The following is a 230686-nucleotide window of genomic DNA, read 5'->3' on the forward strand; positions in this document are numbered from 1 at the left end:
CAGCAGGTCAAGCGCCGCTGGGATCCACGCGATGTGTTCCACCACGCGCTATCGATCCGCCCCAGCTGAACCCCTCGCGGGAAGATCTTCGAGGGCTCGGCCGGGATGAACTCATGCCCAGTCTTTGGGAACGGTTGTCGGGGCCGCGCGCACGTGTTATTCCTTGATCGACGTGTTGGTGAGTATTCCTGACACGTCGTTCATGGTCCGTCGCTGACGTTGCCGCGACGGCGCTGGAGCGGTTGCCGCTGTCCATGCGCGGCGAGCTGCTGATGTTCGGGTGTTCGCTGTTCAGCGCGCCCGTCTGCACTCCGTTCGGCCCCGGTAGGGGCACCCAGCGTCGGTACAAGGAGTTCCTGGCATGTGGCGTCGATTGATTCGCGCCTGGCGGTGGATTCTGCTCGCCGTGTTCACGGTGGCGGCCGCGGGCGCACTGTCGATGACGTTGGCCGGGACGGCTTCCGCGGCGAGCGGCTCTTCGCAGCCGCCGCCTACGCCGTCCCCGTCTTCGTCCCAATCCTCAACATCCCCTCCACAACACCGCAAACCACGGATGTCGCGACCGCCGACACCGCACGAGGCCGCACGGCTGCGCCGACTGCGGGAGGAGGCCGCCCGGGCGAAGGCTCGCGCCGAACGCTTGAGGCGGTTCTCGGAAGGTCTGGCCAAAGTACGGGGTCACGTCGGCACGTGGCACGACGAGCACGCCGACCTGCGGCGGCGTCACGACGCTCTCCAGCAGTTGATGGCGGAGGGCAAGAACGCCAAGGCGCGCAAGCATTTCACCGAGCTGCGCCGCGACGTCGACACCGCGCTGCTGCGCCGTGAACTGATCGCGCAGACCCGCGGACAGCGACTGCCCGCCGATCTGCGGCAGGCGATCGAAGAGGAACTGCTGCGCGGTAAGAACAAGCTGCCGCGTTCCACCGCGAACGCGGCAGGTCACGCCGTCACGATCGGCGATCTGGTCGGCGACGTCCTCGATGGCGTCTCCGCGTCGGAACGGGATCGGTCGGCCGTCAAGGCGTTCATGGCCGATCCGACGAATGATCCGATCACCCGGGACATCGCCCGGTTGAGCGGACTGCGGCCGGATCAGGTGCTCGGCAAGGACGCGTCCCTGCGCAAGACCTCGGATGCGATCGACAAGCGGCACAACACCGCCAAGACCGCCGCCGCCGCGAAGGCGGCCGAGGCGTGGGACCTCTACTACCAGCTCTATCCGGAGCAGGCGCCCTACGCCCAGGGAAACCCGAAGAACTGGGACGGGGCGATCAGCGTCACCGAGCCGGAGACGGTCGGCCCGCCTCCGGCGTTCAACAAGACCGACCGGACCTCGTCCCAGGCCCGTGACGACGTCGGCCACACCAGCCCTGTGTCCCAGGCGAACGCCGCCCTCGGCGGATACCACCGCTCGACGGAGGTCGGGCCACGGATCCGCTCTCAGGTGACGATGATCAACGGGGACGTTTATGAGGTCGAGGGCCACATCACCACGTCGACGTCAAGTGCCAAACTTCCCGGCACCGCGGACATCTCCTCCGACTCCGTGCTACAGCCGATCATTGATGTGCTGAAGAAGGTCTCGCCGGTGACGCCGTTCTACACGCGTTCCACCAGCGCGGACAGCATCAGCGTCGTCACGCCTACCTTCAATGGAACGGCGAAGAAGGTGAGCAGCCCGAACGACACCCTGTTCCGCGACGAGATTCCCATCATCGCCGAGCCCGATGGCGAGACCACGGTGACCGTCGGTTCGGGGAGCACGACCAAGAAATTCGGCGTGCAGCTCGCAGTCCCCGGATTCTCGGGAGTGACTCTGCAGCACGCGACGACGACTGATCACGACGGCGGCGAGCCCACAAAGACCATCAGCGCCATCGGCAATATCGGCCTCGGTCCCTTCCTGAAGGGGGGAGGGACGCTGGAGCATAAAACCACGAAGGACGAGGAGGGCAATCCGAAGAAGACCATCGCCGTCACGGGCAACGGCAGCGTCTCCACTCCCCTCATCATCAAACCCTTGTCCGTGCAGGCCTCCCGGCAGACGACCGGCGAACACACCACCGAAGAGTGGCTGCAGATCGTAAAGGAGAAACTCTCCAAGCTCTTCCCCGGTCTCCGCCTTTCCGCTCCGGCCGAGTCCCCCGTACTGCCGACCCCCGACAGCACGCCACAGGACCAGCAGGACAACGGCGGCAAGCCCGCCGGCGACGAGCACCAGACCGGCAGCGCGTACGAGGTTCCCGACATCCCCCTGCCGTGCAACGACGCCATGACGACCCGGGACCGGCAAAACTGCGAACCGATCCACGAACCCCGCCCCACCTGCAACGACGCCATGACAACCCAGGACCGGCAAAACTGCGAACCGGCCCACGAACCCCGCCCCACCTGCAACGACGCCATGACAACCCAGGACCGGCAAAACTGCGAACCGATCCACGAACCCCGCCCCACCTGCAACGACGCCATGACAACCCAGGACCGGCAAAACTGCGAACCGATCCACGAACCCCGCCCCACCTGCAACGACGCCATGACAACGCAAGACCGGGAAAACTGCGAACCGCTGCCGGACTGGGCGGCCTGCATGATGAGCGGGAAGATCAAGAACGAATGCCCGATGCCGCGGATTCCGGCACCGACGGGTGACGACGGCGGATGTCCCGCGCCGAACGTCGGGGTTCCCGAGCCTGGCCCCGACACCACGCCGGACGAGTGCAAGGACAGCGAGCCCACCAAGATCAATCCACCGGTCGTGAGCCAACCGGACATCCCGGTCGTCAAGCAACCCGACGTACCGGTGGTCAACCAGCCAGAGGTTCCGGTGGTAGAGCGACCCGACGTACCGGTGGTCAACCAGCCAGAGGCGCCGGTGGTCAAGCAACCCGACGTACCGGTGGTCAACCAGCCAGAGGCGCCGGTGGTCAAGCAACCCGACGTACCGGTGGTCAATCAGCCCAACGTCAGCCAGCCCGACATCCCGGTCATCAAGCAGCCCGAGGTGCCGGTCGTCAACCAGCCGGACACCTCAGTGATCAAGCAACCGGACACCCCGACGACTCAGCCGACCCCACAGCTTCCGCAAATCTCGCTTCCCCAGATCTCGCTACCGCAGATCACCGCTCCACAGATCTCACTTCCCCAGGTCTCTCTTCCCCAGGTCTCTCTTCCCCAGGTCTCTCTTCCCCAGGTCTCTCTTCCCCAGGTCTCTCTTCCCCAGGTCTCGTTGCCCCAGATCACCCCGCCCGCTCCCCCGGCTGCCGCGCCTGCCCCCCAGCCCACGCCGCAGCCGAACCTGATCACACCGATCAACCCGATTACTCAGCCCGCCCCCGCCCCGAAGCCGAACCCGATCATCCAACCGAACCCGATCACCCCGCCAAACCCCATCACCCCGCCGAATCCGATCAGCAATCCGGCCACTTCACCGACCAATCTCAACCTGATTCCCTGACCCCGGCCGCCAGGTGATCGGGTCTGAGGGCCGCGCTCGTCAGCGCGGCCCTCAGACCCATGCGAGCTGCCGTTCTATGGAATCGGCCGACCTGCGCAGCGGCCGCCCTCGCGGTGCTCGGTCGCGCCCTCGCGGACGCGCTGCCCAACCCGACCCGTTCACGGTCTCCGCGCACTTCCTCACCGCGTCGCTGCCCGGACCCGCGGTGATCCGCACCGACGTCGTGCGCAGCGGCCGCACGCTCTCGACCGGGCAGGCGTCCCTGTTCCCGTACGCCGATGACGGCACGGAGATCGAACGCATCCGGGTCCTCGCCTCGTACGGAGACCTGGACACTCTCCCCGACGACGTACGCACCACCGCGAAGCCGCCGGCCCTCCCGCCGATCGAGCAGTGCTTCGGGACCGGTGAGGCACCGGAGGGCGCCCCACCGGTGCCCGGCGGTTGGGCGATCGCCGAACGGCTCGCCTCGAAGCTCGACCCGTCGACCCTGGGTTGGGTGGCCGGCGCGCCCTCCGGGAAGGGTGAGATGCGGGCGTGGTTCCGTCTCGCCGATGGCCGTGACGCGGATCCGCTGTCACTGCTTCTCGCCGTCGACGCATTGCCGCCCACGGCATTCGAGCTGGGGCTCAATGGCTGGGTGCCGACAGTCGAGCTGACCGTACATGTGCGGTGCCGGCCTGCTCCGGGGCCGTTGCGGGTTTCTCTTACGACGCGGAATCTGGCGGGCGGTTTCCTGGAGGAGGACGCGGAGATCTGGGACTCGGCGGACCGCCTGGTCGCCCAATCGCGACAGCTGGCCCGGGTCCAGCTCTAAATGCCTTAGCCAGGCCATACGTCCGGTCAAAGCCCGATCAATTAGTCAGCCGACCGCATGGTGCTTGTTTTGTCAGTGGTGCGGGGAATGATCCGTGGTATGTGCAAGGACGACCGGTCCGCATTGAGTTGCCCGAGCTGTCACGCGTCACTCGTGCTCGCCGCCGCCGACGGCGGTCCCCCGCCGGCTCTGGCTCTCCGGGAGCCGGCGCACCCGCCACCGGTGCAAGAGGTGCTGGCCCAGTACGCGGGCCGGGTCGTCGATCCGGCGACCGCCCGCACCGGTGCCGCCCAGGTTCGCGCCGGCTTGGCCGCGGCCCGCAGCGCGGCTGCCGAGCGTCGCGCCCGGCAGGCCGAGGCCCGGCGTGCCGGCCCCGGTGTCCGAGGCGTTCCACACCGGGCGGCGTGATGATGCCGTCGTGAGGCCGGCGCCGCGCGGGCGTACGTCAACGGCCCTGCCCGCCTTGATCGTCCTGCGGGGCAACTCCGGGTCGGGCAAGACGAGCGTCGCCCATGCGGTGCGGGCGGCCTATGGCCGCGGCCTGGCGATCGTCAGCCAGGACGTCGTACGGCGCGAGATGCTGCGCGAGCATGACGTGCCCGGCGGGGTGAACATCGGGCTGATCGATGTGATCACCCGCCATGCGCTCGGAGCCGGGTATCACGTGGTCCTGGAAGGGATACTCGCCGCCGAGCGGTACGGGACGATGTTGCGGGCCCTGCGCCGGGACCACCCGCGCGGCGCGTGGTTCTACCTGGACGCATCGTGGGACGAGACGCTCCGCCGACACGCGAGCCGGCCGCAACGGGAGGAGTTCGGGGCCGAGCACATGCGGGAGTGGTACCGGCCGCTGGACCTCCTGCCCGGCCGATGCGAGACCGTGATCGCCGAGACCAGCCCGCTCGAGGAGACGGTCCGGCAGGTGATGCGCGAAGCCGGACTGAAGTAGGCATCGGGCGTCCCCGTGGGATGGCGAGTCTCGATCCAGGTAGTCGATGGGGGGTTTCTCCCGGTTTCAGGTGGCTGCACCCCCGGCACGCTGGATGGTGACGGGAGCCAAGCCTGCCCTCCTCCCCCGGCCCCCTTTGATCGGGGCCCGGCGTCCCCCCTGCACGCCGGGCCCCGATAGGGCGCAGGCGTCCGCGTTCCCGGCCCCCCATCGGCGAGGCCGTGATCTCCGGTTACAGCTTGGCAGCGATGACAGGGGCCAGCCGATTGGCGATCTTGACGTGCCCGCCGTCGTTGGGGTGCACCGAGTCGGAGTAGTCGGTGCTCGTCAGCCATCCCTCGGTAGGGACGTAGGAGACCGCGGTGTCACCGGCGGCGATCCGGGCGTTGACCGCGGCCTGGGTCTGCGTGACGTACCTCTTGCGGAATGTCTCAAGCGCGAAGATGTACGCGCGGGGGTATTTCGCCCGGATCGTGGCGAGCAGGTTGGTATAGGAGCCCTGGAACTGCGTGGTCGAGACGCCGTGGCCCACGTCGTTGGTCCCGAGGTTGATCACGACGGCGTTCGCGGCGTATCTGCCGAAGTCCCAGGACGGGTTGGCGGCGTTGGGGTTCAGCTTGGTGTACTGCTGCTCCAGGCCCACGCAGCCGTCCGCCGTCGCGACGAGGCAGGCCCCGCCTTGGGCGATCTGGGTGTGCCGTGCCCCGAGGCGTTCGCCGATGAGCCAGCCGTACGCGGTGAGCGCGTTCTGCGACGTGGTGGTGCCGACGGTGATGGAGTCGCCGACGAACTCGATGAGCTTGGCTGGAGTCGGCGCGGCGTACGTCTTCGCGCCCGAGTCCAGGGCCAGCCCCTGGAAGACCGCGTCTCCGTGGTACGAGCCGGCGACGACCCGGTAGGAGACGCGCAGGGTGTGGCTGCCGGCGGCCAGCGGGGTCGGCGTCAGGTTCACCGTGCCGCTGACGTTGGTCCGGTAGACCCATGCGCCGCCGTCGATGCTGGAGTACAGGTCGATCGTGCCGCGCTGCTTGAGCCTGACCGTCGTGCCGGTGAACCCGGTCGTGAGGTACGCGCCCGCCCAGTACGGCGTGTAGGCGGTCGGGGTGCTGGTGTCCCAGCGTCCGGTGAAGACGATGTTCGGGTCGGTGGGGCCGCCATCGCCGGTCGCCGCCTGCGCGACGAGCCGGCCTGTCGCCAGGACGACGATCAGGGCTGCGAGCAGCGGTTTCCACATGGCGGGCTCCCCTACGGGATCGGGACGCCGATCTTCGGGGCGATGATCGGGGCCAGGTCATTGGCGATCTTGATGTGGCCGGCGTCGTTGGGGTGGCCGTTGCCGTCGGCGTAGTCGACGTTGTCGGTCAGCCAGCCCTCGGTGCCCACGAAGTACACGTTGCGGTCGCCGGCGCTGTTGCGGGCGGCGACGGCGGCCTTGGTGGCGGCGACGTACCGCCGCTTGAAGGTCTCCATGACGAACAGCGCCGCGTTCGGGTACTTGGCCCGGATGTTCTGCAGGAAGCCGGTGTAGGTCGACTGGAAGGTGGCGTCGGTGACGCCGTGGCCGACGTCGTTGGTGCCCAGGTTGATGACGACCGCACTGGCCTGGTAGCGGGTGAAGTCCCAGGCCGTGGTGCCGGTGCTCGCCAGCCGGAAGAACTGCGTGCTCTGCCCGGTGCACCCGTCGGCCGTCATGACCAGGCAGTAGCCCGCGCGGGCGATCTGGACGTGCCGTACGCCGAGCTTCTCGCCGAGCACCCAGCCGTACGCGGTGACGGCCAGCTTCGACGACAGGTACCCCGCGGTGATGGAGTCACCGACGAACTCGATCAGCTTGGGCGAGATCACCGGGGCGACGGTTCCGGCGCCGGAGTCGAAGGTGAAGCCTTGGAAGATCGTGTCGCCGGATCGGTAGGAGACCTGGACGGTGTGGGTGCCGGCGGCCAGGGCGGTCGGGGTCAGGTTCACCGTGCCGCGTACGCCCGCGTAGAACACCTCCGGCGCGCCGTCGATGCTGACGTACATGTTGACCGCGTCGCGCTGCTTGATGTGCAGGGTCCGCCCGGTGAAGGAGGTCTTGAGGTAGGCGCCGGTCCAGTTCGGGACGGCGTCGGACGCCGACTGCGTCCAGCGCCCCACGAAGGCGATGTCGGCGTCGCCTGGACCACCGTCGCTGAGGGCCGCGACCGCGGCCGGGCCGACGGCCGCCGTCATCGCGCCCCATCCCAGTGCGAGGACCGCGACCATCCCGGCCGGCTGCCTGCGCATCGTCCACATGGAACCTCCTCAGTACGGGCGAGGAACCCGGTCAGTAGGCGTACGGCCAGCCCGCTGAGTCGAAGCCGAGGTAGTTGATGCCGAGCTTTGAAGCGCCGTTCGCGTTGGCGTCGTAGTAGTGGTAGACGAGCAGGTCGTGGTCGGCGTCGTGGTAGACCATCTGGCCGCCCGGGCCGATATAGCTCCCGTGCGAGGCGAGCACCGCGGTCCCGCCACCGCTCATCAGCGACGTCCCGTTCCGGTCGGAGTACGGGCCGGTGATGCTGGTCGAGCGGCCGACCGCGATCCAGTACGTGCTGTTCACGCCGCGGCAGCACAGGCCGCGCGAGGTGAACAGGTAGTAGTAGCCGCCGTGGTAGAAGATGTTCGAGCCCTCGATGCCGCCCGAGGCACTGGCCAGGCTGTATCGCGTGGTGTTCGAGGACACCTGCTTGCCGGTACTCGGGTCGATCTGAATGAGCTTGATCCCGGTCCACCAGGAGCCGAACGCCAGCCACCACTTGCCGGAGGCGTCCACCGTGAGATTCGGGTCGATGGCGTTGTAGTCGCTGCTGCTGGAGGACGAATAGACCTTGCCGTAGTCGGTGTACGTGCCCGGGGCGCCCGACGTGCTCGCGGCCAGGCCGATCGCCGAGGTGTTGGAGCCGAAGGTGGACGCGGCGTAGTACAGCAGATACTTACCGCCGTGGTAGGAGACGTCGGGCGCCCACAGCGCGGCCGGGTCGCCGCCGGTGTAGGCGGCGGCCCAGGAGGCACCGCTGGGCAGTGCCTTCCCGGCGGAGGAGAAGGCGGTCCGGTCGGTCGAGGTGGTCACCGGTAGCCCGGCGCCGGTGGAGAACACGTAGTACCGGCCGGCCGAGGTCCTGGTCAGCGACGGATCGTGCACTCCGGTCGCGCCGGTGACCGTACCCGGGTCGGGATAGGCGAGCGCGGTTCCGGTCATGGTGGTGAAGGCGGCGACGGCGGCCGCCACGGCCAGTCCGGCACGCCGCAGGCGCGTGGTTCGCATGGCGGCGGCCCTGCGAGGGAAGCCTCTGCGCATCGTCACCCCTCAGCCTCCGTTCGGTATCTCGACCAATGCTCGAGACGCTGCATCCGCGAAGCTAAGTCGACTCATCAGTCCCGTCAACGGCGCTTTCAGCGGCTTTCACGCCGGGTGCCGATGGAAGCGGCAATCGGAAAAAAGAGTCATATATGCACGAAGTGGCGCGGCGTGGCGATGTGCGGACATGAGGGCACTCGCCTAACCAGTAGGGTGTTCGGTCAGGGGACGTGTCGGACTGATACCCATAGAAGAGGCGGCAATGGGAGAAGAAGATTTCGCCCACGGCCGGAAGCCGTCGGCCAAGATCGACGTCAGCGTCCCGCACCCGTCGCGTGTCTGGAACTACCTGCTGGGCGGCAAGGACAACTTCGCCGTCGACCGCGAGGTCGCCGACCAGATTCGCGTGCTTCTTCCCGGTGTCGTCGCGATGGCACAGGCCGACGAGGCGTTCCGCGGCAGGGCCGTCCAGTACCTCGTCGGCGAGGCCGGCCTACGTCAGTTCCTCGACATCGGCAGCGGTCTGCCCGCCTCCAACAACACGCACCGGATCGCGCAGGCGGTCGCCCCGGAGTCACGCATCGTCTACGGGGACAACGACTACATGGTGCTGACCCACGCCCGCGCCCTGATGACCAGTGGCGCCCCCGGGGTCACCGACTACATCTACGCCGACCTCCACGAACCGGACGAGATCCTGCGTTCCATCGACGGCACGCTCGACCTCAGCCGACCTGTCGCGCTCATGCTGATGGGCAGATCACTGATCTTCCTGGACGACGGTGCGGCGTTCACCACGGTCAAGCGGCTGCTGGACGCGGTTCCCGCCGGCAGCCACCTGGTGCTCACCCACTCCACCAACGAGGGCAGCGGCGAGTCGATGGACGACGCCGTACGCCACTGGAACGAGTCCGCCCCGAGTCAGGTCACGATGCGCTCCCCGCAGCGGCTCGCCGAGTTCTTCGACGGCCTGGACCTCGTGCCGCCGGGTGTCGTGCCGTGCAGCCGCTGGCGTCCCGTTCTCGGCGAGGCTTCCCCGTCGGGCGACGGTGACCAGTTCTGTGGGATCGGGCGCAAGCCCTGACCGGCCAGAACGTTCGAAGAAACGACGAAATCCGCACCTCGAAGCCGGCTACGGCCGAGCTTTAACGTCGGCATAACGCCCCTGCAGATTCCCGAGACCTCACAGCAGGTAACCCACTGTGGAACGCACCCCCCAACGGAGGCCGCCGGTTCCACGAGGAGTCAGCTGTGTTGCGTCTGCAGGGGGAGATGGTCCGCGGAGGAACCAGCAAGTGCTGGATCTTCGAGCATCAGGATGTCGTGGCGACCGGGGTGGACATCGACACCCTGCTGCTCGCCGCCTTCAACGCCGCCGACCCCCGGCAGATCGACGGTGTCGGCGGCGCCTCCTCCACCACGTCCAAGGCCGCGGTCGTACGGGCGTCCGCCGAGCCCGGCGTCGACGTCGAGTACGCCTTCGCCCAGGTCGGCGTCGGCGACGAGCGCGTGGAGTGGGCGGGCAACTGCGGTAACTGCGCCACCGCCGTGGCGCTCTACGCCCTCCACCGGGGCCTCGTATCGATCACCTCGGACGCCACCACCGTCCGCATGGTCAACACCAACACCGGGGCCCGGCTCACCGGGACGATCCCCACTCCGGGCCTCGTGCCTCCTGACGAGGGCACGGCCGTGGTCCCCGGTGCGTCCGCGTTCGGTGTTCCGGTGCTGCTCGGGTTCCAGGACCCGGCGGGCTCGGTCACCGGCCGTGCCCTGCCCACCGGCCGCCCCCTGGACACCCTGGCCGGACGGGACGGTCCCGTCGAGGCCTCCCTGATCGACTCGGGCGCTCCCGTCGCGCTCTTCGACGCCAAGGCGTTCGGTCTCGACGGCACCGAATCCGTCGCCGAATTCGCCACCGTGGTCCCCACGCTCACCGCGCTGCGCCGTCAGGCCGCCGTCGCGATGGGCCTGGCCGGGCCGGACGACCCGGTCAGCCACGCGGTGCCGAAGGTCGGCATCGTCGGTCGCCCGGCCGCGTTCCGCACCACGGAGGGCACGCTGGTCGACCAGGACGAGTACGACCTGGCCGTGCGCATGGTCTCCATGCACGCGCCGCACCCGGCGATCGGCCTCACCTCCGCCATCGCCCTGGCCACCGCGGCCGCCGTCCCCGGCACCCTCGCCCACCGCGTCGCCCGGCCGACCGCCGACGGCACGCTGCGTCTGGGGACTCCCGCAGGCGTGATCACCGCCCGAGCAGTCCCCGCACCGGATGGCGCGTCCTCCACGGTGCTGTTGCATCGTGCCGCTCGGCGCATCGTACGGGCCGAACTCCTCGTTCCCGCTCCGGACAGGCGCTCCTAAGGAGCCGCGACGGCTCCTACGGGCGTCCTGCCGGCCGAGGGGCGCGGCGGTCCGCGCGCTGGGCGAGTTCGTCCTCATCGACGAGGGTGAGCATCGGCTTCCCCGGCTCGCACAGCATCGTGACGGTGAAGCGGAGCCGGACGTCGTCGCGGTTGTTGCCGTCCTGGTAGTGGATGACGTCGCCGCCCGGCTCCCAGAACGCCTCGCCCGCGCGTACGACCCGCTCCGGCTCGCCTTCGAGCTCGAACAGCATCTCGCCCTCCACCACGTACCCGAAAGCCGGGCCGGAGTGGCGGTGCGGCGGCGCGCCGGGATCGCCGGGCGGGTACTCGATGACCACGGTCATCACGTGCACCCCGGCGGGGATGAACGGCGGCTCTGCCTCCTGCAGCGTGGTGAGCGCCGTCTGCCACGCGGTCGATCTGGCCTTCTGCGTTCTATCCGACACGAGAGGTACCCCCCTGCGGGATCGTCGTTACTTGGTGGCGGGGATGCGGCCGGGCCAGGCGCCGTAGTGGATCTTGCCGAGGATCGCGTCGTCCCCCGGTACCAGGGATCGCTCACTCAGCTCGGTGCCGAAGTACCGCGCGTGGGGGTCGGTGACGACCTCGCGCGGGTCGTTCCAGGCTGCCAGGGCCTTCCGGAAGAACTCGTCCATCCGGGACCGGTCAGGCCCGCCGGTCTCCACCCGGCCGTTGAGCGGCGCTCCGGCCGCGACGTCGGCGACCACGCGGGCCACGTCGTCGCTCGCCATGGGCTGGAAGGACACCGGGGCGATCCGGACGCTCCCGCCGTCGGTGGCGCCGTCGGCGATGCCGCGGACGAACTCGAAGAACTGCGTGGCGTGCACGATCGAGAACGGGATCGACGAGCCCTCGATCAGCTTTTCCTGCACGAGCTTCGCCCGCATGTAGCCGCTGTCGGGCAGTCGTTCGGTCCCCACGACCGACAGCGCGACGTGGTGCCCGACACCCGCGGCGGCCTCGGCGGCCATCAGGTTGCCGGTGGAGGTCTGGAAGAACTCCAGCACCGGGGCGTCCTCGAAGGAGGGCGAGTTCGACACGTCGACCACCACGGACGCGCCGGTCAGGACCTCGGACAGGCCTTCGCCGGTGAGGGTGTTGACGCCGGTGCTCGGCGCCGCCGCCACCACCTCATGACCCTGCTCGCGCAGATGCGCCGCGACCTTGGACCCGATCAGGCCGGTACCGCCGATGACAACGATCTTCATGACATGCCTTTCCTGTCCGCCGGGCACGGTTCGGCACCCGGTCGCCAGCTAAGACCGGACAGCGCCACCGCCTGTGACAGCCCCCGTGAAAATCCTTCCCTGTGAAATCGAGCAGATCCCAGTCACCTCGAAACGAACATTTTTCAACATCGAAGGGTGTCGGTTTCGCGCCTGCTTCAAGGCGGTGATGCTCGCCCGGTCAGAGCGGACCGCATCGCTGACGCTGCCGCCTTGGTGCAGGCGTGTCCGTTCATCCCCATGTGAGGCCAAAAGCGGCACGAACCGGCCCTTGACGGCTCTTTTCGCAGGCCTCACACTGCACACACGAAACAGCGCGTTTACACAGCTTTAAACGCGTCCCGCCGGTAAGCGAGGCCCCGAAACATGCTCCCTGGCATCCTGCGACTCCTGGCCCGCTCGCGCGCGGCCGTGGCCGCGATCCTGACCCTGACGTTGCTCGGATCGGGCGTCGGCACCGTTTCGGTGGCGAACGCCGCACCCGTCCCGGCGGCGGCCCCCGCCGCCGCCGCCGCCGGGACGGCGCACTCGGTGACCTACGACGGCTACTCGTTCAAGATCGACGGCAGGCGTACGTACCTGTGGTCCGGCGAGTTCCACTACTTCCGGCTGCCCAACCAGGACCTGTGGCGGGACGTGCTGCAGAAGATGAAGGCCGCCGGCTTCAACGCGGTCTCCCTCTACTTCGACTGGGGCTACCACTCCCCGGCGCCCGGCGTCTACGACTTCACCGGCGTACGCGACGTGGACAAACTGCTCGACATCGCCGACCAGGTGGGCCTGTACGTGATCGCGCGCCCCGGCCCGTACATCAACGCCGAGGTCGACGGCGGCGGCTTCCCCGGCTGGCTCTCCACCAAGGCCGGCAACACCCGCACCGGCGACCCGAAGTACCTGAAGTACAGCGACGAGTGGCAGACGCGGATCGACCGCATCCTGGCCCGCCACCAGTTCACCGACGGCACCGGACCGGTGATCGAGTACCAGGTGGAGAACGAGTACTACAACGGCAACGCGGCCGGCCGGGCGTACATGAAGCACCTGGAGAACCAGGCGACGGCCGACGGCATCAAGGTCCCGCTGGTCGGCAACAACAACGGCACGTTCAACGCCGGTGACGCCGCTCTCGACGTGGACGCCGCCGATTCGTACCCGCAGGGCTTCAACTGCTCCAACCCCACCAAGTGGCGCGGCGTGCCGGACATCAGCTACGACCATGTGGCGGGCAAGCCGCTGGCGACCGCGGAGTTCCAGGGCGGCGCCTTCGACCCGTGGGGCGGCCCCGGCTACGACAAGTGCGCACAGTTGATCAACGACCAGTTCGCCGACGTGTTCTACAAGCAGAACATCGCGGTCGGCGCGACCGAGCAGAGCTTCTACATGACCTACGGCGGCACCAACTGGGGCTGGCTGGGCATGCCGCAGAACTACACCTCCTACGACTACGGCGCCGCGATCCGCGAGACCCGCCAGCTCGATCCCAAGTACGACCAGGACAAGCTGATCGGCTACTTCACCCAGGCCGTCGCGCCCCTCACCAAGACCGACGCGATCGCCGCGACCACCGACAACGCCAAGGTCACCGACACCGCCCGGATGAACCCCGACACCGGGACCCAGTTCCACGTCCTGCGGCACAGCGACTCCACCGCCACCACCACCGACTCCGCCCACGTGACGCTCGACTTCGGCGCCCACCCCGGATACACCTACGACGACCCCGACGCGGCCCTCCACTACACCGGCACGTGGTCGCACGTCGGCCCCGAGCAGAACTACACCGGCGGCGACTACAAGCACACCGAGTCCTTCTCGAACACCCAGGGCGACAGCGCCTCGGTCGACTTCACCGGCACCGGCGTGAAGTGGATCAGCAACCTCGACGGCAACCACGGCATCGCCGACGTCTACCTCGACGGCGCGAAGGTCAAGACCGTCGACCTGTACGGGGCCGCCAAGCAGAACCAGTACGTCGCCTACCAGGCCACCGGCCTCGCCAACGGACCGCACACGCTCAAGATCGTCGTGACCGGCGACAAGAACGCGGCGGCGTCCGGCTCGTTCGTGACGATCGACGCGATCGACGTGCTCACCGGCTCCTCGGCGCCGGCACCGGTGTACACGATCCCGCAGCAGGCGGGCACCGCCCTCACCCTGAACGGCCGGGAGTCCACGATCATCGTCGCCGGGTACGACCTTGGCGGTAACCAGCTGCGGTACTCCACCTCGCAGGTCATGACCAACGCCACCATCGGCGGCCGGGACGTCGCCGTGCTCTATGGCGACCACGGCTCGCAGGGCGAGACCGTCCTGCACTACGCGGCCAAGCCCACCGTGACGGCCACCGGCGGCACCGTCGACTCCACCTGGGACCCGGCAACCGGCGACCTGCGGCTGAACTACCAGCACAGCGGCCTGACCCGCGTGAGCATCACCGGCGGCGCCCACCCGCTGCTCCTGCTGCTCGCGGACACCGCCACCGCCAAGACCTTCTGGCGGCGGGACACCGCGGCCGGCCCGGTGCTGGTCCGCGGCACCCACCTGCTGCGCGACGCGACTTCCAACGGCACGGCCCTCGCCCTGACCGGTGACACCGGAACCGACGGCGCCGTCGAGGTCTTCTCCACCGCCGGATCCCTGACCTGGAACGGCCGGCCGGTCACGACCAAGCGCGGCGACGGCGGCAGCCTCACCGGCACCCTGCCCACCGCCGCCCCCATCACCCTGCCCGCGCTGACCGACTGGCGGCACGCGCAGGAGTCGCCCGAGTCCCAGCCCGGGTTCGACGACTCCACCTGGCAGACCGCCGACAAGACCACCACCAACAGCACCACCTCCCCGGGCTCGCTCCCGGTGCTGTTCGCCGACGACTACGGCTTCCACACCGGAAGCACCTGGTACCGCGGCCGGTTCACCGGCACCGGCAAGGAGAGCGGCATCACTCTGAGCACTCAGAGCGGCGGCGGAGCCGCGGCCTCCTCGGTGTGGCTCAACGGCACCTTCCTCGGCAGCTCGACCTCCGACGGCCAGAAGACGTACACCTTCCCGGCCGGCACCGCGCACACCGGCGGCGACAACGTCCTGTCCGTCCTCACCGTGAACATGGGCCACGAGGAGGACTACAACGAGTCCAACGGCAACAAGGCCGCCCGCGGTCTGACCGGCGCCACCCTCACCGGCGACCCGCTGAACACCGTCACCTGGCGGCTGCAGGGTGTACGCGGCGGCGAAACCCCCGTCGACACCGTGCGCGGCCCGCTGGCCACCGGCGGCCTGTACGGCGAGCGGGCCGGCTGGATGCTGCCCGGCTACCCCACCGACAACTGGTCCCCCGTGCGGCTTCCCGCCACCGACACGACCCCCGGGGTCTCCTGGTACACCACCGACGCCGACCTGAACCTGCCCAAGGGACAGGACACCTCGCTCGGCCTGGCCTTCACCGACAACCCGTCCCGTAAGTACCGCGCCGAGGTCTACGTCAACGGCTGGCACATGGGCAACTACGTCAACTACCTCGGACCGCAGCACAGCTTCCCGATCCCGAACGGCGTACTGAACCCGCACGGGAGCAACCGCATCGCCATCGCCGTCTGGAACCTCGACGGCTCCACCGGCGGCCTCGGCACGGTCGCCCTGACCAACTACGGCAGCTACGCCTCCTCGCTGGGCGTCGCGCAGAACGACAGCCCCCGGTACAGCCGGGCGCGCTACGCCATGCCCGCCGCGCCCGGTGCGCAGGTCGGCCTGCAGGTGCCCGGATCGGCCGGCGCCGGGCAGCACTTCACCGCGACGGCGACGGTCTCGGTGCCGGCCGACCAGCCCACGGCCTTCGGTGTGACGGCCAAGCTCGCCGCACCGGACGGCTGGACGGTCAACCCGCAGCCGGCCCCGTCCGGCGCGAAGCGGATCGAACCCGGCGCGTCGGCGACCTTCAGCTGGGACGTCACCGCGCCCGCGACCGTGGACAAGACCAGCGCGTTCACGGCCACCGCGACCATGGTCCAGCGCGGCCGGCCCGCCACCGTCGCCGACGAACGGGTCATCACCGCGATACCGTCCGCCCCGCCGGCGGGGAAGGACCAGGTCAGCGACCTGCCGTTCATGTCGGCCACCAACGGATGGGGGCCGGTGGAACGCGACCAGAGCGTCGGCAACACCGCGGCGGGCGACGGCACCCCGCTCAAGCTCGGCGGCACGGTGTACGCCAAGGGCCTGGGCACCAACTCACCCAGCGACGTCCAGGTGTACCTCGCCGGTCAGTGCAGCCGGTTCACCGCCACCGTGGGCGTGGACAACGGCGACCCGGGCACCGTCACCTTCTCCGTCATCCTCGACGGAAAGGTGCTCACCACCACCCCGGTGCTGAACGGAAAGTCGACGCCCGTCGACATCGACGTCCCCGTCACCGGCGGCCAGGTCCTCGACCTGTCCGTGGGCGACGGCGGTGACGGCAACGGCAACGACCACGGAGACTGGGCAAACCCGGTACTCACCTGCGGCGGCGCCTGACCATCAGGGGCGATCCGTTCCCTTCGTGCCCCGCTCTGTCACTTCGGCGACAGAGCGGGGCACTTCCGTCTCGGCTCCAGGGCGTGTCCGGTACCGCTGATCGATCGACGGCGTATTTCGTCGCATCGGCCCGCTATCGTGCCTGCGGGCGGGACAAGATCGATCACGATGGAAGCGGACCGTCCGCGGGGAAGCGGCATGCCCGACGGGCTCGCCCTGGCCAATGGGAATCGGGAGGCAGAGGTGTCGTTGCTTCGTGAGCCCCGCCTGTCGGACCTGCGTCGGCTGATGGCGGAGGAGCCGGGCGACCCGGAGGTGGTCGAGGAGGCCCGGCGGCGCAAGGAGTCCGCACTGCTGGATTTCGGAGTCGGACAGAGCGTGGTGGCGTCCTGGCTGTACGCGAAGTGCCATCACCACATTCCCACCGTCGCGGTCCCCACCGCCGCGGTGGTGGCCACCGGCGACGGCAGCTGTGCTCTGCTCTACAACCCGTACTTCTTCCTGGAGTTGGGCTACGACGGGGTCAAGTTCGTGCTGTTCCACGAGGCCCGGCACCTGATGCACCGGCACCTCTATGTGGACGAGGACCTGCGTACCGACCCGGCGTTCACGCTGGCCGCCGAAGTCGCCATCAATCACGTCGCCCTGCGTCGGTTGGAACCGGCCGGCCTGCCCACGATTCCGGCACGCGCCCGGCCCGGTGGCCGGGACACCGATCCGGCCGGCGGCGCTGGAGCCGGCACCGAGCCGCGAGAGCCGGTCGGCGTCGACCCGGAGCTGGTCTACCAGGCGTACCGGGAGGACCTGCGGCGGCAAGGGCTGTCCCCGCTGCCGTACGACGAGTTCAGTTACACCGACCTCACGGTGTACGGCGAGTTGCGCCGAATGAAGACGCTCCACGAGCCCGGGCCGACGTACTGCATCCGCCTGGAGGGTGACCTGGGCGGTGGCGCCGCCGGCTCCGGCGACGAGACCGACGGGGACGGCGACCGCGACGGCGGCCATGAGCGGGACGGTGACCGGAGCAGCGGCCTCGGGCGGGGAGGCGGCCGGGCCGGTCGGTGGGGCGTCCCGATGGACGCCGAGACCGTGGAGCATGTGGGCGACGAGGTCCTACGCGAGGTGATGCAGGCCGCGCTGCGCGGTAATCCCGCGGCGCGCGGCGAACTGCTCGACCTGGCCGACCGCACCGCCGACGGCGGCGAACGGCTGGAGCGGTTGTGGGGCGGCCTGGGCCTCGACAAACTGCGCGGCACCACTCCGACGACCCGCCGGATCGACTGGTGGCAGCAGTGGTTGACCGACGTGCTCGCCTCGAAGCTGGACGAGAGCGACCGGCTGATCTACCCGAAGAAGCATGGCGCGATCATGCTGGCGCTGGGCCACGACCCGATGCTGACCCGGCGCGGACCGGAGCGGCTGAAGGTCGTGCTCATCGCGTTCGACACATCGGGCTCGATGCCCGACTCCGTGGTCGAGTGGCTGACCACCCTGGTCGGGCGGACCGACGGGGTGGAGAGCCACTGGCTCAGCTTCGACGGCGTCGTGGTGCCGTTCGTCCCCGGGGAACGCGTGTCGGGCGGAGGCGGTACCGATTTCCAGAACGTCGTCGACTACGCCGAGGGGCGGCTCGCGGTGAACGGCAAGCGGTTCGAGGCCGAACCCGACGCGATCATCATGGTGACCGACGGGTACGCGCCCCACGTCACCCCCGCCGATCCCGACCGGTGGATCTGGCTCATCACCGACAACGGCGATGACTGGCCGGAACGCCATCACCGCCCGATGGCCTGCCATCGGGTCACGTCCGGACGATGACCGAGGAGAACGCCGTAGTGCCCGCTTGGAACACCACCGCCACCTACCCGGACGCGCCCGGCCCCACGGCGAAGCTCGAGAAGTTCATCGACGCGATGATCGCCATCGGCCAGACCGGGCAGATCTTCGGCGAGCACGGCATCGGTAAGACGTCCACATTCGTGTCGTACGTGCCGAAGCGGTTCCCCGGCACCACCCTGGTGGTCCTGCCCGCGGCCAACCTCGCCCCGGACGACCTGCTGGTCAACGCCCCGGTACGCGACGATCGCAGTGGAGAGCTGGTGCTCCGCCAGCTCATCATGCGGCAGCTCGTTCCGGGCAAGCCGTTCGTCCTGCTCATCGACGACGCGCTGCAGGCCGGCAACACCGTGCAGTCGCAGCTCATGCAGCTCGCCTGCAACTGGACCCTGGGTGAGTACGATCTGCGCGAGCTGGGCTGTGTCGGGGTGTTCCTCACCGACAACGAGTCGCTGGCCGAGACCAGCGTACGCCGGTCCGACCTGGCGATTCTCGACCGGATGGTCACCATCCGGCTGACGGCGAACGACACCGCGTGGCGGCAGGCGCTGGCCGAGCGGTATCCCGACTGGGATCTGCGCGAGGTGTTCCGGCAGTGGGCGGCGCTCAGCCCCCACCTGCGTCACCTGTTCTCGCCGCGCACCCTGCAGCACGTTCTCGACTGCGCCCGCGCCGGGTTCCCGCTGGCCTGGGGACTGCCGTTGCTGAACGGCCACCGGCTGGCGCTGGCCGAGGAGAGGAAGGACGGTAAGCCGGGCCGGGACCGCACCGCGGAAGTGCTCGACGGCATCGCCGCGGCGGTCGGTGCGCGCAACCCGGCCACCGTGGCCGACCCGGTCCGTCGCATCCTCCGGGCCGCGATGACCCACCGCTGGGCGGTCCTGCTGCAGGGTCCGCCCGGGTGCGGCAAGACGGAGATCACCAAGCAGATCGCCAGGGAGGAGACCGGCGAGGAACCGGTCTACTTCTCGCTGCCGGTGACCAACGTCGAGGACCTGTGCGTGCCGGTGCCCACCCGGGACGGGTCGCTGGACGCCATGCTCGCCCGGTCGCTGCTCGACCCGAAGCCCAAGGTGCTGGTCTGGGACGAGTACAACCGGCCGAAGGACAAGGCGACCTTCGCCAAGCTGATGGAGATCACCCAGGAGTGGACGCTCGCCGGACGCCCGATCCCGAACCTGCGGGCGCAGGTGGCGTTGCAGAACCCGCCGTACCACCTGGGCCGCAAGCTGCTCGTGACGAGCAACAACGTGGCCCAGGCCAGCCGGTTCACCATCAGCTACGAGGTGCTCCCGGAGGACATCCCGGCCAACGAGTGGCTGATATCGACGTACGGTGAGACGGCCGAGACGGTCCTGGAGTGGTGGAAGAACGACATCGACGACGAGGGCCGGGACTGGATCACCAAGCGCACTCTGGAGCGGCTGATCAAGCTGCATCAGGCGGACATGCCGTTGCAGTCGGGCCTGATCTATCTCGGCGACGGCGAGTACGCGCCGGTGCCGCTGTCCGGGCTGGAGGCCCGCCTGGCCGACCGGCCGCAGATCGGCCTGGCGGAGCTCGCCGGCAACTGCCCGAGCTGGGAGGCCCGGCTGTCGAGCGCGGCCGAGACGACCGAGGAGGGCACCGACGACACCGACCTGGTCCACCAGGTGTTCTCCAACGCCGAGGTGTCCCAGCTGGAGAAGCATCTCGACGTCGTGGCCCGGCTGCTCCCGTACCTGCCGCCGAAGCTGCGCGCCACCTACCTGGTCGGGCAGACCCCGGAACGGCAGCGCTTCTGGATAACCGCCCTGGGCCGGATGGGCGAACTGTCCGCGTCAGGGTAGTCAGTTCACCTGGGCCGTCGATGCCTCCGCCGGCGCGCCGGCGGGGGAATCCTCGTCCTCGTAGTCCTCGTCCTCGTCGTCCTCCCACTCCTCGTCGTCGTAGTCCTCCCAGTCCCCGTCGAGGTCGGAGTCCTCGAGCGGACGGATCATCGGGACGGACACGGTGGACTGCTCGTGATTCACCATCCAGGAGTTACGGAAGAAGTCGAATTTCAGGTGATAGCAGTCGGCGGACTCGGCGAACAGGATCGGCGGGACGAGGAAGTGCGCCACGTCGACGGTGGCCGCGGTGGTGATGAAGTCCTCGGCCGGGGGAACGGGGGGACCGCCCTGGCAGGAGGCGAAGTTCACCGGCGTCAGCGACTCCTTGCCGAGAACGTGGATGCGGTTGCCCTCAACGACGAACCTGTTCGGATCGAGAAGGACGTCCTCGCCGAGCATCAGAATCGGCGCCGGCATGATGTCCGCCTTCGCGGAGTCCTGTGCGCGCGTGTAGTGCTCGATGATGTCGGCGTTGCGCGTGGTGTCGAGATTATTGGGGCCGATCATGCCTCCGCTGCAGATCCCGCAAGCACAGTCGGGCAGCTCGCGGGTGTCGGGCTTCTCTGGCTCGGGGAACAGCATGGACTTGTCGAACGGCGCGAGCGGCGACTCGCCGCGCTCGTCCTCGAGGGCGCGCTTGTCCTTGAGGAAGGGCGGGATCCAGTCCGTGCCGTCGGCCTCGATCACCTCTGAGTCGCACAGGGAACGGAACGAGGCGTCGCCGACCTTGCAGTTGAAATAGTCGAGCAGCGTGATCGCGGCGCACTCGGCCGGCGAGAGTTCGTCGCTCTTGGCGAACCAGAAGTCATAGCCGTTCGCGACGAAATGCGCGCCGCGGAACCGCTTGTGGACGAAAGGCTCGCGGGTGGAACCGGGAGCGAGGCCGTTCCAGTGCGCCGCGGCGACCTGGTTGTAGTAGGCGTCGACATGGCGGGCGAGCTCGGGAGCGAAGACGCTCTCGCCGGTCAGATAACAGGCCTTGCTGAACAGCGCGCCGATCTCGGGATCGTGCGTGACGTCCGGATCGGTGAAGACGAGTTCGGTCCGCAGGAAGACCTTGCGGCCATCGTGGTAGGGCGCGCCCTCGTGCTCGTACCGCTGGTCGAAGATCACACAGGTGAAGGGCTCGATCTCCGCGAGCGCACCGCCCCCGGTGAGGTCGAGGGCGGGCGCGCCCGACCCGCCGGTGAGGTAGAGCAGGACCGTGTAACGGGAGACGTGCCGACGGGAGGCGTCGTAGTACGGCGTGTCGCGGTGACGGTGGAAGTTGGCGTCGCCCGGCTCGAAGCGGTTGCAGCGGAACACGGGGTTCACGTGCGAGAAGCCGTCGAGCGACGACTCCGGCATCGCCTTGGCCACCGCCGCGGTGAGCGCCTCGGCGAGCAGCGCCGAGTGGAAGATGAAGCGGTCGCCGCCGCGCGAGGCGGCGTTGAGCGGCGGGACGTAGAGGTCGAGCGAGTCAAGGTGCTCAAGGCGGGCGCGGGCAGCGGCCGGGAGCCGCAGTGCGAACGAGTACGCCTCCTTCGCGAACTCCGCGCGCTCGGTGAGCTCGATGAGCTCCAGGTCCGGCCCGGCGTCCGCGAACAGGCGGTCGAGCGGAAGGATGTTCTCGAACGTGCGGAACGACAGCTCGCTCGGATCGACGAAGACGGCGGCCAGGTACGGCGCGGTCTCACTGGGCCGGGCGAACAGGTCGCGCACGCCGGCGTCGAGGCGCTCGGCATCGACGAAGCGCACCGCCTTGAACCGTGACGTCGGGTGCCAGCAGACCGCCAGCCCGTCGAGCGTCGCGGTGGGCTCGCTGTCGGTCGCGTCCACCTGGGCGCGGTACCGGGCGACCTCTTCGGCGGGGGCCCTGCCGGTCGACAGCGCGAAGAAACGATCGCGGAGCTCGATGCTCATACACTCCTCCAGTAACTGCGCAGCGCGGGCGGGAGTCCAGGGGCGGACGCGAGCGTCTTCGCGCCGGCGTCTCCGACGTCGTCGCGGTACAGCAGCAGCCGCCGGAGCGAGCCGATGAACGGCGCCTCGAGCAGGGCCTGCGCCCCCTCCGCGCCGATCTCGTTGTATCGCAGGTCGAGCTCGGCCAACCCCTCGAAACGATGGAGCGCGCGTATACCCTCCGCGGTCAGCAGGTTTCGCTGGAGGCGCAGGCGGCGAGCGCCGCTGAAGTACGGGGACGCCGCGAGGGCCGCCAGGCCGGCGTCGCCGATGCGGGAGTACCGCAGGTCGAGCGCCTCAAGTCCCCCCATCACGGTCGAGGCGGCGTCGGACGCCTCCAGGCGGAAGTACGTCGAGACGGCGAGGGCCTGGGCCCCGAGCGCGCCGATGCGGAAGTAGGAGAGATCGAGTTCGACGAGCCGGCCGATGTTGAGCGTCGCGAGCGCGCCGGTGTCGAGGTCCGGAGACGAGGTCGGCTCAGGTTCCTCGTCGTAATCCTCTTCCCAGTACTCCTCTGACTCATCGGCGGCCGGTGCGATCCGCAGCGCGGTCACAAAGGGGGCCCGCATGACCTGCTCGATCAGCACGGGTGCACTGTCGGACCATTCGACGGCGACCTTCGTGGCGAATCCGTGCCGACGCGCCAGGACGGTCGCCCCCGGCGGCAGCGCCGCGTCCCAGCTCTGCCGGTGCTCCCTCACGAGCGCGTCCATCTCGTGTTCCAGGGCATCGCGATCGGTGGGACGGGCCTGCGCGTGACGCTGCGCGAGCTTGATCAGCTCACCGCGGGCGTCACCCTGTTCGAGGAACCGGTCCGCATAGGCACGCCACGAGACGAGATCGTCAGGGTGATCGCGCAGCGCCTGTTCGAGAGCTGCCGCCTTCATCCGGGGGATGGTAGCACCAGATGATCATCCACTGACCGGACCGTCATCGCGCTCAGGTGACCGGGTCGGCGCCGGTCCAGATCGTCTCGAAGGCGTACGTGAGGCACTGTGCCAGGGAGGCGTGCTCGATCACGATGTTGGTGGTGGAGCCGGACCCCGCCACCGGGTCGCGCAGCGACATCACCACCCGGACGCCGTCCACGATCCACATGCGCATGGGCAGGTTGGCGGCCACCCGCGCCTCCTCCCCAGCGGCGGTGTAGCGCCGGATGTCGGCGAGGAGAGCCGGGTCGTCGAGGGCGGCGCGTTCGTAGACGCACCGGACGCGTCCGCCTGATCGCGTCAGTCGCCGGATCGTGGTGGCGCCGGCGGTGTTGTCGTCGAGCAGGTACGGGAGTTTGGCGACCGCGAGGATCTCCTGTCGGGCATCGGCCTGGATCTCGCCGATTCGTTCGCCCAGCACCTCACGGCCGCGCAGCACCTCGACGTAGTCCAGGGGGTCGCTCTCCTGCCTGCCACGGGACCAGACGGGCGCCAGTGACTCGACGAGCCGTACCGTGGCCTGTTCCAGACGGTCGATCTCCGCCCGGCGGGCGGCCATGAGGCGCTCGACCGCCGAGGCCGGCTCGACCGCGGTGTATCGGGTGGTGCCTCCCGGCAGTACCCGGACCAGTCCGCGCTCGGTCAGCCCTGCGAGCACGTCGTAGATGCGCTGGCGGGGCACTCCCGATTCGCGTGCGAGTTGCGCCGCCGTGTAGCGGTCTCGGGCGAGAAGCGCGAGATAGGCACGCGCTTCATATCCGGTCAGCCCCAAGTCGATGAATTGCTGGGACAGATCTCCCATCTCCGCCACGCCTCCCACGCTACCGGGCGTGTCCGCGCCACCCCGCTCGGTCCCAAAAAGTCCGGAACCGGACACCCTGGGTCAAAAGAAAGTAAAGGAACATTGACCGCCTTATATCCGGATCTTACGTTGCGCGCAACACCACTAGCCGTGGTGTCAACGGCCGGAGAACGGTCGACCCCGCCGTATCCGGCCTCCCGCCAGAAAGGGAGCAAGGATGTCACCCCCATCCACCCGTGTTCGTCTGCGACGCCTCGGCCTCACCCTCGTGGCCGCACTCGCCCTGCCCGTCGCCCTGCTGACCACCACCGCACCGGCGCACGCCTCCGCGGCCCCCTCCGTCGCCCGGCCCGCCGCCGCACCGCACCTGTCCGCGCCGGTCAAGCGGGCGTGTGCGACCCCGACCCGTCACGGCCAGATGGCCTGCCTGTCGCTCGTACGCACCGACGTGACCGCGCGCAAGGGGATCCAGCCGAACCTCGCACCCTCCGGGCTCGGCGCCTCCGACCTGCAGAGCGCGTACGCCCTGCCGTCCTCATCCGCCGGATCGGGTCAGACCGTCGCCATCGTCGACGCCTACGACGATCCCAACGCCGAGTCCGACCTGGCCACCTACCGCTCCCAGTACGGCCTGTCCGCCTGCACGACCGCGAACGGCTGTTTCAAGAAGGTCAACGAGACCGGCGGCAGCACCCCGCCCACCGCCGACTCCGGCTGGGGCGAAGAGGAGTCCCTCGACCTCGACATGGTCTCCGCGGCCTGCCCGAACTGCCACATCCTGCTCGTCGAGGCCAGCCAGCCGTCCACCGACGACCTCGGCACGGCGGTCAACACCGCGGTCTCCCTCGGCGCCAAGTACGTGTCGAACAGCTACGGCGGCTCGGAGGACTCCAGCGACACGAGCACCGACTCCACGTACTTCAACCACCCGGGTGTCGCGATCACCGTGTCCTCGGGTGACAGCGGGTACGGGGTCGAGTATCCGGCGGCGTCGCAGTACGTCACCGCGGTCGGCGGGACCTCGCTGTCCAAGGCCTCGAACTCGCGCGGCTGGAGCGAGTCGGCCTGGTCCGGTGCGGGATCCGGCTGCTCCTCCTACGACCCGAAGCCGTCCTGGCAGAAGGACTCGGGCTGCTCCAAGCGGTCGGTGGCCGACGTCTCCGCCGTCGCCGACCCGAACACCGGCCTCGCGGTCTACGACACCTACGGGACGGGCGGATGGCTGGTCGTCGGCGGCACCAGCGCGTCGTCGCCGCTCATCGCCGGCGTGTACGCCCTGGCGGGCCCGCCCGCGTCCGGGGCCTACCCGGCGTCCTACCCGTACGCTCACACCGGTTCGCTCAACGACGTCACCTCCGGCAGCAACGGGTCGTGCAGCCCTTCGTACCTGTGCACGGCCGGTTCCGGGTACGACGGCCCGACCGGGCTCGGCACCCCGAACGGGGTGACGGCGTTCGGCAGCGGCTCCAGCGGCGGCAACACCGTCACGGTGACCAACCCGGGCAGCCAGACCGGCACGGTCGGCACGGCGGTCAGCCTGCAGATCAACGCGACGGACTCCACCTCGGGCCAGACGCTGACCTACAGCGCGACGGGCCTGCCCGCCGGGCTGTCGATCAACTCCTCGACCGGCCTGATCTCCGGCACGCCCACCACCGCGGGCACCTCGAACGTCACCATCAGCGCCAAGGACTCCACGGGAGCCTCCGGGTCGGCGTCGTTCACGTGGACCGTGAACTCGGTCGGCGGTGGCTGCTCCTCGCCGGGTAACAAGGTGAGCAACGGTGGCTTCGAGTCCGGCACCACACCGTGGACCACGACCTCCGGCGTCGTCTCTTCCAACGGCAGCGGTGAGACCGCCCACTCCGGCAGCTACTTCGCCTGGCTCGACGGATACGGCACCACCCACACCGACAGCGCCACCCAGTCCGTGACCATCCCGTCCGGGTGCAAGGCCTCGCTCAGCTTCTGGCTGCACATCGACACCAGCGAGACCGGCAGCACCGTCTACGACAAGCTGACCGTCAAGATCGGCAGCACCACGCTCGCCACCTACAGCAACGCCAACGCCGCCAGCGGATACGTGCAGAAGACCTTCGACGTGTCGTCCTACGCAGGACAGACGGTGACGCTATCGTTCAGCGGCACCGAGGACTCGGCACTGCAGACGAGCTTCGTACTCGACGACGTCGCCATCAACGCATCCTGACCGTGATCCACCGGGGCCCCGCGCGTTCTCACGCGCGGGGCCCTTCGCCGTCTGCCGCCGACGCGCTCGCCACAGCGACGCCGCTCGGCGCGGACGTCCTGGGCACTGCGGCATGCCGATAGACGAGCCTCCGCCGGAACGGTCGCCTCTCGTCGACCCCCCAGGCCGTCACCTCCGGTCCGCGGGCACGGACCGCACACGCCGTACACCTCGGCCTGACGCCGGTCGACTTCGACGTCGGCCTCGGCCGTGATCCGCTCTGACGACCGGCCTTCCATCGCCTCCAGCGCCTGACGCCTGCGCCGCGTCGGCGACGGCCCGGCCGCGTACGGCCGCACGGCGATCTCCTCGATGCTCCCATCACGCGATCGTCGCCCGGGGTGTGCCGGGCCATACGGGTCGACCGTACTGACATCTATCGATATTGACAATCATTCCCGTTAAGGCGAACATGACATCCGTTTTCATTTACATGAGATTCGAGCCCGGCCCGAGGAGACACGTTGCGCATGAGAACCCGGCAGCTGGCGGCACCTGTTCTGGCGGCCCTGCTGGCCACGACCGCGGCCTGCGGCGGTTCCAGTTCCGCGAGCGACGCCGGCGGCTCGGCGAGCGGCGGCGGGAAGCTGAAGGTCGTGGCCACGACCACGCAGGTCGCCGACTTCGCCCGGAACATCGGCGGCGACAAGGTCACCGTCACCCAGATCCTCAAACCCAACGTCGACCCCCATGACTACGAGCCCTCCCCCGCCGACGTCCAGGCCATCGCGGAGGCGGACGTGGTGGTGGAGAACGGCGTCGGTCTGGAGCGGTGGCTGAACCAGACGATCACGTCCGCGGGGTTCCACGGCACCCTCGTCGACACCAGCAAAGGCGTCGCCGTCCGCAAGGGCAACGGGACCGACGAAGAGGCCGCCGGCGACCCCCACATCTGGCACAACCCCAAGAACGCCGAGATCATGAGCCGCAACATCGCCACCGCGCTGGAGACCAAAGACCCGGCCGACAAGGCGACGTACGAGGCGAACCTCACCTCTTACACCACCAAGCTGGACCAGATGGACTCCTGGATCGCCGGGCAGATCGGCACGATCCCCGCCGATCAGCGCAAGCTGGTCACCAACCACGACGCGTTCGGCTACTACATCGACCGCTACCACCTGACGTTCGTCGGCTCGATCATCCCGAGCTTCGACACCTCCGCCGAACTGTCCGGCAAGCAGCTGGGCACCCTGGTCTCCAAGATCAAGGCGACCGGCGTGAAGGCGATCTTCTCCGAGTCCTCCCTTCCGCCCAAGACCGCCGAGGCCATCGGTAAGCAGGCCGGGGTGAAGGTCGAGTCCGGCGAGGACTCCCTGTACGGAGACACCCTCGGACCGGCCGGCTCAGCCGGGGCCACCTACCTCGCCATGGAGCGGCACAACACCACCACCATCGTCACCGCGCTGAAGGGCTGACCGTGGAACCCGACATCCCGCCGCCGGCGCTCGACCTGGACGAGGTCACCGTCGCGTACGGTCCGGCCCTCGCGCTGGAGAACATCGACGGCATGGTCGCCCCTGGCGAGGCCGTCGCTCTGATCGGCCCGAACGGCGCCGGCAAGTCCACCCTCATCAAGGCGATCCTGGGACTCGTCCCGCTCGCCGGGGGACGGATCACCGTCCTCGGCACGACGCCGGCGCAGGCCCGCCGCGACGTCGCGTACGTCCCCCAGGCCGACACCTTGGACCCGGAATTCCCGATCTCGGTCGGCCAGGTGGTCCTCATGGGCCGCTACCGGCGGATCGGATGGCTGCGCCGTCCCAAGGCCGCCGACAAGGAGGCCGCCCGCCGGGCCCTGGAGCAGGTCGGCCTGGCCGACCGCGCGCGGCATCGCTTCGGCACGCTGTCCGGGGGGCAGCGCCAGCGCGTGCTGCTGGCCCGCGCCATCGCCGCCGAACCACGCCTGCTCCTGCTGGACGAGCCGTTCAACGGCGTCGACGCCGTCAGCGAACAGGCGCTGCTCGACGCCATCGCGCTGTTGAAGCGGGACGGCACCGCGGTGGTCGTCTCCACCCACGACCTCGCGCTCGCCCACCTCGCCTGTGAGGAGGTCTGCCTGCTCAACCGCCGGCAGTACGGCTTCGGCCCCACGGACGTGACCCTCACGCCCGACCGGCTGCGCGCCACCTACGGCGGGCACGCCCTGGAACTACGCGGCGACCGCGTCATCGTCGCCCACTCCTGAGGCCGGGCCATGGAGCAGATCTTCATCGAACCCTTTCGGTTCCCGTTCATGGCGCGAGCCCTCGCCGAGCTGGTGATCCTCGGAGCGCTGGCCGGGACCGTCGGCGTGCTCATCCTGCTGCGCCGCCTGGCGTTCATGACCGACGCCCTGACCCACACCGTCTTCCCCGGCGTCGTCATCGGCTATCTCCTCGGCGGCGAAGGCGGCGTCTTCTGGGGCGCGCTGCCGGCCGCGGCCGCGACCGCGGTCCTCCTCACCCTCCTGACCCGGCATCGGGCCGTCACCGAGGACGCCGCCCTCGCGGTGCTGCTGACCACCTTCTTCGCCATCGGCGTCGTCCTCGTCTCCCGCGAGTCGGGGTACACGGCCGACCTGACGGTGTTCTTGTTCGGCCGAATCCTCGCCGTCACGCCCCAGCAGCTCGCCGAGACCCTCGCGGTCACCGCCCTGGTCATCGCCGCGCTGATCCTCCTGCGACGGCCGCTGATCGCCCGCGCCTTCGATCCGGAGGGCGCCCAGGCGGCCGGGTACCGGCTCGGTCTCCTCGATCTGGTCACGAACGCCATCGTCGCGCTCGTCGTGGTCGCCGCCGTACGCGCCGTCGGGACCGTCCTGGTCATCGCACTGCTCATCGTCCCCGCCGCCGTGGCCCGCGTGGTGTCCGACCGGCTCGCGCTGATCGTGCCGATCGCCGCCGCCCTCGGAGCCCTGGCCGGCTGGGCGGGCCTGGCGATCAGCTACGACGCCTCGGTCCACCACGGGCTGCGGCTGGCCTCCGGCGGCACCGTCGTCCTCGTGCTCATCACCTGCTACGTCGGCGCGCTCGCCTCTGGGGAGATCCGGCGAGGGCTGCGCCCCGCGCGGAGGCCCGCATGACCGCCGTCGACCGGGCGATCCTCGAGGCCGTGCTCCTCGGCACGGTCGGCGGCCTGATCAGTGTGCAGATCCTCCTGCGGCGGCTGCCGTTCTTCACCGTCGCGATGACCCACGCGACCTTCCCCGGCGTCGTCCTGGCCGCGATCGCCGGCGTGAACCTGTATGTCGGCGGTGGGCTGTTCGGCATACTGATCGTGCTGGGCGTCCTGGCCTTGTCCCGGAGACCGGAGCAGGACACCACCACGGCGATCGGGATCGTGCTGTCGGCCGGTTTCGCGCTCGGCGTCGTCCTGCTGTCGGCGCGCGACGGGTTCTCCAAGGACCTGACCGCCTACACCGTCGGCCAGATCCTCACCGTCGGAAACGGCGATCTGCTCGCGGTGACCCTGGTCGGTCTCATCGTCGCCGCCCTTCTCGTCGTCGCGGGCCGCCATCTCACCTTCCGCGCGTTCGATCCTGGCGGCTACGCCGCATCCGGCCGCAGCACGACCGGCATCGATATCGCCCTGCTGTTGACCGTCGAGGCCGTCATCGTCGTCGCCGTACCCGCCGTCGGCGCGATCCTGGCCGTCGCCGTGCTCGTCGCCCCGGCCGCCATCGCCCGCCTGTGGACCCACGACATCAGGATGATGACCGCGATCGCGGTGGCCGCCGGCGCCGGCAGCGGACTGACCGGCGTGCTCATCTCCACCAGGTACGACGTCGCCACCGGAGGCACCATCACCGTGGTCACCGGAGCCGCCTTCGCCCTGTCCCTCGCCACGGCCGCCGCCCGGAACACGATCGCCACGCGACGACGCAGCCGCCGCACCACGGCCGGTCCGGCCACTGTGGGGCCGCCGCAGATGAAGACAACCGAGACGATCCCATCGATCCGACAGGAGAACCCATGTCGCTGACCGTGCCCCCGCAACTCCTTCAGGACGCCCAGCGCGGCGATGTCGACGACGCGGCGTTCGTCGACTGCATCCGCTCCTCCCTGCCCTACGGCTGGCAGGTCGTCACCGGCCTCGTCGAGGAACTGCGGGATGGTGGCGGCGAGTTCGCCGACAACCAGACCCCGCCGCCGGACGAGACCGCCCGCGGCCAGCTCCTGCGGATGATGGCCAGCGACGCCATGCGCGCCGCCCTCGAAGGCCACTTCGGCGTACGACTGGCCTTCCAGAACTGCCACCGGGTCGCCGTCTTCCGCCCCGGCGCCGACCGCGCGTACCGGGAGTTCGTCACCGCCCGCGCCCAGATCCTCAACCAGAAACCCGAGCTCGTCGACTGCTGAGCCATGCCGGGCTGGGCGTGTCCGGCGGCCGCTCGCACCGGACACGCTCACCGAGCAAGGGTCACAGGGCGACGAAGGTGAGGCCCCGCTGTTTCAGCGCGGGGATGACCGTCCGGAGCGCGCGGATGGTCTCGGACCGGTCGCCGCCGCCGTCGTGGCAGAGCAGGATGTCGCCCGCCTGCGCGCGCAGCAGCTTGTCCGTGATCGTCATGGTGCCGGGGCGGGCCCAGTCACGCGGGTCGACCTGCCAGTCGATGCAGATCATGGCGTGTTCGGCGGCGACGTCGATGATCTGCTGCGACCACGCGCCGCCCGGAGAGCGGAAGAACTTGGGTGCCACACCGGTGGTCTGCGCGATCCTGTCGTGCGCGCCGCCGATCTCCTCCCGGATCCGGGTCGCCGTGAGGTTGGGCAGGTTCAACGGGTGCGTCACCGTGTGGTCGGACACCTGGTGCCCGCTCGCGACGAGCCGCTGGACCAACCGCGGTTCTTCGGTGACCTGCTCCCCGATGAGCGAGAACGTCGCCGGAACGCCGAACTCGGCCAGCAGATCCAGCATCTTCGGCGTCCACACCGGATGCGGGCCGTCGTCGATGGTCAACGCCACCGCGTTCGGCGGTGCCGCCGGCTGGAGGTCGTGCAGGTTGTGGATCGGGCGGCGCAGCGCCTGCAGCGGCCGGCCGTGCGCGTAGCCGGGATCGGGCGGAGCGGTGTGGGCCGCCTTGCGTACGTGTCGTGGCGTCGTCGTCGTCGCGTCGCTGCCACGAAGGAATTCGGGCACCGCACCCGCCGCCAAGCCGACACCGGCAGCACCGATCGACAGCAACGCCTGACGCCGGTCCAGCTTCCGCATCTCATCCCCAACCGCCGATATGACCGTGATCCATCAGCTACGACTCCCCGGCCCGTCGAGATGTTCGGGGCGTGCGAAACGTATGGCGTGCGGTAACGGAACGGTTCGACCGCACGCCGAGCACCGAGGCGAGCGGATGAGCACGCACGCCTCGATCGCATGCCCGCTTATCGGCCGGGAGTGATCCAGTGGTCGGCGAGGTCGGCGACCCAACGGGTGGCCGCGTCCGGTGTCGCCGGCGGTGCCGCGGCGACGACCAGTTCGGTCACGCCGATCTCGGCCAGGCCGGGTAGCAGGTCGGGGCTGCCGTCGCTCAGCGCGACGGCGATGGTCAGCTCCGCCGGCGAGCGGCCCTGACGCGCGCATTCCGCCACGAGAGCGGTGACGCGCTCCTCGACGGCGGCGGCCGGGAGGTTGAACCCGTACCACCCGTCTCCGAGCGTGGCGACCCGGCGCAGTGCCGCATCGCTGTTCCCACCCACCACGACCCGCATCCGCCGGCCGTACGCCGGCTTGGGATTGACCCGGATCGCGTCGAAGCGAACGAACTCCCCGTCGAACGAGGCCACGCGGTTCGACCACAGGGCGCGCATCGCGGCGACGTACTCCGCCGTGCGCCGGGTGCGGTCGGCGAAGGGGACGCCGAGCGCGGCGAACTCCTCGGCCGACCAGCCGACGCCGATCCCGAGGGTGAGCCTCCCGCCGGAGAGCACGTCCAGCGTCGCGGCCTGCTTGGCCACCACGACCGGGTTGTGCTCGGGCAGCAGCAGCACGCCCGTGGCCAGCCCGATCGTGGTGGTCACGGCCGCCGCGAAAGTCAGGGTGAGGAACGGGTCCAGCCAGTCCGCGTCGGCGGGGACGGCGATCCGCCCGTCGGCGGAGTAGGGGTAGCGGGACGCCGGCGCGTCGACCAGTACCACGTGCTCACCCGACCACAACCTCGCGAAGCCGTGAGCCTCGGCGGCTTCCGCCACCGCCCGTACGATCTCCGGGCGGGCGCCGTCCCCGACGCCCAGCGCGTGCAACCCCACCTGCATGTCCGAGACGGTGGCCGACCGCCGGGCGAAACTCAAGGACCCGGCGGTCGGCGCGCCCCATCCGGCGGGGTCGGCTTATCAGCTCGCGGCGTCGAGCGCGCCGAGGCCACTGGCCTGCGTGCGCCAGTCGAACACGTTGGGGCTGCCGCCCGCCCAGCGCTGGCCGAGCCGGTTGAGCGCGTCGCGGTCGTGGGCCCAGATCGAGTCCGCCTGCCGCTGGGCGAAGGACCGGTACGCGGGCGCTCCGGTGGCCGCCGCGAGGTCGGCCAGGTAACGGCTGAAGATGCCCTTGAACTGCTTCTGGTTGTCGTCACACGTGCTCTGGCCGACGTCGCACGACTCGGCCAGTATCCCGTCGCGCGTGAGACCCGTGATCGCCGCGTCCGCGAGCCGTCGTGCCGCGTCGAGCAGTGTGGCGTCGCCGGTGGCGCGCCACGCCTCGACCAGGCCGCCGATGGCCAGACCCTGGTTGTACGTCCAGACCGTCTGGCCGTTGTTGTGGCAGTCCTGGGTGAGGCCGTCGTTGACGAGGTTCGCGGAGTTGATCAGGCCGCTGTTCAGGTACCAGGTCGCGGCCGTTCGGGTGCGCTGCAGCCAGACCGTGTCGCCGGGGGTCCGGCGGTGGATCGACGCGGCGAGCCGCAGGTACAGGCCGCTCGTCACCGCGTTCTTGTACGTGCGCTCGCGGTCCCACCACACCCCGCCGCCGCAGGTGCTCGGATCCCAGTACTGCTGCACGTAGTCCGCGATCGTGGTGGCCATCGTCAGGTACCGCTGGTCGCCGGTGTGGTCGTACGCCGCCACCCACGCGAGACCCCACCAGGCGCTGTCGTCGATGGCGCGGCTGATGAAGTTCCCCTCGACCGGGTCGGAGCTGCGCTGCCCGGCCGGGAACACGCCCTTGTTCTGGTCGAACGTGCGGGCGATCACCCAGTCGTACTGGCGGTCGCCGTGGTCGATGAGCGCGGTGAGCGTGGCGGCCGAGTTCCACCAGCTGCTGGGCCACCAGCCGGTGTAGGGGTCGTAGGAGTACATCAGCGCGTCGGCGGCCGCCGACGCGCGGGACGGTGCGGGCCGGGCCCATGCGGTGCAGCTGCCGTTCTGCCCGGTCACCGCTCGGCCGCACGCTCGGACGGCTCCGCCGTAGAGGCGGCCACGCGGGTCGCGGGTGGCGAACATCGTCGTACGGGTGGCGGTCGCGCCGCCGGGGACCGAGACGCGGCCGAGCGAGGAGCCGTCGGGCCACGTGGCGCCGCCGTCCCACGAACGGTCGAGCCACACCTCGTCGCCTGCGGCACCCGCCTCGATGCCGGCCCACGCCATCCCGTTCTGGTCGACGTGCAGGCGGATCACGCGGCCGGAGAGCGTGGTCGCCGGGACGGGCTCGGTGTCGCCGTTCGCCTGGCCGGCGTCGGTACGGTCGCAGCGGACGTCGCAGACCGTCGGGTAGACCCAGTCCGTGCACGCGACCGCGTTGGCGTCACCGCAGGCCCGGATGAGGCCGCGGCGGTGGTTCCGCGGATCGGAGATGTTGTACATGAGCGTTCGCGTGCCGGTCCACGTGCTCGGGATGCTCGCCTTGCCGAGCAGGCCCTCCCACGTGTTCCCGCCGTCCCAGGACCGGTCGAGCCACACGGCGTCGCCGGTGGTGCCGTTGTCGATGCTGCCCCACGCCATTCCGTCCGCGCCGGAGACATGGAGCACGAGCTTGCGGCCGTTGATGTTCTTTTCCGGGACGGGGAACGTCTCCTGCCCGGCCTTCGACGGGTCGAGCGTGTCGCAGGACAGGAAGCACACCGCCGCCTGGGGTGCGGTGTCCGCCGACGCGACGCCTGTTCTCGGCGCGACACCGAGCAGGACGAGTCCGGCGATGACGGCGGCAGCGGTACGGGCGGGGAGGATACGTCGCTGTACTCGCATGGGGAGCTCCAGCCGAAGGTGCCGTGGGGGTGCTGCAGGACAAGCGGGTGGCGAGGCCCGCCAGATCGGCGGGCCTCGCCGAGGGTGGGTCGGCTAGCTCAGGGCGAATTTCTGCGCCGGGGAGCCGTTGCAGTCGTAGATCTGCAGCCGCGTACCGTTCGCGGTCGCCCCGCTCGGCGAATCCAGACAGCGCCCGGACTGCGGATTACGCAGCGAACCGTCGGACTGCTGCTGCCAGACCTGAGCACCCCCACCATTGCAGTCCCACAACTGCACCTGCGTACCGTTCGCCGTGCCGTTACCGGTGACGTCGAGGCAGCGGCCGAGGGTGCGCAGGGCGCCGTTGGACAGGTGTACCCAGTGCTGGTCCACGGCGTAGGACTGGCAGTCCCAGAGGTTGATCGCGGCGCTGTCGACGCCCGTGTCGTCGCCGAGAACGTCGACGCATTTCCCGCCGGGGCCGAGGGTCACGCCACCGCCGTTGACCGCGAACTTCTGCGCCGGGGAGCCGTTGCAGTCATAGATCTGCAGCCGCGTGCCGTTCGCCGTCGCCCCACTCGGCGAATCCAGGCAACGCCCGGACTGCGGATTACGCAACGAACCGTCGGACTGCTGCTGCCAGACCTGAGCACCCCCACCATTGCAGTCCCACAACTGCACCTGCGCGCCATTCGCCGTACCGTTACCGGTGACGTCCAGGCAGCGGCCGAGCGTGCGCAGCGAGTCGTCGGCGAAGTGTTCCCAGTGCTGATCCTCGGCGTAGGACTGGCAGTCCCAGAGATTGACGGCAGTGTTATTGACGCCGGTGTCGTCCCCGATGACGTCGACGCATTTGCCGCCCGGGCCGGTGATCGTGTCCTGCGGGCCGTTCGGCACGTTGGTCTGCCCGGAGTAGCCGACCGAGACGACATTGGCCTGCACGGCGTTGTCGGCGGCGTCGGTCGGGTAGCCGGAGGTCATCACGCCTTCGAAGAAGGTGCCCATGTTCCAGTTACTGTTGTCCCCGCCCGTGCCCAGGATGATCGAGCCCTCCTGGTGCATCGGGATGTAGCCGCCGCGGTTCGGCAGCGCGCCGTTCCACCACGTCGACAGGCCGCCGGACTGCGCGTTGCCGCCTTTGAGGGCGTAGGTGGTCTGGCCGTTGTTCTTCAGCAGCGCCGTGACGTAGGTGCTGTTGTTGCCCTGGTTCGCGGTGTTGGAGCCGTTGGCGCCCTGGAACATGCCGTTCTCCAGGTCCGCCTCCACCCACGGTCCCGAGCCCGTACACGGCGTGAAATAGCAGGTGGTCGCGATGCTCACGGCGTCCATGTGGCCGTTGCCGGTGTCGGACGGGACCGCCTCGGCGTTGCCGTAGTCGAAGCAGCACGCGGATCCGACGTGCGTGCCGCTCGCGACCATGTACATGCCCTCGGGCTGCCCGTTCTGCGCGACGCCGGACGCGACGGCGTGCCGGTAGCCGTGCTGCGGGGAGATCCAGACGCCGTACGCCTTGTGCCCGCCGGCGGTGACGGCGATCTCGCTCGCGTCCGCGGGGTAGTCGGCGCCGGTGCCGGCCGTGCCCGCCGGGGACGGCGTCAGGTCGTTGTGGCGGGACGTCTGGTCGTAGATCTTCGTGATGCCGCACGTCGTGCCGTTGCAGAACGCGTCGTGATCGGCCGCGTCGGCGTAGCCGCCCGCAGAGAGCACGTCCACGTCATGCGTGGCGTGGTCGGACGCACGGGTCAACTGGTAGAGAGGGCCCGCGTACGCGCCGAACAGGGCTCGTACGGTGCTGTGCGCGGCGACGCAGGGCGTACCCGCGGCGCCGTAGATGTCGCACGGCAGGGAGGCGGCGGCCTGCGCCGTACCGGTCAGGCCGAAGAGGCCGACGATGAGGGCCGCGATCGCGCCGATGACGGACGCCGCGCGCCGGATGGGCCGGACCCTGGCGGCGGGTGCGTACGGCTCATTCTCGATCGGCGCTGTCGGTGGTGCGGCTCGGCGGGCGGTGGCAGTCACGCGTAGGGCGGGGCGATGTCTGCGCATGGCGATGGCTCCAGGGGCGGAGGACGTCTGCGGTGGCCGGCGGGCACAGACGTGATGGCGGGGTGACATCGCGATGTTGAAATGACAGTAAACAGTCTTATCGGTTAGCGTCAATACGCTCGCGAACTTGTTGGAATCGGCGAGCTGCGGTGTTCGTTTTAGTTTGTTTCGGCGTCGGTGAAACGCTGTCGCCCCAGCACCGCGAGCAGTTGCAGCTTCTCGTGGCCCTCGGTGTTCGGAGCGGCGGTGAGCACGAGCAGCGCCTGCGACTGGTCCTCGGTGAACAACGCCTGGCAGTCCACCTCGATCGCGCCGAGTTCGGGATGGATGAGCGTCTTGTGGTCCTCGAAGCGGTTCGCCACCTCGTGCCGATCCCACAGCTCGGCGAACTCCGCACTCGCCTTCTGCAGCGCCCGTACGAGCTCGCCCGCGCGCGACTGCGGGCCCATCGACCCGTAGGCGGCACGCAGCTGCGCGACCTGGGCGCGGCCCTGCCGGTCGCGGTCGGCCTCGAGATAGCGCAGCCGCTCGGTGGGGTCGGTGAACCACCGGTAGGTGCCGCTGCGGGCGAGGCCCGTGTGGCCCGACTCGTCGCCGAACAGTGCCGCGGCCATCCGGTTCTGCACGAGCGTCTCGCTCAGGTTGGACAGGATGAGCGCCGGGGTGTCGTCGAGGCGGTCCAGCACCCGCAGCAGGGCAGGGGCGACATGCGGCGTGGTCGACACCGAGTCCGGGACGCCCCGCCCGGCCACCCGGAACAGATAGGCGCGCTCGTCGTCCGTCAGCCGAAGCGCCCGGGCCAGCGACGCGAGCATCTGCTCGCTCGGCTGCGGGCTACGCTGCTGTTCGAGCCGCGTGTAATAGTCGGTCGACATCACGGCGAGGGCCGCGACCTCCTCGCGACGCAGTCCGGGGGCGCGGCGGCGCGCGCCCGGAGGCAGCCCCACGTCCTCGGGCCGCAGCGCCTCCCGGCGACGGCGCAGGAAGTCTGCCAGTGATGCACGATCCATATGTCCATTATCGGCCGGTGTCCCAGGCGAGCCAGGGACCGCCGGTCCCCCGATGACCGCTCTCTGCCCCCTCGCGCGGCCGAGCGGTCAGACTCGAAGCATGAACATCTCCGGAAACACCGTCTTCATTCCCGGTGCCACCAGCGGCATCGGGCTCGCCCTCGCCCTGGAGCTACAGGCCAGGGGGAACACCGTCGTCGTCGGTGGCCGGCGCGTCGAGTTGCTCGAGCGGATCGCCGCGGAGCACCCCGGCATCGACACGGTGCGGATCGACACGGCGGACGCCGCGAGCATCGACTCCGCCGCGAAAGAGGTGCTGGCGAGCCATCCGGACCTCAACGTCCTGGTCACGATGGCCGGCATCATGCGCGTCGAGGACTGGCACCGGCCCGAGTCGTTCCTGGCCTCCGCCGAGTCCGTCGTGACCACCAACGTGCTCGGCCCGATCCGGCTCATCGCCGCGTTCATCGAGCACCTGCGGGCGCGGCCGGACGCCACGATCATGACCGTCTCCTCGGGTCTCGCGTTCGCGCCGCTCAAGGTGACCCCGAGTTACAACGCCTCGAAGGCCGCGATCCACATGCTCAGTGAGTCGCTCCGGCTGCAGCTCGCCGACACGACGGTGAAGATCGTGGAGCTCGAGCCCCCGGCCGTCCGCACCGCGCTGCTGCCCGGCCAGGAGGAGAGCGAGTTCGCGATGCCGCTCGACGAGTTCGTGGCGGAGGTCATCGCGCTGATCGAGGCCCAGCCCGACGCGAAGGAGATCCAGGTCGAACGGGTGAAGTTCCTGCGCTACGGCGAGGCCCGCGGCGACTACGACCAGGTCGTCGAGACGCTCAACGCCTCCGACCCGCACGGCCGATAACCGGCCCTTCAGCACCGACGCCCGACGTTCACCTCGTCGTTCCATCGCCCTCGCCGGACGTTGGTGATGGGACGGTAAAAAGACTGGTTCCGTTCACTCCAGACACACCGAGGCACCGAGACGGCAGTGAGAGTCAGCCGCATATTCGATCGTTCCGTCACCATCCTCTCCTGCTCGGGGCTGCTCGTCTTCGCCGGGCTGGCGGCGCGCACGGCCGACCATTACGCGCGCGGCGCCGTGATGTCCACCGTCCGCGTCGCGCACCTGTCCAGCGCGGAGACCGCCGACGTCCTGACGAAGGCGAAGATCACTACGCCGGTCCAGAACGGCGTCGACGCCTATCGGGTGCTCTACCGGACGGTCAACACGCGGGGCACTTCGACACCCGCGAGCGGGCTCCTCGTCCTGCCCGCCGGCAGCGCACACCGGCTGCGGCTGGTCGCGTACGAGCACGGCACGCTGACGACCCGGCGAAACGCCCCGTCCGTGGACGCCACGCAGCCGGACCGCGCGCGGGCGATCATGTTCGCGAGTGCCGGCTACGCCGTGGCGGCACCCGATTACCTGGGCCTCGGCAAGGGCGTCGGCCGTCATGCGTACGAGCATGTGTCCTCCGAGCTCAACGCGTCGGTGGACCTGCTGCGCGCGGCGCGTACGGTCGTGGGCCGGCAGCATCGCGAGTTCGACTCGAAGGTGCTCGTCACCGGCTTCGCGCAGGGCGGGCCGGCCGCGATGGCGCTGGGCGAGAAGCTCCAGGACGGTAAGGTGCAGCACTTCGGGCCGGCCGCGGTGGCGCCGGTCAGCGGGCCGTTCGATCTGGAGCACGTCCAGGTGCCGGCCGAGCTCGACGGGCGGCTCTCCCAGCGCCAGTCCGTCCTCGACCTCGCCTACTGGCTCGCGTCGACGCGCCGGGTCTACCACCTGTACCGCCGGCCCGCCGAGGCGTTCCAGGAGCCGTACGCCTCCTCGGTGACGCGGCTGTTCGACGGCCATCACGACGAGGCGACGATCGTCGCGTCCCTGCCGTCGACGCCGGAGCGGCTGCTGACGCCGGCTTTCGCCGACCGCCTCCGGCATCCGGCCGGCGGCCTGCTGCGCGCGATGAAATCGAGCGACGACACCTGCGCGTGGCGGCCCCGGGTGCCGGTACGGATCTACGCGGCGACCGGCGACCGGCGCGTGCCCATCGCCAACGCCCGCGCCTGTCAGGCGGCGTCGGGCGGCGGTCTCGTCGACCTCGGGGCGCGGATCGACCACGACGGCTCCGCCCGGCTGGCCCTCCCGCAGATCCTCACCTGGTTCCGGGAGCTCGCCCCGCCGACCTGACCGCCACAGGAGGGAACCTCTACCGGAGCCTCCACATGCGCACCGTGCCGTCGGCGCTTCCCGCCACCACGGCCGGGACGCCGTCGACGGTGTCGGTCGTCACCCAGATCACCGAACGCGTCGGCCCGGTGAGCGGGGGGACGATCTCTCGCCGGGTCGCCAGGTCCCACGCGTGCACGGTGTCGCCCTCTCCGGTGAGCACCACGACACGTCCGTTCACGTTCACCGTGGCCATCGCGGTGACCGCGCTGGGCCGGTCCGGGAACGCGGGCCCCTTCGCCTGCCAGGTGACGAGGTCCGACACCCGCATGGTCCGGTCGGCGTCGGCCGAGACGACGACGAGCCTGCCGTTCAGCGGGGCCGCGGCCACCGAGGTCAGCGCCGCGGTGTGGCCCATGAAGCCCATGCCGATCTCCGCGCCTGAGGCGATGTACCAGGCGCGGACCATCTTGCCGGCGCAGCCCGCCACGACGACGGGGTCACCGTTCAACGTGGTGGTGGTGACCGACGTGACCGGGCTCTTGTGGCCGAGGATCGGCGGCCCGATCTGGTGGCCGGTGGCCATGTCCCAGCGGCGCACGGACCAGTCCGCGCTTCCGGAGACGACCACGGAGCGGCCGCCCACGGTCGCGGTGGCCAGGGATGTGATCGTGTCCGTGTCGCCGGTGAAGGGGGTGCCGACCTCACGCCCCGCGGCGATGTCCCACACCCTGATCGTGTGGTCGGCGCCACCGGAGACGACGACCGGCCCGGCGTTCAGCGTGCCGACGGCGAGCGCGGTGACCTTGCCCTGGTGACCGGTGAGCGGCGCGCCGATCTGCCGGCCGGTCGACCGGTCGAACACACGCAGGTCGCCGTCCGGTCCGCCGGCGACGAGAACCGGCTTGCCGTTCAGGGTCGACTCCGCGACCGCGGAAACGGATCCGGCCGCGCCGAGGGTCAGCGGCCGTGCCAGCGGTGCGCCGACGGCCGGAAGGTCCCTCGGGTGTCCGGGACTCGGCGCGGTCCGCGTGTGCTGAGCCGTGTCCATTGCCCGCTCGGACGGCCACAGGACGAAGAGGAGCCCGGCCGCGATCGCCAGTACGGCGCCGGACGCCGCGATGCCCAACGGAAGTGCCCGGCGCCGCGGTCGCCGGATCCACGCCTCCTCGCCCGGTACGGGCTTGCCGAGGTCGGGCAGGGCGGCGGGCGCGGGGCGCTCCGTCGCGGCCGCGGCAGGCACCGGGCGACCCGGCGCGGCCGCAGCGGGTGCGGGGCGCTCCGTCGCGGTCGCGGCGACCTCGCCGGCGGCGCCGGTGCGGGCGGACGCCGCCGGCACCGGCCGCTGGGTCCGTACGGCGCCGGTCGGTGCGACGCCGTCACGAGCCGGCCGATCGCCGGCCGGCCCGGCGTGGGCGGGGGTGTCCAGTCTCGTCAGCGCGGATACCAGATCAGCGGCGCTCGGCCGCTGGTCGGGACGCTTGTCCAGGCAGGCGGAGAGCAGCGGTACGAGTTGTTCGGGAACGCCGGACAGAGCAGGCTCGTCATTGGCGATGCGCCAGAGCACTGCGGGCACGTGGTCGTCCCCGAACGCCGGTCGCCCGGTGGCGGCGAACACCATGGTCCCCGACCAGGCGAACACGTCGGAGGCGGGCACGGCGTCCTGGCCTGCGATCTGCTCCGGCGCAACGTAGGCGGGCGCGCCGACGACGCCGGAGCCCGTCGCCGAGGCCCCGAGGGCACGGGCAAGCCCGAAATCGATCATTCTGGGACCATCGCTGCCGAGCAGCACATTGTGCGGCTTGAAAGCACGGTGCACGACGCCCGCCCGGTGGATCGCGGCCAGCCCGGCCGCGGTGCCGGCCGCGAGACGAATGATCGCGCCGAGGTCGCGGGGACCGCTTCGGGCGACCACCGCGTGCAACGACTCCCCTGGTACGTACTCGCTCACGATGTAGGGAACGTCAAGATCGAATCCCACATCGAGGACACGAGCGATGGCGAACTCGGCCACCTGGCCGGCGATGCTCATCTCCTCGACGAACCGCCGCCGCGCCGCGTTGTCCCCGACCAGCCAGCGATGCAGAACCTTCACCGCGACGGTCTGCCCGGACGGGTTCGTGCCGCAGTAGACGGCTCCTTGGCTCCCCCCACCGAGGTAGCCCGTGAGCCGGTACGAGCCCACCCGTTTAGGCTCGTCCTCGCGGAGTGAGCGCGGTTCCGGCATGACGCTCCCTGACACGGTCGCGCACCGCTCACCGCGGTGCGGCACACATTGGACATTTGACCGTACGCATGGGAGGTCGGAAAGGGTTCAATCATTTGTTGGCCGGATCCAGCCGACGGTACGCTCCACGGCGCGACGCCAGCGGGCGAGCACCCGGTGGCCCCTCAGATCTGCCAGAGACGGACGGTGCGGTCGGTGCTGCCGCTGGCGAGGAGTTTGCCGTCAGGGCTGAATGCCACCGAGGTGACGGCGTCGCGATGCCCGGTGAACGGGGCACCGATGAGTTGGTGTTTGCGGGTATCCCACATCAGGATGCTCCCGTTGCTGGTACCAACCGCCAATCTCTTGCCATCAGGGTGGAACGCGATCGCGTTGACCGGACCAGTGGTGTGCAATGGCGGGGGAACGCTCTTTTCGCCGTCCCATAGCGAGACCAGGCCAGGAGTGGCGCCGATCGCTATGAGGTTCGATGACACCGCCAGGCCGTTGACCGAACTGATGTCGTCGACGGTCAGCACACCGGGGTCCGCCTGAGGTTTCGCGGTCCGCCAGAAGCCCACGGTGTTGTCGGCGTAAGCGGTCATCAGCACCGTACCGTCCGGTCCGAAGGTCACAAAGTTCACCGTTGCCGGACGTTTCCGCAGTGTCGCTGTGCCTTCTCCGCTCGCCGCGTTCCACAGCCGACCGGTCTGATCGGTGCTGCCGCTGGCGAGGGAACCCCCATCGGGGGAGAAGGCGACAGAGGTGACAGTGCCGACATGGCCGGTGAGAACCGTTCTGGTGCTCCTGCTCGGCAAATCCCAGAGCCGGATGGTCCGGTCAGCGCTGCCACTGGCGAGGGTCTTCCAATCGGGGCTGAACGCCACGGACATGACGGCAGCGGTATGGCCGGTGAGGGAGGCCCTGGTCTTTCTGCTTGCCATGTCCCACAACCGGATGGTGTGGTCGGCGCCGGCGCTGGCGAGCGTCTTACCGTCCAGGCTGAACCCGACCGAGTTCACCGCACCCTTATGACCGGTCAGAACGTTCGGATCGGCTGGAATGGCGGCCCCGCCGCCGGACCCTCGCCGATCGTCGAGGTTCGCGATGGCCACCGGAATGGCGATGGCCGCGGCCGCAGCCGTACCGAGTCCGGCCAGCAGCACGGTACGGCGCCGGACGCTGTATTGCGCGTGGGGGGACCTCGGTGGCTGGGTACCACTCGCCGGTGAAACCGGAGGCCCGGTGTCCCACGACGGCGCGGCAGACTCCGGGCTCTTGAAAGCCTGAATGTCATCGGGCGGCGCCAGTGTCGAATGATGGTGCTTCGGTCCGGACTCGGCGGGATCGCCAACGGTCGACACGTCGGCCTCAGGGACCCTTGCGTGAACCAGGTCCGCGATAAGGCGAGGCGGCCAGCTGCGGCTCGTGTCGGCCGTTGCGAGCCGCTCGAGGAGTCCGATGACCGCGACCCGATCGGCGGGGTCCTTCTGCAGGCAGTCGCTGATCAGGCCGTGCAGCGACTCGGGCACGTCGGTGAGGTCAGGTTCTTCGCTCATGATGCGGTACAGGACAGAGGCATCCGATCCGCCGAACGGACCGTTGCCGGTGGCCGCGAAGCAGAGCACGGAGCCGAGCGAGAAGACGTCACTCGGGGGCCCGACGAGTTGTCCCCTGGCCTGCTCCGGAGACATGTAGGGGATGGTTCCGAGTAGCGCGCCGTCGGTGGTCATGGCCTTGGTGTCGAGGGCGCGGGCGATGCCGAAGTCGATGATGCGAGGCCCGTCCGCCGCCAGGATCACGTTCGCCGGCTTCAGGTCACGATGCACCAGCCCACAGTCATGGATGGCGGCCAACCCCTCGGCCAAACACGCACCCAGCGTCTGAACGGTCTCCGCGGGCAGCGGGCCGACGGTACGGACGGCCTTGTGCAGCGACGGGCCGTCCACGTAGGCGGTGACCATCCAGGGCGGATCCTCATCAGACCCGTCGTCGATGACCTGCGCGGTGTAATACCCGCCCACCCGCCGCGCGGCCTTGACCTCCCGTGAGAACCGCCGGCGGAACACCGCGTCGTCCGCGTACGGAACACGAATCAGCTTCACCGCGACCTTGCGACCCCCGGGAGACCGGCCGAGGTATACCTGGCCCATACCACCTTGGCCGAGGCGACCAAGCAGCCGATAGCTGCCGATCTCAATGGGGTCACCAGGCTGCAAAGGATCCAGATCCACTACGGCCTGTCCTCAAGACGTAGAAGCAATCGTCGGTCCATCGTTTTCCGTTCCGACCGTGAGTCCGAACCCGCTGGGCGTCGGCAACGTAACGCCACCCGTTCGGGACCGGTCCCGCACGTTCCGGCCGATACTCATGCGCAGACGACGCTCAGGAACGTTCGTGAAAGCACCGATAGGCAGATAGAGCAGTTCGGAGGTGACGCGGAGTGCGCCCCACCGCCCGTACAAGGGCACCACGACCGCTCGTGACCGTGGCAGCCGCAATGCTGGCACTGGCCGGCTGCGGGCAGGGCGACGAAGCCTCGCCGCGGCCCCCTTCCCCGAGCGCATCCTCGTCGCCGGGCTCACCCGCGCTGCCGACCCCGGCGGACGGCTCTAATCTCGCCGCCTGTCGCACCGGCCGTTGTGAGGTTGGGGTCAGCGCGTCGATGAAGATTCCAGTGCCGCGCAGGCTGGAGGTCGACTCGGTGCAGGTGCAATCGGTCGGCACAGACACCGTCACCATTGTCGGACGCTATCTCGGGGACCGGACGGGCGGATTCTGCACCGGCGTCAAGTGCAGTTCGGCCGGTTCAGGGAAGGAGTTCCGACTCACTCTGGGCCCCAACAGCACGGGCAGCGCGAACAACCTGAGCATCACAGCGGTGGCCATCAATGGCGGTGTCGCCGTGCTACGGCTCGGTCCGGTCTAATCCTCGGATGGGATATTCGGTGCGCGCGACGATGCCGTGTGTCGGGCTGCTCGTCGCGGCGATCACCTCGTGCGGGTCACACACGCCGTCCGCGAAGCCGACGTCCCTGGGAAGCCCGCAGGAGATCGTCGCGCGAAGCGCGACCGCGCTCAGTCACATCCGGCAGGTCACGGTCTCCTGGGACTACCAGGGTTACAAGGGCACCGCGTCCAGTGGCCGCCTCGTGGTCACCCCGACAGGGTCGCGCCCGATCGGCAGGCACCTCCCACGGGAAGCTCCGCCCCCGCATGCCACGCTCGGCGAACTCGTCAAAGCCGTGCAGAGCGTCACCGATTTCGGGTGCCCACCCCTGGCCAACGCGCACGCGCATTTGACCCGAGGCTCGGACACGACTCTCCACGGAACCCGGGTCGTTCAGCTCACCACCGGAATCAACGGCGAGGTCGTGCTGATCGCGAATCTGAACCCACCGGCCTTGCCGCAAGAGGTCGACCTGTGCGGCACCGGGCCGTTCCAGGCCGAAGCAGGAGACACCAGAATCGTCTTCGCCGACTACCACCCGTGAAGACCCACGTCGCCCCAGTTCGCGGTCGGTAGGACCGATAGCCTGCACATGTGCAGAAGGCGGTGTCCGGGAGTGACCACGATGGCTGACGCCGATGACGTCCGCCGGTTGGCGCTCGCGCTCCCTCACGTGGTGGAGATCGACAGCGACGGCTTCGATTTCCGGGTCGCCGACAAAGGGTTCGTCTGGTCGTACCCCGAGCGCAGACCGGGAAAGCCGCGCGTCATCCGGATCGACATCGCCGTGCTGTACGTCGGCGACGAGGCGGAGAAGCAGGCGTTGCTGCTCGGTGAGCCGGAGCTCTTCTTCACCACACCCTCCTACGACGGGATGCCTCTGGTCATGCTGTGGCTGGAGAAGGTGGACCTCGACCGGCTGGAAGAGCTCGTCACCGACGCCTGGCGTATGCGTGCGCCGGATACGCTCGTCGACGATCTGGACGCCGCGACCGATTCGCCCATCCCAGGTCCAGGCTGAGCGGAGCCGACGGCAGGCGGGTGCCGATGAAAGGATCCGGTCATGGGCGCTGCAAGGCACGCGATAGTGGTCTCCCTGACCACGATGGCGCGCAGCGCCGACCACCGGGACCGGGCGGATGCGGGTCGCGCCCTGGCCGTCTTCGCCGACCTGCGGCAGGCTTGTGAACCGCTCGTTGCGCTTGTGCTCGACCCTCACGACACGTTCGTGACCTGGGCGACGGCGGTCGCCTTGCTTCGTCGGCAGGACAAGGTCGGGTATGCCGTGATCTCCCGCGCGCTCGCCGTCGCCGACGACAACACGTCCGACTGGATCCACACCGCGATTCGGGAGGTCTTCGCTGTGTACGGTCGTGAACGAGACGCCGCCGTACGAGAGTGTCGCGCTCTGCTCGACGATGCCGACGGACATGTCAGGGCGGGGGCGCGTCTGCTCACGACCGCGCTGAACGCTCTCTCTCCCATCCTGCTTCCGCTGGAACCAGAAGCGATCTAGTCAGGCCGGCGCCGGCAGGGCTCAGTGCTCGACGGCGTGCGCCAGCGCGTCCAGCGTCCGTTCCATCGTCCATCGATTGCGAACTGAGCGCCGCCCCAGGCCGGTAGTGACCACCGAGGTCACCTTGTAGAACAAGCTGCGCTGATCGAGAGTCCGCTCGGTGACCTCGCACCCGCCGTCGCGCGGCGCGATCTCGAACTCCCACGTCGCAACCGGCCTACCGGCCGCCTTGACGGTGAACGCGAAACGCTTTCCGCGGTCGGCCACGGTGACCGTACAGATCGTGCTCCACTTCACCCAAGGACGCCGGTTGTCCCCACGGAACGTCGATCCGACCGCGCCCGGCTCGCCGCTCAGCCATTCGGCTCCAGTCGACTCAGGGCTCCACTCGCCCATCCGGGTCACGTCGGCGATCAGCTCGTACACATCCTGGGGATCGGCGCCCATCATGCGCCGAACCTCGACCGTAGCCACGAAACGTACTCCTAAGCACTTGCTTCGGCCTGACGTCCACCTTTCAGTACGGCATACGACACGATCGCCGAAGCGGTTCAGCCACACGACCACACCCATGCCGCCAACGTCCGCGAGTTGGCTGGACTCTCTTCGAGGCCGGCCTGTCCGTCCACCGAAATGCTGTGACGACCGCGGGCCGCCTTTCCATCGCACAGGCCGACACGCGCCCAAGATAGTCGGCGGCTTGACCGGCAGCCCGGCCCGTCCCAGGTGGGTCCTCATCGCGGCAGAAGAGGCTGTTCAACGTTAAACCGCTACCAGCTTCACCAGGGCTTCGCGCTTGCCTGACGGGGCGTCACGTAGCACCTGTCGAGCACGCAGAAGGGCATCCACATCGGCGGCGGCGGCGGCGACCTCCGCCGCAACCGAGTCAATCTTCCCTAGTCCGGCATCAGCCAGCCAGCGAGACACCTTTGCCCAGGAGTACAGCTTGACGCGGCTGCCGCGGTGAATGGCTGGAGCGGGAAAACCTCCCGGTCCGCGTTCACCGGTCGTCCAGTGCCCAACCGCCGGGGCGGACCTGCCGGTCTTCTCGGCGATGTCGTCGATGGTGACCAGGTCCTCCATGACGCCGATCACCGACAGTCCACCGCGCTCGCTGTCGTCGATCGCTGACAGGATTGCCTCGGTCGCATTGCGCGCCTCACGCGAGAACATGATGGTGCCACCCCGCTCGTCGCCGGAGAGCTGACCGTCACCGCAACGCGAGTACAGCCGCTCTGCGGCCTCCTCAAGGTCGCCGACCGGCCCGATCTCAAGCTCAAACCAGTACGTGCTCATCAGTCCTCCTCTTCCTGTCGTGCGATCGCCTTGGCGTCATGCTGCCGCATCCGCCTCCGGATCTTCTGTGCCTCGTGTTCGTCGACGTCGGGAGTTCCGTTGATTGAGAATGGAGGAGTGCAGCAGCCGGGGCCGCCAGGGCAGGATGCTCTCGCATAGGCGTGAGCTCGTCCGCTGGTGTAGGTGACCTTCCACCCGGCGTCCTCCAACTCCTTGATGGCCGCCCGCGTATGCTTGCCTGGCATGTAGTCATAGTACTACCCATGTATGACTACATTAACACCCTGTGGTAGCGGAGCCCAAGCGACTCAGCGCCGACCTACGGAACCACATCAGAACTGCCCGCATGGTGTTCCTATCGGGTCGCGTAGCCGCTAATGATGCTCCTCTCGGTACGAACGAGATCGTCGGGGCGGGTGGACCGACGACACGGCTGACCCGCCGGGACCATAGACGCGCCCGCCACAGTCGGCCGGTCAAGCCTTCGCGGCGTGGGCCAGGGGCTCGCCTCGCAGGTAGCGGCCGACGTCCTCGGCGAGGATGCGGGCGGCGTTGGCGGCGGTCTGGCGGCTGGCGCCGGCCAGGTGTGGCGTCAGCACGATGCCCGGCGTGGACAGCAGCCGCGAACCCGCGGGGATCGGCTCCTCGGGGAAGACGTCGAACGCGGCGCCGAACAGGTGTCCCCCGTCGATCGCGTCGCAGACGGCCTCGTAGTCCAGCAGCGCGCCGCGTGCGCAGTTGACGATGATCGCGCCGGGCGGCATGGCGGCGATCTCCGGTGCGCCGATCATCCCGGTGGTCTCCGGGGTGACGCGGGCGTGCAGCGTGACGACCTCCGCGCGGGACAGGAGTTCTTTCAGGGAGACCAGTTCGCCGACCGCGGTCTCGGTCAGGTACGGGTCGTGGATGAGCACCTGCGCACCGAGGGCGTCCAGCATCTGGGCGACGCGGTTGCCGACCGCGCCGCCGCCCACCAGGCCTACCGTGCTGCCGTCCAGTTCGATGCCGACCTCGTCGTACCGGTAGTAGTCGCTGCGCCAGCGGCCGGCGGTCAGGTCGGCGTGGGTCTGGGGGATGCGGCGCGCGGCGGCGAGGATCATGCCGAGGGTGTGCTCGGCGGTGGCACCGGCGTTGCGGCCGGGCGCGTAGCAGACGGTCACGCCGTGCTCGGCCGCCGCATCGAGGTTCGCGTTGACCGGTCCGCCACGGCCGATCCCGATCAGTTTGAGCCGCGGGCACGCCTCGATGACCCGGCGGGTCAGCGGTGCCATCTGGGTGAGGCAGATCTCGGCGTCGCCCAGTGCCTCGATCAGCTGGTCCTCGGTGCCGGACGCCTCGTCGACCTCGGCGACCCGGCCGAACGGCACCAGCGGCCAGTCGAGGGTGACCTCGGCGAACTCCAGGTCGCCCGGGGCCTGCGCCCGTACGGCGTCGATGAGGAGCCGGTTGAGGACGAAGTGGTCTCCGGCCGCGAGCAGGCGGGTGGTCATGTGGTGAGCTCCTGGATGCTCTCGATTGGCGTGTTGAACTCCAGCAAGGCGGTCTCCTCGCGGCTCATGCGGATCTCGGTCAGCGCGCAGTTGCGCACGGACGGGAAGACCCGCCGGTAGTCGCGAAGCGGGACCCCGATCAGCTCGCACAGCGCGAGCCGTATCGCGGTGGTGTGCGCGACGACCAGGACCCGGTCGCCGGGATACCGGTCGACGAGGTCGTACAGGCATCCGGTGAACCGGCGTACCGCATCGGTGGGGTCCTCGCCGCCGGGAAGGTGGTCGGCGACCGGGTCGGCGCGGAACGCCTGTAGTGCCTCGGGGAACCGTTCGTGCATCTCGGCGCGGGTCAGCCCCTCGGCCTGGCCGAAGTCGAGTTCGCGCAGCCGCTCGTCGACGTTCAGGGGTACGCCGATGGCGTCGGCGCAGGGGGCCGCGGTGAGTTGCGCCCGGGTCAGTGTGGAGGTCCACACCGCGGCGAACCCCGCCTTTCCGGCCCAGGCGGCGAGCTGCCGTGCCTGTTCCAGGCCGCGCTCGGTCAGGGAGACGTCACTGATGCCCGCGTAGCGGTTCTCCGCGTGCCACTCGGTCTCTCCATGGCGGACGAGGACGAACTGGGTCATCGTGGCATTCCTTCCTGAGTCGGCGCGGCCCCTCCGGACGTGGCCCCTCCGGACGTGGCCCCTCCAGACGTGGCCCCTCCAGACGTGGCCCCTCCAGACGTGGCCCCTCCAGACGTGGCCCCTCCAGACGTGGCCCCTCCAGACGCTGCCCCTCCGGGCGCCGTCCGCGTGCGTGCGTGTGCGGCCGTGGGCGCGGGCAGCCAGCCGCGCTGCTCCAGCTCCCCCACCAGGCGCAGATACCCGTCGTCGAACCGGCCGGCGTTCGGGCCCGGGTCGATCGTGTCGCGGACCGCGACCATCTCGGCCGCGACCTCGGCGACGCGGCGGCCGGGTGAGGCGGCCAGGACGGCGGCGCCGAGCGCGGGCTCGGGGTTGGCCGGCACGATCACCGGCCGCCCGAGGACGTCGGCGCGCAGCCGGCACCAGTACGCGCTGCGCGCGGCGCCGCCGGTGAGGGTGATGTCGCCGCCGGTGGGCGCGCCCAGCAGGTCGAGGTGGTCGAAGCACAGGCGTTCGACGTACGCGACGCCCTGTAGGACGGCGGCGTAGTCGTCGGCCTCGTCGCCGGTGCCGCCGAGCAGGAAGCCGCGGGCGTCCGGCGCCGCGAACGGGAACCGCTCTCCCTCGGAGACCAGCGGGTACGCCAGGGCGCGCGCGGGCTCGTGTCCCGCCGCGAGGCGGTCCAGCGCGGCCAGGTCGCGGCCGGCGAAGTCGCGGGCGAGCACGCCGGCGCCGGTGCTCGACGCGCCGCCGGGCAGCCATTCGCCGTCCGGCGCGCGGTGCGAGTACACCGCGCCGTACGGGTCGCGCACGAGCTCGGTGGAGACGCCCTTCAGCACGAGCGTGGTCCCGAGCACGGAGTTCCACGAGCCGACGGTCAACCGCCCGGCGCCGAGCTGCGCGGCACAGCCGTCGGTCGTCCCGGCGATGATCGGGGTGCCCGCGGGGATGCCGGTGACCTCGGCCGCGGCCGCGCACACCGTGCCGATCGGGGTGCCCGGACGGACGAGTTCCGGCAGCGTGCCGGGCGGTACCCCCAGCGCGTCCAGGACGTCCGCCGGCCAGGCCTCCTCGATCAGGTGCGCACCGGTCTTCAGCGCGTTGCTCAGGTCGGTGGGGACGGCGTGGCCGGCCAGCCGCCGGTTGACGAAGTCGACCTGGTGGGCGAGGCGGGCGGGTCCGTCGTGCCGGTCCAGCAGCCACAGCAGTTTCGGGAGGGCCCACGCCGGCTGCATCCGCCGGTACCCCAGTTCCTCCCACACCGCCGCGCCGGCCTCGTCGGCCCGGCGGGCCTCCTCGGTGGCGCGCGTGTCGTCGTACATCAGGCCCGGGGTCAGCGGCGTCCCGTCGTCGTCGGTCAGGAGGATCGTCCCGGACGTGCCGTCGACGGCGACGGCACGCACCGCGCCGGGCGGTACGCCCTGGAGCGCCTGGCCGCAGGCCGCCGCGGTGGCCCGCCACCACTGCTCCGGGTCCTGCTCGTGGCGGCCCACCTCGCGCCGTCCGGTCAGCGGCTCCGCGCCGGACCCGACGATCCGGCCGGAGGCCGTCGCGGCGACGACCCGTACGCTCTGGGTGCCCAGGTCGATGCCGAGCCACACCTCGTCGTGGCCGTTCACGCCGCTCCGCCGCGCAGGGTCGCGAGGGTCGGCCAGGCCACCGCGGTGGCGCCGCGCACCTCGAGGAACGCCTCGTACAGGCGGGCGTACCGCTCGACGTTGCCGGGGTCCGGTGCGAAGACGTCGCCGGGCCGGATGAACGCGTCGGCCGCCTCGCGCTCGCCGGCGGCCCGGCCGGTCGCCACGGCCCCGACGATGAACGCGCCGCGCGCGCCCGCCTCGGCGTCCGCGGTGCGTACCACGGGGACGCCGGTCGCGTCGGCCAGCATCCGCAGCCAGGCCGCGCTGGCGGATCCGCCGCCGCTCACCCGAAGTTCGACGGGCCGTGCCCCGGACGCGGTCAGACAGTCGCGGATCACCAGGCAGAGCCCTTCCAGGACGGCGCGGGCCAGATGCTCGCGGTCGTGGTCGACGGACAGCCCATGGAACGATCCACGCGCGCGGGGATCCAGGAACGGCGCCCGCTCCCCCGCCGGTGACAGGTAGGGCAGGAAGAGCAGCCCGTCGGCGCCCGGCGAACATTGCTCGGCGAGCCGCGACAGCGCGGCCGGGTCGTCACCGAGGTCCAGCATGCGGCAGGCCCAGTCGATCACCTGTCCGCCGGCGAGCGTCGGGAAGGCCCGCAGGTAACGCCGGTCGAGCGCCACGGTGAGGCCGGACGGGTCGCCGTCGAGCCCGGGTTCGTCCAGCACGATCTCGGTGCACAGCGTGGTGCCGAGGATGGTGCACGCCTGACCGGCGTCGACCGCGCCGACGCCGATCGCCGTGGTCGCGATGTCGTACGGGGCGAGGACCACGGGCGTGCCCTCGGGCAGGCCGAGCTCCTCCGCGGCGGACGCGGTCAGCCCTCCGACGCGCCGGCCGTCGCCGCGCAACTCGGGCAGCAGCGGCCGGGCCCACTCCATCCCGTACAGGGCGAGGAGCTCGTCGGAGTAGCGGCGTTCGCGGATGTCCATGAACGGCGCCGAGCCGTCCGACAGGTCCGCGACCGTCTCCCCGGTGAGACGCAGGAAGACCCAGCCTCCGCAGGTCAGGGTGGCGGCCGAGCGCGCGAGCCGGTCCGGGTCGTGCGCACGGAGCCAGCTGAGGATCGCGTTGGGCAGGCCCGCGAAGGTCAGCGACCCGTTGCGGCGGAACGCGCGCTCGAGGACCCCGTCGCGCGCCCAGCGCTCGACGATCGCCCCGGCCCGTCCGTCGTTCCACAGGATCGCGGGCCCGGTCGGCGCCCCCGCCGCGTCGACCAGCCAGGACCCGTCGCCCTGCGCGGTCAGGGCCAGGTGGGTCACCGGTGTGTCCAGGCGTTCGAGCACCCGCCGGATGCCGCGGACGACCGCCTGCCAGACCTCGGCCGGGTCCTGCTCGGCGTGGCCGTGCGCGGGGTTCCGCACGGTGGTGTTCTGGCGTTCCACCGTCAGTTCGGTGCCGTCGTCGCCGTAGCCGACCGCTTTGATCATCGTGGTGCCCGCGTCGACGCAGACCACCGCCATGGCTACTTCCTTCCTGGTCTCATCATGTCGTCAGGCGCGGCCGTGGGAGGCACGTGAGCGCCGGGCCACCGCGTCCAGCGCCACCGCGAGCAGCAGCACCGCTCCGGTGACCATGTAGCGGAAGGAGGAGTCGAGGTTGAGCAGGGTGAGGCCGCTGGAGATGGACTGGATGACCACGATGCCCAGCAGCGCCGCGAACGCGTTGCCGCGCCCGCCGAACAGGCTCGTGCCGCCGATCACCGCGGCGGCGATGGCGTTGAGGTTCACGTCGCCGCCGCCCGTGCTCTGGTTCGCCGCGGCGAGGCGGGCCGCGGCCAGCACGCCGCCGATCGCCGCGAGCGTGGTGCACAGGACGAACATCGAGGTGTACACCGCCTTGACGTTGATGCCGGCCCGGCGGGCCGCCTCGACGTTGCCGCCCACCGCGTAGATCGACTTGCCGAACTTGGTGCGCGCCAGCACGTAGTGCGTCGCCAGCACCAGCGCCAGGAACAGCACGAACATCCAGCCCACGCCTCGGGTCTGGCCGAGGTACCCCACCGCCGCCCCGAGGCCCACCAGCAGCACGACGCTCCGCAGCAGCAGACCGCGCAGCGACGCGGCGGGCAACCCGGCGCGCCGCCGCGCCCCGGCCCGCAGGTATCCGGTGGCGAACAGCCAGCCCGCCGCGACGACCGCCAGCGCGTACGACAGCCACTGCGGCAGGAAGTCGAGCTGGGCGAAGGTGACGAGCCCGGAGTCGTACGGCAGGTTGATCGCGCCCTTGCTGCCGAGCACCCACAGCTGCACGCCGAGGAAGCCGAGCAGGCCCGCGAGGGTGATGACGAAGCTCGGCACGCCGAGGCGGTTGAACACCTGCGCGTAGAGCCAGCCGATGACGGCGGCGGTCACCACCGCGGCGGGCACGGCCAGCCAGGGCGACAGGCCCTGATCGACGAACAGGATGGCGGTGAGGGCCGCCGCCAGCCCGCTCAGCGAGCCGACCGAGAGATCGATCTGCCCGACCAGCAGCATCAGTCCCACGCCGAGCGCGATGACGCCGACCGGCGCGCACTCGAGGGTCAGGTTGACCAGGTTGGTGCTGGACAGGAAGACGCTGTTGAGGGACTGCATCACCGTCCAGATCACCACCAGGCCCGCCACGACCGGCAGGACGCCGAGGTCGCCGCCGCGGAAGCGGGAGGCCAGCGCGCGCAGCCCGCCGGGTTCCTCCGGCTCGTACGGCTCCGGTTGTTCGGGCTCGGCGAGCGGTGGCGCGGTGCCCAGGTCACTCATGGTCGGCCCCTTCCTTGGCGCCCGCGGACACGGTGCCCTCCTCGGCGGGCGCCGACGCGGCGCGGCGCGCCCGCCTCCGGCGCCGGGTGACGGCGTTGTCGGCGGCCCCGGTGATCGCGGTGACGATCTGCTCGGTCGACGCCTCGAGCGCGTCGAAGACCCCGTTGTTGCGGCCGAGGCGCAGCACGGCCACCGTGTCGGCGACCGACAACACGTCGTCCATGTTGTGGCTGATCATGATCACTCCGTGGCCGCCCTCGCGCAGCCGGTCGATCAGGTTGAGGACCTCGGCGGTCTGGGCGACGCCGAGTGCCGCGGTGGGCTCGTCGAGGATGACGATCTTCGGGTCGCCGAGGAGGGACCGGGCGATCGCGACGGTCTGCCGCTGGCCGCCCGACAGCGCGGCGACCGGGACCGACAGCTTCGGGATCTTCGCCGACAACCGACGGAGCAGCTCGCGGGAGCGGACCTCCATGGCGACGTCGTCCAGGCGCAGCGCGCGCAGCTCCCGGCCGAGGAAGAGGTTCTCGATCACGTTGAGGTTCTCGCAGAGCGCCAGGTCCTGGAAGACGGTGGCGATGCCGAGCTGCTGCGCCGCCGCCGGGCTGGGGACCGTGACGGTGCGCGAGTCGAACGCGATGGTGCCCGCGTCGGGCTGGTGGACCCCGGACAGCACCTTGACCAGGGTGGACTTTCCGGCGCCGTTGTCGCCGACGACGGCGACGACCTCACCCGCCGAGACGTCGAGGTCGACGTCCGTCAGGGCGGCGACGGCACCGAAGGTCTTGCTGATGCCCCGCAGCGACAGCAGCGGGCTCGCTTGGGAAGGCGATGAGGACATGCTGATCCTTCGTCGATCCGGCCGAAGCCGCCGGCTCCGGTCGGGTGGACCGGAGCCGGCGGACCGTCACTTGATGCCGAGCTTCGCGCAGGCCGCCGCGTACGTCGGGGTGCAGACGTCGGAGACCTTGAGGGCGCCGCCGGGGCCGAGCAGGACCTGGCCGATGTTCTGCTGGGTCACCACGGTCGGGGTGAACAGCTGGGACGGCGTGTTGAACAGCGTGGTCTGTCCCGCGGGCGGCTTGCCCTGCAGGAACTGGTTCGCCACGGTGGCCGCGGCCTCCGCCACGATCTTGATCGGCTTGGAGATGGTGTTGTACTGATCGCCGGCGATGATCCGCTGCGCGGCGGCGAGCTCGGCGTCGTTCCCGGTCACCGGGGGCACGGGCGCGGCGGCCGCCTTGAACGCGGCGATGGCACCGCCGCCGGTGCCGTCGTTGGCCGCGACGACGCCGGCGATCTGCCCCTTGCCGAACTTGCTGATCTGCCCGCTGACCCAGTCCTGTGCCTTGGCCGGCTCCCAGTTGGGCGTGTCGTACTCGGCGAGCAGTTTCAGCCCGCTGGGGTCGACGGCGCTGTGGATGCCCTTCTTGATCAGACCGGCGGCGGCGTCCGTCGGCGATCCGTTGACCTCGAGGATCCCGCCCTTGGCCTTGGTCTGCTTGAGGTGGTCGACCAGGGACTGGGCGATCGACGCGCCGATCTTCTGGTTGTCGAACGACACGTAGTAGTCGGCCTTGATGGCCGGAATCGGCCGGTCGTAGGCGATCACCGCGACCTTCTGCGCCTGCGCGGTCCGCACGATCGAGGCCGCCGCCGTGGAGTCCACCGGGTCGATGACGATGGCCTTGACGCCCTGGGCCAGTACCGAGCTGGCCTGCTGTTGCTGCTTGGAAGCGTCGGCGCCGGCGTTCTGGTACAGCACCGTGCATCCCGGGCACAGCTGCTTCATCTTGGCCTTGAACAGCGGAGCGTCGTACAGCTCGTACCGGGTCGAGGCAATGTCCGGCATGAGGAAGGCGACCTTGGCGTTCTTCGCGTCGCCGGAGCCGCCGGCTCCGGCTCCGCCGGAGTTCTTCGCGCAGGCCGTGGCGGCGGTGAGCAGGGTGAGGGCGGCCGTGGCCGCGGCGACTGTCCTGGTGCGGAACATTGTCACGTTCTCCTCCGGGAGTTCGGGGGCGAGGAGGCAGGGCGGCCCGCGCGAACCGCCTGTTCAGGTGACGAACGAAACACCCGACGCCCGAACCATGTCAAGTATCTGAGAGATTTTAACGCCGAATCGCGTTAACCAGCGCGATTCAAAGCAGCCCGTCAGTACTGATAGTGCCGTTGGTGTCGTGTTTTGCATGTTCGCACCGACGGTCGGGCGTGTGTTACGTTCACATCGACATCACATCGGGGGTCGAGGAGCGCAGGTGGCAGAGGATGCGACGGCACCGGCCGCGAGCGACGCCGAGGGCGCGCGGGACCGGCGGGAGAAGATCCGCAGGCGCGTCGCGGACGAAGGGTTCGTGCACGTCAAGAGCCTCGCCGAGACGTACGACGTGAGCGTCATGACCATCCACCGCGACCTGGACGCGCTGCAGAGCGAGGGCTGGCTGCGCAAGATCCGTGGCGGCGCCACCGCGCAGCCGTCCCCGGCCTACCACGGCGACGTGCGCCATCGCCTGGAGGCGATGGCCGAGGCCAAACGGCAGCTCGCCCAGGCGACGGTCGGCCTCGTCTCCCCCGGCGCGGCGATCATGATCGACGAGAGCACCACCGGCCTGGCCATCGCCGAGCTGCTGCCGGCGCGGGGACCGCTCACCGTGATCACGAACTTCCTGGCCGCGGTGAACCTGCTGGCCGACAAGCCGGGCATCGACCTCATCGCCCTCGGCGGCGCGTACTACCCGGCCTACGACGCCTTCCTCGGCCTGCGCACCAGCGAGGCCATCCGGTCACTGCACGCCGACGTCCTGTTCATGTCGACGACGGCGATCACCAACGGCCACTGCTACCACCAGTCACAGGAGACGGTGGCGGTGAAGCGGGCGCTGATGGACTCCGCCGACCGTCGCGTCCTGCTGGTCGACCACAGCAAGTTCGCCAAGAACGGGCTGCACCAGCTCGCCCCGCTGACCGCCTTCGACCTGGTCGTCGTCGACTCCGAAACCCCCCAGGACGAGCTGGCCACGCTGCGCGCCCGCGGCGTCCCCCTGCACATCGCCGGCTCCGGCACGTCCCCGCCCTGGTAGGCCCCAGGGCGAGGCACGCGCCGGGTTCACGTCACTGCCAGGCGGCGGCGAAGTGCGCGTAGGTGCCGTCGTTGGTCGTGAGGTGGACCCACTGGTCGACGTACTGCTTGAACTCCTCGTCGCCCCGCGGCAACAGGTAGGCCTTCTCGGCGAAGGTGAACGGCTTGTCGGGGTTGAGGGCGCACAGCTCGGGGTGGAGCTTCGCCTCGTACTTCGTCTCACTCCCGTCCGTGATCATGACGTCGGCCCGACCGGCCACGATCTCGCCGAAGATGGTGTTGTTGTCGGCGTGCTTGATGATCGTGGCCTTCTTGATGTTCGCCGTGACGAACTGCTCATTGGTGCCGCCCGGGTTGACGATCACCCGGACCCCGGGCCGGTCGATGCCCTCCAGGGTCTGGTACTCGTCCTTGTCGGCGCAGCGGGCGATCGCGGCCTTGCCGTCGGTGAGGTACGGCGTGCTGAAGTACGCCTTCTGGGCCCTCGGCAGGGTCACGGAGACGCCGCCCATGCTCATGTCGCACTTGCGCGCGGCGAGGTCGTCGACGATCTTCGCCCACGTGGTGGGCACGAAGCCGACCTTCACCCCCAGGCTGCTCGCCAGATTCTTCGCCATGTCGATGTCGATGCCGCTGTACGTGTTCGTCTTCGGGTCCAGGTAGCTGAACGGCCGGTAGTCACCGGTGGTGCACACCCGCAGCACACCGCGCCGGGGCACCGCGTCCAGCAGGGTGCGGGCGCCGTTCGGCGCGGCGGAGCCGGCCTGCGCGGTGGTGAAGACGGCGCAGCCGACGGCGGTGACGAGAGCGAGGGCCAGGGCGGAGAGTGTGGTGGTACGCCGCACGGATCGTTCCTGCTTCCGAAGTGGGGACGGGGCACCGAGCCGCGCGTCCGCACCACGTCGTGCCGGGCACGCAATTCGGGCAGATCATCATCACACGGAAGCACCGCGTGCACCGAGAGTCGGATCCTAGCCATCGAATGTGCACGTCACCTGCGGTGGCGCGTTGGTGGTGTTGTTCCAGCCGGCGGTGAAACCGAATGTGGTCGACGCGCCGGCCGGCAGGTCGCCGTTGTAGGCCGCGTTGTGCGCCGTGACGGCGGCACCGTTCTGGGTGAGGACGGTGTTCCACGACTGGCTGATCTGCTGCCCGTCGGCGAAGGAGAAGGTGGCCGTCCACCCGGTGGAGGCGGCCGAGGAGTCGTTCTTCACCGTGACCTCGCCCTGGAAGCCGCCGCTCCACTGGGAGACCACCCGGTAGGTGGCGGTACAGCGGGAATCGGTCGGCGGAGGGGACGAGGGCGGCGGGGCCGCGCCCAGCGCCTGGGCGAGCGGTGGGTACCAGCGGTCGGCCATCTTCTGGAAGCCCGTGTCGTTCGGGTGCACGCCGTCGCCGGTGTCCGTGGCCGCGTCGAAGCCGGTCCACTGGTCCACGGCCACGATGGGCGACTGCGCGGTCGTGAGGCCCGCGGCCCAGCCGGGGATCGCTTTGTCGAGCGCCACCACACCGGCCGCGCAGGTGGAGCACCCGGACGGGTTCATCGGGATGATCTGCGCCACGAGGATCTTCATGTTCGGGTTGTTCGCCCGCATCTGGCCGACCAGCTTCGTGTACGCGGCGAGGATCTTGTCGGTGGGGATGGTGCCGCCCCACATGTCGTTGGTGCCCAGGTGCATGAGGACGATGTCGGGCTTGGCCGCGTCCAGCCACGGCGGCAGCTGGTTCTGGTCGGCGATGCCGGTGGCGGCGTAGCCGCCATGGCCCTCGTTGTCCCCGTCGTAGGAGTACCCGTAGTTGCAGCCGCCGTCGGGGACGCTGCCGACGAAGTCGATGTTCGTGTATCCGGCCGTCTGCAGGTGGTGCCAGAGCATCGCGCGCCAGCAGCCGGGCCCGGCGGTGATGGAGTCGCCGAGCGGCATGATCCGGACGGACGTCGTCGCCGATCGCGCGGGCAGGGCGAGGCAGAGGGCGAGCGCCACGAGGAGCGCGGCGAGCAGGGCGTACAGGTCGAATCTGCGAAGCATGGGTGGCTCCCGGGCGTGTTCTCCGCGAACCGGGCCGGGCCCGCCAGGTGACGGGCCCGGCCGCGAGGTTCTACGACAGCGGGTTCTGGGTGAGCAGGTGGGCCTTGAAACCCTCGCCGTACGTGCTGGTGGGGGTACCGCTGTAGTCGTTGATGAGGACGTTGCCCTGGCTGCAGCCCCACGCGTTCCAGGTCCAGGCGGTGTACCCGATGCCGTGCGCGTCCGCCCACGCCATCACCTGGTCGATGTAGTCGTGGGCGCAGGAGTTCTGGCCGATCTCACCGGCCTGCACCGGCACCTTCGCGGCGACGGGGGCGACCTGGCTGTCCCAGCAGGAGGTGTTGGAGCAGGTGTTGAAGTTGTAGGTGTGCCAGGCGGCCATCAGGTTGCCGGTCGAGTCCGTCGGCTTGTAGGTCAGCCACTGGCTCAGGTCGTTGGACCAGGCGACGCCTCCGAGCATGATCACGTTGGTCGCGCCGGTGGCGCGCACCGTGTTGACCAGCGACTGCATGCCGGCCACCTGGTAGCCGATGCCGGTGCAGGTGCCGCCGTCCCGCCAGCAGGTCCAGGCGGCGGTCGCGTCCCAGTTCGCGGCGGCGTCCGGGTAGGGCTCGTTGAACAGGTCGAAGACGACCGCGTTGTTCCCCTTGAAGGCGTTCGCGACGCCGGTCCAGAACGTCGGCCCGTACTGCGCGTCGGGCATCGGCTTCTGGCAGGTCGCGGTGGTGTCCGAGCAGCCCGCGCCCTGACCCGTGTACTGACCGTGGTTCCAGTGCATCTCGACGATCGGCGTGATGCCGCCCGCGACCAGCAGGTTCACGTAGTCCTTGACGTTCTGCTGGTACGTGGCGCCGTTGGGCGTGCCGTCGGTGCCGTTCCAGCACTCCTCGTTAAGCGGGATCCGGACCGCGTGGATGTTCCAGGCCTTCATCGCGTCGACCGAGGCCTGGTCCACCGGACCGCTGTCCCACATGCCCTTGCCCTGCACGCACGCGAACTCGCCGCTGGACCGGTTGACGCCCAGCAGGCGGTACGTGGCGCCGGTCGAGGTGAGGAGGTGGTTGCCGGAGACGTGCAGCGCGGGTGCCGGTCCTCCGGTGCCGCCGCCGTCGTTGTCGGCCTCGGTGGCGTTGACCGTGACCGACGTCAGGCCGCTGGACGCCACGGTGATCGGCCGGGTGCCGTTCGTGCTGTCGGGGTCCTCGGCGGCACCGAGCTTCACGGTCTGCGGGGTGTTCCAGTCGGACGTGGTGAAGGTCAGGGTCGCGCCGCTCACCACGGTGATGTCGCCGTCACCGGTGCCCGCGGTGCTGGTGACCGTCACGTCGCCGGACGGCTGAGCGTTCAGGCGGACCGTGTAGCCGGCCGTCCCGCCCTCGGGCACGCTCACGCTCGTCGGGGAGACCACCAGGGCCTGCTGCGTTCCTCCGGAACCGGGGCCGGCGCACGAGACGCTCGGAGCGCTGTTGGCGCCGGTGTAGGTGCCGTTGAAGCCGACGGTCCAGGTCGCCCCGGCGCCCTGGGCGGCGTTGTACGAGGTCGGGGTGACGGTGATGGCCCCACCCGCCGGGGTGGGCACCGCCGGAGAGGGCACGCCGCCCCACATCTGGGTGATCACCTGGTTGTCGGGAAAGTCGAAGCTCAGCGTCCAGCCGGTGAGCGGATCACCGGTGTTGGTCACCGTGATGTTCGCGCCGAACGCGCTCCCGTTGTCCCAGCTCTTGGCGTACGTGGCAGAACACGAGACTGCGGCGTGGGCGGCGGTCTGGATCGTGGCGAGCCCCAATCCGGCGAGCAGTACCGCGACCGCGGCCAGCACGGCTCTGCACCATGAGCTCCGGTGGATCGGCATGGGCGTTCTCCCTGGCGAAAGGCGGCGAAGCGGCACCCGGTCCTGCTCCGGCGTTTGCGGGCGCTGGCAACGATCACCCGCCCCCGATCGCATCGCAAGAGCACCCCGGCCTCCGGACGCGCAGACGCACGCCGACCTGGGACAGGACCGGGAACGCGGCTGAAACTTTCAGCCGCGCGTGCCGCGGCCACCGGCTCCTCCGGACGACTCACGCCCGGCGAGCGAGCGCGGGGGTCTCCTCGAGACCGAACAAGATCACCGAACACCGGGACGGTGGCAGCATGCGTCGACGCCGGGCCCTCTGGGGGCCCGACGCCGACGCGGGGGGACAGCGGTCGTCAGCCGTACTGGGGGTAGCCGTAGCCGACGACCTGATCGGTGCTTCGGGTGCGGATACGCACGGCGTTGTCGGTGTTGCCCTCGACGGTCTGGATGGTGCCGTTGTGGTTGTCCTTGATGACCAGGCCGACGTGGTCGATGCCGTCGATGCCGCCGCCGCTCCAGGAGAAGAACACCACCGCGCCCGGTTTAGGAGCGCTGCCCCAGCGGCCCTGCTGCTTGAACCAGCGGGCGTGCTCCGGGGTGAAGGCGTCGCCGCCGATTCCCTTGATGCCCGCCTGAGCGCCGACCCAGGTGACGAACATGTCGCACCAGCTCGCGTCGGCATAGTCGCTGATCGCCCCGCCGTCTCGCTGGACGCCTCTCTTGGCGAACGGCGTGGACATGAACCACTGGTTGTACTTGGTGCCCCCGGCGGCGGTCTCCGTGGTGCCGACCTGGGAGACGGCCAGCTTCAGCGCGTCGGCGGCGGTGGGCACCTTCTGCACCTTGGGCTCGTCCTTGGGCCTGGCGTCCAGTCCCCTGCCGGGGATGGGCCACTGCACGGGCCGGCTTGCCGGGGGGAACGGGACCGCGGCGTGGTCAGGAAGAGAAACGGCGGATGACGCCTCGGCCGGTCCGGCCGAGGTCAAAATGATCGCGGCGGCACCGGCCGTTGCGACGCCGGCGAAGGCTGGAATGAAACGGAATGCGGATGGCGTTTTCTCGGGTCGGGGGACACAGGGCATGGGGGAACTCCTTGGCTTCCATGCCGCTTACCGGGTTAGCTGACGGGTTCGGGCGTGGAAGCTGCCCTACGGCACAAGGGGGGCGTGCCGATTCACCCCGGGACTTCTGGTGGGTCCCCGGTTCCGCGGGGGTGCGGATTCAGCGGGTCGCCCGCAGGGCGGGCGGCGTCAAAAGAGGGTTGGGGAATGGCCGCCATTGTGATGGCGGCGTAGGGGGTTGTGTAATTTTGAATATGAGCCAGATCGGCCGAATTCGCCCCGGACAATGCGTTTTCGCAAACGCACCCTTGCCCGGGCCGACGGATTGACCATCACCAGCGGATATGCGGGCGACGCGTACGAGCGCCGCAAGAGTTATAGGAACATAGCAGGACAAAACACGCAGACGGCACCAGGCTTTTGTGTGATCTGGGTCACTCAACCGCCGAGACCGGTGCCGCTTAGCCTCTCAGAACACAACTCATGAGGATGCAGTGTCCTCTATTGAATTGTGGGATCAGAAAGGCCAATTTTCACAATGATGCGGATGTGACGGGAGAGGTCGCATGCCATCCGAGGGGCGTCCCCGCCGGGGATCAGTCGCCGGCCTCCAGCGCGAGCCGGGTCAGCTGGACCCGGGAGGTCACATCCAGCTTCCGGAAGATGTGACGCAGGTGGAAGGCGACCGTGTGCGCGCTCATGAACAGCTGGTCGGCGACCTCGCGGTTGGTCAGGCCCTGGGCGACGAGCTCGGCGACACGGCGTTCGGTGTCGGTGAGGCTGGCCCAGCCGGAGACCGGCCGGTCGGCCCGGCTCCAGTGCCGGCGCCGGATGCCCAGCCGCCTGAGCCGGCGGCGGACCCGAGCGGCGTCGCGGATCGCGCCGAGTGCCGAATAGGCCGCCAGCGCGGCGTCCAGGCCGGCGATGGCCTCCCCGCGTGTCCCGGGGCCGTCCGCCGCGAGCAGGCTTCCCAGATCCTCCGCCGCCGAGGCGCCGGCCCACGGGTCGACGTGTTGCTCGGCGGCGCGTCGCAGAGCGACCCGATCACGGTCGAGCAGGCCGCGTGCGTGCGTCGCGGTGACACCGACGCTGGAGAAGACGGGGTGGTCGGCGGCCAGCCGGTCCATCGCCGAGACCACCCTCTCGGCGTGGGCCCGGTCGCCGAGGGCGAGCGCCGTCCGTACGAGCCACGGTGCCGCGGTCGGCTCGCCGACCAAGGTCCAGCAGTTCGCCGTGGCCTCGTCGCAGAGCCGTACGACGGCCTCCTCCGCCGACGCGGGCCCGTCGCGGGCGGCGGCGACCTGCGCCCGCACGAGATGGAACCCGGCCTCCGCGCGCGGCGATCCGTACTGGGACAGGGCGGGCCGCTCCGCCTCGGCGTACCGCCACGCCGCGCTCAGATCGCCGGCCCGCAGCGTCGCCGCGACCAGCACCGCCAGCGCGGACGAGGTCAGCAGGTGCGGTCCCAGGTCGCGCGTGCTCGCCAGGGCGGCCTCGGCCTCGGCGACGGCCTCGGGGAACCGGCCCGCGGCCAGGTCGAGGCGGGCGCGGATGACGCCGGGCGCCGCCGCCCAGGCCAGGTTCCCAATCGTTTCGGCGTCCTCCCCCGCGGTCCCCATCACCGCGCGGGCCTCGTCCAGCCGGCGAACGTCGGTCAACAGCATCGCCAGGATCATCCGGGGGTGCAGGCGGCGCGCCTCCGCGGACCTCGCCCGGCGTACGGCCTCACGGGCGAGGCCCAGTCCGTCGGTCAGCCGCCCCGCACCCCAGTCGGACAGGGCCAGCCGGATCAGCGCCCCGGTGATCAGCGCGTCGCCGTGCCCGGCCGCGGCCGACACGATCCGATCCGCGTGGGCGCGCACGCCCGCGTCGTCGCCCGCCCCGGCCAGCGCGTCGAGCAGGACCAGTTCGGCTTCGTCCCGGAGTTCGCGGGGGACGCCCGGCCGGCCGAGGACGGCGGTCGCCTCGGCCGCGGCCTCGGCCGCCCGCCCTCGGAGGTACAGGAGCTCGGCGCGCAGACAGTGCAGCCGGAGGTACGAGGCGGGCGGCAACGGCCGGGTGAACAGCGAGTCCACGAGCTCCGCGGCCTCTTCGAGCCGGCCCACCGCGGTGAGGGCGTGGATCGCCGTCAGCGCCCGGGCGGGCCAGGCGGGCTCCCGGGGGTCGGTCAGCCGGAGGGCGTGCGTGGCGAGCGCCGCCGCCGCGCGCGGGGAGGCGGGGATCACCTCGGCCACCGCCCGGTCGAGTGCGGTCAGCGCCCGGGCGTCGCCCGCCCGGATGCCCCGAATGAGGTGGGAGGCGGCGGGGAGCGCGGCCGTCCTGCCCCGCGTGAGCAGGAGGTCCCCGATCTGCCGGTGCAGCGCCCGCCGGACCGGCGCGGGCACGGTGAGGGCGGTGACCCGCCACACCAGGTCGTTGCGGAAGCAGAGCTCGTCCGGTCCGGCGGCGAGGAGCCCTCGGGAGAACGCCTCGTCGATCCAGGGCAGGAGGGCGGCCGGCGTGGTCCCCAGCAGCTCGGCCGCGTCCTCCGGAGCGAACGACCGGCCGATGATCGCGGCGACGCTCAGCAGCTGACGTGTCGCCGGGCCGACCGCGTCGAGACGACGCCTGACGTCGTCCTCGACCCGGCCGGGGAGCCGTACGGCCACGAGCCGGGCGTGCCCGTCGACGGTCCGGACGGACCCCTCGGCCAGCAACCCGGACAGCAGTTCGGTGACCAACGCGGGGTCGCCGCCCGCCTCGCCGGCGAGGCGCAGAACGTCCGCGTCGGGATCGCTTCCCAGCACGTCCGTCGCGACCTGCCGCACGGCGGCGTCGTCGAGCGGGCCGATCGTGAACCGGACGGCGCCGTCCCGCTCGAGCCGGTCGAACAGGCGGCCGGCGTCCGTCGCGTGATCCGTCGTCCGGCGGGTCAGCAGCCACACCACGCGAACGGCGGCGAGCCGCCGCGAGAGGGTCTGAATCGCCGTCAGCGCCGCCGGATCCGCCCATTGCAGGTCGTCGAGGCCCACCATGACCGGACCGGCGCCGGCGCGTTCCACCAGCGCGGACCCGAGCCTCTCGACGATCCACGGCCGCTCACGCGCCCACCGGACCGGCCCTTCACCGTCGCAGCCGCCGAGCGCGGAGAGCAACGGCTCGAAGCACGTCGGCGGTCCGAACTCCCGCCCTTCCCCGACGAGCGTCGAGTACCCGCGCTCCGCCGCCGCCCGCGCCGCCACCGCGAGCAGGAGGCTCTTCCCCGTCCCCGCCTCCCCGTCGACGAGGAGAACGCCGGACCGGCCGGCGCGGAGGAGGTTCGTAACTGCGTTCCACACGTGCTCGCGGCCCCGCATCACCTTCCCATCGGCGGCCGCCTCCACGCGCGACGGCACAGTCGCCATGCAAATCAGCGTGCTTCGCGGTCACGACAGGAGTCAACAACTCGCCCTTAAAGGACCCAGGCCGGGGCGGGCCGCCGACGCGGAGAGGGAGGTCAGTAGCCGCTCGCCGCCGGGGCGTTCTGGGCGGCGTCCACCGGGATGTTCGCGCCGTTGACGGCCCTGGCGTGGTCCGAGAGCAGGAACGCCACCACCTCCGCGACGTCCTCGCCGCTCGGCAGCGCCCCGCCGGGGAACTCGCCCAGGAAGCGTTCGTAGCGCTCGGGTTCACGCTGCCGGAACTCGTCCCACCCGCCGCCGGGGATCAGCATCGAACCCGGACTGACCGTGTTCACCCGGATCCGGTCCGTGGCCAGCTCCCGGGCCAGCGTGCTCGCCATGTAGATCTCCGCCGCCTTGCTCGCCCCGTACTGGGTGTTGCGGCTCGGCTTCCATCCGGAGATCGACGACACGATGACCACGTCGCCCCGCCCACGCGCCCGCATGTGCGGCACACAGGCCCGGATCGCGTGCGCCGAGTGCCCGACGTTCAGCTCGAAGGTCCTCGTCCACTCCTCGGGCGTCGAGTCCATCAGCCCGCCGCCGAACGCGTCCCCCGCGTTGGTCACGAGCCCGTCGAGACCGCCCAGCGCCTCCGCGGCCGCGTCGACGAAGGCCCCGAGCTCATCCGGCACGGTGACGTCGCACGAGCGCGCGAACACCCGGACCCCGTACTCGGTCTCGATCTCACGCGCCGTCGCCGCCAGCGTCTCGGCGTTCCGGGCGCACAGCGCCACCGAACACCCCTCCGCCGCGAGCCGGCGCGCCACGATCCGGCCGAACCCCTTGCTGCCGCCGGTCACCACGACCGCGCGGTCCCCCAGCCCGAAAGTCACTTGCGCCTCCCTCGCCTCACCGCCCCAGGAGGCGGCCGTTCACATCCGGCAGACATGATCTCGTGATCGCCCCGATCCCGGTGCGCCGGGCCGTCCGACCGGCCGGATCCCGGCGCACCGGTCGGCCGGCCGCCATATCGACTTCCCGCGAAACGTCGATAGAGCCCTATACTCCGCGTCTATGGCGGATGCTGCGGTCTCCCCGGATCCCGACCTGATCCGCGCGTTGCGGGCGCTGTCGAACCCGATGCGACTGCAGCTGCTGGCATGGCTGCGCGAGCCCGATCGCCACTTCTCGCGGGAGGAGGCGATCGCCGACCCGGCCGAGGTGGGGGTGTGCGTCAGCCACATCCAGGCCAAGGCGGGGCTGGCCCAGTCGACGGTGTCGGCGTACCTGGCCGAGCTGGAGCGGGCCGGCCTGGTCCGGTCGACGCGCGTGGGCAAGTGGACCCACTACAAGCGCGACGAAGAGCGCATCGCACGGCTCGTCGCCGACCTCGGGCGCACCCTCTAGACCCGCGACGCCGTACGGCGTCAGGCCGCACAGATTTGGCGCTCATATCGTAATTCTGCGATACTTCGATGCGTTCTGATCGATGATGTGCCGAAGGAGAGTGCGATGGGCGGCGTCGACGGCCTGGATCTCGGGCGGTTCGGGATCTACACGTTCGACTTCGAGCACCAGCCGGCCGCGCGGATGCGCGAGTCGATCCAGGAGCTCGAGGAGCAGGGATGGCAGGCGTTCTGGTTCCCCGAGCTCCTCGGGCGGGAGGCGCTCACACACGCGGCCTTCCTGCTCTCCCGCACCGAACGGATGCGCGTCGTCAACGGCATCGCCCAGATCTGGTCGCGCGGAGCCCGGTGGACGTACGGCGCCGCCCACCTGCTCGCCGACGCGTACCCCGGCCGGCACGTGCTCGGCCTCGGCTTCGGCGGCGCGCGACCAGGGGTCAAACCCCTGGCCGCCATGAGGGAGTACCTCGACGAGATGGACGCGGTCGAGACGCCCAACCCCGCCCCAAAGGTCCCGATCCGCCGCATCCTGGCCGCGTACGGGCCCAAGATGCTCGAGCTCGCCCGCGACCGCGCCGCGGGCGCCCAGACCTACCACGTCAACGCGGCGCACACCGCGCAGGCCCGGGAGATCCTCGGACCGGACGCGTTCCTGGCGGTCGAGCACGCGGTGCTGTTCGAGTCCGACCCGGGCAAGGCCCGCGCGATCGCCCGCGAGCACCTGCACCTCTACCTGACCACCCCGTACAACGTCGCGAAGTTCCGCCGGCTGGGCTACTCGGAGGAGGAGATCACCGGTGGCGGCAGCGACCGCATCGTCGACGACCTCGTCTTCTGGGGCGACGTGGACACCATCGCCGAGAAGCTCCACGCCCACATCGAGGCCGGCGCCGACCATGTCGCCGTGCAGGTGATCGGGCTCGAGCCGGGCCGGTCCGCGATGCCGCAGTGGCGGATGCTCGGCGACGCGCTCCTGCCCCGGGGCGGCGGCGCCTGATCCACGGAGCGCTTACCGCCGGGGGCGAATGCGCTGGCGCGACGGTCACTCTCGGATACCTGATGGACACTATCCGTCGATCGCCAATACTGTTACGTTTCGCAGTGCCTCGACTACAAGACGTGGCCGTCGGCCGGCACCCCACCCGCACCGGCCGGCGTTCCCCCCCGGCGACGTGGAGGTTCTGCCATGGAGCGAATGATTCTCGTCGCCGTCGACGAGCGGCCCGACGCGGACTCGGCGATCGCCGAGCAGCTGCGCCGCCTTCGTACGGCGATGAACGAGCATGACCTGCAGGTCCGCTGGACGCACCGGAGCGACGACGCGCTGGCGGTGATCCGCTCGGACGCGACGCTGACGGCGGTGCTGGCCTCGTGGGACGCCCCCGGCGCGGAGGAGATCATGGAGGCGGTGACCAGCCGGTTCCACCGCCTGCCGGTCTTCCTCCTGACCGCCGAGCGCGAGCCGCGCGACGTCCCGCTGTGGGTGTACGAGGTGATCCAGGGCTACGTCTTCCCGCTGGAGGACACCCCCGACTTCATCGCCGGGCGCATCGCGCACGCGGCCGCGGAGTACACCGAGCGGATCCTGCCGCCGTTCTTCGAGGCGCTGCGGCACCTGGAGGACCGCCACCGCTACTCCTGGCACACCCCCGCCCACGCCGGCGGCGTGGCGTTCCTGAAGTCGCCGGTGGGCCGGGCGTTCTACGACTACTACGGCGAGCGGCTGCTCCGCACCGACCTGTCCATCTCGGTCCCGGAGCTGGGTTCGCCGCTGGAGCACACCGGGCCGATCGGCGACGCCGAGCGCAACGCCGCCCGGATCTTCGGCGCCGATCGGACCTTCTTCGTGGTCAACGGCAACTCGACCGCCAACCGCATCGTCGGCCACCACGCGGTGGCCCGCGACGAGCTGGCGCTGGTCGACCGCAACTGCCACAAGTCGATCCAGCACGCCCTCGCCATCAGCGGCGCCCGCCCGGTCTACCTCGTCCCCGAGCGCAACGGGCTCGGCCTGGCCGGGCCGATCCCGGCCGGGATGCTGTCGGGACCGGCCGTACGCGACCGGCTGGCGAACCATCCGATGTCGGCGGCGGCGGCCGGTCCCGAGCCCACCTACGCGGTGATCACCAACTCGACGTACGACGGCCTGTGCTACGACGCGGTCGGGGTCGCGGAGCTGCTGGGCGCGTCGGTCCCGCGCGTGCACTTCGACGAGGCGTGGTTCGCCTACGCCCGGTTCAACCCACTGTACGAGCGCCGCTACGGCATGTCCGTCGACGAGCGGTCCGTGCCCGGCCCGGCACGCCCGACGGTGTTCGCCACGCAGTCCACGCACAAGCTGCTCGCGGCGCTGTCGCAGTCGTCGATGCTGCACGTACGCCCGTCGCCGCGCGCGCCGCTGGACTACGACCGGCTCAACGAGACGTTCCTGATGCACGCCAGCACGTCGCCGCTCTATCCGATGATCGCCTCCCTGGACGTCGCGGCGGCGATGATGGACGGGCCGTCGGGGCCCTTCCTGACCGGCGAGGCGATCGTCGAGGCGGTCCGCTTCCGGCAGGCGATGGTGCGGCTGGCCCGCCGGATCCGGGAGGACGGCACCCGCCCGGACTGGTTCTTCGGCGTGTGGCAGCCTCCCGAGGTCACCGACCCGCGCACCGGCGTCACGGTGCCGTTCGAGGACGCCGACCCGGAGCTGCTGTCCACCGAGCCAGGCTGCTGGGCGCTACGGCCCGGCGCCGCCTGGCACGGGTTCGACGGCCTGGACGACGGCCACTGCATGCTCGATCCGATCAAGGTGACGATCACCTGCCCCGGCGCCGAGGCGACCGGCGGCACCACGGAGTGGGGGATCCCCGCCCGCATCGTGGCCGCCTACCTGGAGCAGCGCGGCATCGTCGTGGAGAAGACCGGCGACCACACCCTGCTCGTGCTGTTCTCCATCGGCATCACCAAGGGCAAATGGGGCACGCTGATCGACGCCCTCATCGACTTCAAGAACGCCTACGACTGCGGCCTCCCCCTCGCCGAGATCCTGCCCGGGTTCGGCCCATCCGGGGTGACGCTGCGGGCGCTGTGCGACCAGGCCCACGGCCGACTCCGGGGTTCCAAGCTCGGTGTTCTGCTCGACCAGGTCTTCACCGACCTGCCCGAGCCCGTCCTGACGCCGGCCGACTGCTACCAAGCGCTGATCCGGTCGAGGACCGAGCGAGTCCCGCTGAGCGAGCTGGCGGGCCGGATCTCCGCCGCGACCGTCGTGGTCACCCCGCCCGGCATCCCGATGCTGATGCCGGGCGAGTCCGCCGGTCCCGACGACGGACCGCTGATGGACTACCTGCACGCTCTGGAGGACTTCGACCGCGCCTTCCCCTTCATGGCCACCGACATCCACGGCGCCCACCGCGACGACACCGGCCGCTACTGGATCGAGTGCGTCATCGCCTGAGCGCCCCTGCGCCGGCCCCCACCGACTGGGCGTATTGTCCGGATATGGGCATTTGCCGTCGGCGGGGGGCCCGGCGACCGGACGCCCTTCACGGGGGCCGCCGGTACTGCTCGCCCGCGCGGCGAAGCCCCGCCGAGCTCACGGACCTCCAAATCCCCCCGGCCAGGCGGGCCCGTCCGGTCGGGGCGATCCGGCCGACGATCGATGCGCCGGGCGACGATCCCCGCGGCCATGACGCCCGGCGGCGTACGGCGGGACCGCGAGGAGAGTTCAGTGGCCGCGCGCGATGAACGGCCGGACGGCCTCGATCTCCTGGACCGGGAACTGGCCGCGACCGTCCTCCGTACGGGCGCCTCGGCGGGGAGCATCTACCTGCTCGACGAGGACGAGTCGATGCTGAGGCTCGCGGTGGTGTGCGGCATACCGCCCGAGCTCGTCACGCCGTGGCTGCACGTGCCGCTGTCCTGGCCGAGCCCGGCCGCGGACGCGCTGCGGGAGGAGCGCCTGGTGTGGCTGGGCCGGCAGGAGGACATGGCGCGCGTGTATCCACGTGTCGCGGCCACCTGGCCTTACCGACTCGCGCTCGCGGCGGCGCCGCTGATCGGCGCGCGCCGACCCTGGGGGGCGCTGATGCTCACGTGGCCCCCCAGCCACCCGGCGGCCGCCACTCACCGCGAACGAAGCCACATCACCTCCCGTGCCCGGCGCATCGCCCGGCTGCTGGACGAGGCCGCCCGCCCCGCCGGCATCCCCGACCGGCCGCGCATCGTCCCGGTGTACGGCCGGTCGGCTGCGCGCTCGACGCGATTCGGCCTCGCGGCCGTCGACTTCGCCGAACGCCTGCCCGAAGGGTGCGTCGGCCTGGACCTCGAGGGACGCATCACCTTCGTCACCACCACCGCCGCCGAGCTCCTCGATCGCCGCGGCGAACAGCTGCTCGGCACCCGGCCCTGGCAGTCGATGCCCTGGTTGGACGATCCGGACTACGAAGACCACTACCGCGCCGCGGTGATGAGCCGCGAGCCGGTCTCCTACGCGGTCCTGCGGCCGCCGGACCAGTGGCTGGAGCTCCAGCTCTACCCTGACGTCAGCGGCATCAGCGTCCGCGTGACCCCGATCGACACGGGCGAGAAACGCCGGCCCACGCCCTCGCCTCCTCCCGCCGACACGGACGCCACGGCCGCTCGCCCCGTCCGCGTCGGACGGCTGTACCAACTGGTGCACCTGGCGGCTTCGCTGACCGAGGCGGTCGGCGTACGGGACGTCGTCGACCTGGTGGCCACCCAGATTCTGCCCGCCTTCGGCGCCGACGGCATGGTGATATCCGCCCCCGAAGCCGGACGGCTGAAGATCCTCGGTCACCGCGGTTACGAGCCGGAGGCGATCGAGCGCTTCGACGGCCTGCCGCTGGACACCGACGTCTCTCCCATCGGCCACGTCCTCGCCAACGGTGTGCCCCACTTCTACGCCGATCCCGATGAGATGTCCGCCGCGTATCCCGAGCTTCCCTCGCTCAGCGGCAAGCAGGCGTGGGCGTTCCTCCCCCTGATCGTCTCCGGGCGGCCCGTCGGCGGCTGCACGATCACGTACGACCATCCGCATCACTTCAGCGCCGACGAACGCGCCGTCCTCACCTCCCTGGCGGGCCTGGTCGGCCAGGCACTGGACCGCGCCCGCCTCTACGACGCCAAGCAGGACCTCGCCCATGGGCTGCAGCAGGCCCTCCTGCCTCACGCCCTCCCGGCCGTGGCCGGACTCGACGTCGCCGCCCGGTACCTTCCCGCCTCCCACGGCATGGACATCGGCGGCGACTTCTACGACCTGGTCCGTCTCAGCGACACCACCGCCGCCGCGGTCATCGGCGACGTGCAGGGCCACAACGTCACCGCCGCGGCCCTCATGGGCCAGGTGCGCACCGCCGTCCACGCCCACGCCACCGCCGGGGCGTCCCCCGGCGAGGTGCTGGCCCGCACGAACCGCATCCTCGCCGACTTCCGGACCGACCTGTTCGTGTCCTGCCTGTACGCCGAGCTGGACCTCGCCGAGCACCGGATCACCTTCGCCAACGCCGGACACCCGTCCCCGCTCATGGCCGGCCCCGGATCCCGGGCGAGCGCCCGCATCCTCGACATCGAACCCGGTCCGCTGCTCGGCATCGGGATCGACGCCCCGTACCCGGTCACGACCCTGCCCCTGCCGCCCGGAGCGATCCTCGCCTTCTACACCGACGGCCTCGTGGAGATCCCCGGCGTCGACATGACGCAGAGCACCGCCGACCTCACGCACCACCTCGCGAACGCGGCGGACCTCCCCCTGGACGAGCTCATCGACGAGCTTCTCCGCCGGGCCCGCCCCGTCGCCCAGCGCACCGACGACATCGCCCTGCTCCTCCTGCGGGCCACACCCTGAGCGAGACCTCCGGAGCCTGCCCGGCGACGCTGTCGGTGGCGCGGTGCAGTATCGGGACGTCGGGCTTACGGCGAGAACAGGAGATTACGGTGGCGCTCTCGAACCAGCAGGTGGTCGACCACGCTTTTCTCAAGGGCATGTACGACGACGAGTACTTCCCCGATCACGTCGTCGACAAGGGGAAGTCGATCCTGTTGAGGCTGTGCGAGCGGATCGAGGCGGAACGGCCGTCGGATCTACCGGCGCTGTACGTCCTCACGCAGGCCGCGACGGAGGAGTTCAACGCGCTGGAGGCGGAGTTCGAAGCGGCCGGAAGTGAGATCGAGACCATTGGGCGGGAGCTGATCGCTGAGGATTTCTGGTTCGTGGCGTCGGCCTACGGGTTCGCGGAGGCGGATGCGGAAGAGCTGATCGCCGGCAGAGACTGGTGACGTGCCTCAGCGCGGCTGGAAGCTGCTGAAGATCGGGTCGAGGTACCGCTGGGAGTCGGGCCACTGGTCCGCCGGCATCCGGAAGTAGACGGCGAAGGCCTGGCCACCGACGCGGAAGAACCGGTCCTTGACCCGCTCGACCCCGGTCGAGCGGTCGTAGGCGAAATCGAGGTCCGCCGCCGGAACACCCCGGTAGGTGACGGGGGTGACCGTGGCCTCCCGGTAGCCGGGGAAGGTCCCGGCCAGGTGGTCGCCCACGCTCTGCGCCTGGCTCTGCGGGTCGCCGTCCCACGACGTCGTACTGATCTGCAGCAGGTAGCGGGTCGTGGCGTCCTGGTAGAAGAAGTTGTCCCCGTCGTTGCGCCGGGACCAGGCGGAGGGCGCCGACACCGAGAAGTCGCTCTCGCTCCGCGTCGTCCAGTCCTGGGGGAAGGACGCCGCCGGGGAGACGGAGGCCGACCGGCCGGTGCTCGGGGAAGAACCCGAGTCCGGATTGGTGCCCTGCCCGAAGTCCGGAGCGGCGGTCGGCGACGTCTGGCCCGAGCCGCCGGAGGTGCCGGAGCGGTTCGCGGCGGTGGACGTGGTCGCGGTCGGGACGGTCTTGTTCGAGTGCCGGCCCAGCAGCCACACCGCGCCGAACGCCGCGACGACGAGGGCTCCGGCGAGCCCGCTCGCGAGCACCATCACGGCGGGCCGGCGTGCGGGCTTCGCCACCGCCACCGGTGCCGGCTGGGGCGCGGCGACCGGGATCGTCCACGCGACGACGTCGGGCTGGGTGCCCTCCGCCGTGGCGGCGAGCAGGCGCTCCGCCTCGGCCGCGGTCATCCGGTCCGCCGGTTCCCGGCGGAGCAGGCCGGCGAGGACCGGGGCGAGCGGCCCGGCGTTCCGGGACGGCGGGGCCTCCTCGGCGATGATCGCCGCGAGGGTCGACACGGGCCCGGACCGTTCGAACGGCGACCGGCCCTCGACGGCGGCGTAGAGCGTGGCGCCCAGCGACCACAGGTCGGCGGCGGGCCCGGCATGGGCGCCGCCGGCCCGCTCGGGAGCGATGTAGGCCGGTGAGCCGATCAGCACGCCGGTGCCGGTGAGCGTCGCGTCGCCCTCGATCGCCGCGATGCCGAAGTCGGTGATGACGGCGCGGTCACCGCCGGCCACCAGCACGTTGCTGGGCTTGATGTCGCGATGCACGATGCCCGCGGCGTGCGCCGCCCGCAGCGCCGCGACCATCTGCCGCCCGAGCTCGGCGACCCGCTGCGGCGGCAGCGGCCCCTCGGCGTCGATCACGCTCTGCAGGGACGGAGCGGCGACCAGCTCCATGACGATCCACGGACGGCCCTGGTCCTCGATCACGTCGTGCACGGTGACGACGTTCGGGTGGCTGAGCCGCGCGGCCGACCGCGCCTCCCGGATCGTCCGCGCGTGGCGCTCCTGGCGCTCGGTCTCGCTCAAGTCCGGGGGGAACAACACCTCTTTGATCGCCACGTCACGGCCGAGGAGCTCGTCGTGCGCGTGCCAGACCGTTCCCATGCCGCCCTGACCGAGCCTGCTGAGCAATTCGTACCTGTCTCCAACGCGCATGGCCCGATCGTCCCTCCGTCCGGAAGAGTCCGCCAGATGTGAGACGGGAGCAATGGGTGGCCGGTTCACCGCTCCCCGTACACAAGTGGCGAAAATTCGCCGGTACGGCCGTCCGCGCCCGGGGGACTCACCGACCGCGGCGTACGGCCTCCGCCGGAGGCAAGGCCCTTTGCACGGCGCCGGGACACCCACCGGACCGCGATACCGGGACACTCACCGGATCGCGACGCGGACCGCCGCTCGACGCGAAAACCCTTTGCACGGCGCCGGGGGCGACCCCGACACTCGTCGGGTGAGCGACGACCGATATCGGGACGGGCGCGCGGGGATCGACGCGGCGCTGGTGAGGCGCCTGCTCGCGGCGCAGTTCCCGCAGTGGAGCGGGCTTCCCGTGACACCGGTCGAGGTCGACGGGTGGGACAACCGCACGTACCGCCTCGGGGACGACATGACGATCCGCCTGCCGACCGATGCGGGTTACGCGCCCGCGGTCGACAAGGAACATCGGTGGCTGCCGGTCCTCGCGCCCTCCCTGCCGGTGCCGGTCCCGACGCCGCTGGCGAAAGGCGCTCCCGGCGAGGGCTACCGCTTCAACTGGTCGATCCGCCGCTGGATCGACGGCCGGACCGCGGCCCCGGAGCGCATCGCCGACCTGCGCGAATTCGCGACCGACCTCGCCGGTTTCATCCGCGCCCTCCAGTGCGCCGACGCCACGGGCGGGCCGGCGGCCGGCGCGCACTCCTTTTACCGTGGCGCGTCACTCGCCCACTATGACGATGAGACCCGCCGCTGCCTCGCCGCGCTCGACGGCCGTGTCGACACCGACCGGGCCGCGGCCGTGTGGGAGACCGCCCTCGAGGCGCGATGGGCCGGGCCGCCGGTGTGGTTCCACGGCGACATCGCCGCCGGCAACCTTCTCGTCGACGACGGCGGACGGCTCTCCGGCGTCATCGACTTCGGCACCTCCGGCGTCGGCGATCCCGCCTGCGACCTGGTGATCGCCTGGTCGTCGTTCTCCGGCCGCAGCCGGCAGGTGTTCCGCACCGCCGTCGACCAGGACGCCGCCACGTGGGCGCGGGCCCGCGGCTGGGCGCTGTGGAAGGCCCTCCTCTGCCTCGCCGACGGCATCGACGTTGAACGGACGGCGAGCCATCGCCGCGTGGTCGACGAGGTCCTGGCCGACCACGCCCTCTTCGCCTGATCCCGACGCGGCCCGCTCCGGAGCGCCCGTACGCGCCGGTGGCCGTCGACGGCGATCTTCACCGCGTAGGCGCCAGTGTCGCCCCTGAGCTGGGAGAACACGGCGCCGAACAACCCATCAAACCAACAATCGAAAGATCAATCCGGAAGGCTGTTCCGGCCATCCTCCTCGACCCGACCATGTGGCTGTCCACCCCATCCCGTCGAGCGGTGTCCCCGCTCCCGGAGAGGAGAGCCCCATGTCCGAACAGTCGCACCCGTCCTTCTGGAAGAAGGCACCCCTGGCGGTGCTCGCCGTACTCGGCCTCGCCACCGGCGTCACGATCACCTCCACCCCCGCTCACGCCGACACCGGGGTGACGGGGACACTCGCCCAGGGGCCCGTTCCCACCTACGTCTCCACCAAGACGATCTACTCCGGACCGAGCAAGGCGTACCCGACCGCAGGAACCGCGCAGGCCGGCAAGTCGTACGCCGTGCTGTGCACGACCGCTCCCGGCGCGAGGAAGCCGGGCACGACCGGTCCGGTGGCGCACTCGGACGCCACCGGAGCCTGGGACCGGATCGCCGACCCGGCCAGTCCGGACACGCCGATCGGCTACCTTCTCGACGCCGACCTCGCCCTGACCAGCGGCGGGACCAAGACGGACTGGACCAGTCTCACCGCCTGCCCCGCCCCGCCCCCGCTCCCGGAGGGTGACCCCCAGCATCCCGTCGTGCGCGCGCCGTCGCCCGGCTGGGACGTCCCGCGGATCAAATGCGCGGCGGGGATCCTCGACCCGGGGCCGAACACCATCTCGTTCACCTCGGAACAGACCATCGACATCGAGTTCTCGACCGCGGCCCTCGGCATCACCGGGATCGACGTCAAGGACAAGGACACCGGATACGAGGACTCCGGGAACGCGTCCCCGGTGCTCCTCAACACCAAGAACGGACCGACGTCCTGGCACTTCAAGGAGAGGGCGAACGGTACCGGGGTGACGACGCACACCTTCTTCGTGACCGTCGGCGGTGCCGTCGGCGGCAAGAACACGTCGGTCGAGGGCGGTGGTGTCGTCAGCGGCGGCGCAGGTGCGTCGCTGGAGCAGGGCGGCAAGGCCGACGGCGACACGAGTGAGGGCGACGTCTCCTGGGAAGCGCGGTCCATCGCTTGCCCGCCGAAGGCCTGAAACCCCGCCCGTCGCGCTTCGCACCGGCAGCCCGCTCATAGGCCGCCGAACTCCGATCGATCCCCCGCGGCCGCTCCACGCACACCGTCGAACGGCCGCGGGCTTTTCTCCCCGATGAGGAGGCACACTCTCATGCCCGGACCGTCCCCCGGCGCGCCGCGCCGGCTCGGCGCCCGACTCACCCTCGCGCTCATGCTGCTGCTCGCCGCCGCCTTCACGGTGGCGGACCTCACCGTCGCACCGCCCGCCGCCCCGGCGACGGCCGCCGATCCGCTCTTCGGCGTCAACATGTCGTTCTTCGGCCCGGACGACGCGCTGGTCGGCCGGCCCGCCACCCGGGAGTTGTTCCGCTCCTGGGGCGTCCCGATCGTACGGGTGCCGTTGCGGGACCACTTCGAAGGCAGTACGACCCCGGTCGGCGATGACCTGCTGCTCTCCGCCATGCACGCCGTACGGGACGTCGGCGCGACACCGATGCTGATCATCCGTGGGCCCGGCTCCGGCCTGGCCGCCGACGACGTGAAGAAGGCCGACCTGCACCTGCTCGACCTCATCCACCAGGTCTTCGGCGACGGCAGCGCCTACCTGGAGTTCGGCAACGAGCCGGATCTCCCGGGGACCGACGTGCCGGTCGCCGACTACACGGCGGCCTGGAACACGGTCGTGCCCGCCCTGAAGAGCCGCTATCCGAAGGCGGCCTACCGCTACGTCGGACCCGCGTCCTGGCGGGTCGACCACGACTACGTGAAGTACATCGGCGCCTTCGTCGCCGGGGCCACGCCCGAGCCGGACTTCCTGTCCTGGCACGAATACGTCTGCGGCGCGGCCACCGACGCGCACTGGAAGGACACCTGCGACGGCCACCTCGACAACTGGCAGACCCATGTCACCGACGTCGAGATGACCGTCCAGGGAAGGATCGGCAGGCAGTTGCCGTACTTCATCTCCGAGTGGAACGCCGATTCCAGCGCCGCGAGTCCCGTCTACAAGGCGGCGAACACCACCTACCTCGCCGCGTGGACGGCCAAGGCGATCGACCACCTGCGCGCGCTGCGGCCCGCACCGGCCGGGGCGATGATCTACACCGCGACGGACCATGGGAACTTCGGCCTGGTCACGGGTGCCGATCAGGTCACCGCCCAGGGCCGGGCGTTCCAGCAGGCCATGGCGGGCTCCTCCGCGGTGGCGCCGCCGAAGGACACGACATCATCGCCGGAGGACACCCCGTCGCCCGAGGGCGGGTCGTCACCGGGCTCGGAACCACCGCGGTCGCCGAGCAGCGGGTCACTCCGGTCACCGGCCGCCGAGTCACCGCCGGGCCTTGACTCGCCCCGATCGCCGGCTCCCGAGTCACCGCGGTCGCCAAGCCCCGACTCGCCCGGGTCGCCGGGTTCTGAGTCACCGAAGTCGCCGGGTTCCGAGTCACCGGAGTCGCCGGTCCCGGGCTCACCGCACGGCACCCCGTCGTCCGGGACGCCCGGCGTGCCGCAGGCGGGCGGGAACCAGTACTACGTCGCCCCCGGCGGCGACGACGCGAAAGGCGACGGCTCCCGTGCGCACCCGTGGGCGACGATCCAGCACGCCGCGGAGCGCGTGACGGTGGCGAGCGCGGGCGCGACCGTGCACGTCGCCGACGGGACCTACGCCGAGGCGGTGAGCAACACGAAGAGCGGGCACGCCGGCGGCTACCTGACGTTCGAGGCCGACCACCCGGGCAGGGCGCACATCGCCCCGAAGAACTCCGACGTGCCCTTCGAGAACCGGGGCGACTACGTACGCATCGTCGGATTCGACATCAGCGGCTCCGGAGGGGCCTGGAGCGGCATCCTCATCTGGGGCCGCCACAACGTCATCCAGGGCGACCACGTGCACGACGTCCTGACGCACATCGCGCCGAAGGACTGCGACGGCAGCCCCGGCGGACAGGGCATCGGCGACGACGCGTCGGCCTCCGACAACGCCTTCCTCGGTAACCGGGTCGACCACATCGGCCCCTATCCGACCGAGTGCGAGTACATCCACGGCATCTATCCGTCCGGCGGCGGAGACCTCATCCAGAACAACATCGTGTACCGGACGTCGGGGAGCGGCATCCGGTTCAACCACAACGCGAAGGGCGCCACGATCGCCAACAACCTGTCGTTCGCCAACGCCGACCACGGGATCTACATCACGGGCGGCGACTCGACCGCCGACCACTTCGTGATCGACAACAACATCGTGCGGGACAACGCGATGTACGGGATCAACGTCCGCGACGACGCGAACGGCGCGCACAACCAGTACCGGAACAACCTGTTCTACCGCAACGGCAAGGGGAGGTACGGGCTGAACAACAGCAGGGAGTTCACGCCGCCGAACTCATCGGGAACGCTCGACGCCGATCCACGGCTGGTGAACTACACGGCGGACGGTACGGGTGACTACCACCTGACGGCGTCCAGCCCGTGCGTCGATGCCGGAACCGCCACCGGGGCGCCGGCCGACGACCTGGACGGCGTGGCCCGGCCCAAGGACCGGGGTGTCGACATCGGGCCGTACGAGTTCGTGGGCCACGATGGGCATAATGGTTCATCGTAACGATCGGTTCGATCTCCGGGAGTGCCGCCGTTGACCACCTTCGACCCCCTCGTGACCGACCCGGCGCCGGAGGTGGCGCCCGCCGCCAGCACTCCGGCGGTGACCTTCGACAGCGCGGGCGCCGCGCTGCTCGGCGTGCTCCACCTCCCCGCCGGTTCCGGACCGCACCCGGTCGTCGTGCTGCTGCACGGCTTTCCAGGCAACGAGCGCAACTTCGACCTCGCGCAGGCGCTGCGCCGGGCGGGGTACGCGTCGCTGGTCTTCCACTACCGCGGCTCGTGGGGGGTCGGTGGTTCCTGGTCGTGGGGCCACGTGCTGGAGGACGCGGCACGGGTCGTGAGCGCGGTGCGCGAGCCGGAGTTCGCGGCCGTTCACCGGCTGGACACGACGCGGACGGCGGTGGTCGGACACAGCCTCGGCGGCTTCGCCGCGCTGATGACCGCCGCCGCCGACGCGTCGATCACCGCCGTCGCCTCGGTGGCCGGGTTCGACTTCGGGCGGGTGGCCGCCGGCTGCCGGGCCGACCCGGCGCTGCGCGCCTCGTACGTCGAGATGTTCGACGGCGAGCTCGCGCCGCTGCGCGGCACCGGCGGCGAGGCGCTCGTCGCCGAGATGGAGGCGGCGGGTGACGCGTGGAGGCTGACCGGGCTGGCTCCGCGGCTCGCGGAGCGGCCGGTCCTGCTCATCGGCACCGGGCGCGACGCGGTCACCCCGGCGCCCGTGCACCACGAGCCGGTCGTCGACGCGTACGAGGCCCACCCGGTCCGGCGTCTCGAACATCACGTGTTCGCCACCGACCACGCCCTGTCCGACCACCGCGTGCGGCTCGCGCGTACGCTGCTGGACTTCCTCGGCCGTCATCTGCCCCCGGGACGGTGACCCGGCCTCCCGCCGGGACGGTCGCCTGGACTTCACACGGCCACCGGCCCGGAGCGCCTCCTGAGCGCGCGGCCGTACGCTACCGTCGTCTCGGTACCGGAAACAGCATTCGGTAAACCGACATCCGGAGTCGGCGGCTCAGCCGCGCCGTACCCGCGAAGGAGAAGAACCTGTGGGCCAAGCCGGCAGCAGATCCGGCGACAAGACCTGGACGTTCCTGACCAACCACGCCCGTGTGCTGGTCGAGATCACCCGCAACCCGAGTTCGCGGCTCCGCGACATCGCCGCGGCCGTGAGCATCACCGAACGCGCCGCCCAGACGATCGTCACCGACCTTGAAGAGGCCGGCTACATCACCCGCACCCGGGTCGGGCGCCGCAACCACTACAGCGTCGACCCGACTCGCCCGTTCCGGCACCCGGCCGACGCCGACCACCGCGTCGAAGGACTCCTCACGGTGTTCACCCGCCACGACGCCGACCACACACCGGCGGCGCCTGAAGCGCCGGAGGCCGATGAGCGGGGAACGACGGAATGACGAGTCCGCGGCGTCCGGCCGCGATCCTGATCGTCGAGGACGATCCGGGTGACCAGATGCTGATCCGGGAGGCGTTCGCCGAGCCCGGCCTCGATTCGCCCCCGCGGCTGGCGGTCGTCGGCGACGGGGAGGAGGCCCTCGACTTCCTGCACCGGAGGGGCTCGCACACCGCCGCGTTCCGCCCGGACCTCGTGCTGTTGGACCTGAACCTTCCCAAGTACGACGGGCGCACCGTACTCGGGCAGATCAAGAATGACGCGGATCTGTGTTCGATCCCGGTGGTGGTCTTCACGACCTCCGCCAACGCGGACGACGTCACCGGCACCTATCGGCTGCACGCCAACGCCTACGTCACGAAGCCCGTCGACTTCGACGACTTCACGACCGCCGTGCGGCAGATCAACCGCTTCTTCACGAGAACGGCACGGCTGCCCCGCCATCCGGCGACCGTCTGATCGGCCGCCTCCGCCGCCACGGCCGCCTTGGCGTCAGTCCGTGCCGGTGAACATGTCGACCAGGCTCTGTGGTGCGTCCTCGCCGAAACAGAGGACGATGCCTGCGGCGGACTCGGCGGCGGCGGTCGCACCGCGCGGGAACATCGTCTGTTCGTAGGCGGCGAGCGCGGCCTCGGTGTCGCCGGGGTGTGCGGCGATGGCCGTACCGAGGTCGGCGGCATCGGCCAGGGCGATGTTGGCGCCCTCCCCGGCGAAGGGCGGCATCACGTGGGCGGCGTCGCCGAGCAGGGTGACGCCCGGGACGCGGTCCCAGCGGTGGCCGACCGGCAGGGCGTGGATCCCGCGCGGGACGAGCCGCCCGTCGGCGTCGGTGACCAGGGCACGCAGGCGCGGGTCCCAGCCGGCGAAGTGTTCCAGCACGGCGGTCTTCGCGGAGCCGGTGTCGGCGAAGTCGATCCCGGCCGCCCAGTCCTCGGGCGTGGGCAGCGTGATGGCGACGTGGAGGCTGCCGTCGGGCTCGCGGTGGGCGAGGAGACCCTTGCCCTCGCCGAGCGCGAAGAACATGCCGCCGCCGAGGAGGGCGGCGCTGCCGGGGTGACGCTCGTCGGCGTCCAGCAGGTCGGCCTCGACGACGGTGATGCCGGTGTACTCCGGGACGGCGTCGGTGAGGAGCGGCCGGACCTTGGACCAGGCGCCGTCGGCGCCGATGAGCAGGTCGGTGGTGGTGGCGGAGCCGTCGGCGAGGGTCACCTCGTGGCGCCCGTCGACCAGCGAACGGGCCCCGGTGACCCCGGCGCCCCAGCGGACGGTGCCCGGGGGCAATGAGCCCAGCAGGAGGTCGCGCAGCCGGCCGCGCTCGACCTCCGGGCGGCCGCCCTCGCCGTCGTCCTCTGCCTTGAACCGGACGACGGCGTGCTGGTCGAGAACGCGAACGGCCTCCCCGCCGGGATGGATGATCGCGCGGAACTCGTCGTGCAGGCCGGCGGCCCGCAGGGCGACCTGGCCGGAGTCATGGTGAATGTCGAGCATGCCACCTTGCGTGCGGACTTCTGGCGAGGTGTCGCGTTCGTACACCGTGGCCGGGATGCCGTTGACGTGCAGGATGCGGGCGAGGGCGAGACCGCCGAGGCCGGCGCCGACGATGGCGATGGGGTCATGAGTGCTCATGCCCGCGACTGTAACGAACATGTTCGTTGCGAACAAGTTCTTCACGAACATGTTCGGCGCTCGCCATTGCCCTAGGACCAGGACGCCGCGCACCTCGATCCGGGGCGCGGATCACCCGCCCCCCTGGCCGGCGGCGGCAAATTTTGCCCATCTGACGCGATATCTACTCAAAACAGAAAAACATCTCCTTCTGGGCGGGCAGGGCATTTGGTGCGTACGGATCGGCACAGAGGGGGCGTGCCGGATGCTGATCACGGCATTGGTTACACCTGTGATGATCCCGATCGCCGCGCTGGTGCTGGTGCTGGCCCTCGCCAAGCTGGAGCGGGTGCTCCTCGACGGCGGTGACCGGCCGATGCCCGCCGGCGACGAGCAGGGCGGGTCCGCCGAGGGCGCCCCGTCCTGACTCGACCGATCGCTCAGGCGCATGGGCCGCCTCGGGCGGCCCTCCGTCTGTTGCCCGAGCGCTTTCGGGGCGTCCGCAGCCGACGCGCGGGGGAGAATGGGCGCGTGGAAATCTGGGTCAACCCTCGCTGTTCGAAATGCCGGTCCGCCCTCTCCCTGCTGGACGAAGAGGGCGCCGAGTACACCGTGCGGCGCTATCTCGATGAGCCGCCCACGCGGCAGGAGCTCGAGGAGGTCCTGGGGCGTCTCGGCCTCGAGCCCTGGGACATCGCCCGTACCGGCGAGGCCGTCGCCAAGGAACTGGGCATGGCGTCCTGGAAGCGGGAGCCCGCGGCCCGCGATCAGTGGCTCGACGCGCTGGCCGAGCATCCGATCCTGATCCAGCGGCCGATCATCACCGCCGACGACGGCACCGCCGTGGTCGGCCGCTCCCCCGAGGCGGTCAGGTCCGTCCTGGAGTGAGCGGAACCGGGGCCCGTGCGCCCACCCGCACGGGCCCCGGCCGACCGGCTCAGAAGTGGATGTAGTTGCCGACGCTGCTGGCGCTGATGGTGCGGGTGTCGTAGTTGTGGCCGCTGAGGTAGTTGTACTCCTCGATCAGGATCGTGCCGTCACTGTTCACGCGGGCGACGTAGGCGACGTGGCCGTAGGTCCCGGTGTTCCACTGGGCGACGGCGCCGACCTTGGCGGTGTGGTCGACCTTCACCCCGGCGGACGCCGCGGCGTTGTCCCAGTTGATGGCGTTGCCCCAGTGCACGCCCCCGTAGGAGTTGGTGAAGTCGACGCCGAGGCGCTGGCGGACCCGCCAGGCCGCGAACGAGACGCATTCCCGCTTGTAGAAGAGCCAGGGATCCGCGTCGCTCCATGAGTCGGACTTGTACGGGTAATCGTCGGTGACCGTCTGGATGCACGGGGGTGCGACGGTGCCGTCCGAACCGGTGTAGATGTAGGCGTCCGCGACATACCCGGTCGGGCTCGTGATCTTGTCCCACACGCTGCTCGTGCCGTACGTGCCGGTGACCGTGGTCCCGCGCGTCTGGCAGGTGATCGTGACGCCCGCTCCGTCCGCGACGGTCCCCACCGAGCCGTAGCCGGTGCCGGCGCCGGAGCGCACGGTCAGGGCCGTACCGCTGGTGTTGACCGTGCCGGTCGCCGCGTTCGCCGTCGAGACGCCGAGCACGATCGCCACCGCGCTCGCCCCGATCGTCAGGCCGCTTCGTCTGATCCAGGCCACATCAGACCCCTTTCTGGCGGAGGATCCGAGCCTGACGGTAAGTGACTAACTAACGGGGCATAAGCGGTGAATGTGACAAAGCAACGCGTCACGGTTGGTAAACCGAATGCTCGCTGTAAACGTTTGCGTCCCGTCCGTACGGCGCCGGCGCGGTCACCCGGCGGTGAAGTGAACGCCGGAGAACCGGGTCCGCCACTTGGCGACCTCGCTGGCGACGGTCTCCGGCTCGACGTCCGGGTCGAGGCCGCGCGCGATGAACGAGGCCAGCGCCGGCATGTCCGCCTCGGTCATCCCGAGCCGGACGATCTCGGGGGTGCCGACGCGGAGACCGCCCACGTCGCCGTCGACCGGCGGCGTCGGAAGGCCGATGCCGCAGGCGAGGAGGTTCGCCCGGCGCAGGCGGCGCGCGGCCCGCTGCCCGCCGCCGGGCGTACGGATCGCGAACTGGTGCGACCGGGTCGCGCCCCGCTCGGCGGCGAAGAGCGGCACGCCCAGCCCCGTGAGCTCCGTGGCCAGCCGGCGCGCGGTCGCGACCATGGTCTCGGCGTACGCCCGCCCGGCGACCTTCCAGTCGAGCATGGTCACGGCCAGCGCGGCGGTGCGTCCCGCGTCGAAGTTGGCGGTCAGGCCCGGGTAGGCGATCGCGTCGAGGCGTTCGGCCAGTTCGGCGTCGTCGGTGACGATGAGCCCGCCCGCGGGGCCGCCCAGGCTCTTGTACGTGCTCATCGTGATCAGGTGCGCCCCTTCGGCGAGAGGCTGCGGCCACGTCCGCCCTGCGATCATGCCGCACAGGTGGGCGGCGTCGAAGAGCACACGCGCGCCGACCGAGTCCGCGATCTCCCGGACGGCGGCGATCGGGTGGTGGAACAGGTTGAGACTGCCACCGATGGTGATCAAGGCCGGACGCGTCTCCTCGGCCAGCGCGCGCAGGGCGCCGACGTCGACCGTGTAGCCGTCGGCCGCGACGGGCGCCGGCACCGTGGTGAGCCCGTACAGCCCGGCGGCGCCCGGACCGTGGTGGGTGACGTGCCCGCCGATGCTCGCCGGCGGCGCGATGATCGTGTCGCCGGGCCGGCAGGTCGCCATGAACGCGTACAGGTTGGCCAGCGCACCCGACCCGACCCGGACCTCGGCGTAGCGGGCCCCGAAGACCTCCGCCGCGAGTTCGGCGGCGACGACCTCGATCTGCTCGATCGCCTCCAGCCCCATCTCGTACTTGCCCCCCGGGTAGCCCAGCGACGGCCGGGAGCCGAGCCCGGCCGACAGCAGCGCCTCGGCCCGCGGGTTCATGACGTTGGTCGCCGGGTTGAGGTTGATCGACTCGACGTCGTGGATGCGGTGGTTCTCGGCGACGAGCCGCTCGATCTCCGCCAGCACGGCGGGAGCCGACCGGTCGGCGACCGACTCGGACACGGCCCGGACCCGCTCTTCGCTCGGTGCCGGAACCCAGGGACGGAACGCGAGGGAACGAGCCATCGGATGCTCTCCTGACCGTACGAGGTGGCCGCCGGCGTGCGCCGGCCGTACGCCGCGACGGTAGATCGCCATCGCCGCCCGGCGCATCGGACGCACGCCTTGAGCTGCGCGCCGCCGTTCCTACACTTGTAGGAACGCAGGAGGTCTGCCCGTACGCCGCGGTGACGGCCGACCGTCACCGCGGCGGTCGCGGGTCGGTACGGCGAGGGCCGGGGTGGCGACGGCCATCCGTTCGGCGACACCGCCGGCCGTCGGTACGCCGGGGGCCCAGGTGGCGACAGCCATCCGTTCGGCGACACCGCCGGCCGTCGGTACGCCGGGGGCCCAGGTGGCGACAGCCATCCGTTCGGCGACACCGCCGGCCGTCGGTACGCCGGGGGCCCAGGTGGCGACAGCCATCCGTTCGGCGACACTGCCGACCGTCGGTACGCCGGGGGCCCGGGTGGCGACAGCCGTCCGTTCGGCGACACTGCCGACCGTCGCCGCGCGGGCGGGCAGGCCGCCGCGAGCCGGGGCACGTCGTGACGGGAGGTGGCGGTGGAGCCGAGCGGTGAACTCCAGGCGGAGCTCGACGCACTCGCCGCCCGCATCGGGCACGGCGTGTCCGTCGACGACCCCGAGGGCCGGCTCGTCGCCTACAGCGCGCAGGACGCCGGCGCCGACGCCGCGCGCGTCACCTCGATCCTGTCCCGGCAGGTCGCTCCGGCGATCCAGGACTGGCAGAACCGGCACGGCATCGCCGAGGCCACCGGGCCGGTCCGGGTCCCCGCCAACCCGGACCTGGGCATGGCGCCGCGCGTCTGCGTGCCGATCCGCAAGGGTCAGCGGTGCCTCGGCTACCTCTGGGTGCTGGAGCCCGGCGATCCGCTGGACGACACCGCGATCGCCGTGGCCCTGCGCTGCGCCCACGACCTCGCCGACGTCCTCGCGCGGCGACCCGGTCCCCCGCTCGAGTGGGACGTGGACGGCCTGGTCCGGCGTCTCCTCGGCGAGGACTCCGGCACCGACGTCCGCGACCGCCTGGCCGCCGCGGTCCCGGCACTCGTGGGCGCCACGATCCAGGTCTGCGCCGCCGTGCCGTACCGCCCGGGCGAGGAGAGCGTTGCGGCGCTCACCTCGGCCGACTTCCAGCGCCTCACCGCCTCGATGTCCCCGACGCTTCGCCGGCACCCCGCGTACGTCGGCTCGTTCGTCGGCGCGACGCATGTGGTGGCGCTGTTCCGGCGCCTTGGGGATGAGGACGCGTGCGGCGCGCTGCGCGCGGTCGGCGAAGTGGCCGAGGACGCGACGGCGCCGACCGGGACGCGGTTCGCCGTGGGCGCCGGCGAGCCCGCGCCGTACGCCGCCGGCACGGCCCGCGCCGCGTACTCGCAGGCGCTCGCGGCCGCCGAACTCGCCGTGCTGGATCCCGCGCTCCCGAAGCCGCTGTGCTGGTCCGGGCTCGGGCCCTACCGTTCCCTGCTGCACGCCTCGCCGCCCGCCGACGACGTGCTCGCCCCGCTCGACCGGGCGGGAGCCTCGGGCGGCATGCTGGCACGAACCCTGGAAACCTACCTCGACCTGGGCGGCGACGCGCAGCGCACGGCCGCCCGGCTGCGACTACACCGCACGAGCCTGTACTACCGGCTGAACCGCGCCGCCGACCTGCTCGGCGCCGACCTCACCGACGGCCTCGTCCGCCTGGAACTGCATCTGGCCCTGAAGAGCCGCCGCCTCGCCCGCCGCACGCTCACCTGACCGCCCGGCGCACCCGCGCCCTCACCTGGCTGCACCGGCCGGTCCGCCCGCAGACGGCCGCCCGGCCGGGCCGGTGCTCAGGCGAGGCGGCGCTGCCAGGGGGTGGTGGCCGCGATCGGCTGCGGGGTGCGGGCGATCTCGGCGCGGTGTTCGCGGGGGCTGATGCCCCGGACCCGTTTGAACGCGGTGCTGAGCGCGAACGAACTGCCGTAGCCGACCCGCTCGGCGACCTGGCCGATGGTGAGCTCCGGGTCGCGCAACAGGTCGGCGGCGAGCGCGAGACGCCAGGAGGTGAGGTAGGCCATCGGCGGCTCGCCGACCAGTTCGGCGAACCGGCGCGCGAGCGCCGCGCGGGAGACGTTGGTCTCGACGGCCAGCCTGGCGACGGTCCAGGGGCGCTCCGGTGCGTCGTGCAGGAGACGCAGGGCGGTGCCGACGACCGGGTCGCTCTGCGCGCGGTACCAGGGCGGCGGGTCGGCCTCGGGCCGGGCGAACCAGGTGCGCAGGGCGGCGATCAACAGCAGGTCGAGGACCCGGTCCAGGACGGCGTCCTGACCCGGCTCGTCCTTGACGACCTCCGAGGCCAGCAGGGGGACGAGCGGGCTGTCCCAGGCGTCGTACCGGAGCACGACGAGCGGGGGCAACGCGTCCAGCAGCGGGCGGCAGATCTCGCTGAGCACCTGGTAGGTGCCGGTGATCAGGATGGTCGCGCCGTCGTCGGTGTTGCCCCAGGTGCGGATGCCCAGGCTTGCCAGGTCCGACAGCTCTCCACCGTCGGCGGCGGTGCAGTGCTGGCCGGGGTGGATGACCGCCTGTGGCGCCGTGGCGGGGTCGTCGGCGAAGGTGTACGGGTCCGGTCCGCGCAGGATCGCGACGTCGCCCGGATGCAGTTCTGTGGCCGCCCCGCCCTCGGGGATCACCCACGCGGTGCCCCGGACAACGGCGACGAGGGTCAGCGGTGCCTCATCCTGAATGCGCAGCGACCAGGGCGCCACGAGTGACGAACGGAGCAGGAACGCCCCCTGCGCGCGGGGGCCGTTGAGCAGACCGGCGACGACGTCCACGGCCCGACTGTAGACGATTGAACATGAATTAAATAGCTTCAGCCATGTTGGGTCTCAGTCTCGCGGCCTTGAATTGAGCCATGACACAGATCACGCGAGATGGCGAGACGATCCTGGTCCTGGGCGGTACCGGCAAGACGGGCCGTCGGGTCGCCGAGCGGCTCAAGGCGCGCGGACTGCCCGTACGCGTCGGTTCCCGCTCCGGCTCACCTCCGTTCGACTGGACCGACCCGGGGACCTGGGAGCCCGCGCTCGACGGCGCCGCGGCGGCGTACCTCTCCTACCAGCCGGACCTGGCCGTGCCCGGCGCGGTCGACGCGATCCGCGGGCTCACCGAGACCGCGCTGGCCGGCGGGACACGGCGGCTCGTGCTGCTGTCCGGCCGGGGCGAGGAGGAGGCACAGGCCTGCGAGAAGGTCCTGGCCGACGCGGGCGCCGAGTGGACGGTCCTGCGATGCGCCTGGTTCGCCCAGAACTTCAGCGAGGGCGAGCTGACGGACCCGGTCCGGGAGGGAGAGGTCGTGCTCCCGGCCGACGACGTGGGCGAGCCGTTCGTCGACGTCGACGACATCGCGGACGTCGCGGTCGCGGCGCTCACCGAGGACGGGCACACCGGTCAGATCTACGAGCTGACCGGTCCCCGGCTGCTGACGTTCGCCGACGCGGTCACCGAGATCGCCAAGGCGACCGGCCGCGACATCTCGTACCTCTCGGTCGCCCCCGACGCCTTCGCGGCCGGCCTGCGGGCCCAAGGCGTGCCGGCCGAGGTCGTCGACCTGCTGACCTACTTGTTCACCACGCTGTTCGACGGCCGCAACGCTCACCTGGGCGACGGCGTCCAGCGCGCCCTGGGCCGCCCGCCCGCGGACTTCCGCGACTTCGCCCGCCGTACCGCCGCCACCGGCATCTGGAACGGAGCCGAGAGATGAGAGTCCTACAGACCATCCTGCTGCTGGCGGGGACCGTCACGACCGGGCTCATGGCCGGGCTGTTCGCCGCCTTCGCGTACGCGGTCATGCCCGCCCTGCACCGCGGCGGCGACCGCTCGTTCGTCGAGACGATGCAGAACATCAACCGGGTGATTCTGAACGGCTGGTTCATGTCCTGCTTCCTCGGCTCGCTGGTGTTCCTCATCGGCGCGGCCGTGCTGGCCTGGCGCGGTCACGGGCGGCCGGCACTGCCCTGGATCGTCGCCGCCCTGGTCCTCTACCTGGTGATGTTCTTCGTCACGAGCGGGATCAACGTCCCCCTCAACAATCAGCTCGACAAGGCCGGGGATCCGCGCCACATCGCCGACCTGGCCGCCGTGCGCCATCAGTTCGAGGGCCGCTGGGTCGCCTGGAACATCGTCCGCGCGGTCAGCAACCTCGCCGCGTTCGCCTGCCTCGCCTGGGCTCTGGTCCTTTACGGCGCGCACCGCGACGACCCGCGCCCCGCCGGCCGGCACACGGGATCGGCCGCTCCGATGCACCACCCGCCCGCTCCCTACGATGTCCGGCCGGCCGGCAGCCCGTACGACGCCGGGTCGCCACCCGCCCCGTACGGCCCCGGTCCGGGACCCGGCCCACGTTGAGGACGTCGTCGCCGCGGGCCGGTTCGGCGGACCCGCGGGCACGTCACCGCCGAGAACGGCGGCAGCTCGCCGCCATCGCTAACCGTCGGGCGCGTACCGAGGACGCGTCCGGCGGTTCCGGCGTCCGGCGGTTCCGGCGTCCGGCGGTTCCGGCGTTCGGCGGGCTCCGGCCGCGAAGCGAGAGGAGACGCCCAGCGAATCCCCTCGCCGGTCCGCGGCGGCGCGGGCGTCAGAGGTGGGGTACCCGACCGCGTGTGAGACGCTGTGCCGCGCCGTGCCCGCCGCGCGGGACGTACGAGCAGGGAGGAGAACCCACGGATGGACGAACAGGATCTCCGGAAGCGGTTCGTGACGCTGACGACCGCGCATCTGGCGGACGCGTGCATCCGCGCCGGTCTCCCCGTGCGCTGCGCCCCGGCGCCGATGAGCGCCGTCGAATCCGGCGACCGCCTGCTGGGGCATGCCTGTCCCGCCCGTCATCTCGGCAGCGTCGACATCTTCCTGGAGGCGTTCGAGGCGGCGGAGCCCGGTGACGTCCTGGTGGTCGACAACGGCGGGCGTCTCGACGAGGCGTGCGTCGGCGACCTCGTGGTCCTGGAGGCCGAGGCGGCGGGCCTGACGGGCATCGTGATCTGGGGCCTGCACCGCGACACCGCCGACATCCGGGCGATCGGGCTGCCGGTCTTCAGCCTGGGCGCGATCTCGACCGGTCCGCTCAGCCTCCGCGACCGGCCCGCCGACGTGCTGGAGTCCGCGACGGTGGGCGACCACGTCGTGAGCCGCGAGGACCTGGTGCTGGGCGACGACGACGGGGTGCTGTTCGTCCCGGCCGCCGAGGCCGAGAACCTCTTCGCGATCGCCGAGCGGATCCGCGACACCGAGCGGGCGCAGGCCGGCCGGATCCGCGCGGGCGTCTCACTGCGCGAGCAGGTGGGCTTCGCCGCCTACCTCGCCGCGCGCCGCGAGAACCCGTCGCTGACCTTCCGCGAGCATCTGCGCTCCGTGGGCGGCGCCATCGAGGAATGACGCCGCCCGTCGCATATCGGGCGCGGTGCCGGAAATCGGGGTGAGGCGGGCACGATGGCGGTGTTACCGTTCCGGGGCCGGCCGCGGGACTTCGGTGCGACTTCCGGAACCCGCCTGTGAAGCGATGATTCGCAGCTCGTGCCCCCATTCCCCGGCCGGCCACTTTCGACCGGAAGGGCTCCCAGCGTGACGCGCGACGAGACCGGCGCGGATCTGATCGCAGCCGAGGACGTCCTGCTGTTCGTCAACGCGGCGATCACGTCGACCGGCCAGCGCGAGTTCCACTCCGGCGCGGACGAGCAGGGCCTCTCGCTGGGCTTCCTGCACCACTACCTGCTGGGCAACTACCGCGACCTGTACGCCGCGACGCTCGCCCTGGACGTCAACGACCACAACGCCGTGCTCATCGCGCGGAACCTCCTGGTCACCGCTTCGGAGGCGACGCCTGCGGAGCGCCGGGCCGAGGGGCGGCTGATCGCGCGGCGGCTCGCCCTGCTGCCGCCGCAGCGGGTGTACGGGCTGTTCCGCGACCTGCGGCGCGCCCGGGTCAACAACCGGCGCACCCGCGCGATCATCCGGGACTGGATGGCGGCCCGGCCGGACGCGGCGTTCGACGCGGTGAAGTACCGCTCCGCGGTCAAGGACGCGGTCCGGCACGCGCACCTGGCGCCGGACGGGGAACTGGGCCCCTTCCTGTTCGCCTGGGGCCGGCCCGCCGCCTACGAGACGCCGATCCTGGAGACCTGGCGGCGCGCCCACTATGAGAAGGCCGCGCTGTACGACCTGCCGTACACGGTGGCGGAGGGGTTCGCCGCCCGGCACGGGGTGCCGCGCGGGGCGTTCCTGGAGCGCATCGCGCCCCGGCTCACCCGGCTGGAGCGGCTGCGCCTGCAGGAGTCCGCGCGTGCGCATGAGGCGGACGCGGTCCGGGCCGACCTGACGACGATGCCGCTGACCCGGCTCGCGTCGTACGTGCTCGCCCTGCCCCTGGACGAGCGCGAGCGTCGCCGCGCCGAGCTGACCGGGGCGATGCGCGTGGCGGCCCGCCGTACGGCCGGCGAGCAGGCCGGGCGCTGGGGGACGGTGGCCGCCGTGCTCGACGACAGCTTCTCGGCGTACGGCTCGGGGCAGAAGCGCCGCCGGCCGCTCGCCGTCGCCCTGGCCTGCCACTTCCTGCTGGAGGCGCTGGCCGCCGACTACACGCCGCTGTGGCTGTCGGGCCGCGCGGACGCCCTGACGGCCCGGCCGTACGGGCCAACGCCGCTCGGCGAACGGGTCCTCGACGGCCTCGAGCTCGCTCCGGATCGCCTCGTCATCGTCTCCGACGGGTGGGACAACGCGCCGCCGGGGCTGGCGGGCGAAGTGCTGCGGATCTGGCGCACCCGGCTCGACCCGGCCCGCGCGTGCGGCGTCGTCCACCTCAACCCCGTGTACGACGCCGCCGACTTCGACGTACGGCGGCTGGCCCCGACCGTCCCCACCGCCGGCATCCGGGACGCGGAGAACCTGGTCGCGCTGGTGGAGCTGGCGCAGTTCGCGGAGGGCCGTACGGGTCTGCCAGAGCTGCGCGCCCACCTCGCGCGGCGCGTGGCGGACTTCCTCCAGGAGGACCCGCACGGCACCTTGGACACGGGGCCGACGGAGGAGGTCCCGTGACGGATCTGTCGCTGAACGGGCTCGCCACCCGCCCGGCGCAGGTGTGGGGCGGGGTCCGCCTCGTCCCGCTGGTCCGCGACGAGCCGATCGAGGACCTGCGGCTCGCGTCGCGCCTCTACGACGCGGACATCGGGGTCGTCGCGGTGGACCGGCGGACCGTCTACTGGTCCTACATCCCGCACGGCTTCGTGGCGACCTGGACCGGCGACGGCACGCCCGCCGCCGCGTACGGCACCCAGCTGCGGGACACGGCGGACGACCGCGCGCCGGACCGGATGCCGCTGCGGTTCCACCGCCGGATGGCGCGCCGGGCCGACAAGAACCGGCTGCGGTTCCTGCCTCTGCACCTGGCGCTCGAGGGGTACCTCGCGCTGCACTTCGGCGGGCCGGAGATCGCCTGGTCGGAGTGGTCGGAACGCGCGCTCCGCCAAGGGCTCTCACCGCGCGCGGAGGAGGCCTACACGGGCGCCGCCGTCCGGGGCCTGGCCGACGCCCTGCGGGTCTTCGAGATCCACCCGGGGCAGTGCGGCGTCCTCGTCTACCTGTCGGACGCGCTCGCCTCCGCCTTCGTCGTGCCGCACCCGGACGACTACCGTGCCCTGCACTCCACTCTTGTCCACGACCTGTACGGCGAGCTGATCCACCACTACGCGATGTACGGCCGGCCGGTGCCGGAGTTCCGCGCCCGCATCGAGGACACGGCGGTGCGCTCGCTCGCCGACCTCCGTGCCGCGGCCCGCGCGCGGCAGGACGAGTGGGCGGCGTTCCACGACGACGTGATGGCGGGCGGGCTGCTCGGCGGGGACTACACGTACGAGCACGTGTACGAGATGGGGCCGTACCGCCTGTCCCGGCTGATGCCCTCCTTCGAGCGGCAGCAGGACAACCACCTCGGCGAGCTCATCGACGACGACACCGGGCGGCTCGCGTACCTCAAGACGTTCCGGCTGTCGGAGAACCAGGTCCGGCGCGGCCACCTGCTGACCCGGCTCGCCGCGAACGACTGGCGGCTGTCCACCACGGCCGCCGCGCTGGGCGCGACCGAGACGGAGCTCGTCCGGCGGATCGAGGCGGCCGGGTTCGGCTACCTGCTCCGCCAGGACGTCCGCGACCACTACCGCGCCCGGCTGCGGCGCGGGCCGTGAGGGGGCAGCTCAGAGGTCGACCTGGGTGCCCATGACGACCGTGCGGGCCTCGGGCAGGCAGAAGTACTCCGCCGGGCTCGCGGCGTTGTGCGCCAGCGCGAGGAACAGCTTCTTGCGCCACCGGCGCATGCCGGGGTCGTTGGTGAGCCGCAGTGTTCCCCGGGACAGGAAGTACGACGCGTTGTCCGGGTCGATGTCGAGGAGCTCGGAGCGCGGCTGCTTGGCCGCCGCCATGCGCAGGGCGGCGGGGATGTCCTGTTCGTCCTGGAAGCCGTACCGCACGGTGAGGTGGACGACGCCGTCGTCGTGGTAGCCGAGGTCGTCGACGGTGATCAGCTCCGCGACCGGGACGTGCGGCACGTTCTCCGAGGTCACCGAGACGATCACGACGTGCTCGTGCACGACGTGGTTGTGGTCGAGGTTGGCCCGCAGGGCGAGCGGCGTGGTCTGCTTGCCCGGGTGGGGGAAGACCGCCGTGCCCGGCACCTTCGTCACCTTCTTCTCCCGGAGCTTCTCGATGAACTCCGGCAGCGGGCCCTCCTTGGCGTTGCGGCGAGCCGTGACGATCTCCCGGCCGCGCTCCCACGTCTTCATGACCGTGAAGACCGAGATCGCGATCAGCAGCGGCAGCCAGCCGCCGTGCGTGACCTTCGTCAGGTTCGCGGCGAAGTAGGTGACCTCCGCGCCGCCGATCACGACCCCGAAGACCACGAGCCGCCACGTGGGCCAGTTCCAGTGCGCCCGCGCCACCACCAGGAACAGCGCGGTGGTGATGATGAGCGTCCCGGTGACCGCCACGCCGTACGCCGTCGCCAGGTGCTCGGAGGATTCGAAGCCGAGCATCAGCGCCAGCACGCCCGCGAACAGGATCCAGTTGACGGCGGGGACGTACACCTGCCCGATCTCACGCGGCGAGGTGTGGCGGATCCGCAGGTACGGCAGGAAGCCGAGCCGTACGGCCTGCCGGGACACCGAGAACGCCCCGGTGATCACGGCCTGGGAGGCGATGACCGTGGCCGCCGTCGCGAGGATCACCATCGGCAGCCGCGCCCAGCCGGGCATCAGCAGGAAGAACGGGCTCGTCACGCTGTGGGGATCCCGCAGGATCAGCGCACCCTGGCCGAGGTAGTTCAGCGTCAGCGCCGGGAAGACCACGGCGAACCAGGCGCGCCGGATCGGGCTGCGGCCGAAGTGACCCATGTCGGCGTACAGCGCCTCGGCACCGGTGATCGACAGCACCACGGCGCCCATGGCGATGAACGCGATGTACGGGTGGTCGATGACGAACGCGCCGGCGTACGTCGGCGACAGCCCGAGCAGGATGCCCGGTTTCCGGATCACCTCCCCGAGACCCGCCAGGGCGATCGCCAGGAACCAGATCACCATCACCGGTCCGAACAGGCTCCCGACACGGTGCGTGCCCCACCGCTGCGCCACGAACAGCAGCGCCAGGATCGTCGCCGCGATCGGCAGGACCATATGGGAGATGCCGGGCGAGGACACCTTCAGGCCCTCCACCGCCGACAGCACCGAGATGGCCGGCGTGATCACGCTGTCGCCGTAGAACAGCGACGCGCCGAACACGCCGAGCGCCATCGCCACCGCCGCCTTGCCGCGGACGTCGCCGAGCACGCGGCGCACCAGGGCGGCGAGCGCCATCACGCCGCCCTCGCCGTCGTTGTCGGCGCGCAGGATGAACGTCACGTACTTCACCGAGACGACCAGCGTGACCGACCAGAACACCATCGAGATCACGCCGTAGACGTCCCCGCTCGTGGGGCGCACGGCGCCGTTGTCGATGGAGAAGACGGTCTGGAGGGCGTACAGCGGGCTGGTGCCGATATCGCCGTACACGACGCCCAGAGCGCCGAGCATCAGCGTCCAGAGTCCCGAGCGGTGCCCGGACCCGGCCGGCTCGGATTCGGACGGGGCGTCCCGCAGCGCAGAATCGGTCATGAGGCCATAAGTACCTGACGAGCGCCAGTGACATGCGCACCGGGGTCGAACGGCGGCGCGTCATCGCAGCTCGACAAGGGTCGCGAGGCCGATCCAGGCGCCGGTCATCCAATCCATGTCATCGCAGCTCGACAAGAGTCGCGAGGCCGATCCAGGCGCCGGTCATCCAATCCGAGTCATCGCAGCTCGACAAGAGTCGCGAGGCCGATCCAGGCGCCGGTCATCCAATCCGAGTCATCGCAGCTCGACAAGAGTCGCGAGGCGGATCCAGGCGTCGATCCACGCGCTGGTCATCCGGTCCGCGTCCTCGCTCCGCAGCGCCGTTCCGAGCCCCGCGACCAGGTCGGCCGCAGTTCGCAGGCCGACGCGGCGCAGCCCGTGCGCGGCCTTCTCGACGCGGGTACGAACGCCGTCCGTGGCATGGCGGAGCCCGCGGTGCGCCGCCTCGGCGCAGGCGGCGACGGCGTCGCCCAGTGCCGCGCCCAGTGGATCCGCCTGCCGCCCGGCGTACGGGTCGAGCGCCGCACCGCCCGCGCCCGGCGCCAGGTCCGGCACGATCACGGCACCGCCCGCCATGACGGCGATCGGATCGAGGACGAGGGCGCCTCCGGTACGGCGGACGGCCCCACTGATCAGGAGCGGGCCGGTCGCTTGCTCTGTCAGTACCTCGGCCAGGCTGTCGAGCGCCCCCGGACGGTACGGGCTGTAGACGGCGGACACGACGGCCGTCGTGCCGTTCGCATCGGCGATCACCGCCTCCAGTCGCTGACCGCCGGGGTCGTAGCCGACCTCGTGGACCTCGACGGCCTCCACGACGCGGATCAGCTCGGCCTCGACCCGCGGCCGGATGAGGGCGGGAGGCAGCGACGCCACCTCCCGGTCGAGCGCTCGCAGGTCACGGACGAGAACGGAACCAGGTAGGTCCTTCCAGCTCACTCCCACCGGCGTGACCGTCGTGCGGGACACCCGCCCGGCCGCGAGCCGGACGACGCGGCCGGCGCTGCGGGAGGCGTTCTCGGAGACGACGTTGGCGGCGGCGAGCGAGCGCAGCGTCGAACCGAGGATCCGGCGCGAGGCCAGGTCACCGCCGGTCAGAGCCTGTCCCTCGGCGACCTCCCAACGCCGTTTCAGCACGAGGACGACGCCGCTGTGCGCCTGGGCGAGGAAGACATCGGCGGTGCGCTCGTCCTCGGTGCCGCCGACACGGCAGCCCAGCGCGGTGAGCCGGACCTGCCGCAGCGGCGTCTCGGCCGACTCGTCGGTGCCCAGTACCTGCGCGCGTGGCAGGCCGTCCGAGTGCCGGGCGGCGCGATGCCGGGCATGGACCTCGGCCAGCAGCCCGGCGAGCGTCTCCGGGGCGTACCGGGCGGCCCGGTCCTGGTAGGCCGCCAGCTGTTCCGTCAGGTCGTCCAGGGCCGAAGCGGGCCAGTGCAGGTTACGGGCGGTCAGCGCCCGGGACGCTCGGCGCAGCGCCGCGGGCTGGAGCGGCCCGGCGTGCACGGCGCCTTCAAGGAGGACCTCGTCCACGAGCCCGACCACGGCCTCCAGCCCCGAACGCGCCGGGCCGCCGCCGGCCCGGCCGCCCACGTCGACCCGCACGTCCTCCCCCCGCAGCCCGCGCTCGTCGGCCGCCCGGAACGCCCAGACCGCGAGCGTGATCACCTCTCCTCGCAGCCCGGTGGCGGCGTCGGTGTGCACGTACCCGAGTTCGCCGGGCACGAGGAACCGGACCGTGCACGTGGACAGTTCGACGGCCGCGACCGGGTCGGCGGGGGTGGGCCGACGGATCCGCGCCGAATAGCCCGCCCGGTGTGTCCGCCGGGCCGCGGTCAGCGCCCGCTGCCCGAGCGTGCGGACCAGCGCCTCATCGTCGAAGGCACCCGGTGACCACAGGGACCACGGCGGGCGGCCGACGTTCCCAGGAGGGCCGGCGGCTCCGCCGGGGTCGGCCGACCCGGCAACGCCGTGCGGGTCGACAGGTCCAGCCGCGTCGGGCAGGTTGGGCCTGTCGGCCGAGTCCGGCCGATCAGCCAAAACGGGCAGGTCGGCCGCGTCGGGCCGATGAGCCAAAGCAGGCAGGTCAGCGGGGTCGGGTGGGTCAGCCAAAGCGGGCAGGTTGGCCGGGTCGGGTCGGTCAGCCAAAGCGGGCAGGTTGGCCGGGTCGGGCCGATCGGCCAAGGTGGGACGGTCGGCCGGATCAGCCAGGGCGGGCATGTCCTGCCGGTCGACGGGGTCATGCGGATCGGGCGAGTCGGCCAGGGCCGACTCCACGCCGTCGCCCGTCGTTTCGGCCGGATGGCCCGCCGCACCCGCACCGCCGACCGGAGCGGTCGGCGAAGTGCCCTCCCCTGCCTCCGCCACCCGAGCGCCCGACGCGTCCGCCTCACCGGCCGGGAGATCCGGCGCGTTCCTCTCGCCGCCCGCGATGGTTCCCTTGCCGGGTGCGGTGCCCGCGTGTGCGGTGCCTGCCTGTGCGGCGTCCGCCTCGCCGCGTGCGGGGCTCTCGGCGTCGGCCGCTCGTCCCATTTCGGCCGCCTGCCGCTGGTACGCCAGGATCAGGCCGATCCGGTGGCGGCAGACACCGGTCGCGGCGCACGTACAGGACGCGCCCTCCAGCCCGCCGCCATCCGGGAGCGTGGCCTCGGCCCCGTCTGGGAAGCGACCGCGGACGGTGCCGTCCGGGGCGACATCCACCGCTGGCGCGTTTCCGGCGTCGAGCTCCTTGGTGGCGCGCTTCACGAGTCCCCGGTTGGCGAGTGCGGCGAGCGCGTCGGGCGTCAGCGCGAGGAGGTCGGCGCGGATCATCCGCCGATCCTCTCGGCGACGAACTCCGCCAGCCGCCCCGGGGTCATCGCTCCGACATGAGCGCCGACCGCGGCCAGGCGGCGCGCGAGACCCCGGTCGTAGGAGGGGTTCGCGTCCTCGTCTAGCGCGGCGAGGCCGAGCACCTGGGTGCCCTGTCCCACCATCTCCCGGACGGTACGGACCAGGTGGTGCTCGTCGCCTCCCTCGTAGAAGTCGGTGACGACGGCGACGATCGCCCGACGCGGGTTCTCGATCAGCCCGGCGCCGTACTCCACGGCGCGCGCGATGTCGGTGCCGCCGCCGAGCTGGACCTTGAGCAGCAGCTCGACCGGGTCCGTGACGTCGGAGGTGAGGTCGACGACGGCGGTGTCGAACGCGACGAGGTGGGTCTTGAGCCCGGGCAGGCCCCACAGGCAGGCGGCGGTCACGGCGGAATGGATCACCGAGCCGACCATCGAACCGGACTGGTCGACGAGCAGGATCAGCTGCCACTGGTCGAGATGCCGTCGCGTCCGGGACAGGAAACGGGGACGCTCGATGAGGATGCGCTTCTCCTCGGGCCGATAGTGGGCGAGGTTCGCCCGGATCGTGCCGTGGAAGTCGAAGTCGCGCGCCCGGGGCGCGCGGCTGGGCCGCCGGGACCGGGTGCCGTGGAACGCCTGGCGCACCTCCGTCGCCATCTGCCGCATCAGTTCGCGGACGACCTGTTCGACGAGACGCCGGGCCAGGGCGAGTACCTCGGGGTTCATCAGGTGCTTGGTGCGGAGGACCGCCCGCAGCAACGCCGGGTCGGGTTCGACGCGTTCGAGGACGGCGGGGTCGGTGACCACCTCGTGGATCTCGTAGCGTTCGACGGCGTCGCGTTCGAGCCGTTCGATGGTCTCCTTGGGGAACAGCCGGTGGACGTCGTCGAGCCAGTCGACGGTGGTGACCACCGACGGCCCGGACCCGCCCTGCCGATCCTCGGGCCGGACCCCACCGCGGCGTACGCCGCGGCGCTCCAGGTCCGGATCGCGGCCGTACAGCCAGTCCAGCGCGGCGTCGCGGGCAGCCGCGTCGCCGGCCGGCGCGCCGGTGTGACGCTCGGCGGGCGCGCCCAGGATGAGCCGCCAGCGCTCGAGGTCCGGGTCGGGCTCGGTCACGCCGGTTCCCTTCCTGCCATGAGACCTTCCGCGGTGAGCAGCCGGTCCACTCTGTTCTCCAGATCCATCGCCGCCGCGATCAGCAGCGGATCGGCCGGGGTCCGCAGCAGCGCCCGAGCCGAGTCGCGTACGCCCCGGCGGTCGAGGAGGCGCCGGGCGATCATTTCCCGCTCGCGCGGCGGGAAGAACTCGAAGGCCTGCCGCAGGGCGGGCAGGGCCACCAGGAAGTCGCGTTCGGGCAGCCCGCTGATCAGCTCGTCCAGCGTGCCGAGCAGACCGGGACCGCCACGTCCGGTCTGCGCCGTCTCAGGCCCGGCGGCCGACTCGGTCTCTGCCGTCAGGGCGGCCGGCCTGGGCTCTCTCCGCGCCTCAACGTCTCCCGCCGAGGCGGTGTCCTCGCCGGGCTCGTCGGCCAGCACCTCGTCACGGGCCAGGGCGAACAGGCCGGCGAGCCAGTCGCCCAGCGTCTTCGGGTCGGCGACGCCGCGTACGGCGCGGACCGGGTCGGCCGTGCCGCCGAGGCGCCAGGCGAGGCCGAAGGCGGCACCGCGCAGGTCCGGCGGCGCGTCGGTGTTCGCGCCCACCCGTCCGGCCACGCCGAGCGCGGCGTCCCGGTCGAGGCCGAGCGGGCCGCCGGCGTGCACCAGCGCGTCCCGTGTCGCGGCGAGCGCGTGGAGACGCTCCAGGTCGGCGGGGGCGGGGCCGCCGCGCACGCCTTCGACGAGCCACAGAACGCGGCCGACGCATTCACTGATGACGGTGCCGAACAGGGGGCTTCCGGCGGTGCCGAGGAGCCGGTCGTGCCGCCACAGGCCGAGGACGGTGCCCAGCACCCGGCCGAGGGCTCCGACCTCACTCGCGGCCGCGATCCCGGCGGCGAGGGTCCCGGCGATCCGCTCCGACCGATCGGCCTGGCCGCAGAGTGCGGCGTCGAACAGGACGGTGGCGAGCCGCCCGGTGTCGGCTCCCGCCTCGGCGGTCCGCTCCTCCAGCACGGCCCCCGCGGCGTCGGCGAGCGTGGCGCCGTACGCACCGGCCTCGATCAGGGCGGGGATCCGGTGCTCGCCGGGTGACAGCGTCCACCGTTCTTCGGCCGCCGGCTCGGTGTCGGCGGCCGGCCCGGATTCGCGCTCGAAGCCGGGAATGCGCAGCACCCGTATCCGGTGCAGGACGCGGCTGCGGTGCAGGTCGCGGTCGCCGGTCAGGCGGAGGACGACCGTGCCTTCGCCGTCGAGCCCGAGGCGTTCGAGTTCGGCGGTCACGTCGTGCAGGAGCGGCGGCGCGGGCGTGCCGGGATGGAGGTGTCCGACGCGGTCCCCGCTCAGCGCGGTGACCATCTCGGCCACGGCCGGATGCGCGCCCGGGGCGAGGGGACCCCGGACCGTCCACGGGAGCGGGTGTTCCAGGTCGTCGGCGACGAGCGCGGCGACCAGGCCGTCGAGCAGGTCGGTGCGTGCGGGGACGCGGTGGCCGCGCAGCCGGGCGAGCCCGTCGGTGAGCGTACGAGCGGCGATGAGGTCGGCGGTCGAGACCGGCTGCCGCCGTCGGCGGAGCCGGGTGACGACGATCTCGGTGAGCGCGGCGGCGGCGCGCTCGGGCCCGCTCTCCCACAGCCGCTGGTAGTACTCCGGCGACGGCATGCCGGACTGGTAGCCGGTGAAGGAGTCCAGCCGCTGGAAGGAGTACGGCACCAGGTAGCTGCCTCCGACCGCGCCCTCGGGCGGCCGCGGCACCTCAGGCCATTCCTCAGCGAGGTCTCCTGCGAGGGCGCGCAGCGCCGGCCGGTGGAAGCCGCCGGTGACGACCACGACCGGGCGCTCCCCCGCGTCGGCGGCGGCCGCGCGGATCCAGCGCGCCATGTAGGCCTCGCGCGCCGTGTCGTCCGGTCCGGCCGCCGACTCGCCGCGTACGAGGTCGAAGTAGGTCGCGAGGCGTTCCGCCAGGTCGTCGCCGGGCTCCACCTCGAACAGGTGGTCCCAGAGCGCGTCGGTGTTGTCGACGGCGAAGGACCGGCAGAGCCTGCGCGTCGCCTCGGCGTACCGCTCCTCGGCGTCGGCGTACCGGTTGCGCCGGTCGGCGAAGGCGGGGTGCCAGGCGGGCAGGTCGATGAACCGCACCCGCGCCCCGCGGTCCCGGCCGACGGTCAGCGCCACCCACTCCGGGGAGTAGGCGCAGAACGGCGTCCACGAGGCGTGCGTCCGCGACGCGTCCCGGTAGTGGCTGAAGATCGCGACCGGCAGGTCATGCCCGAGGAGCAGTTCGTCGATCCGGTCGCCGAAGTCGGCCGGCCCCTCCACCAGGACGTACGCCGGCCGCAGCCGTTCGATGGTCCGGGCGACCAGCCGCGCGCACGCGGGGCTGTGGTGCCGGACCCCGATGTACGTGACCGCCATCAGCCGGGCAGCAGGTGACGGGCGGCGTGCAGCGCCTTCCACTGGCGGCCCTTGCGGTGCGGCGCCTCCTGTTCGAGGTAGCGGCGCAGCCGGGCGAGGTCGTCGGGGTCGTCCTTGGCCGCGGTGCCGGCCAGGCACTCGACGATGTCGGCGGGGGTGCCCGCCTCGCCGCGCAGGAACCAGCCGCGGATGCCGACGGCGTGCGCGACGGACACCGCCTCGGCCGTGCTCATCACCGTCGAGGGCCGGTCCATGGCCCGGCCGGTCTCGGTCGTCCCCGAACGCAGCTCGCGGAAGGTCGCCACGAGCACCTCGAGCACGTCGCGGCGCGGCGGCGCGCCCGCCCCCGACTGCTCCAGCAGGCGAGTGGCCTCCGCCTCCACGAGGTCGAGCTCCGTGGCGAAGTCCGCGATCGGGAAGACCGTCTCGAAGTTGAACCGGCGCTTGAGCGCGGCGCTCATCTCGTTCACGCCGCGGTCGCGGGTGTTGGCGGTGGCGATGATGTTGAACCCCTCGCGGGCGAACACCATGGCGTCCGGACCGGCCAGCTCGGGAACGCCGAGGACCCGGTCGGACAGCGGGGACAGCAGGGAGTCCTGCACCTCCAGCGGGCAACGGGTGATCTCTTCGAAGCGCACGACCTTGCCCTCGGCCATGCCGCGCAGCAGCGGCGCGGGCACCAGCGACCGGGTGGACGGCCCCTCGGACACCAGCAGCGCGTAGTTCCAGGAGTACTTGATCTGGTCCTCGGTGGTGGCCGCGCCGCCCTGGATCGTCAGCGTGGAGTCGCCGCTCACGGCCGCGGCGACCAGCTCGGACAGCAGCGACTTGGCGGTGCCTGGCTCGCCGACCAGCATGAGGCCCCGGCTCGTGGCGAGGGCGACGAGGGCACGGTCGATCAGCGACGGGTCGCCGACGAACTTGCGCCGGATGCCTCGATCGTCATCGCCGACGATGAACCGGCGGGCCGCCTCCAGGCTGAGCACCCAGCCCGGCGGGCGCGGCGCGGTGTCGGTCTCCCGCAGGCGTTCGAGCTCGTCGGCGAACCGGACCTCGGCCGGCGGCCGTTGCAGCGTCTCTTCGGTGTTCGCGCTCATCGGACCGCCGCCTCGGCCAGCTCGGTGAGGTCGGCGAGCAGCTCCGAGGCGGTCATCGGGTCGAGCTCGCCGAAACGATGCGTGGTGCCGCGGGCCGGCCAGTAGTCCTGTGGCGCGTCGGCCAGCCAGACGACGTCGAGCTTCTGCTCGGGCAGCATATCGATCGCGCCGACCGCGATGCCCGGGTCCAGGTCGATCACGACGAACCGGCCGTCGGGGAGCTGTTTGGAGATCCAGCGCTCGACGCCGGCGTCCTGCGGCTGGCCGCGCCGCCAGCCGCGGCGCTCCAGCCCCAGGACCTTGCCGACGGGCACGGTGACACCCTCGAAACGCGCCAGCCGGCCCTCGGCCGCCTCGTCGTCGGTGAGCCGGTGTACGGCCCGGCCGAGCTGGGGAAACGGCTGCAGGATCTCGTAGTCGGCGAACACCTCCGCCCACGCCTCCAGGTCGTCGCCCAGGTCGAGCGGGTGGACGAGGCCGATGCGCGCGGAGTCCGGGAGGGCCGGCACGTCGTCGGAGACGTCGGCGAAGGTGCGGTCCTCGGCGATCCGGAACGTCATCGTACGGCCGTCGGCCTCCGCCGCCCACACCAGCCGGCGCGCGATGTGCCACACGAGCGGGTGAGAGACGAAGAACTCCCCGAACTCCGCCATGGACCAGCGGCGGCGCGTGACCATCGCGGCCTCCAGGCGCCTGATCTGGTCGGCCGCGACCGTGCGCACGTCCTTCTTCAGCGCGGCGAAGCGTTTGTACGCGGCGGCGGCCACGTCGGGGTCATCCTTGACGCCGGGCTTGGGGAGGCTCGCGCGGCGCTTGCCGCTCTCGTCGGTCACCAACGGTTTGAGCTGCTCGTCGAAGCCCATGACGAACCGGCGTGGCCCGTAGTCGAGGGTCATGCTGCCGTCGGCGGCCAGGCCGAAGTCGGGGACGAGCCGGTCGGCCAGCTGCTCGGGCGTCAGCTCCAGCTGCTCGGCGACCTGCTGGATCTTCTCCTGCGCACGCGTCTTCAGGCCCTTGAACTTCACCTTCTGCGCGATGCCGTGCAGGTGCATCAGCGCCACGTCCGTGCCGATGGCCGCGAGCACGTCGAGCCCGGTCACCGCCTTGCTGTGACCGCCCTCGCCGGGCCAGGCACGGATCACCGGGGTCAGGCGGCGTACGATCTCGTCGTCGCCGAGGGCACCGAGCTGGGTCAGCGCCCACCCGTCCTTGGCCGGCGCGCCGGCGGCCTGCCAGCGTTCGAACACCGCCCAGGAGAACGCGGTCAGGGACCCGGGGTCGCACAGCTCACGGACGAGGTCGAGGCCCGCGTACACCTCCCCGAGCCGGGAGATCGCGAGCATGGTGAGCAGGTGGCCGGTCGCCTCGGGGGGAAGGGCCGTCGCGCGGTCGCGCAGCAGCACCTGCGGGAGGGCCGCCGGGTCCGCCCAGCCTCCGGCCTTCGGCATCCGGGAGGGCAGCAGCTCGAGCGGGTCGGCGGCCAGCAGCACTTCGACCGCCCGGGCCGCGTCGTCGCCGTGCGCCCGCGCGGACGTCACGACCTGCTCGGCGCCGTGCCGCGAGGCGAGAAGCCGCAGCGCTCCCTCGGCGGCGCTCCGGTCCGGGCCGGCCTCGCCGAGCGCGGCGGGCACCAGGTGGGGAACCGCGCTCACCCCGTGCCGCCCGAACCAGGCGAGCGCGTGCCGGCGGGCCGTCTTGAGGCGCATCAGCCACTCGGCCGTCAGCAGTGCCGTCTCCGTGTCCAGAAACGGCAGCAGGGCCCCGCCGGCGTTGGCGGGCTCCGACCGGGCGACGTGAAGCGTGACGGGCAGGGCGTCGAGCTCGAATCGCGCGGCGACCGGCCGCATCCACTCGGCGGCCTCCCACATGTCCTTCGGCCTCCAGCCCGCCACCAGCGGCCGGACCTGTTCCTCGGGCCCGTCCACGAAGAGGCCGGCCTGGCTGTACCAGGCCTGCTCTCCCCTGCGGAACTTCGCGACCGCCTTCGCCCAGTCGGTCTCCTCAGGCGCGCGCCAGTAGGCCGCCGGCGCCTTGCCCCAGGTCTCGCGCTCGCCGGGCGCCCATTCGGCACGCCGCTCGGCCGGCGGCGTCAGACCCTCGATGACCACCGGTTTCACGGCCTTGCGCCTGCGGGTCCACGGTGGCGTGACCAGGACCGGCGGCAGTGCCTCCGCCGATGCCTCGGGGACCAGCGCGACGGCGGCGACGGTCGACTCGGCGATGGCGCGGACCTCGGCGGGCAACTCCGGCAGGGCGGCGGCCACGAGCTCGGCATTGGTCCGCACGTGGCCGCGCAGCAGTTCCCCGGCCAGGACGGCGGATCGGGACGTGCCCCGGGAGGCCGGAGCGAGCAGCCGCAGCGCCCGCACCGGAAAGCGCTTGATGGCGGTCAGCGTCGCGGGCTGGACGTACTTCTGGTCAAGGCGGTCCAGCATGGCCTGGAACGCCTCATCAGAGGGGAGCAGCGCGAGCGCGTCGAGCAGCATCTTGCGGACGTCGCCGCTCGTGTGGTCCTCGTCCAGCATCTCGGCCAGCAGTGGCGTCGCCGCCGCGCCCACGCCTTCGAGCAGCGTGGCGACGACGCCGACCGAGCGCTCCTGCCAGCCGAGCGTCAGCCGTCCGCCGAGCAGGTCGAGCTGGTGCGCGGAGCCCAGGGCGCACAGCAGCATCCACTGGTTGTGGAACAGCGACCATTCGGCGGTGCTCGGCGGGTTGGCGCAGCAGTCGTCCACCCAGTCCTGGCGCGTCGGCACGAGGTAGGCGACGGCCACCCGCTGCGCCGCGGTCCGGCGGCAGTGCGCGAGACGCTCGACGGCCTCCGCGTACTCGTCGTCGGAGGCGGTCGCCAGGCAGGCCCGGAACCGGCTCGCCGCCATCGCCCACCAGGCGTGGGAGCGGTCACCGGGCACGGCGTACCGCACGCACCGCCATTCGTCCCGGCTGGCGAACTCGGCGCGGAGGGTGCTCAGCTCGGCGAGCGCGCACGCGGCGAACACGATGCCGTGCTCGGCGATCCAGGTGTCGGCGAACGGCAAGGGCTTCGCGTGCCGGATCGCCGCCAGGGCCGTCGCGACCACGGCCGCGCCCTTGGGGGTCGCGGAACCGCGCAGGTGGGCGAGCCCCAGGTCGGCCGCCTCAGGGTCGGTCCTCTTGTCGAGGAGCACCTTCTCGATCTGGGACCTCAGCTCCCGCGTCAGCCCTTCGCCCGCCTCGGGAGCCGCCGGCGGCCGCCCGCTCAGACCGCCGCGTCGTGGGTGCAGCTGCCGGCGCCAGGCGACCGGGATGACGAGGCCCTGCTCGTCGGGCAGGTCGGGGGAAGTCTCCATGTCGCGAAACCGTAGGGCAAACCAGCGACAATCCGCTGTCCAAGCGGCGGATCGTCGGTGGCATCGCAGCAGCCGCCGACGGCTCGAATCGGCTCCGGCGTCCCGGGTCACTCAGGCCCGCGGGCCAGGGTGTGGGCGATGTCGCGGGTCGCCGGATAGAGGCTCCGGTACAGCGTGTACAGCTCGTCGTAGCGGGCCTGGACCTCGGGATCCGGCCTGACACGCTCGCGGATCGGGTTCCACACGTCGATCGACGGATCGGCCACCGTGCTCGCCGCGAGGAACGCCGCGCCGTAGCACGCTCCGATCGTGACGGCCCGGATCTCCTGCTCCAGCCCGGTGACGTCCGAGACCACGCGCGTCCACACGCCGCCGCGCGTGCCGCCGCCGACCGCGACGATCCGGCGGACGTCGCCGCCCGCCGCGCGCATCACCTCGACGTTGTGGCGCACGCCGAACGCGGTCGCCTCCAGAGCGGCGCGGTACAGGTCGCCCCGCGTGTGCTCGACGGTCAGTCCCGCGATCACGCCGCGCGCGTGCGGGTCGGCGATCGGGGTCCGTTCGCCGGCGAAGTACGGCAGCATGAGCAGGCCGCGCGCACCGGGACCGGACGTCTCGGCCTCGGCCAGCAGGGTGGCGTGGTCCGGGGAGCCGAACAGCTCCCGCAGCCACTCGGTGATCATCCCGGAGGTCGCCATCCCGCCGGCGAGGTTGCGGGTGCCCGGCAGCGCGCCGACGGTGCTCCACAGTTCGGGGACGAGCAGCCGGTCGGGCACGGTGTTGATGAGGAACATCGTGCTGCCGTACATCAGCATGAGGTCGCCGACGCCCTGCGCGCCCACGCTGAGGGCCTCGGACCACGCGTCGATCGTGCCGGTGATCACCGGAATCCCGGCCGGCAGGCCGGTCGCGGCCGCCGCGTCGGCGGTGACCTGCCCCGCGACGTCGCCGGGCCAGCGCAGCGGGGGCAGGTCGATCCCGGGCGCGACGCGCTCGGCCCACGGTCGGTACCACTCCTGCGCGACGGAGTCGTACAGCGGCACGGCCTGGCTCGCGGAGTGGTGGTCGAGGACGTACGCGCCGGTGAGCCGGTTCGCCAGATAGGACGCGGGCAGGTACAGCCGCCGCGCCCGCGCCGCGACCTCCGGCTCGTGCTCGGCGACCCAGGCGATCTTCGGGCCGACGGCCTGCGTGGACAGCAGGGAGCCGCAGCGTCGCAGGACGTCCTCGCGGCCCAGCTCGGCGTCGAGGCGGGCGATCTGCGCGGTGGCGCGGGTGTCGACGCCGTACAGGATCGCCGGGCGCAGCGGCGTGTCCGCCTCGTCGGCCAGGAGCACGCACGGTCCCATGCCGCTGACGCCGACGGCCGTGACCGGGTCGCCGGCGCCGGCCAGCTCGCGGGCGATGGAGACGAACTCCTCCCACCAGATCCGGGCGTCCATCTCGACGTGCCCCGGGCCGGGACGCTCCACCGCGTGCGGGCGCACGGCGGTGGCGAGCACCGTCCCGTCCTCCCCGACCAGCACGCCCTTGGTCCCGGACGTGCCCACGTCGACACCCAGATACGTCATGCCCGTCCTCCGGTGTGGTCCCGGCGCCGGCAAGCCTCGGCGATCACTATTGGTCCACCAGCGCCGGCAGCTCGCGCAGTGAGGCGATCTCATGCCCGGGGGACGGGTCGTCGGCACCACGCGCCACGCCGGCCCGGTTGAGCCAGACGCCGGCGCCCAGCCGCGCGTTCCGGGCGCCGCCGACGTCGGTGGTGAGGTTGTCGCCGACATGCCACACGGAGCGCGGTTCGACGCCCAACCGGCGGACCGCGAGGTCGAAGATCGCCTTATCGGGCTTGGCGACGCCGACCTCGGCGGATACGACGATCAGGTCGAAGTGGCGGTCGAGGCCCGTCGCCGCCAGCTTGTCCCGCTGGGCGTCGACCGGGCCGTTCGTGACGACGGCCAGCGTGTCGACGCGCTCGCGCAGGGCGGCGAGAACCTCCGTCACGTCGTCGAACAGCCGGTAACTGCGGTTCCGATCGCGCACGTAGAGGTCGAGCGCGCGTCCGGCCAGAGCGTCGCTCTCATGTCCGCACTCGGCGAGCGCCCGCTGCCAGATCTCCCGCCAGATGGAGCGAGCGTCCGGGGCTCCGCTGGGCGAACGCGCGATGGTCGCCTCCGTCGCCCGCAGATGGGCGGCGTAGGCGTGGGTGTAAGCGTCGAACAGACGGTCGGGGAGAAGCTCCGGAACGTCCGTCTCCAGCGCGGCGCAGACCCGGCGCACCGTCGCCGTCCAGGCCGCGCGGTCGTAGTCGACGAGCGTGTCGTCGAGATCGAAGAAGACCGCCCGTACCGACCGCATGCCGGCATCCTATCGACGGCGACGCTCGAAGACCGGATCCGTCGGATGGCAACAGGCCGTCAGGGCACGCCGGTCCGGCGGCGGCCCCGGCTCACTCCTCCATACGGCGCGCGACCACGTGAACCATGGGAAAGCCCCGAAATTCCGTTCATGATCGTGTACTTTCCGTAACCAGGGACGAAAAGATCATCACCGGGGTTTCGAAACAGGGGTCAGGCATGTCTTCGTCGGCCGACGGCTTCCAGATGGCGATCGACAAATGGCGGGAAGGCGATCTGAACGGCGCCGCGGCGCTGCTACGGGAGATCGTGGTCTCGGGCGACGACGCCGTCGTCCCTGAGGCATCGCACGCTCTTGGGAATCTCCTGCGAGAACGCGGTGATCTGGACGGCGCACGGGCCGCCCACCGGTCGGTGATCGCCACCGGACATCCGGTGTTCGCGCAGCGCTCGGCGATCGTCCTCGGCATGACCCTGACGGACGAGGAGCAGTGGGCGCTCGCCTACCGGCCGCTGCGGATCGCCTCCTCCGGCGCCGACGCCGAGATCGCGGTGATGGCCGACGTCCTCTTGGTCCGTGTCCTGCGCATGCTGGGCGACCTGACCGGGTCGGCGGAGACCCTGAAACGGGTCAGGGCCGGCGACGGCCCGAACGTCGCCGAGCTCACGGAGGGACTCGAGGTCACGCAGTGGCCGGAGGACGGCGGCGAGCGTGAGCGCGAGGCCTGGGCGGCGTACGAGGCGATCTCCGCTCTCCTGGACGAGGGCGAGGCCGACCACGAGATCATCGGGACCGGGCTGAACGCGATGCTGTCCCACGGCCTCCCGGAGCTGTGCTCACGGGCGTCGTTCCGGCTGTACACGATCTACGCCGACCGCGGCGAGTTCGACGAGTGCCGCCGGGTGATGGAGCACGCGATCGCGGTCGGTGATCCGGCCGAGCGCGGCATGGCCGAGAAGCTGCTCGGCGCGGCGCTGTTCGACCTCGGAGAGTACGGGGAGGCCCGGGACGCCTACCGGCGCGCCGCCGAGGACCATCGCCCGGAGGTCCGGCTCGACGCGCTCATCCAGGAGTCGAAGTTCACCCGGGAACTCGGTGACGAGGAGGGGGCCCGGGCCATCCTGTGGCGCGTGGTCGAGTCCGGCCATCCGCGGTTCGCCGTGGAGGCGCGGGCCTGCCTCGGACAGGTGTACGCCGAGGCGGGCGAGGTCGAGCAGGCCATCGCCTGCTGGCGGGTGGTCCTCGCGACCGACTCCGACTTCCACCTGGGCGCCGTCCACTTCCTCGGAACGCTGCTGCACGGACTGCCGGACGACGACCCCCTGCGAGAAGAGATCCTCGCGCTCCTGGGCCAGGCGGCCGACCTCGACGATCCGGACGTGGCCTTCCAGGCCCGGCTCATCATGACGCAGACCGAAGCGGCCGTCCGGGGGCCGGACGAGGCGCTCGAGCAGGCCGTGGACGACTGCGACGCCGCGCTCGAACGGCTGCGCGACGGCGACCCGCACGCGGCCCGTGCCCTGCTGCGGCGGGTGGTGGACGCGGAGATCACGGGCCCGTCCGAGCGTGCCGCCCGCATGCTGGCCCTGCTGGAGGTGGGGGCGGGCGACCCCGAGCAGGCCGACGAACTGCTCGAGCACGTCGCCGACGGCGCGGCCTTCACGGAGGGCTTCGCCGCCGCGGTCGACCGGCAGCTGATCGCCTCCGGTGGAGGTGCCGGCGCGGAGCATCCGGTGCTCACCGCCATCGTCGACTACCAGCGGCTCGGCCGCGAGGCGGGCGTCGCGCGCCACCAGGAGTGCGCCGGGCACGCCGATCCGGCCGTGGCCGCGCTGGGCAAGAGCATGCTGGCGCAGGTGTACGTGTCGTTCGGGGTGCCCCGCTCCCAGTGCGTCGAGCTGCTCGACGAGGCCGCCGCGGCCGGTGATCCGTTGGCGCTCTCCCACGCCTCCGTTCTCTCCTGGATCGTCCGCCCCGACGACGAGACCGACGAGGTGATCGAGCTGCTGCGCCGCGCCCGCGCTGAGGGACACGCCGCACTGGCGCCGTGGGTGTGCCAGGCGCTCGGCGTGGCTCTCGAAGGACGCGACCGGCCGGGCGACCTCGACGACGCGCTGAGCGCCTATGAGGCGGTCGCCGCTTCGGGTTACCCGGGCCTGCGGTCCGAGGCCGAGACGAAGCTGCTCCAGATCCTGGAGGGGCGGAACGACCTGGCCGGCGCGGCCAACGTGCACGAGCGGATCACGGCCCGCGGCGACCGGCTCCAGGCGCCGCGCAGTGCCTGGCTGCTCGGGTTCACCCGCGTGCGCCTGGACGACTTCGACGCCGCGCGCGCCGCCTTCGCGCGAGTCCCCGCGGACCATCCGGAGGTCGCCGAGGACGGTGAGTTCGCCCGGCGGCTGCTCGACCGCGACTTCACGGGCGCCGCCGCCGCGCTGAGCGCCGTACGCGAGCGCGGCGAGGACCACCGGGCGTTCATGACCACCCGGTTCATCCTGGAGTCCGCGCACGCCTGGCAGCGGGCCGGGGACACCGCGGCCGCCGACGCCGCCCTGTCGTTGGCGGCTTCGGGTGGTCACCCCGACGGCGTTCAGGAGGCCGCGCTCTTCCTCGGCGTGCTCCGCAACGACGCGGGTGATCGCGCGGGTGCCGCCGAAGCGTGGGCCCTCGCCGCGGCGGGCGACGACGAGCGCCGGGCGGGGCGCGCTGCCTCGTGGCTGGCCGCGGCGCGGCGCGACCTCGGCGACCTCGACGGCGCCGCCGCGGCCTACCAGCGGGCGCTCGACCTGATGGACCTCGACGACGAGGAACGCCCTGAGCTCATCGAGCGCCTGACCCGGGTGCTGGTCTCCGCCGGCCGGGTGGCCGAGGCCCGGACGCTGCAGGTGGAGGAGGCCGGCGACGGCCCCCATGTGGACCTGGTGATCGGGACGGCGCTCGACGCCCACGGTGATCTCGACGCCGCCGCCGCGCACTACGAGACGGCGATCGGCGCCGTGGACGGCGAGGTCGCCGCGACCGCGGGCGTCATGCTCGCCCGCCTGCTCGCGGGCAAGGGTGAGGCCGCGCGGGCGGCCGAGGTCGCCCGGCGCTCCATCGCCGCGTTCGAGCGGCTGACGGAGGAGGGCGTGGACGCCGAGGAGAGCATCGCGACCGTGGCGTACGAGCTCGGTGGCTACCTGACCGAGGCCGGCGACGCCGAAGGCGCGCGCGCCGCGTACGAGCGGGCCGCCGCGTCGGCCGACCCGGGCATCCGGATCCCGGCCAAGGAACGCCTCGGCACGGCGAGTCCCCGCGAACGCGCGTTGCTGCGACTGCGCGAGAACGACCGCGCGGGCGCCCTGACGCTGTTCGCCGAGGAGTACGGCACGCCGGTACTCGCCGAACTGCACGTCGCGCTGGTGGAAGGCGAGACCGCGGCCGCGCGATCGCTGGTCGAGCGCGCGGCCGGCACGGAGCATGCCGAGCGGGCGGTCGGCCTCGTCGTCACCGCCGTCCTGGACCGGCTCCGCGGCGGAACGGACGCGGCCGCCGAACTGGCGGAGCTCGTGCTGGAGTTCGGCGGCCCCGAGCAGGTGGCCATCGTGTGCGACAACCTCGGTCACGCGTACGACCTCGCCGGTGACATCGACGCCGCGGTGGACATGCTGCGGCGGGGCGCGGATGTCGACCATCCGGCCGCGCTCGCCTCCCTGCGGCGGCTGCTCGGCCTGCTGGTCCTGCGGGAGGAGCACGGTGCGGCCGAGACCGCCGCGCGGCGCGCGATGGACAGCGGCGATCCGGAGACGGTCACCATCGGTGTCTGGACGCTCGGCGACCTGGCCAAGGCCCGTGGCGACCTGAAGGAGGCCGCGGCGCGGTACCGCGTGGCGATCGAGACCGCCGAGCGGGACACCGTCCCGTACCTCCGGCTGGAGCTCGGCAAGGTGCTGCGGGAGCTCGGCGAGACGGCGGCGGCGTATCGGGCACTGGAGGAGGTGCTGTCCTGCGACGGCCCACAGCTCGTGCTGTTCGCAGGCGGCTACCTGGGGGTCTGGCTGGCCGACGAGGGACGGCTCGCGGGTGCCGCCGAAGCGCTCGGAGCCGCCGTGGCCGCCGGCACCCGGATCCCGACCGCGGATGAGGAGTATCGCGACCATCGCGACGCGGTGCTGAACAATCTGGCCTCCATCGCCCACGAGGCCAACCAGGCGGGCGACCACGCCGTGGCCGTTCGCGCGCTGCATTTGGCGGCGGTCGCGGCGCCCGAAGGCGCCCGGCGGATCGCCAAGGAGCAGGCGGCGGAGGCCGCCGAGCGCGGCGACCTGGACACCGCGCGTACCTATTACAAGGGTGCCGCCGCGTTCCCGCCGGACGGCGACCCCCGCCTGCTCGTGGAGCTCGCCGAACTACTCGCCGAGCACGACGCCTCCGCCGAGGCCCGGGCGATCCTGGAGCCGCTCGCGGCCTCCGAGGATCCGCACGTCCGTCTCGCGGCCACGATGCGGCTGGTCACGCTGCTCAATGCGGCCGGTGAGAACGACCGCGCCCTCGAGATCGCGGCACGCGCAGCCGGGCAGGAGCCGCCCGCCTCCACGGGCGAGAACACCGAGCGGGAGACCTCCCGGCCGTCCGGCGCGACCGCGCCGAACCTCGATCGCGTGGAAGAACAGGCGGTCGACCGGGAACGGGCCGGCGAGCCCGAACAGGCCGACGGACCGCAACCCGTCGACGAGCACGAACAGCCTGGCGGACCGCAACCTGCCGGCGACCCCGAACGGGCCGACGACCCACAACCGGTCGGCGACCCGCAACCCGCCGACGCCCCGCAACCGGCCGGCGGACCGCAACCGGCCGGCGGACCGCAGCAGACCGACGAGCGCGAACAGGCCGGCGGACCGCAACCCACCAGCGAGCCCGAACGGGCCGACGACCCGCAACCGGTCGGCGACCCGCAACCCGCCGACGCCCCGCAGCAGGCCGGCGGGCCGCAGCAGGCCGGTGAGTCCGAACCGGTCGGCGACGCGGAACAGGTCGGTGGGCCCGAACAGGCCGGTGACGCGACGCCGCCGGCGCACGGGGACGAAGGCCTCGAACGCCTGCGTGCCGGGCTGTTCGCGCTCGCGGAGGACTATGGCGGATCCGATGGACCGGACGGCATCGACTCGATGCGCTGGCTGATGAGCAACCGGAGCGGCACCCCGGCCGCGGGCGCCGCGGGGCGGCAGGTCATCCGCGCGGCTCGCCAGGTGATGGACACCGACCCCGCCCAGGCCCGCGCGATGCTCGAGCTGGTCGTCGAGTACGGCGATCCGGCGGAGGTGGCCACGGCCTTCGACGACATCGGGGACATCCACCGCTACTACGAGGAGGACCTCGACGCGGCCCTCGCGGCCTACCGGAAGGGCTCCGAGGTCGATCACTCCGCCGCGCTGGTCCCGCTGCGCAGCCTGATTCTGACGCTGTCCGAGGTCGAAGATCATGACGGGGTCGTGGAGACCGCCCAGCGCGCGGTGACCAGTGGCGACCCGGAGACGGTGGCGGTCGGCTACTGGCTGTGGGGCGACTCCCGGCTGGACCGCGGCGACGCCGACGCGGCGATCCGGCTGTACCGGCGGGGCATCGACGTCGGCCACGAGGACGTCACCTCGCGCATTCGCATGAGCCTGGCCCGTACGCTGCGCGACCGGGGCGAGGGCCCGCAGGCCCGCGCAGAGATGGAGCGCGCGGCGGAGTCCTCCGACCCGACGGTGCGCGCCCGGGCGGGCAGCATCCTCGGCGCCTGGGCGTTCGAGGACGGCGACCTCGGAGCCTCGGCCGAGGCCTTCGGCCGCGTGGCCGCCACCGAGATGGGGGCGGACGACGGGGACGCGCCGGCCGAGCTGATCGAGGCGGCGGTCGGCAACCTGTTCGTCGTCGCCAACAAGGCCTTCGCCGAGGAGAGGCACGCCGAGGCCGTGCGGGCGCTGACCCTGGCCGCCCGGACGGGCGACGCGAGCGAGGCGTTGGAGGTGGTGCGCCGGCGCGCCACCGAGTGCGCGGAGGCCGGGGACCGCGCGACCGCCGCCATGTACGTGTACGGCGCGGCCGATTTCGTGGCCGACCTCGGCCCCCGGCAGCGGATCGAGATGGCCGACCTGTTCGTCGCCGCCGGTGAGCCGGCGAAGGCGCGGGAGGTGTACGAGCGGTACGCCGACCACCCCGACGCCGAGGTGCGGCTGGTCGCGGCCGGCCGGCTGGTCCCGCTCCTGCGTCGGGAGGGCGACACGGACGGCCTGGAGAACGTCGCCCGGCTGATCGCCGACGACTCGGCCGAGACCGGTCTGGACGCGGAGTCGCGGGCCCTGCTCAACAGCATGCTCGGCGTGATCCAGAGCGAGCACGGAGACGACGAGGGGGCGCTGCGCACGCTCCGTGCCGCCGCTGCGGACGGTGAGCCCGTCGCCCTGTTCACGCTCGGGGACGCGCTGGTGGACGCGGGTGAGTTCGCCGAGGCCCGCGAGGTGCTGGCACGCGTACCGGAGACGGAGAGCGGGATCGGCGGCCATGCCCTCGTCCTGATCGGCCGGACGTACCGGGAGGATCCGGACCGGGCGCGGGAGTACTTCCTGCGCGCGCTCCAGGTACCCGGCGGACCGAGCGAGATGGCCTCGGTGCTGGCCAAGATGTTCCTGGGCGGGCTGGCCAAGGACGAGCGCGACTGGCCCGAGGCCCTGCGCTGGTACCAGCAGGTGATCGACTCCGGCGGCCGGACCGGGAACGTCAGCCAGGCGCCCATGGCGGCCGCGCACCTGGGCGAGCTCGCGTACTGGCTGAACGACCGCGACTCCGCGGTGCGTTTCTATGAGCTCACGCTGGCCACCGGCACGGAGAACCCCGAGTTGGTGGGCGAGGCCGCGTACCGCCTCGGCGAGATCCGGCACCGGGACGGCGACCGCGGGTCGGCGGTGCTCTCCCTCCGGCGCGCGGTCGAGTCCGGCCACGCGGGGTTCGCCGAGAAGGCGCGGGCGCTGCTGGGCGAGCTCGGCGAGGAGGTCTGACGTCGGCGTTCCTCCGGTCTCGGACGAACGCGAGGGCCGCCTTCTACTCGCGCGGGCCGAGGGCTCGCCGCGGCTGACCGAGAAGCGCGCTTCGGGTCGGGGCCACGGCCGCTGCCGCCCGGCGGCAGCCGCGGCCCTACCGAGGGAGAGCCATCAGACGAGAGTCTCGACCGAGACCTGCCAGAGCCGCTCGGCCGCCTCGGGGTCGAGGGCGTACGGCGCGAAGCCCTTGCGGGTGCCCGGCTGGTTCGGCCCGGCCTCCTGGCAGTCCTCGAAGTAGCGGCCGCCGACGCCGTCGAGCAGCGGCGACGTCGCGACCAGGACGGTGGTGGCGGCCCCCTGCTCGGGCGTCTTCCAGACGGCGCCGCCACCACCGGACTGGGCCCGCAGCCGCTCCAGGTCCTCGTCGGTGATGTACCGCTGCAGGTTGGTGCGGATCCCGCCCGGCATCAGGGCGTTGACGGTGATGCCGTCGTCGGCCCAGCGCTTCGTCGCCTCGACGGCGAACAGCACGTTGGCCGTCTTCGACTGCCCGTACGCGGCCCACGGGTCGTACGGGCGCTCCCGGAAGTGGATGTCCTCGAAGACGACGGGTGAGCGCAGGTGCGCGGAGGAGCTGACCGACACGACCCGGGCCCCGTCCGCCCCGGCGAGCGCCCCGTGCAGCCCGGTGGCCAGCGCGAAGTGGCCGAGGTGGTTGGTCGCGAACTGCAGCTCCCAGCCCTCCGGCGTGCGCGTCTCGGGCGAAGCCATCACGCCCGCGTTGTTGATCAGGATGTGCAGCGGGCCGTCCCAGGCGGCCGCGAAAGCGGCGACGGAGGCCTGGTCGGCCAGGTCCAGAGGCGCGACGAGAACCTGCTTGTTGCCGGTGGTCTCGATGATGTCCTCGGCGGTGCGCCGCCCCGCCTCTTCGTTCCGTACGGCCAGGGTCACCTCCGCGCCGACGCCGGCGAGGGCCCGGGCGGTCTCCACGCCGATGCCCGAGGCGCCACCGGTCACGATGACGCGGCGGCCGGTGAGGTCGATGCCGGCCACGACCTCGGCGGCCGTGGACTGGGCGGTAAACGGTGTGGTGATGCGGGTGCTGCTGCTCATGGCGGTCCCGTCTCCCCTTGGTGATACGCCGGTAGAATTAAAACCGGAGGATCCTCCGATAGTTGGAGGTTATGTGGAGCCTCCTCCGCTTTGCAAATCGCCCGCCGAACCCGGACAGTCGGCTGGTCACCCCGGATGAGGAGGAGCCATGCCGGACACCGGTCCCCGCCCGCTTCGCGCCGACGCCCGGCGCAACCGCGAACGCCTACTCGAGGCCGCCGTACGAGCGTTCGCCGAAGAGGGAACGGACGCCACACTCGACGCGATTGCCAAGGACGCGGGCGTCGGCATCGGCACCCTGTATCGCCACTTCCCGACGCGCGAGGCACTGGTCGAGGCGGCGTACCGGAACGAGGTCGCGCGCCTCTGCGACGCCGCACCGGACCTTCTCCGCACCGCGCCACCGGACGAGGCGATGCGCGCCTGGATGGACCGCTTCATCGACTACATGGCGGCCAAACGCCACATGAGCGACGCGCTGCACGCCATCATCGCCTCGGGCGGGAACCCGTTCTCCGAGAGCCGCGCCCGGATGATGACGGCGACCGAGACACTCCTCAAGGCCGGCGCCGCCGCCGGAACCCTGCGCCCGGACGTCGACCCGATGGCCGTTCTCACCAGCCTCATCGGAGTGTCCCTCGCCACCCGGGAGCCGGACCGGCACGACCGCGCCGGCAGCGCCCTCGACCTCCTGATGGACGGCCTCCGCTACCGCCCCACCGACTGAGCAGCGCTCGACCCAACCGGCAAGAGCACGGACCCCAATCGAAAAGGGCAGTCCTTCGATATAACCTCGGGCATTCTGCCTGCAGCGCTGCAGCAGGCTGACAGGATCGGGGTCGTCCACGATGGTCGGCTCCGGTACGCAGGAGCCGAAGGTCCAGGGCCGCCCCCTTGACCTGCTCCGGCACCGGCGCACCGTCCTACCAAAGACGTGCCGCCCAACTACGCAGCCGCCGGACGAAACCAGCCCGCGGAACGACTCGCGCCATTAGCACCTTCTCTGCGATTTGGGCATCAGCGCTTATCTCCGCGCCGATGACTCTGAACCACCAACGATCCATTCGCCAATGCAGCACGAGCATAGTCGGCGCCAGGACGGTCCCGGCCGTGACGATCGCGAAAAGGACGTAGGTGCCAGTGCCGAGGGACGGATGGATGCCATCTTCGGCCAGACCAACTGGATACAACACAGCAACCAAAAGTGCACAAAACCACGCGGCCGTTACAAAACCCACAAGGCGGGCCTCTTGCCGGGCCCATCGCCGAAATGTCAGCGCGTCAGCGCGAAGGGTCAGCCGATTACCTACGCGCTTCATCCGGCGCACCAAAATCAGCGCTTCAGCGAGATCATCCGGAACGGACTGGCGAAAGGCATACTCATACAACTGACGGCGTATCCGCGTCAAACCGCCGCCATGTTGCTCGACTGCCTTCAGCAGACCAGAGCCGCTACGGATGATAAAGATTAACGAAACAACCATGATCGCGAAACCGAACAGCTCATCCCGAAGATCTTCACTGCTAATCAGGTTAACGCCGACGCCCGCCAGGATGGCAGCCATAGCCGACGCCAGCGGCGCGAACACCAACGCCACAGACAGGTCGAATGGTGACCGGTCGACCCGCCGCGACCATGCGTACATAAGCTTGGCTGTGAGACACCGAACCAACTGCGCCAGAAAGATCCCGGCTACTATCACAGGCAGAAGGACCAGGGGCACTCCGAGGATCACACCTGCGATTTTCATAACCCTCCCGCAGACCGAATCAAACAGGTTGAAGCCAGATCGCCCGTCCACGTTCTCACAACCGAACGCTGAGCCGCCTGCGCGGCTTCTCATCCTGAACTCACGGCGAGATCACGGGGCGGCGCTGCCTCGCCCTGCTCCAACGTGTGGTGGCGTGTGATCACGACAGGTGCCGTACGACGGTGTTGCTGCACTTCCCGGCTGTACAGCAATCGCGCTGACCCGCGGCAGCACCTCCGTAGTCGAGGACAAGCCGATCCGGCCGCAAGGGTCTTGATGCGGGACCGTCTGTGAGTGGCCGGTAAATGGGAAAGCGACTGCTCGGACTCGCTGGCACGATAGCGAGCATGACTTACGGGATGACCCCGAAGCAGATGCTGGGACGGCTTCCATACGGCGCAGCCGTAGACCGTCAGGTCTTCGATGGCCAGGATCTCGCGTCGGTACGGACACAGCGCCTGTGGTTCGCCCGCTGCTCGTTCGTCGGTGCCGACCTTCGCCACGCGACCCTCGATGGGTGCTCCTTCAAGATGTGCGACTTCCGAGGTGCTGACCTCCGAGGGGCGTCATTGAGGGGCGTGAGTCTTGCCGGTTGCGATCTCCGTGACGCTGATCTGCATGACGCGGACCTCACCGCAAGTCGCCTCGGGTACGTCAACACCGGTAGCCACCCCTACGGTCTGACCGACGTCACCGGGGCGAATTTCGCCAACGCCCGTCTTCACGATCTCCAAGTTGACCGGGTCATAGGATGGGGCGGATCTGACGGTGACCGTCTGCCCCGCTGAATGGACGGTGAGATCTGGCAGGCGAACGTGTACCGGCCCAGGAGCACTCGGCAAAGGCGGGCAGCGGGTCAGCGACCCCGGGCGGCTCCACCTTTTTCGCGATCGGGATTACCATGCCTTCCGCCCGCTGACCCGTGGTCAGGACGATTGAGTACTTATGCTCATGTGTCGTGATCTCACTTCGACGACGGTGAGAGCATGAGCACCCCAGTTCAGCCCAGCACGACCTCTGCCTTCTTCGTTCAGTCGGCGATCTCTTTCGGCGTCTCGCTGGTGGCCTGCGCGGTCGGCATCGCCTACCTGCCCGTTAACGGCTGGGTCCGAGCGTTCCTCGGCGTCAGCCTCCTGTACGTGGTCACCTCGGCGTTCGCCCTCGCCAAGTGCGTCCGCGATCGGCACGAGGTGACGAGCGTCGCCGGCCGGGTCGACCAGGCCCGCATCGACAAGCTGCTCGCCGAACACGACCCGTTCCATAACTGACCTACGGTGATCGCCGAGGGTCTTCAGGGTCGGAGGACCAAGAGCCCTCGGCGGAAACGCCCGCGTGGGTGCGGAGGCCGTCGAAGGCGACCGTCGCGACCGCGTCGGCGAGGTCGGGGCCGCCGATGTGGCCGTGGGGGCGGTACCACTCGATCAGCGAGTTGACCATGCCGAACAGCAGGCGGGCCGTCGTGGCCGGGTCGACGTCGCCGCGCAGGTCGCCGTCGGCGACGGCCTCGGCTACGAGGCCCGCCACGATGCGGTCGAACTCGCGCCGTCGTTCGAGGGCGTCCCGCTCGACCGGCGTGTTGCCGCGCACCCGCAGCAGCAACGTTACGTACGGCAGCCGGTCGACGAGGACCGTCACACTGCCGCGGACGAGGTGCTCGAGGCGGTCGACCGCGCGACCGGGAACGGTGTCGAGCTCGTCGACGAGGGCGAACAGGCCGTCGAGGGCGCGGTCCACCGCCAGCCTCAGCAGCTCCTGCTTGCCGGAGACGTGGTGGTAGATCGCGGCCTTCGTGACGCCCAGCTCGCGGGCGAGGTCGTCCATGCTCGTGCCGTCGAAGCCGCGCTCGTTGAACAGGCCGACGGCGATCCGCAGCAGGGACTCCCGGTCGTGGCCGGGCCGGCCGCGCCGGGACCGCCCGGACACCGCCGTACGGTCACCCTGCCGTCCCCTTCCCTTCGCCATGGTCGCACGGTAACATGAATTACCTACCATTCGGTCAGTAAATGTCGCCCGACTCACCTGGAGGCCGGCTCCATGACCGCACTGCACAGCTACGTCGGCGGCCGCTGGCAGGCGCCGACGGGCGAGGGCATTCCGCTGCACGACGCGACGACCGGCGAGGAGATCGCCCGCGTCTCCACGGCGGGGATCGACCTGGCCGCCGCCCTGGAGTACGGCCGCCGGGTCGGCGGGCCGGCGCTGCGCGAGCTGACGTTCCACCAGCGCGCGGCCCTGCTGAAGGCCCTCGCCTCCCACCTGCGCGAGCACCGCGAGGAGCTGTACGCGCTGTCGGCTCGGACGGGCGCCACTCTCGGCGACTCTCGCTTCGACGTCGATGGCGGCATCGGCGTGCTGTTCGCGTACTCGAGCCGGGGGCGCCGCGAGCTGCCCAACGACACGGTCTACGTGGACGGCCCGGTCGAGCCGCTCGGCAAGGGTGGCACGTTCGTCGGCCAGCACGTCTGCACTCCGCTGCGCGGCGTCGCGATCCAGATCAACGCCTTCAACTTCCCGGTGTGGGGGCCGCTGGAGAAGCTCGCCCCCGCGTTCCTCGCCGGGATGCCGAGCCTGATCAAGCCCGCGGAGCAGACCGCGTACCTCACCGAGCGCCTGGTCCGACTGATCGTCGACTCCGGGCTGCTGCCGGAGGGCACGGTCCAGCTCGTCTGCGGCCCGCCCGGTGACCTGCTCGACCACGTGACCGGCCAGGATCTGGTCGCCTTCACCGGTTCGGCCGCCACCGCGCGCAAGCTCCGTTCCCATCCGGTGATCGTCCGCGAGGCGGCGCGGTTCACCGCCGAGGCCGACTCGCTGAACTGCTCGATCCTCGGACCGGACGCCCGGCCGGGCACGCCGGAGTTCGACCTGTACGTGAAGCAGCTCGTCGCCGAGATGACCGTCAAGGCCGGGCAGAAGTGCACCGCGATCCGGCGTGCCCTCGTCCCGGCCGAGCTGATGGACGACGTCGCGGCGGCGGTGTGCGACCGGCTCGCGAAGGTCACCGTCGGCGACCCGTCCCGCGAGGACGTACGGATGGGGGCCCTCGCCAGCCTCGACCAGCGGGAGGAGGTCCGCCGGGCGGTCAAGGCGCTGCGCGGCGCCGCCCACCTGATCTTCGGCGATCCCGACCATGTCGACCCGGTCGGCGCGGACGCCGACCGCGGCGCGTTCGTCTCCCCGATGCTGCTGCGCTGCGACGACCCCGACCGCGCCGAGCCGCACGAGGTCGAGGCGTTCGGGCCGGTGTCCACGCTCCTGCCGTACACCTCCACGGAGCAGGCCGTCGAGCTCGCCGCGCGCGGGCGGGGCAGCCTCGCCGGGTCCGTCGTCACCGCCGACACCGGGTTCGCCCGGGAGATCGTGCTCGGCCTCGCGCCGTGGCACGGGCGGCTGCTCGTCCTGAACCGGGAGGACGCGAAGGAGTCCACCGGGCACGGCTCGCCGCTGCCGAACCTCGTGCACGGCGGCCCCGGACGCGCCGGCGGCGGCGAGGAGATGGGCGGCCTGCGCGGCGTACTGCACCACATGCAGCGCACCGCCGTCCAGGCCGACCCCGAGACGCTCGGCGCGGTGACCGGCCGCTGGGTCGCGGGCGCGCCGAGGCGCACGGAGGGCGTGCACCCGTTCCGCAAGTCCCTGGCCGAGCTGCGGGTCGGCGACGCGGTGACCGCCGGCCCCCGTACGGTGACCCGGGGCGACATCGACCACTTCGCCGAGTTCACCGGCGACACGTTCTACGCCCACACCGACGAGGAGGCCGCCAAGGCCAACCCGCTGTTCGGCGGGATCGTCGCCCACGGCTACCTCGTGGTGTCGCTGGCCGCCGGGCTGTTCGTCGCCCCCGAACCGGGCCCTGTCCTGGCCAACTACGGCCTGGAGAACCTCCGGTTCCTCACCCCGGTCAAGCCGGGCGACGAGTTGACCGTGACGCTGACCGCCAAGCAGATCACGCCGCGCGCGAACGCCGACTACGGCGAGGTCCGCTGGGACGCCGACGTCACCAACCAGACCGGGGAGTCGGTGGCCAAGTACGACGTGCTCACCCTCGTCGCGAAGGAGCAGGGCTCATGACCGCCGTCGCCGAAGAGAGCCTCGAGCGGCACTTCGAGCACACCATCGAGCGGGACCAGCGGATCGAGCCCCGCGACTGGATGCCGGACGCCTACCGGGCCACGATGATCCGCCAGATCGCGCAGCACGCGCACTCGGAGATCATCGGCATGCAGCCCGAGGGCGACTGGATCACCCGCGCGCCGTCGCTGCGGCGCAAGGCGATCCTGCTGGCCAAGGTGCAGGACGAGGCGGGCCACGGACTGTACCTCTACTCCGCCACCGAGACCCTGGGCATCGATCGGGCCGACCTCACCACCCGGCTGATCGAGCGGCGGCAGAGGTACTCCTCGATCTTCAACTACCCGACGCTGACGTACGCCGACGTCGGCGTGATCGGATGGCTGGTCGACGGCGCCGCGATCTGCAACCAGGTGCCGCTGTGCCGCAGCTCGTACGGGCCGTACGCCCGGGCGATGATCCGCATCTGCAAGGAGGAGTCGTTCCACCAGCGGCAGGGCTACGAGCTGCTGATGACGATGATGCGCGGCACCGACGCCCAGCGCGCGATGGTGCAGGACGCGGTCGACCGCTGGTGGTGGCCGAGCCTGATGATGTTCGGCCCGCCCGACGCCGACTCGCCCAACACCGCGCAGTCGATGGCGTGGAAGGTCAAGCGGCACACCAACGACGAGCTGCGCCAGCGGTTCGTCGACATGACGGTGCCGCAGGCCGAGGCGCTCGGCGTCACGCTCCCCGACCCCGACCTGCGGTGGAACGCCGACCGCGGCCACCACGACTTCGGCCCGATCGACTGGGACGAGTTCAAGCGCGTGCTGCGCGGCGACGGCCCGTGCAACGCCGAGCGCATCGCCCGGCGCCGTCGCGCCCACGAGGAGGGTGCGTGGGTCCGCGAGGCCGCCGCCGCCCACGCCGAGAAGCGGAGGGAGTCATGAGCGAGCGCAATCCGGCAGGGAGTGATCATCTCTACGAGGTGTTCGTGCGCGGAAAGCGCGGGCTCAACCACGTGCACGTCGGGTCGCTGCACGCCCCCGACGACGAGATGGCGCTGCGCAACGCGCGGGACCTGTACACCCGCCGCAACGAGGGCGTGAGCATCTGGGTGGTCAAGGCGTCGCACATCGCGGCGTCCAGCCCGGACGAGAAGGACCCGTTCTTCGCCCCGTCGGCGGACAAGGTCTACCGGCACCCGACCTTCTACGACATCCCCGACGACGTTCCGCACATTTGACTATTCCCCCTGAAGGAGGGGGATCCCCATCGGCCTTGCGGCCGATCCGGCTTTCAGACCGGGCGCCTCACGGCGCGGGTTTCCTGGTTCAGCGCCGACTGCGGAAGGGAGGACCCTTGCCGTCTGACACCAGCTCCACAGGCATCACCGGGATTGTCCCCGGCTACGGCTCGACCAGCCGCAACGATGTTCTTGGCCGCGTTGATGTCCCGGTCGTGCCGGGTGCGGCAGGCAGGGCACGTCCAGTGCCGGGTGGAAAGACTCAGCCTGGTAAGCAGGTGCCCGCAAGCCGAGCAGGTCTTGGACGAGGGGTACCAGCGGTCGATCACGATGAGGGTGCGCCCGGCGCGTTCGGCCTTGTACTCAAGCTGCCGGCGGAACTCACCCCACCCCGCATCGGAGATCACCCGCGCCAGCGTCCGGTTCTTCACCATGTTCTTGACCGCGAGGTCTTCGATCACGATCGTGTCGGCCCTGCGCACCAGGTTCGTACTGACACGGTGCAGGAAGTCGTTCCGGGCGTTACGGACCTTGCGGTGGGCGCGGGCGACCTTGGCCTTGGCCTTGCGCCGGTTCATGCTGCCGCGCTGGCAGCGGGCCATGCGCCGCTGGTAGCGGGCCAGGTTGCGGGCCTTGCGCTCGAGATGCCGGGGGTTGGCGATGCGCTCCCCGTCCGAGGTGACCGCGAAGTCCTTGATCCCCAGGTCGATACCGATGGCGTGCCGGGCCTCGTCCATGGGGTCGGGGGCCTCGGTGTCGACGGCGAACGTCACGTACCAGCGGCCGTCCGCCTCACGGGAGATCACCACCATGGTCGGGTTCAGCGCGGTCAGGTCCACACCCTCGAAGGACCACACGAACCGCAGCGGCGCCCGGGTCTTGGCCATGGACAACTCGCCGTTCTTCATCCGGAACGCCGAGCGGGTGTAGTGCGCGGTCTGCCGGGAGCCGCGGCTCTTGAAACGCGGATACTTCGCGCGGCCAGCAAAGAAGTTCGCGAACGCGGCGTGCTGATGCCGCAGCGTCTGCTGCAGCGGCACCGAAGACACCTCAGAGAGGAACGCCAGATCCTCGGTCTTCTTCCATCCGGTCAATGCCGCGTCGGTCTGCTTGTAGGAGGTCTTCTCACCCCGCTGGTGATAGGCCGCGTGGCGTTCGGACAGGGTCTTGTTCCACACCAGGCGCACACAGCCGAACGTGCGGTTGAACACCGCCGCTTGTTCGGGGTCCGGGTAGGCCCGGCACTTATACGCCGTCCGCATGACCGACACATTACAAGCGCTCAGCGACTCTGTAAGGCGAATGGTCGAATGCCGGAAAACTCCGTTTTCATGCCGTCCCGGCTACGCCGGGCCGCTCCGGACGGAGTCCGAATTCATCCCCGGCGTGAAAGCCGGGGAATCCTTCGGAGATTTAGGTGAGGCCACGGTGTCCTTCGACAACGTCTACGAGGCCCTGACCGGCGACGGCGATGCCCGCTGGGCGTTCGGCACGGGCTTCACCGACCCGCTGAACGGCGTCGACACCACGGTCCCACCGGACGTCGACGGCGCCGACCTGGCCGCCTACTGCCTCATGCTCGGCGACGACGCGCTGATCATGTCCCACCGGCTGCAGGAGTGGTGCACGAACGCGCCCGACCTGGAGGAGGAGGTGGCGCTGGCCAACATCGGGCTGGACCTCCTCGGCCAGACCCGGCTGCTGTACGCCCGCGCGGGCCACGCCGACGGCACCGGCCGGGGCGAGGACCACTACGCCTTCTTCCGCGAGGAGGCGGAGTTCGCCAACGTACGGCTCGTGGAGCTCCCGCGCGGCGACTTCGGCGATCTCATCGCCCGGCTCCTGGTCTTCGCCACCTGGCGGCTCGCCCTGCTGCAGCGCCTGATCGCCTCGCGCGACCCCGTGCTCGCGGCCATCGCCGCGAAAGGCGTCAAGGAGGTCGCCTACCACCGCGACCACGCCGCGCAGTGGGCCGTACGCCTCGGCGACGGCACCGACGAGTCGCACCGGCGGATGCGGGCCGCGTTCGAGAGGATCTGGCCGCTGGTCGGCGAGTTGTTCACCGCGCACGAGGTCGAGGAGCGCCTGGCCCAGTTCGGCGTCGCGGCGGACCCGGCCGGCCTGCGTGCGGAGTTCGACGCCGTCCTGGACCAGGTGTTCACGGCGGCGGCCCTCCACCGCCCCGCCGACGTGCCGCCGGACCCGGACGGGCGGCGGGGCCGGCACACCGACGCCCTCGGGCCACTGCTCGCCGAGCTGCAGAGCGTGGCCCGCGCCCACCCGGAGGCGACATGGTGACCGTGACGACGGACGCGCGGGCGGTGGCCGAGACGGTCACCGACCCGGAGCTGCCCATGCTCACGCTCGCCGACCTCGGCGTGCTGCGCGACGTCTCCGAGGAGGACGGCCGCGTCGTCGTGACCATCACGCCGACGTACTCCGGGTGCCCCGCGATGGACGCCATGCGCGCCGACCTGATCCGCGCGCTGCGCGCGGCCGGGTACGACGAGGTCGACGTGCGCACCGCGCTGCACCCGCCGTGGACCACCGACTGGATCAGCGCGGAGGGCCGCCGCAGGCTCGCGGAGGCGGGCATCGCCCCTCCCGGCGCCGCGCCGCGGCGCGCGGAGGGACCGATCCCGCTCGCCCTCGGCCCGACCGTACGCACGGTCCGGTGCCCGCGCTGCGGTTCCGCCGACACCGAGGTGACCTCTGCGTTCGGCCCGACCGCCTGCCGGGCGCTGCGCCGGTGCCGGTCCTGTCGCGAACCGTTCGAGCACGTGAAGGAGATCTGAGGTGACCGTGAGCACACCGGCGCCGGCGCGGGCGCGTGGCGGCTTCCACCGCCTGACGGTCGCCTCGGTGGAGCGGCTCTGCGCCGACGCGGTGGCGGTGACGTTCGACGTCCCGCCGGAGCTCGAAGGCGTCTACGCCTTCCGCGCCGGCCAGTCGCTGACGCTGCGCCGTACGGTCGGCGGCCGGGAGGAGCGCAGGTCGTACTCCATCTGCGCGCCGGAGGGCGCCGCCCCCCGCGTCGGCGTACGGGAGGTGCCCGACGGGCTGTTCTCCACCTGGCTCGTACGGGACGTGCGCCCCGGCGACGAGATCGAGGTGGGCCCGCCCACCGGCGGGTTCACCCCCGGCGACGACACGGCGGGACACCACGTGTTCGTCGCGGCCGGGTCCGGGATCACGCCGATCCTGTCGATCGCCGCCACCGTCCTGCGCGACCCGGCGGCCACTGTCACCCTGCTGTACGCCAACCGGCGGACCGACACCGTGATGTTCGCCGACGAGCTCGCGGACCTGAAGGACCGCTACCTCGACCGCCTCGAACTCTTCCACGTCCTGTCCCGCGAGCCCCTCGAGACCGAGCTGTTCACCGGGCGGCTGGACGCGGCGAAGTTCACCGCGCTGTTCGCGCTGCTCCCGCCCGCTCGGGACGTGGCGCACTGGTGGCTCTGCGGGCCGTACGCCATGGTCGAGAGCCTGCGGTCCGTGCTCGACCGGACGGACGTCCCGGCGGAGCGGGTGCACCGGGAGTTGTTCTTCGTCGACGACGTCCCGCCCGCCCCGGTCCGCCACGAGGAGGCACTGCCCGACGGCGCGACCAGCGAGGTGACGCTGCTCCTCGACGGCCGCTCGACCACGGCGGCCGTGCCGCGCGACACGCCGCTGCTGGACGCGATGCAGCGGGTCCGGCCCGACCTGCCGTTCGCCTGCAAGGGCGGCGTCTGCGGCACGTGCCGGGCCAGGGTGACCGACGGCAAGGTCCACATGCGGCGCAACTTCGCCCTGGAGGAGTCCGAGGTCGACGCCGGCTTCGTGCTCACCTGCCAGTCCACGCCGCTCTCCGAGCGCGTCGGCCTCGACTACGACGCCTAGCTCAGTTCAAGGTCGAAAGGACACCCACGCGATGACCGGCAGCGACGGGGTGGACCCTGCGGCGAACCTCTGATGGTGGATGTCCATCAAAGCGGGTCAGGACCGGTTACGACCTGGAGGGTTCATGTTCCCGTTTGTTCGAACGCGCCGGTTCGCCTTCGCCGCCGTCGGGGTCGGCGCGTTCGGGAGCATCGTCCTGCTGGCCGCACACGTCTTCATCAACAACATCGACAAGGGGGATCCGGATCCTCAGGCGGACAGTACGATCGCAGTCTGCTCGGACGTGCCGATCCATGCGTGGTACACCGTGAACATCGGGACCGAGACCCGACCTGACAACAAGAAGGTCGATGATGGGCTGGAGGCCACCGGTCACGGCCTTGACCCGTTCGACGAGGACGGGCGCCGGCGCTGCGTAGAGCTCGGTTCGGCGTTCGGGGCCCGCGTGGACTTCAAAGCGCCAGGCCTGAACAACGGGCAGCCGTTCTCGGTGACCGCGCTGGCCGATCACAAGCGTTTTCTGGTCGTCCGCTTTATCAAAAACGCCGACGATACGGTCACCGGGACCCAAGAACCGGTCGGCGTGCCCGCATCCTACGTTCCATGATCCAAGAAACACGGCCTAGGGCCTGACGCGCTCGACTGCGACGCTCAGTCTTCGGTCGGCTCGGAACGGTGGACGGGGCCGTGGGACTCCTCGCAGTGCTCGTCCGGCCGCGAGCCGATCGACAGCAGCGGGTCGGCGTTGTGATCGACCTGGAGCGTCGTGTGGGTGATCTGGTACGACTTCTCCAGCACCGCTTCGAGGTCGGCGCGTACGGCGTGGCAGTCCTCCCCCGGCGCGACCAGGATGTGCGCGGACGCCGCGGGCATGCCCGAGGTGATCTGCCAGATGTGCAGGTCGTGCACCTCGGTGACGCAGGGCCGGGCGGCCAGCACCTTGCCCACCTGTTCCGGGGAGACGCCCGCGGGGGCCGCCTCGAGGAAGATCCGCCCGGACTCGCGGACCAGCCCGACCCCGGCCTTGACCATCAGGGCCACCACGACCAGGGAGGCGATCGCGTCCGCGCGGGCGAATCCGGTGAGCGTCATGACCAGGCCGGCGACGGCCGTGGCGATGAAGGCGTACAGGTCGGTGAGGATGTGCTGGAACGCGCCTTCGACGTTGAGGCTGGTCCGGTTGGCCTTGGAGATCATCCAGGCGGCGCCGACGTTGACGACGATGCCGACGAGCGCGGTGGCCAGCACCAGCCCGCCCGTGACCTGCGGCGGGCTGACCAGCCGGCGGACCGCCTCGTACGCGAGCCAGGCGGACAGCAGCAACAGCGAGAGCCCGTTGGCCTGGGCGGACAGGATCTCGGACCGCTTGAGACCGTAGGTGTATCCACCGGCGGGCGGTTTGGCGGCCAGTCGCATGGCCACCAGAGCCAGCACGATCGAGGCGGCATCGGTGAGCATGTGCGCCGCGTCGGAGATCAGCGCCAGGGAGTGCGCCAGCACACCGACGACCACCTCGCCCGCCATGTAGGCGACGATCAGACCGAGCGCACCGCTCAGCCATCGTGAGTCGGCGTTCTCGCTGACGCCGTGGGCGTGCCCCTCGTGACCGTGAGCGGCGTGCCCGGGACCGTCGTCGTGCGCGTCGTGGGCCGTCATGTCACGTCTTCCTCGGTCTGGTGGTGTTCGGGATGGGCGGCGGCCGGGGCGTGGCCGATGTGGGTGAGCGCGACGTCCAGCAGCATACGCACGTGCGCGTCCGCGAGCCGGTAATACGCCATCCGCCCGGACCGGCGTGCCTGGACGACTCGGTGGGCGCGCAGCAGCCGCAGGTGGTGGGAGACGGCCGACTCGCTGGCACCGGCGACGGCGGCCAGGTCGCACACGCACATCTCGCCCTCGAGGAGCGCGACCAGCACCCTCAGCCGGCCCGGATCGGCGAGCAGGCCGAACACGTCGGCGACCTCGGCGACGTCCCCCTCGGGGGGCATGGACGCGCGGACGGTCGCGACGCGGTCGGCGTCGACCACCCGCAGTGCGCACGCCTCGAGGCCGACCACCATCGGCTCATCTGAACGATTGCTCATATGTCGTTAAGTTAGCGCGAGGACCGGGCGATGCCAAGCCATCTCCGGTCGCAGCGACTCGCCTCTCCGCGAGGCCGCCGACAGAGCCGGCGGCCTGTCCGGGCGGATATCGGGACACGGCGCTACCGGGCGGACATCCGCTTGATGGCGATCACCGCGACGTCGTCGTCCAGGCGTCCCTCGGCGTACGCGCGCAGGTCTTCGTGCAGGCGCTCGACGAGATGCGCGGGGTCGTCCGCCGCCCAGGTGAGGAGACGCTCGCCGAGGGGGTAGAACGCGCCGACGGCGTCGCGGGCCTCGATCACTCCGTCGGTGTAGAGGAGCAAGAGGTCATCGGGCCGGAACGGGAAGATGTCGACGTGGGCGTCGGCCGGGTACAGGTCCCCCAGGCCGAGCGGCGGCGCGGGCCGGGTCGCCCGCAGCTCCGTGACGCCTCCGCCCGTCAGCAACAGGGGTGACGGGTGTCCCCGGTTGAGGATGCACAGGTGCGGCTCCTCGTCGGGGATGTCCACCACGGCGGCCGTGACGAAGCCCTCCCCCGGGTCCGGCCCGCCGCCGTGCAGCCGGGCGGGCTCCAGCTCGGCCGCGCCGTCCAGGAAGGACAGCAGGTCGGGGAGCGCGGAACGCTGGTGCGCGGCGGCCCGGAACGCCCCGACCACCAGGGCGGACGTGTCGATGGCGGCCAGGCCCTTCCCCCGGACGTCACCGATGATCAGCCGGGTGCCCCCGGCGATGCGCACCGCGCCGTACAGGTCACCGCCGATTCTCGCCTCCTGCTCTGCGGTCAGGTAGAACGACGCGATGCGCAGCGGCCCGATCCGTTCGGGAAGGGGGCGGATCAGTGCCCGCTGCGCCGTCTCGGCGACCGAGCGGGCCGCCTTCAGCTCACGCCGGTGCCGCTGCCGTACGGCGGTGAAGAACACGATCAGCGCCGAGATCACGACCAGCGAAGAGAGCTGCGTCTCGTACTCGGTGACCCGGCGCCACTCGTCGGACGCGCCGATGAGCACCTCGGTGGCGACGGCCACCGCGCCGATCAGTGCGACCGCCCTCGGGCCGGCGAAGGACGCCGTGATCGCCGGTGCCACGATCAGCAGCGGCCCCAGATGGATCCGTGGCCCGTTGAGGACGTCGATCACGGCGATCACCAAGATCAGCGCCAGTGGGAGCGCCACCAGCGCTTGGCCCCGCAACCATGACTGTGACCGGGCCGAACGGTCATCCCCGAACCGTCGCACGATCCCTGCGTACCCGCTGGTCAGCGGGCATCACCTCGGCCGGGGCCGACTGCGCTACGTACGGGCGGCGGCGCGGGTCTCGGTCTCGCGCCGCTCCGGGGTGCGGACGTGCTCGGGCAGCAGGCCGTACACCATGATCCGGGCCAGGACCTGCGACAGCAGCCGCCGGCCGCTCCGGGTTCCCAGGATCCGGGGCAGGCTCGGCTCGGTGTTCGACAACGCCCGGTCGACCACCTGACGCTGGATGACCTGCTGCACCGTCTGGGTGCCGATCGTCGGGACGGCCCGGCGCCGCTGGACGCGGCGCACCAGATCCGGGTTGAGCGTCCGGTCGAACCTCGCGGGGTCGGACTGGGCGCGATACAGCGGCTCGGCCAGCAGGTTGGACGTCGCCACGGCGTCCTGTACGGCCAGGTTGATGCCGACACCGCCGATCGGCGACATCGTGTGGGCGGCGTCGCCGATGGCGAGCAGGCCCGGCCGATCCCAGCGGTGGAGCCGGTTCAGGCCGACCTCGAGGAAGGCCACCTTGTCCCAGTCGTCGATCTCGCCGACCCGATCGGCCAGGGACGGCATCAGCCCCGCGAGCCGGTCCCGCAGGTCGCCGAGCCCCCTGGCCCGGACCTGCTCGTACGACCCCTTGGGGATGAGGAAGGCGATCTGCCAGTAGTCGCCGCGGTCGATCATCGCCGCCATCTCGCCCTGGCCGATGACGCCGCCGAGACCGTTCTGGTCGCCGGGCCGACGGGAGATCCGCAGCCACAGGACGTCCATCGGCGCGCCGAGTTCGGTGGGGACCATGTCGGCGGCGCGGCGCAGATCGGACCGGCGGCCGTCCGCCGCCACCGTGAGCACGGCCCGCAGGTCGTGCTCGCCGGAGGCGTCGCGGTACCGCAGCCCCCGCACCGCGCCGTCCTCCTCGATCGGCCCGAGGACCTCGGCCTCCATCAGCAGCCGGAACGCCGGATAACGCTGTGCGTGGTCGGCCAGCAGGGTCAGGAAGTCCCACTGCGGGATCATCGCGATGTGGCGGTACTTCCACCGCCTGAACCGCGTCAGGTCGGCCTCGACCAGCGGCCGGGTCCGCGTCCCGATCCGCAGGGTCGTCAGCTTCTGGTGCGGCACGCGCTCGAGCTCGTCGACCAGGCCGAGCTCGTCCATCAGCCGCAACGTGGAGGGGTGGACGGTGTCGCCCCGGAAGTCGCGCAGGAAGTCCCCGTGCTTCTCCAGGACCGTCGTCCGCACCCCGGCGCGGGCGAGCAGGAGACCCAGCATGATCCCGGCGGGGCCGCCGCCCGCGATCGCGCAGGTCGTAGTCCGAACGTCCGGCATCGCGGCCTCCTGTAATCGAGGGAAGCACCGCTGGGCCTACCCGCATGTCACGACGGACAACCGGGACCGCCGCGCTCGTACGGGCGTGTGCTGGGAGGGTTGGGCGGGTGGCCGGATACGGACACATGCTGTCACGCAATGAGATGGGGTCCGTACGATGCGTTCATGTGGTCCCCCTCGCCGTTGGTCGGCCGTGGGGCGCAGCTCGGCAGGGTGCGATCGCTGCTGACCGGCGCATCGGCCCGTGGGGTCGTCGTCGCCGGCGCGCCCGGGGTGGGAAAGACGCGGCTGGCCGCAGAGGTGATCGCCGCGCTCGATCCGGCGCGGTTCACGGTGGCGCGGGTGCAGGCGACGCTGGCCGCCTCGGCCCTTCCCTTTGGACCGTTCGCACACCTGCTGCCCGCCGGTCCCGTCTCCGAGGGCGGTGCCGACGGTCCGGGCTGGGCGGCCGACGCGCTGCTCGCCCGGCGGGGCCGGGGCACGCTGGTCCTGGCCGTCGACGACGCGCACTGGCTCGACCCGGCGTCGGCGGCGCTCGTCCGCGACGTCGTCGCCCGGGGCGGTGCCCGGCTCCTCGCCACCATCCGCACCGGCGAGGAGGTCCCCGCCCACGTGCGGCGGCTCTGGCAGGACGGCCTCGTGCCGCGGGTTGAGCTCGGGCCGCTGCCGGAGGCGGATACGGCGCGGATGCTGGCGGACTCGGTCCGCGGCCAGGTGGAGGCGGCGACCGCGCGGCGCCTGTGGCGGATCACCGAGGGCAACCCGCTGTTCCTGCGCGAGCTGATCCTCGCCGGAGCCCTGACGGAGAGCCGCGGGGTGTGGCGGCAGACCGGCGACCTGCCCGCCGTGCCGCGGCTGTACGAGCTGATCGGCGGCCGGATCGGCGAGATCGACGAGGAGGAGCGCGAGGCCCTCGAGTTCGTGGCGTTCGGCGAGCCGATCGGCGTCGACCTCGTCGCCGGGCTGACGTCCCCGGAAGCGGTGGGGCGCGTCGTGGACCGGCAGATCGTGACGGTGGTCGTCGACCGCCGCCGGAGGCTGGCGCGGCTGGCGCACCCGCTGTACGGCGAGGTGATCCGCGGGCGGACCGGGAGGTTACGCGCCCGGAGCCGGTTGCGGCGGCTGGCGGAGGCCACCGACGCCACGGGGCTGCGGCGGCGCGACGACGTGCTGCGCGTCGCGGTCTGGCGGCTGCACAGTGACAGCGTCACCGACCCCGCGCCCATGGTCGCGGCCTGCCGCCTGGCCTGGGCGGCGCACGACGTGGACCTGGCCGTACGGCTGGGGCGGGCGGCGCTGGAGGCGGGCGGCGGCACGGACGCGGCGATCGCCCTGGGCGCCGTCCTGCACGTCGCCGACCGGCCCGCCGAGTCCGAGGCGGCGCTGCGCCGGGCGGCCGGCGCGGCGAGCACCGACCGTGAGCGCGCGCTCGTCGCGGCGGCCCGCGCCCGTACCCTCCACGGCGGCCTCGGACGCTCCGCCGAGGCGCACCGCGTTCTGGACGCCGCCGAGGCGGCGATCGGCGACCCACGGTGGCGCCAGGAGGTCCTCACGGTCAAGGCGTCCTGTCACGTCCTCGCCGCGCGGGTCGACGAGTCCCTGGCTCTGGCGGACCGGGTCCGCGCGATCGGCCCGACGGCCGCCGGCGTGGCGGCTCAACTGGCCGCCGTCGAGGGCCAGGCGTTCGCCTTCACGGGGCGTACGGATCGCGCGACGGCCGTCGTGGACGCGGCGTTCGCGACGGCCCGGAGCTGGCAGGACGAGGTTCCCGGTGCCCTCGCCGAGCTCGGTCTGGCCCGCCTCATGGCCAAGATCTTCGCCGGCGACCTCTCCGGGGCCGAGGCACTGGCCGACGCCGCGTACCGCGAACTCGGCGAGCCCGGCACCTGGAACCTGGGCGTCACCGTCCTCGCCGCGCTCCGCGGGCAGATCAGCCGCATGCGCGGCGACGTCGGCGCGGCGGCCCGCTGGTGCCGCGACGCCGTCGCCCGGTTCGGCGACGCGCCGGCCGGGTTCGCCGGACTGTGCTTCGGCGAGCTCGCCCACGCCACGGCCCTCGCGGGCGACGTCCCCGCCGCCGAGGATGCCCTGGCGGAGGCGGAGCGGCGCGCCCTGCCGACGTACCTCGCCCCGGACTTCCCGGCGGTGCTGGCCCGCCCCTGGATCCCGGCCGCCCGGGGCGACGTCGGCCAGGCCGTCGAGGTGGCCCTGGCCGGTGCGGTCCGGGCGCGGTCGCTCGGCCTGACGGCGTTCGAGATGTTCGCGCTGCACGACGTCGTACGCCTGGGAGCGGCCGACCGTGCCGCCGACCGGCTCGCCGCCCTGGCCGGGCTGGCGGACGGGGCCCTCGCGCCGCTGTTCGCGCGCCACGCCGCCCTGGCGGGCGATGGCGCCGGACTGGACGCCGTCTCGGCGGAGTACGAACGTTTCGACATGACCTTGTACGCCGCGGAGGCGGCGGCCCAGGCAGCGGCCGCGCACGAGGCCGCGGGTCGCATCCGGGCCGCCCGCACGGCGAGCGCCCGTGCGTGGACCACGGCCCGCCGGTGTCACGGCGCCCGCACCCCCGCCCTGGCCACGATGGCCACGCCCGAGCTCACACCCCGGCAGCGGCAGATCATCCACCTCGTCGTCGCCGGCGCGAGCAACCGCGAGATCGCCGAGCGCCTCGGGCTCTCGGTGCGCACGGTCGAGAACCACCTGCTCCACGCGTACGAACGCCTCGGCATCGGCGACCGCGCCGAGCTCGCCGACCTGTTCGGCCCGTCCGCTCGCCCGTCGGCCGTGAGGGCGTGACCGGATGGCACGGCCGGGGGTTCGCCACGAAGCGGGCACACCGCGCAGGCCGTTCATCGGCCGTGAGGGCGTGACCGGATGGCACGGCCGGGGGTTCGCCACGAAGCGGGCACACCGCGCAGGCCGTTCATCGGCCGTGAAGGCGTGACCACATGACACGGCCCAGGGCTCGCCACGAAACGGGCACACCGCGCAGGCCGTTCATCGGCCGTGAAGGCGTGACCACATGACACGGCCCAGGGCTCGCCACGAAGCAGGCACACCGCGCTGGCCGTTCGTCGGCCGTACGGCACAGCTCGACGCGGTGCGCTCCATCGTCGGTGACGGGACCCGTGGCGGTGTCGTGGTGGCCGGTCCCGCCGGAGCGGGCAAAAGCAGGCTGGCCGCGCAGGCCGTCTCCCGGCTGGAGGGCTTCAGGGTGGCACCGGTCCGCGGCACGGCGGCGGCGGCCGACCTCCCCTTCGGCGCGTTCGCCCACCTGCTGCCGGAGCGGTTCCCGGCCGCCGCCGGCGTCAACCCGCTCCGCTGGGCGGCCGAGGCGTTGCGTCCGCCGGCGGGCGAGACCCTCCTCCTGACGGTCGACGACGCGCACCTGCTCGACGCCGCCTCGGCGGCGCTCATCCACCAGATGGTGCTGCACCGCAGGGCCCGCCTGCTGGCCACCGTCCGCAGCGGCGAGCCCGCGCCCGATCCCATCGTCGCGCTGTGGAAGGACGGCCTGGTCCGGCGCCTCGAACTCGAGCCGTTGCCGGTCGAGGAGACCGGCCGCCTCCTGACGCAGGTGCTCGGCGGACAGGTCGAGTCGGCGACCCTGCGGCGGCTGTGGCGGGTCACGCAGGGCAACCTGCTGTACCTGCGGGAGATGGTGCTGGCCGGCCGTACGGCCGGGGCCCTCGAGGAGACCGGCGGGCTGTGGCGCTGGCACGGCGACCTGTCCCTGACCCCGCGGCTCCGCGACCTCGTCGAGGCCCGCATCGGCGACGTCGACGAGGACGAACGCCGGGCCCTGGAGTTCGCCACGCTCGGCGAGCCCCTCGGCGCGGACGTCCTCATCCGGCTCACCAGCGCGGTGGCCGTCGAGCGGTGCGAGGCGCGGCAGCTGATCACGACGTTCCGCGACGGGCATCGGCTCCAGGTGCGCCCGGCGCATCCGCTGTACGGGGAGGTCGTCCGCGCCCAGGCGGACTCCGACCGGGTCCGCGAGATGCTCGCCCGGCTCGCCGACGCCGTGGAGGCGACCGGGTCACGGCGGCGTGAGGACGCCCTCAGGGTGGCGGTCTGGCGGCTGGACAGCGGCACCGCCCGGCAGCCCCTCCCGCTCATCGCGGCGTGCCGCCTGGCGATGTCGGTCTTCGACATCGCGCTCGCACAGCGGCTCGGCCGGGCCGCGGTCGACGCGGGCGGCGGACCGGCCGCCGCCCTGTCGCTGGCCTACACCCTCTTCTTCGACGACCGGCCGGAGGAGGCCGAGGAGACCCTGCGCCGCTTCATGGGGACGCCGGCCACCGACGAGGAGCGCTCCGTCTACGCGCGGACCCGCGTCCTCGGACTCGCGTGGAGCGTCGGCGACGACGCCGACGCGCAGCGGATCGTCGACGAGGCCGTCTCCGCCGTCACCGACCCGGTGATCCACCAGGATCTCCTCGTGCTCAGCGCCTTCGTCCACTTCTTCGCCGGGCATCCCCTGGCCGCCGACCGCCAGCTGGCACGGGCGCGCCGGCTCGGCGACACGATGACCCCCGCGAGCTTCGCCCAGGCCGCGGTCGTCGAGGGTCTCCGGCTCGCGCACGGCGGGCACCCCGGGCGTGCGCGGGCGGCCGCCGACGCGACGCTGCGGGAGATCGAACGCTGGCGCGACGACGCGCCCGACGCGTTCTGGAGCCTGCAGTGCGTCCGCCTGCTCTCCCACCTGTTCGAGGGCGATCTCGCCGCGGCCGACGAGGTCACCGGCCTGACCCGGCGGCTCATGCGGGAAGAGGCGCCCTGGCGGCTCGGCATGGCCGGCTTCGATGGCCACCGCGCCCAGATCCAGGTCCTGGCGGGCCGGGCCGCCGACGCCGTCCGCTCCTGCCGCGACGGCATCGCCCAGCTCGGCGAGCACCGTACGGGGTTCGCCGGGCTGTGCTTCGGCGAGCTCGCGCACGCCTCCGCGCTGCTCGGCGACGTCGCGACCGCCCGGACGGCCCTCGCCGCCGCCGAGCGGCGATCGCTCAAGACGTTCGTGCCGATCGACTTCCCCGCCGTGCTCGCCCGCGCCTGGGTGCACGCCGCCGGCGGCGACCTCGGCGCGGCCGTGTCCGCCGCCCTGGCCGCCGCCGACACCGCCGAAACCCAGGGTCTGCGCTGCTATCGGATGTTCGCGCTGCACGACGTCGTACGGCTCGGCGCGGCTCCTCTCGTCGCCGAGGACCTGGCCCGGCTCTGCGCGACCGTCGACGGTCCCCTCGCCGCCGTGTGCGCCCGCCACGCGGCTGCCGTCGTCGCCGCGAACGGCGCGGAACTCGACGCCGTCTCCCGCGCCTTCGAGCGGATGGGCATGCTCCTACATGCGGCCGAGGCCGCCGCCCAGGCAGCCGCCGTGTACCCCCCAGGCGACCGGGCCGGCGTCTTCGCCGCCTCCCGGGCCTGGGCCCTCGCCCGGAGCTGCCAGGGTGCGCGCACCCCCGCGCTGCGTGACCTGACTGCGCCCCGTCTCACCGCGCGGCAACGGGAGATCGCCCGGCTCGCTGCCGCCGGGCTCAGCAACCGGGAGATCGCCGACCGTCTCGTGCTGTCGACCCGCACGGTCGCGAACCACCTGGTCGGGATCTACGGCCGGCTCGGCGTCGGCGACCGCACGGCCCTCGCCGACCTGCTCGGCGCCCTCGACTTCGAGTAGGGCCCGCTCATGCCCCAGTTCGGGTAGGGCCCGCTCATGCCCCGGTTTGAGTAGGGCCTACTCATGCTCCGGCCGCCCCGCGTTTTTAGCGTGGCCATCAGCCGCCGGGCCTCCGGCGGTGAGACGGGGAAGGGGCTGTGATGGCCAAGCTGTACGCGTCGTGGGTACCGGGGTACTCCTTCGTCGCCCAGAACATGGGCACGGGGATCCTCGATCCGAGAAACCAGCCGTTCGTCGACGTCAACGGCCTGCGCGAGGGGTTCGGAGCGCACTACTACCTCAAGCCCGGGACCAACTGGTTCCACGTGGCGATCCCGACACCGGTCATCGTCGAGGACCGGCGCGCGACCCTCGGCCGGGTCATGGTCCTGTTCAACGTCACCGATCAGTTCGGCGCCCTGCAGGCCGTCGACGTCTGGGATGGCCCGAACCGGATCCTGCACCGCGACGGGCTGAGCATCAGCGGCGGCCACTCCGCGGGCCTGGACGCCTTCAACACCTGGGACGTCAACCACGACGGGATCGCATGGGGCGTCGGCATCTCGATGCTCTTCTGGACGGCCAGCAGCGCCGAGATCTACTTCGGCTCCGCCGGCGGCGACTTCTACCACAACATCTGATCCGCCACCGGCCGCCACGGGGGTGCCGGCCGGTGCGTTCAGCGGCCCGCGCGGGCCGCCAGACCAGCAGACGGGGAGGCGAGGCGCCATGGCCGCCAGAGCATCGATCCAGAAACCGCCCGAGCCGCATCAGGGCATCGGCCGGAGAACCCGAGGGCCGCTGGCAGCCCTGGCGTGCGCCGCCCTACTGCTCAGCGGCTGCAACAGCGGCGCCGCAGGCGGCTCGGGCGGCGGCGACCACGGCGGCTCCGGCGGAAACGGAGGGGGCGGGAACGCCGGCGGCGGAGGCGGGAGCGGCGGCGGCACCGGCGGCGGCCGATACGGCTTCGGCCTGCCCTCCGGCCCGACCGGCGGCGAGGCCGCGGCCGGCGCGGTCTACGAAGCGCTGGAGGGAAACGACTGCGAGGGGGCACAGCGAAAACTCGACGAGGACGGCACCAGCAACGACGACGTCAAGGACCTTCTGCGGATCGGCATCGCGGTGTGCCGCGGCCGGCTGAGCACCGCGCAGTCCGGTCTCTCAGCGCTCCACCTGCCCGGCTGGGACTCGAACACCTGGTTCCTCTGCGAGCTCTATCGGGCATCGTCGAGCGTCGTCCACCAGCGACCGCGGTCGGCGTTCGGCACCTGCCCGCCGCCACCCGTGGTGTCCCCCGACCCCTCGGAGTCGGAAGGAAGCGGGCAACCGTCCGAACCCGCGAACTCCGCCGGCCCGTCCGGCTCACCCGAATCCTCGTCCGGAACCGGGGGCTGACCGATGCCGGACGGCCATCCGGACCGTACGGAGGCCACGACGGCACCACCCGCCGACTCGACGGCACCGCCCGCCAGCTCGAAAGCACCACCCGCCGACTCGACGGCACCGCCCACCAGCTCGACAGTGCCGCCCGCGGACTCGACGGTGCCGCCTACCGGGTCGACCGCACCACCCGCCGACCCGACCGCGCCACCCACCAGCTCAACCACGCCACCGGCCAGCTCGGCGGAGACGGCGCCGGGAACACCCGCCTCTCCGCCGCTCCGAACGGCACCCGGCATGAGTACCTCGGCCTCGGGGCCGGATACCCCTGAGATCGGGGTGCCGGCCTCCGACCATGGGATATCGACCTCGGCCCCGCAGGCCCCGGTCTCGGCTTCGCAGGTGCCAGCCTCGGATCCGCAGGCACCAGCCCCAGACCCGCAGGCACCAGCCTCGGATCCGCAGATGCCGGCCCCGGAGTCGCAGGCCCCGGCCCGTAACCCGCAGGCGCAGGCCCCGGACCCGCAGGCACCAGACCCAGAGTCGCAGGCGCCGTCTCGGGAGGAGAAGCCGGCGGGCGAGGCCGACGGGGAGGGTGAGAAGGGCAACGAGATCCTCCGCTGGCTCGTCGGCATCGTCGCCAACGCCACCGTCCTGACCGCCCTGCTCGTCTTCTTCGGCTGGCAGCGCAATGACGCGCAGTCGCAGGAGCTCGGCTTCGACGAGAGCATCCTCGGGATGCCGACCCGCGACTACGTGCTCCGCAGTGTCGGGCCGGTGCTCGTACTGCTCCTGGTGATCGCGGTCGGCGGTATGGCGTGGCTCCAGTGGGACGAACGCCTGGTACGCAGGATCCGCGCCCGGGGGCGCGACGACCGCGTCGTGCGTTGGACGCTCCGGGTCCTGCCGTTCGCCTGGCTCATCCTGCCGGGGATGGTCTGGGTCCTCGGCTACGTCTGGCGGGCCCAGGCCTTCATCGCCTTCCCGTTCAGCATCGGCGCCGGCGTCCTCCTCGTTCTGTACGCCGCGCAGCTGCGGACCATGCTGCCCGACGCGACCGAGCCACCGCCGGGAAGAGTGCCGCTGCTGCGCGCCTTCACCGCGATCATCGTCGGTGTCGCGCTGTTCTGGGGGGCGTCCAACTACGCGAAGGTCCTGGGCTACGACCTGGCGGACCGCTTCGCCGCCGACATCAGGGGCCTGACCCAGGTCGTGGTCTACAGTCCCAAGCGCCTGTACCTGACGGCTCCGGGCGTGACGGAGACTCCTCTCCCCGGCGCCGACGCGGCCTACCACTACCGGTACACCGGCCTGCGGCTCGACCTCCACACCGGCGGTCACTACGTCCTCGTCTCCGACGGCTGGACCCCGCGGCACGGCGTGGTGATCCTGATCGCCGACGGCGACCCCGTACGCCTGGAGTTCGTACGACAGCGGTGAGCGCGGGGGGGTCTCGTGGTCAGCTCCCCGACGCCCCTCGGCAAGAGTTTGACCCTTACGTAACAGGAGGCCTTACGGTCCCGAGCCATGAAGATCGTGGTTCACGACACGGCGTCGGCCATGCTCGATCTCCTGCAGCGACCGCTGGAGGAGCGGCCCGACGCCCTGCGAGAAATGCTCAGCCCGCTCCAGAGGACCATGTCCTCCGTGATGGGCGATATCGACCTCGTCCAGATGCACCAGGAGATGGGCAGTGGCTTCCGCCTCGACCGCGACGACCCCCGGTACGTGTCCGCCGTGCGTCAGATGCAGGACGCGGGCGTGTGGAACCGGGTCGAGGACTCTCTCACCGCCGCCTGGGAGCGGATCAGCGGCGCGGTGCCGGGTATCGAGCACGCCGAGACCGTGCACGTCGTCCTGGTGCTCGGCGACCCCGACGATCACCACCTGACGGTCCGCAGCGCCGGGTACTTCGGTATGGGCGGCATCCCAGGCGCGATCCACCTGCTGATGTGGCCCACCGACACGAGCCTGCAGAAGATCGGCCACGCCGCCGCCCACGAACTCCACCACAACGTGCGCTACGCGAACGTGGTCTGGAACCCGATGGCCGTCACGGTCGGCGAACATGTCGTCGCCGAGGGACTGGCCGAGGCCTTCGTCCGGGAACTGGCCGGCGAGCAGGCCATGGGCCCCTGGGCGACGGGCCTGACCGGCGCCGAGTTGGACAGCGCCTACGAGAAGATCACTGCCGGGATCGACGTGGCCGGGATGCAGAACCTGACCGCGTACGTCTTCGGCGACGCCACCGCCCAGCTCATGGGCCAGCAGCCCGTGGGCCTGCCGGACTTCGCCGGCTACGCGGCCGGCCTACGGATCGTGGACGCCCACCTGGCCGCCTCCGGCCTGACCGCCGCCCAGAGCATCGCCCTGCCCGCGCGCGAGATCCTCGTCAACGCGGGCGTACCGACCAACGCGTGACCGCCCGTACGGGATCGCGCGGGCGCGGTGGCGCCGGGCGATCCGCGTGTGCCGCGTGCCGTCGATCCATGTGGGGGCGGATCGACGGACCCGGACCGCAGGTGGGCGGGCGGCCAGGGTCAGCGGGAAAGCGAGGATCGGTGGATGGCCGCGACCGGTGGGCGGCCTGGGATCAGCCGGCGGCCGGGACCGGTGGGCGGCCGGGCTCAGAGAGTGGCCCCGGTCAGCGGACGGCTGGGGTCAGCGGGCGGCCGGGATCGTGCGGTGCTCGCGCACGTGGGCGCGGGTCGCGGTCTCGGAGGTGTGGGCGGCGGCCGCCTTCTCGGCGGTGCGGCGGCGCAGCCAGAAGTTGTTCCGCGCCCAGTCGAGGCCGTCACGGCTGTCCGCGCCGGTGAGGGGTCCGAGCACAGCGAGCACAGCGAGCGCGACGAGAATCGCGACCATCGCCAACATGGCGATCTCCTTCGTCATCAGTGTTCTGCTTTCTTGGTACTTACATTGTGCGCTCGTCGACCATGAAGGTCCAGCGAGCATTACTGCATGGAACGTGTAAGACTTACTGAATGATCGACCTGGTCCGGTTGCGGGTACTCCGCGAGCTTCAACTGCGCGGCACGGTCGGCGCGGTCGCCGCCGCGCTCGGCTACAGCCCGTCCGCGGTCTCGCAGCAGCTGGCCCAGCTCCAGAAGGACATCGGGGTGCCGCTCACCGAACGCGTCGGCCGTCGCCTGCGGCTGACCGAGGCGGGCGAGACGCTCGCGCGCGCCGCCGAAGGTCTCCTCGCCCAGGCCAAGCAGGCCGAAGACGCCGCGCGCGCCGCGTGCGGGCTGGTCGCCGGGACGGTACGGCTCGTCGCGTTCCAGACCGCCCTGCTGCACCTGGTGGCGCCCGCCCTGGAGGCGCTGACCGCTCAGTACCCGGACCTCGTCGTCGAGGTGCTCGACGACGAGTTCGAGCACGCCCTGCAGTCCCTGGTCCTGCAGGAGGTCGACCTGGTCATCAGCAACGAGTACGACGTTCTCCGGCGGCCGCGCACCGCCGGTCTGATCGACGAGATCCTGCTCACCGAGCCGACCCGGCTGGTCCTGCCCGCCGGGCACCGCCTCGCCGCCTCGGAGTCCGCCGTGCCGATCGCCGACCTCGCGGGCGAGGTGTGGGCATCGGGGCATCCCGGCACGTCGCACGCCGAGATCACCGAGCGGCTGTGCGTGGAGCACGGGGGTTTCCGCCCCGAGATCCGGTACCGCTCGAACGACCTGCTCGTGAACCTCGCCCTCGCCGCCCATGGCCAGGCCATCGGCTTCCTGCCCGAACTGGTCCGCTTCACCGAACAGTCCGGGATCGCCGTCCGCGACCTGGCCGACGCGACCGTACGGCGCCACGTGATCGCCTGGACCCGCGGGGACGGAGACGTACGGCCGTCGGTCCGCGCGGTCCTCGACGCCCTGCGGACCGCGGCGGACACGCTGGCGGCCGAGCACCCCGGCGTCGCCCGTCCTACGTAGAGGCGATCAAGGGCCGGCGGGACGAGGCACGACCGTTCGTGCCGAGTGGATCAACTGGCCCGGCAGCGCGGGCAGCAGGGTCTCGGCGACGTCGCCCCGGGCCATGACCAGCGCGTCCTCGTCGGGCAGCCCCCACGGCGGAGGGTCGTCGTCCTCCAACCGCAGCCATGAGGGAACGCTCGTGGCCCTCTCCATCACCACCGGCCCGGGCCCGGGCGTCAGCGGGAGCGGCGGTTGGTGGCGTCGCGTTCGCGGCGGACGGTGGGCTTGCGGCCCTTGATGGTGGTCTTGCGCAGGGCCTTGATCACGTCCTCGGCGGCGCCGTCGGGGATCTCGACGAGGGAGAAGCGGTCCGCGATCTCGATCGTGCCGATGTCGCGCCCGGACAGGCGGGACTCGCCGGCGATGGCGCCGACCAGGTCCTGCGGCCGGATGCCGGCGCTGCGGCCGGCGCCGACGAACAGCCGCGTCATGCCCTCGGCGGGTCCGCGGCCTCGTCGTTCGCGGCGGCCGCCGTCCCGGCGGTCGCGGCCGTCACGCCCGTCGCGGGACGGCTGGGGGGCGACCTCCGGGATCTCCTCCTCGTCGACCGTCGCCCCGCTCGAGTCGTAGGCGAGTTTGACCGCCGCGAGCGCCACCTCCATGACGTCGAACTCCTCGGCGAGCGGCTCGACCACGGCGAGGAACTGCTGCAGGTCGTCCTCCATAAGGCTCTCCTGCAGGGCCGCGCGGGTCAGCTCGAGACGCCGGGCCCGCAGGTCGGCGACGGTCGGGACCTTCCGGACGGCGATCCGCTGCTTGGTCTGACGCTCGATCGCCTTGAGCATGCGGTGCTCGCGCGGCTCCGCGAGAGTGATCGCGACGCCCTCGCGGCCCGCACGCCCGACGCGGCCGATGCGGTGCACGTACGTCTCGGGCGCGGAGGGGACGTTGTAGTTGACGACGTGGGTGAGCTGCTCGATGTCGAGCCCTCGCGCGGCGACGTCGGTGGCGATGAGCAGTTCGGCGGTGCCGCCCCGCAGCCGCCCCATGACCCGGTCCCGGTGCTCCTGGCTCATCCCGCCGTGCAGGGCCTCCGCGCGGTAGCCGGAGCCGTTGAGGTTCTCGGTGAGCGTGTCGACCTCCTCACGGGTCCGGCAGAACACGATCGCGGCCGTGGGCGCCTCCACATCGAGCAGCCGCCCGAGCGCCGCCGGCTTGTGGGCGCGGCCGACGATGTACGCCTCCTGCCGCACCTTCGGCGTCTCGCCCGGCGCGGCCGCCTCGCGGCCCATCTGGATGCGGACGGGTTCGCGCAGGTAGCGTCCGGTGAGGCCCTCGATGCGCGGAGGCAGCGTCGCCGAGAACAGCACGGTCTGGCGTTCCTCGGGGGTCTCCTGCAGGATCGCCTCGATGTCCTCGGCGAAGCCCATGTCGAGCATCTCGTCGGCCTCGTCGAGGACGACGACGCGTACGGTGTCCAGCCGGAGCGTGCCGCGCCTGATGTGGTCGAGGGCCCGTCCCGGCGTGGCGACCACGACGTCGACTCCGCGCTCGATCGACTTGATCTGCCAGCCGATCGGCTGGCCACCGTAGATCGGCAGGGCGCGCGCCCCCAGCTCCCGGCCGTACCGGTGGAACGCCTGGGAGACCTGGACGGCCAGCTCACGGGTCGGCACGAGCACGAGGGCGAACGGCCCGGCGCCCCGGTCCTCCGCCATCCGCTGCAGGATCGGCAGCGCGAACGCCGCGGTCTTGCCCGTCCCCGTCGCCGCCTGCCCGACGAGGTCGCCGCCCTCGATCAACGGCGGGATCGCCTCCCGCTGGATCGGCGTGGGCTCCTCATAGCCCAGACCGGACAGGGCGTTCAGCAACTCCGGCCGCAGCGGCAGGTCCGCGAAGGCCGTCATGCCCTCGGCCGTGCCTTCGGACTCATTGGGGGTCATCATCGACTCGTCCTTCCAAAGCTCACCTCTACGCCTACACCGTTCCGGTCGGCGTCGTTCGACCACCCCGGGTTGGAGCGTTCCTGCCGGGGCGGGATCGTCCGCGCGGGAGGCGCAGAAGGTAAACGCTCGGGGTTGGGGTTTTCCGCTGCGGTGCCCGTCAGGGCTTGCGCCCCACGCCCGCGATCGCCCAGACCTCCCGGGGATCGACGGAGGGTTCGCCGGGGTCCGGGCGCCAGGCCGGTACATGGACGATACCGGGCTCGACGAGGTGGAGCCCCTCGAAGGCGAGCTCGGCCTCCGCCCGGGTGCGGACGTTGCGCCGGCGCGACCCGCTGACGATCTGCTCGTCCTGGTAGAGCGCGGCCAGCTCCTCGGTGACCTCGGGGCGCACGTCGGAGATGACCTGCGTCATGACCAGATGGCTCCCGGAGACGACCGCCTGGCGCAGTCGGTCGACGACGCTCCGCACGACGTCGTCCTCCGGGATCACGCCCAGTACGCCGACCAGCACGATCCCGACCGGCTGCCGCAGGTCGATCAGCTCCGTCAGCCGCGGATGGGCGAGCAGCTCCTCGGGTTCGCGCAGGTCCGCGCGGATGGCGGCGGTCCGGGCGGTGTACGTCAGGAGCGCCTGGGCGTGGTTGACGACGAGCGGGTCGTTGTCGACGTAGACGACCCGCGCGTCCGGGGCCGCGGCCTGCGCGACCTCGTGCACGGGCCCCTGGGTCGGCAGCCCGCAGCCGATGTCGACGAACTGCCGGATTCCGGCCGCCACGAGAAAGCGCACCGCCCGGTTGAGGAACTTGCGCGACTCGCGCGCCATCATCGGCAGTTCGGGGGCCAGGGCGAGGGCCCGGTCGGCGGCGGCGCGGTCGGCGGCGAAATTGTCCTTCCCGCCGAGCATGTAGTCGAGCATCCGGGCTTCGTTCGGCATCGTCGGATCGAAGCCGGACGACCGCAGCGCTGACTCCACCTCTGCTCCCTCACGAACCACCACGCTGAGATCATCCCAGAAACCGGCGTTAACCGCCGGGCCATCCCAAGACCATCTGAGAGCCCGCGCGACCGTTGCCGAACCTCGCTCCGCGCGGACTCTAGAGCGGCCCCTCCGGAAGATCCTCCGGCCGTACGATCGTCAGGTCCTCCTTCGTCGGCGCGGGCAGCTCCGCCACCCGTTGCGCCTGCTGCTCGGTCACCCGCTGGAACACCTGCCGGGCCGCGCGACCGTTGCCGAACCTCGCTCCGCGCGGGTACCGCTCGAAGTAGTCCAGCAGGCGGCCGAGGGTCTCGTCCGGCAGGTGGTAGTCGTGTTGCCGGGCCTGGTGCTGCACGATCCGGACGAGCTCCTCGGAGGAGTAGTCCTCGAAGGTCAGCGTGCGGGTGAACCGCGACGCGAGCCCCGGGTTGGAGTCGATGAACCGGTCCATGTCCCCGGGATAGCCGGCGGCGATCACGACGACCTCGTCGCGGTGGTCCTCCATCAGCTTGACCAGCGTGGCGATGGCCTCCTGGCCGAAGTCGTTGCTCTGCCCGTACGGCGCCAGGGCGTACGCCTCGTCGACGAACAGCACGCCGCCGAACGCCCGCTTGAACACGGCCTGCGTCTTCGGCGCGGTGTGCCCGACGTACTCGCCCACCAGGTCGCCGCGGTCGGTCTCGACCAGGTGGCCGCTGGACAGCAGCCCCAGGGCCGCGAGGATCCGCCCGTAGAGGCGGGCGACGGTGGTCTTGCCGGTGCCCGGGTTGCCGGCGAACACCAGGTGTCGGGACAGCGGCGGCGGCGACAGCCCCACCTCCTCGCGGCGCTTGACCATCTGCATCAGCTTGGCCAGAGAGGCGACCTCCTGCTTGACGCGGCCGAGGCCGACCAGGCGTTCGAGCTCGGCGAGGAGGTCGGCCAGGTCCTCCTTGCCCTCCTCGTTCGCGAGGGCGCCGCGTACGGTGGCGTTCGCGGCGCCGGGGCGGAGCACGGCGCGCTGGCTGCTCTCGGCGAGCGGCATCGCGCTGGTGGCCACGTTGCCGGTACGGCAGTCCTGGAAGACCGGCTCGGCGCCCTCCGCGACGGTGAGGTCCTCCTTCGTGTCGTGGACCAGGCAGCGGCGCACGGTGGGCGTGGCGTGCGCCCCGACGTACAGCGCGGGAAAGCCCGTCTCGGAGATGTCGCAGTCCTCGAGCACGCCGGCGGCGCCCTCGTTCATGTACACGCCGTTCTTCCCGCACCGCGCGATGGTCACCGACCGGACGCGCGGGCGCGCTCCCGTCCAGATCACCAGAGCGCTGCCCTCGGTGTCGCAGATCTCGACGTCCTCGATCCACGCCTCGCTGCCCTCGTCGAGGAAGAACCCGGCCGAGCCGGTCCCCGACACGCGACCCCCGCGGATCAGCACACCGGTGTCGGGCCCGACCTCGACCCCGGTTCGCACCACGTCGGAGAAGTCGCAGGCGTCGAGCAGCGGCCGGTGCCGCGTGGTGATCTGCGCCCCCATCTCGACGTCGCTGATCCGGCACTCGCGCAACACCGCGTCGGCGCCCTCCACCGACACCCCGGTCATCCGGGCCCGCTCGATCCGGGTCCGCTCGGCGAACAGGTCGGCGCGTTCGTCGACCCGGACACCGTGCTCCGGCGACTCGCGGATGTGGCAGTCCTGCAACGTGGCCCGCGCGCCGCCGCCGAGGTGGACCGCCGTGAACGCCGTCCGGGCGATCTCGCACTCGCGCAGGGACACGACCGCGTCGCCCTTGCAGTGGACCCCGTTGGCCGCCGAGCGCGCGAAGACCGACCGGCGGGCGCGTACGACCGCCGCACCGGTGACGACCAGCGCCGTCCCCGTGACGTCGACCGCGCGCACGTCCTCCAACTCCAGCCGGCACGACCCGGTCGCCATGATCGCCACCGCGTCGGTCTCGCGGACCTGACAGTCCTTCAGTCGGGCGACGGCCTCGCCGCGGACGAGGACGCCCTCGGCCTTGGTACGGGCGATCTCGCACCCCTCGAGCCGCACACGGCGGTCGTCCAGGCCGGCCGAGGCGCCTTCGGCCTCGTCGTCCCGGAGGGCGGCACCGGCCGCCAGCTCCGCCGCTCCCGCCGAGTCCTCCAGGCGCACCCCCTGCGCGCCGGAGTCGTGCAGCTTGCACCCCCGGAGGTAGGCGTACGCCGCCGCTCCGATGGCCAGCGCGGCCTTGCCCGACCCGCTGACCTCGCAGTCCGTGAACAGCCCGTGGGCGCCGCCGGTCAGCTGCAGGCCGGGGCCGCGCGCCCCGTCGACGACCGTACGGACGCACTCGAGCTGGGCGACGCCTTCGAGGCGTACGCCCGCGCCGGCCACGGACCGTATGGTGCAGTCCGCGACGATGCCCGTGCTCGTGCCCGTCACGCGCACACCCGAGTCACCCGCGTCGCGCACGGTGCAGCCGCGCAGCGTGAACGCGGCGTCGGTGAAGGTGATGCCGCCACCGCTGATCTCGCAACGTTCGATCACCGGAACGCCGGAGCGGACCAGCACGGCCACATCCGCCGACGCGGGCGCCTCGAACGTCAGGTCGCGCACGGTGGCCGAGCAGCCGTGCAGGCTGAGCGCCGGCCCGTTCGGCGAGACGACGCGCACGGTCCCCGCGCCCCTGGCCGCGACGATCGTGACGTCACGGTCGACGATGAGCGCCTCGTTGTAGACGCCGGGCGGCACGGAGACCACCGCGCCGTCGGCGGCGGCCCGTACGGCGGCGCCGATCGTCCGGTGCCCGCCCCAGGCTCCGGGCGCGACGCGCTGCCACCCCGCCTTGACCCTGGTCTCCCCCAGAGGTCCCTGCTGACCGGACGGCCGCCGATCTCCCGGGCCTCCCGACCCGGGGACGGGAGGCCGGGGGCCGGTCAGGGCCGCCCGCCGATCGCCGCCACGAACCCACGCGTCCGATCGGCTCTTGCCGTCACCGCGAGCACCGGGGGACGAGGCGCAGCGGAGTCCGGCCAACACGACCGGAAGTTCTCACGATCCGTGTTCCCTGGTATACCCACACGATCAAGCTTGCCAGGCTCATCTGCCGGACGCGAGTGCCGCGATTTCACGATTTTGCGTCCGGTATGTCTCGCTCGATCACGATGACGCAACGTGCACCGACATCACTCCGACGAGTGAGATCATGCCTTATGGCCCACCCTGCGCGACCGCCCGGCTACCCGAGCCGGGCGAGCATGCCGGACCGGAGGACGGCGCTCCGGGCCGGTCTCGGGCTGGCCGCCCTGGGCACCGCCGGGCTCGGAGCGGCCGGTGGCTGCACGCTGACCGGGGGCTCGGGCGACTACCGGACAGGGCCGCTGCCGATCGCGACCGGCGTCTCGGACGGGGTCTACTACCTGTACGGCCGGCGGCTCGCCGGGCTGATCGACCGTGAGCTCCCCGGAGTCCGTGTCTCGGTGGACGTCACCACCGGGTCCGTCGACAACCTGCAGCGGCTGCAGGACGGCCGCGACCGGCTGGCGTTCGTGGCGGCGGACGCCGCCGGCGCCACGGCGTCCGGGTCCGGCGTGCCGCTCCGGGCGCTGGCCAGCCTGTACGACGACTACATCCACCTCGTGGTCCTGGGAAGGTCGGGCTACTGGTCGATCGACGACCTGCGCGGCCGGGTCGTCTCGGTCGGCGGGACAAGGTCGGGCGTGGAGATCGTGGCCCGGCGGGTGCTGACCGCCGCCGGGCCTAAGGTGGCACGGCAGGTGCGGCGGGTCCAGATGAACCTGGAGTACGCGGCCGCCGCGCTGCGCACGGGCCTGATCGACGCGTTCTTCTGGTCCGGGGGTCTGCCCACGGCCGGGATCACCGAGCTGGCCGGGCGCGTACCGCTCCGCTTCATCCCGCTGGGCGGGCTCGCGCCCGAGATCCGCCGACGCTACGGCCCGTACTACCGGGCGGCCACGATCCCCGGCAGCACCTACGTGAACGTCGACGAGTGCCAGACCCTCGCCCTGGCCAACTACCTGATGACCCCGTCCTCTTTCGACGACCGGCTCGCCTACCGCCTGACCGAGATCCTGATCCACGACCGGAACGCCATCGCGGCGGCCGTTCCCTCGGCCGAGCTGCTGGACGTACGCAGCGCCGTCCAGACCGATCCCGTGCCGCTGCATCCGGGAGCGGCGCGGTACTACCGGTCCGTCAAGCTCTGACGACGGACACCGCCATGGTCACCCGCAGGCCCGCCCCCTCGGCGGCGGCCACCTCCAGCCGGCCGCCGCTCGCCTCGAGGAGCGTACGGGCGACGGAGAGCCCGAGGCCGGAGCCGTCGATGTTCTGGTGGCCGGGGCTGCGCCAGAAGCGGTCGCCGATGCGGGCGAGTTCCTCGGGCGGCAGGCCGGAGCCTTCGTCGATGACGCGGATCTCGACGTCGTCACCGACCTCGGCGACCTCGACGGTGACGGCCGACCCCTCGGGGGAGAACTTCAGCGCGTTGTCGATCACCGCGTCGAAGGCGCTGCCGACGCCGGTGGGGTCGGCGGCGCCCAGCACCGGCCCCTCCCAGTTCCGGCGCACCTCGATGGCGCGCTGGTCGGCGACGACCTGCCAGGCGGTGACGCGTTCGTCGACGAGCACGGCCAGGTCGATGGTCTCCACCTCGGCGGTGCCCTCCTCGGTGAGGGCGAGTTCCAGCAGGTCGTCGAGGACACGGGTGAGGCGCTGGGCCTCGTGCCGGAGCTCCTGGAGCTCCTCTTCCGACCCCGGGGGCAGGGACAGGGCCAGCCCCTCCAGCCGCAGCATGACGGCGGACAGCGGATTGCGCAGTTGGTGGGAGGCGTCGGCGACGAAGGCGCGCTGGCGTTCCATCGTGGCCTCCACCTGCTGCACCATCTCGTTGAACGACGTCGTGAGACGACGCAGCTCCGGAGGCCCGGTGGCGGCCGGCGCGCGCACGTCGAGCCGGCCGGTCGCGATCGTGTGGGTCGTCGCGTCGAGCGCGCGCACGGGCCGCAGGACCCAGGTGGCCAGCAGGTGGGCGAGTGCCAGGAACAGCAGTACGGCGACCGCCTCGGCGGCGGCGAGCACCGACCAGTCGCCGGTGACGGCGGAGCGCATGCGTTCGGTGGACGACACCGTCACCACGGCGCCGATGACGTCGCCGTACCGCGTCACCGGCGCGGTCACGACGAGGGGACGGTCGTCCCAGGGCCAGATCGTGCGGAATTCGGTGCTGTGCCGGCCCGCGAACGCCTGCCGTAGGCCGGCCTCGATGTCGGGCGTGTCATTGCCGGGATAGCCGGGCGTGCTGACCCAGATCGAGCGCTGCCGGTCGACCACCGCCGCCGGCACGCCGTACAGCTGTCGGTAGCGCGTGAGCTCGGAGCCGACGTCCGAGGAGGACGCGCCGATGGGCGCGCCCACGGCGATCGCCGCGAATCGCGTCGTGTCGTCGAGGCGGTCCTGGAACAGCGCCTCCTGGTGTTGTCGGACGATGCTCGTCGCCAGCGGGACGCCGAGCGCCAGCAGGCTGCAGATGACGAGAGTGTTGAGGACGAGAATCAGGCGGGCGCGCACGGTCGGATCAGAGTAGCGGCGGTCTCGAGTGCGGACCCCCGGCCGACGGCCGCCGCGCGCCACCGGTCGACGGTTTCGTCGGACGCGACCCCTCGGCCGAAGGCTGCCGCGAGTCCCCGACCGACGGCTTCGCCGAGCGTGGGCCCTCGGCCGAAGGCCCGTTCGTCTGCGGACTCCCAGCGGACGGGTCCGTCACCTGGGGAGCACCGGCGGACGGGCCCGTGGCCGGTGAGTCCCCCGCCGACGGGCCGCCGTCGGGAGTGACGCGGTAGCCCACTCCCCGGACGGTCTGGATCACGCCGGGCACCCTCAGCTTGGCGCGCAGCGAGGCGATGTGGACCTCCAGCGTCCGTTGGTTGCCCTGCCAGTTGGTCCGCCACACCTCGCTGATCAGCTGCTCGCGGGGGCAGACGACGCCGGGCCGGCGGGCGAGGACCGCGAGCAGGTCGAACTCCTTGCGGGTCAGGTTCGCGGGCACCCCGTCGACGCTGACGACCCGGCGGAGCCGGTCCAGGTTGATGCGCCCGGCGATGAGCGCGTCGGCGGGCGGCTCGGCGGGACGGGCGCCGTCGTGGCGCGCGGTGCGGCGGCTGACGACGTGGATCCGCGCGATCAGCTCGCCGACGTCGTACGGCTTGACGACGTAGTCGTCCGCGCCGAGGTGCAGGCCGTGGATCCGGGAGCGCACGTCACCCCGCGCGGTGACCATGATGATGGGGACGTCGCGGACGGCGCGGATGCGACCGCACAGCTCGAACCCGTCGCGGTCGGGCAGGCCGAGGTCCAGCAGGATGACGTCCGGATCGCTCTCGAGGCGCTCGAGGGCCTCCCCCGCCGTCCGCGCGGGCTCGACCTCGAAGCCGTGCCGCCGGAGCACCGAGCACAGTGCGGCGGCGACGCGCACGTCATCCTCCACGACGAGCAGCCGCATCACCGCTCCTTCCTGTCCGACGCCACCGACGCCACGTATCGGGATCATTTAATCGCTCACCGTACCGGGCCCGCATGGTGAACCGGCCCGGTCCGCACGGTGAACCGGGCCGGGCTCTCCCGCCGAGGGGACGGGGGGGACGGGAGAGCCTGGACCGGAGTTTCGGTCAGCCCACCGGGGCCAGGTCGCGCTGTGCGGCCGCCGCCTCGCCCGCGACCTCGCGTGACGGTCCGGCCCAGCCGCTGCGGACGCCCCAGGCGTAGAAGGCCAGCGACGTGACGGCGACGACCCCCATGTCCACGCCGTACGGGATCACGTCGTGGCCGCCGAACTTCGCGCTGCCCAGCGCGGACAGCAGCACCATCCAGGCCAGGTAGACGACGAGCCAGATGCCGGCCTTCAGGTGCGGGGCCCAGCCGACGAACCGCTGCCGCCAGCCGTAGAACAGGTAGATCGGCAGGCCGAGGGCCATGATCCCGATCACCTCACCGGTCAGCGGCCACTTCGACCAGAAGAGGAGCAGGGAGGCGAACATGAATCCCGCCGGAGCAACGATCTTCAGCGCCGGTGCCGGGGCGGGCCGCTTCAGGTCCGGACAGGTCCGGCGCAGCACCATCGCCGACACCGGCCCGGTCACGTACGAGATGACGGTCGCGACCGAGATGACCTCGGCGAGCGAGCCCCAGCCTCGGAACGTGAACAGGAAGACGAAGGAGACGGCCAGGTTGAACCACATCGCCGGCTGCGGGATGCCGTACTTCGGGTGGACCCGGCCGAGGATCTTGGGGAAGTAGCCGTTCTCCTTCATGCCCTGGATCATCCGGGCGGTGGAGGCGGTGTACGTCATGCCCGTGCCGGACGGGGAGACGAACGCGTCGGCGTACAGGGTGACGGCCAGCCAGTTGAGGTTCCACGCCATCGCCAGGTCGGCGAACGGCGAGTTGAAGTCGATGCCGGACCAGCCGTGGCCGAGCAGGTGGCCGGGGACCGCGCCGAGGAACGCCGTCTGCAGGCCCACGTACACGAACGCCGCGATGACCAGGGCGCCGATCAGCGCGATCGGCACCGAGCGGCCGGGGTTGCGCGCCTCACCGGCGAGGTTGATCGGGCTCTGGAAGCCGTTGTAGGCGAACACCACGCCGGAGGTCGCGATCGCGCTGAGCACCGCCGCCCAGCCGTACGGGGCGAAGCCGCCGTGGTGGGTGAAGTTGGAGCCGTGGAAGCCGGAGGCGATCAGCCCGATGACCGTGAGCGCGGGGACGGCGAACTTGACGATCATGATGAAGTTGTTCGCCATCGCGTACAACTTCACGGTCCAGTAGTTGAGCAGGAAGTAGACGACGACGAGGACGGCGGCGAGCGCCAGCCCCATCGGGTGGAGTTCCTTCCCGTCGTACAGGCCCTTCGCCCAGTGCCACTTCCACGAGCTCATGTACTGGATCGAGGCTTCGGCCTCGATGGGGATGACCGAGACGATCGCGATCCAGTTCGACCAGCCGCCCATGTAGCCGACGAGCGAGCCGTGGGAGTACTGCGCGTACCGGACCATGCCCCCGGACTTGGGGAACAGTGAACCGAGCTCCATGTACGAGAGCCCGATGAGGATCATGATGCCGGCGCCGATGATCCAGGCGAAGAGGGCCGCCGGCCCGGCGACCTTCGCGGCCTTCCAGGATCCGAACAGCCAGCCGGATCCGATGATCGAGCTGAGCCCGACCATGAGGAGCGAGAACGTCCCGAGTCGCCGCCGGATGTCACCGACCGGCGCGGACCCGGATGGGGGTGACGCGTTCGCCATGGATCACTCCATTTTCATTGCGCGCTTTCGCGGGGGAAGAAGGGCCTGTCTCGCGAGATTTGGTCGAGGATCCACCCGCCCGGGGACGGGGCCCAAGACGTTTGAGCGAGATCTGAGGTTCCAGCCGGGACGTATCGGACACTTCGGATTTTTTGACGGCACCGGCTTGTAGCGTCGCCGGTCATGTCGGATGCGACGCAGTCTTACGCCTACCTCCACCGCTCCTCGCTGACCGACGGGCGGCTCGGCCTGGAGACCTCCGGCGGCACCGCGCTGGCCGGCCCGGTGGCCCATCCCCGCTTCTTCTCCGGCTTCCTGACCGACCCGGCTCCGGCCGCCGCCGGCCTGCTCGCGGTCGCCAAGGTGGCCCGGACCCGGTACTTCATGCCGATACAGGAGCGCGTACGCGACCCGGTCGTGACGTCCAACGGCGACCGCCTGCGCTTCGAGTCGTTCTCCGCCTGCTGCGGCGTGTACGCCCGACTCGACCTGCTGTCCGACGCACTCGACGGCGAAATGCACGATCGTGGCACCACGAACGTCGACGTGGGCGAGCCGCTCCGCCAGTCGCTCACCCGGATCGGCCGGGACCCGCTGCACCTCGCGGTCGGACCGGACGAGCTCACGGTGACCACCTTCGACGGCGCCGTCGTGGAGAAGAAGGTCCCGCTTCCACAGCGCTGGCTGCGGGGCTTCGCCGAGGTCCAGGTGATCACCGCGGGCTTCGAGCCCCGCGTCGAACTGCCGGCGACCGAGGCCGCGCGCTTCCTGCGGTCCCTCCCGAAGGGCTCGCGGGCGAGCGGCGCACAGTGGGCGGTGCCGGCGGGCCGGTCGCTCCGGCTGACCTCGCGAGCCGCCGCGGGCGCGGTCTGCCTCCCCGGACCGCAGCGCCTCGAGGCGCTGGCTCCGCTGCTGCCGCACGCCCGCGCGCTGCGCGCGTACGGTCCGGCGGTGCGGCCCGGCGACCTGCCGTGCGCAAGCGCGTGGGAACTCGACCTGCCCGGAATGCGGCTCGTCCTGGTGCTCTCCCCCGAGGTCCGCCGCGGCTTCTCCGGCGAGGGCGCGGTGCTCGACGGGCTCACCCACGATGAGTCCGACGCCGACCTGGTCGGCGCGCTGCTCGCCTTCGAGCCACGGGTGGAGGTCGATCTGCTCGCCGACCGGTCGGGCCTGCCCGCCGATCGCGTACGCCACGCGCTCACCCGGCTCGGCACTTCGGGCCGGGTGGGATTCGACCTCGCGGAGGCGGCCTACTTCCACCGCGAGCTGCCGTACGACGCCGGACTCGCCGAGGCGATGAACCCACGCCTGGCGAACGCGCGTGCGCTGATCGCCGCGGGCCACGTACGCCCGGACGGCGACCTGACCGTCGTCGGCGAACAGCGCGTGCGCTTCGACAACGGCGCCGCGACCTGCACCTGCCCGTGGTGGACCGAGTACCGCGGCAGCCGCGGCAAGTGCAAGCACGTCCTCGCCGCCGAGATCGCCCGGAGGGCTGACAGATGACCGGCTGGAACGACCTGGAGCCCCTGTTCGAGGCGAGCGACATCCGCGCCGTCGCCGAGCTGGCGCGCGGGCTGTCGGACGAGGAGCGACGGGCGCTGGTCACGCCGCTGAAGGAGTACGAGCGGCGGCTGCGCCGCGACTGGGGGTACCGGTGGTCGAACAGGGCCACCGCGGTGACCATCGCCGGCGCGGCCTGCCTGTCCGGGGCCACCGCGCTCGCCCCCTGGCTGGCCCGTGGCGAGCTCAGAGAGCACGTCACGCCGCAGCCGCTCCCGACGTCGGCCGCCACGCCGCAGGAGGTCGTCGTATGGCAGAACCGGCCCACGGCGTACGACGTCGTCAGCGCGGTGCTCGACATACTGATCGAACGCGACGCCGCCTGGCTGCCGGGCCTGATCCACCGGCTCGCCGAGCGACTGCGCGTGCGGGAATGGAGCGCGGATGACCTGTGGCGGCTGGTCGCCGGCCTCACCGAGCGCACCGGAATCGACCCGCCGCTGACGGACGGCTTCGTGCTCGGTCTGGTGGAGGAGCACGCGTTCAACGGGTCGGCCGCGATCGAGCGGGTCCGCCGAGATCCGCGCTGGGCGGCGGTGGTCCTTCGAGCGTTCGAGGTCGAGCAGGTCGGCGGGTGGTTCGGCCAGTCCGGCGACAATGGCTGGCCTGCCGCCCTCGCGGCGCTCACCGCCGAGGGCCTGGTCGGCCGGGACGCGCTGCTCGACGCGTGCCTCGGCGCGTTGCAGCGCGGCGGGCGCGCCGGTGCCCTTCGTGGCTTCCTGGCCGTGCACGAGGCGATCGCACCGACCCTCGACGAACTCGCGGCCCGCGCCCGCGACTACGCCGCCCTGCTCCCGGACGGCCCGTCCACGGTGGCCGGCATGGCGCAGGACGCGCTGTTCCGGCTCGACGACGCCAGGCGGCTCGAGCTCGACACCCTGCTCGACGCGAGCCGATCCGTGCTGCTGCGCAGCGAGAAGAAACTCGTCCGCGCCCAGCTCAAACGCCTGGACGCGGTCGCCCGGCGCGGCGACTCGAGCGAGGTCGTCCGCGTGCTCGCGACGGCCTTCGGACAGGAGGCGGCGGACCTGCAGGAGCGGGCTTTGAGCCTGACGATCGAGCACGCCTCCCCCGACATGTACGCCGAACTCGCCGAGGGGGCCGCCGTGCTCCCCGCCGATTTCAGGAAGCGCGCCACCGAGGCCTTCGGCGGGGACCCGTCCGAGCCGACCGCCCCCGTCTCCGGCCCGCCCGCCTGGTCACCATCGCCGCCACCGGCACCGATCGGCTCTCCCAGCGAACTGGCCGAGGAGTTCGCGGCGCTGTGGGCCGGCCAGGAGAACGTCGTCGACCCGGTCGCCCTCGAACGCGTGCTCGCCGCGTTGGTGGCGTTCGCCTGGACCGACCGCGCCGCGCTGCGCGACGCACTCGATCCGGTCATGAAGCGGTACCGCATGAGCCCAGGCCTCGCCTCTCCTCCGGACGGCCATTGGTACCCGGACGAATCCCACGAACTGTCGTCGGCCATCGGCGCGGCGGTGACCCCGCCCGCCCCGCACATCGGCGCCTGGGAGCGGCAGTGGCAGAAATGGGAGCAGCGGTGGCGGAAAGCCGTGGCCAGGCGGCTGTGGCCGGGACCGGAGCGGGTGCTGACGCTGCGGCTGCACGAGATCGCGATCGGACTCGCGTACGACCCCCGGCCGATACTGGTGTCCCCTCCGACCACGGCCTCCGGCCTGATCGATCCCGCCGAGCTGCTCGGCCGACTGGAGCGCCTCGCCGCCGAAGGCCTGGAGCCATGGCCGCTGGACCTCGAACAGGCCCTGCTCCGGCTGCCTCGCCAGGTCGATGACGCCATCGCGGTCCGCGCGCGTCGGATCGGCACGGCCGCGGCCACGTGCCTCGCGGACCGGCTCGCGGACGGCGGGCTGCCCTTCCCCGAGGTCACCCGCCACCGTCACGAGTTCAATGCCCGTCACTGGGGCGATGAGGAGTACGTCCGGGACCTGGTGACCATGACGTCCCGTGCCCCGGTCGGGTCGTCGGCGGCCGTCTTGACCACGCTCTCCGCGTCGGAGTTCCGGCCGGCCCGCTACTACACGACGTACTGGATGTCGTGCTGGCCCGCCATGATCCCGGCGCATCGCGACATCAGCGCCTCGCACCTGGCCTTGCACTTCGCCGTCCATACCCGGAGCGGCCGTGGGGCCGGTCCGCTGCTGCCGATGCTCGCCGAGGCCGACGGCCCGATCGGGGTGGGGATGACGCTCGCGCTCGCCTACGGCCTCGGCGCCCACGACCGGGCGGACCGGGCCTGCGCGGTCGACGCCCTCCTCATCCTCGCCGCGCGAGAGCGGCATGAGGCCGCTTCTCCGGGCGGGGCGGACGCGCTCGTGGAAGGGCCGGACGGCACGCGCGGCGAAGGGCCGGACTGGTCGGCGCTCGGCGGGGAACTGGGGACGATGGCCCGTGACGGTGTGCTGTCGCTCAACCGGGTCGTGCCCGCGCTCACCGACCTGGCCCGGTCGGGAGTCTGGGCGCAGACCTGGGAGGTGATCGCGGCCGCGCTCCCGCCCGCCCTCGAGGGCCGCCCGCAGCGCCTCGCCGACCTGCTCGCCCTCGGCGTGGAGGTCGCCGGCGTCGTACGGCCGCGGGAGGGGATTCCCGCGCTCAAGGCCGTCGCCGAACGCGGCGGTTCCAGCCGCCTAGTCGCGGAGGCGCGACGCCTGACGAACGTCCTCCCGTGACACGGACATACGAAAGAGATGATGGTGTCGTGCTGATTCGCATCGAGGCGTCACGGCTGCCCGGACGGGAGTGCGGGCAGGCGCCCGGTTTTCCGGGCTACCGCGACATCCACGTCGGCGTGCAGCGGCGTGACCGCCCCGCTGAGCTCCTCGACCCGCACCCCGGCGACGCTCTCTCCGCGACATGGGAGCTGGAGGTCACCGCCACCGCGACCGAGACGGGGTGGGATCTTCGCGGCCCCTACGTCCAGGGTCGTCCGGGCGGCCGGTTCGTCTACCTGTCGTGGGGGACCGTGAACGAGGGCGGGCCGTTCGAAATGTTCCGGCGGGCGAAGCTGTGGTTCGACGCCATCGGCCCGGACGTCCTGGACGCGGCGGTGCGCAGCGGGCTGTTGGTGGCCCGGTTGGGACTGACCGACGCGCGCGGCCATCCGCTGTGCGCGGCGGTCCGGCCTCCGCTGATCGAGTGGTCGGCCGGCTCCTGAACTCCTCGAGGCGCGCCGTTCCAGCAGGGTGGACGTGTCCGACGGTCAGCAGCCGATGCGCGAGGAGCCGACCGCCACGTCGTCGAACCAGAGGGTGTCCCGCGCGCCGCCGTAGCTCTCCCAGCCGAGGCGCAGGTCGGTGGGGTGCGGGCGCCAGTTCGCCCGGCTCAGCCACTGACGGTCGACGTCGGGGGTCGGGGTGCCGTCGAGGTGGAGGCCCGCCACCTCGGTGCCGTTGAGCCAGGTGCTCATGGTGCCGTTCGTCCCGTTGATGGCGAACTCCAGGCAGGACCACTGGTTCACGGGCAGCGGCACGCTCATCGCGACTCCGGCCGGGCTCTGCTCGGGCAGCGTCGCGTCGTCGGACTCGCGGTTCCACTGCAGCGCCTGGTTCTGGCCGCCGAGCCGAAGGTGCTTGCCGCCGTCGGCTGAGTCGGTGAGGGTCGTGAAGGCGACGTGGCCGGCCGGCAGCGGCTGCGTGTGCCGGACGTAGTAGCGCACGTAGATCACCGACCCGGCCGCGGCCACGCCCGTCGTGTTGACGGCGAACGCGTGGTCGCAGTAGGTCGCGCCGCCGTCGACGCGAAGCGACGTGCTGCCGGTGTGGGCCTGCGTGTGGTCGACGGCCACGGTGCCGGTGCCCTGGCAGTCCGGGTACGACGGCTGCCAGGCTCCGGACGGCGTCGTGCCGGTCTGGCCCTCGAAGCCGTCGCAGAACGCCGCCTGCGGGCATGACGTCGGCGTCGTGGGCTGCGTGGGCGTCGGGGTGGGGGTCGGAGTGCCGTCGCCGTCGCAGCGCGCGCCGTTCAGCGCGAAGTCACCGGGGACCGCGTTCTGGCCGCCGACGGTCGCCTGGAACCCGAACGTCGTCGACCCGCCCGTCCCGAGCGCGCCGTTGTAGCCGCTGTCGTGGGCCGTGACGGCCTGCCCGGACTGCGTGACCTGGGCGTTCCAAGCCGACGTGACCTTCTGGTCCCCGGCGAACGTCCAGGTCAGCGTCCAGCTCGTGACGGGCGCGGCGTTGTTGGTGACCGCGACCTGCGCGGTGAAGCCGCCGGTCCACTGGTTGAGGGAGTAGGCCACCGCGCAGGGCGGCGCGGCGGACGCCGACCGGGCTCCCGGCACGCCGAAGGCGAGCGACACCACGAGGAGAACGGCCCCGAGCACCGCGGGGATCACCCCGTACGGCCACGAGAGACGCTGAGACGTCGTGGAACGGGGGTTCGCTGGGCCGGTCATGGGCACTCCTCACCGGGGCGGCGCGTACGCACCAGAGTGCGAGCACCTCACCGCCCCGGCAAGGATCTTCCACGTTCTTTCACGACGAGCCGGAAACGGCTCAGCGCGTGGGCTTCCAGCCGTGCAGGCGCATCAGGACCGCGGCCACGTGGGCGAAGCGCTCCCCTTCGAGGATCGCCCCTTCCCGGCGGATGTCGTCCTCGTCGAGCTCGAACACGCGGTCCAGCCGCACGTACGAGTCGCGGCCGTCGCGGTCCCACGTGCCCGAGCCCAGCTCCAGCCAGTCCGGGTCGTCAGCGTGGTCGCGGCTGGACAGCATCATCGCGAGCAGCCGGCGCCCGTGGCGCCCGACGACCAGCAGCGGCCGGTCCTTCCCGCGCGACGGGTCCTCCTCGTAGGGCACCCACGCCCAGACGATCTCGCCGGGGTCCGCGAGCCCGTCCAGGTCCGGGGAGTACTCCAGGGTCGCGGCCCGCTCGGGGGTGTAGATCTCCTGCACCGCTCCGCGGGCCGGCCGCGGGTCTTCACCGTGATCAAGCATTGGGGCAGCCTATCCGGCCTGGTCCGGCACTGTTCCCTCGGCCGGGGGGCACTCCGGACGGTGACCGAGGCGGAGGCCGGCGATGATCTGGGCGATGTACACGTCGTCCGGAGGCGCCTCACCGAGCAGCGTCTTCGTGAAGACGTGGTTGAGGCAGGCGCCGAGAAGGAGCTGGGCGGCCGCCGTGCAGTCGACGTCCGGCGCGATCCGCCCGAGCTCACGCTCCGCGGTGAGGTAGCGCGCGACGCCCTCGTACGCCGCCTGCGGACCCAGGTCATGGGTCTGGAAGACCTGCCGGAGCCGCACCAGCTGGTCCGGGTTGGCGAAGACCGACACCTTCGCGGCCAGGATCGCCGTGTAGAAGCCGATGGTCGCCTGCGCGGCGGGAGCCAGGTTGCCGGCGACGTCGCCTTCGCCGACCCGCGAGCCCAGGTCCTTCATGACGCGCGCGTAGACGGGCAGCCGGTCCTGCAGGAGGGCCAGGTAGAGGGTCACCGCGGACTGGTCGGACGGGTCTGCGGCCACCCGGCCGTCGGCCGGGGCACCGCGCATGATGTCGGCGGCCGCTCCGAGCACCTGATGCCGTACGGCGTCGCCGTGACCACCCGTCGCCGAGGCCCACGCCGATTGATCATCGGATTCCATGACGAACAAGGATCTTGTGGAGAACCGGCCCCGTCAACGCGAACGTTCCAAGCAGCGCGAAGACCCGAACCGAAATGAACTACAAAATCGAAATGCATTGAAAGTTTGGGGTCGGTTACGATGACGTCCGTGACAGAAGGGCTACGGGAGCGGAAGAAGCGCCAGACGCGGCAGCACATCTCCGAGGTCGCCACCGGCCTGTTCGTGGAGCGCGGGTTCGACGACGTCACGATCGCCGAGGTCGCCGCCGCGGCGGACGTGTCCATCAACACGGTCTACAACTACTTCGACGCCAAGGAGGACCTCGTTCTCCACCCGGAGGAGGCGTCGCCGCAGCGGCTCGCCGACATCGTGCGGGAGCGCGGCCCCGGCGAGTCCGCCGCTCAGGCGGTGCTGGCACGGCTTCGTGAAGAGGTGCGTCGCCGGGACCGCAGGCTGGGGCTGACCGAGGGATTCGGCCGTGTCTTCCAGATGATGCGGGCCGCTCCCACTCTCACCGCCCGGCTGGGCGACCTGGGCCGCCAGATGACCGAGGTTCTCGCCACCGTGCTGGCCGAGGAGACCGGGGCATCACCGGACGACCCGCGGCCCCGCGTCGTGGCCGCCCAGATCGGCTGGTTCCACGCGCTGGTCTTCGCCGAGATCGGCGAACGCGTCACCGCGGGTCAGAGCCCCGACCTGATCGCCAAGGCGGTCCTCGAGCTCCTCGACACCGTCGAGGAGCTGCTCGGTGAACGCCTCCTCGCCTACGCCGTACGAGAGGACCGGCCGTGTTCAGAGTGACGATCCGCGGCACGTTCGACGGGCTGAGCGATGCCGACCGCGCCGCCCTGCTCGCCGGAGCCGATCCCTTCGTGGCCGCCTTCACCGAGGCCGGGACCTTCACCGCCGACGCCGGCCTCTCGGCGTTCACCTTCCGGTGCCAGGTGCCGGCGGGCCCGGACGACGGCGAGCAGGAGGCCGCCCAGCGGGCCATCGCGGCGCTGGACGCGCACGGATACCCGTACCGGATCCTCCGCGTGGCGGTGACGGACATGCGCGACATCAAGATCCGCCGGAAGGGCAGACGGCGGTGATCAGACCCACGGCCCGTACGAGCACCTCGGCGCGACGAACGAAAGGACCGACACCGTGGCGGACATCGACCGGAACATAGAGCGTGCCGGTGCGGCGATGCAGGCCTACGCCCTCTCGGCCGACGGCTGGCGAGCGGGCCCGAGCGAGAATCTGCGGGTCCTGCTCTCGGACCTCATGCACTGGTGTGACGCCACCCAGCACGACTTCGAGCAGATCCTCGCCTCGGCCCGCCACCGGTACGAGGCGGAGAAGAACGGGGTCACCGACCGACGGTGAACCGGGTCCGACGGTGCCGGGGGCTCTCGACCTCATCGAGCAGCGCCACCGCGAGATCCTCCATGGAGATCCAGGACTCCCCCTGCGCGTCGACCAGCAGCTCGTCCGTGCCGAGCCGGTACGCGCCGGTGCGCTCGCCGGGCTCCAGGAGAGCCGGCGGGCTCAGGTACGCCCAGTCGACGTCGGTCTCGGCGCGACAGACCTCGAGTTGGTCGGCGCAGGCGAGGGCGATGTCCCGCCAGGCGGGCGGGAAGTCGGGGTCCTCGACGACGGTGCGGCCGCCGGTGCCGGGCACGGTCAGGGTCGCGGCGCCGCCGACGACCAGCAGCCGGACGCCGGTCCCGGCCAGCCCGGCCAGCAGCGCCTTGGTGGCCGTGACGAGCTCGTGCTCCTGGCCGGGAGCGGGGCGAGTGGCGCTGATGACGACGTCCTGGCCGGCGGCGAGCGCCGCGACGTCCTCGGCGTTCCGGGCGTCCCCGGTACGGGAGTGCGCGGCGGCGGGCGGTTCGCCGAACCTGGCCCGGTTCCGTACGACCGCGGTGACCTCGTGGCCACGGGACAGCGCCTCGGCCACGGCCCGCGCGCCGACGCTCCCCGCCGCTCCGAACACGGTGATGCGCATGGTCAAGAACTCCTCGGGGTGATGGGGACGGCCGTGGTCTCCGAGCGCCGCCTGGCCGAGGTCTGGCCGACCAGGGTGCCGCCGAGGGCGAGGGCCATGCCCACCAGTTGCAGCGGGGCCAGGGCCTGGCCGAGGGCCGCCCAGCCGATGACGGCGGCGGACAGCGGGCTGAGCAGGGCGAGGAAGGAAACGGAGGTCGCGGGGAGCCGGGAGATGCCGCGGAACCACAGCCAGTACGCCGTGGCGGTGCCGACCACTCCGAGGTAGAGGTAGCCGCCGACGGCGCGCCCGTCGAGGGCGGGCGGCGGGCCCTCGACGAGGAGGGCGACGGGCACGAGCAGCAGCCCGCCGGCGGTGAGCTGCCAGGCGGTGAGGGTGAGCGGCCCCACCCCTTCGGGACGGCCCCAGCGCTTGGTGAGCACCGTGCCCGCCGACATCGACGCGGCTCCCGCCAGCCCGGCGAGGACCCCCACCACGTCGAGCCGCGCGTCGGAGCGCAGGACGACGAGGCCCACCCCCGCGAGTCCCGTCAGGCCTGCCAGCAGCTTGCGGGCGGCCGGCCGCTCGGCGAGCAGCAGGGCCGCGAAGCCGAGGGCGAAGAGCGGACCCCCGGCGCCGAGCACCGCCGCGACGCCGCCGGGCAGCCGGTAGGCGGCCAGGAAGAGCAGGGGGAAGAACGCGCCGATGTTCAGCAGACCCAGCACGGTCGCTCGCCAGAGCCACGCGCCGCGCGGGAGGACGCGGGTGACGGCGAGCAGCGCCAGGCCGGCGGGCAGGGCCCGCATCGTCGCGGTGAACAGCGGGCGGCCGGGCGGCAGGAACTCGGTGGTGACCGCGTAGGTCGACCCCCAGGTGAGGGGGGTGAGCGCGGTGAGGGCCAGGTCGCGGACGTTGGGTAGGGAGACGCCGCGCCGCGCGGTGAGGGCGACCATGAGATAACTCCTTATTAAGAATCTCAACGTTGAGATATCACCATGACGATATGCTCAACGTCAAGTAGATGAACGTTGAGATTGTTCGCGTTGAGAGGTGTGCTCGATGAGCGATGCGGTGGACCGGATCCTCGCCCAGTGGCGGACCGAGCGCCCCGACGTCGACGTGTGGCCCATGGGGGTCATCGGCCGGATCACCCGGCTGTCACGCGTCCTGGACCGGGAGCTGAAGGAGTTCTTCGCCGGTCACGACCTCGAACACTGGGAGTTCGACGTCCTGGCCACTCTCCGCCGGTCCGGCCCCCCGTACGAACTGACGGCGGGGGCCCTCAACCGGGCCGCCATGGTGACCTCCGGCGCGATCACCAACCGCATCGACCGGCTCTCCACCCGGGGGCTGGTCGAGCGGGTCCCGGACGAGGAGGACCGGCGGTCGGTACGGGTCCGGCTGACCGACCGCGGCCGGGCGCTGGTCGACGAGGTCGTCGGCCTCCACGTCGCGAACGAGGTCCGCCTGCTCGGCGCGCTGGCCCCGGACGACCGGGACCGGCTGGCGGGCCTGCTCCGCGCCCTGCTCGAGTCCCTGGGCGACACTTCCATCGATTAGGGCACGTCCGGAAACCCGCCACGTCCAGAAACGTCGGACGCTACGGTAAAGGACTGGTAAATCGACACCAGGCCGTCGTGGCGCGCCGATCGAGCGTCACGACCGGTCCGGACGACGTTTCCGTTCCCAGGGGGATCAGTGAGAGTCATCCGCAGGAGCGCCTCGGCCATCGCCCTCGCGGGCGTCCTCACGGCCGGGCTGTCCGGCTGCTCCGGCGACGACGAGAGCGGCGGGTCCAAGGGCAGCACGACGGCGTCCAAGGGCGGCGTGACGGTCGCGAAGGCGGACAAGCCGATCGCGCAGGCGACGTTCCCCTCCCCGATCGCGGCGGGGGCCACCGTCGACCTCGCGATCCTCGGCCTGAAGGTCGACGGCAGACTCGCCGATCTCACGGTCTCGATGACCCCGCACGTGCGCGCCGCCGGGTCCACCCAGCGGCTGACGCCCTACCTCCTCAACGGCGGGACCTCGCTCGGCGTCTTCCTGATCGACACCGTGAACCTCAAGCGCTACCTGGTCGTCAAGGACAGCTCCGGCAAGGACCTGCAGACGGACTACGTCTCGACGAACCTCGCCAACGACCAGCCGGGGCAGCTGAGCTTCACGTTCGCCGCGCCGCCGAAGGGCGTGGACCGGATCGACGTGCAGATCGGCAACTGGCCGACCTTCCACAACGTGCCGATCGAGCGGTGACCGGGATGCGTTCTCTCCTGGTCGGCGCGGTGCTCGCGCCGGCCCTGCTGTTCCTGCCCGCAGCGGCGAGCGCCGGCGACGTCCCCGACGCGAACCTCCGGCAGTCCGTCCAGTCCATCTCCGTGGCGGACGGCGTACGCGACATCGACCTCGGGCATTCGGTCATCCCGCTGGAGGAGAAGGAGACCTCCGGCGGGCAGATCACCGTGCGGATCGCCGCGGACGTCCTGTTCGACTTCGGCAAGGCCACGCTGACCGACGTCGCGCGGCGCCGGATCGCCGAGATCGCGAAACAGATCCACGGGCCGGTGCGCGTCGCCGGGTTCACCGACGCCATCGGCTCCCCCGCGCACAACCGCACGCTCTCGACGCAGCGGGCCGAGGCGGTGCGCGCCGAGCTCGCCCGGAACATCAAGGTGGCGATCACCGCGGTCGGCTACGGCGAGGCGCGTCCGGTCGCGCCGAACCGGACGCCGGACGGTAAGGACGACCCGGTGGGCCGCGCCAAGAACCGTCGCGTGGAGATCTCCTACAAGCAGTAGCTCACGTCGTGTCGAAGCAGCCGTCGAACTCCCACAGCGGGTTGGTGACGGTCGCGCCGTCCGCCGCGACGATCATCTGCTGGCCGTTCAGGTCCGCCGGGCCGTCGCCGTCCGCGGAGTAGCAGCCGTTCGTCTGGACGTGCAGCTGGTACGACGCGGTCTCCGGAATGGCCGGTCCGGCGTTGAACCAGGTCACCGTACAGGTCCAGTCGTTGCCCGCGCCCTGGTCCGGAGTGGACGGCCCGCCCTTGGCGCAGGCCGCCTTCGCGCGCATCGACGCCGACGTGACCGTACGACCCCGCAGGGACTGCTGGAGCACGTACAGGTTGGCGAACGTCGGCGCGACGGCGGTGTTCAGCCGGTCGCGGGTGATGCCGGACGATCCACAGCCGGTGGTCGCCAGCAGGACGGCCGCGAGCGCGGCGGTCGGTGCCCATCGCATGGTCTCAGCCCTCGGTGATGTCACGGCGGCGCAGCAGCGCGTGCGCGCCGACGACGCAGACGACGAAGTACACGGCACTGACGGCGACGCCCTCTGCCGGCGGCCCGGCGAACGACGGCTCGGTGAACAGGCCGTGCCAGGCCCCGAACGCCGTGGTGGGCAGCAGCATCCGGACGGCCTCCGGGGCGTTGACCAGCGACGCCAGCTGCAGCGCCAGGCCGACGACGACCGGGCCGCCGACGCCGACCGCGGTGTTCCGGCTCGCGACCGACAGCAGCAGCCCGAAGGCGGTGAACGCCAGGACGGGTGGCAGCACCGTCGCCCAGGCGGTCAGCACCAGGACGGTGCAGTGGCCCGGCTGCAGGAGCGTGCCGGACAGCCCGATCAGCGGCTGCCGGCCCACCAGCAGCACCCCCGCGGCCAGGCTCGACAGCGCCACGAGCACGGTCATCGCCACGGCGTACGTCATGGCGGCGAGCGCCTTGCCGGTGAAGACCTGCGAGCGGCTCCGGGACCGGGTCAGGATGGTCTTCCAGGTGCCGTACCGGTCCTCGCAGGAGAAGATGTCGCCGGCGACGACGCTGGTGAGGGCCGGGAGCGCCCACTGGCCGGCGAAGCCGAGCACGACGAGCGGGATCGCGAAGCCGGAGTCGTGCACCCACCGGCCGAACAGGGTGTCCTGCGGCGTGTTGCTCTGGACGTTCAGCGCCGACACGAACAGGAACGGGGCCAGCAGGCACACGATCGCGGCGGCCTGGACCTTCACCTGCCGGACGAGCTTGGCCAGCTCGCACCGGTAGACGACCCACGACCCACCGCGCGCGGCCGTACGGGGCTCGGGGGGTGCCGCGACCGCCGTCATCGGGTCACCTCCTGGGGGACGCGCTCGGCCGTCTCGTCCGGTTCGTCCTCGGTGAGCGCGAAGAACAGCGCCTCGAGCGGGGAGGACTCCAGGTCGAGGCGGCGTACGGCGACGTCGGCCCGGCCGAGCGCGATGACGTATCGGTCGAGGTTGTCGCGCTGGGCGTGGACGAGCAGTTCGTCGCCCGCGACGGCGGCGGCGATCCCCGGCGTGTCGCGGGCGATCTCCAGCGCCCGCTCGTCGTCGCTCGTCGCGAGCCGGAACGCCGGGTCCGGGGCGCGCCGGCGGAGGACGCCCATCGACCCGTCGAAGACCACCTCACCCCTGCGCATGATCGTCACGTTGTCGCAGAGCTCCTCGACCTCGGCCATGTCGTGGCTGCTCAGCAGCACGGTGACCCCGTCTGCGGCGAGCCTGGCGACGAGGGCGCGCATGTCGCGCATCCCGGCCGGGTCCAGGCCGCTCGCCGGCTCGTCGAGGATCAGCAGGCGCGGGTCGCGCAGGAGTGCCGCCGCGATGCCGAGCCGCTGGCGCATGCCGACCGAGTAGCCGCCGACCTTCGCGCCGGCCTGGTCGCGCAGGTCGACGAGGTCGAGGGCGTCGTCGATCCGGCTCGCGGCGGAGCCGCCGTCGAGCTCGGCCAGCAGCGCCAGGTTGCGGCGGCCGGAGAGGTAGGGATAAAAACGCGGGCTCTCGACGAATCCCGCGACTCCGTCGAGCATGCGCGCGCCGAATTCGTCCCGGGTGCGGTCGAAGATGCGAATGGTGCCCGCGTCGGGCCGTACCAGGCCCATGAGCATGGTGAGCAGCGTCGTCTTTCCGGCGCCATTGGGCCCGAGCATGCCATGGACCCGGCCGGGGCCGACCACAAGGTCGACCCCGGCGACGGCCACCGTCTCCTCGAAGCGCTTGGTCAGACCAAGCGCCTCGATCGCCGGTGAGAAGGAGTGATCCATCGTGTTATTGAAACCTGTCAGTTCGCCTTGTGGGGTGCCTGGGCGCGGCTTGACGGAATGTCATTGTCCACGCTTCCCGTCACCGTCGTCTGCGGGAACCTCTTGAGCACCTCTTCCGGAGTCATGACCTTGGAGTCACCCGGGTACGGCCGCTTCCAGCCGGTCGTGGCGTACCAGGTGAGCCGGTTGAACGGGGCGAACGCCAGCTGGTCCTCGGACGTGAAGTTCTGCTTCTCCGACCAGGCGAGCCAGGCCTTCTGCATCGGGTTCGTGGCCTGCGCCGCCGTCCCGTTCATCGTGTCGAGCGGGATCTGGTTCGGCAGCGCGGTGTACGGGGTGAAGTCGGGCCGGTCGGTGAACGCCCCGAACATCGGCTCGGCCGCCATGTCGAGCTGGTTCATCGGCGGGAGGCCGAGGATCTGCTCGATCGTGCGGACGACGTTGAGCTGGCTGTAGTAGGTGTGGTCGACCGCGCCGCGCTTGGCGTACGGGCTGGCGATCAGCGTGACGTTGCGGTGGCCGTCGACGTGGTCGATGCCGTTCTGGGAGTCGTCCTCGACGACGAAGACCGCGCTGTCCTTCCAGTACTTCGAGTGCGAGATCGCGTCGATGATGCGGCCCGTCGCCAGGTCGTTGTCGGCTACCATCGCCGACGGCGTCGGGTAGCCCTTGTTCAGGCCGTTGGTGTGGTCGTCCATCACCCACAGCATGTTGAGCGCGGGCAGCTTCCCGTTCTTCTCGTACTGCTGCAGGTCCCGCGTGAAGAGGTCCGCGCGGTACTGGTCGGGGATGTTCGTCTGGAAGTTCGGGAAGTCACGCGACAGGACCTTGTCGAGCGACGGCACGTCGGCCGTGGTCTGGCAGTAGCCGGCCGGCACGTGCGGCGTGCCCGTCGCCTTGCCCTCGAGGATCTGCGAGTCCTTGTACCAGTCCGCCCACGTGCCGGGGCAGACCGCTCCGCCCGGGGCGTTCCAGAACTCGGCGTACTCGCCCCAGACGTGCGCGGTCAGGCCGTGCGCCTGCGCGTTGTCCCACAGGAACCCGGACTTGGGGTAGACCATCGCGTCCGGCTGGCCGTAGTCGCGGATGTAGTTGGCGTAGGACCGCTCGAGGTAGTCGTTGACGAAGCCCGCGTCGAGCCAGGTGTGGCCGACGGCGGAGTTGGTGCCGTCGGAGTACAGGTTGTCGATCAGCGGGAACTGCTGGGCGAGGGCGTGGATGTTCGGCGTGGTCTTCTGCCCGAACTGCGCGTACGCCGGGTTGCCGTTGCCGCGCGGGTCGTCGCCGAGGACCTGGTCGTATGTCCGGTTCTCCTTCACGATCATGAACACGTGCTTGATCTTCGAAGGGTCGCCGACGCGGAGCGGGAGAGCGGTCGGCCGGGTGCGCCGGGAACCCTTCTGGTTCCGGGCCCGCAGGCCGAGCCACTGGTTGTTCCGGAAGACCTGGGCGGTGTACTTGGCGATCTGCGCCCGCGTCGGCCGGTCCACGAGACCGATCGTGCCGACGTCGGCGTACACCTGGCGGCCGGTCGCGGGCGTCGTGCCCGGTCCCTCGCTGATCGTCCCGTCCTTGCCGAGCGCCCCGACGCCCGCCTGATTCGCCACGACGAGCTTGTTCAGGGTGGCGTTCCAGTGGAGCGTGCCCGGGTACCAGGCCGTCGGGATCAGCCCGTCGAAGGCGACCGGCCGGCGCGCGCCGCGGTACTCGTACACCGCGAGGGCGTTGTTCCGGCCGAGGCTGACGACGAGGTGCGACGGGTCGATGAACTCCAGCGCGTTGGGCGAGCTGCCGAACGGCTGCCCGGGCAGCGGGTTGACGTTGAACCTCTGGGTGACCCGCTGGGCGGCCGTGTCGATGACGGACACCGTGTCGTCGCTGGAGTTGGTGACGAGCACCTCGGTGCCGTGCGCGAGCAGGCTGCTCGGGTCCAGGCCCAGCTTGTACGTCTTAACGACCTCGTTCGTGGCGAGGTCGACCTCGGAGACGGTGCCGGTGCTCGCCCGGCCGTCGACCTCGTCGGCGACCACCGGCGAGTCGTAGCTGAGGTTGGTGAAGTCGCCGTCGGCCGGCTTACGGCCGCCCTCGTTGCTGACGAACGCGTGGTTCCCCACGACGACCACGTCCCGGGGCGCGACACCGACGGACGTCTGGGCGGTCAGCGTACTCGTGGCGGGGTCGAGTACGCCGAGCCGGTCCCATCCGTCCAGCACGACCAGGATGTGGCCGCCGTCCGGAGTCCAGGCCAGGTCCGTCGGCAGGGGCTGTGCCGCGGCACCGGTCGCGTCCTTCGGAACGTTCGCGTCGGCCGGAAGCTTGATGACGCTCGGGCTGCTCAGCGTGCCGTCGGCGGCGACGGCGAACTTCAGGATGTCGCCGCCCTGCGCGGCGTAGAGGGTGTTGCCGTCCTTGGAATAGAGCAGGCCGCCGACGCCGACGTTGCCGCTGCCGACTCCCTTCGGCGGGGTGTACTGCTGCAGGACCTTCTGGCCGGCCAGGTCGACGACCGTGAACAGGCCCGCACCGGACTTGGTGAGGTCGACGGCGGTCTTGCCGTCCGGGCGTACGGCCAGGTCCATCGGGCGGCCGGACTGTTCGATGCTGACGCCTGCCGGGGTGACATATTGGTTGTCGGGGTTGAGTACGGATCCGTCAGCCTGCCGTCCGACCAGGTGGTCGGCCAGCGGTTTGTTCTGATTGGTCACGCCTGCGGCGAATGCCGCCGTGGACGTGACCAGGGCCATGGCAATGCCGAGTACCGGCATTGACAGGAGCCGTCGGGCCATGGATTCCTCCTGACGCATGACCCGCCGGGCGACGGGTCAACCCGCCGGAGAAATCTAGACCGATGATCGCCACTGCGCCTCCCCCCTGGGGTGCAGAACATCCAAACCACGCTGGCCGAAATAGGCCTTTAAATCCGGTTTTAAAATGATCATCAGATGTCCGCGCGTCACCGCCCGTTCATCCACTCGTCTACTTCCGCTGGAAGACGTCCTCGATTCCGCCGTCCCACGCGACGGTGAGGATCCTGCCCCCGGCACCGAGCGTCGCGTGGCCCGTGGTCCGGTCACGAGCACCGTTCGCGCACGTCAGCGCGATGCGCATCGCCGCGTCGACCGTCCCGGTGCAGAAGTACGGGGCGTTCAGCGCCGCCGCGCCGCGGAAGAGGTAGAGGGCGACCCGGGTGTTGCCGGTCCCGGTGACCCACGTGCCGTCGGCCGCGGACTTCCGCTCCGCTCCCGGGTGGACGCCGTTGACCGCCGGAGCGGACCCGATGCCCGGCGCACGCCCCGCCTGGGCGGTGCCCGGCGTACGGCCCGGGCCGGTGGCGGGGCTTCCCAGGGCGGACGGGGGAACGGCCGTCGGCGTCGCGCCGTGCCCGGCGCCGCCGCAGCCCGCCGCCGTCACGGCGAGCACCGTCACCGTGAGCGCCGCGGGGCCGTGCCGTCTTCCCATCCTGTCCTCCCCCTGCGCGATTCCGTGTTTCCGGCGGCGAGCCGTACGACCGGCCGTACGACCGACCAACCGGCCGGCGGGTCCGGATGAGCGCCGGTCGCGAAGGCCGATGGGGCGCCGGACGGCGCCGGCGCCCCATCGACGCGGCTCAGTGGCGGGCCTTCACCTTGACGGTGACCTTCTTGGGCGCCTTGACGTGCTTCTTGGCGCCCGTCTTGGCCTTCGGCTGCGGCCGGAGGCCGGCGACCAGCTTGGACAGCACCGACGTGGACGTCGTCGACCGCAGGGCCGGGGTGTCGGCGGGGTTGATGCCGGCGCCCAGGCTCATGACGCCGACGAGGTTCATCGCGTTGTTCGCCGAGCTCGACGGCAGGCCCATCATCTGGTTGATCACGCCGTCGAGGATCGAGGCGGGGCCGCATCCCTTGGCGGCGGGCACCGCGATCTTGTTGTTGATCTGGATCGGGTACGGCGACCAGCCGAGCGACGGGTCGCCGGCCCCGCCCGGCACGAGGACGGTCGGGGTCAGGCTCGTGGTGATCGGGCCGATGACGCAGTTCGAGCCGAGCAACTGGTTGTTGAGGTGGACGTTCAGCTGGGCGGTCGCCTGGATGCCGCCCTGGCCGAGCTGGACGGTGATCGGCGCCGCCAGCGACTGGGTGACGGTGAGCCGGTTGAACGGCAGCATCGCCGCCGGGGTCTTGCCCAGGATGGGGCCGATCAACGGCAGTTGCCCGATGAGGCCGCCGGGGACCTCGACGGGCTGCGACAGCAGCTGCTCCCCCATGACCGGCGCGTGCAGGACGCTGCCCGGGCTCAGCGAGGTGATGTAGCCGGTGACGCGGATGGCGTTCGGCGGGAGATCCAGGGCGAAACTCCCGATCTTCACGCTGCCGCCGGAGGTCACCTGGGACTGGCAGGTGGTGTTCTGCGGGCACTGGCTCTGGAACTTCGCCGCGATCCGCGGCGTGCTGCCCGACGCGAGCGGCGGGACGGCCGGGTGCGGCGAACCGGCCGGCGGCGACGCCGGGTCGAAACTGCCGACGGCGCCCCGGCCCGACTCGCTGAACCACAGCCGTCCGCCTGGGCCGGAGGTGATCCGCATCGGCGCGGACAGGGTGGCCGGAAGCGGGTACTCGCTGACGGCGCCCGACCCGGGGTCGATACTGCCGACGTTGCTGGCCGCGGCCTCGGTGAACCAGATCAGGCCGTCCGGGCCGACGGTGATGCCCGAAGGCGCGGAGTCGGCGGTGTTCACCGGGTACTCGACGATGTTGCCCGTGGCCGGGTCGAGCCGGCCGATCTTCCCGACGCCGGGCTCGGTGAACCAGAGGGCTCCGTCGGGGCCCTTGACGATCCCGCCGAGCGTCGGCGAGCCCGAGCCCGCGGACGCCGGATAGTAGGCGGTGACCGCGCCGGTCTTCGGGTCGAGCCGCCCGATCGAGCCGTCCGTCCCCGTGTACCAGATCGCGCCGTCGGGCCCGGCCGCGAGACCGTAGACGGCCGCGCCGGCGGTGGCGTACGCGGTGACGGTGCCCGAGGCGTCGATCCGGCCGATCGCCGTCGCCGAGACGCCGCCGAACCACATCGCACCGTCCGGACCCGCGACGATGTCGGTGAGCCTGCCGCCGGCGAAGTTGACGTCCGTGGTCGTGGGGACCTCGAACAGCGTCGTCTTCCCGGTCGCCGGATCGACGTACCCCACGCGTGGGACGTCGACGGAGGAGTCGGTGAACCAGAGCCGCCCGCCAGGTCCGGCGGCCATCGCGTCGGCCGCGCCGAACGTCTTCTGCGAGTTGGCGGGAAGGGGGTACTCGGTGACCTTTCCGGCCGAGTCCACCTTTCCGAGCCCGCCGGCGTTCTCGGCGAACCAGACGCTGCCGCTCGGGCCCGCCGTCAGGCCCGCAGGGGTGACGTCGGGTATGGGCAATCCGACCTCGGTGACGCCGGCGGCGGCGCCGGCGGGCGAGGTCGGGCTCAGGGCGACCGCGCCGAGCAGGGCCGCCGACGCGAGGACCCCCGCGCGCACACCACGATGGCGCATGCCATCGCCTCCTTGGATGCATCCCCCCGAGGACAACAGGACAGATCAGTAATGGGCTACTAGAAACCCACGGGTGTTTCACGTCAAGCCGATCAGTACCGCCCGACCGCTTCCGGTCACGTCGCGGTACGCGGAACGGCAAGGGCCGCCGGGAGACGGCCCTCAGGAAGGGCAGGGCCGCCGGGGGCCACCTGTACGGAGAGGGGGCAGGGGCCGCCGGACGGCGGCCCCTGCCCGTCTCGTGTCGCGCCCGGACGTCAGGTGATCGTCACGGTCGGGCTGGTGGTGTAGACGCCGGTCGCGGTGCCGGTCGGGCTGATGCTGCCGCAGGCGGACGTCCCGGAGAACGGCACGCTCGCGTTGGTGAACGTCGCCTTGCCGGTCGTGTTGCTGTAGCTGGCCGTGATCGTCGCCGGAGCGGTCGGCGCGGCCGTCACGGTGCAGCCGGGCAGCGTGCTGGTGGTGACCGTCACGCCGGCCGTGGGGATCGTGATCTTGACCTGGGTCGGGCTCGCCACGGCCAGCAGCGTCCAGCTGCCGTTCGTGTGGTTCGCCGTGATGGTCGCCGTGCCGCCGAAGTTGTCCGTGCAGCTGGTGAAGGTCGGGTCCGGGCTGATGTTGACCGGGCCGTACCCCGACGACGGGGTGGTGAACGCGATCGTCGAGCCGGTGCAGGTCACCGAGAACGACAGGCCGGACAGGGTGCCGGCGAACTTCACGCTCGTGCTGGTGGCGGTGATCGCGGTGCTGGCCGGGCTGACGCCGGCCGCGTAGGCGGTGCCGCCCATCATCGCGACCAGGGAACCCGCCCCGGCGATGGTCAGGGCGAGTTTCGCCGTCTTGGAGATCATGTGCTGTGCCTCTCGTACAAAGGGGACCGGGAACCGGCGTGGCCGGTCTCGGGTGGCGGGGGTGATGGCGGGGAGAAATAGGGAGAGGGAGATTGGCGGGGGATGTGAGTCACGGCCTCCTTCCGGTCAGTTGGCGTGGGCTCCCGCGCCGACGCTGAGAATCGCGGTGAGGTCGAGGGTGTTGCCCGAGGTCGAGGGCAGGCCCATGGTCGAGTTGATGACCCCGTCGAGGATTCCGCCGAGGCCGCAGCCCGCGGCCTTCGGCACGGCGATGGTGTCGTCCTTGATCTCGACGTTCAGGGGCTGCCAGCCGAGCTGCGGGTCGTGCGCCGAGCCGCCGGACCGGTCCGTCGGTCCCAGCTTCGCGGTGATCGGGCCGATGACGCAGTTGTCGCCGAGCAGGGTGTTGTTGAGGTGGACGTTCAGCTGCGCGGTGGCCTGCAGACCGCCGGGACCGAAGCCCACCGTGATCGGCCCGGCCAGGGACTGGGTGATCGTCAGCTTGTTGAACGGCAGCATCGCCGCCGGCGTCATGCCGAGAATCGGGCCGATGAGGGGCAGGGTGCCGATGATGCCTCCCGGCACCTCGACCGGGACCGATTCGAGCTGGGAGCCCGTGAGGGGCGGCTGGAGGACGGTCGAACCGCCGCTGAGCGAGGTGACGTAGCCGGTGACGCGCAGCGCGCCGGAGGGCATCGTCTGACTGAAGCTGCCGATCTTCACGCTGCCGCCCGTCGTGAGCTGGGTCTGGCAGATGATCGCGGTGGTGGGACAGCGCCCCTGGAACGACGCCGCGATCCGCGGGCTGGTCCCGTCGACGATGGGCGGGGCCGCGGCGTGCGGCGAGCCCGAGGGCGGCGTGGCCGGGGAGAACCGGCCCACGGCGCCCGTGCCCGGCTCCGCGAACCACAGCGCCCCGCCGGAGCCCTTGATGATCCGCATCGGCGCCGACAGGGCGTTCGGCAGCGGATACTCGGTGATCTTCTTGGTCGAGGGGACGATCCGGCCGACGTTGCCCGCGGCCGCCTCGGTGAACCACACGTTGCCGTCCGGGCCGGCGGTGATGCCCTCGGGCCCGGAGTTCGCGGTGGGCACGGCGTACTCGGTGATGGCGCCGGTGCCGGGCTCGATCCGGCCGATCTTCGCCACCCCGGGCTCGGTGAACCACACAGCGCCGTCGGGCCCGGCCGTGATGCCGCCGGCCGCCGGGTTGCCCGTCCCGGACGAGTCCGGCGAGTACGTCGTCACGTTGCCCGTGGCCGGGTCGAGACGCCCGATCGAGCCGCCGTTCGTGTCGGTGAACCACAGCGCCTTGTCCGGTCCCGTCGTGATCGCGTACGGCGACAGGCCGACGGTGGCGTACGCGGTGACCGCGCCCGACGAGGTGACCCGCCCGACCGCGCTGGACGCGCCGCCGGCGAACCACATGGCGCCGTCCGGGCCCGCGGTGATGTCGGTGAGCTGACCGCCCGCGAAGCTCACGTCTCCGCTGGTCGGCACCTCGTACGTCGTCACCGCCCCGGTGCTGGAGACCTTGCCGACGCGCGGTACCGCGGTGGACGCGTCGGTGAACCACACCGTGCCGTCCGAGGCGGTCGCGGCGCCCTCGGGGACGGCCACGCCGTGCTGGGAGTTCGCCGGGACGGCGAACTCCTTCACGGTGCCGAGGGTGTCGACGCGGCCGAGGCCCTGCGCGTGCTCGGCGACCCACACGCTGCCACCCGACCCGGTCGTCAGGCCGAGCGGCGTGCTGTCCGAAACGCTCAGCGCGGTCTCGGTGACCGTGCCCGCGGCGGCCTCGGCCGGGACGTACGGGAGTGCCACGACGAGCGCGGCCAGCAGGAACACTCCCGCTCTGGATCCACGATGGCGCATGCCACCGCCTCCTTGGGACTCATCCCCCGAGGACGACGTTGGGCCCGAAACTTGTCGGTAACAAACGAGCTTGCTTGAAATAGAAACCGTACGGTGTCTCATGTCAACCGCAGCCGGGACAACGGCCGGATCCGGCCGCCGCCGGATCCGGATCGGCGGCTCCTCGCCGTTTACGCCCACCCCGGCAGGCGATAGACAGCGATCAAGGCTCTACCGACGAGAGATCACCTCATGCGCGAAGGAACCCCGGAGGCCGGGCCGGACCCTGCCCCGCCACCGGCCCGCCCTCCCCGATGCCGACCGCGGCCGGGCTCGCCCGGCACGACGGGTTCCGGGCAGCGGGCCCGGCTCATCGACGCGCTCGTCGCCGTCGTGGCCGAGAACGGTTATTTACGGACCACGGTCGGCCAGGTCGCGGCCACGGCCGGAGTCCCCGAGAACGCCTTTCACACGCATTTCCGCGACCTCGACGAGTGCTTCCTGGCCGCGTACCGGCGCGGGACCGAGGTGCTGCTGACCACCGTGGAGGCCGCCTACCGGGCGGAGCCGTCCTGGCCGGCCGGGATCAGGGCCGGCCTCCGGGTGGTGCTGGAGCTGGTGGCCGCCGAACCGGCCTTCGCGCGGACGTGCCTCATCGAGGCGAGCGTCGCGGGCGCACGGGTCCACCGGGCACGGCTCGCCTTCCTCGCGAAGTTCCGCTCGTACTTGAGCGGCCCGGACGTTCCTCGCGTACCCGACGTCATCCGAGACGCCGTCATCGGCGGCGTCTACACAATGATCTACAACTATGTGGAGAGCGACCGGGCCGCCGAGCTCCCTGGCCTCCTGGACCCGCTGACCGACTTCACGCTGATGTTCTTCCGCGGTTAGTGGTCCGGGTCGAGCTGGGCCGCGGCCTCTTCGCGGCCGAGCGGCAGCAGTGCGAAGTAGACGAGGGAGGGAAGCAACGCGGGCAGCCGGTCACCCTCCCCCGCCTCCACGGCGGCGTAGACCGCTCCGTAGATCCCGCCGATGATCGCGTCGATGACGACCGTGGGAAGCGACGGGAGGTCGTAGGCGGCGTCGGCGAAGAACGGCCGGAAGCTCGCGAGGTGCGCGATCCGCGCCTTGCGCAGCCGGGGACCGGCGGCGTTCACCTCGACGAGGGCGGCCCGGGCGAACCGCGGCTCGGCGGCCAGCAGCTCGAGCATCACCCGAAGCCCCGCCCGGATGCCCTCGGTCCAGGACGGGGCGGCCCGGTAGGCGTTCGCCATCCGGTCGAGCAGGATGCCCGTCCCGCGCTCGTACGCGGCGAGGAAGCAGTCGTCCATCTCGGTGAAGTGGACGTAGAACGTCTTCTTGGTCACCCCGGCCGCTTCGGTGATCTTCGCGATGGTCGTCCGCGCGTAGCCGTGCTCCGCCACCACCTGGACGAACGCGTCGATGAGCCGGTCGTGCTGGATGCCGGCGACCGTCTCCGGCGGCAGCCCGTGCCGCCCGGGTTTGATGGCGCGGCCGGGCTCGCGGGCGGATCGGGATCCCGGGATGGCCGGCTCCGCGCCGGTCGCCGCCGAAAGGGTCGGAGCGTCACCGGTCGTCACCGGCCGTTCGGACTGCCTCGCCATGAACCCGCGCATTTCTCCCGATGCCGGAAAGCCGGCGCTCACCTGGTGTCCGGCTCAGACTACTTGCGGTACCCGAGGCCGAAAGGTTACCTTCCGCATCCCGGGAACGCACGAGGCCTCGGCCGAACCCGGCCCTGGCACGCGATTTCGCACCACCGATGGCCGGCCCGCGCACCATCGCGCGGTCTCGACGCCCCTCCGGCGGTCGTGACGTCATCCCCGCGCCGTCCGATGCCGGCCGCCCGTTCCGGACCCGGGCCGCCGCCGCACAGCGCACGAAACAGCGCGATAACACGGCTGTAAAACGACCATTGCATGTCCGCAATCCGGCTTCTATCGTGTGGGGCACCGCGGTTCCCTCTTCCCCGCAGCAGTCGAATTGACGTCGAAGCGCTTCGACGCTAATTCGACAGAGAGGCGATCGGTATGAAAGCGGCGCGATTCTCGGTGCCCGCATTGGTCCTCACCCTGGTATGCCTCGTGTGGTCCGGGACCGCCCAGGCGGCGACCTGGTCGTCCACCGACAAGTGGGGCACCTGGTCCAACGGCGGCTACACCCTCTACAACGACGTCTGGGGCAGCGGAGCCGGCCCGCAGACGATCTGGGCCAACTCCTACAGCAACTGGGGCGTGTGGGCGAACCACCCGAACACCGGGGGCGTGAAGTCCTACGCCAACGTCACGAAGAACATCGGCAGGTCGCTGAGCTCGCTCGGCTCCCTCAAGAGCAGCTTCAACGTCACAGTCCCGGGCTCCGGAGCGTACGAGTCGGCCTACGACATCTGGTCCAGCGACAACGCCTACGAGACCATGCTCTGGATGAACAAGACCGGTGCCGTCGGGCCGCTCGGGTCGTACCAGACCAGCGTCTCGGTCGGCGGCCACTCCTGGAGCGTCTACAAGGGCAGCAACGGCTCGAATCAGGTGTTCTCCTTCGTCCGGTCCGGCAATACCTCGTCCGGCAGCGTCGACATCCGCGCCGTGCTCAACTGGATCAAGAACGCCGGCTGGTTCGGTAATATCACGGTCGGAAACGTGCAGTTCGGGTACGAGATAACGTCCTCCAGCGGCGGCCTGAATTTCACGACCAATAGTTACTCGGTGTCGTCCAGCTGACGAACGCGAAATGCGGGTGAGGGCCCGTCCCCGCTCGGCCCTCACCCGCAACCTCCCGACATTTGGTGGTTTGGGTGGTTCCGTGCGGAGCACAGCAGCCACATGCCGACGGAACAGATCCCCGACGAGACGCTCCGTCACCGCTGGAAGGCGCTGGCGATCTGCCTGGTCGCCGCGTTCATGACGCTGCTGGACGTCAGCATCGTCAACGTCGCACTGCCGTCCATCCGCTCCGGCCTGCACGCGTCGCCGGACGGGCTGCAGTGGATCCTCAGCGGATACGCCCTGACGTTCGGCCTGACGCTGGTGCCGGCCGGGCGGCTCGGTGACGCGCGGAGCCGCCGGGCGGTCTTCATGGCCGGCCTCATGGTCTTCACCCTGGCCAGCGTCGCCGCCGGCGTCGCCCAGGACATCGTCTGGCTGGTCGTCGCCCGGCTCGTGCAGGGCATGGCCGGGGGACTGCTGAACCCGCAGATCGCGGGCCTGATCCAGGTGATGTTCCGCGGGCCGGAGCGGGGCCGGGCGTTCGGGAGGCTCGGGGCGACGATCGGCATCGCCACCGCCGCCGGACCGGTCATCGGCGGCGCGCTGATCGCGCTCGCCGGTGCGCAACAGGGCTGGCGATGGGTGTTCTACGTCAACGTCCCGGTCGGACTGATCGCGCTGCCGCTCGCCTGGCGGCTGCTGCCCGCGCCGAGCAGGACACACCGTCCGCAGGGCCTGGACCCGGTCGGCGTCGTGCTCCTCGGGGTCGGCGTGCTGGCGCTACTGCTCCCCTTCGTCCAGGAGCAGCAGTGGCACGGGCAGGCGAAGTGGCTGCTGGTACTGGCCGCGGTCGTCCTGTTGACGACCTTCCTCGGCTGGGAGCGGCGGCGCCGCGAGCCGATGATCGACCTGAGCCTGTTCCGCCGCCGCTCGTACGCCCTCGGCTCGGCGATCGCGCTGCTGTACTTCGCCGGCTTCACCGCGATCTTCTTCATCTTCACCCTCTACCTGCAGAACGGCCTGCACTACAGCGCGCTCCTGGCCGGCCTGTCGATCACGCCGTTCGCGGTCGGTTCGGGGGTCGCGGCGGCCGTCGGCGGCCGGATCGTCTCGCGGTTCGGCCGGCCGCTGGTGGCGGCGGGTCTCCTGATCGTCGCCGCCGGACTGGCGGCCGTTCTCCTGGCGGTCCACGCCGACCCGGGTCGGCACGTCGCCCTGGCGACCGCCGCGCCCTTCCTCCTGGCCGGGCTCGGCAGCGGCCTGGTGATCGCGCCCAACCAGACGATCACCCTGTCGGAGGTGCCGCCCGAGGGCGGCGGCAGCGCGGCGGGCGTGCTCCAGACGGGGCAGCGGATCGGTACCTCCGCCGGCATCGCGGCCGTGGGGGCGGTGTTCTTCGCCGCGGTGACCGGCACGCGCGGCGACTGGGCGGAGGCCTTCCAGCGCGGACTGCTCGTCGTCCTCGCGTTCGTGCTCGCCGCCCTCTGCGCCGCGGTCGCCGACCTGGTCATGGGCCGTCTCGAGACCCATCCGCGGCACGCGCGCGAGGCCCGGGACCGCCACCCCGTCACGGGCGGTTAGCCGGGAAGAGCCTGGGGTAGGGCAGCGCGCATGGTGGAGATCACGCTCCGGGTGAACGGCACGGAACACTCCGTGAGCGTCGACACCCGCGTTTCATTGCTGGACCTGCTGCGCGAGCACCTCGGCCTGACCGGCTCCAAGAAGGGCTGCGATCACGGCCAGTGCGGCGCGTGCACGGTTCTGATCGACGGGCGGCGGGCCAACGCGTGCCTCGCGCTGGCCGTCGCACAGGACGGCTCGGAGATCACGACGGTCGAGGGCCTGGCCGACGGGTCCGACCTGCATCCGCTCCAGGCCGCGTTCATCGCGCGCGACGCCTTCCAGTGCGGGTACTGCACTCCGGGCCAGCTCTGCTCCGCGGCCGGGATGCTGGCCGAAGAGGGGCCGAGCGCGATCACCGACGACATGGCCGCCGATCCCCCGCTCACGCGGGAGGAGATCCGCGAGCGCATGAGCGGGAACCTGTGCCGGTGCGGCGCCTACGTCAACATCGTCGCCGCGATCGAGGATGTGGCCGGGTGAGGCCGTTCGAGTACACGCGGGCCCGCGACGCCGCCGAGGCGCTGGGCGCGTACCGGCCGGGGACGATGTACCTCGGGGGCGGCACCAACCTCGTCGACCTGATGCGGCTGGGCGTCGCCCGGCCGGATCGTCTCGTGGACGTGAGCCGCCTCCCGTACGACCGGATCGAGGAGGCCGACGGGGGCCTGCGCGTCGGCGCCGCGGTGCGCAACACCGACCTGGCCGTCCACCCCGTCGTCCGCGCGCGCTACCCGATGCTGGCACGGTCCGTGCTGTCCGGGGCGTCCGGGCAGGTCCGCGCCATGGCGACGGTCGCCGGCAACCTGCTGCAGCGGACCCGCTGCTCGTACTTCCAGGACGTTTCCAAGCCGTGCAACAAGCGCGAGCCGGGGACCGGCTGCCCGGCGATCGCCGGCGACCACCACAACCTGGCGATCCTCGGGTACTCCGAGCACTGCGTGGCCACCCACCCCTCCGACATGGCGGTCGCGCTGGCCGCCCTGGACGCGCGCGTGCTCGTCACCGGCGCGGGCGGCGACCGCGCGATCCCGATGCCCGGCCTGCACCGGCTGCCAGACGACCGGCCGGACCGCGACACGGTGCTGGAGCCCGGCGATCTGATCACGGCGGTGGAGCTGCCGCCGCCTCCTCCGGGCGCCTCCCGCTACCGGAAGGTCCGCGAACGCGCGTCATTCGCGTTCGCGCTGGTCTCCATCGCCGCGGTGCTCGACATGGGGGAAGATGGAACGGTCCGCGACTGTCGGCTGGCGCTCGGCGGCGTGGCCCACGCGCCTTGGCGCGCGTACCTCGCCGAGGAGGCGCTGCGCGGTGCCCCGGCCCGCGAAGAGGAGTTCGCGCGGGCCGCCGACGCCGAGCTCGACCAGGCGCGGCCGCTGCCGCACAACGGCTACAAGGTGCCGCTGGCCCGCAATCTGATCGTCCGCACGCTGCTGGAGCTGGTCCCATGAATCGTGTCGAGGGCCTGGACAAGGTGACGGGGCGGGCGACGTACGCATACGAGCACAGCGTCCCGGGCGTCGCGTACGCCCACGCCGTCCCGTCGACGATCGCGCGCGGGCGGATCCGGTCGATCGACACGGCGGCGGTCCTGGCGATCCCCGGCGTGCTCGCCGTCCTGTCCGGCGACGATCCCCCGGAGCTCGGCGAGGACGTCGACGATCCGGAGCTGCGGCTCTTCCAGGACCGTACGGTCGCCTACCACGGGCAGATCGTCGCCGCGGTGGTCGCCGAGACGCTCGAGATCGCCCGCGACGCCGCCGGCGCCCTGCGGATCGAGTACGACGCCGAGCCGCACGACGTGCGGCTGCGCCCCGACCACCCCGGGCTGTACCGCCCGGAGAAGGTCAACCCGGCGCTGCCGACCGACGTGGAGTACGGGGACGTCGCCGCCGGTCTGGCGGACGCGGCGGTCACCGTCGACGCGACGTACACCACGCCGGTCCTGCACAACAACCCGATCGAGCCGCACGCCGCGCTCGCCGTCTGGGACGAGGACGGCGGGCTGACGGTGTACGACTCGACCCAGGGCGCGTCCGCGGACCGGGACGCGATCGCGGCGGTGCTCCGCCTGCCGCCCGAACGGGTCCGGGTGATCTCGCCACACGTCGGCGGCGGGTTCGGGTGCAAGGGCACCACCCGGCCGACCGCGATTCTGGCCGCCCTCGCCGCCCGTGCGGCGGGCCGGCCGGTCAAGGCCGCGGTGACGCGGCAGCAGATGTTCGACGTCACCGGGTACCGCACGCCGACGATCCAGCGGCTGCGGCTGGGCGCGGACGCCGCGGGCCGGCTCACCGCCGTGGCCCACGATGCCGTCGTGCAGACCTCGACCGTCCGGGAGTTCGCCGAGCAGGCCGCGGCGGTGACGCGGACGATGTACGCGACGCCCAACCTGAGGACGACGCACCGGCTGGTCCGGCTGGACGTGCCGACGCCGTCGTGGATGCGCGCGCCCGGCGAGTGCCCCGGCATGTACGCCCTGGAGTCGGCCATGGACGAGCTCGCCCACGCCGCCGGGATGGACCCCATCGAGCTGCGCGTCATCAACGAGCCCGACACCGAGCCGCAGAGCGGGCTGCCGTTCAGTTCCCGCAACCTGATCGCCTGCCTGCGGGAGGGGGCGCACCGCTTCGGCTGGGACGCCCGCCACCGCGATCGGGGCGCCCGCCGGGACGGCCGGTGGCTCATCGGCACCGGCGTCGCCGCCTCGACGTACCCCGCCCGGCGCCTCGCCGCGCGGGCGGAGGCCACGGCCCAGGGGGACGATTTCGTGGTCCGGATCGCCGCCGCCGACATCGGCACCGGCTCCCGTACCGCGCTGACCCGGATCGCGGCGCAGACCCTCGGCGTCTCCCCCGACCGGGTGCGGGTCGAGGTCGGTGACAGCGCGCTGCCGAAGGCCCCGCTCGCGGGCGGATCGATGGGCACCGCGTCCTGGGGCTCGGCCGTCGTAAAGGCGTGCGAGGGGCTGCTGAAGAACGGCGAGCACGGCAGCGGCGACACCACCGATGACGTCGAAGCCGACTCGAAGCTCGCGCGTCAGGCGTTCGGCGCGCAGTTCACCGAGGTCCGCGTCGACGCGGACACCGGCGAGGTGCGCGTGTCGCGGCTGCTCGGCGTGTTCGCGGCCGGGCGGATCGTCGACCCGGTCCTCGCCCGCTCCCAGTTCATCGGCGGCATGACCATGGGCCTCGGCATGGCCCTCATGGAGCAGACCGTCATCGACGAGCGGTTCGGTGACTTCCTCACCGACGACCTCGCCCAGTACCACGTCGCCGCCTGCGCCGACGTCCCCGACATCGAGGCCTTCTGGATCGACGAGGACGATCCGCACCTCAACCCCATGGGTGCCAAGGGCATCGGGGAGATCGGCATCGTCGGCACCGCCGCGGCGATCGCCAACGCGGTCTTCCACGCCACCGGCCGGCGCGTACGCGACCTGCCCATCACCCCCGACAAGCTCCTAGGGAGGAGTTCGCGATGACCGAGCACGACCTTCCGGACCGGGGACAGCCCGGGCGTCCGGAGGAGGTCGTCCATCCCGACCCGGTGCCGGAGGAGACTCCGGGCATCGAGGAGCCCGAGGCCGACTTCATCGAGCAGCACCTGCGGAACAACGAAGACGAGGAGCCGTCCCCCGCCGAGGAGATCCCCTTCGACGCCAACGAGGCGGACGTCATCGAACAGCGGACCACCACGCCGCGCCTCGACGAGGACTACCCGTGACGTCACGCGTTTCACACGGCCGCCTGGGGTAGGGGTGGCGGCACGCCGGATTCGATCACGCCGGGGTCTCGCCTGGTGAGGAGGTCATGAGATGTCCGAAGGAGTGTACGGCGGCGGGGGGACGGACCCGTTCGAGGAGTTCCTGGCCCGATTCTTCGGAGCGGGCATGCCGAGACGGCCCGCGAACCGCGTGAACATCGCGCGCTTCATGACCGAAGGCGCGCGCGAACTCGTGCGCGACGCCGCCGTCAAGGCGGCCGAATGGGGCAGCCCCGACCTGGACACCGACCACCTGCTGTGGGCCGCGGCGCGGCAGGACGTGACGCGGCACCTGCTGGCCCGCGCCGGCGCCGACCCGGAGGCGCTCGAACGCCAGGTCGAACAGGAGGTGCGCCGCGGCCCGGCCCGTCAGACCTCCGCGCAGCTCACCCCCTCGGCCAAGCGCGCGCTGCTGGACGCCCACCAGATCTCCCGTGCCGTGGGATCCTCCTATATCGGCCCGGAGCACATCCTGTTCGCGCTCGCGGTCAACCCCGAGTCGCCGGCCGGACGGCTGCTGCACGGCGCGCGGATCACGCCGGAGTCGCTGCAGTCGGCGGTGAGCGGCGGCCCGCTGAGCGCCGGCCCTGCCGCCGGCGCCGCCGGGCGTCCCCCGTCCGACACGCCGACGCTGGACGAGTTCGGGCGCGACCTCAGCGCGATGGCCGCCGAGGGGAAGATCGACCCGGTCGTGGGCCGCGACGAGGAGATCGAGCAGACGATCGAGGTGCTGTCCCGGCGGACGAAGAACAACCCCGTCCTGATCGGCGACCCCGGGGTGGGCAAGACCGCCATCGTCGAGGGCATCGCCCAGCGCATCGCCGACGGCGAGGTCCCCGAGACCGTCCGGGGGAAGCGGCTGATCCAGCTGGACCTGGCCGGGCTGGTGGCCGGCACCCGCTACCGGGGCGACTTCGAGGAGCGGCTGAAGAAGGTCGTCGACGAGATCAGCACGCACGGCGACGAGCTGATCGTGTTCATCGACGAGATCCACACGATGGTGACGGCCGGCGGGGCCGAGGGCGGCATGACCGCCGGGAACATGCTCAAACCCGCCCTGGCCCGCGGCGAGCTGCACGTCATCGGCGCGACGACCGTCGACGAGTACCGCAAGAACATCGAGAAGGACGCCGCGCTCGAACGCCGATTCCAGCCGATCCTGGTACCCGAGCCGAACCCCGAGGACACCATCGAGATCCTCTGCGGGCTGCGCGATCGGTACGAGGCCCACCACCAGGTCCGGTTCACCGACGAGGCGCTGGTCGCGGCGGTCGACCTGTCGAGCCGCTACCTCACCGACCGGTTCCTGCCGGACAAGGCGATCGACCTGATCGACCAGGCCGGCGCGCGCGTGCGGCTGCGCACCAAGACGCCCGGCCGCGACGTACGGCGGCTCGAGGAGGAGCTGGACCAGCGCCGCCGTGAGAAGGACCAGGCCGTCGCCGACGAGAAGTACGAGAAGGCCGCCGCGCTCCGTGACGAGATCGCCGAGCTCGAACGGCACGTCGCCACCTCGGCCGGCGGCGGAGGCACCGGCTCGGTGCCCGAGGTCACCCCCGAGGACATCGCCGAGGTCGTCTCGCGGATCACCGGGATCCCCGTCGCGCAGCTCACCGTCGAGGAGCGCGAGCGGCTCATCCGGCTGGAGGAGCACCTGCACCAGCGGGTGGTGGGTCAGGACGAGGCGGTCACCGCGGTCGCCGAGGCCGTGCGCCGGTCCCGCGCCGGGCTCGGCGACCCGAACCGGCCGATCGGCAGCTTCCTGTTCCTCGGGCCGACCGGCGTGGGCAAGACCGAACTGGCCCGCGCGCTGGCCGAGGCGCTGTTCGGCAGCCAGGACCGCATGGTGCGCTTCGACATGAGCGAGTTCCAGGAACGGCACACGGTCAGCCGCCTGATGGGCGCGCCTCCCGGCTACGTCGGGTACGAGGAGGCCGGCCAGCTCACCGAGGCCGTGCACCGCCGCCCGTACTCCGTCGTGCTGCTCGACGAGATCGAGAAGGCGCACCCGGACGTCTTCAACGTGCTGCTGCAGCTGCTCGACGACGGGCGACTCACCGACGCGCAGGGCCGTACCGTCGACTTCCGCAACACCGTCATCATCATGACCAGCAACCTCGGCTCCGAGGTCATCGGCACCGGCGGGCTCACCACCGGCTTCTCCGACGGCCGGGACGGTGAGGACGCGTCACTACGCGACCGGCTCATGCGGCGGCTGCAGGAGGCGTTCCGGCCGGAGTTCCTGAACCGCATCGACGAGATCATCGTCTTCCGCCGCCTCGACGCCGAGCAGCTGCGGCAGATCACCGACCTGCTGCTGGACGAGACCCGGCGCCGCCTGCACGCCCAGGACCTGTCGATCGAGTTCACCAAGGAGGCGGTGGACTGGCTGGCACGGCGCGGCTACCAGCCGGAGTTCGGGGCACGGCCGCTGCGGCGCACGATCCAGCGGGAGGTCGACAACCGCCTGTCCAGCCTGCTGCTCGGCGGCCGGCTCAACCCGGGCGACGAGGTACGGGTGACCGTCCACGACGACCGGATCGACTTCGAGATCACGAACACGCGGAGCGGACCGGCCGACGCCGACCGGCCGGTGGGGCTGGATCGGAATCCTTGAGGAGCTCGCGGTTGCCCCACCGCGCACGTGGGGTCACGCGTCGTCCAATGCCTCCCGGCCGCATACGGCGGCCCGTCTCAGGAGCACCGCGCGCTCGCGATCGTTGCGGGTGAGCGACGCCGCGCGCTCGAACTCGGCACGGGCCTCGTCGCGCCGGCCGAGCCGCTCCAGGAGGTCACCGCGCACGCTCGGCAGCAGGTGGTACCCCTTCAACGCCGGCTCCCCGATCAGCCCCTCGACGATCTCCAGGCCGCGGTCGGGGCCGTGCGCCATCGCGACCGCGACGGCGCGGTTCAGCTCCACCACCGGGGACGGCGCGACCTTTCCCAGCGCCTCGTACAGGGTGGCGATGCGCACCCAGTCCGTGTCCTCCGCGGTCTGCGCCTGGGCGTGGCAGGCGGCGATCGCGGCCTGCAGCACGTACGGGCCGAACCCCGAGCCGATCTCCTCCGCCCGCAGAAGCGCCGCGAAGCCACGGCGGATGAGCAGCCGGTCCCAGCGTGCGCGGTCCTGATCCAGCAGCGGGATCGGCTCCCCGGACGGTCCGACCCGCGCGGTCAAACGTGAAGCCTGGATCTCCATCAGGGCGACGAGGCCATGGATCTCCGGTTCCTTGGGCATGAGCTCGGCCAGGACCCGGCCGAGCCGCAGGGCCTCCTGGCAGAGCGCGGGGCGCGTCCAGTCATCGCCGGCCGTCGCGGAGTAGCCCTCATTGAAGATCAGGTAGAGGACCTCCAGGACGGAGGACAGGCGAGCGGCCCGCTCGTCCTCCGGCGGCACCTCGAACGGGACCTTCTTCGCGGCGAGGGTCCGCTTCGCCCGGACGATCCGCTGGGCGACGGTCGCCTCGGGGACGAGGAACGCCCGGGCGATCTCGTCCGTCGTCAGCCCGCCCAGCAGCCGGAGCGTGAGCGCGACCCGCGCCTCCGTGGAGAGCACCGGATGGCAGGAGATGAACATCAGGCGCAGCAGGTCGTCGCCCAGGTCCTCCTCGAGGGCGGCCTCCAGTTCGGCGTCGGTCGGGTCGGGGCGCGTCTCGAGGTCCCGGCCGATCTCCTGCTGCTTGAGCTCCAGCCGCTTGTCGCGGCGGATGCGGTCGATCGCCCGGTGCTTGGCGGTGGCCATGAGCCAGGCGCCGGGATTGTCCGGGACGCCTGACTCCGGCCACTGCTCGAGGGCGGCGACGAGGGCATCCTGCGCGAGTTCCTCGGCCACGCCGACGTCGCGCATCATGCGGGTGAGCCCGGCGATGATCCGCGCGGACTCCAGCCGCCAGATGGCGTCGATCGTCCGGTGCACCTCGGTTGCCGTCACGCAGCCGATCAGAGCACCGCTGTCCTCGCCGGCGCAACCCGCCGCCTGTCAGGGCCTCCGGTCTACTAGGCCGGGCCGAAGACCTCGCGGATCTCGCCCTCGCCGTCCCCGACGAGCTGCCAGAACCGCTTGGACAGCTCGATGGCCTCCTCCTTCGTACGGACCTCGATGAGCGCGAAGCCGACGACGGCCTCCTTCGCCTCGGTGAAGGGCCCGTCCGTGACGGTGACCTTGCCGCCCTCGGACTTGATGTAGGTGCCGTGCGGGTTGAGCCCGCCGGTCGCCAGGAGCACGCCCGTGCGGGTCATCTCATCGATGAACGCGCCCATCTCGGCCATGAGCTTCTCGTCCGGCGGGCCGCCCGCCGACTGCCCGTCGTCCTTGGTCATCAGCAGAAACCGCATGATCGTTCTCCTTCTGCTCGGGAGGCGGTCGCCGTACGGTCCGGCCGGCTCTTCCCCGCCTCTGCTCACGCGTCGAACAGACCCCGGCCGGATCGACACGCCCTCAGAAGTTTTTTCTACCGACCTGTCCGCGGCGAATGGAAGCGGGCGGGCACGCCCCCCCGAGGCAGGCACGCCCCTCGAGGCTGGCGAGCACGCGCCCCGCGACCCTCCTCAAAAAATTTCCGGCCGGGTGTCGATTGGAGGGTCCGCCGTTCGACGCGTGAGCAGAGGCCGGGAGAGACGCTCCGTGGATCCCGGCGAGGCGACCGCAGCCGGCGGCCGCGGCGCACCCGGTCTCGTCCGCGTTCCCATACGCCGCAGTCCACCGGAAGGAAGAAGACACCATGCTCGCCACCGAGACCATCGCCGCCCCCCGTACGACCGGAAAGCGCGCGGCGACGATCGCGCTGTGGACGATCCAGATCCTGCTGGCCGCGTTCCTGCTGATCGCCTCGGCCGCACCGAAGTTCGCCGGGCAGCGGGACGCGGTCGAGACGTTCGCGAAGATCGGCTGGGGCCAGTGGTTCCGCTACGTCACCGGCGCCGTCGAGGCCGCCGGCGCCATCGGCCTGCTCATCCCCCGCCTCGCCGCCTGGGCCGCGCTCGGCCTCATCGGTCTCATGATCGGCGCGATCCTGACGCAGGTGCTCGTCCTGCAGCCGGCGTGGGCGCTGCTCCCGGCGGTGTTCGGCGTGGCGTTCGCCGTGATCGCCCGGGTGCGGATGCCGCAGGCCGTTCCGCCGGCCGCCGTGTTCCGGCGCTGAGGCGGCGGTCCCTGCGCCGGGGGCCGGGCGGACGTTCTGGAGCGTCCGGCCGGTCCTCCGGCGTCGACGGCTATCTGATCCCCGAGTGCGATCTGCTCTTGGCTCGCATGAGCCGGCGTTCGTCCTCGTCGGCCCCACCCCAGATCCCGTACCGCTGGGCGGTCTCCAGCGAATACACGCGCGGCGCGGTCAGCAGGTCGAGTGGAACAGGCCGCCGACGGCCTCCGTCTCGGCCAGCCGGTTGTAGAGCCGTACGGCCTCGGTCGTCTCCTCCACGTGCACCCGCACTCCGCCGTCTTCCAGGAGCTTCGCGGTCTCGGGCATGACGTTCAGGCGGAGTTCCATCCCCCGGCTCAGCACCACGGTCGTGCAGCCCCGCTCAAGGAACTCCCGCACCTCGTCGGGTCGGATGCCCGGTTCGTGGCTGGTTCCATGCTCAGACCAGTCCCAGGCCCGCCCGCCGCCGGGATACAGCCGGAAGTCCTTGCCGGGCCGCAGGCCCTCGACCTCCATCCGGCCCCAGGAGATGTGGGTGATCCGCGGCGCTCTGTCCATCGAAGTTCCTCCCTGCCGGTCGGTCCCTCCACAGTGTGGCCTGGCCGTCGTCTCCGGGCGGCCGTCTTCTCCGGTGCGCCGCGCGAGGTCCGTCATCGCGGGTCGCTCGCGGGGTCGGGGACGCGCTGGTGGTCCGGGCCGATGACGGTGCGGCGCGTACGGTCCGCCGGGACGCCGGTGATGCGGTCTGCGGCGAGCCGGCCCGACAGCAGGGCCGCGGGGACGCCGACGCCGGGGACGGTGCCGCAGCCCGCCAGTACCGCGTTGTCGACCGCGCGTGGCAGGTTCTCGGGACGGAACGGCCCGGTCTGGGGGAAGGTGTGCGCCAAGCTGAACGGCGTCCCGGCGGCCAGTCCCTGCCGCCGCCAGTCGGCGGGTGTGAGGACGTGCAGCGTGTCGACGGTGCTGGGCGCGAAGCCGAGGCGGCCCGCCACCACGTCGATGAGCTCGCGGACGTACGCCGGACCGGTGCGGTCCCAGTCGAAGGGCCCGTCGTTCAGGTTGGGGACGGGGGTGAGGAGGGACACCAGCTGCCGCCCGGGCGGCGCGAGGGACGGGTCCGTGGCCGTCGGCCGGGTCAGCAGCAGCGACGGGTCGCGCATCAGGCGGCCGTCGCGGACGAGGTCGTCGAACGCCGCTTCCCAGGCCTGGCCGAACAGGAGGGTGTGGTGGCCGGTCCCCGCCCACGCGCCGGGCGCGGCCAGGTGCACCACGACCGCCGAGGGCGCGAACCGCAGCCGCCACGGGCGGCGTGGTGTCCCGCCCAGTAGGCGGTACGCCTCCGGCAGGTCACAGCTGAGCACGATCGCGTCGCACGCGAGCCGTTCGCCTCGGTCGGTGCGGACCGCGGTGACGCGACGGCCCCGGCGCTCCAGCGACGCGGCCGCCGTCGCGTACCGGAAGGCGATGCCGGCGTCGGCCGCCGCACCGGCCAGGGCGTCGGGCAGCGCCCGCATCCCGCCGAGCGGGAAGTACACGCCGCCGACGGTGTCCATGTACGCGATCACGGCGTAGAGCGCGAGCGCCCGGCGCGGCGCCAGACCGGCGTACAGCGCCTGGAAGGTGAAGATCCGCCGGAGCCGTTCGTCGCGGAGGAACCGTCCGACGGCCCGGTCCCACCGGCCGAATCCGCCGAGCGCCGCGAGCCGTGCGAGCCGGGGCGTCAGCAGGCCGAGCGGTGAGTCGACGTTCGCCGCGATGAACGCCGCGTACTCGACGTCGTGCAGCCGGGTCAGCCAGCGGCGGAGCCGCCGGTAGCCGGCCGCCTCCGCCGGTCCGGCGAAGGTGTGGACCGCCTCGGTCATCGCCTCGGCGTCGGTGTGGACGTCGAGGGTGGTCCCGTCGGCGAAACGTGCCCGGTAGGCGGGGTCCAGCCGTACCAGGGGCAGCCGGTCGGCGAGCGACTCGCCGACCGCCGCGAGCGTGTCGCCGACGATGCCGGGCATCGTCAGCACGGTCGGCCCGGTGTCCATGCGGTGGCCGTGCGCGTCGTGGCGGCCGGCGCGCCCGCCGGGCACCGGGGCCCGCTCGACGACGGTGACCTCCCGGCCCCGCCCGGCGAGATGGAGCGCGGCGGCCAGCCCGGAGAGTCCCGCGCCGATCACCACGATCCGGTCGGTCCTCCCCGCGACGGTGCGCATTCCCCTCGCGTACCCGGGATCTCCCGGACCGAAGCACAGGCGTCAGGGCGTCACCGCAGGTCAGCGCCGGAATCGAGCGGTTCGTAGGAGATTGTCAGCCGGCCTTGCGGAGGGCCTGGTCGAGGTCCGCCCACAGATCGTCGGGGTGCTCGATGCCGACGGTGACGCGAATCGTCCCGGCGCCGAAGCCCGCCGCCCGCAGTTGCTCGTCGGTGAGCTGCCGGTGGGAGGTGCTCGCCGGGTGCATGACGTACGTCTTGACGGTCCCGAGCGACGGGCTCAGGCTGGCCAGCCGTACGGCTCCGGCGAACACCTTCCCGGCCTCGCGCCAGCCCGCCAGGTCGAAGGAGAGCACTCCCCCGTGGCCGTCGGGCATGAGCCGGGACGCCAGCTCGTGGTCCGGATGGTCCGGCAGGCCCGGGTAGCGGACGGACGCGACCGCGGGGTGACCCGCGAGCCGCCCGGCCAGGTCGAGGGCGTTGTCGGAGTGCCGCCGCATCCGCAGGGCCAGGGTCTGCATGCCGCGCAGCGTGAGCCAGGCGGCGAACGGGTCGGCCGAGGCGCCGAGTTCGACCGCGTAGTGCCAGACCTTCCGGTGAAGCTCCTCCGTGGCGAAGACCACGACGCCGCCGAGCACGTCCGAGTGCCCGCCGAGGTACTTCGTGGCCGAGTGCACGACGATGTCCGCGCCGTGGGCGATCGGCCGGAACAGGATCGGGCTCGCGAAGGTGTTGTCGACGACGCTGAGCACCCCCGCGTCCTTCGCGACGGCGAACAGCGCGGGCAGGTCCACGACCTGAGTCGTCGGGTTGGCGATCGTCTCCAGGTAGAGCAGCCGGGTGTTCGGGCGCAGCGCGGCGCGGACTTCCTCCGGGTCGGAGCCGGAGACGTACGTCACCTCGACGCCCCACCGTTCGGCGAGGTCGTCGAGCATCGCGATCGTCGCGCCGTACAGGCAGTTCTGCGCGACGACGTGGTCACCGGAACGCAGCAGGGCGAGCAGCACCGAGTTGATGGCCCCCATCCCGGAGGCCGCGGCGAGCCCGGCGGCGCCGCCCTCGAGGTCGGCCACGGCCTCCTCCAGCGCCCGGACGGTCGGGTTGCCGAGCCGGCTGTAGAAGAACGCGCCGTCCGGGCCGCCGAACGCCTCGGCCATCGCGTCGGAGTCCTCGAAGGCGAAGACGTGGTTCTGGTAGATCGGCGTTCCGAGCGGCCGGCTGCCCGTCACCTCCACGACGGGCGTGTGAACGGTCCTGGTCTCCGGGTGCGGTACGTCGTGTGGTGAGTTCATACCCTCCATCCTCGGCCGGGGCGGCCCACGACCCCAGTGCCAATACCGCATAATTGGTCCGCATATGGAGCCAATTGAGATCACCGAGAGACTGGGTCGATGGTCGGCCGGCCGTGGCCCTCTGCACGTCCTGCTCGCGGCGCGCCTGCGGCGGCTGATCGACGATGGCGACCTGCCCTCGGGCACGCCGCTGCCGCCCGACCGCGCCCTGGCCGCGACTCTCGCCGTGGGGCGCGGCACCGTCGTCGCCGCGTACGACGCGCTCCGCCAGGAGGGCCGGATCGTACGCCGCCAGGGCAGCGGCACACGGGTGGCCGGACCGCCGTCGGAGGTCGCGCACCAGACCACCGGCGCACCGGTGTTCCTCCACTTGCTGGAGCCGCGCGACGACGTGATCCTCCTCGCGTGCGCCGCGCTGGACGCCCCGCCGCCCGAGCTGACACGCGCGTACGAGGCGATCCTGCCCACGCTGGCCGCGACCACCGGCGACATCGGCTACCACCCGTACGGCCACGCCACCCTGCGCGCCGCGATCGCCGACCGCTACGCGCTGCGCGGCGTGCCGACCGCCCCGGACCAGATCCTCGTCACCAACGGCGCCCAGCAGGCACTGTCCCTGCTCGCCCGCGCCTTCATTCGGCCGGGCGACCGCGTACTCGTCGAGGCGCCGACCTACCCGGGCGCGCTGGAGGCGTTCCGCGATGAGGCGGCGGTGCTCCGGGGCCTGCCGGTCGGCCTGGACGGATTCGAGCACGCGGTGCGCGAACATCGCCCGGCCCTGGCGTACGTCATCTCGACCTTCCACAACCCGACCGGCGCGGTACTGCCCGCCCTCGCACGCCGGCGACTGGTCGAGACGGCCGCCGCAGCGGGAGTGCCGCTGATCGACGACGAGGTCGTCGCCGAGCCGCCGTTCCCCGGCGAGCAGACCCCGCCCCCGATGGCCGCGTACGGCGACGCCGTCATCTCGATCGGCTCGCTGAGCAAAATCGTGTGGGGCGGCCTGCGGATCGGCTGGGTACGCGCCCCCGCCCCGGTCATCGACCGGCTCGCGCGGCTGCGTGCCGTACAGGACCTCGGCGGGAACATCCCCGCCCAGTTGGCCGCCGCCGAGCTACTCCCCCACCTCGACGCCCTGTGCCGACGCCGCGCGGCCGACCGCCTCACCGGCCACGACCACCTACGCGCCGAACTGGCCCAGCGGCTGCCCGACTGGGAGGCTCCGCCCGTACGCGGCGGGCAGACGCTCTGGGTCCGCCTGCCGCGCGGCGACGGCGCGTCCTTCGCCCAGACCGCGATGCGCCACGGCGTCGCCGTACTGCCGGGCGAGGGACTCGACGCGTCCGGCCGGAGCACGGAGTACATCCGCGTCCACTTCCTCGCACCGCGCGACGAACTGACCGAGGCAGTGCGCCGCCTAGCCGAGGCCTGGCACGCCTACGAGGCAGCGCCCAACCGTGTTCGCCCGCCCACGGCGATGGCCGTGTGATGTTGATTCAGCGGCGATACGGCGTTGCATCCAGTCCGTGACGCTTGCCATCTCAGCAGCCCCTACCCCCTACTCTGAGCGCGCCCTGGCCCTGTCGGCCGGTTGCGCCCACACGAGGGTCTGGGTCATCATCGGGGCATGATCTCCAACCGAAAGGGCGGCGACGCCCACGCGCGTTGATCGCGCCGACGCGGCGCCATGACGCCGCTGCACCTGTGGCCGACCTCCGTGGCAAGAGAGCTCACGGCCTCTGGCAGGAAGCCATCAAGATCCGGCAGGAGTGGCTCGACCACGGGCTTTCCACGCAGCCGGCCGACCGGCGGACCACCGAAGACAGCCTGAGCGCGATCTACGCGAAGGTCCTTCGCCCACGACCCCGGTTCGAATGGGTGGACTCTCCGGCTCAGGCGATCTCGCTTGTCGCCGAACTGCCCACCCTCGACCGGCTCTACGCATGGATCCGTGACCTTCGTCCGCGAGGGACACCACCGCTGGCCAGTGATCTGGCCATGGAGCTGTCCAAGCTGCGGGGCGCGCTCAGCGCCGGCGTTTCCCACGCCGACCCTGAGCTGTCCCCGGCGCGGAAGGGCAAGCACAACGAGCCCTGGCCCGAAGTGCCACCGCTGAAGGCGTTCGAGCTCGGCGTTCCCCTGGGCGTCGTGCTGCACCAGGGCATCCGCGTCGCGCTGGACCGGAGCCTCGCCCACGGGTTCCGCATACGGCTCCGAAACGCGCTGGCCGGCAGCGGGCCCGTACCGGTGTGCTGGTACGGGCAGCAGGAAGCGGCGTGGACCGCCTACTACGACGCCCTGCACCGGCTCGGGCTGGCCCGCTACGGGCCGGACGAACTCGACCTCCTCGGCCACTGGGCCGCGCTCACGCGCTCCTGCGGCTGGTGGTGGCCCGGCGAAGAAGTGTGCGTCGTGGCGGATCGACCCGAACTGGTCCGCACCGAGCCAGTCCCTGGGACCTGTCACGACGAGGTCCGGCTCCGACGCGATGGCGTCCGCTACCGCGACGGCTGGCACCCGCTGCTGGCATGAGCCCTGGCCGGGCCGGGACGAGACCGGTTCTCTCGTCCCGGCCCGCGCGGCGACGTGGGTGTCACCGCGTCTCGGCGTCCGCCTTCGCCGCCCGGGCCTGGCGTTCGGCACGGCGATCGGTGAAACGTGTCGCCGCCGTCTCGAGCCCTTCCAGGAACTCTGACAGTTCCTCGCGGGCCTTGTCCCCGTCGCCTTCCAGACCTTCGAGCTCGAAGACCTGCCACTGCCGCAGGACCGGGGAGAGCACGTCGTCGAGGTGCACTCGCAGGTCGTAGATGCCGGCGTTGGCGATGGCGACCGACTTGCGCAGGAAACCGTCGATGGTGTGGCCGGGCATCTGGAAGCTCGTCACCACATCGGTGACGGCACGCATCGTTTCGTCGGGGGACAGTTCGAAGGCCGCCGCGAGCAGATTGCGGTAGAAGAGCATGTGCAGGTTCTCGTCGGCGGCCACCCGCGCCAGCAGGCGCTCGCACGCCGGATCGCCCGAGGCCCTACCGGTGTTGCGGTGAGAGATGCGCGTCGCCAGCTCTTGGAAGGAGACGTACGCGAGGGCGTGGAGCATCTTGTCGCCGTGGTCGGCCTGGTAGCCGCCTTCCATGTGCCGCATGCGCGCACGTTCGAGCGCGACCGGGTCGACGGCCCGGGTGACGGTGAGGTAGTCGCGGATGACGATGCCGTGCCGGTTCTCCTCGGCCGTCCAGCGTTCGACCCAGGTACCCCACGCGCCGTCCCGGCCGAAGATGGTCGCGATCTCCCGGTGGTAACCGGGCAGGTTGTCCTCGGTGAGAAGGTTGACGATCAGTGCCTCTCTCGCCGCGGACGGGATGTTCGTGTCCTCGGGCGACCATGCTTCACCGTCGAATGGTCCGTCGAAGTCGCGGCCCTGGCTCCACGGCACGTACTGGTGCGGGAACCACTCCTTGGCCGTGGACAGGTGACGATCGAGCTCTACCGCGACGACAGGCTCGAGCTCCATCAGCAGCTCGGTGGTCGTGTGCGGACGTGACGTGAGCGGCATCCTTGTTCCCCCGAATCGTGGCGTTGGTCAGTGTGAACTGGTCGGGCGGTATGTACTGCTCCGCCCGATGCGAGGCCGTACGCCTGCTTGGTGACCCTAGGCGATGCGCTCGCCGCGTTGACGACGCCCTAGCCGGTCGAGGGTCCTCGTCGGTATTTGTCGCTGGCGGACGGCAAATATGCTTAACCTGATCCCGGACCGAGGACGTTCATGGACACCGCTCAGCCTCTACCCGCCTACTACCGCCTCAAGCGACGCCTGCTGGCCGACATCGAGCGCGGCGAGTACGGCGTGGACGGCAGGCTGCCCACCGAGCACGACCTGTGCGCGGCGTACGGCCTGAGCCGTACGCCGGTGGCACGGGCCCTGTCGGAGCTGGCGGCCGAAGGGGTGGTGGTCCGGCACCGGCGACGCGGCACCTTCGTCAATCCCGACTGGATGCGGACGCTGAGCGCGGCGCCGGAGATCTCGGTGATCACCTGTGACCAGGCGTGGGAGGACCAGCTGCGCGAAGCGGCGGGCAACGACCTGCGGCTGTCGATCACGTCGGCGCCGCTCGCCGAGCTGCGGGGGGTGTTCCGCCGGGCGATCGCCGAGGGGCGCGGGCCGGACCTGGCGCTGGTCGACTCGGTGTGGGTGGCGGAGTTCGCCGAGTCGCACATGCTCACCCGGATCGGCGAACTGGACCCCGAATGGGCCGCCGGCGAGCACGACGCCGACTTCCTCCCGCCCTTCGCCGACGCGTACCGGCTGGAGGGCGACGACATCGTGGCCGTGCAGGCCGACGCGGACGTCACCGGCCTGTGGTACCGCCGGGAGGCCCTCGACGCCGCCGGGGCGTCCCCGCCCGCCACGTGGCGCGACCTGCGCGCCCTGGGCCGTACGCTCGCGGAGGGGCTGCCCCGCGACCGATACGCCCTGGTGATGCCGGGCGGCCCGGCCGCGACGGAGACCGCGACGTACGCGCTCGTCGGACTGCTCGCCGCGAACGGCGCGACCATCTTCACCCCCGAGGCGGTGACGCTGGACTCCCCCGCGACGGTGGAGACGCTGCGGTTCCTGCGCCGCCTCGTCGACGACGGGGTCCTCCCGGCCGAGGTGGTGACCTACGACCGGCACAAGGCGGCCCGGCTGCTGGCGGCCGGGCGGGCGGACCTGTTCGTCGGCGCCAGCTACCACGCCGAGCTGCTCGCCGCCGAGATCGGCGGCACGCTCTCCGAGGTCGCCGAGCGGTTCGGGTTCGTCCCGCTGCCCGCCGGGCCGTACGGGCCGCCGGCGATCCTGTGCGGCGGCATGGTCTACTGCATCCCCCGCCAGGCGCGGAACCCTCACCTGGCGATGCGGCTGCTGCGCGCGGCCACCGCGCCGAAGCGGCTGGCGGACCTGTGCGCGGAGACCGGCCAGCTCCCGCCGCGCCGCAGCGTGCTGGACGCGATGGCGCCGGTGTCGCCGTTCCACGCCCAGACGGCGGTGCTGCTCGAGCACGCGGTCGTACGGCCGTCCTCGCCGGTGTACGCCCTCGTCTCCGCTCAGCTGCAGGTGCTCCTGGAGGGCGTGCTCACCCGGCGGTGGACCCCGGCGGCCGGCGTCACGCTGGCCGCCGACCGGATCAGCGCCATCACGGGCCTCCCGGTCGTACGCGGCTGACCTGGGCATATTGATCGCCTACTGGCCGATCGGTAACGCGTTCGTAACCCATTGGGCCAGAGCCCTTGACCTGGAACGCTCCAGCATCCAGATTTGCCACATCACAGTGGCAAATCCCCCTGGAGGGAGCGCACATGCGTCGGAAATCGGCCTTCGTGATGACGGCGGTGATGGTCGCGGCGACCGCGAGCGCCTGCGGCAGCAGCGGATCCTCGGACGGCAAGACGATCAAGGTCGCGTACCAGAAGTTCGGCAACTTCATCGGCGCGGACGAGCTGTTCAAGAAGATCAAGCCCGTCTTCGAACAGCAGAACCCCGGCTACAAGCTGAAGCTCATCCCCATCGAGGCGGATGAGAACTCCTACTACACCAAGCTCAACCTCCTGCGACGCTCCCCGAGCACCGCGCCCGACGTCGCCTACGAGGACACGTTCTTCGTCAACTCCGACGCCCAGGCGCGCTTCCTGGCGCCCCTCGACGACAACCTGAAGTCGTGGCCGGACTGGTCGCAGTTCTTCGACGCCGCCAAGGTGGCCGGGCAGGCCTCCGACGGCCACACGTACGGCATCCCGATGGGCACCGACACGCGTGGCCTCTGGTACAACAAGCAGATCTTCGCCAAGGCCGGGCTCCCGGCGGACTGGCAGCCGAAGACCTGGAACGACGTCCTGGCCGCCGCCCGGCAGATCAAGGCCAAGGTCCCCGGCGTCATCCCCCTGAACGTCTACGCGGGCAAGGGCGTCGGCGAGGCCGCCTCCATGCAGGGCTTCGAGATGCTGCTGTACGGCACCGCCGACAAGCTGTACGACGACCAGACCAAGAAGTGGATCGTCCCGAGCAAGGGCATGGGCGACTCATTCAACTTCCTGAAGACGGTCTACTCCTCCGGCCTCGGCCCGACGCCGCAGCAGGCGCTCGACCCGCACTGGAGCGACAACGTCGCCGGGCAGGAGCTGCCCAAGGGCAAGATCGCCATCGACCTGGACGGCTCCTGGCTGCCGCAGGCGTGGATCCCCGGCGGGGCGAACCCCTGGCCACAGTGGTCGAGCACGCTCGGCACCGCCCCCATGCCCACCCAGAACGGACAGGCGCCCGGCAAGGTCACGATGTCCGGCGGCTGGCTCCTGTCCATCGGCGCCCGCACCAAGCAGGCGGCGGCCGCCTGGAAGCTGGTGCAGCTCGCCATGAACAAGGAGAACTCGCTCTACTTCTACGTCAAGGCGACGCAGGTGTCGGTGCGCAAGGACGTCGTCGACGACCCGGGGTACGTCGCGGGCAACCCGACCCAGAAGTTCTGGACCAACCTGGTGTCCGTCACCCAGTACCGGCCCGCCTACAGCGTCTACCCGCAGATCTCCAACCAGCTCCAGGCCGCGACCGAGGCCGTCGTGACCAACCAGGGCTCCCCGCAGTCGGCGATGAACGACTTCGCGGGCCAGGTCAAGCAGATCGCCGGCCCGGACAAGGTGGAGGCGAAGCCCTGATGCGCCGCCCGCGCTCCATGGCCGGAAGGACGCCCTGATGGTCGCCGTCGACCTGGCCGAGCGCCCCGTCACCCGCCGCCCGCCCGCCCGGCGCGGGCGGCGGGCCGCCGGACGGGCGCTGCCGCTGCTGCCCGCGTTCGGCCTGCTCGCGCTGTTCTTCGTCGGGCCGATCCTGTGGTGCGTCTACGCGTCCTTCACCGACATCGCGCTGACCGGCGCGGGCGCCAGCTCGCCGCACCTGGTGGGCCTGCGCAACTACCGGCAGATGTTCTCCGACCCGGAGTTCACCAAATCCCTGTGGCTGACCGTCGTCTTCGTCGTCGGCTCGGCCGTCGTCGGGCAGAACCTCGGCGGCCTCGCGCTCGCGCTGCTCATGAACGGCCGTCGCCGGATCGTCCGCTCGATCGTCGGCAGCATCGTGGTGGGCGCGTGGGTGCTGCCGGAGCTGGTCGCGGCGTTCATGTGGTACGCGTTCCTGTCCGACCACGGGACGCTCAACGCGATCCTGCACGCCGTCGGCCTGCACGGGAAGAGCTGGCTGTACGCGAGTCCCCTGCTGGCGGTGACGATCGCGAACGTCTGGCGCGGCACGGCGTTCTCCATGCTCGTCTACTCCGCCGCGCTGTCGAACGTGCCGGACGAGCTCCTGGAGGCCGCCTCGGTGGACGGCGCGTCGGCGGTGCAGCGGCTGCGCCACATCACGCTGCCGCTGATCCGGCGGGCGATGCTGACCAACCTGATGACGATCACGCTGCAGACCCTCGCGGTCTTCACGCTGATCTTCGCCATGACGGGCGGCGGTCCCGGCACCAAGAGCCAGACGCTGCCGATCTTCATGTACCAGGAGGCGTTCAAGTTCTACCACCTGGGTTACGGCGCGGCGCTCGCGATCGTGCTGCTGGGGGTCGGTGCCGTGTTCTCGCTGGTCTACCTGCGCGCCATGCGTAAGGAGGTGTGACGATGGCGGTCGCCTCTCCCACCGCGCCGAACCGGCGCAGCGCCGCCGTGGCCGCGTACGCGGTGCTGGCCGTGGTGGCGCTGGCGTTCCTCGCGCCGTTCGGGTGGCTGTTCCTCGCGTCGGTCTCCGAAAGCCCGCCGCTGGACACGTCCATCCCCGACCACCTGACCCTGCGCAACTTCGCCGACGTGCTCACCGGCGACAACCTGCACGCGCTGGCCAACAGCCTGGTGCTGTCGATGGGCTCGGCGCTGCTGACGCTGCTGCTCGGCGCGCCCGCGGCGTACCCGCTGTCGCGCTACAGCCGGCGATTCGGCCGCCCGATCTTGCTCGGGCTGCTGTTCGCCACCGGGCTGCCGGTCACGGCGATCATGGTCCCGGTGTACGGCCTGTTCGTCCAGCTGGACCTGCTCGACTCGATCCCGGCCACCGTCCTGTTCCTCACCGCCATCGGACTGCCGATGGCGATCTGGATGCTGAAGAACTTCATGGACGAGGTGCCGATCTCCCTGGAGGAGGCGGCGTGGGTGGACGGGGCGTCCGGCCTGCGGGCGCTGCTGCGGATCGTGCTGCCGCTCATGGTGCCGGGTACGACCGTGGTGTTCACCTTCACCTTCGCCCTCACCTGGGGGAACTTCTTCGTCCCGTTCATCCTGCTGATCGATCCGGCGAAACAGCCGGCCGCAGTGGCCATCTACCAGTACTTCGGAGGGGCGGGAGCGTACTCCTCCTACGGACTGCTGGCCGCCTTCTCGATCCTGTACTCGCTGCCCGTCGTCCTGCTGTACACCGTGGCCCAGCGCACGCTGGGGAACGCGTTCGCACTGCAGGGCGCCGTCAAGGGCTGAGCCGGAGGAAAAGCCTTCATGCGCATCGCCGCCATCGAGTCGACCGACCTGTTCGCCGGCTCGACGTCGCATCCCCGACAGATCGTCCGCGTGACGCTCACCGGGGCCGACTCCCCCCTTACCGAGATCCGGGTGTCGCTCACCGGCCCGGCCGTGACGACCCCCGAGCCGACGATCGTCTCCCGCCTCGATCCGGGCGAGACCCTGGTCGCCGAGGTCGGCGTACGGCTCGCCGAGCCCGTCACCGAGGGTGCCGTCCGCCGTGTCACCGCCGTCGCCGAGACGCTCGGCGCGCCGGAGGCCCGGGTGACGCTCGACGGCGACATCGTCGCCGCCGTCACCGGCTGGACGATGTGGATGGTCTCGCACTTCCACTACGACCCGGTGTGGTGGAACACCCAGGCCGGCTTCACCGAGACCTGGTACGACCTGCCGGCCGCCGAGGGACGCCGCCCCGAGGAGGTACGGACCGCGTTCGACCTGGTCCGCCTCCACCTGGACGCGGCCCGACGCGACGAGGACTACAAGTTCGTGCTGGCGGAGATCGACTATCTCAAGCCGTACTGGGACGTGTACCCGGAGGACCGCGCGGACCTGCGGAGATTCCTGGACGAGGACCGGATCGAGCTCGTCGGCGGCAACTACAACGAGCCGAACACCAACCTCACCCACCCCGAGTCGACGATCCGCAACGCCGTCTACGGCATCGGCTACCAGCGCGACGTCGTCGGCGGCGACCCGCAGTCGGCGTGGATGCTCGACGTGTTCGGCCACGACCCGGCCTACCCCGGGCTGATGGCCGACGCCGGGCTCACCTCCTCGGCCTGGGCGCGCGGCCCGTTCCACATGTGGGGCCCGAACCGGCACGTCGGCGACAACGAGCGCATGCAGTTCCCCGCCGAGTTCGAGTGGATCTCCCCCAGCGGCCGGGGCGTGCTGACCGCGTACATGGCCAACCACTACGGCGCGGGCTGGGTCATGGAGGAGCAGGCGAAGACCCTCGAACAGGCCGCCGACCTGGCGTACGGCCAGTTCCGCGAGCTGAGCCCGGTCGCGGCCACGCGGAACGTCCTGCTCCCGGTGGGCGCCGACCACGTCGTGCCGTCCCGCTGGAGCACGCAGGTGCAGCGCGACTGGAACAAGCGGTACGTCTGGCCGCGCTTCGTCGTGGGCCTGCCCAAGGAGTTCTTCGCCGCGGTCCGCGAGGAGCTGGGCGAGCGCCGCGCGGTGCCGGTGCCGCAGACCCGCGACATGAACCCGGTCTATACCGGCAAGGACGTCTCCTACATCGACACCAAGCAGGCGCAGCGGGCCGCCGAGGTGGCGGTGCTCGACGCCGAGCGGCTGGCCACGCTCGCCACCCTGACCGGCGCGGCGTACCCGGCCGAGGCCGTCGACAAGGCGTGGCGGCTCCTCGCGTACGGGGCGCACCACGACGCCATCACCGGCAGCGAGTCCGACCAGGTGTACGTCGACCTGCTCGCCGGCTGGCGCGAGGCGTACGAGCTGGGCGAGACCGTTCGCACCGCCGCCCTGGACCACCTGGCGGCACGGACCGACACGACGGGCCCCGGCCGTCCCGTGATCGTGGCGAACACCCTGTCCTGGGCGCGCGACGGCATCACCACCGTCCGGCTCACCTTCGACGAACCGCGTCCCGGGCTGCGCCTCGTCGACGACGCCGGCGAGACCGTGCCGTGCCTCGCCGAGGGCGTGCGCACGACCGAGAGCGGCGCGGTGGAAGAGGTCACGCTCACCTTCCTCGCCCGCGCGGTGCCGTCGCTCGGCTACCGCGTCTACCACGTCGTCGACGCCGACGAGCTGCCCGCGGGCTGGTCCCCGGGCGCCGGCACGGAGGCGGGCAACGCGGCGTTCGCGGTGACCGCCGACCCCGCGCGCGGCGGCGCCCTCACCTCGATCCGCGACCTGCGGACGGGCCGGGAGCTGCTCCGGCCGGGCGGGCTCGGCGGCGAGCTGTACCTGCAGGAGGAGCACCCCACCCACCCCGTCTGGGGCGAGGGCCCCTGGCACCTGCTGCCGGCGGGCCCCGGCCACGGCACCGGCGAACGCCGCGCCACCGTCCGGGTCGAGGAGTCGCCGATCGGACGCCGCCTCGTCACCGAGACGACCCTGGACGGACTGACCGTCACCGGCGAGGTCCTGCTGTGGGACGGCGTCGACCGGGTGGACTTCCGCACCCACGTCGGCGGCTCGATCGGCCAGGACCACCTGCTGCGGGTCGGCTTCGACCTGGACGTCCCCGGCGGCCGCCCGGTGTCCGAGGTGGGCTTCGCCGCCATCGGCCGGCCCTTCGGGTTCCCGGACGCCGACAGCGCCGAGGACCTGTGGACGCTCGACAACCCGGCCCACACGTGGACCGCGCTGAGCGCCACCGTTCGGATCGCGCTGACCGGCGACGACGGCTCCCGGCAGGAGCACGCCGTCGGGGTCGCCGAGGTGATCGGCACGGACGAGGGCGAGCCCGCCCGCACCGTGCTGGCCGCCCTGGCCGCCCAGGGCGTGACCGCGACGTTCAGCCGCCCCGACGGCCCGCGCTACGGCGCGCTCGACGTCGACTCGAACCTGCCCGACGCGCGGATCGTCCTCGGCGGCCCGGCGGACAACCCGTTCGCCGCCGAGGTCCTCGCGGCGGCCGGCCCGGCGTACGAGGCGGCGCTGGCCGAGCACGGCCGCGTCTTCGTGCCCGCCGCCCGTCCGCTGGCCGAGATCTGGGTGCCGGGCGCGGACCTGCGCGACGTACGGGACCTGCCGGTGCTCATCGTCGCCGAGGTCGGTGGGCTGTGCGCCGACCTCGACGACGCGACGATCGAGGTCCGGCGGCCCGCCGGGCTGGACGGGTCGGACGCCCCGTACGACGGCCGCTCGATCGCGCTGCTGAACGCCGGTATGCCGGGCACGGTCGCCACGCCGGACGGCCGGGTGTACCTCAACCTGATGCGGTCCTGCAGCACCTGGCCGAGCGGGGTGTGGATCGACGGCCCGCTGCGCACCGCTCCCGACGGGTCGAGCCTGTCGTGGCAGCACTGGAACCACACCTTCGGCTACTCCCTCGTGGCCGGGGAGGGCGACTGGCGCGCGGCCGGGTTCGTCCGCGCCGGGCAGGAGTACAACCACGTCGTGCTCGCCCGGCCCGCGGAGGCGCATCCCGGCGAGGCCGCACCCGCGGACGGCCTGGTGACGGTCGAGCCGGACAACGTCCTGCTGTCCGCCCTCAAGCCGGCCGGCAACCCCCTGGCTGCCGCCCGTCCCGGCCGGATCGATCCCGCCGAGGGCGTGACGGTCCGCGTGTACGAGTCCGCCGGCCGCCCCACGACGGCCCGGATCGGCCTGTTCACCGGCGTCACCGAGGCCGGCCGGACCGACCTGCTGGAGTCCGGCGGCGAAGCGGTGACGGTCGAGGAGCTCCGGCTGGGCGCCGCCGACATCGTCACCGTCCGCCTGCACCCGGCCGGCGACCTGACGCAGGGCGGCTCCGCCCTCGCGTCGGGCACCGAACCGGTCCAGCCGGTGTTCGGCCGCTACTGGCTGCATCAAAAGGGACCCGCGCCCCTCGGCAACCTCCCGACGGCGGTGCACCTGTCCCCGCAGCGGCTCTCGCTGACGGAGCCCGGGCCGCTCCGGCTCACCGTCGCCGCCTCAGGCCCGGAGGCGGCCGGGCGGGTCGAACTGGACGTCCCGGACGGGCTCACCGTCACCGGCCCGACGTTGGACTACCGGCTCGCGCCCGGCGAGTTCGCCGAGTACGAGCTGACCGTCGACGCGTCGGGAGCGGCTCCGGGCCTTTACTTTGTAGGCGCCCGGATCCGCGACGACCTGGGCCAGGTCATCGAGGACGTCGTCACCGTGCAGGTCGGCACGGAACTCGCGGGAGAACCGCTGGAGGTCGCCCTGGCCTCCCCCGCGCCCCGGCTCCGGCCGGGAGACGACGCCGAGATCGCCGTACGGCTCCGCAACTCCGCCGCCGCGCCGATCCGCGGTGAGGCGCAGCTCATCAGCCCGTACGGCACGTGGGGCCCGGACCACGACGTCCTGATCACCCCGTGGACGCGAGGCTTCGAGGTTGCCCCGGGTGCCGAGACGACCGTGCCCTTCCAGCTCCACGCGCCCCGGACGGCCAGGCCGGGAAGTTGGTGGGCGCTGGTCCGCGTGACGTACTTCGGCCACCTGCACTACACGGAGACGATCGCCGTGGAGGTCGACGGCTGACCGCTCCCGCCGAGGGTTTTCGGGGTCGGAGCCCCGGAAACCCTCGGCGGACGGGAGCGCGGGATCGATCGCCAGAGATCACACGATTTGACGAAACCGTTGCGTTTGATCGGAATTGTCGTTGTTACAGCGGGAAAGTGGCGGATAGAGCGACCGATTCGCAGCAGAGAAAGGTGGTGGGTCACATGTCCGCGCGTCCCATGGCCGGCATGGAGCAGCATCCCGACATAGCGGAGCTCCGCGCCCGGTACGACCGCGTCGCCGAGACGACATCCGCCCACGCGGTCGACGGTCTCACCTTCCTGAGCGGCCTGTACCTGGCCATCTCACCGTGGGTCATCGCGTTCCACACCCGCGCCACGACGCTCACCGTGAACAACCTGCTCTGCGGGATCGCGGTCACGCTGCTGGCGGTGGGGTTCGCCTCGGCGTACGGGCGTACGCACGGCGTCGCCTGGGTCGTCCCCCTCATCGGCGTGTGGACGATCATCGCGCCGTGGGTGGTCAGGGGATCCTCGGCCACGGCGTCGACCGTCATCAACAACGTCATCACCGGTGCCCTGATCTTCCTCTTCGGGATGGGCGCGGTCGGCATGGGGATGATGTCGAACAAGACCGCTCGACGCCGGATGTAGGCCCGCCCACGATCCGTACGGCGGGCGACGAGGCAAGTGGTCTGCCCCGAAGCGGCACATACTGGCCCTTTTCGGGCAGCGCCCAACGCTCCTAATGTGCCGCTCATGAACAGCGCATGGTTCGAGCGGCCGGTCCTGGACGGACGCCACGTCCGTCTGGAGCCGCTCGGTCCCGAGCACGCCGAGGGACTCTTCGAGGCGGGCAAGGACCCTGAGGTCTGGCGGTGGCTGAACGTCCGGCAGCCGGCCGACCTCGACGAGGCACGCCGCATGGTCGAGAACGATCTGGCCCAGGTGGCTCGCGGAACGCGCCTGCCCTGGGTCCAGATCGACGCGGCCACCGGGGAGGTCGCCGGCACGACGTCGTACTACGAGATCGAACCAGCGCATCGCGGCCTGTGCATCGGGCACACGTGGATCGGCGCCCGCTGGCAGCGGACGGCCCTCAACACCGAGGCCAAGCTCCTCCTGCTGGAGCGGGCGTTCAACGTGCTGGGCGCGGGCCGGGTGGGCTGGCACACCCATCACCGCAACGAACGCTCGCAACGGGCCATCGAACGCCTCGGCGCGCAGCGGGAAGGGGTGCTGCGCAGCCATCGCATCCTGCCCGACGGCTCCGTTCGGGACACCGTCTGTTACTCGATGATCCCCGCGGAGTGGCCCGCCGCCCGCGACCGGTTGCGCGCACGTCTCGGGAGGGGCTGAGCAGACGCGGACGGCCGCCGTGCGGACTCCTTGCGGGAGACCTCACGGCGGCCGTCTCTCATGTGGCGGGGCCGGATCGGGCTCCCGTCACCGCACGCTCATCACCGGCGGGCGGCGTTGGCGCCTCCGAGCGTGGCCTCGTACTTGTCGATCGCCAGGCCGAGCTGGGCGTACTTCTCGCTGTAGGCGACCGGGTGGGCGCCCGGGGCCGTCGGCGGGCGGTTGGGGTCGATGTACTGGTTCCCGAGGTTGGAGAAGACCGCGATGATGTAGTTGCGGCCGTTCTTGCCGGGCAGGTTGCGGACGATTCCGGCGTCGCTGCCGGAGTTGCTGACCAGGCCGGTCTTGTGGGCGAAGGTCACCTCGGCGCTGGCGTTGCAGGGCCGCACGTCGTGCTGGTAGGCGTCACCGTCGACCGTGACCGTGCCGTCGGCGGCGATCCACCGCTGCGGCACGACCTGCGGCATTCCGGGGGCCGGGTAGTCCGCGCCGCACCAGTTCGAGGTGGACAGCACGTCGTTCATGCCCTGGTCGCCGAGCTCCTTCTTGAAGAACTCCCGCGACGAGGGGCTGAGCACGTCGGCGGTGACCGCATTGCCGTTCGGAGCGGTCCAGACGGTGCCCGGGGCGCCGTTGATGAGCGTGAGCAGTTTGGCCGTGTCGAGCGAGCTCATCGTGACCGGGTTGCTCCAGTGCCCGCCGTTGGCCGGGTTGGTCTCCTTGACCTGCAGCGTCTCCAGGCCCAGGTCCTGGAAGGTCTGGTTCAGGTCGTTGACCGCGTCGTGGTCCCACAGCATCTTCAGCAGTGCGCAGGAGGCCGGGTTGGAGGACCAGGTCAGCGACGCGTCGATGTAGTTGCGGATCGTGTCGCTGCTCGCGTTGCCGCACAGCGAGCTGACCGTGGTGGGGTTGTAGGCATAGGTGTCGTCGAGCTTGATGACGCCCTTGTCGACCAGCCGCAGCACCCCGAAGTTGATCATCAGCTTCAGGACCGAGGCCGGGTAGGGCAGCATGAAGTCGGTCGAGGCGTTCTCGCGGCCCGGCACCACGTCGATCGTGCCCTGACCCTTGTTGGTGTACCAGCCGGAGTCGTCCCACTGCCGCCAGCGCACATCGCTGGTGTGGAAGTCCTTGTCGGTCAGGACGATCTTGCCGTGCGGGTACTGCGGGCTCATCAGCACCGTGCCGGACGACACCGGCCGGTTGTCCTGGTCCAGCTCGATGACCGTGGCGTCGACCTGCGGCTGCTGGAAGATCGGCTGGTAGTCGGTCGCCGCGGCGCCGGCCTTGAACTGCTTCGGCTTCTGGGCGTCCTTGTCGACCGAGTTCGCCTTGAGCGTCCGTGCCTGGGCGGCCGTGGTGACCGGGTCGGTGTCGAGGACCTCCTGGAACTTCAGGGAGTCCATCTCTTCTTGGAGATACGTCGCGATCGGGCTGATGGAGACGTCGGGTCTCTTGGGCTTGACCGCGGCGTGGGCCGGCGCGACGGCCGATCCCACCAGCGCACCGGCGACGGCCATGCCGAGCAGACCTCTGCCAGAGAGGCGAGATATTCTCATGATCGCCACGCTAGCTACAAGATCAACTCAACAGTGACCCTTTTGAGATCTCACTGATGTGATCAATCTCTACAGCGGCAAGCGTAAGAAATCGGCATAGAAAGCGCCGCCTGAACGCGTCCGGGATCCCTACCAGCAGACGAACCCGCCGTCGACGAGCAGGTCGGTTCCCGTGACGAAGCTCGCGGCGTCGCTCAGCAGGAAGACCACCGGCCCGACCATCTCGTCCACCGTCGCCATCCGGCCGAGCGGCGTGTCCGCCTCGAACCCCTTGACCCTCTCGGCCACCTCGGCGCGGCGGTTCATCGGGGTGGCCGTGTAGCCGGGGCTGACGCTGTTCACCCGGACCTTCCGGTCGCACCACTCCGTCGCCAGGCTCTTCGTCAGGTGCATCACCCCGGCCTTGGACGCGTTGTAGTGCGCCTGCGTCAGCCCGCGGTTGGCGATCGTGCCCGACATCGAGGCGATGTTGACGATCGAGCCTCCGCCGTTGCGCAACAGCGCCCGCCCCTCCGCCTGGCAGGAGAGGAAGACCCCGGTGAGGTTGACGTCGATCACCCGGCTCCACTGCTCCGTCGGCATCTCCTCCGCGGGCGCGGCGTTGGCGATGCCCGCGGCGTTGACCGCGAGCCGGAGCGGGCCCAGTTCGCGCTCGGTACGGTCGACCGCCTCCGCGAGCTCGTCCTCGCGCGTGACGTCCGCGGGGACGGCGAGGCCCCGGCGGCCCACGTCCTTGATCGACTGGACGGTGCCGGTCAGGTCGCTGCCCGGCAGGTCGAGGCACGCGACGTCGGCGCCCATCTCGGCCAGCCCGGTCGCGATCCGCCGGCCGATGCCGCTGCCGGCCCCCGTCACGAGGGGGTGGGCTCGTCGAGGGTCACCACCTTGGGACGGCGCTGCAGCCATTTCGCGATCACCACCTTCTCCGGTCGAGGTTCGGCAGCGCGACGTTGTCGCCGATCGTCATGTCCCAGCACGGCGCCCTGGTTCTTGCGGTCCTCCGGGACGAGCACGACCCCGGCCTCGATCGCGTCGCGCGGCCCGCGATGCCGAGCACCTCCCCTTCCCGCACCTCGAAGGACACCTCCCGGAAGGAGCCGTCCGCGGCGGTGAGGCCGTCGACGCGGAGCACCTCCCGGGGCCGTGCGGTCCCGGTGTCGGGGAAGATCCGCTCGATGCTACGCCCGACCATCTCCTCCACCAGCCGTGCCACGGGCACCTCGGCGGTCGGGTGGGACGCGACGCCCTGCCCGTCCCGCATCACGACGATCCGGTCGCAGATGCGGGCGATCTCGTCGAGCCGGTGGCTGACGTAGATGAAGGACACGCCGTCGCGCTTGAGCGCCTCGATCCGTTCGAAGAGGCGCTGCGCACCGCCTTCAGCCCGGCGAAGTCACCGTCAGAACCAAGCCAGCACCTTGAAGGGAATGCGCAGGTACGTCGGGCCGCTGAACCCGGCGGCCCAGTGTGACACCGCTGTAGGCGGCGTCGGTCTTGGTCTGCTCGGTGGCCCGGCCGGTCAGGAACGGTCCGGCCGCACTGACGAAGGGGATGAACCCTCCGTTGGCCAGTCCGGCGCCGACTCCGACGAGGTCCTGCTCGGCGATGCCGACAGAGACGATCGGGTAAACGCTTCGTCAGCTTCTCGACCGTGAACGGCCGGGCGTGCGGCTCGGTCGGCCACGATCTTCTTGCTGATCTTGTGGTTCTCATTGGAGGCGTGCCGCGCCTCCCGCGCGGACCGGCGGGCCAGACGCCGGGCCGCCGACCGGCTCCCCGCAGCTTTCTTGGCCTGCAGCTCGGCGCGCAGCCGGGCCTGGCGCCTGCGATACCGCTGTAGGCCCTTGCCCTGGTGGTTGTCACCGTCGGAGGTGGTGGCCAGGTTCACGATCCCCCGATCCACCCCGATCCAATCGGCCGGCTCGAACTGCGGGGCTGCTTCAACCTCACAGGTCGCGATCAGGAAGAACATCCCATCGCGGTGGACCAGGTCGGTTTCGCCTTTGCGGTGGGTCGCCAGGAACTTCACCTGCCCCGGCTCGCCGGTGAAGGCGATGTCGCGGACCCGGCCCGAAGTGGTCCAGATTGAGATGCTTCGAGCGTCGAGCTGCCAGGAAAGGCAGCGGTCGTCGAACGGCTGCGCTGCGTCAGCCCGGAAGGCGATGGGCTTGGACTCAGCTTTGCGGCGCCGCCGCGAATGCTCATCGCCTAGCAGGCCCGCTTCGATCTGGGCGTGCAGGGTGGTGTAGGCGTCGGCGACCTTACGAATCACATGCAGCGCGGGTTGTGCCGACAGGCGCCGCGCCTTCAGGTCCGCGTAGACGAGCTTTTGCAGCTTCTGGCGGGCGAACACGCCCTTCTCGAACGCGACCGCCGACACCTCATTGGCCGCGGCGTTGCACCGGGGCAGGGTCGCCGCGAGTGCCGTCGCCTGCTCAGGCGTCGGCAGCAGCTTCACCTGCACTACCAGCTTCACAGTCAGTAAGGCTACAAGTACACACCGACGTCGATGTGCGACTCCAGGAATTCAGCAGCGAAACCGACCACGTCCACCTGTTCGTGCACCACCCAAGATCCGCCCCTGCCCCGCCTGGTCAACGGGCTCAAATGCGCCCCCGTGCGCCACCTCGGCCAGGAACACCACACCCACCTGCCGGAGCACCTGCGGGACGCTCACCTGCGGTTCCCCGTCTAGATTTCGGACAGCCCGTGAGCAGGATCAGCCGCGCTGGTCCCGTTCGGTCACCCAGACGGCGATCCGGGCGCGGGAGTCGAACCCCAGTCGGGTGAGGATGCGCTGGGCGTGCGCTTCGGCCGTCCGCGGAGCGATCACCAGGGAGGCGGCGATCTCCTTGTCGCTCAGTCCTCTGGCTATCAATCGGGCCACCTGGCTCTCCCGCGGCGTCAGCGGCGGGAGCCGGTCGCCGGGCGAGGCGGCGGGAGACCGTCGTTCGCCCAGCACGTATTCCAGTGCCTCGTCGTAGTCCAGTGCGGCGCCCCGCCGGTACTCGGCCTGAAACGCGGACTCGCCCAGGGCACGGCGTACCCGGAGTTCGGATTCCTCGCCGTGAGCGACCGGGTGCATGTAGCCCGACAGCGGGCGCCCGCCCACCATGTCCCAGATCGAGTGCAGGATGCCGTACGACCGGGCCGCCCGACCGAATCGGCCCTGCGCGGCGGCGATCAAGGTGAGGACCTCCAGGCTCAGGCCCACACCCCGCGGATCGTCCAGGGAACGATTGAGCCGCACGGCCTCCGACACCAGTGCGCTCGCGCGCGGCAGGTCACCCTGCCGGAAGACCGCGGCACCGAGCACGGTCAGCGTGTACGCCTGGTGCCAGCGCTCGCCGTGCCGCCGGCACATCGCGAGCGACTCCTCCCCGACGGCGATCGCGAGCGCTTCGTCGCCCGCGATCGAATGGGCCGCGCACAGCCGGATGAGGCCCTCCACGGCACCGGTGTGGTCGCCGATCGACCGCTGGCGGCTCACCACCTCTTCCAGCAGCGGAATCGCCGATTCCGCGTCCTCGCGGGCGAGGGCCAGCATTCCCGCGCAGAGGGCGGCGTAGGCGAGGGCGGCCGGATCGCCGAGGAGTTCGCCGAGGCTCCGGCACTCCCGGAGTATCGTCTCGGCGCCACGAGCGTCTCCCTGAATGACGGCCAGCACGCCGGTCGTCCACAAGGCGTGCAGCCGCGCGCCTGAGGGCCGGGTCTCCATCGCCAGCCCGCGCTCCAGCCAGCCGCGTCCTTCGGCGAGGTAGACGCCGTGGATCCAGTGGTACATCAGGTCGGCGGCCATCGCCAGCCCGGCCTGCGCCTCTCCGGCCTCGGTATAACCGTATTCGAGGGCGACCCGGAGGTTGGCGTGCTCGGCTTCGAGCCGCGCGAGCCAGCTCCGCTGATCCGGGCCGGACATGCGGGCGCGGGTCTCACCCGCCAACCTCCGGTAATGGTCGTGGTGACGTCGGCGGAACGCCGGTGCGCGGCCAGCCCGCTCCAGCCTCTCCCGGCCGTACTCGCGGACCGTCTCGAGCAGTCGGTACCGGACGACCGGCCCGTTCCGTCGCGGGATCAGAATGGACTTGTCGACCAGTCCGATCATGAGATCGACGACCTCGTGGCGCTCGATGCCCTCGCCGGCGCACACCGCCTCGGCCGCCTCCAGATCGACGCTCCCGGCGAAGATCGACAGGCGGGACCACAGCAATCGCTCCTTGACCGTGCACAGGTCGTGGCTCCAATCGATCAAGGCACGCAGCGTCCGATGCCGGGGCACCACTTCGCCGTCGCCGACGAGCAGCCGGAACCGGTCCTCCAACTGGATGAGCAGCTGGTCGATCGGCAAGGTCCGCAGGCGCGCGGCCGCCAGTTCGATGCCGAGGGGGATCCCGTCGAGCCGGCGGCAGATCTCGGCCACCACGCCCATGCTCGCCATGGTGACCGCGAATCCAGGGGCCGCGGCCGCGCCGCGCTCGGCGAACAGCCGCACCGCGTCGGAGCGCTGGAGCAGCCGCGTGGGAGCGCGCGCCGCAGCGTCGTCCGGCAATGCCAACGGCGGCACCTCCAGCAGCCGCTCGCCCAGGATCCCGAGTGAGTGCCGGCTGGTGGCGAGGATCCGCAGCCGCGACGCCGACCGCAGGATCGCGCCCGCGACGGCCGCGCACTCATCCACCAGGTGTTCGCAGTTGTCGAGGACGACCAGCGCCCGTCTGTCGCACAGATGGCCGGTCAGCATGTCCAGGGCCGGCCGGGCGGAGTTGTCGCGCAGACCCAGCGCCTCGGCGATCGAACGGGCCACGAGGTCCCGGTGCCGCACCGAGGAGAGATCGACCAGCCACACGCCGTCGGGAAAGGCCCTGTGCACCACGGCGGCGACTCGCAAGGCCAATCTGGTCTTGCCCACCCCGCCCGGACCGGTCAGCGTCACGATGGGGGCGTCGGACAGCATTCGCCTGACCTCGGCCAGCTCGCGCCGACGTCCGACGAAACTCGTGTTCTCGGCAGGGAGGCCGTGCACCCGCGCCCGCCCGCCGGTCTCCCCCGTAGCCATAGGTCGATGTCCGGGCCGTGCGGCCGACAGCACCATCGTACGAGGCAGGGATCGGGTCAGCTCACGTCGACGTCGTCGAGGAACTCGAGCATCCGCGTCAGGACCCGAAGGCACGCCGAAATCTCGGCGTCGGTCAGGTCGCCGCCGACCCGGCCCAGCATGGCGCGCTCGCGGGCCTTGAGGGCGGTGATGGCGGCCGCGCCCTCGCCGGTGAGCCGGACCAGCGATGACCGCCGGTGCGCGGGGTTGGGCGCCGTCTCGACGAGGCCGCGCTCGGCCGCTTCATTAACCATGCGCTGCACGAACTGCCGGCTGAGCGCCTGAGCGCGACCCATCTGCGGCACGGTCATCGGCCCGTTCTGGCGGAGCAGGTCGAGGACGGCGCGCACCCCGACGGACAGTCCCTCGGCCGGCGTGTACTGCTCGACCTTCCGCTGGGCCCGCCGGTAGAGCGGACCCACCAGGTCGAACACCTCGGCAAGCCGGTCGGCAAGGTCATCGGGCCCCAGCGGCGAATCGGCCACCCGCCCATCATGACACCTTGGTTGTCAATCTCGCGCCAATATGACACCTTAGTTGTCATGTCCTGGTGCGCACGTTGGTCGTCACCGGCGCCGGGACCAGCGAACCGGAGTTCACCGACCCCTGGACCCTCGAGGTGTTCGGCAGGTGGATGCCCGCCATGGCCGCCGGCGACCTCGAGGGCTCGATCGACGCGTTCGCGCTGTTCACCGCGGGTCCGCACCGGACGCTCGACGAGGTCTCCTCGGAGGTCGACCGGCGAATCAGGGCGATGGCCCACCGCACGATGAGCAAGCACTCCGCCGGCGAACGCCTATTACCAGGTACTCATGGAGTTCCTCAGCACGCTGGGGTAGAGGTCATGGCCGACGGGTCATGCCTCCAGGCAAGGCCATCTCGTTCTGAGCGGTTAAGTCACACTGAGCGTTTTTGAGTGTCGCTGAAGCCCCCAGAACGAGATGGCCCGCCCCGCAGCGACGCAGCCCCGTTATCCACAATCTTGTCCGCGACGCGCACCGGTGCCTTATGGTCGGTCACGCTGAGACGGTGAACAGTGATCGGTCGAACCCACGGCAGTCGGCGCTGGCGGCATCGGAAAATGCGGTGCGACTGGGCGAACTGATCCGTTCGGCCCGCCTGGAGCGCCGGTGGTCCCTGCGAGACCTCGCCACCGCATCCGACGTCAGTGTCGCGATGCTCTCACTCGTGGAGCGGGCGAAAGTCGGCGTCACACTCGAGATGGTCGAGAAGATCCTCGCCGCGATGGGCCTTGCGCTGTACCTGGAAGCAGAGCCCATGTGGGCGGGGATCGATACCGCGATCAGCGATGCGGCGGGCAGGCCCCTTCTGGATCGCATGACCGGCTGGAAGATCGAGCTCACATCGTTCGTGTCGTGGTTCGCGCAACTGCCCTGTCCGTACATGGCGGACGGTCTCATGGCGGCGGCGCTGCAGGGCGCTCCCGTCCCGGTGACAGCCTTCCAGATCGCGGTGGCCGACGACGGTGAAACCTTGGACGAGCTGATCTTCTTGCTGAACGATATGAAGGCTCAGCAATGGATCGCGAAATGGGCGGACTGGGTGGGCTATTCGAACGATCCCCGCAACTCCGAGACCCAACCGGTGCGCTATCGCTGCATCCATGGCGAGTTGCACGTACGGCTGGTCAAGAGCCTTTCTCCGACCCTGTGGGTGCAGCTCGATCAACTTCCCACCGGAAACTATCCGGCGAGATCACGGCTGCGGGAGATCCCCATGCTCTCTGAGGTCAGGCTGCCCGTCATGCCACTCACCGAGATCGAGACCGAGGACCGCCACGCCCGCCGTGTTCTCGCCCGCATGCGTGGACGTGTCCACGCCGCTTAGTGACGACGGTCAGGGCTCCTTGCGCCAGACGAAGGCGGCGGAGATCGGATGGTTGCGGTAGCGCTCCCACTTCGGCTTCACCGTGAGCCAGCGGTCGTCGATGACGCCCTCCCGCATCTCGACGAGCCTCCAGCCCGCCGCGATGCCGGCCATGACGTGGTCGCTCAGCAGGTGGACATGGGTTGTGATCGCGATGGGCTCGCCGGACTCGCTGGTGAAGTGGGTGGGCATGCCGGACGCCATGATGAAGTGCGGATGGAACGCCACGATGACGCACCGCGCGCCCGGCTCCGCCAGCCGCCAGGCCTCGGCGTAGAACGGCTTCAGGTCGGCCAGGTGCTCGTCGATGAGCGAGGAGACGACCAGGTCGTACGCGCCCGCGTCGAGCCCCGTCGCCGTCACGTCGGCCTCGAACAGCCGGTCGTGTCCGCCCTTCCACCGTGCCACCGCGAGCATCTCGGGCGTCAGGTCCACGCCGTCGATGGCGGCCACCCCGTGCCGCCGCAGCCAGGCGGCCGTACGCCCGGTGCCGCAGCCCAGGTCGGCGGCGCGCCGGACCGTCGTCCACGACGGCTCGGTGAGCTCGTCGAGCAGCGCGAGGTCCATGACGTCCTCGACCGTCTCCTCGTACGTGCTCACCCACTGCCCGTAGCCGGTTCGTACGTCCACCATCCGGTAGCCGCGCGTGTCGAAGTCAGCGAACTGCACCATGGGTGCGAGTATCCCGCAACTGATCATCGTCACGGCCGGCGGCTGAGGTAGGTGAGGACCGCGAGGACGCGGCGGTGGCCGCTGTCGTCCGGCGAGAGGCCCAGCTTGGCGAAGATGTTGCCGATGTGCTTGTGGACGGCGTTCTCGGTGATGACGAGCCGGGCCGCGATCGCGGCGTTGTCCTCCCCCGCGGACATCAGGGCGAGCACTTCGCGTTCCCGCGGCGTGAGGTCGTCGATCGGGTCGTGGGCGCGACGGGTGAGGAGTTGCGCGATCACCTCGGGGTCCATGACGGTGCCGCCGGCGGCGACCCGCCGCAGCGCGTCGACGAACTCGCTCACCCGGCTCACTCGATCCTTGAGGAGGTAGCCGACGCCGCCGCGCCCGTCGGAGATCAACTCGCTGGCGTACTGCTGCTCGACGTACTGGGAGAGTACGAGTACCGGCAGGCCGGGATACCGGCGGCGGACGCGGAGGGCGGCGCGAAGGCCCTCGTCGCGGAAGGACGGCGGTAGCCGTACGTCGACGATGGTGACGTCCGGCCGGTGCTCGGTGACGGCGGCGACGAAGCCGGGGGCGTCCTGGGCGATCGCGGCGACGTCGAAGCCCTTGGCGGTCAGCAGGAGTTCCAACCCGCTGGACAGCAGAACGTTGTCCTCGGCGATCACGACCCGCATGGCAGGCTCACCTCGATCGTGGTCGGGCCGCCGGCGGGGCTGTGGACGTGGACGGTGCCGTCCAGCGCCATGACGCGACGGCGAATTCCGGCGATCCCGGTCCCCAGCGTCTCGTCGGCACCGCCGATCCCATCGTCGGTGACCTCGATCGACAGCCGGTCACCGGCCCGTGTGACGCGGACGGTGGTCCGGGTGGCACGGCTGTGCTTGGCGGCGTTGGTGAGCGCCTCGGCGACCGTGAAGTAGGCCACTGTCTCGACCGCGGCGGGGACCGCTCCGAGGTCGGCGATGTCGAAGGTGGTGTCGATCGCCGACCGGGCTCCGAGCGCCGCCAGCGCCCCGGTGAGGCCGCGGTCGGCGAGGATCGGCGGGTAGATCGTCCGGATCACCTCGCGGAGCTCCGCCATGGCCTCCTCGGTACCCTCATGCGCTTCCCGCAGGAGTCTGTCCAGCATCTCCGGGTCCTCGCCCAGCGACTCACGGGCCGCGCCCAGCCGCATCGCGATGGCCACCAGCCGGGCCTGGGTGCCGTCGTGCAGGTCACGTTCGATCCGCCGGAGTTCCGCGCCGTGCGCGTTCATCGCGCCGGCTCGCGTCTCGGTCAGGGTCTCCACACGCTGCGCCAACCGTTCCGCGGCCGAGGGGGACAGCAACGCGACATTGATCCGGGCGTGCAGGCGCGCCAGCAGGGGAACCAGCCAGTAGGTCAGGGCCGCGAAGATGACGATTTGTACGGTCCCCAGGGTCAACGCCGTGCCCCACCCGGTCAGTGGAACACCGGCGGCGAAGCCGCCTGCGCGGGTGCCGGCGGGCAACGCCCACCACAAGGGCACCGTGACGGCGGTGGCCACCGCGTTGCCGGCGCACAGCACCGTGACGAGCCCGAACGCCAGACTGGTCACGATGTACGTGCACAGCCACCCGAGAACACGCCACGTGCCGACCCGGACGGGACCGGAACGCGGACGGCCCAGCATCCGGTCCGCGCGGCGACGGTGCCAGGACGCCCAGGCGCGGGCCGTCATCGGGACGATCAGCACGGGCAGCGCGAACACGGCGACCACAGCGGTCGACAGGCTTCCCAGCAGATAACCCAGACCGCGCCACATCGCCGAAAGGCGACTGGCCGCATGGTGGTTCATCCGCCCAAGTCTGGGCCATGGGACCGAGCCCGGAACTACAGCCTGCTACCCCTTTTTTCCACTGGTGAGCGGCATCGTCCGCTCACCTCCGCCGGACCTAGCGTCAACGCCCATGCGATCCATCCGACGAAACCTGGCCCTGGCCGCCATCGTGGCCGGAACCATCTCCACCACTACGCTCAGCGTGAGCGCCGCCCCGCAGCACGACGACCGAACCCGGCTCCGACGCGACGCCGATGCGATCACCGCACTCGGCGTGACGGGAGTCCAGGCCCGCCTGACCGGCCCTGACGGCCGGAACCTGACCGTCACCAGCGGCGTCTCAGACCTGACGAGCCGGCGGCCCGTCTCCCCGAACGGTTACTTCCGGATCGCCAGCGTCACCAAGACGTTCGTGGCCACCGTGATCATGCAACTGGCCGGTGAGGGCAGGCTCTCCCTGGATGACACGGTCGAGCGATGGCTGCCCGGCGTGGTGTCGGGAAGCGGCAACGACGGCCGCGCGATCACCATCCGCCAACTCCTCCAGCACACCAGCGGCCTCCACGACGACTACCCGGACTACACCTCGGCGGAGGACTTCTACCGGCACCGATACGACGTCTACACCCCCGAGCAGATCGTCGCCCGAGCGATGCGCCACCGGCCGGACTTCCGGCCCGGCAAGAGGTGGAATTACGACAACACCGGCTACGTCCTGCTCGGCATGATCACCCAGCGGGTCACCGGGCACCCCTGGCATCAGGAGGTACGGGACCGGATCGTCCGGCTGCTCGGCCTCGCACACACCTTCTGGCCGGGCACCTCGCCCACGCTGCCCCGGCCGCACGCCGACAGCTACCAGAGGTTCAAGCCCGGCGAGCCACTCGTGGACGTCACCGAACAGGTCGGTCCGTTCGCCGGTGGAGAGGCCGGACTCGTCTCCACCACCGCCGACCTCAACCGGTTCTTCCGCGCCCTGCTCGGCGGCCGGCTCCTGCCCCCGGCACAGCTTGCGGAGATGAAACGGACCATCCCGGTCAGCAAGGAGTTCGAGCAGCTCATGCCGGGCGCCCGCGACGGGCTGGGGCTCTTCTCCCGCCCGCTGTCGTGCGGCGGCAGGTACTGGGGCCACGAGGGCGGCGACTCCGGCTGGATCAGTACCGCCGCCGTCACCGCCGACGGCCGGCGCAGCGTCACGCTCTCGATGTCCGGCACGGTCGCCGATTCGACGGCCGATGTCCTGCGCGTGGTGCAGGCCGAGGGCAAGCTGGTCGACGACGCGCTGTGCAACCCCCCGAAGTGACCCGAAGCCGGTGGCGCGTTTCCTCGTGGGCCGGTCGTCGGCTCACTCTCGGGTGGCGCGGGTGATGGCGGTCTCGACGGCGGCGACGCGGTCGGCGAGGAGGCCCAGCGCGCCGACCGCCCTCGTCATCGGGTCGTCCTCCGCGCCGCCGAGGGCCTGGGAGCGCTGGTAGGCCGCCTTGACCGCCGTCCACCGCTCGGCCTGGTCGGCGGTGAGGGTGCCGCGCAGCTCCCCCAGCTTGAGCAGGTTCGCCTCGGCGCCGGAGGCGAGGGTCTGGGCCTCGCCGACGTAGTGGTCGTCGATGACGGCTTCCAGTTCGGCCTCGTTCATCACCGGCACGATCCGCTCGGCGAGCTTGTTCATGTTCCGGTACGAGCCCTGGAGCTGGAACGGCGGCTCCGTGCGGGAGGCGTCGGCCTGGGCGGCCGAGGCGATGTACGTGCGGTTCGCGGCCAGCACGACCTCGCGGACGCGCAGCAGCCGGCGCAGCACGGCGGTGATCTGCTCGACCTCCGGTCCGGAGTACGGGTGGGCGAGCCGGTCCGGCGACACGGTCGTGTCGCCCTGTGCGAGGCGGACGAACAGCTCCACGTCGCCGCGCTCCCGCGTGGACAGCGGCGCGAGCACGGGGTTGGAGGTGAGGGAGTTCTCCAGGTAGCTGAGCGCGAACAGGTCCTCGCGGCCGGAGAGCACGTCGCCGAGGTTCCACACGTCGGCGCGGTTGGCGAGCATGTCGGGGATCCGGAAGCGCTGCCCGGACTCGGTGTACGGGTTGCCGGCCATGCAGACCGCGAAGCGCTTGCCGCGCAGGTCGTACGTGCGGGTGCGGCCGTCCCAGACGCCCTCGATGCGGCGCTGAGCGTCGCAGAGCGAGATGAACTTCTGCAGCAGCTCCGGTGAGGTGTGCTGGATGTCGTCGAGGTACAGCAGGACGTTGTTGCCCATCTCGAGGGCGAAGTTGATCTTCTCGACCTCCTGGCGGGCGGTCGCGTCGGGCGCGTCCGCCGGGTCGAGGGAGGTGACCGACGGGCCGAGCGCCGGGCCGTTGACCTTGACGAACATCAGCCCGAGCCGCCCCGCCACGTACTCCATCAGGGTGGTCTTGCCGTAGCCGGGCGGGGAGATGAGCAGCAGCAGGCCCATCTGGTCGGTGCGCTTGGCGTCGCCGGCGGCGCCGAGCTGCTTGGCGAGGTTGTCGCCGATGAGCGGCAGGTACACCTCGTCCAGCAGCCGGTTGCGCACGAACGCGCTGAGCACGTGCGGCCGGTACTCCTCCAAACGCAGCCGCCCCCGCTCGGTGCCGACCAGCTCGCCGCGGAGCCGCTGGTACGCGCGGTAGGCGGGCACCCGCTCGGCGCGGAACCGGCCGGTCCGGGCGACGCTCTCGTCCAGGCGCAGCTCCATGCGGCGGCCGGTGATCCGCGGGTGCGCGCCCAGGAGGCCCTCGACGGTCGCCGTCAACGGCGACGACACGTCGTAGCGGTCGAGCGGGCCGCACAGTTCGATCGCCACGGCCTCGGCGAGGTCGTCGGCGGGCAGGCCGGTCGTGGCGAGGTACGAGCCGAGCCACGCCTCGATGAGCTGCTGCCGGGCGGCCAGGCCGCCGTGGTCGAGGGCGCGCAGGTCGTCGCGGTAGCCCGGGGAGCCGCCCAGCGCGGTACGGAAGCCGTCGAGGAGCGAGCGTGCCCCCGCGCCGGTGACGAATCCGGTGGACTCGGTGGCGAGCTCCTCGAACAGGTACTCCCCGATCAGGTCGCCGGTGTCGTCCGGCGGCAGGATCCGGGTGGCGGCCTCCGGGCCGTGCAGCGCGTTCGCGGTGAGGAAGGCGAGGGTGGCGGCGGTCAGCTCGCGGCGCAGCACCCCGGCCGCCGGGGGCTCCCCGAACGCCGCGCGGGCGCGGGCCAGCGATCCGGCGCGGGTCGTCCAGGTCCCGCGCGACGCCTCGTCGGGGCCGTACGCCCAGAACAGCTGGGCGGCGGCGCGGGCGGCAGGCGGGTAGCGCAGCAGGCCCGCGCCGTCCCGCAGCCGCAGCAGGGCGTCGAGGATCAGCGCGGCGTCGTGGTCGTGCACGCCGCGCTCGTACCCTTCGTCGTAGCGGGCCTCGGCGGCCGTACGGACGACGGCGAGCAGTTCGCCCGCTTCGGCGGCCTGACGGAGGACGTCCGCCGGAGTGCCGGCGAGGATCTCCGCCGCGAGGTACTCCCCCCGGTACACCTCGGCGGTCTCCGAGACCAGCGTCTGGTCCCAGTACGGGCGGGTCGCCGCGAAGGCCGGGTCGCGGACCGGAGACCGGTAGTCGGTCGCGGTCACGGCGTACGCCATGCCGCCGTCGTGCGGGACGAGGGTCAGGTCGACGGGCTGGGTGTTGACCGCGAACCGGTGCGCGCCGAGCCGGATGCTCTCGCCGCCGTCCTCGTACAGGTCGGTGCGGTCGCGCAGGGCCCGGCCTGCCTCCTGCCGAGCGGTCTTGAGCAGGCCGTCGATCTCCTCGGCGCGTACGGCGTCGCCGGCGGCGCGCAGCTGTTCGACGACGGAGCGGACCTTCTCCACCATCGGGTCGGCGGCGAAGTAGGCGTTGATCTCGTCGAGGGAGTCGAGCGCGGCGGCACGGCGGCGTACACCGACGAGGATCCGCGTCGCGGACTCGGCGAGCCGGTCGGCGCGGCGGGCGCGCTCGTCCAGCAGCGTCTGCTTGCGCGCGGAGAACGCCTCGTAGACCTCTTCGCGCTTGGCGGTGAGCTCGGCGACGAAGTCGTCGAACTCCCCGAACCGGGACTCGAGGTTCTCCAGCTGGAGCATGACGCGGCCGAGCTGGTCGTCGCAGGCCTCGGGCGTGTCGGCCATGGCCAGCGCGCCGGTCACGGCCTGGCCGAGCAGCGCGAACTCGGCCGCGAACGCGGCGCGGCCCTCGGCGTCCAGGAGCTCCCGGCGGCGGGCGTCGAGCGTGGCCTGCGCCCGGTTGATCCCGGCGAGGACCTCGCCGACCCGCTCCAGGATCGAGGTGCGCACGGTCGCGTCGGTGATGTCGAGGGTGCCGACGACGTCGGTGACGACCTCCAGGCCCTCGTACTGCTCGGCGAGCCGTTCGCGGATCGGGACGGCCTCGGCCGTCGCGGCCATCGCCTCGATCGCGGCGAGCAGCCGGTCGATCTCCTCGTGGTAGGCGGTGAACGCCTCGGGCTCGCGCAGGAACTCGACCGCGCGGCGTCCCGTCGAGGCCAGCTCGTCGGTCAGCCGGTCGGCCAGCCCGTCGATCCGCGCGAGGTCGGCGTACCGCATGTCGCGGAGGGTGACGAGGCGGCCCTGGGCGCGGCGCAGCTCCGTCAGCCGGGTCACCCAGCCGTCGGCGGTGTCCGGCGAGTCGCCGCGGATGACCCGGATCAGCGCCGTGATCTTCTCGTCGGCCTCGGTGAGCGCGGTGGCGGCCTGGGCGGTGAGCCGCTGGACGGTCTCGAACTCCTCGAGAACCTGCCCGGCCGTCGCCCGTACGTCGGCGAGCGGGGCGCGCAGCTCGCCGAGTTCGGGGTCGGCGAGCCAGTGGAAGTGGTCGAAGGCCCGCTCGCACCCGGCGATCAGCGCCTCGAACACGCCCGCTGTCGGGGTGGTCTCCTCGACCATGCGGGCCACCGACAGGCAGTCGGAGATGCCGCGGACCAGGTCGGCGTTGCCCACCCGCTCCAGCGGCCCGGTGCCGGCCGGCTGCGCCGCCGCGTACGCGTCCGAGAGGTACGGCGTCTGCCACACCTGCATCGCGTGCACACGGGTCGGCTCGCCTTCGTCGGCGCGGAACACGACGAGCGTGCCGTCGTCGAACAGCGAGTAGCCGTGGCAGGTGATCGGGGTGGCGACCTCCTTGCGGATCACGTTGTACGGCAGCAGGAGATAGCGGCCCGCCTCGCGGGCGTGGAAGACGTACAGCACGTCCTCACCGTTGGTGGAGCGGATGACCCGCTCGTACTCCAGCCGGTCCACGTCGGTGTCGAACGTCTTCGCCGCGCCGGTCACCAGGTAGTAACCGCCCGGGAAGATGATGCCGTGGTCCTCCGGCAGCCGCCGGCACGCCTGCCCGATGCCGTCCAGGCGCACGACCGTCTTCGTATGGGTGTTGAAGACGAGGTACCGCCAGACGTTCTCCTTGTACGGGCGGACGCGCAGCAGGATGAGCGCGCCGACGCGGGCGTACTGCACCTCGGCGTCGGCGAGGCTCTGCAGCGGCTCGTCGACCGGCTCGCGGTAGATGCCCTCGCCGGTCTCGGTGTTGTTCTCGATCTTGACGGTGAGGTCGCCGCCGACCGTCTCGACGAAGACGTCGTCCTCGATGGAGATGTGCGGGTGCCGGCCCAGGATGTGGTCGTCGCGGGTGGTCTCCACCCACTCGAAGTCGTACCGGGGCGGGAAGACGTGGTCCGGCTCGCCCAGGTTGTCCAGGTACGTGGCGGTGCCGTCGACGTCGACCGTCCAGCGCAGCACGCGGGTGTCGTGCTCGGCGGCCAGACCGGTCTGGAAGACCGCCAGCAGCTTCCCCTCGACGTGCCGCAGCTGCAGCAGCCGGGCGTCGCGGTAGTAGCGGTACAGCTCGCCGAAGTCGCGCTCGAAGCCCGGGTCGCGCAGCACCTCCGGCGCGTCATCGGTCGCCTCGAACCGGAACTCATCGCCGTCCCGGACGAACCGGTACAGGGCGAACACGTCGCCGACGGTCGTCTGCGGCCGCAACCCGATGAACACGTTGAAGCCGAACAGCATCAGCCCGCCGACCGCGGCGATGTCGCGCGGCACGCAGTTGTGCTCGGTACGGATCCGCTCGGTGCCGACCAGCCGCAGCTCCGTGCCGCCGAACACCTCCAGCCGCCGCGCGTTCAGCGCCTCGGCCCGCCGGACCAACTCCTTGGCCTGCTCGCCGAGCCGGGCGCGGAGCACCTCGTAGGTGCCCGCGTCCAGGCTCGGCGCGGCAGGCGTCTCCCCGCCCTCGGTCACGCGATCCCTCTGGTCTTCGTGGTGATCCGGCTCAGTTCTCGACCACGGCCACGGTGGAGACCGCGGCGTCGGCCACCCCGAGACGCTCGGCCTGGTCGAGCAACTCACGGGCCTTCTCGCCGTCGCTGCCCCCGGCCTTGATCCGCTGCATGAGCAGCGCGGACAGGGTCAGGTTCTTCACGTCGTCGGTGTTGATCGAGCCGGCGAGCCGGGCCAGGTCCTCCGGCATGCTGCGGGAGCCGTTCAGCCAGGGGCCGGCGAGCCGCTGCGCGACGTCGGAGTGCTCGACGAGCCCGTCGACGCCCTTGCCGATGCTGATCGCGCCGACGACCCGGTCGAAGAAGGCGCTGTCGCCGCCGACGATGTCGATGTCGGCCTTCTCCAGGCCGGCGGCGAGCACCGACGCCTGGGCCTCGACGACCTCGCGCTGCACGGTGAGCCCGGCGAGCCGGACCTCCTTCTCGGCCTCCAGCCGCAGGCGGTACTCCTCGTGCCCACGGGTGGCGTCGTCCATCGCGGCCATGCCGGCGGCCTTGTCGGTGAGACCCTCGGCCTCGGCCTTGAGCTTCTCGCGGATGCCGTCCGCGTCGGCGAGGGCCTGCTCGCGGTTCGCGACGGCCGCGGCGCGACCGGCCTTCTCGATGCCCTCGGCCTCGGCCAGGGCCTTCTCCCGGTTGACGCTGGCCTCAGCGCGCCCGACCTTCTCGATCGCCTCGGCGTCACGCTCGCGCACCTGGACGGCGGCCAGGCCCTCGGCGGCGGCCTCCGCCTGGATGCCCTCGGCGAGCCGGATCTTGGACTGGGCGTCGAGCTCGGAGGTCTTCTGCCGGGCCTCGGCCAGCAGCACCTCCTCGCGGGCCTTGAACTTGGCGGACTCCTCGGCGGCCTCGGCCGCCTTGATGCCCTTGACCAGGTTCTCCTGGGCCTCGGCCTCGGCCTGGATGATCAGGGCCTGGCGGGTGCGCTCGGCCTCCTCGACGAGGCGGAGCTTCTTGATGCCCTCTTCCTGCTCGGCGACGGTCTTCTCGACCGCGATCCGCTCGCGGACGACGTCGGCGATCTCCCGCTTCTCCGCCTCGACTTCCTTGTCCTTGGCGATGCGGGACAGCTCGGTCTCCCGTTCACGCGCGATGACCTCGAGCATGCGGTCCTTCTCGATCCGCTCGTTCTCGACGGCGATGACGCGTTCCTTGTTCTTCTCCGCGACGGCGATCTCGCGGTTGCGGTTCTCCTGCTGGACGCCCAGCTGCTCGTCGGTGCGGATGTGCGCGGTCTGCGAGGTCAGGCGCTCCTCGGCCTGCACCTTGGCGATCTCGGCCTCCTCGCGGGCCCGTACGGTCTCGATCTCCCGCTTCTTCTTGACCTCCGCCTCGGCCTGGCGGCGTTCGAGCTCGAGGATGGCCTCCCGCGCGTCGACGTTCTGGCGGGTGATCTCCTTCTCCTCGTTGCGCTGGTACTCGTTGGTGCGCACGTGCTCGAGGGCGGTCAGCTCGGTGATCTTCCGGATGCCCTGGGCGTCGAGGATGTTCGTGGGGTTGAGGCTCTGCAGCGACGTCTGCTCGAGGTGGTCGATGGCCGCGTCCTCGAGGTGGTAGCCGTTCAGGTCGGTGCCGATGAGCTGCACGATCTGGTCGCGGAACTCGTGCCGGTGCGTGTAGAGGTCGACGAAGTCCAGCTGCTTGCCGACGGTCTTCAGCGCCTCGGAGAACTTCGCGTTGAACAGCGTCTGCAGCGTCTCCTCGTGGCTGGCCCGCTGGGTGCCGATCGCCTGCGCCACCTGGATGACGTCCTCGACGGTCTTGTTGACCCGGACGAAGAACGTGATCTTGATGTCGGCGCGGATGTTGTCCCGGCAGATGAGGCCCTCGTGCCCGCTCCGCTCGATCTCGATGGTCTTCACCGAGATGTCCATCACCTCGGCCTTGTGCAGCACGGGCAGCACGATGGCCCCGGTGAAGGTGACGTCCACCTTCTTGATCTTGGAGATGATGAGTACTCGGCCCTGTTCGACCTTGCGGAAGAGCCGGCTGAACAGGTACGCCGTGCCCAGTGCGACGATCAGGATCGCGCCGACGAGGACGGCGATCGCGATGCCGATGGAGTCCATCAATGGTCCTTCTTACGGGGGAATTCAGTTGGGTGGACGGTGTGGGTCGAGTTCGGCGTCATACGGCATCACCCAGAAGAACTGGCCGTCGGCGTCGTAGTCGAAGATCAATGCGGTGTCACCTGCTTTGAGGATCTCTTCGCCGGATTGGTTCCGTTGCTGGCGAACCTGAATCACGGCGGCCGATCCGTCCTCGGCCCGCACCTCGGCCTGGCCGTACGTCAGGTCCACCCGGCTGGTCCGGATGACGCACATCCGGCCGACGAAGTCCCGCCGGGAGGGCAGCTTCTCCTCCGGGATCATGTACCGCAGGGGCCGCATGAGCAGTCTGGTGATCAGGACGGACACGAGGATCGCGGCGGCGAGCACCCCGATCTCCGGGACGCGCCCGGTCAGGTCCTCACGGTGCAACAGCACGGCGCCGGCCACGCCGGCGAACCACGCGAGCGCCGCGAACAGCGACAACGCCACCGCCGTGACCATGGTCGCGGCCGGATCCAGCAGTCCGACGACGACCAGCAGCCAGTAGGCGAGAACGATCACCAGGAGGGCACCGAGAACAACCGCCGGAAATGCAAGTGCCGCGTGAATGAATTCGGTCACGCGCGCCTCCCCGTGGGCATGCCGTCGGCAGTGCCGACCAGGCTTCCCGGCGCTCCTATAAGCGACCAAAAACCGCTTATACGGCGAATCCGTTCGCCGCGGGAAGCACCGTACAGCATCGCATCGACGGTGATGCGTGGCATACGGCACATGTACGAGAACACGCAGGTCGTCCACGCGAAGCGTCGCGTGGACGACCTGGTGCCGTGCGGGCGCCGGTCGCGCGGTATCGGTCCGAACCGATGAGTTCTGCTCGGCCGGGCGGTCATGACAGGTTGTTCCCCACACCTCATCGAGAGGACCCCGACATGGCGACCTTCGTCCTGATCCCCGGCGCAGCGTGCGACCCGTCGTACTGGCGGCCACTCGCGGGCGAGTTGCGCGAGCGCGGCCACGACACCGTGAGCGTGGACCTGCCCTGCGAGGACGACACGGCAGGGCTCGCCGAGTACGCCGACGCCGCGATCGATCAGATCGGCGACCGCACCGACCTGATCGTGGTGGCGCACTCGTTCGGCGGCTTCACCGGACCGCTCGTCTGCGAGCGCGTGCCGGTCGATCTCCTCGTGATGCTCACGGCGATGGTCCCCTCCCCCGGCGAGACTCCCGGCGAATGGTGGAGCGCCACCGGGCACGACCAGGTGCCGCGCGAGGAGGACGATATCTACTACCACGACGTCCCCGCGGAATTGGCCGCCGAGGCGGAAACGTACTCACGCGGCCAGTCGGGCACCCCTTCCAAAGAGCCCTGGCCTCTTCCCGCATGGCCGAACGTTCCGACGAAATTCCTGCTATGCCGCGACGACCGCTTGTTTCCGGCCGAATTCATGCGCCGGGTGGCACGCGAACGCCTCGGCATCGTTCCCGATGAGATCGACGGCGGCCACATGGTGATGCTCAGCCGCCCCGGTGACCTGGCCGATCGCCTGGTCTCCTACCGGCGAAGCGCCACTCAATTGTGACGGGGAACGTCTTATATAAATTTCTATTTTGTGATATGATGCTGGAAAGCGCGCATATTGTTCGGGTCGTGATTGATAACGGACGACCCAGCCAGACGGCACTCACAGCAGCGGCCGCCCGCGCGGCTCATCTCATCGTCGACGCCGACCCTCCGATCTTCGCCGACACCCTCGCGTGCGCCATTCTGGGCGATGAGGCCGAGGAACTCATCGGCTACCACCGCACCCGCGGTGAGCATCCCATCCTGTCCGGTGCCCGGGCCGCGGCCACCGTGCGAAGCCGCTTCACCGAGGATCGCCTCGCCGAGGCCGCGAGCCGTGGCGTCACGCAGTACGTCATCCTGGGCGCCGGCCTCGACTCGTACGCGTATCGCTCCACCAGCGCCGGGACGCAGGTCTTCGAAGTGGACCATCCCGGGACCCAGCGGTGGAAACGCCGCCGGCTGGAGGAGGCGGGCATCGCCCTCCCGAACAGCCTCACGTTCGTCCCGATCGACTTCGAGAACGACTCTCTGTCCGGCGCCCTCGCCGGTGCGGGGTTCGACCCGTCCCGGCCCGCCTTCGTGAGCTGGCTCGGCGTGACCATGTACCTCACCCGGGAGGCCATCGCGGACGTCCTGACCGAGGTCGGCGGCTTCGCCGCAGGCAGTGAGATCGTGCTGGACTCCATGCTGCCCGCGGAGTTGCGGGACGCCTCAGGCCAGGCGTACGTCGAGGGCGTGGCTCCGATGGCCGCCGAACACGGTGAGCCGTGGCTGAGTTTCTTCGGTCCCGAGGACCTGTCCGCGCTGCTGGAGAAGCACGGCTTCGGGCTGATCCGGCACGCCGGCACGCGCGACGCGGTCGACGCCGGGCTGTGGGAGCGCGCGGACACCGTACGCCCCTCCGGCCTGTCGCTGCTCACCCACGCGACCGTCCTCGTACGGGCGCGCTGACCGTCCCTGCCAGGATGGCGAGATGCGCGTACGGCCCATATCGCTGTCCCTTCTGGTCGAGGAGCTCGCCGACCGGATCGCGGCCCTCCCCCGTACGTCGTGGGCACGGGTCGCGATCGACGGCGCGCCGCCGACCCGGCCGGCGGACCTCGCGGACGCGCTCGTGGGCCCGCTCCGCCTGCGCGGCCGTGAGGTCCTGCGGGTGTCCGCCGGGGACTTCCTCCGCCCGGCGTCGCTGCGCTTCGAGTACGGCCGGGACGACCCGGACGTCTACTACGACGACTGGCTCGACGAGGGCGGCCTGGTCCGCGAGGTGTTCGCCCCGCTGGAGCCCGGCGGTACGGGCCGGGTCCTGCCCAGCCTGTGGGACAGCGCCGCCGACCGGGCCACCCGCGCCTCGTACGTCGCCCTGCGCGAGGGCGGCGTGCTCCTGCTCGACGGCACGCTCCTCCTCGGCCGCGGCCTGCCCTTCGACCACACGGTGCACCTGTCGATGTCCGCCGCCGCGCTGACCCGGCGGATCGACCCCGAGCAGGAGTGGACCCTGCCCGCCTACGCCCGGTACGAGACCGAGACCCAGCCGGCGCAGGTCGCCGACGTCGTCATCCGCGTCGACGACCCGAGGCACCCCGCGCTGGTGGAGCGGCAGCCGTGA

Annotated in this window: 186 protein-coding genes and 1 riboswitch (1 of these 187 running past the window's edge); of the genes, 93 read left to right on the forward strand and 93 right to left on the reverse strand. The window is 71.4% G+C overall.

The window, feature by feature from the left end; genetic code table 11:
* From ACQP2O_RS42620 to ACQP2O_RS42630, 3 genes are all read left to right on the forward strand, one after another.
* On the forward strand, positions 1-69 hold the 3' end of the coding sequence (locus ACQP2O_RS42620; RefSeq protein ID WP_433174904.1) for an FAD-binding oxidoreductase. Its footprint begins 1548 nt before the window's first position; the window shows 69 of its 1617 coding nt (coding positions 1549-1617); its start codon lies off the left edge, out of view; the stop codon is at positions 67-69.
* A gap of 292 nt (positions 70-361) precedes the next feature.
* The gene (locus ACQP2O_RS42625) at positions 362-3460 is read left to right on the forward strand and encodes a hypothetical protein (protein ID WP_433174905.1); all 3099 of its coding nucleotides are present in this window, start codon (positions 362-364) and stop codon (positions 3458-3460) included.
* A gap of 76 nt (positions 3461-3536) precedes the next feature.
* Entirely contained in the window at positions 3537-4277 is a 741-nt protein-coding gene (locus ACQP2O_RS42630; protein WP_433174906.1) for a thioesterase family protein, read from the forward strand.
* Between the two features lie 147 nt (positions 4278-4424).
* Here ACQP2O_RS42630 and ACQP2O_RS42635 read toward each other — a convergent pair whose 3' ends face one another.
* Positions 4425-4673 (reverse strand): hypothetical protein, encoded by a 249-nt coding sequence (locus tag ACQP2O_RS42635; protein ID WP_433174907.1) that lies wholly within the window; start codon positions 4671-4673, stop codon positions 4425-4427.
* Between the two features lie 22 nt (positions 4674-4695).
* Here ACQP2O_RS42635 and ACQP2O_RS42640 point away from each other — a divergent pair, with 22 nt between their 5' ends.
* The gene (locus tag ACQP2O_RS42640; protein ID WP_433174908.1) at positions 4696-5226 is read left to right on the forward strand and encodes an AAA family ATPase; all 531 of its coding nucleotides are present in this window, start codon (positions 4696-4698) and stop codon (positions 5224-5226) included.
* A gap of 232 nt (positions 5227-5458) precedes the next feature.
* Here the strand turns inward: ACQP2O_RS42640 and ACQP2O_RS42645 are convergent, their stop codons facing one another.
* The 3 genes from ACQP2O_RS42645 to ACQP2O_RS42655 are packed head-to-tail and all read right to left on the reverse strand — an operon-like array spanning position 5459 to position 8509.
* Positions 5459-6460, reverse strand: a complete 1002-nt coding sequence (locus ACQP2O_RS42645) for a GDSL-type esterase/lipase family protein (protein ID WP_433174909.1) — start codon at positions 6458-6460, stop codon at positions 5459-5461.
* An 11-nt stretch (positions 6461-6471) separates the two neighbouring features.
* A complete protein-coding gene (locus ACQP2O_RS42650) occupies positions 6472-7500 on the reverse strand; it encodes a GDSL-type esterase/lipase family protein (protein WP_433174910.1) in 1029 nt (342 codons plus the stop codon).
* A gap of 31 nt (positions 7501-7531) precedes the next feature.
* Complete coding sequence (locus tag ACQP2O_RS42655; protein WP_433174912.1) at positions 7532-8509, reverse strand: arabinan endo-1,5-alpha-L-arabinosidase; 978 nt, start codon at positions 8507-8509, stop codon at positions 7532-7534.
* 295 nt (positions 8510-8804) lie between these two features.
* Between ACQP2O_RS42655 and ACQP2O_RS42660 the strand changes: the two genes are divergently transcribed.
* Entirely contained in the window at positions 8805-9626 is an 822-nt protein-coding gene (locus ACQP2O_RS42660; protein WP_433174913.1) for an SAM-dependent methyltransferase, read from the forward strand.
* 167 nt (positions 9627-9793) lie between these two features.
* Complete coding sequence (locus tag ACQP2O_RS42665; RefSeq protein ID WP_433174914.1) at positions 9794-10909, forward strand: PrpF domain-containing protein; 1116 nt, start codon at positions 9794-9796, stop codon at positions 10907-10909.
* Positions 10910-10925: 16 nt separating this feature from the next.
* Here ACQP2O_RS42665 and ACQP2O_RS42670 read toward each other — a convergent pair whose 3' ends face one another.
* The gene (locus tag ACQP2O_RS42670; protein ID WP_433174915.1) at positions 10926-11357 is read right to left on the reverse strand and encodes a cupin domain-containing protein; all 432 of its coding nucleotides are present in this window, start codon (positions 11355-11357) and stop codon (positions 10926-10928) included.
* A gap of 27 nt (positions 11358-11384) precedes the next feature.
* A complete protein-coding gene (locus tag ACQP2O_RS42675; RefSeq protein ID WP_433174916.1) occupies positions 11385-12140 on the reverse strand; it encodes an SDR family oxidoreductase in 756 nt (251 codons plus the stop codon).
* Between the two features lie 384 nt (positions 12141-12524).
* Between ACQP2O_RS42675 and ACQP2O_RS42680 the strand changes: the two genes are divergently transcribed.
* The 3 genes from ACQP2O_RS42680 to ACQP2O_RS42690 all read left to right on the forward strand — a co-directional run bounded on the left by ACQP2O_RS42680 (position 12525) and on the right by ACQP2O_RS42690 (position 20332).
* The gene (locus tag ACQP2O_RS42680; protein WP_433174918.1) at positions 12525-16667 is read left to right on the forward strand and encodes a beta-galactosidase; all 4143 of its coding nucleotides are present in this window, start codon (positions 12525-12527) and stop codon (positions 16665-16667) included.
* 198 nt (positions 16668-16865) lie between these two features.
* Positions 16866-18485, forward strand: a complete 1620-nt coding sequence (locus tag ACQP2O_RS42685) for a DUF2201 family putative metallopeptidase (RefSeq protein ID WP_433174919.1) — start codon at positions 16866-16868, stop codon at positions 18483-18485.
* Complete coding sequence (locus ACQP2O_RS42690) at positions 18482-20332, forward strand: ATP-binding protein (protein ID WP_433174920.1); 1851 nt, start codon at positions 18482-18484, stop codon at positions 20330-20332. The genes ACQP2O_RS42685 and ACQP2O_RS42690 overlap by 4 nt, the downstream gene beginning before the upstream one ends.
* Here ACQP2O_RS42690 and ACQP2O_RS42695 read toward each other — a convergent pair whose 3' ends face one another.
* Genes ACQP2O_RS42695 through ACQP2O_RS42705 form a run of 3 tightly spaced genes read right to left on the reverse strand, consistent with a single transcriptional unit; the run spans position 20333 to position 24046 of the window.
* The gene (locus ACQP2O_RS42695; protein WP_433174921.1) at positions 20333-22276 is read right to left on the reverse strand and encodes a hypothetical protein; all 1944 of its coding nucleotides are present in this window, start codon (positions 22274-22276) and stop codon (positions 20333-20335) included. It abuts the gene before it with no gap.
* On the reverse strand, positions 22273-23202 hold the full coding sequence (locus tag ACQP2O_RS42700; RefSeq protein ID WP_433174922.1) for a hypothetical protein: 930 nt from the start codon (positions 23200-23202) through the stop codon (positions 22273-22275). The genes ACQP2O_RS42695 and ACQP2O_RS42700 overlap by 4 nt, the downstream gene beginning before the upstream one ends.
* Before the next feature lie 52 nt (positions 23203-23254).
* On the reverse strand, positions 23255-24046 hold the full coding sequence (locus tag ACQP2O_RS42705; RefSeq protein ID WP_433191344.1) for a TrmB family transcriptional regulator: 792 nt from the start codon (positions 24044-24046) through the stop codon (positions 23255-23257).
* Positions 24047-24263: 217 nt separating this feature from the next.
* On the opposite strand from ACQP2O_RS42705, the gene ACQP2O_RS42710 reads away from it, so the two are divergent.
* From ACQP2O_RS42710 to ACQP2O_RS42735, 6 genes are all read left to right on the forward strand, one after another.
* Positions 24264-26255: a putative Ig domain-containing protein gene (locus ACQP2O_RS42710; protein ID WP_433174923.1), complete on the forward strand. Its 1992-nt coding sequence runs from the start codon at positions 24264-24266 to the stop codon at positions 26253-26255.
* 509 nt (positions 26256-26764) lie between these two features.
* Positions 26765-27712, forward strand: a complete 948-nt coding sequence (locus tag ACQP2O_RS42715) for a metal ABC transporter substrate-binding protein (protein ID WP_433174924.1) — start codon at positions 26765-26767, stop codon at positions 27710-27712.
* Positions 27713-27714: 2 nt separating this feature from the next.
* Complete coding sequence (locus ACQP2O_RS42720) at positions 27715-28482, forward strand: metal ABC transporter ATP-binding protein (protein WP_433174925.1); 768 nt, start codon at positions 27715-27717, stop codon at positions 28480-28482.
* Between the two features lie 9 nt (positions 28483-28491).
* Positions 28492-29358 (forward strand): metal ABC transporter permease, encoded by an 867-nt coding sequence (locus ACQP2O_RS42725; RefSeq protein ID WP_433174926.1) that lies wholly within the window; start codon positions 28492-28494, stop codon positions 29356-29358.
* Entirely contained in the window at positions 29355-30257 is a 903-nt protein-coding gene (locus ACQP2O_RS42730) for a metal ABC transporter permease (protein ID WP_433174927.1), read from the forward strand. Before ACQP2O_RS42725 ends, ACQP2O_RS42730 begins: the two co-directional genes overlap by 4 nt.
* On the forward strand, positions 30248-30634 hold the full coding sequence (locus ACQP2O_RS42735; RefSeq protein WP_433174928.1) for an SCO5389 family protein: 387 nt from the start codon (positions 30248-30250) through the stop codon (positions 30632-30634). Before ACQP2O_RS42730 ends, ACQP2O_RS42735 begins: the two co-directional genes overlap by 10 nt.
* A 61-nt stretch (positions 30635-30695) precedes the next feature.
* Here ACQP2O_RS42735 and ACQP2O_RS42740 read toward each other — a convergent pair whose 3' ends face one another.
* From ACQP2O_RS42740 to ACQP2O_RS42760, 5 genes are all read right to left on the reverse strand, one after another.
* On the reverse strand, positions 30696-31487 hold the full coding sequence (locus ACQP2O_RS42740) for a polysaccharide deacetylase family protein (protein ID WP_433174929.1): 792 nt from the start codon (positions 31485-31487) through the stop codon (positions 30696-30698).
* A 167-nt stretch (positions 31488-31654) separates the two neighbouring features.
* Complete coding sequence (locus ACQP2O_RS42745) at positions 31655-32524, reverse strand: LLM class F420-dependent oxidoreductase (RefSeq protein WP_433174930.1); 870 nt, start codon at positions 32522-32524, stop codon at positions 31655-31657.
* A 78-nt stretch (positions 32525-32602) separates the two neighbouring features.
* Positions 32603-34444, reverse strand: a complete 1842-nt coding sequence (locus ACQP2O_RS42750; protein WP_433174931.1) for a glycoside hydrolase family 76 protein — start codon at positions 34442-34444, stop codon at positions 32603-32605.
* 93 nt (positions 34445-34537) lie between these two features.
* On the reverse strand, positions 34538-36469 hold the full coding sequence (locus ACQP2O_RS42755; protein WP_433174932.1) for an arabinofuranosidase catalytic domain-containing protein: 1932 nt from the start codon (positions 36467-36469) through the stop codon (positions 34538-34540).
* 158 nt (positions 36470-36627) lie between these two features.
* A complete protein-coding gene (locus ACQP2O_RS42760) occupies positions 36628-37479 on the reverse strand; it encodes a helix-turn-helix transcriptional regulator (protein ID WP_433174934.1) in 852 nt (283 codons plus the stop codon).
* Positions 37480-37579: 100 nt separating this feature from the next.
* Between ACQP2O_RS42760 and ACQP2O_RS42765 the strand changes: the two genes are divergently transcribed.
* Entirely contained in the window at positions 37580-38344 is a 765-nt protein-coding gene (locus ACQP2O_RS42765; RefSeq protein ID WP_433174935.1) for an SDR family oxidoreductase, read from the forward strand.
* Positions 38345-38470: 126 nt separating this feature from the next.
* The gene (locus ACQP2O_RS42770; protein WP_433174936.1) at positions 38471-39670 is read left to right on the forward strand and encodes an alpha/beta hydrolase family protein; all 1200 of its coding nucleotides are present in this window, start codon (positions 38471-38473) and stop codon (positions 39668-39670) included.
* A gap of 19 nt (positions 39671-39689) precedes the next feature.
* On the opposite strand, the gene ACQP2O_RS42775 is transcribed toward ACQP2O_RS42770, so the two are convergent.
* Together ACQP2O_RS42775 and ACQP2O_RS42780 are read right to left on the reverse strand one after the other, a co-directional pair.
* Complete coding sequence (locus tag ACQP2O_RS42775; RefSeq protein WP_433174937.1) at positions 39690-41876, reverse strand: serine/threonine-protein kinase; 2187 nt, start codon at positions 41874-41876, stop codon at positions 39690-39692.
* A 164-nt stretch (positions 41877-42040) separates the two neighbouring features.
* The gene (locus ACQP2O_RS42780; RefSeq protein ID WP_433174938.1) at positions 42041-44089 is read right to left on the reverse strand and encodes a WD40 repeat domain-containing serine/threonine protein kinase; all 2049 of its coding nucleotides are present in this window, start codon (positions 44087-44089) and stop codon (positions 42041-42043) included.
* A gap of 248 nt (positions 44090-44337) precedes the next feature.
* On the opposite strand from ACQP2O_RS42780, the gene ACQP2O_RS42785 reads away from it, so the two are divergent.
* The 4 genes from ACQP2O_RS42785 to ACQP2O_RS42800 all read left to right on the forward strand — a co-directional run bounded on the left by ACQP2O_RS42785 (position 44338) and on the right by ACQP2O_RS42800 (position 46321).
* Positions 44338-44784 carry a hypothetical protein gene (locus tag ACQP2O_RS42785; RefSeq protein ID WP_433174939.1) on the forward strand — a complete coding sequence of 149 codons (447 nt, stop codon included), beginning with the start codon at positions 44338-44340 and terminating at the stop codon, positions 44782-44784.
* Between the two features lie 7 nt (positions 44785-44791).
* Positions 44792-45349 (forward strand): hypothetical protein, encoded by a 558-nt coding sequence (locus ACQP2O_RS42790; protein ID WP_433174940.1) that lies wholly within the window; start codon positions 44792-44794, stop codon positions 45347-45349.
* Between the two features lie 81 nt (positions 45350-45430).
* A complete protein-coding gene (locus ACQP2O_RS42795) occupies positions 45431-45826 on the forward strand; it encodes an MmcQ/YjbR family DNA-binding protein (RefSeq protein WP_433174941.1) in 396 nt (131 codons plus the stop codon).
* Positions 45827-45910: 84 nt separating this feature from the next.
* Positions 45911-46321 (forward strand): hypothetical protein, encoded by a 411-nt coding sequence (locus tag ACQP2O_RS42800; RefSeq protein WP_433174942.1) that lies wholly within the window; start codon positions 45911-45913, stop codon positions 46319-46321.
* Between the two features lie 21 nt (positions 46322-46342).
* Here the strand turns inward: ACQP2O_RS42800 and ACQP2O_RS42805 are convergent, their stop codons facing one another.
* The 10 genes from ACQP2O_RS42805 to ACQP2O_RS42850 all read right to left on the reverse strand — a co-directional run bounded on the left by ACQP2O_RS42805 (position 46343) and on the right by ACQP2O_RS42850 (position 56101).
* Complete coding sequence (locus tag ACQP2O_RS42805) at positions 46343-46795, reverse strand: SRPBCC family protein (protein ID WP_433174943.1); 453 nt, start codon at positions 46793-46795, stop codon at positions 46343-46345.
* A gap of 288 nt (positions 46796-47083) precedes the next feature.
* On the reverse strand, positions 47084-47617 hold the full coding sequence (locus tag ACQP2O_RS42810) for a hypothetical protein (RefSeq protein ID WP_433174944.1): 534 nt from the start codon (positions 47615-47617) through the stop codon (positions 47084-47086).
* On the reverse strand, positions 47617-47862 hold the full coding sequence (locus ACQP2O_RS42815) for a hypothetical protein (RefSeq protein WP_433174945.1): 246 nt from the start codon (positions 47860-47862) through the stop codon (positions 47617-47619). Before ACQP2O_RS42815 ends, ACQP2O_RS42810 begins: the two co-directional genes overlap by 1 nt.
* Positions 47863-48093: 231 nt before the next feature.
* Positions 48094-49107, reverse strand: a complete 1014-nt coding sequence (locus tag ACQP2O_RS42820; protein ID WP_433174946.1) for a 2-hydroxyacid dehydrogenase — start codon at positions 49105-49107, stop codon at positions 48094-48096.
* On the reverse strand, positions 49104-49730 hold the full coding sequence (locus ACQP2O_RS42825) for a histidine phosphatase family protein (RefSeq protein WP_433174947.1): 627 nt from the start codon (positions 49728-49730) through the stop codon (positions 49104-49106). The genes ACQP2O_RS42820 and ACQP2O_RS42825 overlap by 4 nt, the downstream gene beginning before the upstream one ends.
* The gene (locus tag ACQP2O_RS42830; RefSeq protein WP_433174948.1) at positions 49727-51349 is read right to left on the reverse strand and encodes an FGGY-family carbohydrate kinase; all 1623 of its coding nucleotides are present in this window, start codon (positions 51347-51349) and stop codon (positions 49727-49729) included. The genes ACQP2O_RS42825 and ACQP2O_RS42830 overlap by 4 nt, the downstream gene beginning before the upstream one ends.
* Complete coding sequence (locus ACQP2O_RS42835; protein WP_433174949.1) at positions 51346-52836, reverse strand: FGGY family carbohydrate kinase; 1491 nt, start codon at positions 52834-52836, stop codon at positions 51346-51348. Before ACQP2O_RS42835 ends, ACQP2O_RS42830 begins: the two co-directional genes overlap by 4 nt.
* A 30-nt stretch (positions 52837-52866) precedes the next feature.
* Positions 52867-54111, reverse strand: a complete 1245-nt coding sequence (locus ACQP2O_RS42840) for a sugar ABC transporter permease (RefSeq protein WP_433174950.1) — start codon at positions 54109-54111, stop codon at positions 52867-52869.
* Positions 54104-54952 carry an ATP-binding cassette domain-containing protein gene (locus tag ACQP2O_RS42845; protein ID WP_433174951.1) on the reverse strand — a complete coding sequence of 283 codons (849 nt, stop codon included), beginning with the start codon at positions 54950-54952 and terminating at the stop codon, positions 54104-54106. The genes ACQP2O_RS42840 and ACQP2O_RS42845 overlap by 8 nt, the downstream gene beginning before the upstream one ends.
* A gap of 66 nt (positions 54953-55018) precedes the next feature.
* On the reverse strand, positions 55019-56101 hold the full coding sequence (locus tag ACQP2O_RS42850; protein ID WP_360898660.1) for a substrate-binding domain-containing protein: 1083 nt from the start codon (positions 56099-56101) through the stop codon (positions 55019-55021).
* A 265-nt stretch (positions 56102-56366) separates the two neighbouring features.
* On the opposite strand from ACQP2O_RS42850, the gene ACQP2O_RS42855 reads away from it, so the two are divergent.
* Positions 56367-57188, forward strand: a complete 822-nt coding sequence (locus ACQP2O_RS42855) for a DeoR/GlpR family DNA-binding transcription regulator (RefSeq protein ID WP_433174952.1) — start codon at positions 56367-56369, stop codon at positions 57186-57188.
* 31 nt (positions 57189-57219) lie between these two features.
* Here ACQP2O_RS42855 and ACQP2O_RS42860 read toward each other — a convergent pair whose 3' ends face one another.
* The 6 genes from ACQP2O_RS42860 to ACQP2O_RS42885 all read right to left on the reverse strand — a co-directional run bounded on the left by ACQP2O_RS42860 (position 57220) and on the right by ACQP2O_RS42885 (position 66367).
* Positions 57220-58032, reverse strand: coding sequence for a transporter substrate-binding domain-containing protein (locus tag ACQP2O_RS42860; RefSeq protein WP_433174953.1), 813 nt, complete (start codon positions 58030-58032; stop codon positions 57220-57222).
* Between the two features lie 126 nt (positions 58033-58158).
* Positions 58159-59214: a cellulose binding domain-containing protein gene (locus ACQP2O_RS42865; protein ID WP_433174954.1), complete on the reverse strand. Its 1056-nt coding sequence runs from the start codon at positions 59212-59214 to the stop codon at positions 58159-58161.
* 70 nt (positions 59215-59284) lie between these two features.
* Positions 59285-61066: a cellulase family glycosylhydrolase gene (locus tag ACQP2O_RS42870; protein ID WP_433174955.1), complete on the reverse strand. Its 1782-nt coding sequence runs from the start codon at positions 61064-61066 to the stop codon at positions 59285-59287.
* A 338-nt stretch (positions 61067-61404) separates the two neighbouring features.
* A complete protein-coding gene (locus tag ACQP2O_RS42875) occupies positions 61405-61950 on the reverse strand; it encodes a CHAP domain-containing protein (protein ID WP_433174956.1) in 546 nt (181 codons plus the stop codon).
* Positions 61951-62142: 192 nt separating this feature from the next.
* A riboswitch (cyclic di-AMP (ydaO/yuaA leader) is annotated at positions 62143-62288 on the reverse strand.
* A gap of 420 nt (positions 62289-62708) precedes the next feature.
* Positions 62709-65495, reverse strand: coding sequence for a LuxR C-terminal-related transcriptional regulator (locus ACQP2O_RS42880; RefSeq protein ID WP_433174957.1), 2787 nt, complete (start codon positions 65493-65495; stop codon positions 62709-62711).
* Positions 65496-65587: 92 nt separating this feature from the next.
* Positions 65588-66367 (reverse strand): SDR family NAD(P)-dependent oxidoreductase, encoded by a 780-nt coding sequence (locus tag ACQP2O_RS42885; protein ID WP_433174959.1) that lies wholly within the window; start codon positions 66365-66367, stop codon positions 65588-65590.
* A 181-nt stretch (positions 66368-66548) separates the two neighbouring features.
* Between ACQP2O_RS42885 and ACQP2O_RS42890 the strand changes: the two genes are divergently transcribed.
* From ACQP2O_RS42890 to ACQP2O_RS42910, 5 genes are all read left to right on the forward strand, one after another.
* The gene (locus ACQP2O_RS42890) at positions 66549-66881 is read left to right on the forward strand and encodes an ArsR/SmtB family transcription factor (RefSeq protein WP_433174960.1); all 333 of its coding nucleotides are present in this window, start codon (positions 66549-66551) and stop codon (positions 66879-66881) included.
* An 87-nt stretch (positions 66882-66968) separates the two neighbouring features.
* Positions 66969-67877, forward strand: coding sequence for a TIGR03620 family F420-dependent LLM class oxidoreductase (locus tag ACQP2O_RS42895; RefSeq protein WP_433174961.1), 909 nt, complete (start codon positions 66969-66971; stop codon positions 67875-67877).
* A gap of 189 nt (positions 67878-68066) precedes the next feature.
* Positions 68067-70325 carry an Orn/Lys/Arg decarboxylase N-terminal domain-containing protein gene (locus ACQP2O_RS42900; protein WP_433174962.1) on the forward strand — a complete coding sequence of 753 codons (2259 nt, stop codon included), beginning with the start codon at positions 68067-68069 and terminating at the stop codon, positions 70323-70325.
* A 273-nt stretch (positions 70326-70598) separates the two neighbouring features.
* Positions 70599-72734 carry a SpoIIE family protein phosphatase gene (locus ACQP2O_RS42905; protein ID WP_433174963.1) on the forward strand — a complete coding sequence of 712 codons (2136 nt, stop codon included), beginning with the start codon at positions 70599-70601 and terminating at the stop codon, positions 72732-72734.
* 89 nt (positions 72735-72823) lie between these two features.
* The gene (locus ACQP2O_RS42910; RefSeq protein ID WP_433174964.1) at positions 72824-73165 is read left to right on the forward strand and encodes a DUF5713 family protein; all 342 of its coding nucleotides are present in this window, start codon (positions 72824-72826) and stop codon (positions 73163-73165) included.
* Positions 73166-73171: 6 nt separating this feature from the next.
* Here ACQP2O_RS42910 and ACQP2O_RS42915 read toward each other — a convergent pair whose 3' ends face one another.
* Complete coding sequence (locus tag ACQP2O_RS42915; protein ID WP_433174965.1) at positions 73172-74743, reverse strand: protein kinase domain-containing protein; 1572 nt, start codon at positions 74741-74743, stop codon at positions 73172-73174.
* Between the two features lie 292 nt (positions 74744-75035).
* On the opposite strand from ACQP2O_RS42915, the gene ACQP2O_RS42920 reads away from it, so the two are divergent.
* The 6 genes from ACQP2O_RS42920 (at position 75036) to ACQP2O_RS42945 (ending at position 81567) form a co-directional block, all read left to right on the forward strand.
* On the forward strand, positions 75036-75944 hold the full coding sequence (locus tag ACQP2O_RS42920; RefSeq protein ID WP_433174966.1) for an aminoglycoside phosphotransferase family protein: 909 nt from the start codon (positions 75036-75038) through the stop codon (positions 75942-75944).
* Positions 75945-76182: 238 nt separating this feature from the next.
* Positions 76183-77115, forward strand: a complete 933-nt coding sequence (locus ACQP2O_RS42925; protein WP_433174967.1) for a hypothetical protein — start codon at positions 76183-76185, stop codon at positions 77113-77115.
* Between the two features lie 132 nt (positions 77116-77247).
* Positions 77248-79695 carry a choice-of-anchor Q domain-containing protein gene (locus ACQP2O_RS42930; RefSeq protein ID WP_433174968.1) on the forward strand — a complete coding sequence of 816 codons (2448 nt, stop codon included), beginning with the start codon at positions 77248-77250 and terminating at the stop codon, positions 79693-79695.
* 30 nt (positions 79696-79725) lie between these two features.
* Complete coding sequence (locus ACQP2O_RS42935) at positions 79726-80574, forward strand: alpha/beta hydrolase family protein (RefSeq protein WP_433174969.1); 849 nt, start codon at positions 79726-79728, stop codon at positions 80572-80574.
* A gap of 172 nt (positions 80575-80746) precedes the next feature.
* Positions 80747-81112, forward strand: coding sequence for a helix-turn-helix transcriptional regulator (locus ACQP2O_RS42940; RefSeq protein ID WP_433174970.1), 366 nt, complete (start codon positions 80747-80749; stop codon positions 81110-81112).
* Entirely contained in the window at positions 81109-81567 is a 459-nt protein-coding gene (locus tag ACQP2O_RS42945; RefSeq protein WP_433174971.1) for a response regulator, read from the forward strand. Before ACQP2O_RS42940 ends, ACQP2O_RS42945 begins: the two co-directional genes overlap by 4 nt.
* 33 nt (positions 81568-81600) lie before the next feature.
* Here ACQP2O_RS42945 and ACQP2O_RS42950 read toward each other — a convergent pair whose 3' ends face one another.
* Complete coding sequence (locus ACQP2O_RS42950; RefSeq protein ID WP_433174972.1) at positions 81601-82734, reverse strand: FAD-dependent oxidoreductase; 1134 nt, start codon at positions 82732-82734, stop codon at positions 81601-81603.
* Here ACQP2O_RS42950 and ACQP2O_RS42955 point away from each other — a divergent pair.
* The gene (locus ACQP2O_RS42955; RefSeq protein ID WP_433174973.1) at positions 82733-83140 is read left to right on the forward strand and encodes a hypothetical protein; all 408 of its coding nucleotides are present in this window, start codon (positions 82733-82735) and stop codon (positions 83138-83140) included. The genes ACQP2O_RS42950 and ACQP2O_RS42955 overlap by 2 nt on opposite strands.
* A gap of 104 nt (positions 83141-83244) precedes the next feature.
* The gene (locus tag ACQP2O_RS42960) at positions 83245-83601 is read left to right on the forward strand and encodes an arsenate reductase family protein (RefSeq protein ID WP_433174974.1); all 357 of its coding nucleotides are present in this window, start codon (positions 83245-83247) and stop codon (positions 83599-83601) included.
* 49 nt (positions 83602-83650) lie between these two features.
* Here the strand turns inward: ACQP2O_RS42960 and ACQP2O_RS42965 are convergent, their stop codons facing one another.
* Together ACQP2O_RS42965 and glyA are read right to left on the reverse strand one after the other, a co-directional pair.
* Positions 83651-84373 carry a CHAP domain-containing protein gene (locus ACQP2O_RS42965; protein WP_433174975.1) on the reverse strand — a complete coding sequence of 241 codons (723 nt, stop codon included), beginning with the start codon at positions 84371-84373 and terminating at the stop codon, positions 83651-83653.
* Between the two features lie 153 nt (positions 84374-84526).
* Entirely contained in the window at positions 84527-85849 is a 1323-nt protein-coding gene (gene glyA / locus ACQP2O_RS42970; protein ID WP_433174976.1) for a serine hydroxymethyltransferase, read from the reverse strand.
* Positions 85850-86386: 537 nt separating this feature from the next.
* Here glyA and ACQP2O_RS42975 point away from each other — a divergent pair.
* On the forward strand, positions 86387-87586 hold the full coding sequence (locus ACQP2O_RS42975) for a PucR family transcriptional regulator (protein WP_433174977.1): 1200 nt from the start codon (positions 86387-86389) through the stop codon (positions 87584-87586).
* A 77-nt stretch (positions 87587-87663) separates the two neighbouring features.
* On the opposite strand, the gene ACQP2O_RS42980 is transcribed toward ACQP2O_RS42975, so the two are convergent.
* Positions 87664-88650: an AraC family transcriptional regulator gene (locus tag ACQP2O_RS42980; RefSeq protein WP_433174978.1), complete on the reverse strand. Its 987-nt coding sequence runs from the start codon at positions 88648-88650 to the stop codon at positions 87664-87666.
* Between the two features lie 80 nt (positions 88651-88730).
* On the opposite strand from ACQP2O_RS42980, the gene ACQP2O_RS42985 reads away from it, so the two are divergent.
* From ACQP2O_RS42985 to ACQP2O_RS43005, 5 genes are all read left to right on the forward strand, one after another.
* Entirely contained in the window at positions 88731-89579 is an 849-nt protein-coding gene (locus ACQP2O_RS42985) for an NmrA family transcriptional regulator (protein ID WP_433174979.1), read from the forward strand.
* Positions 89576-90223, forward strand: a complete 648-nt coding sequence (locus tag ACQP2O_RS42990; RefSeq protein ID WP_433174980.1) for a DUF1772 domain-containing protein — start codon at positions 89576-89578, stop codon at positions 90221-90223. The genes ACQP2O_RS42985 and ACQP2O_RS42990 overlap by 4 nt, the downstream gene beginning before the upstream one ends.
* 318 nt (positions 90224-90541) lie before the next feature.
* Positions 90542-91249 carry an RraA family protein gene (locus tag ACQP2O_RS42995; RefSeq protein WP_433174981.1) on the forward strand — a complete coding sequence of 236 codons (708 nt, stop codon included), beginning with the start codon at positions 90542-90544 and terminating at the stop codon, positions 91247-91249.
* A gap of 186 nt (positions 91250-91435) precedes the next feature.
* Entirely contained in the window at positions 91436-92905 is a 1470-nt protein-coding gene (locus tag ACQP2O_RS43000) for a hypothetical protein (RefSeq protein WP_433174982.1), read from the forward strand.
* A complete protein-coding gene (locus tag ACQP2O_RS43005) occupies positions 92902-94050 on the forward strand; it encodes an ARPP-2 domain-containing protein (RefSeq protein WP_433174983.1) in 1149 nt (382 codons plus the stop codon). The genes ACQP2O_RS43000 and ACQP2O_RS43005 overlap by 4 nt, the downstream gene beginning before the upstream one ends.
* Before the next feature lie 9 nt (positions 94051-94059).
* Here the strand turns inward: ACQP2O_RS43005 and ACQP2O_RS43010 are convergent, their stop codons facing one another.
* The 8 genes from ACQP2O_RS43010 to ACQP2O_RS43045 all read right to left on the reverse strand — a co-directional run bounded on the left by ACQP2O_RS43010 (position 94060) and on the right by ACQP2O_RS43045 (position 109124).
* Entirely contained in the window at positions 94060-96006 is a 1947-nt protein-coding gene (locus ACQP2O_RS43010) for a potassium transporter Kup (RefSeq protein ID WP_433174984.1), read from the reverse strand.
* Positions 96007-96240: 234 nt separating this feature from the next.
* A complete protein-coding gene (locus ACQP2O_RS43015; protein WP_433174985.1) occupies positions 96241-98811 on the reverse strand; it encodes a hypothetical protein in 2571 nt (856 codons plus the stop codon).
* The gene (locus tag ACQP2O_RS43020) at positions 98808-99953 is read right to left on the reverse strand and encodes a VWA domain-containing protein (RefSeq protein ID WP_433174986.1); all 1146 of its coding nucleotides are present in this window, start codon (positions 99951-99953) and stop codon (positions 98808-98810) included. Before ACQP2O_RS43020 ends, ACQP2O_RS43015 begins: the two co-directional genes overlap by 4 nt.
* Positions 99950-102346 carry a DUF5682 family protein gene (locus tag ACQP2O_RS43025; protein WP_433174987.1) on the reverse strand — a complete coding sequence of 799 codons (2397 nt, stop codon included), beginning with the start codon at positions 102344-102346 and terminating at the stop codon, positions 99950-99952. The genes ACQP2O_RS43020 and ACQP2O_RS43025 overlap by 4 nt, the downstream gene beginning before the upstream one ends.
* Positions 102346-103443 (reverse strand): ATP-binding protein, encoded by a 1098-nt coding sequence (locus ACQP2O_RS43030; RefSeq protein ID WP_433174988.1) that lies wholly within the window; start codon positions 103441-103443, stop codon positions 102346-102348. The genes ACQP2O_RS43025 and ACQP2O_RS43030 overlap by 1 nt, the downstream gene beginning before the upstream one ends.
* Positions 103440-106769 carry a DUF4132 domain-containing protein gene (locus ACQP2O_RS43035; protein ID WP_433174989.1) on the reverse strand — a complete coding sequence of 1110 codons (3330 nt, stop codon included), beginning with the start codon at positions 106767-106769 and terminating at the stop codon, positions 103440-103442. Before ACQP2O_RS43035 ends, ACQP2O_RS43030 begins: the two co-directional genes overlap by 4 nt.
* A 107-nt stretch (positions 106770-106876) precedes the next feature.
* Complete coding sequence (locus ACQP2O_RS43040) at positions 106877-108340, reverse strand: FGGY-family carbohydrate kinase (protein WP_433174991.1); 1464 nt, start codon at positions 108338-108340, stop codon at positions 106877-106879.
* Between the two features lie 46 nt (positions 108341-108386).
* Positions 108387-109124 (reverse strand): HAD family hydrolase, encoded by a 738-nt coding sequence (locus tag ACQP2O_RS43045; RefSeq protein WP_433174992.1) that lies wholly within the window; start codon positions 109122-109124, stop codon positions 108387-108389.
* Between the two features lie 218 nt (positions 109125-109342).
* On the opposite strand from ACQP2O_RS43045, the gene ACQP2O_RS43050 reads away from it, so the two are divergent.
* On the forward strand, positions 109343-116143 hold the full coding sequence (locus tag ACQP2O_RS43050) for a tetratricopeptide repeat protein (protein WP_433174994.1): 6801 nt from the start codon (positions 109343-109345) through the stop codon (positions 116141-116143).
* Between the two features lie 153 nt (positions 116144-116296).
* Here the strand turns inward: ACQP2O_RS43050 and ACQP2O_RS43055 are convergent, their stop codons facing one another.
* Positions 116297-117238, reverse strand: a complete 942-nt coding sequence (locus tag ACQP2O_RS43055) for an SDR family NAD(P)-dependent oxidoreductase (protein ID WP_433174995.1) — start codon at positions 117236-117238, stop codon at positions 116297-116299.
* Positions 117239-117386: 148 nt separating this feature from the next.
* Between ACQP2O_RS43055 and ACQP2O_RS43060 the strand changes: the two genes are divergently transcribed.
* On the forward strand, positions 117387-117965 hold the full coding sequence (locus ACQP2O_RS43060) for a TetR/AcrR family transcriptional regulator (protein ID WP_433174996.1): 579 nt from the start codon (positions 117387-117389) through the stop codon (positions 117963-117965).
* Between the two features lie 196 nt (positions 117966-118161).
* On the opposite strand, the gene ACQP2O_RS43065 is transcribed toward ACQP2O_RS43060, so the two are convergent.
* Complete coding sequence (locus ACQP2O_RS43065) at positions 118162-118989, reverse strand: hypothetical protein (protein ID WP_433174997.1); 828 nt, start codon at positions 118987-118989, stop codon at positions 118162-118164.
* A gap of 374 nt (positions 118990-119363) precedes the next feature.
* On the opposite strand from ACQP2O_RS43065, the gene ACQP2O_RS43070 reads away from it, so the two are divergent.
* Positions 119364-119777 (forward strand): pentapeptide repeat-containing protein, encoded by a 414-nt coding sequence (locus ACQP2O_RS43070; protein WP_433191346.1) that lies wholly within the window; start codon positions 119364-119366, stop codon positions 119775-119777.
* Positions 119778-119975: 198 nt separating this feature from the next.
* Positions 119976-120257 (forward strand): YiaA/YiaB family inner membrane protein, encoded by a 282-nt coding sequence (locus tag ACQP2O_RS43075; protein WP_433174998.1) that lies wholly within the window; start codon positions 119976-119978, stop codon positions 120255-120257.
* A 1-nt stretch (position 120258) separates the two neighbouring features.
* Here ACQP2O_RS43075 and ACQP2O_RS43080 read toward each other — a convergent pair whose 3' ends face one another.
* Positions 120259-120951, reverse strand: coding sequence for a TetR/AcrR family transcriptional regulator (locus ACQP2O_RS43080; RefSeq protein WP_433174999.1), 693 nt, complete (start codon positions 120949-120951; stop codon positions 120259-120261).
* A gap of 72 nt (positions 120952-121023) precedes the next feature.
* Here ACQP2O_RS43080 and paaZ point away from each other — a divergent pair, with 72 nt between their 5' ends.
* From paaZ to paaB, 3 genes are read left to right on the forward strand one after another with little or no spacing between them, the layout of a single operon-like run.
* Positions 121024-123060 carry a phenylacetic acid degradation bifunctional protein PaaZ gene (gene paaZ / locus ACQP2O_RS43085; RefSeq protein WP_433175000.1) on the forward strand — a complete coding sequence of 679 codons (2037 nt, stop codon included), beginning with the start codon at positions 121024-121026 and terminating at the stop codon, positions 123058-123060.
* A complete protein-coding gene (gene paaA / locus ACQP2O_RS43090) occupies positions 123057-123995 on the forward strand; it encodes a 1,2-phenylacetyl-CoA epoxidase subunit PaaA (RefSeq protein ID WP_433175001.1) in 939 nt (312 codons plus the stop codon). The genes paaZ and paaA overlap by 4 nt, the downstream gene beginning before the upstream one ends.
* A complete protein-coding gene (gene paaB / locus ACQP2O_RS43095) occupies positions 123992-124291 on the forward strand; it encodes a 1,2-phenylacetyl-CoA epoxidase subunit PaaB (protein ID WP_433175002.1) in 300 nt (99 codons plus the stop codon). Before paaA ends, paaB begins: the two co-directional genes overlap by 4 nt.
* Positions 124292-124344: 53 nt before the next feature.
* Here the strand turns inward: paaB and ACQP2O_RS43100 are convergent, their stop codons facing one another.
* Positions 124345-125553: an RNA-guided endonuclease InsQ/TnpB family protein gene (locus ACQP2O_RS43100; RefSeq protein ID WP_433175003.1), complete on the reverse strand. Its 1209-nt coding sequence runs from the start codon at positions 125551-125553 to the stop codon at positions 124345-124347.
* A gap of 166 nt (positions 125554-125719) precedes the next feature.
* On the opposite strand from ACQP2O_RS43100, the gene paaC reads away from it, so the two are divergent.
* From paaC to ACQP2O_RS43120, 4 genes are all read left to right on the forward strand, one after another.
* The gene (gene paaC / locus ACQP2O_RS43105) at positions 125720-126589 is read left to right on the forward strand and encodes a 1,2-phenylacetyl-CoA epoxidase subunit PaaC (RefSeq protein WP_433175004.1); all 870 of its coding nucleotides are present in this window, start codon (positions 125720-125722) and stop codon (positions 126587-126589) included.
* Positions 126583-127086, forward strand: coding sequence for a 1,2-phenylacetyl-CoA epoxidase subunit PaaD (gene paaD, locus ACQP2O_RS43110; protein WP_433175005.1), 504 nt, complete (start codon positions 126583-126585; stop codon positions 127084-127086). The genes paaC and paaD overlap by 7 nt, the downstream gene beginning before the upstream one ends.
* Position 127087: 1 nt before the next feature.
* A complete protein-coding gene (gene paaE, locus ACQP2O_RS43115; protein ID WP_433175006.1) occupies positions 127088-128176 on the forward strand; it encodes a 1,2-phenylacetyl-CoA epoxidase subunit PaaE in 1089 nt (362 codons plus the stop codon).
* A gap of 124 nt (positions 128177-128300) precedes the next feature.
* Positions 128301-128783, forward strand: a complete 483-nt coding sequence (locus ACQP2O_RS43120; protein ID WP_433175007.1) for a hypothetical protein — start codon at positions 128301-128303, stop codon at positions 128781-128783.
* Between the two features lie 44 nt (positions 128784-128827).
* On the opposite strand, the gene ACQP2O_RS43125 is transcribed toward ACQP2O_RS43120, so the two are convergent.
* The 4 genes from ACQP2O_RS43125 to ACQP2O_RS43140 all read right to left on the reverse strand — a co-directional run bounded on the left by ACQP2O_RS43125 (position 128828) and on the right by ACQP2O_RS43140 (position 132830).
* Positions 128828-129832, reverse strand: coding sequence for a cation diffusion facilitator family transporter (locus ACQP2O_RS43125; RefSeq protein ID WP_433175008.1), 1005 nt, complete (start codon positions 129830-129832; stop codon positions 128828-128830).
* Entirely contained in the window at positions 129829-130260 is a 432-nt protein-coding gene (locus tag ACQP2O_RS43130) for an ArsR/SmtB family transcription factor (protein ID WP_433175009.1), read from the reverse strand. Before ACQP2O_RS43130 ends, ACQP2O_RS43125 begins: the two co-directional genes overlap by 4 nt.
* Before the next feature lie 122 nt (positions 130261-130382).
* On the reverse strand, positions 130383-131435 hold the full coding sequence (locus tag ACQP2O_RS43135; protein ID WP_433175010.1) for a PP2C family protein-serine/threonine phosphatase: 1053 nt from the start codon (positions 131433-131435) through the stop codon (positions 130383-130385).
* 117 nt (positions 131436-131552) lie between these two features.
* Entirely contained in the window at positions 131553-132830 is a 1278-nt protein-coding gene (locus tag ACQP2O_RS43140; RefSeq protein WP_433175011.1) for an FAD-dependent oxidoreductase, read from the reverse strand.
* Positions 132831-132995: 165 nt separating this feature from the next.
* Between ACQP2O_RS43140 and ACQP2O_RS43145 the strand changes: the two genes are divergently transcribed.
* From ACQP2O_RS43145 to ACQP2O_RS43170, 6 genes are all read left to right on the forward strand, one after another.
* Positions 132996-135626 carry a LuxR C-terminal-related transcriptional regulator gene (locus ACQP2O_RS43145; RefSeq protein WP_433175012.1) on the forward strand — a complete coding sequence of 877 codons (2631 nt, stop codon included), beginning with the start codon at positions 132996-132998 and terminating at the stop codon, positions 135624-135626.
* Between the two features lie 226 nt (positions 135627-135852).
* Positions 135853-138504 (forward strand): LuxR C-terminal-related transcriptional regulator, encoded by a 2652-nt coding sequence (locus ACQP2O_RS43150; RefSeq protein WP_433175013.1) that lies wholly within the window; start codon positions 135853-135855, stop codon positions 138502-138504.
* A 140-nt stretch (positions 138505-138644) separates the two neighbouring features.
* Positions 138645-139124 carry a hypothetical protein gene (locus tag ACQP2O_RS43155; protein WP_433175014.1) on the forward strand — a complete coding sequence of 160 codons (480 nt, stop codon included), beginning with the start codon at positions 138645-138647 and terminating at the stop codon, positions 139122-139124.
* A gap of 88 nt (positions 139125-139212) precedes the next feature.
* Complete coding sequence (locus ACQP2O_RS43160; protein ID WP_433175015.1) at positions 139213-139878, forward strand: hypothetical protein; 666 nt, start codon at positions 139213-139215, stop codon at positions 139876-139878.
* 450 nt (positions 139879-140328) lie between these two features.
* Entirely contained in the window at positions 140329-141303 is a 975-nt protein-coding gene (locus ACQP2O_RS43165) for a hypothetical protein (RefSeq protein WP_433175016.1), read from the forward strand.
* A gap of 87 nt (positions 141304-141390) precedes the next feature.
* Positions 141391-142284, forward strand: a complete 894-nt coding sequence (locus tag ACQP2O_RS43170) for a DUF2268 domain-containing protein (protein WP_433175017.1) — start codon at positions 141391-141393, stop codon at positions 142282-142284.
* Between the two features lie 240 nt (positions 142285-142524).
* On the opposite strand, the gene ACQP2O_RS43175 is transcribed toward ACQP2O_RS43170, so the two are convergent.
* A complete protein-coding gene (locus ACQP2O_RS43175; protein ID WP_433175018.1) occupies positions 142525-142755 on the reverse strand; it encodes a hypothetical protein in 231 nt (76 codons plus the stop codon).
* 92 nt (positions 142756-142847) lie between these two features.
* On the opposite strand from ACQP2O_RS43175, the gene ACQP2O_RS43180 reads away from it, so the two are divergent.
* Complete coding sequence (locus ACQP2O_RS43180; RefSeq protein WP_433175019.1) at positions 142848-143789, forward strand: LysR family transcriptional regulator; 942 nt, start codon at positions 142848-142850, stop codon at positions 143787-143789.
* 6 nt (positions 143790-143795) lie between these two features.
* Here the strand turns inward: ACQP2O_RS43180 and ACQP2O_RS43185 are convergent, their stop codons facing one another.
* The 4 genes from ACQP2O_RS43185 to ACQP2O_RS43200 all read right to left on the reverse strand — a co-directional run bounded on the left by ACQP2O_RS43185 (position 143796) and on the right by ACQP2O_RS43200 (position 149688).
* Entirely contained in the window at positions 143796-143984 is a 189-nt protein-coding gene (locus ACQP2O_RS43185; protein WP_433175020.1) for a hypothetical protein, read from the reverse strand.
* 23 nt (positions 143985-144007) lie between these two features.
* Complete coding sequence (locus ACQP2O_RS43190; RefSeq protein ID WP_433175021.1) at positions 144008-145717, reverse strand: DEAD/DEAH box helicase; 1710 nt, start codon at positions 145715-145717, stop codon at positions 144008-144010.
* A gap of 157 nt (positions 145718-145874) precedes the next feature.
* The gene (locus ACQP2O_RS43195; RefSeq protein ID WP_433175022.1) at positions 145875-146690 is read right to left on the reverse strand and encodes an SAM-dependent methyltransferase; all 816 of its coding nucleotides are present in this window, start codon (positions 146688-146690) and stop codon (positions 145875-145877) included.
* Positions 146691-146811: 121 nt separating this feature from the next.
* The gene (locus ACQP2O_RS43200) at positions 146812-149688 is read right to left on the reverse strand and encodes a right-handed parallel beta-helix repeat-containing protein (protein ID WP_433175023.1); all 2877 of its coding nucleotides are present in this window, start codon (positions 149686-149688) and stop codon (positions 146812-146814) included.
* A 218-nt stretch (positions 149689-149906) separates the two neighbouring features.
* Here ACQP2O_RS43200 and ACQP2O_RS43205 point away from each other — a divergent pair, with 218 nt between their 5' ends.
* Complete coding sequence (locus ACQP2O_RS43205) at positions 149907-150875, forward strand: TAXI family TRAP transporter solute-binding subunit (RefSeq protein ID WP_433175024.1); 969 nt, start codon at positions 149907-149909, stop codon at positions 150873-150875.
* Here ACQP2O_RS43205 and ACQP2O_RS43210 read toward each other — a convergent pair.
* From ACQP2O_RS43210 to ACQP2O_RS43220, 3 genes are all read right to left on the reverse strand, one after another.
* Positions 150865-152238: a sensor histidine kinase gene (locus ACQP2O_RS43210; RefSeq protein WP_433175025.1), complete on the reverse strand. Its 1374-nt coding sequence runs from the start codon at positions 152236-152238 to the stop codon at positions 150865-150867. The two genes, ACQP2O_RS43205 and ACQP2O_RS43210, sit on opposite strands and share 11 nt — an antisense overlap.
* A gap of 7 nt (positions 152239-152245) precedes the next feature.
* Positions 152246-153169, reverse strand: coding sequence for a response regulator (locus ACQP2O_RS43215; protein WP_433175026.1), 924 nt, complete (start codon positions 153167-153169; stop codon positions 152246-152248).
* 166 nt (positions 153170-153335) lie between these two features.
* Positions 153336-154967 (reverse strand): APC family permease, encoded by a 1632-nt coding sequence (locus ACQP2O_RS43220; RefSeq protein ID WP_433175028.1) that lies wholly within the window; start codon positions 154965-154967, stop codon positions 153336-153338.
* A gap of 183 nt (positions 154968-155150) precedes the next feature.
* Between ACQP2O_RS43220 and ACQP2O_RS43225 the strand changes: the two genes are divergently transcribed.
* From ACQP2O_RS43225 to ACQP2O_RS43235, 3 genes are read left to right on the forward strand one after another with little or no spacing between them, the layout of a single operon-like run.
* On the forward strand, positions 155151-156473 hold the full coding sequence (locus ACQP2O_RS43225) for an SWIM zinc finger family protein (RefSeq protein ID WP_433175029.1): 1323 nt from the start codon (positions 155151-155153) through the stop codon (positions 156471-156473).
* Positions 156470-159217, forward strand: a complete 2748-nt coding sequence (locus ACQP2O_RS43230; protein ID WP_433175030.1) for a DUF6493 family protein — start codon at positions 156470-156472, stop codon at positions 159215-159217. Before ACQP2O_RS43225 ends, ACQP2O_RS43230 begins: the two co-directional genes overlap by 4 nt.
* Before the next feature lie 29 nt (positions 159218-159246).
* On the forward strand, positions 159247-159702 hold the full coding sequence (locus ACQP2O_RS43235) for a DUF5990 family protein (RefSeq protein ID WP_433175031.1): 456 nt from the start codon (positions 159247-159249) through the stop codon (positions 159700-159702).
* Positions 159703-159747: 45 nt separating this feature from the next.
* Here the strand turns inward: ACQP2O_RS43235 and ACQP2O_RS43240 are convergent, their stop codons facing one another.
* The 3 genes from ACQP2O_RS43240 to ACQP2O_RS43250 all read right to left on the reverse strand — a co-directional run bounded on the left by ACQP2O_RS43240 (position 159748) and on the right by ACQP2O_RS43250 (position 162127).
* Positions 159748-160941, reverse strand: a complete 1194-nt coding sequence (locus ACQP2O_RS43240; protein ID WP_433175032.1) for a cellulose binding domain-containing protein — start codon at positions 160939-160941, stop codon at positions 159748-159750.
* Between the two features lie 100 nt (positions 160942-161041).
* Positions 161042-161482 (reverse strand): type II toxin-antitoxin system PemK/MazF family toxin, encoded by a 441-nt coding sequence (locus ACQP2O_RS43245; protein ID WP_433175033.1) that lies wholly within the window; start codon positions 161480-161482, stop codon positions 161042-161044.
* Between the two features lie 9 nt (positions 161483-161491).
* Positions 161492-162127: a TetR/AcrR family transcriptional regulator C-terminal domain-containing protein gene (locus tag ACQP2O_RS43250; RefSeq protein ID WP_433175034.1), complete on the reverse strand. Its 636-nt coding sequence runs from the start codon at positions 162125-162127 to the stop codon at positions 161492-161494.
* 120 nt (positions 162128-162247) lie between these two features.
* On the opposite strand from ACQP2O_RS43250, the gene ACQP2O_RS43255 reads away from it, so the two are divergent.
* From ACQP2O_RS43255 to ACQP2O_RS43265, 3 genes are read left to right on the forward strand one after another with little or no spacing between them, the layout of a single operon-like run.
* The gene (locus ACQP2O_RS43255) at positions 162248-162910 is read left to right on the forward strand and encodes a TetR/AcrR family transcriptional regulator (protein ID WP_433175035.1); all 663 of its coding nucleotides are present in this window, start codon (positions 162248-162250) and stop codon (positions 162908-162910) included.
* Positions 162898-163203 (forward strand): DUF6204 family protein, encoded by a 306-nt coding sequence (locus ACQP2O_RS43260; protein WP_433175036.1) that lies wholly within the window; start codon positions 162898-162900, stop codon positions 163201-163203. Before ACQP2O_RS43255 ends, ACQP2O_RS43260 begins: the two co-directional genes overlap by 13 nt.
* A 55-nt stretch (positions 163204-163258) precedes the next feature.
* Positions 163259-163480, forward strand: coding sequence for a hypothetical protein (locus ACQP2O_RS43265; protein ID WP_433175038.1), 222 nt, complete (start codon positions 163259-163261; stop codon positions 163478-163480).
* Here the strand turns inward: ACQP2O_RS43265 and ACQP2O_RS43270 are convergent.
* Entirely contained in the window at positions 163464-164102 is a 639-nt protein-coding gene (locus tag ACQP2O_RS43270) for an NAD(P)-dependent oxidoreductase (protein WP_433175040.1), read from the reverse strand. The two genes, ACQP2O_RS43265 and ACQP2O_RS43270, sit on opposite strands and share 17 nt — an antisense overlap.
* Positions 164103-164104: 2 nt before the next feature.
* Positions 164105-165034 carry an EamA family transporter gene (locus tag ACQP2O_RS43275; RefSeq protein ID WP_433175042.1) on the reverse strand — a complete coding sequence of 310 codons (930 nt, stop codon included), beginning with the start codon at positions 165032-165034 and terminating at the stop codon, positions 164105-164107.
* A 106-nt stretch (positions 165035-165140) separates the two neighbouring features.
* On the opposite strand from ACQP2O_RS43275, the gene ACQP2O_RS43280 reads away from it, so the two are divergent.
* The 3 genes from ACQP2O_RS43280 (at position 165141) to ACQP2O_RS43290 (ending at position 166876) form a co-directional block, all read left to right on the forward strand.
* Complete coding sequence (locus tag ACQP2O_RS43280) at positions 165141-165641, forward strand: MarR family winged helix-turn-helix transcriptional regulator (RefSeq protein ID WP_433175043.1); 501 nt, start codon at positions 165141-165143, stop codon at positions 165639-165641.
* A 138-nt stretch (positions 165642-165779) separates the two neighbouring features.
* Positions 165780-166334, forward strand: coding sequence for a hypothetical protein (locus tag ACQP2O_RS43285; protein ID WP_433175044.1), 555 nt, complete (start codon positions 165780-165782; stop codon positions 166332-166334).
* A 5-nt stretch (positions 166335-166339) separates the two neighbouring features.
* A complete protein-coding gene (locus ACQP2O_RS43290) occupies positions 166340-166876 on the forward strand; it encodes an OmpA family protein (protein WP_433175045.1) in 537 nt (178 codons plus the stop codon).
* Position 166877: 1 nt separating this feature from the next.
* On the opposite strand, the gene ACQP2O_RS43295 is transcribed toward ACQP2O_RS43290, so the two are convergent.
* The 8 genes from ACQP2O_RS43295 to ACQP2O_RS43330 all read right to left on the reverse strand — a co-directional run bounded on the left by ACQP2O_RS43295 (position 166878) and on the right by ACQP2O_RS43330 (position 177365).
* Positions 166878-167318, reverse strand: a complete 441-nt coding sequence (locus ACQP2O_RS43295; protein ID WP_433175046.1) for a hypothetical protein — start codon at positions 167316-167318, stop codon at positions 166878-166880.
* Positions 167319-167322: 4 nt separating this feature from the next.
* A complete protein-coding gene (locus tag ACQP2O_RS43300) occupies positions 167323-168180 on the reverse strand; it encodes an ABC transporter permease (RefSeq protein WP_433175047.1) in 858 nt (285 codons plus the stop codon).
* Positions 168177-169136 carry an ABC transporter ATP-binding protein gene (locus tag ACQP2O_RS43305; protein ID WP_433175048.1) on the reverse strand — a complete coding sequence of 320 codons (960 nt, stop codon included), beginning with the start codon at positions 169134-169136 and terminating at the stop codon, positions 168177-168179. The genes ACQP2O_RS43300 and ACQP2O_RS43305 overlap by 4 nt, the downstream gene beginning before the upstream one ends.
* 17 nt (positions 169137-169153) lie before the next feature.
* Entirely contained in the window at positions 169154-171922 is a 2769-nt protein-coding gene (locus ACQP2O_RS43310; protein ID WP_433175049.1) for an alkaline phosphatase family protein, read from the reverse strand.
* 190 nt (positions 171923-172112) lie between these two features.
* On the reverse strand, positions 172113-172595 hold the full coding sequence (locus ACQP2O_RS43315; RefSeq protein ID WP_433175050.1) for a hypothetical protein: 483 nt from the start codon (positions 172593-172595) through the stop codon (positions 172113-172115).
* Positions 172596-172743: 148 nt separating this feature from the next.
* Positions 172744-174639: a Vgb family protein gene (locus ACQP2O_RS43320; protein ID WP_433175051.1), complete on the reverse strand. Its 1896-nt coding sequence runs from the start codon at positions 174637-174639 to the stop codon at positions 172744-172746.
* A gap of 257 nt (positions 174640-174896) precedes the next feature.
* Positions 174897-175490, reverse strand: coding sequence for a hypothetical protein (locus ACQP2O_RS43325; RefSeq protein WP_433175052.1), 594 nt, complete (start codon positions 175488-175490; stop codon positions 174897-174899).
* A gap of 126 nt (positions 175491-175616) precedes the next feature.
* The gene (locus ACQP2O_RS43330) at positions 175617-177365 is read right to left on the reverse strand and encodes a Vgb family protein (RefSeq protein WP_433175053.1); all 1749 of its coding nucleotides are present in this window, start codon (positions 177363-177365) and stop codon (positions 175617-175619) included.
* A 231-nt stretch (positions 177366-177596) separates the two neighbouring features.
* Here ACQP2O_RS43330 and ACQP2O_RS43335 point away from each other — a divergent pair, with 231 nt between their 5' ends.
* On the forward strand, positions 177597-178235 hold the full coding sequence (locus ACQP2O_RS43335; RefSeq protein ID WP_433175054.1) for a TetR/AcrR family transcriptional regulator: 639 nt from the start codon (positions 177597-177599) through the stop codon (positions 178233-178235).
* Here ACQP2O_RS43335 and ACQP2O_RS43340 read toward each other — a convergent pair.
* Positions 178232-178969 carry a TetR/AcrR family transcriptional regulator gene (locus tag ACQP2O_RS43340; protein ID WP_433175055.1) on the reverse strand — a complete coding sequence of 246 codons (738 nt, stop codon included), beginning with the start codon at positions 178967-178969 and terminating at the stop codon, positions 178232-178234. The genes ACQP2O_RS43335 and ACQP2O_RS43340 overlap by 4 nt on opposite strands.
* A 426-nt stretch (positions 178970-179395) precedes the next feature.
* On the opposite strand from ACQP2O_RS43340, the gene ACQP2O_RS43345 reads away from it, so the two are divergent.
* From ACQP2O_RS43345 to ACQP2O_RS43375, 7 genes are all read left to right on the forward strand, one after another.
* Positions 179396-180085 carry a GH12 family glycosyl hydrolase domain-containing protein gene (locus ACQP2O_RS43345; protein WP_433175056.1) on the forward strand — a complete coding sequence of 230 codons (690 nt, stop codon included), beginning with the start codon at positions 179396-179398 and terminating at the stop codon, positions 180083-180085.
* Between the two features lie 102 nt (positions 180086-180187).
* On the forward strand, positions 180188-181651 hold the full coding sequence (locus ACQP2O_RS43350; protein ID WP_433175057.1) for an MFS transporter: 1464 nt from the start codon (positions 180188-180190) through the stop codon (positions 181649-181651).
* Positions 181652-181681: 30 nt separating this feature from the next.
* A complete protein-coding gene (locus ACQP2O_RS43355) occupies positions 181682-182173 on the forward strand; it encodes a (2Fe-2S)-binding protein (RefSeq protein WP_433175058.1) in 492 nt (163 codons plus the stop codon).
* Complete coding sequence (locus ACQP2O_RS43360) at positions 182170-183141, forward strand: FAD binding domain-containing protein (RefSeq protein WP_433175059.1); 972 nt, start codon at positions 182170-182172, stop codon at positions 183139-183141. Before ACQP2O_RS43355 ends, ACQP2O_RS43360 begins: the two co-directional genes overlap by 4 nt.
* A complete protein-coding gene (locus ACQP2O_RS43365) occupies positions 183138-185174 on the forward strand; it encodes a xanthine dehydrogenase family protein molybdopterin-binding subunit (protein ID WP_433175060.1) in 2037 nt (678 codons plus the stop codon). Before ACQP2O_RS43360 ends, ACQP2O_RS43365 begins: the two co-directional genes overlap by 4 nt.
* The gene (locus tag ACQP2O_RS43370) at positions 185171-185416 is read left to right on the forward strand and encodes a hypothetical protein (protein ID WP_433175061.1); all 246 of its coding nucleotides are present in this window, start codon (positions 185171-185173) and stop codon (positions 185414-185416) included. The genes ACQP2O_RS43365 and ACQP2O_RS43370 overlap by 4 nt, the downstream gene beginning before the upstream one ends.
* Positions 185417-185507: 91 nt before the next feature.
* On the forward strand, positions 185508-188072 hold the full coding sequence (locus ACQP2O_RS43375; protein ID WP_433175062.1) for an ATP-dependent Clp protease ATP-binding subunit: 2565 nt from the start codon (positions 185508-185510) through the stop codon (positions 188070-188072).
* Between the two features lie 33 nt (positions 188073-188105).
* Here the strand turns inward: ACQP2O_RS43375 and ACQP2O_RS43380 are convergent, their stop codons facing one another.
* Together ACQP2O_RS43380 and ACQP2O_RS43385 are read right to left on the reverse strand one after the other, a co-directional pair.
* Positions 188106-189386 (reverse strand): RNA polymerase sigma factor, encoded by a 1281-nt coding sequence (locus ACQP2O_RS43380; protein WP_433175063.1) that lies wholly within the window; start codon positions 189384-189386, stop codon positions 188106-188108.
* Between the two features lie 65 nt (positions 189387-189451).
* Positions 189452-189790 carry a YciI family protein gene (locus tag ACQP2O_RS43385; RefSeq protein ID WP_433175064.1) on the reverse strand — a complete coding sequence of 113 codons (339 nt, stop codon included), beginning with the start codon at positions 189788-189790 and terminating at the stop codon, positions 189452-189454.
* Between the two features lie 386 nt (positions 189791-190176).
* On the opposite strand from ACQP2O_RS43385, the gene ACQP2O_RS43390 reads away from it, so the two are divergent.
* Positions 190177-190596, forward strand: coding sequence for a DoxX family protein (locus ACQP2O_RS43390; protein ID WP_433175065.1), 420 nt, complete (start codon positions 190177-190179; stop codon positions 190594-190596).
* A 189-nt stretch (positions 190597-190785) separates the two neighbouring features.
* Here the strand turns inward: ACQP2O_RS43390 and ACQP2O_RS43395 are convergent, their stop codons facing one another.
* The 3 genes from ACQP2O_RS43395 to ACQP2O_RS43405 all read right to left on the reverse strand — a co-directional run bounded on the left by ACQP2O_RS43395 (position 190786) and on the right by ACQP2O_RS43405 (position 194082).
* Positions 190786-191151, reverse strand: coding sequence for an Mth938-like domain-containing protein (locus ACQP2O_RS43395; RefSeq protein WP_433175066.1), 366 nt, complete (start codon positions 191149-191151; stop codon positions 190786-190788).
* A 92-nt stretch (positions 191152-191243) separates the two neighbouring features.
* The gene (gene crtI, locus ACQP2O_RS43400) at positions 191244-192791 is read right to left on the reverse strand and encodes a phytoene desaturase family protein (RefSeq protein ID WP_433175067.1); all 1548 of its coding nucleotides are present in this window, start codon (positions 192789-192791) and stop codon (positions 191244-191246) included.
* Positions 192792-192885: 94 nt separating this feature from the next.
* Positions 192886-194082 carry a trans-sulfuration enzyme family protein gene (locus ACQP2O_RS43405; RefSeq protein WP_433175068.1) on the reverse strand — a complete coding sequence of 399 codons (1197 nt, stop codon included), beginning with the start codon at positions 194080-194082 and terminating at the stop codon, positions 192886-192888.
* Between the two features lie 64 nt (positions 194083-194146).
* Between ACQP2O_RS43405 and ACQP2O_RS43410 the strand changes: the two genes are divergently transcribed.
* Both ACQP2O_RS43410 and ACQP2O_RS43415 read left to right on the forward strand, forming a co-directional pair.
* The gene (locus tag ACQP2O_RS43410; RefSeq protein WP_433175069.1) at positions 194147-195571 is read left to right on the forward strand and encodes a PLP-dependent aminotransferase family protein; all 1425 of its coding nucleotides are present in this window, start codon (positions 194147-194149) and stop codon (positions 195569-195571) included.
* Positions 195572-195786: 215 nt separating this feature from the next.
* Positions 195787-196614, forward strand: coding sequence for a hypothetical protein (locus ACQP2O_RS43415; protein ID WP_433175070.1), 828 nt, complete (start codon positions 195787-195789; stop codon positions 196612-196614).
* 61 nt (positions 196615-196675) lie between these two features.
* Here ACQP2O_RS43415 and ACQP2O_RS43420 read toward each other — a convergent pair whose 3' ends face one another.
* Positions 196676-197635 carry an acyl-ACP desaturase gene (locus tag ACQP2O_RS43420; RefSeq protein ID WP_433175071.1) on the reverse strand — a complete coding sequence of 320 codons (960 nt, stop codon included), beginning with the start codon at positions 197633-197635 and terminating at the stop codon, positions 196676-196678.
* Between the two features lie 210 nt (positions 197636-197845).
* Between ACQP2O_RS43420 and ACQP2O_RS43425 the strand changes: the two genes are divergently transcribed.
* The 7 genes from ACQP2O_RS43425 to ACQP2O_RS43455 all read left to right on the forward strand — a co-directional run bounded on the left by ACQP2O_RS43425 (position 197846) and on the right by ACQP2O_RS43455 (position 208139).
* Entirely contained in the window at positions 197846-199282 is a 1437-nt protein-coding gene (locus tag ACQP2O_RS43425; protein ID WP_433175072.1) for an extracellular solute-binding protein, read from the forward strand.
* A 134-nt stretch (positions 199283-199416) separates the two neighbouring features.
* On the forward strand, positions 199417-200766 hold the full coding sequence (locus ACQP2O_RS43430) for an extracellular solute-binding protein (protein ID WP_433175073.1): 1350 nt from the start codon (positions 199417-199419) through the stop codon (positions 200764-200766).
* Positions 200767-200803: 37 nt separating this feature from the next.
* Positions 200804-201724 (forward strand): carbohydrate ABC transporter permease, encoded by a 921-nt coding sequence (locus tag ACQP2O_RS43435; protein WP_433175074.1) that lies wholly within the window; start codon positions 200804-200806, stop codon positions 201722-201724.
* A 2-nt stretch (positions 201725-201726) separates the two neighbouring features.
* Complete coding sequence (locus ACQP2O_RS43440) at positions 201727-202572, forward strand: carbohydrate ABC transporter permease (RefSeq protein ID WP_433175075.1); 846 nt, start codon at positions 201727-201729, stop codon at positions 202570-202572.
* An 18-nt stretch (positions 202573-202590) separates the two neighbouring features.
* Complete coding sequence (locus ACQP2O_RS43445) at positions 202591-206799, forward strand: glycoside hydrolase family 38 C-terminal domain-containing protein (RefSeq protein ID WP_433175076.1); 4209 nt, start codon at positions 202591-202593, stop codon at positions 206797-206799.
* Positions 206800-206984: 185 nt separating this feature from the next.
* Positions 206985-207434 (forward strand): SPW repeat protein, encoded by a 450-nt coding sequence (locus ACQP2O_RS43450; protein ID WP_433175077.1) that lies wholly within the window; start codon positions 206985-206987, stop codon positions 207432-207434.
* 105 nt (positions 207435-207539) lie between these two features.
* Positions 207540-208139, forward strand: coding sequence for a GNAT family N-acetyltransferase (locus ACQP2O_RS43455; protein ID WP_433175078.1), 600 nt, complete (start codon positions 207540-207542; stop codon positions 208137-208139).
* 101 nt (positions 208140-208240) lie between these two features.
* Here ACQP2O_RS43455 and ACQP2O_RS43460 read toward each other — a convergent pair whose 3' ends face one another.
* From ACQP2O_RS43460 to ACQP2O_RS43485, 6 genes are all read right to left on the reverse strand, one after another.
* Positions 208241-209698: a serine hydrolase gene (locus ACQP2O_RS43460; protein WP_433175079.1), complete on the reverse strand. Its 1458-nt coding sequence runs from the start codon at positions 209696-209698 to the stop codon at positions 208241-208243.
* Between the two features lie 129 nt (positions 209699-209827).
* Complete coding sequence (locus ACQP2O_RS43465; protein ID WP_433175080.1) at positions 209828-210553, reverse strand: SDR family oxidoreductase; 726 nt, start codon at positions 210551-210553, stop codon at positions 209828-209830.
* A gap of 58 nt (positions 210554-210611) precedes the next feature.
* Positions 210612-211025 (reverse strand): hypothetical protein, encoded by a 414-nt coding sequence (locus ACQP2O_RS43470; protein ID WP_433175081.1) that lies wholly within the window; start codon positions 211023-211025, stop codon positions 210612-210614.
* A gap of 192 nt (positions 211026-211217) precedes the next feature.
* Entirely contained in the window at positions 211218-212174 is a 957-nt protein-coding gene (locus ACQP2O_RS43475; RefSeq protein ID WP_433175082.1) for a transposase, read from the reverse strand.
* Positions 212175-212417: 243 nt separating this feature from the next.
* Positions 212418-214748, reverse strand: a complete 2331-nt coding sequence (locus ACQP2O_RS43480; protein WP_433175083.1) for an ATP-binding protein — start codon at positions 214746-214748, stop codon at positions 212418-212420.
* Positions 214749-214804: 56 nt separating this feature from the next.
* Positions 214805-215272 (reverse strand): MarR family winged helix-turn-helix transcriptional regulator, encoded by a 468-nt coding sequence (locus ACQP2O_RS43485; RefSeq protein WP_433175084.1) that lies wholly within the window; start codon positions 215270-215272, stop codon positions 214805-214807.
* A 65-nt stretch (positions 215273-215337) separates the two neighbouring features.
* Between ACQP2O_RS43485 and ACQP2O_RS43490 the strand changes: the two genes are divergently transcribed.
* Both ACQP2O_RS43490 and ACQP2O_RS43495 read left to right on the forward strand, forming a co-directional pair.
* Entirely contained in the window at positions 215338-215703 is a 366-nt protein-coding gene (locus tag ACQP2O_RS43490) for a hypothetical protein (protein WP_433175085.1), read from the forward strand.
* 113 nt (positions 215704-215816) lie between these two features.
* The gene (locus ACQP2O_RS43495) at positions 215817-216635 is read left to right on the forward strand and encodes a helix-turn-helix domain-containing protein (protein WP_433175086.1); all 819 of its coding nucleotides are present in this window, start codon (positions 215817-215819) and stop codon (positions 216633-216635) included.
* A gap of 9 nt (positions 216636-216644) precedes the next feature.
* Here the strand turns inward: ACQP2O_RS43495 and ACQP2O_RS43500 are convergent, their stop codons facing one another.
* The 3 genes from ACQP2O_RS43500 to ACQP2O_RS43510 are packed head-to-tail and all read right to left on the reverse strand — an operon-like array spanning position 216645 to position 219132.
* Complete coding sequence (locus tag ACQP2O_RS43500) at positions 216645-217346, reverse strand: class I SAM-dependent DNA methyltransferase (protein WP_433175087.1); 702 nt, start codon at positions 217344-217346, stop codon at positions 216645-216647.
* A 29-nt stretch (positions 217347-217375) separates the two neighbouring features.
* Positions 217376-218023 (reverse strand): response regulator, encoded by a 648-nt coding sequence (locus tag ACQP2O_RS43505; RefSeq protein WP_433175088.1) that lies wholly within the window; start codon positions 218021-218023, stop codon positions 217376-217378.
* Positions 218011-219132 carry a histidine kinase gene (locus tag ACQP2O_RS43510; RefSeq protein WP_433175089.1) on the reverse strand — a complete coding sequence of 374 codons (1122 nt, stop codon included), beginning with the start codon at positions 219130-219132 and terminating at the stop codon, positions 218011-218013. The genes ACQP2O_RS43505 and ACQP2O_RS43510 overlap by 13 nt, the downstream gene beginning before the upstream one ends.
* A gap of 145 nt (positions 219133-219277) precedes the next feature.
* Between ACQP2O_RS43510 and ACQP2O_RS43515 the strand changes: the two genes are divergently transcribed.
* Positions 219278-220450 (forward strand): serine hydrolase domain-containing protein, encoded by a 1173-nt coding sequence (locus ACQP2O_RS43515; RefSeq protein WP_433175090.1) that lies wholly within the window; start codon positions 219278-219280, stop codon positions 220448-220450.
* A 42-nt stretch (positions 220451-220492) separates the two neighbouring features.
* Here the strand turns inward: ACQP2O_RS43515 and ACQP2O_RS43520 are convergent, their stop codons facing one another.
* From ACQP2O_RS43520 to ACQP2O_RS43530, 3 genes are read right to left on the reverse strand one after another with little or no spacing between them, the layout of a single operon-like run.
* Entirely contained in the window at positions 220493-225424 is a 4932-nt protein-coding gene (locus ACQP2O_RS43520; protein WP_433175091.1) for a DNA repair ATPase, read from the reverse strand.
* 31 nt (positions 225425-225455) lie between these two features.
* Positions 225456-227531 (reverse strand): flotillin family protein, encoded by a 2076-nt coding sequence (locus ACQP2O_RS43525; protein WP_433175092.1) that lies wholly within the window; start codon positions 227529-227531, stop codon positions 225456-225458.
* 24 nt (positions 227532-227555) lie between these two features.
* Positions 227556-228134 carry a hypothetical protein gene (locus ACQP2O_RS43530; RefSeq protein ID WP_433175093.1) on the reverse strand — a complete coding sequence of 193 codons (579 nt, stop codon included), beginning with the start codon at positions 228132-228134 and terminating at the stop codon, positions 227556-227558.
* Positions 228135-228442: 308 nt separating this feature from the next.
* On the opposite strand from ACQP2O_RS43530, the gene ACQP2O_RS43535 reads away from it, so the two are divergent.
* From ACQP2O_RS43535 to ACQP2O_RS43545, 3 genes are all read left to right on the forward strand, one after another.
* Positions 228443-229096 carry an alpha/beta hydrolase gene (locus ACQP2O_RS43535; protein WP_433175094.1) on the forward strand — a complete coding sequence of 218 codons (654 nt, stop codon included), beginning with the start codon at positions 228443-228445 and terminating at the stop codon, positions 229094-229096.
* Positions 229097-229164: 68 nt separating this feature from the next.
* Positions 229165-230031, forward strand: coding sequence for a class I SAM-dependent methyltransferase (locus ACQP2O_RS43540; RefSeq protein ID WP_433175095.1), 867 nt, complete (start codon positions 229165-229167; stop codon positions 230029-230031).
* 22 nt (positions 230032-230053) lie between these two features.
* A complete protein-coding gene (locus ACQP2O_RS43545) occupies positions 230054-230686 on the forward strand; it encodes a uridine kinase (RefSeq protein ID WP_433175096.1) in 633 nt (210 codons plus the stop codon).

It is taken from the genome of Actinoallomurus sp. CA-150999 (assembly GCF_050942425.1).
GTDB lineage: Bacteria > Actinomycetota > Actinomycetes > Streptosporangiales > Streptosporangiaceae > Actinoallomurus.

Coding starts and splice junctions, on each gene's coding strand:
- ACQP2O_RS42820 (WP_433174946.1), bottom strand. CDS start 49,107: ATGACCACCCGCCTGCTCGCGGCCGGAGACCACTTCGTCCTCAACCGG.
- ACQP2O_RS43015 (WP_433174985.1), bottom strand. CDS start 98,811: ATGATCCGCGCCGACCTCCTCGCGCTGACGCCCGACGCGCTCGCCGCA.
- ACQP2O_RS43205 (WP_433175024.1), top strand. CDS start 149,907: ATGCCGGACCGGAGGACGGCGCTCCGGGCCGGTCTCGGGCTGGCCGCC.
- ACQP2O_RS43050 (WP_433174994.1), top strand. CDS start 109,343: ATGTCTTCGTCGGCCGACGGCTTCCAGATGGCGATCGACAAATGGCGG.
- glyA (WP_433174976.1), bottom strand. CDS start 85,849: ATGGCTCGTTCCCTCGCGTTCCGTCCCTGGGTTCCGGCACCGAGCGAA.
- ACQP2O_RS43165 (WP_433175016.1), top strand. CDS start 140,329: ATGCCGGCCCCGGAGTCGCAGGCCCCGGCCCGTAACCCGCAGGCGCAG.
- paaA (WP_433175001.1), top strand. CDS start 123,057: ATGACCGCCGTCGCCGAAGAGAGCCTCGAGCGGCACTTCGAGCACACC.
- ACQP2O_RS42840 (WP_433174950.1), bottom strand. CDS start 54,111: ATGAGTGACCTGGGCACCGCGCCACCGCTCGCCGAGCCCGAACAACCG.
- ACQP2O_RS42950 (WP_433174972.1), bottom strand. CDS start 82,734: ATGAGCACTCATGACCCCATCGCCATCGTCGGCGCCGGCCTCGGCGGT.
- ACQP2O_RS43295 (WP_433175046.1), bottom strand. CDS start 167,318: ATGCGATGGGCACCGACCGCCGCGCTCGCGGCCGTCCTGCTGGCGACC.
- ACQP2O_RS42625 (WP_433174905.1), top strand. CDS start 362: ATGTGGCGTCGATTGATTCGCGCCTGGCGGTGGATTCTGCTCGCCGTG.
- ACQP2O_RS43450 (WP_433175077.1), top strand. CDS start 206,985: ATGTCCGCGCGTCCCATGGCCGGCATGGAGCAGCATCCCGACATAGCG.
- ACQP2O_RS43170 (WP_433175017.1), top strand. CDS start 141,391: ATGAAGATCGTGGTTCACGACACGGCGTCGGCCATGCTCGATCTCCTG.
- ACQP2O_RS42645 (WP_433174909.1), bottom strand. CDS start 6,460: ATGTGGAAACCGCTGCTCGCAGCCCTGATCGTCGTCCTGGCGACAGGC.
- ACQP2O_RS42690 (WP_433174920.1), top strand. CDS start 18,482: ATGACCGAGGAGAACGCCGTAGTGCCCGCTTGGAACACCACCGCCACC.
- ACQP2O_RS43145 (WP_433175012.1), top strand. CDS start 132,996: ATGTGGTCCCCCTCGCCGTTGGTCGGCCGTGGGGCGCAGCTCGGCAGG.
- ACQP2O_RS43065 (WP_433174997.1), bottom strand. CDS start 118,989: ATGAAAATCGCAGGTGTGATCCTCGGAGTGCCCCTGGTCCTTCTGCCT.
- crtI (WP_433175067.1), bottom strand. CDS start 192,791: ATGCGCACCGTCGCGGGGAGGACCGACCGGATCGTGGTGATCGGCGCG.
- ACQP2O_RS43310 (WP_433175049.1), bottom strand. CDS start 171,922: ATGGCCCGACGGCTCCTGTCAATGCCGGTACTCGGCATTGCCATGGCC.
- ACQP2O_RS43480 (WP_433175083.1), bottom strand. CDS start 214,748: ATGGCTACGGGGGAGACCGGCGGGCGGGCGCGGGTGCACGGCCTCCCT.
- ACQP2O_RS42695 (WP_433174921.1), bottom strand. CDS start 22,276: ATGAGCATCGAGCTCCGCGATCGTTTCTTCGCGCTGTCGACCGGCAGG.
- ACQP2O_RS43250 (WP_433175034.1), bottom strand. CDS start 162,127: ATGGAATCCGATGATCAATCGGCGTGGGCCTCGGCGACGGGTGGTCAC.
- ACQP2O_RS43315 (WP_433175050.1), bottom strand. CDS start 172,595: ATGGGAAGACGGCACGGCCCCGCGGCGCTCACGGTGACGGTGCTCGCC.
- ACQP2O_RS42795 (WP_433174941.1), top strand. CDS start 45,431: ATGGCTGACGCCGATGACGTCCGCCGGTTGGCGCTCGCGCTCCCTCAC.
- ACQP2O_RS43080 (WP_433174999.1), bottom strand. CDS start 120,951: ATGGCGAAGGGAAGGGGACGGCAGGGTGACCGTACGGCGGTGTCCGGG.
- ACQP2O_RS43245 (WP_433175033.1), bottom strand. CDS start 161,482: ATGCTTGATCACGGTGAAGACCCGCGGCCGGCCCGCGGAGCGGTGCAG.
- ACQP2O_RS42730 (WP_433174927.1), top strand. CDS start 29,355: ATGACCGCCGTCGACCGGGCGATCCTCGAGGCCGTGCTCCTCGGCACG.
- ACQP2O_RS43420 (WP_433175071.1), bottom strand. CDS start 197,635: ATGCCGCTCACGTCACGTCCGCACACGACCACCGAGCTGCTGATGGAG.
- ACQP2O_RS42810 (WP_433174944.1), bottom strand. CDS start 47,617: ATGAGCACGTACTGGTTTGAGCTTGAGATCGGGCCGGTCGGCGACCTT.
- ACQP2O_RS43535 (WP_433175094.1), top strand. CDS start 228,443: ATGGCGACCTTCGTCCTGATCCCCGGCGCAGCGTGCGACCCGTCGTAC.
- ACQP2O_RS42865 (WP_433174954.1), bottom strand. CDS start 59,214: ATGCTTCGCAGATTCGACCTGTACGCCCTGCTCGCCGCGCTCCTCGTG.
- ACQP2O_RS43525 (WP_433175092.1), bottom strand. CDS start 227,531: ATGGACTCCATCGGCATCGCGATCGCCGTCCTCGTCGGCGCGATCCTG.
- ACQP2O_RS43435 (WP_433175074.1), top strand. CDS start 200,804: ATGGTCGCCGTCGACCTGGCCGAGCGCCCCGTCACCCGCCGCCCGCCC.
- ACQP2O_RS43175 (WP_433175018.1), bottom strand. CDS start 142,755: ATGACGAAGGAGATCGCCATGTTGGCGATGGTCGCGATTCTCGTCGCG.
- ACQP2O_RS43255 (WP_433175035.1), top strand. CDS start 162,248: ATGACGTCCGTGACAGAAGGGCTACGGGAGCGGAAGAAGCGCCAGACG.
- ACQP2O_RS42675 (WP_433174916.1), bottom strand. CDS start 12,140: ATGAAGATCGTTGTCATCGGCGGTACCGGCCTGATCGGGTCCAAGGTC.
- ACQP2O_RS42705 (WP_433191344.1), bottom strand. CDS start 24,046: ATGGGAGATCTGTCCCAGCAATTCATCGACTTGGGGCTGACCGGATAT.
- ACQP2O_RS43340 (WP_433175055.1), bottom strand. CDS start 178,969: ATGGCGAGGCAGTCCGAACGGCCGGTGACGACCGGTGACGCTCCGACC.
- ACQP2O_RS43500 (WP_433175087.1), bottom strand. CDS start 217,346: ATGGTGCAGTTCGCTGACTTCGACACGCGCGGCTACCGGATGGTGGAC.
- ACQP2O_RS42765 (WP_433174935.1), top strand. CDS start 37,580: ATGAACATCTCCGGAAACACCGTCTTCATTCCCGGTGCCACCAGCGGC.
- ACQP2O_RS42760 (WP_433174934.1), bottom strand. CDS start 37,479: ATGGATCGTGCATCACTGGCAGACTTCCTGCGCCGTCGCCGGGAGGCG.
- ACQP2O_RS43055 (WP_433174995.1), bottom strand. CDS start 117,238: ATGAGCAGCAGCACCCGCATCACCACACCGTTTACCGCCCAGTCCACG.
- ACQP2O_RS43060 (WP_433174996.1), top strand. CDS start 117,387: ATGCCGGACACCGGTCCCCGCCCGCTTCGCGCCGACGCCCGGCGCAAC.
- ACQP2O_RS42800 (WP_433174942.1), top strand. CDS start 45,911: ATGGCGCGCAGCGCCGACCACCGGGACCGGGCGGATGCGGGTCGCGCC.
- ACQP2O_RS42990 (WP_433174980.1), top strand. CDS start 89,576: ATGAGAGTCCTACAGACCATCCTGCTGCTGGCGGGGACCGTCACGACC.
- ACQP2O_RS43125 (WP_433175008.1), bottom strand. CDS start 129,832: ATGACGGCCCACGACGCGCACGACGACGGTCCCGGGCACGCCGCTCAC.
- ACQP2O_RS43445 (WP_433175076.1), top strand. CDS start 202,591: ATGCGCATCGCCGCCATCGAGTCGACCGACCTGTTCGCCGGCTCGACG.
- ACQP2O_RS42890 (WP_433174960.1), top strand. CDS start 66,549: ATGGCGGATGCTGCGGTCTCCCCGGATCCCGACCTGATCCGCGCGTTG.
- ACQP2O_RS42825 (WP_433174947.1), bottom strand. CDS start 49,730: ATGACCCAGTTCGTCCTCGTCCGCCATGGAGAGACCGAGTGGCACGCG.
- ACQP2O_RS42735 (WP_433174928.1), top strand. CDS start 30,248: ATGTCGCTGACCGTGCCCCCGCAACTCCTTCAGGACGCCCAGCGCGGC.
- ACQP2O_RS43280 (WP_433175043.1), top strand. CDS start 165,141: ATGAGCGATGCGGTGGACCGGATCCTCGCCCAGTGGCGGACCGAGCGC.
- ACQP2O_RS43035 (WP_433174989.1), bottom strand. CDS start 106,769: ATGGAGACTTCCCCCGACCTGCCCGACGAGCAGGGCCTCGTCATCCCG.
- ACQP2O_RS43010 (WP_433174984.1), bottom strand. CDS start 96,006: ATGACCGATTCTGCGCTGCGGGACGCCCCGTCCGAATCCGAGCCGGCC.
- ACQP2O_RS42790 (WP_433174940.1), top strand. CDS start 44,792: ATGGGATATTCGGTGCGCGCGACGATGCCGTGTGTCGGGCTGCTCGTC.
- ACQP2O_RS42815 (WP_433174945.1), bottom strand. CDS start 47,862: ATGCCAGGCAAGCATACGCGGGCGGCCATCAAGGAGTTGGAGGACGCC.
- ACQP2O_RS43070 (WP_433191346.1), top strand. CDS start 119,364: ATGCTGGGACGGCTTCCATACGGCGCAGCCGTAGACCGTCAGGTCTTC.
- ACQP2O_RS42655 (WP_433174912.1), bottom strand. CDS start 8,509: ATGCGAACCACGCGCCTGCGGCGTGCCGGACTGGCCGTGGCGGCCGCC.
- ACQP2O_RS43220 (WP_433175028.1), bottom strand. CDS start 154,967: ATGGCGAACGCGTCACCCCCATCCGGGTCCGCGCCGGTCGGTGACATC.
- ACQP2O_RS43230 (WP_433175030.1), top strand. CDS start 156,470: ATGACCGGCTGGAACGACCTGGAGCCCCTGTTCGAGGCGAGCGACATC.
- ACQP2O_RS43025 (WP_433174987.1), bottom strand. CDS start 102,346: ATGGCGGTCACGTACATCGGGGTCCGGCACCACAGCCCCGCGTGCGCG.
- ACQP2O_RS43405 (WP_433175068.1), bottom strand. CDS start 194,082: ATGAACTCACCACACGACGTACCGCACCCGGAGACCAGGACCGTTCAC.
- ACQP2O_RS43300 (WP_433175047.1), bottom strand. CDS start 168,180: ATGACGGCGGTCGCGGCACCCCCCGAGCCCCGTACGGCCGCGCGCGGT.
- ACQP2O_RS43350 (WP_433175057.1), top strand. CDS start 180,188: ATGCCGACGGAACAGATCCCCGACGAGACGCTCCGTCACCGCTGGAAG.
- ACQP2O_RS43355 (WP_433175058.1), top strand. CDS start 181,682: ATGGTGGAGATCACGCTCCGGGTGAACGGCACGGAACACTCCGTGAGC.
- ACQP2O_RS42710 (WP_433174923.1), top strand. CDS start 24,264: ATGTCACCCCCATCCACCCGTGTTCGTCTGCGACGCCTCGGCCTCACC.
- ACQP2O_RS43305 (WP_433175048.1), bottom strand. CDS start 169,136: ATGGATCACTCCTTCTCACCGGCGATCGAGGCGCTTGGTCTGACCAAG.
- ACQP2O_RS42680 (WP_433174918.1), top strand. CDS start 12,525: ATGCTCCCTGGCATCCTGCGACTCCTGGCCCGCTCGCGCGCGGCCGTG.
- ACQP2O_RS43270 (WP_433175040.1), bottom strand. CDS start 164,102: ATGCGCATCACCGTGTTCGGAGCGGCGGGGAGCGTCGGCGCGCGGGCC.
- ACQP2O_RS42850 (WP_360898660.1), bottom strand. CDS start 56,101: ATGTTCCGCACCAGGACAGTCGCCGCGGCCACGGCCGCCCTCACCCTG.
- paaB (WP_433175002.1), top strand. CDS start 123,992: ATGAGCGAGCGCAATCCGGCAGGGAGTGATCATCTCTACGAGGTGTTC.
- ACQP2O_RS43335 (WP_433175054.1), top strand. CDS start 177,597: ATGCGCGAAGGAACCCCGGAGGCCGGGCCGGACCCTGCCCCGCCACCG.
- ACQP2O_RS43100 (WP_433175003.1), bottom strand. CDS start 125,553: ATGCGGACGGCGTATAAGTGCCGGGCCTACCCGGACCCCGAACAAGCG.
- ACQP2O_RS42835 (WP_433174949.1), bottom strand. CDS start 52,836: ATGGCGGTGGTCTGCGTCGACGCGGGCACCACGATGATCAAAGCGGTC.
- ACQP2O_RS43030 (WP_433174988.1), bottom strand. CDS start 103,443: ATGAGCGCGAACACCGAAGAGACGCTGCAACGGCCGCCGGCCGAGGTC.
- ACQP2O_RS43140 (WP_433175011.1), bottom strand. CDS start 132,830: ATGCCGGACGTTCGGACTACGACCTGCGCGATCGCGGGCGGCGGCCCC.
- ACQP2O_RS43375 (WP_433175062.1), top strand. CDS start 185,508: ATGTCCGAAGGAGTGTACGGCGGCGGGGGGACGGACCCGTTCGAGGAG.
- ACQP2O_RS43410 (WP_433175069.1), top strand. CDS start 194,147: ATGGAGCCAATTGAGATCACCGAGAGACTGGGTCGATGGTCGGCCGGC.
- ACQP2O_RS42630 (WP_433174906.1), top strand. CDS start 3,537: ATGGAATCGGCCGACCTGCGCAGCGGCCGCCCTCGCGGTGCTCGGTCG.
- ACQP2O_RS42995 (WP_433174981.1), top strand. CDS start 90,542: ATGGACGAACAGGATCTCCGGAAGCGGTTCGTGACGCTGACGACCGCG.
- ACQP2O_RS42740 (WP_433174929.1), bottom strand. CDS start 31,487: ATGCGGAAGCTGGACCGGCGTCAGGCGTTGCTGTCGATCGGTGCTGCC.
- ACQP2O_RS42725 (WP_433174926.1), top strand. CDS start 28,492: ATGGAGCAGATCTTCATCGAACCCTTTCGGTTCCCGTTCATGGCGCGA.
- ACQP2O_RS43190 (WP_433175021.1), bottom strand. CDS start 145,717: ATGATGACCCCCAATGAGTCCGAAGGCACGGCCGAGGGCATGACGGCC.
- ACQP2O_RS42870 (WP_433174955.1), bottom strand. CDS start 61,066: ATGCCGATCCACCGGAGCTCATGGTGCAGAGCCGTGCTGGCCGCGGTC.
- ACQP2O_RS43155 (WP_433175014.1), top strand. CDS start 138,645: ATGGCCAAGCTGTACGCGTCGTGGGTACCGGGGTACTCCTTCGTCGCC.
- ACQP2O_RS43395 (WP_433175066.1), bottom strand. CDS start 191,151: ATGGACAGAGCGCCGCGGATCACCCACATCTCCTGGGGCCGGATGGAG.
- ACQP2O_RS43160 (WP_433175015.1), top strand. CDS start 139,213: ATGGCCGCCAGAGCATCGATCCAGAAACCGCCCGAGCCGCATCAGGGC.
- ACQP2O_RS43515 (WP_433175090.1), top strand. CDS start 219,278: ATGCGATCCATCCGACGAAACCTGGCCCTGGCCGCCATCGTGGCCGGA.
- ACQP2O_RS43040 (WP_433174991.1), bottom strand. CDS start 108,340: ATGACGTATCTGGGTGTCGACGTGGGCACGTCCGGGACCAAGGGCGTG.
- ACQP2O_RS43545 (WP_433175096.1), top strand. CDS start 230,054: ATGCGCGTACGGCCCATATCGCTGTCCCTTCTGGTCGAGGAGCTCGCC.
- ACQP2O_RS42945 (WP_433174971.1), top strand. CDS start 81,109: ATGACGAGTCCGCGGCGTCCGGCCGCGATCCTGATCGTCGAGGACGAT.
- ACQP2O_RS42845 (WP_433174951.1), bottom strand. CDS start 54,952: ATGTCCTCATCGCCTTCCCAAGCGAGCCCGCTGCTGTCGCTGCGGGGC.
- ACQP2O_RS43120 (WP_433175007.1), top strand. CDS start 128,301: ATGTTCCCGTTTGTTCGAACGCGCCGGTTCGCCTTCGCCGCCGTCGGG.
- ACQP2O_RS43130 (WP_433175009.1), bottom strand. CDS start 130,260: ATGAGCAATCGTTCAGATGAGCCGATGGTGGTCGGCCTCGAGGCGTGC.
- ACQP2O_RS42700 (WP_433174922.1), bottom strand. CDS start 23,202: ATGAAGGCGGCAGCTCTCGAACAGGCGCTGCGCGATCACCCTGACGAT.
- ACQP2O_RS42925 (WP_433174967.1), top strand. CDS start 76,183: ATGTCCGAACAGTCGCACCCGTCCTTCTGGAAGAAGGCACCCCTGGCG.
- ACQP2O_RS43455 (WP_433175078.1), top strand. CDS start 207,540: ATGAACAGCGCATGGTTCGAGCGGCCGGTCCTGGACGGACGCCACGTC.
- ACQP2O_RS43440 (WP_433175075.1), top strand. CDS start 201,727: ATGGCGGTCGCCTCTCCCACCGCGCCGAACCGGCGCAGCGCCGCCGTG.
- ACQP2O_RS42650 (WP_433174910.1), bottom strand. CDS start 7,500: ATGTGGACGATGCGCAGGCAGCCGGCCGGGATGGTCGCGGTCCTCGCA.
- ACQP2O_RS43075 (WP_433174998.1), top strand. CDS start 119,976: ATGAGCACCCCAGTTCAGCCCAGCACGACCTCTGCCTTCTTCGTTCAG.
- ACQP2O_RS43505 (WP_433175088.1), bottom strand. CDS start 218,023: ATGCGGGTCGTGATCGCCGAGGACAACGTTCTGCTGTCCAGCGGGTTG.
- ACQP2O_RS43275 (WP_433175042.1), bottom strand. CDS start 165,034: ATGGTCGCCCTCACCGCGCGGCGCGGCGTCTCCCTACCCAACGTCCGC.
- ACQP2O_RS42745 (WP_433174930.1), bottom strand. CDS start 32,524: ATGCAGGTGGGGTTGCACGCGCTGGGCGTCGGGGACGGCGCCCGCCCG.
- ACQP2O_RS43370 (WP_433175061.1), top strand. CDS start 185,171: ATGACCGAGCACGACCTTCCGGACCGGGGACAGCCCGGGCGTCCGGAG.
- ACQP2O_RS43365 (WP_433175060.1), top strand. CDS start 183,138: ATGAATCGTGTCGAGGGCCTGGACAAGGTGACGGGGCGGGCGACGTAC.
- ACQP2O_RS43320 (WP_433175051.1), bottom strand. CDS start 174,639: ATGCGCCATCGTGGTGTGCGCGCGGGGGTCCTCGCGTCGGCGGCCCTG.
- ACQP2O_RS43390 (WP_433175065.1), top strand. CDS start 190,177: ATGCTCGCCACCGAGACCATCGCCGCCCCCCGTACGACCGGAAAGCGC.
- ACQP2O_RS43460 (WP_433175079.1), bottom strand. CDS start 209,698: ATGAGAATATCTCGCCTCTCTGGCAGAGGTCTGCTCGGCATGGCCGTC.
- ACQP2O_RS42715 (WP_433174924.1), top strand. CDS start 26,765: ATGAGAACCCGGCAGCTGGCGGCACCTGTTCTGGCGGCCCTGCTGGCC.
- ACQP2O_RS42985 (WP_433174979.1), top strand. CDS start 88,731: ATGACACAGATCACGCGAGATGGCGAGACGATCCTGGTCCTGGGCGGT.
- ACQP2O_RS43045 (WP_433174992.1), bottom strand. CDS start 109,124: ATGCGGTCGGTACGGGCGGTCTTCTTCGATCTCGACGACACGCTCGTC.
- ACQP2O_RS43240 (WP_433175032.1), bottom strand. CDS start 160,941: ATGACCGGCCCAGCGAACCCCCGTTCCACGACGTCTCAGCGTCTCTCG.
- ACQP2O_RS42750 (WP_433174931.1), bottom strand. CDS start 34,444: ATGCGAGTACAGCGACGTATCCTCCCCGCCCGTACCGCTGCCGCCGTC.
- ACQP2O_RS43330 (WP_433175053.1), bottom strand. CDS start 177,365: ATGCGCCATCGTGGATCCAGAGCGGGAGTGTTCCTGCTGGCCGCGCTC.
- ACQP2O_RS42955 (WP_433174973.1), top strand. CDS start 82,733: ATGCCCGCGACTGTAACGAACATGTTCGTTGCGAACAAGTTCTTCACG.
- paaD (WP_433175005.1), top strand. CDS start 126,583: ATGGTGACCGTGACGACGGACGCGCGGGCGGTGGCCGAGACGGTCACC.
- ACQP2O_RS43185 (WP_433175020.1), bottom strand. CDS start 143,984: ATGGAGAGGGCCACGAGCGTTCCCTCATGGCTGCGGTTGGAGGACGAC.
- ACQP2O_RS43215 (WP_433175026.1), bottom strand. CDS start 153,169: ATGCGGCTGCTCGTCGTGGAGGATGACGTGCGCGTCGCCGCCGCACTG.
- ACQP2O_RS42900 (WP_433174962.1), top strand. CDS start 68,067: ATGGAGCGAATGATTCTCGTCGCCGTCGACGAGCGGCCCGACGCGGAC.
- paaZ (WP_433175000.1), top strand. CDS start 121,024: ATGACCGCACTGCACAGCTACGTCGGCGGCCGCTGGCAGGCGCCGACG.
- ACQP2O_RS43150 (WP_433175013.1), top strand. CDS start 135,853: ATGACACGGCCCAGGGCTCGCCACGAAGCAGGCACACCGCGCTGGCCG.
- ACQP2O_RS42915 (WP_433174965.1), bottom strand. CDS start 74,743: ATGCGCGTTGGAGACAGGTACGAATTGCTCAGCAGGCTCGGTCAGGGC.
- ACQP2O_RS42930 (WP_433174968.1), top strand. CDS start 77,248: ATGCCCGGACCGTCCCCCGGCGCGCCGCGCCGGCTCGGCGCCCGACTC.
- ACQP2O_RS42755 (WP_433174932.1), bottom strand. CDS start 36,469: ATGCGCAGACATCGCCCCGCCCTACGCGTGACTGCCACCGCCCGCCGA.
- ACQP2O_RS43180 (WP_433175019.1), top strand. CDS start 142,848: ATGATCGACCTGGTCCGGTTGCGGGTACTCCGCGAGCTTCAACTGCGC.
- ACQP2O_RS43225 (WP_433175029.1), top strand. CDS start 155,151: ATGTCGGATGCGACGCAGTCTTACGCCTACCTCCACCGCTCCTCGCTG.
- ACQP2O_RS43510 (WP_433175089.1), bottom strand. CDS start 219,132: ATGTGGCGCGGTCTGGGTTATCTGCTGGGAAGCCTGTCGACCGCTGTG.
- ACQP2O_RS43385 (WP_433175064.1), bottom strand. CDS start 189,790: ATGCGGTTTCTGCTGATGACCAAGGACGACGGGCAGTCGGCGGGCGGC.
- ACQP2O_RS43290 (WP_433175045.1), top strand. CDS start 166,340: ATGCGTTCTCTCCTGGTCGGCGCGGTGCTCGCGCCGGCCCTGCTGTTC.
- ACQP2O_RS42880 (WP_433174957.1), bottom strand. CDS start 65,495: ATGGCGACTGTGCCGTCGCGCGTGGAGGCGGCCGCCGATGGGAAGGTG.
- ACQP2O_RS42660 (WP_433174913.1), top strand. CDS start 8,805: ATGGGAGAAGAAGATTTCGCCCACGGCCGGAAGCCGTCGGCCAAGATC.
- ACQP2O_RS42685 (WP_433174919.1), top strand. CDS start 16,866: ATGCCCGACGGGCTCGCCCTGGCCAATGGGAATCGGGAGGCAGAGGTG.
- ACQP2O_RS43345 (WP_433175056.1), top strand. CDS start 179,396: ATGAAAGCGGCGCGATTCTCGGTGCCCGCATTGGTCCTCACCCTGGTA.
- ACQP2O_RS42775 (WP_433174937.1), bottom strand. CDS start 41,876: ATGCCGGAACCGCGCTCACTCCGCGAGGACGAGCCTAAACGGGTGGGC.
- ACQP2O_RS43325 (WP_433175052.1), bottom strand. CDS start 175,490: ATGATCTCCAAGACGGCGAAACTCGCCCTGACCATCGCCGGGGCGGGT.
- ACQP2O_RS43425 (WP_433175072.1), top strand. CDS start 197,846: ATGGACACCGCTCAGCCTCTACCCGCCTACTACCGCCTCAAGCGACGC.
- ACQP2O_RS43430 (WP_433175073.1), top strand. CDS start 199,417: ATGCGTCGGAAATCGGCCTTCGTGATGACGGCGGTGATGGTCGCGGCG.